This is a genomic window from Pseudomonas koreensis (assembly GCF_024169245.1).
Classification (GTDB): Bacteria; Pseudomonadota; Gammaproteobacteria; order Pseudomonadales; family Pseudomonadaceae; genus Aquipseudomonas; species Aquipseudomonas koreensis_F.
Genome location: NZ_JALJWP010000001.1, coordinates 5,545,404 through 5,773,143, shown reverse-complemented (window position 1 = coordinate 5,773,143; position 227,740 = coordinate 5,545,404). Strand labels below are relative to the sequence as shown.

General features: G+C 60.0%; 205 protein-coding genes, 8 tRNA genes, 4 pseudogenes and 1 riboswitch (2 of these 218 only partly in view). Of the genes and pseudogenes, 146 read left to right on the top strand and 71 right to left on the bottom strand.

Annotated elements, in window-relative coordinates:
- Positions 1-303, top strand: the 3' portion of a protein-coding gene (def, locus tag J2Y90_RS25615) for a peptide deformylase (protein ID WP_039758091.1). The gene continues 237 nt to the left of window position 1, outside the view; 303 of the gene's 540 nt are visible here — the last part of the coding sequence; its start codon lies off the left edge, out of view; its stop codon occupies positions 301-303.
- An 80-nt stretch (positions 304-383) separates the two neighbouring features.
- Here def and J2Y90_RS25610 read toward each other — a convergent pair whose 3' ends face one another.
- Complete coding sequence (locus tag J2Y90_RS25610) at positions 384-791, bottom strand: GNAT family N-acetyltransferase (protein ID WP_253504686.1); 408 nt, start codon at positions 789-791, stop codon at positions 384-386.
- A gap of 323 nt (positions 792-1,114) precedes the next feature.
- Between J2Y90_RS25610 and J2Y90_RS25605 the strand changes: the two genes are divergently transcribed.
- The 6 genes and pseudogenes from J2Y90_RS25605 to J2Y90_RS26825 all read left to right on the top strand — a co-directional run bounded on the left by J2Y90_RS25605 (position 1,115) and on the right by J2Y90_RS26825 (position 6,534).
- The gene (locus J2Y90_RS25605) at positions 1,115-2,056 is read left to right on the top strand and encodes a fatty acid desaturase (protein ID WP_253504683.1); all 942 of its coding nucleotides are present in this window, start codon (positions 1,115-1,117) and stop codon (positions 2,054-2,056) included.
- A gap of 141 nt (positions 2,057-2,197) precedes the next feature.
- On the top strand, positions 2,198-2,989 hold the full coding sequence (locus J2Y90_RS25600) for a phosphate/phosphite/phosphonate ABC transporter substrate-binding protein (protein WP_253504681.1): 792 nt from the start codon (positions 2,198-2,200) through the stop codon (positions 2,987-2,989).
- Between the two features lie 123 nt (positions 2,990-3,112).
- On the top strand, positions 3,113-3,640 hold the full coding sequence (locus tag J2Y90_RS25595) for a sigma-70 family RNA polymerase sigma factor (RefSeq protein ID WP_253504679.1): 528 nt from the start codon (positions 3,113-3,115) through the stop codon (positions 3,638-3,640).
- Positions 3,637-4,650 carry an ABC transporter substrate-binding protein gene (locus J2Y90_RS25590; RefSeq protein ID WP_253504677.1) on the top strand — a complete coding sequence of 338 codons (1,014 nt, stop codon included), beginning with the start codon at positions 3,637-3,639 and terminating at the stop codon, positions 4,648-4,650. Before J2Y90_RS25595 ends, J2Y90_RS25590 begins: the two co-directional genes overlap by 4 nt.
- A gap of 564 nt (positions 4,651-5,214) precedes the next feature.
- Positions 5,215-5,988, top strand: a pseudogene (locus J2Y90_RS26830) (PAS domain-containing protein); the annotation flags it as partial.
- A gap of 6 nt (positions 5,989-5,994) precedes the next feature.
- Positions 5,995-6,534: a methyl-accepting chemotaxis protein gene (locus J2Y90_RS26825; protein ID WP_253505351.1), complete on the top strand. Its 540-nt coding sequence runs from the start codon at positions 5,995-5,997 to the stop codon at positions 6,532-6,534.
- 135 nt (positions 6,535-6,669) lie between these two features.
- Here J2Y90_RS26825 and J2Y90_RS25575 read toward each other — a convergent pair whose 3' ends face one another.
- On the bottom strand, positions 6,670-8,094 hold the full coding sequence (locus J2Y90_RS25575; RefSeq protein ID WP_253504675.1) for an MFS transporter: 1,425 nt from the start codon (positions 8,092-8,094) through the stop codon (positions 6,670-6,672).
- Positions 8,095-8,219: 125 nt separating this feature from the next.
- On the bottom strand, positions 8,220-8,660 hold the full coding sequence (locus J2Y90_RS25570) for a PACE efflux transporter (protein WP_253504673.1): 441 nt from the start codon (positions 8,658-8,660) through the stop codon (positions 8,220-8,222).
- Between the two features lie 122 nt (positions 8,661-8,782).
- On the opposite strand from J2Y90_RS25570, the gene J2Y90_RS25565 reads away from it, so the two are divergent.
- Complete coding sequence (locus tag J2Y90_RS25565) at positions 8,783-9,655, top strand: LysR family transcriptional regulator (RefSeq protein ID WP_253504671.1); 873 nt, start codon at positions 8,783-8,785, stop codon at positions 9,653-9,655.
- A gap of 140 nt (positions 9,656-9,795) precedes the next feature.
- On the opposite strand, the gene J2Y90_RS25560 is transcribed toward J2Y90_RS25565, so the two are convergent.
- The gene (locus J2Y90_RS25560) at positions 9,796-10,827 is read right to left on the bottom strand and encodes a LacI family DNA-binding transcriptional regulator (RefSeq protein ID WP_253504669.1); all 1,032 of its coding nucleotides are present in this window, start codon (positions 10,825-10,827) and stop codon (positions 9,796-9,798) included.
- Between the two features lie 216 nt (positions 10,828-11,043).
- Between J2Y90_RS25560 and J2Y90_RS25555 the strand changes: the two genes are divergently transcribed.
- Positions 11,044-11,577: a gluconokinase gene (locus J2Y90_RS25555; RefSeq protein WP_253504667.1), complete on the top strand. Its 534-nt coding sequence runs from the start codon at positions 11,044-11,046 to the stop codon at positions 11,575-11,577.
- Positions 11,578-11,659: 82 nt separating this feature from the next.
- Complete coding sequence (locus J2Y90_RS25550) at positions 11,660-13,012, top strand: GntP family permease (RefSeq protein WP_253504664.1); 1,353 nt, start codon at positions 11,660-11,662, stop codon at positions 13,010-13,012.
- Positions 13,013-13,189: 177 nt separating this feature from the next.
- Here J2Y90_RS25550 and alaC read toward each other — a convergent pair whose 3' ends face one another.
- Positions 13,190-14,407 carry an alanine transaminase gene (gene alaC, locus J2Y90_RS25545; RefSeq protein ID WP_093099119.1) on the bottom strand — a complete coding sequence of 406 codons (1,218 nt, stop codon included), beginning with the start codon at positions 14,405-14,407 and terminating at the stop codon, positions 13,190-13,192.
- Positions 14,408-14,545: 138 nt separating this feature from the next.
- On the opposite strand from alaC, the gene J2Y90_RS25540 reads away from it, so the two are divergent.
- From J2Y90_RS25540 to J2Y90_RS25530, 3 genes are all read left to right on the top strand, one after another.
- Positions 14,546-15,208: a LysE family translocator gene (locus tag J2Y90_RS25540; protein ID WP_123418899.1), complete on the top strand. Its 663-nt coding sequence runs from the start codon at positions 14,546-14,548 to the stop codon at positions 15,206-15,208.
- A gap of 69 nt (positions 15,209-15,277) precedes the next feature.
- Positions 15,278-15,763, top strand: a complete 486-nt coding sequence (locus J2Y90_RS25535) for a GyrI-like domain-containing protein (RefSeq protein ID WP_253504661.1) — start codon at positions 15,278-15,280, stop codon at positions 15,761-15,763.
- Positions 15,764-15,851: 88 nt separating this feature from the next.
- Positions 15,852-16,340: a GNAT family N-acetyltransferase gene (locus J2Y90_RS25530; RefSeq protein ID WP_253504659.1), complete on the top strand. Its 489-nt coding sequence runs from the start codon at positions 15,852-15,854 to the stop codon at positions 16,338-16,340.
- A gap of 130 nt (positions 16,341-16,470) precedes the next feature.
- Here the strand turns inward: J2Y90_RS25530 and J2Y90_RS25525 are convergent, their stop codons facing one another.
- Both J2Y90_RS25525 and J2Y90_RS25520 read right to left on the bottom strand, forming a co-directional pair.
- Entirely contained in the window at positions 16,471-17,076 is a 606-nt protein-coding gene (locus J2Y90_RS25525; protein WP_253504656.1) for a pyridoxamine 5'-phosphate oxidase family protein, read from the bottom strand.
- An 18-nt stretch (positions 17,077-17,094) separates the two neighbouring features.
- Entirely contained in the window at positions 17,095-17,580 is a 486-nt protein-coding gene (locus J2Y90_RS25520) for a GNAT family N-acetyltransferase (RefSeq protein ID WP_253504653.1), read from the bottom strand.
- A 143-nt stretch (positions 17,581-17,723) separates the two neighbouring features.
- Between J2Y90_RS25520 and J2Y90_RS25515 the strand changes: the two genes are divergently transcribed.
- From J2Y90_RS25515 to J2Y90_RS25505, 3 genes are read left to right on the top strand one after another with little or no spacing between them, the layout of a single operon-like run.
- On the top strand, positions 17,724-18,149 hold the full coding sequence (locus J2Y90_RS25515) for a YybH family protein (RefSeq protein ID WP_253504650.1): 426 nt from the start codon (positions 17,724-17,726) through the stop codon (positions 18,147-18,149).
- 40 nt (positions 18,150-18,189) lie between these two features.
- On the top strand, positions 18,190-18,534 hold the full coding sequence (locus J2Y90_RS25510; protein WP_253504647.1) for a YciI family protein: 345 nt from the start codon (positions 18,190-18,192) through the stop codon (positions 18,532-18,534).
- On the top strand, positions 18,527-19,756 hold the full coding sequence (locus tag J2Y90_RS25505) for an RNA polymerase sigma factor (RefSeq protein ID WP_253504644.1): 1,230 nt from the start codon (positions 18,527-18,529) through the stop codon (positions 19,754-19,756). The genes J2Y90_RS25510 and J2Y90_RS25505 overlap by 8 nt, the downstream gene beginning before the upstream one ends.
- Positions 19,757-19,863: 107 nt before the next feature.
- Here J2Y90_RS25505 and J2Y90_RS25500 read toward each other — a convergent pair whose 3' ends face one another.
- Positions 19,864-20,718: a LysR family transcriptional regulator gene (locus J2Y90_RS25500; protein ID WP_253504641.1), complete on the bottom strand. Its 855-nt coding sequence runs from the start codon at positions 20,716-20,718 to the stop codon at positions 19,864-19,866.
- A gap of 88 nt (positions 20,719-20,806) precedes the next feature.
- Here J2Y90_RS25500 and J2Y90_RS25495 point away from each other — a divergent pair, with 88 nt between their 5' ends.
- Positions 20,807-21,244 carry a multidrug/biocide efflux PACE transporter gene (locus J2Y90_RS25495; RefSeq protein WP_253504638.1) on the top strand — a complete coding sequence of 146 codons (438 nt, stop codon included), beginning with the start codon at positions 20,807-20,809 and terminating at the stop codon, positions 21,242-21,244.
- Positions 21,245-21,355: 111 nt separating this feature from the next.
- Here the strand turns inward: J2Y90_RS25495 and J2Y90_RS25490 are convergent, their stop codons facing one another.
- Positions 21,356-22,114 (bottom strand): SDR family NAD(P)-dependent oxidoreductase, encoded by a 759-nt coding sequence (locus tag J2Y90_RS25490; protein ID WP_253504635.1) that lies wholly within the window; start codon positions 22,112-22,114, stop codon positions 21,356-21,358.
- A 121-nt stretch (positions 22,115-22,235) separates the two neighbouring features.
- Between J2Y90_RS25490 and J2Y90_RS25485 the strand changes: the two genes are divergently transcribed.
- On the top strand, positions 22,236-23,132 hold the full coding sequence (locus tag J2Y90_RS25485; protein ID WP_253504632.1) for a LysR family transcriptional regulator: 897 nt from the start codon (positions 22,236-22,238) through the stop codon (positions 23,130-23,132).
- 120 nt (positions 23,133-23,252) lie between these two features.
- Here the strand turns inward: J2Y90_RS25485 and J2Y90_RS25480 are convergent.
- Positions 23,253-23,894, bottom strand: a pseudogene (locus J2Y90_RS25480) (inorganic phosphate transporter); the annotation flags it as partial.
- Positions 23,895-24,197: 303 nt separating this feature from the next.
- On the bottom strand, positions 24,198-25,220 hold the full coding sequence (locus tag J2Y90_RS25475; protein WP_253504629.1) for a transporter: 1,023 nt from the start codon (positions 25,218-25,220) through the stop codon (positions 24,198-24,200).
- Between the two features lie 276 nt (positions 25,221-25,496).
- Here J2Y90_RS25475 and J2Y90_RS25470 point away from each other — a divergent pair, with 276 nt between their 5' ends.
- Positions 25,497-27,119, top strand: coding sequence for a methyl-accepting chemotaxis protein (locus tag J2Y90_RS25470; RefSeq protein ID WP_253504626.1), 1,623 nt, complete (start codon positions 25,497-25,499; stop codon positions 27,117-27,119).
- A 345-nt stretch (positions 27,120-27,464) separates the two neighbouring features.
- On the opposite strand, the gene J2Y90_RS25465 is transcribed toward J2Y90_RS25470, so the two are convergent.
- Together J2Y90_RS25465 and J2Y90_RS25460 are read right to left on the bottom strand one after the other, a co-directional pair.
- Positions 27,465-27,770: a PepSY domain-containing protein gene (locus J2Y90_RS25465; RefSeq protein WP_042607223.1), complete on the bottom strand. Its 306-nt coding sequence runs from the start codon at positions 27,768-27,770 to the stop codon at positions 27,465-27,467.
- A 156-nt stretch (positions 27,771-27,926) separates the two neighbouring features.
- Positions 27,927-29,054 carry a glycerophosphodiester phosphodiesterase gene (locus J2Y90_RS25460; protein WP_253504623.1) on the bottom strand — a complete coding sequence of 376 codons (1,128 nt, stop codon included), beginning with the start codon at positions 29,052-29,054 and terminating at the stop codon, positions 27,927-27,929.
- A gap of 220 nt (positions 29,055-29,274) precedes the next feature.
- On the opposite strand from J2Y90_RS25460, the gene J2Y90_RS25455 reads away from it, so the two are divergent.
- The gene (locus J2Y90_RS25455; protein ID WP_253504622.1) at positions 29,275-29,601 is read left to right on the top strand and encodes a DUF2025 family protein; all 327 of its coding nucleotides are present in this window, start codon (positions 29,275-29,277) and stop codon (positions 29,599-29,601) included.
- Between the two features lie 164 nt (positions 29,602-29,765).
- Here J2Y90_RS25455 and J2Y90_RS25450 read toward each other — a convergent pair whose 3' ends face one another.
- Complete coding sequence (locus tag J2Y90_RS25450; protein ID WP_253504619.1) at positions 29,766-31,085, bottom strand: methyl-accepting chemotaxis protein; 1,320 nt, start codon at positions 31,083-31,085, stop codon at positions 29,766-29,768.
- A 232-nt stretch (positions 31,086-31,317) separates the two neighbouring features.
- On the bottom strand, positions 31,318-31,926 hold the full coding sequence (locus J2Y90_RS25445; protein ID WP_253504616.1) for a TetR/AcrR family transcriptional regulator: 609 nt from the start codon (positions 31,924-31,926) through the stop codon (positions 31,318-31,320).
- Positions 31,927-32,135: 209 nt separating this feature from the next.
- On the opposite strand from J2Y90_RS25445, the gene J2Y90_RS25440 reads away from it, so the two are divergent.
- Positions 32,136-33,191 (top strand): MBL fold metallo-hydrolase, encoded by a 1,056-nt coding sequence (locus J2Y90_RS25440; protein ID WP_253504613.1) that lies wholly within the window; start codon positions 32,136-32,138, stop codon positions 33,189-33,191.
- Between the two features lie 36 nt (positions 33,192-33,227).
- Here the strand turns inward: J2Y90_RS25440 and J2Y90_RS25435 are convergent, their stop codons facing one another.
- On the bottom strand, positions 33,228-33,545 hold the full coding sequence (locus J2Y90_RS25435; RefSeq protein ID WP_253504611.1) for an XRE family transcriptional regulator: 318 nt from the start codon (positions 33,543-33,545) through the stop codon (positions 33,228-33,230).
- A 93-nt stretch (positions 33,546-33,638) separates the two neighbouring features.
- Complete coding sequence (locus tag J2Y90_RS25430; RefSeq protein WP_253504608.1) at positions 33,639-34,406, bottom strand: AraC family transcriptional regulator; 768 nt, start codon at positions 34,404-34,406, stop codon at positions 33,639-33,641.
- A 112-nt stretch (positions 34,407-34,518) separates the two neighbouring features.
- On the opposite strand from J2Y90_RS25430, the gene J2Y90_RS25425 reads away from it, so the two are divergent.
- The 3 genes and pseudogenes from J2Y90_RS25425 to J2Y90_RS25415 form a co-directional block, all read left to right on the top strand.
- Positions 34,519-35,331 carry a sulfite exporter TauE/SafE family protein gene (locus J2Y90_RS25425; protein WP_253504605.1) on the top strand — a complete coding sequence of 271 codons (813 nt, stop codon included), beginning with the start codon at positions 34,519-34,521 and terminating at the stop codon, positions 35,329-35,331.
- Positions 35,332-35,388: 57 nt separating this feature from the next.
- Complete coding sequence (locus J2Y90_RS25420; RefSeq protein WP_253504601.1) at positions 35,389-35,559, top strand: hypothetical protein; 171 nt, start codon at positions 35,389-35,391, stop codon at positions 35,557-35,559.
- A pseudogene (locus J2Y90_RS25415) lies at positions 35,555-35,863 on the top strand (hypothetical protein); the annotation flags it as partial. The gene J2Y90_RS25420 and the pseudogene J2Y90_RS25415, both read left to right, overlap by 5 nt.
- A gap of 3 nt (positions 35,864-35,866) precedes the next feature.
- Here the strand turns inward: J2Y90_RS25415 and J2Y90_RS25410 are convergent.
- The 7 genes from J2Y90_RS25410 to J2Y90_RS25380 all read right to left on the bottom strand — a co-directional run bounded on the left by J2Y90_RS25410 (position 35,867) and on the right by J2Y90_RS25380 (position 42,806).
- On the bottom strand, positions 35,867-36,853 hold the full coding sequence (locus J2Y90_RS25410; protein WP_253504597.1) for a hypothetical protein: 987 nt from the start codon (positions 36,851-36,853) through the stop codon (positions 35,867-35,869).
- 318 nt (positions 36,854-37,171) lie between these two features.
- On the bottom strand, positions 37,172-37,885 hold the full coding sequence (locus tag J2Y90_RS25405; protein ID WP_253504595.1) for an HNH endonuclease: 714 nt from the start codon (positions 37,883-37,885) through the stop codon (positions 37,172-37,174).
- A gap of 114 nt (positions 37,886-37,999) precedes the next feature.
- Positions 38,000-38,533: a BRO-N domain-containing protein gene (locus J2Y90_RS25400; protein ID WP_253504592.1), complete on the bottom strand. Its 534-nt coding sequence runs from the start codon at positions 38,531-38,533 to the stop codon at positions 38,000-38,002.
- 376 nt (positions 38,534-38,909) lie between these two features.
- Positions 38,910-39,596 (bottom strand): hypothetical protein, encoded by a 687-nt coding sequence (locus J2Y90_RS25395; protein ID WP_253504589.1) that lies wholly within the window; start codon positions 39,594-39,596, stop codon positions 38,910-38,912.
- Complete coding sequence (locus J2Y90_RS25390) at positions 39,596-40,648, bottom strand: ParA family protein (protein WP_253504586.1); 1,053 nt, start codon at positions 40,646-40,648, stop codon at positions 39,596-39,598. The genes J2Y90_RS25395 and J2Y90_RS25390 overlap by 1 nt, the downstream gene beginning before the upstream one ends.
- A 99-nt stretch (positions 40,649-40,747) precedes the next feature.
- Positions 40,748-41,998, bottom strand: a complete 1,251-nt coding sequence (locus J2Y90_RS25385; protein ID WP_039757978.1) for a ribonucleotide-diphosphate reductase subunit beta — start codon at positions 41,996-41,998, stop codon at positions 40,748-40,750.
- 547 nt (positions 41,999-42,545) lie between these two features.
- Positions 42,546-42,806 (bottom strand): DUF2790 domain-containing protein, encoded by a 261-nt coding sequence (locus tag J2Y90_RS25380; RefSeq protein ID WP_101155910.1) that lies wholly within the window; start codon positions 42,804-42,806, stop codon positions 42,546-42,548.
- A 410-nt stretch (positions 42,807-43,216) separates the two neighbouring features.
- On the opposite strand from J2Y90_RS25380, the gene acs reads away from it, so the two are divergent.
- The 7 genes from acs (at position 43,217) to argR (ending at position 51,257) form a co-directional block, all read left to right on the top strand.
- Complete coding sequence (acs, locus tag J2Y90_RS25375; protein ID WP_253504584.1) at positions 43,217-45,172, top strand: acetate--CoA ligase; 1,956 nt, start codon at positions 43,217-43,219, stop codon at positions 45,170-45,172.
- A 702-nt stretch (positions 45,173-45,874) separates the two neighbouring features.
- Positions 45,875-46,648 (top strand): ABC transporter substrate-binding protein, encoded by a 774-nt coding sequence (locus J2Y90_RS25370; protein WP_039757969.1) that lies wholly within the window; start codon positions 45,875-45,877, stop codon positions 46,646-46,648.
- Between the two features lie 91 nt (positions 46,649-46,739).
- Positions 46,740-47,429 carry an ABC transporter permease gene (locus tag J2Y90_RS25365; RefSeq protein ID WP_016773583.1) on the top strand — a complete coding sequence of 230 codons (690 nt, stop codon included), beginning with the start codon at positions 46,740-46,742 and terminating at the stop codon, positions 47,427-47,429.
- Complete coding sequence (locus J2Y90_RS25360; protein WP_253504581.1) at positions 47,426-48,124, top strand: ABC transporter permease; 699 nt, start codon at positions 47,426-47,428, stop codon at positions 48,122-48,124. The genes J2Y90_RS25365 and J2Y90_RS25360 overlap by 4 nt, the downstream gene beginning before the upstream one ends.
- 1 nt (position 48,125) lies before the next feature.
- Positions 48,126-49,238, top strand: a complete 1,113-nt coding sequence (locus J2Y90_RS25355) for a succinylglutamate desuccinylase/aspartoacylase family protein (RefSeq protein ID WP_253504578.1) — start codon at positions 48,126-48,128, stop codon at positions 49,236-49,238.
- A 27-nt stretch (positions 49,239-49,265) separates the two neighbouring features.
- A complete protein-coding gene (locus tag J2Y90_RS25350) occupies positions 49,266-50,030 on the top strand; it encodes an ABC transporter ATP-binding protein (protein WP_007912705.1) in 765 nt (254 codons plus the stop codon).
- 246 nt (positions 50,031-50,276) lie between these two features.
- Complete coding sequence (gene argR / locus J2Y90_RS25345) at positions 50,277-51,257, top strand: transcriptional regulator ArgR (protein WP_253504574.1); 981 nt, start codon at positions 50,277-50,279, stop codon at positions 51,255-51,257.
- Here the strand turns inward: argR and J2Y90_RS25340 are convergent.
- A complete protein-coding gene (locus tag J2Y90_RS25340; protein ID WP_253504571.1) occupies positions 51,254-59,077 on the bottom strand; it encodes a dermonecrotic toxin domain-containing protein in 7,824 nt (2,607 codons plus the stop codon). The two genes, argR and J2Y90_RS25340, sit on opposite strands and share 4 nt — an antisense overlap.
- Positions 59,078-59,381: 304 nt before the next feature.
- On the opposite strand from J2Y90_RS25340, the gene J2Y90_RS25335 reads away from it, so the two are divergent.
- From J2Y90_RS25335 to astE, 7 genes are all read left to right on the top strand, one after another.
- A complete protein-coding gene (locus tag J2Y90_RS25335; RefSeq protein WP_253504568.1) occupies positions 59,382-60,602 on the top strand; it encodes an aspartate aminotransferase family protein in 1,221 nt (406 codons plus the stop codon).
- 202 nt (positions 60,603-60,804) lie between these two features.
- A complete protein-coding gene (aruF, locus tag J2Y90_RS25330) occupies positions 60,805-61,824 on the top strand; it encodes an arginine/ornithine succinyltransferase subunit alpha (protein ID WP_253504565.1) in 1,020 nt (339 codons plus the stop codon).
- Positions 61,825-61,875: 51 nt separating this feature from the next.
- Positions 61,876-62,901 carry an arginine N-succinyltransferase gene (gene astA, locus J2Y90_RS25325; RefSeq protein WP_024014014.1) on the top strand — a complete coding sequence of 342 codons (1,026 nt, stop codon included), beginning with the start codon at positions 61,876-61,878 and terminating at the stop codon, positions 62,899-62,901.
- Positions 62,898-64,367 carry a succinylglutamate-semialdehyde dehydrogenase gene (gene astD, locus J2Y90_RS25320; RefSeq protein ID WP_253505348.1) on the top strand — a complete coding sequence of 490 codons (1,470 nt, stop codon included), beginning with the start codon at positions 62,898-62,900 and terminating at the stop codon, positions 64,365-64,367. Before astA ends, astD begins: the two co-directional genes overlap by 4 nt.
- 162 nt (positions 64,368-64,529) lie before the next feature.
- Positions 64,530-65,876, top strand: coding sequence for an N-succinylarginine dihydrolase (gene astB, locus J2Y90_RS25315; protein ID WP_253504560.1), 1,347 nt, complete (start codon positions 64,530-64,532; stop codon positions 65,874-65,876).
- A 57-nt stretch (positions 65,877-65,933) separates the two neighbouring features.
- The gene (locus J2Y90_RS25310) at positions 65,934-66,224 is read left to right on the top strand and encodes a hypothetical protein (protein WP_016773591.1); all 291 of its coding nucleotides are present in this window, start codon (positions 65,934-65,936) and stop codon (positions 66,222-66,224) included.
- A 12-nt stretch (positions 66,225-66,236) separates the two neighbouring features.
- A complete protein-coding gene (astE, locus tag J2Y90_RS25305; RefSeq protein WP_217852946.1) occupies positions 66,237-67,244 on the top strand; it encodes a succinylglutamate desuccinylase in 1,008 nt (335 codons plus the stop codon).
- A gap of 126 nt (positions 67,245-67,370) precedes the next feature.
- Here astE and J2Y90_RS25300 read toward each other — a convergent pair whose 3' ends face one another.
- Positions 67,371-67,880: a 6,7-dimethyl-8-ribityllumazine synthase gene (locus J2Y90_RS25300; protein ID WP_253504558.1), complete on the bottom strand. Its 510-nt coding sequence runs from the start codon at positions 67,878-67,880 to the stop codon at positions 67,371-67,373.
- A 103-nt stretch (positions 67,881-67,983) separates the two neighbouring features.
- Positions 67,984-68,155, bottom strand: a riboswitch (FMN riboswitch).
- Positions 68,156-68,414: 259 nt separating this feature from the next.
- Between J2Y90_RS25300 and ltaE the strand changes: the two genes are divergently transcribed.
- From ltaE to J2Y90_RS25265, 7 genes are all read left to right on the top strand, one after another.
- Complete coding sequence (gene ltaE, locus J2Y90_RS25295; RefSeq protein WP_253504555.1) at positions 68,415-69,419, top strand: low-specificity L-threonine aldolase; 1,005 nt, start codon at positions 68,415-68,417, stop codon at positions 69,417-69,419.
- A gap of 146 nt (positions 69,420-69,565) precedes the next feature.
- Entirely contained in the window at positions 69,566-72,181 is a 2,616-nt protein-coding gene (gene alaS / locus J2Y90_RS25290; RefSeq protein WP_253504552.1) for an alanine--tRNA ligase, read from the top strand.
- A 90-nt stretch (positions 72,182-72,271) separates the two neighbouring features.
- Positions 72,272-73,513 carry an aspartate kinase gene (locus J2Y90_RS25285; RefSeq protein ID WP_253504549.1) on the top strand — a complete coding sequence of 414 codons (1,242 nt, stop codon included), beginning with the start codon at positions 72,272-72,274 and terminating at the stop codon, positions 73,511-73,513.
- 187 nt (positions 73,514-73,700) lie between these two features.
- Positions 73,701-73,889, top strand: a complete 189-nt coding sequence (gene csrA, locus J2Y90_RS25280) for a carbon storage regulator CsrA (RefSeq protein WP_002554426.1) — start codon at positions 73,701-73,703, stop codon at positions 73,887-73,889.
- Positions 73,890-73,951: 62 nt separating this feature from the next.
- Positions 73,952-74,042: transfer RNA gene (locus tag J2Y90_RS25275), tRNA-Ser, on the top strand.
- Positions 74,043-74,149: 107 nt separating this feature from the next.
- A tRNA-Arg gene (locus tag J2Y90_RS25270) sits at positions 74,150-74,226 on the top strand.
- 72 nt (positions 74,227-74,298) lie between these two features.
- A tRNA-Arg gene (locus J2Y90_RS25265) sits at positions 74,299-74,375 on the top strand.
- A gap of 19 nt (positions 74,376-74,394) precedes the next feature.
- Here J2Y90_RS25265 and J2Y90_RS25260 read toward each other — a convergent pair.
- Positions 74,395-74,907, bottom strand: coding sequence for a cell envelope protein SmpA (locus J2Y90_RS25260; RefSeq protein WP_253504546.1), 513 nt, complete (start codon positions 74,905-74,907; stop codon positions 74,395-74,397).
- A gap of 321 nt (positions 74,908-75,228) precedes the next feature.
- On the opposite strand from J2Y90_RS25260, the gene mgtE reads away from it, so the two are divergent.
- On the top strand, positions 75,229-76,671 hold the full coding sequence (mgtE, locus tag J2Y90_RS25255; RefSeq protein ID WP_016773597.1) for a magnesium transporter: 1,443 nt from the start codon (positions 75,229-75,231) through the stop codon (positions 76,669-76,671).
- Positions 76,672-76,789: 118 nt separating this feature from the next.
- On the opposite strand, the gene J2Y90_RS25250 is transcribed toward mgtE, so the two are convergent.
- Positions 76,790-77,116, bottom strand: a complete 327-nt coding sequence (locus J2Y90_RS25250; RefSeq protein WP_003178899.1) for an Arc family DNA-binding protein — start codon at positions 77,114-77,116, stop codon at positions 76,790-76,792.
- Positions 77,117-77,503: 387 nt separating this feature from the next.
- Here J2Y90_RS25250 and phnN point away from each other — a divergent pair, with 387 nt between their 5' ends.
- The gene (gene phnN / locus J2Y90_RS25245; protein WP_253504543.1) at positions 77,504-78,073 is read left to right on the top strand and encodes a phosphonate metabolism protein/1,5-bisphosphokinase (PRPP-forming) PhnN; all 570 of its coding nucleotides are present in this window, start codon (positions 77,504-77,506) and stop codon (positions 78,071-78,073) included.
- Here phnN and J2Y90_RS25240 read toward each other — a convergent pair.
- Positions 78,048-78,227 carry a PA3371 family protein gene (locus J2Y90_RS25240; RefSeq protein WP_016773599.1) on the bottom strand — a complete coding sequence of 60 codons (180 nt, stop codon included), beginning with the start codon at positions 78,225-78,227 and terminating at the stop codon, positions 78,048-78,050. The genes phnN and J2Y90_RS25240 overlap by 26 nt on opposite strands.
- Positions 78,228-78,247: 20 nt before the next feature.
- Positions 78,248-78,481, bottom strand: coding sequence for a hypothetical protein (locus J2Y90_RS25235; protein WP_253504540.1), 234 nt, complete (start codon positions 78,479-78,481; stop codon positions 78,248-78,250).
- Between the two features lie 298 nt (positions 78,482-78,779).
- Between J2Y90_RS25235 and J2Y90_RS25230 the strand changes: the two genes are divergently transcribed.
- Positions 78,780-78,856, top strand: a tRNA-Arg gene (locus tag J2Y90_RS25230).
- Between the two features lie 75 nt (positions 78,857-78,931).
- Here J2Y90_RS25230 and J2Y90_RS25225 read toward each other — a convergent pair.
- Positions 78,932-83,068, bottom strand: coding sequence for a CheR family methyltransferase (locus J2Y90_RS25225; RefSeq protein ID WP_253504537.1), 4,137 nt, complete (start codon positions 83,066-83,068; stop codon positions 78,932-78,934).
- 394 nt (positions 83,069-83,462) lie between these two features.
- Between J2Y90_RS25225 and J2Y90_RS25220 the strand changes: the two genes are divergently transcribed.
- From J2Y90_RS25220 to J2Y90_RS25205, 4 genes are all read left to right on the top strand, one after another.
- Positions 83,463-85,067 (top strand): tetratricopeptide repeat-containing response regulator, encoded by a 1,605-nt coding sequence (locus tag J2Y90_RS25220; protein ID WP_016773603.1) that lies wholly within the window; start codon positions 83,463-83,465, stop codon positions 85,065-85,067.
- The gene (locus J2Y90_RS25215) at positions 85,064-85,756 is read left to right on the top strand and encodes a sensor histidine kinase (protein WP_039757863.1); all 693 of its coding nucleotides are present in this window, start codon (positions 85,064-85,066) and stop codon (positions 85,754-85,756) included. The genes J2Y90_RS25220 and J2Y90_RS25215 overlap by 4 nt, the downstream gene beginning before the upstream one ends.
- A gap of 252 nt (positions 85,757-86,008) precedes the next feature.
- A complete protein-coding gene (locus J2Y90_RS25210; protein WP_253505345.1) occupies positions 86,009-87,250 on the top strand; it encodes a glutamine synthetase family protein in 1,242 nt (413 codons plus the stop codon).
- A 69-nt stretch (positions 87,251-87,319) separates the two neighbouring features.
- On the top strand, positions 87,320-88,702 hold the full coding sequence (locus J2Y90_RS25205) for an MFS transporter (protein WP_253504533.1): 1,383 nt from the start codon (positions 87,320-87,322) through the stop codon (positions 88,700-88,702).
- A 73-nt stretch (positions 88,703-88,775) separates the two neighbouring features.
- Here J2Y90_RS25205 and J2Y90_RS25200 read toward each other — a convergent pair whose 3' ends face one another.
- From J2Y90_RS25200 to flgA, 4 genes are all read right to left on the bottom strand, one after another.
- Entirely contained in the window at positions 88,776-89,522 is a 747-nt protein-coding gene (locus tag J2Y90_RS25200; protein WP_253504530.1) for a flagellar brake protein, read from the bottom strand.
- 92 nt (positions 89,523-89,614) lie between these two features.
- The gene (locus J2Y90_RS25195; RefSeq protein ID WP_253504527.1) at positions 89,615-90,082 is read right to left on the bottom strand and encodes a flagella synthesis protein FlgN; all 468 of its coding nucleotides are present in this window, start codon (positions 90,080-90,082) and stop codon (positions 89,615-89,617) included.
- A 48-nt stretch (positions 90,083-90,130) separates the two neighbouring features.
- The gene (flgM, locus tag J2Y90_RS25190) at positions 90,131-90,457 is read right to left on the bottom strand and encodes a flagellar biosynthesis anti-sigma factor FlgM (RefSeq protein ID WP_253504525.1); all 327 of its coding nucleotides are present in this window, start codon (positions 90,455-90,457) and stop codon (positions 90,131-90,133) included.
- 161 nt (positions 90,458-90,618) lie between these two features.
- Positions 90,619-91,380 carry a flagellar basal body P-ring formation chaperone FlgA gene (gene flgA, locus J2Y90_RS25185; protein WP_080902460.1) on the bottom strand — a complete coding sequence of 254 codons (762 nt, stop codon included), beginning with the start codon at positions 91,378-91,380 and terminating at the stop codon, positions 90,619-90,621.
- Between the two features lie 82 nt (positions 91,381-91,462).
- On the opposite strand from flgA, the gene J2Y90_RS25180 reads away from it, so the two are divergent.
- The 7 genes from J2Y90_RS25180 (at position 91,463) to J2Y90_RS25150 (ending at position 101,746) form a co-directional block, all read left to right on the top strand.
- The gene (locus J2Y90_RS25180) at positions 91,463-92,395 is read left to right on the top strand and encodes a chemotaxis protein CheV (RefSeq protein WP_016773611.1); all 933 of its coding nucleotides are present in this window, start codon (positions 91,463-91,465) and stop codon (positions 92,393-92,395) included.
- Between the two features lie 46 nt (positions 92,396-92,441).
- On the top strand, positions 92,442-93,269 hold the full coding sequence (gene cheR / locus J2Y90_RS25175) for a protein-glutamate O-methyltransferase CheR (protein WP_016773612.1): 828 nt from the start codon (positions 92,442-92,444) through the stop codon (positions 93,267-93,269).
- 341 nt (positions 93,270-93,610) lie between these two features.
- The gene (gene flgB, locus J2Y90_RS25170) at positions 93,611-94,021 is read left to right on the top strand and encodes a flagellar basal body rod protein FlgB (RefSeq protein WP_016773613.1); all 411 of its coding nucleotides are present in this window, start codon (positions 93,611-93,613) and stop codon (positions 94,019-94,021) included.
- A 3-nt stretch (positions 94,022-94,024) separates the two neighbouring features.
- Positions 94,025-94,468 (top strand): flagellar basal body rod protein FlgC, encoded by a 444-nt coding sequence (gene flgC, locus J2Y90_RS25165; protein WP_042607186.1) that lies wholly within the window; start codon positions 94,025-94,027, stop codon positions 94,466-94,468.
- Between the two features lie 15 nt (positions 94,469-94,483).
- Positions 94,484-95,212, top strand: a complete 729-nt coding sequence (gene flgD / locus J2Y90_RS25160; protein WP_042607185.1) for a flagellar hook assembly protein FlgD — start codon at positions 94,484-94,486, stop codon at positions 95,210-95,212.
- A 31-nt stretch (positions 95,213-95,243) separates the two neighbouring features.
- Entirely contained in the window at positions 95,244-96,590 is a 1,347-nt protein-coding gene (gene flgE, locus J2Y90_RS25155; protein WP_076563858.1) for a flagellar hook protein FlgE, read from the top strand.
- 290 nt (positions 96,591-96,880) lie between these two features.
- Entirely contained in the window at positions 96,881-101,746 is a 4,866-nt protein-coding gene (locus J2Y90_RS25150) for a beta strand repeat-containing protein (RefSeq protein ID WP_253504522.1), read from the top strand.
- Positions 101,747-101,911: 165 nt separating this feature from the next.
- Here J2Y90_RS25150 and J2Y90_RS25145 read toward each other — a convergent pair whose 3' ends face one another.
- Positions 101,912-104,806: a ribonucleoside-diphosphate reductase subunit alpha gene (locus tag J2Y90_RS25145; protein WP_024013986.1), complete on the bottom strand. Its 2,895-nt coding sequence runs from the start codon at positions 104,804-104,806 to the stop codon at positions 101,912-101,914.
- An 862-nt stretch (positions 104,807-105,668) separates the two neighbouring features.
- Here J2Y90_RS25145 and J2Y90_RS25140 point away from each other — a divergent pair.
- Together J2Y90_RS25140 and J2Y90_RS25135 are read left to right on the top strand one after the other, a co-directional pair.
- A complete protein-coding gene (locus J2Y90_RS25140) occupies positions 105,669-106,391 on the top strand; it encodes a response regulator (RefSeq protein WP_056788095.1) in 723 nt (240 codons plus the stop codon).
- A complete protein-coding gene (locus tag J2Y90_RS25135; protein WP_253504519.1) occupies positions 106,388-107,998 on the top strand; it encodes an ATP-binding protein in 1,611 nt (536 codons plus the stop codon). Before J2Y90_RS25140 ends, J2Y90_RS25135 begins: the two co-directional genes overlap by 4 nt.
- A 117-nt stretch (positions 107,999-108,115) precedes the next feature.
- Here J2Y90_RS25135 and J2Y90_RS25130 read toward each other — a convergent pair whose 3' ends face one another.
- Together J2Y90_RS25130 and J2Y90_RS25125 are read right to left on the bottom strand one after the other, a co-directional pair.
- Entirely contained in the window at positions 108,116-108,841 is a 726-nt protein-coding gene (locus J2Y90_RS25130; RefSeq protein ID WP_253504516.1) for a 4'-phosphopantetheinyl transferase family protein, read from the bottom strand.
- 162 nt (positions 108,842-109,003) lie between these two features.
- On the bottom strand, positions 109,004-109,795 hold the full coding sequence (locus J2Y90_RS25125; RefSeq protein ID WP_253504513.1) for a dienelactone hydrolase family protein: 792 nt from the start codon (positions 109,793-109,795) through the stop codon (positions 109,004-109,006).
- A 143-nt stretch (positions 109,796-109,938) separates the two neighbouring features.
- Between J2Y90_RS25125 and J2Y90_RS25120 the strand changes: the two genes are divergently transcribed.
- The 3 genes from J2Y90_RS25120 (at position 109,939) to J2Y90_RS25110 (ending at position 112,713) form a co-directional block, all read left to right on the top strand.
- Positions 109,939-110,544: a membrane protein gene (locus J2Y90_RS25120; protein ID WP_039757849.1), complete on the top strand. Its 606-nt coding sequence runs from the start codon at positions 109,939-109,941 to the stop codon at positions 110,542-110,544.
- A gap of 148 nt (positions 110,545-110,692) precedes the next feature.
- Entirely contained in the window at positions 110,693-111,370 is a 678-nt protein-coding gene (locus J2Y90_RS25115; RefSeq protein ID WP_253504510.1) for a response regulator transcription factor, read from the top strand.
- Positions 111,367-112,713 (top strand): ATP-binding protein, encoded by a 1,347-nt coding sequence (locus tag J2Y90_RS25110; protein ID WP_253504507.1) that lies wholly within the window; start codon positions 111,367-111,369, stop codon positions 112,711-112,713. The genes J2Y90_RS25115 and J2Y90_RS25110 overlap by 4 nt, the downstream gene beginning before the upstream one ends.
- A gap of 198 nt (positions 112,714-112,911) precedes the next feature.
- On the opposite strand, the gene J2Y90_RS25105 is transcribed toward J2Y90_RS25110, so the two are convergent.
- Positions 112,912-113,910, bottom strand: a complete 999-nt coding sequence (locus J2Y90_RS25105; protein WP_253504504.1) for an AraC family transcriptional regulator — start codon at positions 113,908-113,910, stop codon at positions 112,912-112,914.
- A gap of 346 nt (positions 113,911-114,256) precedes the next feature.
- On the opposite strand from J2Y90_RS25105, the gene J2Y90_RS25100 reads away from it, so the two are divergent.
- Positions 114,257-115,591, top strand: a complete 1,335-nt coding sequence (locus J2Y90_RS25100) for a dicarboxylate/amino acid:cation symporter (protein ID WP_253504501.1) — start codon at positions 114,257-114,259, stop codon at positions 115,589-115,591.
- Between the two features lie 145 nt (positions 115,592-115,736).
- On the top strand, positions 115,737-116,918 hold the full coding sequence (locus J2Y90_RS25095) for a CaiB/BaiF CoA transferase family protein (RefSeq protein ID WP_253504499.1): 1,182 nt from the start codon (positions 115,737-115,739) through the stop codon (positions 116,916-116,918).
- A 33-nt stretch (positions 116,919-116,951) separates the two neighbouring features.
- Here J2Y90_RS25095 and J2Y90_RS25090 read toward each other — a convergent pair whose 3' ends face one another.
- A complete protein-coding gene (locus J2Y90_RS25090; RefSeq protein WP_253504496.1) occupies positions 116,952-117,446 on the bottom strand; it encodes a SprT family zinc-dependent metalloprotease in 495 nt (164 codons plus the stop codon).
- A 147-nt stretch (positions 117,447-117,593) separates the two neighbouring features.
- Positions 117,594-118,196 (bottom strand): Yip1 family protein, encoded by a 603-nt coding sequence (locus J2Y90_RS25085; protein ID WP_253504494.1) that lies wholly within the window; start codon positions 118,194-118,196, stop codon positions 117,594-117,596.
- 372 nt (positions 118,197-118,568) lie between these two features.
- Here J2Y90_RS25085 and ttcA point away from each other — a divergent pair, with 372 nt between their 5' ends.
- Entirely contained in the window at positions 118,569-119,393 is an 825-nt protein-coding gene (gene ttcA, locus J2Y90_RS25080; RefSeq protein WP_024013975.1) for a tRNA 2-thiocytidine(32) synthetase TtcA, read from the top strand.
- A gap of 129 nt (positions 119,394-119,522) precedes the next feature.
- Positions 119,523-120,197, top strand: coding sequence for a DNA-3-methyladenine glycosylase I (locus tag J2Y90_RS25075; RefSeq protein ID WP_016773632.1), 675 nt, complete (start codon positions 119,523-119,525; stop codon positions 120,195-120,197).
- Between the two features lie 99 nt (positions 120,198-120,296).
- On the opposite strand, the gene J2Y90_RS25070 is transcribed toward J2Y90_RS25075, so the two are convergent.
- The 3 genes from J2Y90_RS25070 to arsC are packed head-to-tail and all read right to left on the bottom strand — an operon-like array spanning position 120,297 to position 121,668.
- Complete coding sequence (locus tag J2Y90_RS25070; RefSeq protein ID WP_253504491.1) at positions 120,297-120,722, bottom strand: DUF2069 domain-containing protein; 426 nt, start codon at positions 120,720-120,722, stop codon at positions 120,297-120,299.
- Complete coding sequence (gene wrbA / locus J2Y90_RS25065) at positions 120,722-121,318, bottom strand: NAD(P)H:quinone oxidoreductase (protein WP_253504488.1); 597 nt, start codon at positions 121,316-121,318, stop codon at positions 120,722-120,724. Before wrbA ends, J2Y90_RS25070 begins: the two co-directional genes overlap by 1 nt.
- Positions 121,315-121,668: an arsenate reductase (glutaredoxin) gene (arsC, locus tag J2Y90_RS25060; RefSeq protein ID WP_253504485.1), complete on the bottom strand. Its 354-nt coding sequence runs from the start codon at positions 121,666-121,668 to the stop codon at positions 121,315-121,317. Before arsC ends, wrbA begins: the two co-directional genes overlap by 4 nt.
- A gap of 113 nt (positions 121,669-121,781) precedes the next feature.
- Here arsC and J2Y90_RS25055 point away from each other — a divergent pair, with 113 nt between their 5' ends.
- Positions 121,782-122,249, top strand: coding sequence for a TlpA disulfide reductase family protein (locus J2Y90_RS25055; RefSeq protein ID WP_253504482.1), 468 nt, complete (start codon positions 121,782-121,784; stop codon positions 122,247-122,249).
- Between the two features lie 246 nt (positions 122,250-122,495).
- On the opposite strand, the gene J2Y90_RS25050 is transcribed toward J2Y90_RS25055, so the two are convergent.
- Both J2Y90_RS25050 and J2Y90_RS25045 read right to left on the bottom strand, forming a co-directional pair.
- A complete protein-coding gene (locus J2Y90_RS25050; protein WP_253504479.1) occupies positions 122,496-122,900 on the bottom strand; it encodes an META domain-containing protein in 405 nt (134 codons plus the stop codon).
- Positions 122,900-123,334 (bottom strand): hypothetical protein, encoded by a 435-nt coding sequence (locus J2Y90_RS25045; protein ID WP_039757838.1) that lies wholly within the window; start codon positions 123,332-123,334, stop codon positions 122,900-122,902. The genes J2Y90_RS25050 and J2Y90_RS25045 overlap by 1 nt, the downstream gene beginning before the upstream one ends.
- A 134-nt stretch (positions 123,335-123,468) precedes the next feature.
- Between J2Y90_RS25045 and J2Y90_RS25040 the strand changes: the two genes are divergently transcribed.
- Complete coding sequence (locus J2Y90_RS25040; RefSeq protein ID WP_253504477.1) at positions 123,469-123,927, top strand: hypothetical protein; 459 nt, start codon at positions 123,469-123,471, stop codon at positions 123,925-123,927.
- Positions 123,928-123,933: 6 nt separating this feature from the next.
- On the opposite strand, the gene J2Y90_RS25035 is transcribed toward J2Y90_RS25040, so the two are convergent.
- Entirely contained in the window at positions 123,934-124,923 is a 990-nt protein-coding gene (locus J2Y90_RS25035) for a 2-hydroxyacid dehydrogenase (RefSeq protein ID WP_253504474.1), read from the bottom strand.
- 81 nt (positions 124,924-125,004) lie between these two features.
- Positions 125,005-127,758: a response regulator gene (locus tag J2Y90_RS25030; protein WP_253504471.1), complete on the bottom strand. Its 2,754-nt coding sequence runs from the start codon at positions 127,756-127,758 to the stop codon at positions 125,005-125,007.
- 205 nt (positions 127,759-127,963) lie between these two features.
- Between J2Y90_RS25030 and J2Y90_RS25025 the strand changes: the two genes are divergently transcribed.
- The 7 genes from J2Y90_RS25025 (at position 127,964) to J2Y90_RS24990 (ending at position 136,502) form a co-directional block, all read left to right on the top strand.
- Positions 127,964-128,686, top strand: a complete 723-nt coding sequence (locus J2Y90_RS25025) for a response regulator transcription factor (protein WP_253504468.1) — start codon at positions 127,964-127,966, stop codon at positions 128,684-128,686.
- Positions 128,673-130,097 (top strand): sensor histidine kinase, encoded by a 1,425-nt coding sequence (locus tag J2Y90_RS25020; RefSeq protein WP_253504465.1) that lies wholly within the window; start codon positions 128,673-128,675, stop codon positions 130,095-130,097. The genes J2Y90_RS25025 and J2Y90_RS25020 overlap by 14 nt, the downstream gene beginning before the upstream one ends.
- Before the next feature lie 232 nt (positions 130,098-130,329).
- Positions 130,330-131,232 carry a cysteine synthase CysM gene (gene cysM / locus J2Y90_RS25015; RefSeq protein WP_253505342.1) on the top strand — a complete coding sequence of 301 codons (903 nt, stop codon included), beginning with the start codon at positions 130,330-130,332 and terminating at the stop codon, positions 131,230-131,232.
- Entirely contained in the window at positions 131,232-132,608 is a 1,377-nt protein-coding gene (gene rlmD, locus J2Y90_RS25010) for a 23S rRNA (uracil(1939)-C(5))-methyltransferase RlmD (RefSeq protein WP_253504462.1), read from the top strand. Before cysM ends, rlmD begins: the two co-directional genes overlap by 1 nt.
- A gap of 101 nt (positions 132,609-132,709) precedes the next feature.
- Positions 132,710-134,953, top strand: coding sequence for a GTP diphosphokinase (gene relA / locus J2Y90_RS25005; RefSeq protein WP_039757831.1), 2,244 nt, complete (start codon positions 132,710-132,712; stop codon positions 134,951-134,953).
- A 146-nt stretch (positions 134,954-135,099) separates the two neighbouring features.
- Positions 135,100-135,933: a nucleoside triphosphate pyrophosphohydrolase gene (gene mazG / locus J2Y90_RS24995; RefSeq protein WP_253504459.1), complete on the top strand. Its 834-nt coding sequence runs from the start codon at positions 135,100-135,102 to the stop codon at positions 135,931-135,933.
- Positions 135,934-135,959: 26 nt separating this feature from the next.
- Positions 135,960-136,502, top strand: coding sequence for a DUF2058 domain-containing protein (locus tag J2Y90_RS24990; protein ID WP_016773645.1), 543 nt, complete (start codon positions 135,960-135,962; stop codon positions 136,500-136,502).
- A gap of 67 nt (positions 136,503-136,569) precedes the next feature.
- On the opposite strand, the gene J2Y90_RS24985 is transcribed toward J2Y90_RS24990, so the two are convergent.
- The 6 genes from J2Y90_RS24985 to J2Y90_RS24960 all read right to left on the bottom strand — a co-directional run bounded on the left by J2Y90_RS24985 (position 136,570) and on the right by J2Y90_RS24960 (position 144,102).
- Positions 136,570-136,758: a hypothetical protein gene (locus J2Y90_RS24985; protein ID WP_016773646.1), complete on the bottom strand. Its 189-nt coding sequence runs from the start codon at positions 136,756-136,758 to the stop codon at positions 136,570-136,572.
- A gap of 390 nt (positions 136,759-137,148) precedes the next feature.
- A complete protein-coding gene (fabB, locus tag J2Y90_RS24980) occupies positions 137,149-138,369 on the bottom strand; it encodes a beta-ketoacyl-ACP synthase I (RefSeq protein ID WP_253504456.1) in 1,221 nt (406 codons plus the stop codon).
- Between the two features lie 11 nt (positions 138,370-138,380).
- Complete coding sequence (fabA, locus tag J2Y90_RS24975; protein ID WP_253504453.1) at positions 138,381-138,896, bottom strand: 3-hydroxyacyl-[acyl-carrier-protein] dehydratase FabA; 516 nt, start codon at positions 138,894-138,896, stop codon at positions 138,381-138,383.
- Between the two features lie 247 nt (positions 138,897-139,143).
- Positions 139,144-141,048, bottom strand: coding sequence for an ATP-binding protein (locus J2Y90_RS24970; RefSeq protein ID WP_253504450.1), 1,905 nt, complete (start codon positions 141,046-141,048; stop codon positions 139,144-139,146).
- Positions 141,045-141,977 (bottom strand): ABC transporter substrate-binding protein, encoded by a 933-nt coding sequence (locus tag J2Y90_RS24965; protein WP_253504447.1) that lies wholly within the window; start codon positions 141,975-141,977, stop codon positions 141,045-141,047. Before J2Y90_RS24965 ends, J2Y90_RS24970 begins: the two co-directional genes overlap by 4 nt.
- 1 nt (position 141,978) lies before the next feature.
- Positions 141,979-144,102 carry a TonB-dependent receptor plug domain-containing protein gene (locus J2Y90_RS24960; protein WP_253504444.1) on the bottom strand — a complete coding sequence of 708 codons (2,124 nt, stop codon included), beginning with the start codon at positions 144,100-144,102 and terminating at the stop codon, positions 141,979-141,981.
- Positions 144,103-144,300: 198 nt separating this feature from the next.
- Here J2Y90_RS24960 and J2Y90_RS24955 point away from each other — a divergent pair, with 198 nt between their 5' ends.
- From J2Y90_RS24955 to pyrF, 10 genes are all read left to right on the top strand, one after another.
- On the top strand, positions 144,301-145,326 hold the full coding sequence (locus J2Y90_RS24955; protein ID WP_253504442.1) for an NAD(P)H-dependent glycerol-3-phosphate dehydrogenase: 1,026 nt from the start codon (positions 144,301-144,303) through the stop codon (positions 145,324-145,326).
- Between the two features lie 30 nt (positions 145,327-145,356).
- Positions 145,357-145,704 (top strand): DUF4389 domain-containing protein, encoded by a 348-nt coding sequence (locus tag J2Y90_RS24950; RefSeq protein WP_253504440.1) that lies wholly within the window; start codon positions 145,357-145,359, stop codon positions 145,702-145,704.
- On the top strand, positions 145,701-146,153 hold the full coding sequence (gene sixA / locus J2Y90_RS24945) for a phosphohistidine phosphatase SixA (protein WP_253504437.1): 453 nt from the start codon (positions 145,701-145,703) through the stop codon (positions 146,151-146,153). Before J2Y90_RS24950 ends, sixA begins: the two co-directional genes overlap by 4 nt.
- Positions 146,154-146,319: 166 nt before the next feature.
- Complete coding sequence (locus J2Y90_RS24940; protein ID WP_253504434.1) at positions 146,320-147,975, top strand: AMP-binding protein; 1,656 nt, start codon at positions 146,320-146,322, stop codon at positions 147,973-147,975.
- Between the two features lie 31 nt (positions 147,976-148,006).
- Positions 148,007-148,450: a hotdog fold thioesterase gene (locus tag J2Y90_RS24935; RefSeq protein WP_253504431.1), complete on the top strand. Its 444-nt coding sequence runs from the start codon at positions 148,007-148,009 to the stop codon at positions 148,448-148,450.
- 308 nt (positions 148,451-148,758) lie between these two features.
- Positions 148,759-149,565: an alpha/beta fold hydrolase gene (locus J2Y90_RS24930; RefSeq protein ID WP_253504428.1), complete on the top strand. Its 807-nt coding sequence runs from the start codon at positions 148,759-148,761 to the stop codon at positions 149,563-149,565.
- Entirely contained in the window at positions 149,562-150,416 is an 855-nt protein-coding gene (locus J2Y90_RS24925; protein ID WP_253504425.1) for an alpha/beta hydrolase, read from the top strand. Before J2Y90_RS24930 ends, J2Y90_RS24925 begins: the two co-directional genes overlap by 4 nt.
- A gap of 115 nt (positions 150,417-150,531) precedes the next feature.
- Entirely contained in the window at positions 150,532-151,338 is an 807-nt protein-coding gene (locus J2Y90_RS24920; RefSeq protein WP_253504422.1) for a DUF4892 domain-containing protein, read from the top strand.
- Positions 151,339-151,407: 69 nt separating this feature from the next.
- Positions 151,408-152,448, top strand: coding sequence for an AI-2E family transporter (locus tag J2Y90_RS24915; protein WP_253504419.1), 1,041 nt, complete (start codon positions 151,408-151,410; stop codon positions 152,446-152,448).
- Between the two features lie 716 nt (positions 152,449-153,164).
- Positions 153,165-153,863 carry an orotidine-5'-phosphate decarboxylase gene (gene pyrF, locus J2Y90_RS24910; protein ID WP_253504416.1) on the top strand — a complete coding sequence of 233 codons (699 nt, stop codon included), beginning with the start codon at positions 153,165-153,167 and terminating at the stop codon, positions 153,861-153,863.
- A gap of 85 nt (positions 153,864-153,948) precedes the next feature.
- Here the strand turns inward: pyrF and J2Y90_RS24905 are convergent, their stop codons facing one another.
- Positions 153,949-154,953: an NADP-dependent oxidoreductase gene (locus J2Y90_RS24905; protein ID WP_253504413.1), complete on the bottom strand. Its 1,005-nt coding sequence runs from the start codon at positions 154,951-154,953 to the stop codon at positions 153,949-153,951.
- Between the two features lie 236 nt (positions 154,954-155,189).
- On the opposite strand from J2Y90_RS24905, the gene J2Y90_RS24900 reads away from it, so the two are divergent.
- The 4 genes and pseudogenes from J2Y90_RS24900 to J2Y90_RS26815 all read left to right on the top strand — a co-directional run bounded on the left by J2Y90_RS24900 (position 155,190) and on the right by J2Y90_RS26815 (position 159,613).
- A complete protein-coding gene (locus J2Y90_RS24900; protein WP_253504410.1) occupies positions 155,190-155,951 on the top strand; it encodes an SDR family oxidoreductase in 762 nt (253 codons plus the stop codon).
- Positions 155,952-156,138: 187 nt separating this feature from the next.
- Entirely contained in the window at positions 156,139-157,539 is a 1,401-nt protein-coding gene (locus J2Y90_RS24895) for a PLP-dependent aminotransferase family protein (protein WP_253504408.1), read from the top strand.
- A 106-nt stretch (positions 157,540-157,645) separates the two neighbouring features.
- Positions 157,646-158,752 (top strand): annotated as a pseudogene (locus tag J2Y90_RS26820) (HAMP domain-containing protein); the annotation flags it as partial.
- On the top strand, positions 158,732-159,613 hold the full coding sequence (locus tag J2Y90_RS26815; RefSeq protein WP_371919866.1) for a methyl-accepting chemotaxis protein: 882 nt from the start codon (positions 158,732-158,734) through the stop codon (positions 159,611-159,613). The pseudogene J2Y90_RS26820 and the gene J2Y90_RS26815, both read left to right, overlap by 21 nt.
- A gap of 997 nt (positions 159,614-160,610) precedes the next feature.
- Here J2Y90_RS26815 and J2Y90_RS24885 read toward each other — a convergent pair.
- Positions 160,611-161,369, bottom strand: coding sequence for a hypothetical protein (locus tag J2Y90_RS24885; RefSeq protein WP_039764159.1), 759 nt, complete (start codon positions 161,367-161,369; stop codon positions 160,611-160,613).
- A gap of 384 nt (positions 161,370-161,753) precedes the next feature.
- Here J2Y90_RS24885 and J2Y90_RS24880 point away from each other — a divergent pair.
- The 4 genes from J2Y90_RS24880 to J2Y90_RS24865 all read left to right on the top strand — a co-directional run bounded on the left by J2Y90_RS24880 (position 161,754) and on the right by J2Y90_RS24865 (position 162,166).
- A tRNA-Glu gene (locus J2Y90_RS24880) sits at positions 161,754-161,829 on the top strand.
- A gap of 2 nt (positions 161,830-161,831) precedes the next feature.
- Positions 161,832-161,907: transfer RNA gene (locus J2Y90_RS24875), tRNA-Gly, on the top strand.
- 104 nt (positions 161,908-162,011) lie between these two features.
- A tRNA-Glu gene (locus J2Y90_RS24870) sits at positions 162,012-162,087 on the top strand.
- A gap of 3 nt (positions 162,088-162,090) precedes the next feature.
- Positions 162,091-162,166: transfer RNA gene (locus tag J2Y90_RS24865), tRNA-Gly, on the top strand.
- A gap of 138 nt (positions 162,167-162,304) precedes the next feature.
- On the opposite strand, the gene aceE is transcribed toward J2Y90_RS24865, so the two are convergent.
- Entirely contained in the window at positions 162,305-164,974 is a 2,670-nt protein-coding gene (gene aceE / locus J2Y90_RS24860) for a pyruvate dehydrogenase (acetyl-transferring), homodimeric type (protein ID WP_253504402.1), read from the bottom strand.
- A gap of 171 nt (positions 164,975-165,145) precedes the next feature.
- On the opposite strand from aceE, the gene J2Y90_RS24855 reads away from it, so the two are divergent.
- Positions 165,146-165,598, top strand: coding sequence for a MarR family winged helix-turn-helix transcriptional regulator (locus J2Y90_RS24855; RefSeq protein ID WP_186546939.1), 453 nt, complete (start codon positions 165,146-165,148; stop codon positions 165,596-165,598).
- Between the two features lie 9 nt (positions 165,599-165,607).
- On the opposite strand, the gene J2Y90_RS24850 is transcribed toward J2Y90_RS24855, so the two are convergent.
- The 5 genes from J2Y90_RS24850 to J2Y90_RS24830 form a co-directional block, all read right to left on the bottom strand.
- The gene (locus J2Y90_RS24850) at positions 165,608-166,708 is read right to left on the bottom strand and encodes a transketolase-like TK C-terminal-containing protein (RefSeq protein ID WP_253504398.1); all 1,101 of its coding nucleotides are present in this window, start codon (positions 166,706-166,708) and stop codon (positions 165,608-165,610) included.
- A 222-nt stretch (positions 166,709-166,930) separates the two neighbouring features.
- Positions 166,931-168,670 carry a dipeptidase gene (locus J2Y90_RS24845; RefSeq protein ID WP_253504395.1) on the bottom strand — a complete coding sequence of 580 codons (1,740 nt, stop codon included), beginning with the start codon at positions 168,668-168,670 and terminating at the stop codon, positions 166,931-166,933.
- A 187-nt stretch (positions 168,671-168,857) separates the two neighbouring features.
- Positions 168,858-169,496, bottom strand: coding sequence for a LysE family translocator (locus J2Y90_RS24840; RefSeq protein ID WP_253504391.1), 639 nt, complete (start codon positions 169,494-169,496; stop codon positions 168,858-168,860).
- Position 169,497: 1 nt separating this feature from the next.
- Complete coding sequence (locus tag J2Y90_RS24835; protein ID WP_253504388.1) at positions 169,498-170,268, bottom strand: 2OG-Fe(II) oxygenase; 771 nt, start codon at positions 170,266-170,268, stop codon at positions 169,498-169,500.
- A gap of 90 nt (positions 170,269-170,358) precedes the next feature.
- Positions 170,359-170,985 carry an alanyl-tRNA editing protein gene (locus J2Y90_RS24830; protein WP_253504386.1) on the bottom strand — a complete coding sequence of 209 codons (627 nt, stop codon included), beginning with the start codon at positions 170,983-170,985 and terminating at the stop codon, positions 170,359-170,361.
- A gap of 89 nt (positions 170,986-171,074) precedes the next feature.
- Here J2Y90_RS24830 and J2Y90_RS24825 point away from each other — a divergent pair, with 89 nt between their 5' ends.
- Entirely contained in the window at positions 171,075-172,073 is a 999-nt protein-coding gene (locus J2Y90_RS24825) for a LysR family transcriptional regulator (RefSeq protein ID WP_253504383.1), read from the top strand.
- Positions 172,074-172,652: 579 nt separating this feature from the next.
- On the opposite strand, the gene J2Y90_RS24820 is transcribed toward J2Y90_RS24825, so the two are convergent.
- A complete protein-coding gene (locus tag J2Y90_RS24820) occupies positions 172,653-173,060 on the bottom strand; it encodes a PA2817 family protein (RefSeq protein WP_039760212.1) in 408 nt (135 codons plus the stop codon).
- A 73-nt stretch (positions 173,061-173,133) separates the two neighbouring features.
- Complete coding sequence (locus J2Y90_RS24815; protein ID WP_253504380.1) at positions 173,134-175,581, bottom strand: acyl-CoA dehydrogenase; 2,448 nt, start codon at positions 175,579-175,581, stop codon at positions 173,134-173,136.
- Between the two features lie 247 nt (positions 175,582-175,828).
- Here J2Y90_RS24815 and J2Y90_RS24810 point away from each other — a divergent pair, with 247 nt between their 5' ends.
- The 4 genes from J2Y90_RS24810 to J2Y90_RS24795 all read left to right on the top strand — a co-directional run bounded on the left by J2Y90_RS24810 (position 175,829) and on the right by J2Y90_RS24795 (position 178,997).
- Positions 175,829-176,488: a transglutaminase-like domain-containing protein gene (locus tag J2Y90_RS24810; protein ID WP_253504377.1), complete on the top strand. Its 660-nt coding sequence runs from the start codon at positions 175,829-175,831 to the stop codon at positions 176,486-176,488.
- A 43-nt stretch (positions 176,489-176,531) separates the two neighbouring features.
- Positions 176,532-177,155, top strand: coding sequence for a glutathione S-transferase family protein (locus tag J2Y90_RS24805; RefSeq protein ID WP_253504374.1), 624 nt, complete (start codon positions 176,532-176,534; stop codon positions 177,153-177,155).
- Between the two features lie 133 nt (positions 177,156-177,288).
- The gene (locus J2Y90_RS24800) at positions 177,289-178,221 is read left to right on the top strand and encodes an ABC transporter ATP-binding protein (RefSeq protein ID WP_042610685.1); all 933 of its coding nucleotides are present in this window, start codon (positions 177,289-177,291) and stop codon (positions 178,219-178,221) included.
- On the top strand, positions 178,218-178,997 hold the full coding sequence (locus J2Y90_RS24795) for an ABC transporter permease (RefSeq protein ID WP_039760202.1): 780 nt from the start codon (positions 178,218-178,220) through the stop codon (positions 178,995-178,997). The genes J2Y90_RS24800 and J2Y90_RS24795 overlap by 4 nt, the downstream gene beginning before the upstream one ends.
- A 150-nt stretch (positions 178,998-179,147) precedes the next feature.
- Here the strand turns inward: J2Y90_RS24795 and J2Y90_RS24790 are convergent, their stop codons facing one another.
- The gene (locus J2Y90_RS24790) at positions 179,148-179,666 is read right to left on the bottom strand and encodes a DUF2062 domain-containing protein (protein ID WP_253504372.1); all 519 of its coding nucleotides are present in this window, start codon (positions 179,664-179,666) and stop codon (positions 179,148-179,150) included.
- 136 nt (positions 179,667-179,802) lie between these two features.
- Here J2Y90_RS24790 and J2Y90_RS24785 point away from each other — a divergent pair, with 136 nt between their 5' ends.
- From J2Y90_RS24785 to J2Y90_RS24730, 12 genes are all read left to right on the top strand, one after another.
- Positions 179,803-182,037 (top strand): DNA internalization-related competence protein ComEC/Rec2, encoded by a 2,235-nt coding sequence (locus tag J2Y90_RS24785; protein ID WP_253504370.1) that lies wholly within the window; start codon positions 179,803-179,805, stop codon positions 182,035-182,037.
- A gap of 101 nt (positions 182,038-182,138) precedes the next feature.
- Positions 182,139-182,774 carry a MotA/TolQ/ExbB proton channel family protein gene (locus J2Y90_RS24780; RefSeq protein WP_007908216.1) on the top strand — a complete coding sequence of 212 codons (636 nt, stop codon included), beginning with the start codon at positions 182,139-182,141 and terminating at the stop codon, positions 182,772-182,774.
- Entirely contained in the window at positions 182,771-183,199 is a 429-nt protein-coding gene (locus J2Y90_RS24775; protein ID WP_042610688.1) for an ExbD/TolR family protein, read from the top strand. Before J2Y90_RS24780 ends, J2Y90_RS24775 begins: the two co-directional genes overlap by 4 nt.
- Entirely contained in the window at positions 183,199-184,209 is a 1,011-nt protein-coding gene (gene lpxK / locus J2Y90_RS24770) for a tetraacyldisaccharide 4'-kinase (RefSeq protein WP_253504368.1), read from the top strand. Before J2Y90_RS24775 ends, lpxK begins: the two co-directional genes overlap by 1 nt.
- A 24-nt stretch (positions 184,210-184,233) precedes the next feature.
- Positions 184,234-184,419 carry a Trm112 family protein gene (locus J2Y90_RS24765; protein WP_003179363.1) on the top strand — a complete coding sequence of 62 codons (186 nt, stop codon included), beginning with the start codon at positions 184,234-184,236 and terminating at the stop codon, positions 184,417-184,419.
- Positions 184,416-185,180, top strand: coding sequence for a 3-deoxy-manno-octulosonate cytidylyltransferase (gene kdsB, locus J2Y90_RS24760; protein ID WP_253504366.1), 765 nt, complete (start codon positions 184,416-184,418; stop codon positions 185,178-185,180). The genes J2Y90_RS24765 and kdsB overlap by 4 nt, the downstream gene beginning before the upstream one ends.
- A complete protein-coding gene (locus tag J2Y90_RS24755) occupies positions 185,180-185,644 on the top strand; it encodes a low molecular weight protein-tyrosine-phosphatase (protein ID WP_116658088.1) in 465 nt (154 codons plus the stop codon). The genes kdsB and J2Y90_RS24755 overlap by 1 nt, the downstream gene beginning before the upstream one ends.
- Positions 185,641-186,660, top strand: a complete 1,020-nt coding sequence (murB, locus tag J2Y90_RS24750; RefSeq protein WP_253504364.1) for a UDP-N-acetylmuramate dehydrogenase — start codon at positions 185,641-185,643, stop codon at positions 186,658-186,660. Before J2Y90_RS24755 ends, murB begins: the two co-directional genes overlap by 4 nt.
- 249 nt (positions 186,661-186,909) lie before the next feature.
- Positions 186,910-187,380, top strand: a complete 471-nt coding sequence (locus tag J2Y90_RS24745) for a (2Fe-2S)-binding protein (RefSeq protein WP_253504362.1) — start codon at positions 186,910-186,912, stop codon at positions 187,378-187,380.
- On the top strand, positions 187,377-189,698 hold the full coding sequence (locus tag J2Y90_RS24740) for a xanthine dehydrogenase family protein molybdopterin-binding subunit (protein WP_253504360.1): 2,322 nt from the start codon (positions 187,377-187,379) through the stop codon (positions 189,696-189,698). The genes J2Y90_RS24745 and J2Y90_RS24740 overlap by 4 nt, the downstream gene beginning before the upstream one ends.
- Positions 189,698-190,678, top strand: coding sequence for an XdhC family protein (locus J2Y90_RS24735; protein ID WP_253504358.1), 981 nt, complete (start codon positions 189,698-189,700; stop codon positions 190,676-190,678). The genes J2Y90_RS24740 and J2Y90_RS24735 overlap by 1 nt, the downstream gene beginning before the upstream one ends.
- Complete coding sequence (locus J2Y90_RS24730) at positions 190,675-191,271, top strand: nucleotidyltransferase family protein (protein ID WP_253504356.1); 597 nt, start codon at positions 190,675-190,677, stop codon at positions 191,269-191,271. Before J2Y90_RS24735 ends, J2Y90_RS24730 begins: the two co-directional genes overlap by 4 nt.
- Before the next feature lie 109 nt (positions 191,272-191,380).
- Here the strand turns inward: J2Y90_RS24730 and rne are convergent, their stop codons facing one another.
- On the bottom strand, positions 191,381-194,653 hold the full coding sequence (gene rne, locus J2Y90_RS24725) for a ribonuclease E (RefSeq protein WP_253504354.1): 3,273 nt from the start codon (positions 194,651-194,653) through the stop codon (positions 191,381-191,383).
- Between the two features lie 699 nt (positions 194,654-195,352).
- On the opposite strand from rne, the gene rluC reads away from it, so the two are divergent.
- Genes rluC through sppA form a run of 3 tightly spaced genes read left to right on the top strand, consistent with a single transcriptional unit; the run spans position 195,353 to position 197,975 of the window.
- A complete protein-coding gene (gene rluC, locus J2Y90_RS24720; RefSeq protein WP_253504352.1) occupies positions 195,353-196,312 on the top strand; it encodes a 23S rRNA pseudouridine(955/2504/2580) synthase RluC in 960 nt (319 codons plus the stop codon).
- Entirely contained in the window at positions 196,299-196,961 is a 663-nt protein-coding gene (locus tag J2Y90_RS24715; protein WP_083352208.1) for an HAD-IA family hydrolase, read from the top strand. Before rluC ends, J2Y90_RS24715 begins: the two co-directional genes overlap by 14 nt.
- Before the next feature lie 24 nt (positions 196,962-196,985).
- Entirely contained in the window at positions 196,986-197,975 is a 990-nt protein-coding gene (gene sppA, locus J2Y90_RS24710; RefSeq protein WP_083352209.1) for a signal peptide peptidase SppA, read from the top strand.
- A 119-nt stretch (positions 197,976-198,094) separates the two neighbouring features.
- On the opposite strand, the gene J2Y90_RS24705 is transcribed toward sppA, so the two are convergent.
- Positions 198,095-198,673: a Maf family protein gene (locus J2Y90_RS24705; RefSeq protein WP_253504350.1), complete on the bottom strand. Its 579-nt coding sequence runs from the start codon at positions 198,671-198,673 to the stop codon at positions 198,095-198,097.
- A 105-nt stretch (positions 198,674-198,778) separates the two neighbouring features.
- Here J2Y90_RS24705 and J2Y90_RS24700 point away from each other — a divergent pair, with 105 nt between their 5' ends.
- The 27 genes from J2Y90_RS24700 to J2Y90_RS24570 all read left to right on the top strand — a co-directional run bounded on the left by J2Y90_RS24700 (position 198,779) and on the right by J2Y90_RS24570 (position 223,624).
- Entirely contained in the window at positions 198,779-199,306 is a 528-nt protein-coding gene (locus J2Y90_RS24700) for a YceD family protein (protein WP_003204262.1), read from the top strand.
- A 13-nt stretch (positions 199,307-199,319) separates the two neighbouring features.
- Positions 199,320-199,502, top strand: coding sequence for a 50S ribosomal protein L32 (rpmF, locus tag J2Y90_RS24695; RefSeq protein ID WP_003179396.1), 183 nt, complete (start codon positions 199,320-199,322; stop codon positions 199,500-199,502).
- 4 nt (positions 199,503-199,506) lie between these two features.
- Entirely contained in the window at positions 199,507-200,517 is a 1,011-nt protein-coding gene (plsX, locus tag J2Y90_RS24690) for a phosphate acyltransferase PlsX (RefSeq protein ID WP_301291688.1), read from the top strand.
- Between the two features lie 123 nt (positions 200,518-200,640).
- Entirely contained in the window at positions 200,641-201,579 is a 939-nt protein-coding gene (fabD, locus tag J2Y90_RS24685; RefSeq protein WP_056788244.1) for an ACP S-malonyltransferase, read from the top strand.
- Between the two features lie 16 nt (positions 201,580-201,595).
- A complete protein-coding gene (gene fabG / locus J2Y90_RS24680; protein WP_016770989.1) occupies positions 201,596-202,339 on the top strand; it encodes a 3-oxoacyl-ACP reductase FabG in 744 nt (247 codons plus the stop codon).
- Between the two features lie 196 nt (positions 202,340-202,535).
- A complete protein-coding gene (acpP, locus tag J2Y90_RS24675) occupies positions 202,536-202,772 on the top strand; it encodes an acyl carrier protein (RefSeq protein ID WP_003175607.1) in 237 nt (78 codons plus the stop codon).
- A gap of 108 nt (positions 202,773-202,880) precedes the next feature.
- Positions 202,881-204,125, top strand: coding sequence for a beta-ketoacyl-ACP synthase II (gene fabF, locus J2Y90_RS24670; RefSeq protein ID WP_253504348.1), 1,245 nt, complete (start codon positions 202,881-202,883; stop codon positions 204,123-204,125).
- Positions 204,125-204,940, top strand: a complete 816-nt coding sequence (gene pabC / locus J2Y90_RS24665; protein ID WP_253504346.1) for an aminodeoxychorismate lyase — start codon at positions 204,125-204,127, stop codon at positions 204,938-204,940. The genes fabF and pabC overlap by 1 nt, the downstream gene beginning before the upstream one ends.
- Positions 204,941-204,943: 3 nt before the next feature.
- A complete protein-coding gene (gene mltG / locus J2Y90_RS24660) occupies positions 204,944-206,125 on the top strand; it encodes an endolytic transglycosylase MltG (RefSeq protein ID WP_253504344.1) in 1,182 nt (393 codons plus the stop codon).
- A 19-nt stretch (positions 206,126-206,144) separates the two neighbouring features.
- Positions 206,145-206,777: a dTMP kinase gene (tmk, locus tag J2Y90_RS24655; protein ID WP_253504342.1), complete on the top strand. Its 633-nt coding sequence runs from the start codon at positions 206,145-206,147 to the stop codon at positions 206,775-206,777.
- On the top strand, positions 206,770-207,753 hold the full coding sequence (locus J2Y90_RS24650; protein WP_253504340.1) for a DNA polymerase III subunit delta': 984 nt from the start codon (positions 206,770-206,772) through the stop codon (positions 207,751-207,753). The genes tmk and J2Y90_RS24650 overlap by 8 nt, the downstream gene beginning before the upstream one ends.
- Before the next feature lie 42 nt (positions 207,754-207,795).
- A complete protein-coding gene (locus tag J2Y90_RS24645) occupies positions 207,796-208,152 on the top strand; it encodes a PilZ domain-containing protein (RefSeq protein WP_016770983.1) in 357 nt (118 codons plus the stop codon).
- Positions 208,153-208,167: 15 nt separating this feature from the next.
- Positions 208,168-208,959, top strand: a complete 792-nt coding sequence (locus J2Y90_RS24640; RefSeq protein WP_253504338.1) for a TatD family hydrolase — start codon at positions 208,168-208,170, stop codon at positions 208,957-208,959.
- A gap of 351 nt (positions 208,960-209,310) precedes the next feature.
- Positions 209,311-209,949, top strand: coding sequence for a TetR/AcrR family transcriptional regulator (locus J2Y90_RS24635; protein WP_016770981.1), 639 nt, complete (start codon positions 209,311-209,313; stop codon positions 209,947-209,949).
- A gap of 138 nt (positions 209,950-210,087) precedes the next feature.
- Positions 210,088-211,056 carry a GTP 3',8-cyclase MoaA gene (locus tag J2Y90_RS24630; RefSeq protein WP_253504336.1) on the top strand — a complete coding sequence of 323 codons (969 nt, stop codon included), beginning with the start codon at positions 210,088-210,090 and terminating at the stop codon, positions 211,054-211,056.
- 166 nt (positions 211,057-211,222) lie between these two features.
- The gene (locus tag J2Y90_RS24625) at positions 211,223-211,828 is read left to right on the top strand and encodes a DUF4823 domain-containing protein (protein ID WP_253504334.1); all 606 of its coding nucleotides are present in this window, start codon (positions 211,223-211,225) and stop codon (positions 211,826-211,828) included.
- Positions 211,829-211,842: 14 nt separating this feature from the next.
- Complete coding sequence (locus tag J2Y90_RS24620) at positions 211,843-212,403, top strand: DUF1285 domain-containing protein (protein ID WP_253504332.1); 561 nt, start codon at positions 211,843-211,845, stop codon at positions 212,401-212,403.
- 191 nt (positions 212,404-212,594) lie between these two features.
- Entirely contained in the window at positions 212,595-213,311 is a 717-nt protein-coding gene (locus J2Y90_RS24615) for a FadR/GntR family transcriptional regulator (RefSeq protein WP_039760144.1), read from the top strand.
- Positions 213,312-213,446: 135 nt separating this feature from the next.
- Positions 213,447-214,322: an SMP-30/gluconolactonase/LRE family protein gene (locus J2Y90_RS24610; RefSeq protein ID WP_253504331.1), complete on the top strand. Its 876-nt coding sequence runs from the start codon at positions 213,447-213,449 to the stop codon at positions 214,320-214,322.
- 270 nt (positions 214,323-214,592) lie between these two features.
- Positions 214,593-215,411, top strand: a complete 819-nt coding sequence (locus J2Y90_RS24605; RefSeq protein ID WP_253504328.1) for an SDR family oxidoreductase — start codon at positions 214,593-214,595, stop codon at positions 215,409-215,411.
- Between the two features lie 136 nt (positions 215,412-215,547).
- Positions 215,548-216,552 (top strand): substrate-binding domain-containing protein, encoded by a 1,005-nt coding sequence (locus tag J2Y90_RS24600; protein ID WP_253504326.1) that lies wholly within the window; start codon positions 215,548-215,550, stop codon positions 216,550-216,552.
- Positions 216,553-216,605: 53 nt separating this feature from the next.
- Positions 216,606-218,156 (top strand): L-arabinose ABC transporter ATP-binding protein AraG, encoded by a 1,551-nt coding sequence (gene araG / locus J2Y90_RS24595; protein WP_253504324.1) that lies wholly within the window; start codon positions 216,606-216,608, stop codon positions 218,154-218,156.
- Positions 218,157-218,168: 12 nt separating this feature from the next.
- Positions 218,169-219,137, top strand: coding sequence for an L-arabinose ABC transporter permease AraH (gene araH, locus J2Y90_RS24590; RefSeq protein ID WP_123419098.1), 969 nt, complete (start codon positions 218,169-218,171; stop codon positions 219,135-219,137).
- Between the two features lie 187 nt (positions 219,138-219,324).
- Complete coding sequence (locus J2Y90_RS24585) at positions 219,325-220,038, top strand: GntR family transcriptional regulator (RefSeq protein ID WP_253504322.1); 714 nt, start codon at positions 219,325-219,327, stop codon at positions 220,036-220,038.
- Positions 220,035-221,033 (top strand): ADP-ribosylglycohydrolase family protein, encoded by a 999-nt coding sequence (locus tag J2Y90_RS24580; protein WP_253504320.1) that lies wholly within the window; start codon positions 220,035-220,037, stop codon positions 221,031-221,033. The genes J2Y90_RS24585 and J2Y90_RS24580 overlap by 4 nt, the downstream gene beginning before the upstream one ends.
- 202 nt (positions 221,034-221,235) lie before the next feature.
- On the top strand, positions 221,236-222,702 hold the full coding sequence (locus tag J2Y90_RS24575; protein ID WP_253504318.1) for a purine-cytosine permease family protein: 1,467 nt from the start codon (positions 221,236-221,238) through the stop codon (positions 222,700-222,702).
- Complete coding sequence (locus tag J2Y90_RS24570; RefSeq protein WP_253504316.1) at positions 222,695-223,624, top strand: PfkB family carbohydrate kinase; 930 nt, start codon at positions 222,695-222,697, stop codon at positions 223,622-223,624. Before J2Y90_RS24575 ends, J2Y90_RS24570 begins: the two co-directional genes overlap by 8 nt.
- Positions 223,625-223,767: 143 nt before the next feature.
- Here J2Y90_RS24570 and J2Y90_RS24565 read toward each other — a convergent pair whose 3' ends face one another.
- The 4 genes from J2Y90_RS24565 to J2Y90_RS24550 all read right to left on the bottom strand — a co-directional run bounded on the left by J2Y90_RS24565 (position 223,768) and on the right by J2Y90_RS24550 (position 225,655).
- Positions 223,768-224,148 (bottom strand): Rho termination factor N-terminal domain-containing protein, encoded by a 381-nt coding sequence (locus tag J2Y90_RS24565; protein WP_253504314.1) that lies wholly within the window; start codon positions 224,146-224,148, stop codon positions 223,768-223,770.
- A 104-nt stretch (positions 224,149-224,252) separates the two neighbouring features.
- Positions 224,253-224,507: a hypothetical protein gene (locus tag J2Y90_RS24560; protein ID WP_253504312.1), complete on the bottom strand. Its 255-nt coding sequence runs from the start codon at positions 224,505-224,507 to the stop codon at positions 224,253-224,255.
- A 44-nt stretch (positions 224,508-224,551) separates the two neighbouring features.
- Positions 224,552-224,893 carry a hypothetical protein gene (locus tag J2Y90_RS24555; RefSeq protein ID WP_253504310.1) on the bottom strand — a complete coding sequence of 114 codons (342 nt, stop codon included), beginning with the start codon at positions 224,891-224,893 and terminating at the stop codon, positions 224,552-224,554.
- 108 nt (positions 224,894-225,001) lie between these two features.
- Complete coding sequence (locus J2Y90_RS24550; protein ID WP_253504308.1) at positions 225,002-225,655, bottom strand: HD domain-containing protein; 654 nt, start codon at positions 225,653-225,655, stop codon at positions 225,002-225,004.
- 225 nt (positions 225,656-225,880) lie between these two features.
- Here J2Y90_RS24550 and J2Y90_RS24545 point away from each other — a divergent pair, with 225 nt between their 5' ends.
- The 3 genes from J2Y90_RS24545 to J2Y90_RS24535 form a co-directional block, all read left to right on the top strand.
- The gene (locus J2Y90_RS24545; protein WP_253504306.1) at positions 225,881-226,363 is read left to right on the top strand and encodes a GNAT family N-acetyltransferase; all 483 of its coding nucleotides are present in this window, start codon (positions 225,881-225,883) and stop codon (positions 226,361-226,363) included.
- A 178-nt stretch (positions 226,364-226,541) separates the two neighbouring features.
- Positions 226,542-227,531: a 2-dehydro-3-deoxygalactonokinase gene (locus J2Y90_RS24540; RefSeq protein WP_253504303.1), complete on the top strand. Its 990-nt coding sequence runs from the start codon at positions 226,542-226,544 to the stop codon at positions 227,529-227,531.
- A gap of 19 nt (positions 227,532-227,550) precedes the next feature.
- Positions 227,551-227,740 carry the 5' end (the start) of a 2-dehydro-3-deoxy-6-phosphogalactonate aldolase gene (locus tag J2Y90_RS24535; protein ID WP_253504300.1) on the top strand. 431 nt of this gene lie beyond the right edge of the window, so the window shows 190 of its 621 coding nt (coding positions 1-190); its start codon is at positions 227,551-227,553; the stop codon falls past the right edge of the window.

Here is a 227,740-nt window from a genome sequence, read left to right as displayed (position 1 = left end):
ACGATCCTGATCAATCCGCTGATCACGCCGTTGAATCCGTTGATGGAGGAGGGCTTCGAAGGCTGTCTGTCGGTACCGGGCCTGCGCGGCGCGGTGGATCGCTATCAGCAGATTCGCTACGAAGGCTTTGATCCGAAGGGCGAGCCGATCGTGCGCGTGGCCTCGGGTTTTCATGCGCGGGTGGTGCAGCATGAATGCGATCACCTGATCGGCCGGCTGTACCCATCGCGGATTACCGATTTCAGCAAGTTCGGTTTTACTGAAGTGCTGTTCCCGGATCTCGATCCCAACGCTGACGATTAACCAGAATCAAAAGATCGCAGCCTTCGGCAGCTCCTACAGGGATCGGTGTAGGAGCTGCCGAAGGCTGCGATCTTTTGATCTTAAACCAGCCCCATCGCAATCATCGGCTTGCTCCGCGCGTACCGGCTCAACCGCTCGGCCATCGCTTGCGGCAGCGCCGGGTCTACGCTAAACCCGCGCCGCTCATAAAACCCGCGCAAATCCGGATGGCAAAACAGCCACACCGGCTCGTCGACATCCTTGACCGCCGCCGCAATCAACTGCCCGGCAATTCCCTGCTCGCGACACGCCGGATCGACAAACAACCCCGTCAGCCAACGGCCGCCCGATACCGGCCGCAGGCACAGCGCCGCCACGATCTCGTCGCGCCGCGCGACCCACAGTTGCGCCTCGCGCACGGCTTTCATCGAGGATTGGTGGCTGCGGTAGAACTTGTTCATTAGCGGCCACAACGGTTCGTCGAGCTGGCTGTAGTGGATGTCGGGCATGGTTCGGACTGTCGGTTCGAAAAGCGCCGATTATAAAAGAACGCGCCGGTCGGGATAGGTGTATACCTGATCTCACATCCCTGTGAGTGGAGTACCGATCATGTCCAAAGGTATGGATTCAAAGAAAGCCGCGAAGAAGAAGCCGGCCAAGACCGCGATTGAAAAACGCGCAGAAAAGAAAGCCAAGAAAGTCGACATCTTCGGCCATTGAGCAAACCCTTCGGAAGCCCGTCTCTCGGGCTTCCACTCCATCTGAAAAATAATCTGCAAGATTGCACCGCCTCGTTGCACAGAAGGGGACGATTCCCGTTCCGAGCAGCGCCATGGCTTTTTACTTTGATGCCGAGCATCGCCAGCAAATCGAAACCCTGCGCCAGCGCTTTACCGCCCGCAGCGAATGGCCGACCTGGCTGTTGCTGATCGGTGTGTACGCCGGCTGGTTCGCCATCGTACTCAACAGCGCCTGGCTGGGGCGCGGCTTGAGTACGTTGCTGCTGATCCCGCTGCTGGTGTTGTGGTTGTCGCTGCAGCATGAGCTGCTTCACGGCCATCCGACCCGCTCGACATTCATCAATAAAATCCTCGGCTACGCGCCGTTTGCCGTGTGGTATCCGTACACGCTGTATCGCGACAGTCATCTGCGCCACCACCGCGATGACGATCTGACGGTGCCCGGTATCGATCCGGAAAGTCGCTATCTGACCTCTGCCAACTGGCACGGCGGCTCGTTGTTCGAGCGCAGCGTGCACTGGCTGAACAAGACGGTGCTCGGACGCTTCGTGATTGGCGCGCCGCTGGCGTTGACGGCGTTAGCGCGCGAGGAGCTGCAGCGCTTGCGAAACGCTGATCCGCAAGCCTGGCTGATGTGGTTGAGCCACGGCTTCGTCACTCTACTGATGCTGGGTTTCATTGCCCGCTACAGCATTTTGCCGGTGTGGCATTACCTGTTGCTGATCAGCGTACCGGCGCTGTCGATCGCGATGATCCGTTCGTTTCATGAGCATCGACCGCATGCCCAGGCCGAGCAGCGCACCGTGCTCAACGAGGCCGGCTGGCCATGGCGCTGGCTGTTTCTCAACTTGAATTTTCATCTGGTGCATCACGACTTGCCGGGGCTGGCGTGGTACGACTTGCCCAAGGTCTACCGGCTGCACCGCGAGCAGTGGATTGCGCGCAGTGGCGGGTTTGTCGTGCGCGGGTATGGGCAGTTGTGGCGGCAACATGGCTTCAAACCGATTGATAGCCCGGAGCATCCGTTCCACTAATCCAAAGAACACCAAATCCCCTGTAGGAGTGAGCCTGCTCGCGATAGCGTCGTGTCAGTCACTGAGTTTGTCACTGACACACCGCTATCGCGAGCAGGCTCACTCCTACAGGGGGAATTGGTTGTCGGGGAGAAATATGTAATGACCCAACACCACGCCGAACTGCTGATGTACCCAGCCCCCGAGCCCATCCGCATGGCCAATGAACAGTGGCTCACGCGCATCCTCGAACACCTGGGCCATAGCCGTCTCGACGCGACAAACCTGACGCTGCCCGAACTGTGGTTATCACCCGATCTGCTACTCACTCAGACCTGCGGCTATCCGCTGATGACAGCGCTGCGTGGCCGGGTTCGCGTCATCGGTCGGCCGCGCTATGAATTGCCTGACGCCAGCGCCGGCCAGCATTGCAGCCTGATCCTTGGCCGCGCCGATGATCCGCGCGACACCTTGGCGGAGTTTTGCCATAGCCGTGGCGTGATCAACAGCGAAGACTCCAACAGCGGCATGAACCTGTTGCGCCAGCGTCTGGCGCCGTTGCAGCGAAACGGCCGGTTTTTCGCCAGTGTCGGTATCAGTGGCGGTCACCGCGAGAGCCTGCGCTGGCTGCGGGAAAACCTCGCCGATCTGGCCGCGATCGACAGCGTCACGTTCGCTTATATCGCCCGGCATGCGCCGGAAGAAGTCAGCGGTTTGCGCGTGGTCGCGCGCAGTGCGATGAGCCCGACCTTGCCATTCATTACTGCCGTCAATGCCAGCGACGAGCAGGTCGAACGGCTGCTGCAAGCGATGAATCGCGCCTTGAATGAATTGCCTGATGTGATGCAGACCTTGGGTTTGCCTGAAATTTTGCCGGCCAGCGAAGACGATTATCAGATCCTCCTTGCCTATCAACGGGAGGCGGTAGATCGCGGTTACAGCAATTTGCGTTAACTAGCTGTAATTTCCCAATCGAATATAAAAAGAAGATTTAAATATTATTAACGCATAAGGCGCCTTGCTACGATCGCGCCACCGGAACACCGGACATTCAGCGACCCTTGCCCAGGAGCCCCTATGTCCGGCGCCGATCAATCCCATCGCGACACCGTGGAACGCCTGTTCCGCGCGCATTATCGCTGGCTCTGTCATTACCTGCGTCGACACTCGCGCGACGTGGCCTGTGCTGAAGACATTGCTGGCGAAACCTTCGCCCAATTGCTCGAAGCCCCATCGCTGACGGCGATTCGCGAACCTCGCGCCTTGCTGACGACGATCGCGCAACGTCTGCTTTATCAACACTGGCGCCGTGCGGATCTGCAGCGTCGCCATCTCGCGCAGTCCGACCGTGATGTCGCAGCTTCGCCTGAAGACCTTGCAGAGTTCGCGCAAACTCTCGATCGCCTCGATCGCAGCCTGCATCGCTTGCCGGCCAAGGTTCGTTCGACCTTTCTGCTGGCTCGCATCGATGGCCTGACCTACCCGCAAATCGCTGCCGAACTGGGCATCTCGCAGCGTTCGGTGAGCGTGTACATGGCTCGTTCCCAGGCGCTGTGCGATCGCCACAGCGCCAACCAATTCCTGGAAGAAAAGAGGTCTGCATGACATCGATCAAAACCCTGCTCGGTCGCACGCTGCTGGCGCTGAGCCTGAGCGTCGGCGCTGTTTCAGCGGCGGAGAAAACCGCACCCATCCACTTCGGCGATATCACTTGGGAGAGCGGCAGCTTCATCACCGAGGTGCTGCGCCTGATCGTCGAAAAAGGCTACGGCTATCCGACCGATACGCTTCCGGGCAGCACCGTCAGCCTGGAAGCAGCATTGGCGAAAAACGATATCCAGGTGATCGGCGAAGAGTGGGCCGGGCGCAGTCCGGCGTGGGTCAAGGCTGCCGCCGAGGGCAAGGTATTCGGCCTCGGCGACACGGTCAAAGGTGCCACCGAAGGCTGGTGGGTGCCGGAATACGTGATCAAGGGCGACCCGGAACGCGGGATCAAGGCGCTGGCGCCGGAGTTGAAATCGGTCGCCGACCTGCCGCGCTACAAGGATGTGTTCCGTGACCCGGAAGACCCGAAGCGTGGGCGCTTTCTCAACAGCCCGACCGGCTGGACCTCGGAAATCGTCAACAGCCAGAAGCTCAAGGCCTATGGCTTGACTGACAGCTTCGTCAACTTCCGTACCGGCTCTGGCGCGGCACTGGATGCCGAGGTGGCGTCGTCGATCAAACGCGGCAAACCGGTGCTGTTCTATTACTGGTCGCCGACGCCGCTGCTCGGGCGTTTCAAACTGGTGAAGCTGGAAGAGCCACCGTTCGATGCCGAGGCATGGAAAACCCTGGCCGATGCCAACAACCCGAATCCAAAGGGCACGCGTTCGATGCCGGCGAGCCTGGCGATTGGCGTGTCGGCGCCGTTCAAGGCGCAGTACCCGGAGCTGGTCGCGTTCTTTGAAAAAGTCGATCTGCCGATTGATCTGCTCAACCAGACACTGGCGGGGATGAGTGAAAAACGCCTGCAACCGCGAGCGGTGGCCGAGGCATTTTTGCGTGATCAGCCGCAGGTGTGGACAGCGTGGGTGCCGGGGGAGGTGGCGAATAAGGTGAAGGGTAGTTTGTAGTTGTTCTCCGATGTTTTTGTGGTGCATCACATGACGTCTTCGCGAGCAGGCTCGCTCCCACATTGGAATGCGTACCAACTGTGGGAGCGAGCCTGCTCGCGAAAGCGTCCGCCCAGGCACCATTTTTCCCCGCGCTGAACCGTTTCTTGTACAAAAAATGCGAGATACTGGCCGACTAGTGGCCTTGCGCCCGGCGTCAGGCTGGCTATCCTTGCAGGTAACTAACCATGTCGACCGTCATGCCATCCATGACAGCGGCGCAGGGTTGGTCCGTGATTCATGCTGCCAGAGTGCGCGATCCAAGGCACCGACACTGAACCAACAAGGAGCGTCACCTACATGGAAGTTCTTCTACGCGTTAGGGCTGGCCCGCATCCGGGCTATCAAGAAAAGGATGTCTTGATCAGAGCGTCGCTGCACGACCCCTCCGATTGATCATCATTTATCACCTGACAACTTCCTCCCTTGGAGGAAGGCGTGTGCCTGTTCTGTGGAACGTAGTGGTGGATCTTGAAGGACCTGGACTTTCATCAAATCAAAGAACGCGCGGAAGGTGATACAACCATGTTCAACCTACATCGCAAGGCTGACCTGCGGGAAATCGAGCGCTTCAGCTGCGCGCTGACCGAGGCCAACGCGAAAATCGAAGCGATCAGCCGCTCGATGGCCATGATCGAGTTCACGCCCGAAGGCATCGTCCTCGACGCCAATGAGAACTTCTGCAAGACCATGGGCTACAGCGCCGATGAAGTGCGCGGCAAACACCATCGGATCTTCTGCGAAGAAGGCTTTTATCGCAGCGAGGACTACGCGAAGTTGTGGCGCGACCTGGCCCGTGGCGAACCCCTCAGCGGGACATTTCTGCGGTTGAACAAGAGCGGCCGGGAAATCTGGCTTGAAGCCAGTTACATGCCGGTATTTGGGCCCGACAAACAAGTCAGAAGTGTCATCAAGGTTGCGGCGGACATCACCGCACGCATCAACAAAGAGCATGAAGAAGAAGCCATGCTGGCGGCGATCGGCCGTTCCATGGCAGTGATCGAGTTCACCCCTGAAGGCCATGTCATCAGCGCCAACGACAACTTCCTGCAAACCATGCAGTACACGCACAATGAAATTGTCGGCCAGCACCACAGCCTGTTCTGTCACCGCGCCGAAGCCGAATCCGCGCAGTACAAGGCATTCTGGGCTTCGCTCAACCGCGGCGAATATCACTCGCACCGCTTCGAACGCAAGAACAAGTCCGGGCAGATGGTTTATCTGGAGGCTTCTTACAACCCGCTGTTTGACGCCAAGGGCCGTCTGTACAAAGTGGTCAAGTTCGCCAGCGACATCACCCGGCAGATGACCACCCTGCAAAACGCTGCGGAATCGGCCCACAGCACCTCGGTACAAAACGACGCCTGCGCGCAAAAAGGCTCACAGGTGGTGCAGCAGACCGTGCAGATCATTCAGGACATTTCCCGCGATCTGAACGAAGCGGCGGTGAGCATCGATGCGGTCAGCAAACAGTCGGACATCATCGGCAGCATCGTTCAGACCATTCGCGGGATTGCCGATCAGACCAACCTGCTGGCGCTCAATGCTGCCATCGAAGCGGCGCGTGCCGGGGAACACGGGCGCGGTTTCGCCGTGGTAGCGGACGAGGTGCGTAGCCTCGCGGCGCGCACCAGTCAGGCGACTGTAGAAATCGTCGACGTGGTGCGCAAGAACCATGACCTGTCGCTGAGCGCAGTGTCGAGTATGCAGTCGAGTTTGAGTCGCACCGGGCTGGGGGTGGAACTGGCGAACGAGGCGGGCGAGGTGATCCTCGAGATTCAGCAGGGTTCGCGGCATGTAGTGGATGCGATCAGCCAGTTCAATGAAACCCTGCAATTGAACTGACCTGTTTCAACATCACCAATGCCCAATGTGGGAGTGAGCCTGCTCGCGAAAGCGTTATGTCGGCTAATACATGCCTGTCTGACACGGCGCCTTCGCGAGCAGGCTCGCTCCCACAGTGGAGTCCTGTGTTGGCCTTCAGCGATGGGCAATATTCTCCAGGGCCAGATTGCGCGTGCGTGGGCCGAACCAGCCGATGGTCAGCATCACGATCAGCATGCTGCTGGCAATGAATGCCAACACCCCCGGCGTGCCGAAGTTATCCAGAAACATGCCAATCAACAGACTGCTGAACACCGTCGACAAACGACTGAACGAATAGCAGAACCCGACCGCGCGGGCGCGGATGTTGGTCGGGAACAGTTCGCTCTGATAGGAGTGATAACTGAAGCTCAGCCAGGCATTGCAAAAGGTGATCATCACCCCGCAGAAGATCAGCCCGAACGCGCTGGTCTGCAGGGCGAACAGGGTGCCGAAGGTCATCGCGCCGAGGGCCGAGCCGACGATCTGCCATTTGTTTTCGAAGCGGTTGGCGAACTTGACGAACAGCAACGGCCCGAGCGGGTAGGCGAGGGTGATGATGAACGCGTACATCAGACTGTGGGTGACGCTGACACCCTGGCCGGAAAGCAGCGCCGGCAACCAGTTGCCGAAACCAAAGAAACCGATCGCCTGAAAGATGTGGAAAACGATCAGCATCAACGCGCGGCGCCGGTAGGGCGGCTGCCAGATATCGGCGAAGCGGCCCTTGCCTTCGACATCCACAGGCACCGGTTCCGGCGTATCGAGCGCTTTGCCGTGATCCTTGGCGCAGCGCGCTTCGAGGTTATCGAGGATGCGGTTGGCCTCGTCAAAACGGCCATGCTGCGCCAGCCAGCGCGGCGATTCCGGCAGACGCTTGCGCAGCCACCAGATAAACAGCGCGAACACCGCGCTGGCCAATACCACCCAGCGCCAGCCTGACACGCCGAACGGCGCTTGCGGCACCAGCCACCACGACATCAAGGCCACCGCCGGCACCGAGAGGAACTGCACGAAAAACGCAAAGGCGAACGCCGAGCTGCGCATGCGTTTAGGGACCAGTTCCGAGAGGTAGGCATCGATCGTCACCAATTCGATACCCAAGCCGATGCCGACCAGAAAACGCATGCCGATGATGCCCAGCGCCGAGGTCTGAATGCCCATCAGCACCGTGGCCACGGTGTACCAGATCAGTGCGAAGGTGAAGATCGCCCGGCGGCCGAAGCGATCCGCCAACGGGCTGAGCAGGCTGGCGCCAAGAAACAGGCCGAGGAAGGTCGCCGAGGCAAACGCCGCCTGATCGGAGAAGCCGAATACGCCTTGGTTGCCAGTGGCAAACAGGCCGTCGCGAATCAGGCCGGGGCTGATGTAGGCGGTCTGGAACAGGTCGTAGAGTTCGAAAAATCCACCGATCGACAGCAGCGCCACCAGACGCCAGATCGTGGCGACAGCGGGCAGCCGGTCGATGCGGGCGGAAATCTCGGCGGCGCGTACCGGGTCGATGCCGTCACTGAGCGCGGCGGCGGGAGCGTGAGCAGTCATAAGCTGATCCATTTTTTATTGATGGAAAAGCTTAGCCTGCTATCGGAGTTTACGGATTGTGAATATTGGCTGGTTACCCGGTTAAACCGCTGATTTCTCGCAATATCTTCTTACGAATTAGTGATTTATGCCGCAGCGGGAGAATCCGGCAGCGCAGAGCTCGGCAGGCCGAAGATGCGGTCGAACAGCCAGTTGAACACGAACGTGTAGCACGGGATGAAAATGATCAGCGCCAGATCAAGCAGGAATGCCTGCACCAGACTGATGTTCATCCACCACGCGATCAGCGGAATCAGAAACACGATCAGCGTCAGTTGAAAGCCGACCGCATGGGCGATGCGTCGTTTCACCGTGCGGGTGCGTGAGATCTGGCGACTTTCCCAGCGTTCGAACAACGAGGTGTAGATGAAATTCCAGGTCACGGCGATGCTGGTGATGATCACTGCCAGTGGTCCTGTGCTGCCCGGCGAAGTGCCCGACAACAACGCCAGACCGAGGGCCGAGAAGGTCATGCCGATCACTTCGTAGAGCGATACATAGATCAGTTTGCGTTTCACGCCTTGCATGCAGATTTGCCTCTTTCTTGCCGAATGTTGGCCAGCGGGGCTGGCGAAGGCGACGAAAGATAGCTTCAATAGACCTGACAGAAAAAGTCGGCAGCTTTCAGTTTTATTGATAGGTGGGCAGGTTGAATTTCAACAGCGACAGCATCGAATTGCTTCTCGCGGTGATCGAGCGCGGCTCGTTTTCCGCCGCCGCGCGGCAGTTGGGCAAGGTGCCTTCGGCGGTGAGCATGGGCATTGCCAACCTTGAAGCGGAACTCGGTTACCCGTTGTTCGACCGCAGCCATCGCGAACCGCAACCCACGGCGATGGCCCAATCACTGGTGCCGCACGCGCGACTGATCGCCGAGCAGCTCAAGCAACTGCAAGTGCACGCGGTGGAGTTGTCGCTGGGGCTGGAAAGCAGGTTGTCGATCGGCGTGGTCGCGGACATTGATCGGCGGCGCTTGCTGGCAGCGATCAAAGTGATTGCCGAGCGGCATCCGCTGCTCGACATCGAAGTGCTGACCGCGCCGCAGGATGATGTGCTGGCGATGTTGCACAGCGGCCGGGTCAGCGTGTGCCTGGCCTTCGCCGGGTTGAGCGTGAATGCGCTGGAGCGGTTTCAGTTCGTCGGCAGCGAGCGCATGATCGCCACGCTGGCGGCGGACAGTCCGTTGCTGCAGGGGCGCGATGTGTTTCTCGAAGATCTGGTGCAGGTGCGGCAGATCATCGTCGCCAGTCGTGACTTGCCGATCAGCGAGACCCGGCCGTTGGTGGCTGAATCCTACTGGCGCACGGACAATCTCGAGACGGCGATGGAAATGGTTGAAGCGGGATTGGGCTGGGGCAATTTTCCGCTGTCAGTGGTACAGCCGTGGCTGGAGGCCGGACGCTTGAAACGGCTGAATTTCCGCAACATCGAAAATGGTCTGGTACTGCCAGTGCACGCGGTGTGGCTCAAGAGCCAGCCATTGCAGAAGGGCGCGCAGGCCTTGGTGGACCTGCTCAGCCATTGAGCCCAACACAAAACCCCTGTAGGAGTGAGCCTGCTCGCGATAGCGTTGTGTCAGACGACGCATGTGTTGAATGACACAACGCTATCGCGAGCAGGCTCACTCCTACAGGGGTTGTGTTTCAACTCAGCATTTGTGAAGGGTCAGGTACTCTCGCGCACCTTCAGTTCAAAGCCCATGTCCTCAACCGGACGCGCCACTTTGTTGCCCGCCATCAACGTCAGCATCTGCTCCGCTGCCCGCCGGCCAATCGCTTCGCGTGGAGTATTGATGCTGCTCAGACGGGGCACCATGTGCTCGGACATCGGCAAATCGTTGAAACCGAGAATCGCCACCTGCTCGGGAATCCTGATGCCGTTGCGCAAGGCTTCCAGCAGTGCACCTTGGGCCAGGTCATCGTTGCCGAAAAAAATCGCATCGACATCCGGGTGCGCCGCCAGCAGTTGCACAAACAACTCGCCGCCTAGCCCGACTGACGAAGCACGCGGCGTCAGCACTTCCAGATCCGGGTCGTAGCGGCCCGCCTTCTGCAACGCCTTGCGGAAACCCTCTCCACGCAACAACGTGCGCTGATCCAGCTGTGCGCCGATGTAGGCCAGGCGTTTGCGTCCGCGAGACAGAAGGTGTTCGGCGGCAGTTTCCCCGGCACTCAACTGCGAAAAACCCACGCAATTGACCCCGGCGGCGCTGTCCAGCTCCATCATGTACACGCAGGGAATGTTGCTGAGCTCGATCATCCGCCGCGAACTCTCGGTGCGATCAAAACCGGTCAGCAGAAACCCGCGCGGCTGGTAAGCCATGTAATTGCGTAGGAGGTTTTCTTCTTCATCGCGCGAGTAGTGGAAGTTGCCAATCAAGACTTCGAAACCCTTGGGCGTCAGCACCCGATGAATGGCTTCCAGTGTGTCGATGAACAGCAGGTTGGACAGCGACGGCACCAGCACCACCACCGAATGGCTCTGCGCCGAGGCCAGCGCGCGGGCGGCGGGGTTGACCACATAGTTGAGTTCGAGCGCAGCTTTCTGCACTTTTTCCACCAGTTCGGTGGCCACCGTGCTTACCCCGCGCAGGGCGCGCGAGGCCGTGATCGGGCTGACGCCGGCCAGGCGGGCTACTTCGCTGAGGGTCGGACGGCCGGTGGTGCGGGTATTTTTATCGTTCTTGGGGGAGGTCATCGGGCGGCTTGCCAAACAAAAATCAAGGCACTAAGGTAGCGCTGTCCTGATGCAGCTGCAAATGCGTGAGCGCGGTCCTGCCTGATCTGCGCGCTTTGGCATCGGGAACAAACCTGCTGCAACCCAAAAAAACGACAAGAAGGCGTCGGCAACTTCTGCCTGTGCACTAGAGTCATAGCTAGCAAAGGTAGCGCTGTCTGCGCGCTGAGGTGTTATATGAGTCATCCCATCACCGCCCTGGTCATCATGGGCGTTGCCGGTTGCGGCAAGACGTGCGTCAGCCAGGCCCTGTGCCATTTGAGCGGCGCCACTGCCATTGAAGGCGATACTTTCCATCCGGCCGCGAACATCGAAAAGATGAGCGCGGGGATCCCCCTGAACGACGAAGACCGTGCCGGCTGGCTCGACAGCCTGTGCGATGAACTGCGTCGCGTCGATACCGAAGGCCAGCGCCCGGTGTTGACCTGCTCGGCCCTTAAACACAGTTACCGCGAACGTCTGCGCAGTGCCCTGCCGGGCCTGGGTTTCGTGTTCCTTGAATTGACCCCGGAAGTCGCCGCCGAGCGTGTATCGCACCGCCCGGGCCACTTCATGCCGGCGACGTTGATCGAAAGCCAGTTCGCCACCCTCGAATCGCCAGTAGGCGAGCCGCTGACCCTGGCGCTCAACGCCTCGGTGCACAGCGTCGAAGACCTGGCCCTGCAGGCTCACGTCTGGTGGCAGGCCAACGGCCTGAAACAGGCGGTATGAGTATGTTGAAAAAGACAGCGCTGTCCTCCCGACTTCTGTTCAACCCGCTTTAATAACAACAACAATCCAGGAGACACCCCCCATGTTTGGCATGTCCCACGAGACGTTCCTGCTGCTCGATGCGGTGGTCACGGTAATCGGCCTGATTATCCTGATCACCAAATTCAAGATTCACCCCTTTATCGCCCTGACCATCGCCGCCGCGTTCCTCGGCCTGACCTCCGGCATGCCGATCAACACCATCATCAAGGCGTTCCAGGATGGCTTCGGTGGCGTACTCGGTTTCGTCGGCATCATCCTCGCCCTGGGCACCATGCTCGGCAAGATGATGGCCGAATCCGGCGGCGCCGATCAGATCGCCCAGACCCTGATCCGCGCCTTCGGCAAGGACAAGGTGCAGTGGGCAATGATGTTCGCCGCGTTCCTGGTGGGCATTCCGCTGTTCTTCGAAATCGGCTTCGTGCTGCTGATCCCGCTGGTGTTCATCGTCGCTCGTCGCACTGGTGTATCGATCATCAAGATCGGTATCCCTCTGCTCGCCGGCCTCTCTGCGGTGCACGGTCTGGTACCGCCGCACCCGGGCCCGCTGCTGGCCATCGGCGTGTTCGGCGCTGACATCGGCAAGACCATTCTCTACGGCCTGATCGTCGCGCTGCCGACCGCCATCATTGCCGGTCCGATCTTCGGTACGTTCATCGCCAAGCACATTCCGGGTCACCCGAATCAGGAACTGGTCGATCAACTGGCCCGCGAAAACGATTCGGCCAACCTGCCGAGCTTCGGCATCACCCTGGTCACCGTGCTGCTGCCGGTATTCCTGATGCTGCTGAAAACCTTCGCTGACGTGGCGCTGCCGGACGGCAATTTCTTCCGCATCTGGATGGACATGATCGGCCATCCGATCTCCGCACTGCTGCTGGCGTTGCTGCTGTCGCTGTACACCTTCGGCTACAAGCAGGGCATCGGTTCCAACCAGATGCTCAAGTGGCTGGACGCGAGTCTGGCGCCAACCGCCGCAATCATCCTGATCATTGGTGCCGGCGGTGGCTTCAAGCAGATGCTGGTGACCAGCGGCGTGGGTGACGTGATCGGCCACATGGCAGTGAGCGCGCAGATCTCGCCGATCCTGTTGGCATGGCTGGTGGCGGCGGTGATTCGTATCGCCACCGGTTCGGCGACCGTGGCGACCATCACCGGTGCCGGTATTGTGGTGCCGGTTGTCGGCATGATTCCGGGTGTCAACCGTGAGCTGCTGGTACTGGCCACCGGCGCCGGCTCGCTGATTCTGTCCCACGTCAACGACGCCGGTTTCTGGCTGGTCAAGCAGTACTTCAACATGACCGTGGCCGAAACCTTCAAGACCTGGACCGCGATGGAAACCATTCTCTCCATCGTCGCGTTGGGCTTTATCCTGCTGTTGTCGCTGTTCGTTTAAGCGGCCGTTTGCAGGCACGAAAAAACCGCAGCGATGCGGTTTTTTTGTGCCTGAAATCTCGATGCTGATTACATCCCCTTGTAGGAGTGAGCCTGCTCGCGATAGCGGTGTGTCAGTGCCATTTACCGTAACTGACACACCGCTATCGCGAGCAGGCTCACTCCTATAGGTTTTGTGTTAGCCGCCAGTTTTTGCGACTAACCCATCCGCGCGAAACATCCCGCGAATCCCGCGCACGGCCTGACGAATGCGGTCCTGGTTTTCGATCAGCGCAAAGCGCACGTGGTCGTCGCCATACTCACCAAACCCCACCCCCGGCGACACGCAGACCTTGGCCTCGGCCAGCAGTTTCTTGGCAAATTCCAGCGAACCCAGATGCGCATACGCCTCGGGAATCTTCGCCCAGACATACATCGACGCTTTCGGGTTCTCGACCATCCAGCCCAGCTCATGCAGGCCTTTGACCAGCACGTTACGGCGCTGGCGATACTGCTCGGCGATGTCGCGCACGCATTGCTGGTCGCCTTCGAGCGCAGCAATCGCCGCCACTTGCAGCGGAGTAAAGGTGCCGTAGTCGTGGTAGCTCTTGATCCGCGCCAGGGCGTTGACCAGTTCCGGGTTGCCGACCATGAACCCGATGCGCCAGCCGGCCATGTTGTAGCTCTTGGACAGGGTGAAAAATTCCACCGCGATGTCCTTGGCGCCCGGCACCTGCATGATCGACGGCGCTTTCCAGCCGTCGTAGACGATATCGGCGTAAGCCAGGTCGTGGATGACCAAGACGTCGTACTGCTTGGCGAGGGCGATCACCCGTTCGAAGAAATCCAGCTCCACGCACTGCGCCGTCGGGTTCGACGGGAAGCCGAGGATCATCATTTTCGGCTTGGGGATCGAGCCGCGAATCGCGCGCTCAAGCTCATCGAAGAAATCCACCCCCGGCACCAGCGGCACCGACCGCACCTGAGCGCCGGCAATCACCGCGCCGTAGATGTGAATCGGATAGCTCGGGTTCGGCACCAGTACCGTGTCGCCCTGATCCAGGGTCGCCAGCATCAAATGCGCCAGGCCTTCCTTGGAACCGATGGTGACGATGGCTTCGCTTTCCGGGTCGATATCGACTTCGTAGCGCTGCTTGTACCAGTTGGAAATTGCCCGACGCAGGCGCGGAATGCCCTTGGACGTCGAGTAACCGTGGGTGTCTTCACGTTGGGCGACCTGCACGAGTTTTTCGACAATGTGCGGCGGCGTGGCGCCGTCGGGATTGCCCATGCTCAGGTCGATGATGTCTTCACCACGGCGGCGAGCGGCCATCTTCAGCTCGGCGGTGATGTTGAAAACGTAAGGGGGGAGTCGATCTATGCGCGCAAAGCGGCGCGGCGAACCTTGTTCGGCCATTGTTGCCTCGGATAACGTAAGCGCCCGGAACCGTCCGAGCGACGCTGGTCACTGCGGTGACCTGTGGCGGAAGATAAGGGCAGTGATGGCATACTGTCCAGCGCGGTTGTAAACATTTTTTTCAAGGAAAATCGGTCAATGGAATTCACCAGCGGCTTCCTGCTGAGCCTTTCGCTGTGCCTGGATATCGGCGTGGCCAACATCGCGATGATCACCCTGGCCATGCAGCGCGGCTACTTTCAGGGCTTCGCCCTCGGCCTGGGCACCTGCGTCGGCGACTTGATTTATGCGGTGCTGGCACTGGCCGGCATGACCGTTTTGCTGCAGTACGAAAGCGTGCGCTGGGTGCTGTGGATTGGCGGTTCGGCGCTGCTGATCTACTTCGCGGCGAAGATGATTTATTCGGCGATTCATCACGAAGCGCTGCTGGCGGAGACGGCGGAAGTGGGGCAGAACTCCCATCGCAAGGAATTCTTTCGCGGCATCTTTCTCGCCATGTCGTCGCCAAGCGCGATTCTCTGGTTCGCTGCCGTTGGCGGCACATTGATCGCTCGATCCGGTGGCGGTGGTCCGTTGAGTTCGGCGCTGTTTCTCGGCGGCTTTCTTTGCGCCGGGCTGCTGTGGTCGGCCGGTTTGTGCTTCGCGGCAAGCCACGGCGGCAAGCTGCTGGGCGACAAGCTGCTGCGCTACTCCTACTTGGCTTCAGCGGCGATCTTCTGCTATTTCGCGGTGTACGTAATCGTTTCCGGCTACAACGAGTTTGTCGGCTCGGGCGCCGTCGAGCAGTTGCATGCGCTGTAAACGTGCGAAACGGGTCGGGCTTTCTATACTCCCAGCCGAACCCACTTTTCCGTTCTCAGGAGTCGCGTCATGGATGAACAAAAACGCGTCGAAATAGCTCAACCGCGCTTCGAATACGGGCCGTTTCTGTTGATTGCCGGTTTTGGCGGGCGATTCACTCAGGCAACCACCGGAGACATTCCGGCGTTATGGGAAAAGCTCATCCCGCATCTGGGAAAAATCCCCGCGCAGGTCAATGAAGTGACCTACGGCGTTTGCTGCAATGCGGACGGCGAGGGCGGTTTCGAATACATCGCCGGGGTGCAGATCGACAAGCTCGACGAGCTGCCGGAGCAGTATCGCTGGGTTGAAATCCAGCCGCAGAAATATGCGGTGTTCGAGCACAAAGGACCCCTGACGCAACTCCCCGACACCTTCCAGTACATCTGGAAAACCTGGCTGCCGCAGTCCGGGTACGAAGCGGCGGACGCACCGGAGTTCGAGCGCTACAGCGAGGATTTCAATCCGAAACTCAACACCGGCACCCTGGAAATCTGGCTGCCGATCAAGGCCTGACCGGCGTTCGAATCGAGGCGAAGCATGTCCGCCCCGGTGGTTGTGCTTTATGCTGGCGGGCCTTGTTTCCACAGATTTCCGAGTTGCCATGAACACCGTGATCCGCAACGTCAGCGCCGCCGACCTCGAGCGCTGCTACGCCATCGAAACCGTCGCCTACGAAGGCGACGAAGCCGCCACCCGCGAGAAGATCGCCACGCGCATTGCCACTTGGCCGGACGGCTTTGTCGTCGCCGAGGTGGACGGTGTAGTCGCCGGTTTCATCAATGCCGGCGCGGCGTTCGACGTGCAGATGTCCGACGAGGCCTTCAAGGAACTGATCGGCCACGACCCGAAAGGCCCGAACGTGGTGATCATGTCGGTGGTAGTGCACCCGGATTACCAGGGGCAGGGCCTGGCCAAGCGCCTGCTCGGCGAATTCATCGAGCGCATGCGCGCGATGGATAAAGCGACGATTCATCTGATGTGCAAGGAACAGCACATTGCGCTGTACGCCGGTTTCGGTTTTGCCTACATCAAACCGTCCGAATCCGACCATGGCGGTATGGCCTGGCACGAGATGATCCTGACCCTCTGAACTTCAATCAAAACTGTGGGAGCGAGCCTGCTCGCGAAGGCGGATTTCAGATAAGCAAGTGTCGACTGACACGACGCCTTCGCGAGCAGGCTCGCTCCCACAGGGTTTTGAGGTGTTTGTAGTTGCGCGGTTAGTAAAGGCTTTCACGCACCCGTTTCGGCGCTTCCCGATCATAGGTGTCGGCGTCGAACTGGCCGTCATTCAGGCGCTTGTGAAATGCGCCAGCAGATGGCAGGGCCGAGCGTGGCAGGTGCGTTTCGGGATTCCACGCATCCGAGCGGACAAAGGCTTTCGAGCAGTGAAAAAACGCCGCGTCCACCGTCACCAGCAACACGGTTTTCGCCGGTTTGCCATTCACCGCAAAACTCTCAAGCATTGCCGGTTCATCGCTGATCAACGCTGTGCCATTGACCCGCAATGTCTCGCCGATCCCGGGAATGATGAACAGCAGCGACACCCGCGAATCGTGCAGCACATTGCGCAAGGTATCGATGCGGTTGTTGCCCGGGCGATCTGGTAGGGCCAACGTGTTTTGATCAATGATCCGAACAAACCCCGGCGCATCACCGCGCGGCGAGTTATCGAGGCCATCGGTCCCCACCGAACTGACGATCACTAGCGGCGACAGGCGCACCATCGCCTGATAATCCTCGTTGAGAAAGCCGATCTGCTTGCGCACGGCGCGTTCGTGTGGCCGGCCGTAAATGGCTTCCAATGCTTCTATCGAATCGATCATCGTTTATCCCTCTACGATTTAAAAAAACAGCCCCATCCGCCGCTCGTACCCAATCCGTCCCTTGTATGCTTCGCCGCTGTCGACGTAGCCATACCTGGCGTACAGCGCAATCGCCGCCTCGTTATCGGCGTCCACCGACAATTCCAGTCCCTTGATCTCCGGCCATGCTTCACGCGCGACGGCGGGCAGTGCTTGCAGACAAGCCTTGCCGTAGCCCTTGCCTTGGGCGCGGCGATCGACCTGCAAGGCATGCAACGTCGCGCTGTGTTCGTCGGCCCAGTCGGGCAATACCGGCGGGCGCTTGAGCAGCAAAAATGCCACCGGTACCTCGTCTGCGAGCAGGGCGAATCCCTTCACGCCTGGCCCGGGTTTCGACAGCAGGGTGTGCAAGGCACCGTGAATGTCGCCGGAGAATCTGATCTGTTCGGGGTGGATTTCAATGGCCTCGACTTGCTGACGCTGCAAAGGGCTGAGGCTGTCGTAAGGCACGAGTTGGGCTGACACGGGAATTTCCTTTTTCCTACAAAGAGTGAGCCTCGGATTCTAGCGATATTGTCGTCAGCGAAATTTTTTTGTTTGCCCTGTCGATCCGCGCAAAGGGCAAACGACTAAGGGTGTCTTCACAACAAAAAACCACGGAGAACACCATGAGCGCACAGACTGATATCCAGACTCTGATCAACAGCTATCGCGAAGCGGTGATGGCCAAGGATGTCGAAAAAGTCATGGCCTTGTACGCCGACGACATTGTCTCGTTCGATGCGATCAAGGCCCTGCAATTCAAGGGCAAAGCGGCCTACCGCGCGCACTGGGTCGAGTGCATGGAGATGTGCCCCGGCCCGCACATCTTCGAGTTCCACGAAATCGCCATCGAAAGCGCCGACAACATCGCCTTCGCCCACTGGGTGGCTAACTGCGGCGGCACCAACGACAAGGGCGAAACCCAGAGCTGCTGGATGCGTGTCACTGCCTGTTACCGGCAGGTTGGCGGGACGTGGAAGATTGCTCACGAGCACTGGTCGGCACCGTTCGATCCGATGAGCGGCGCGACGCTGTTCGATGTGACTCCCTGATCTTCAGCCATAGTTGATCCGTTCGAATCAGGAGATCGCCATGAAATATCTATGCCTGGTCTACAGCGATGAAAGCCTGTTGCACTCCTCGCCGGACAGCCCGGAGGACGCCGAATGCTGGGCCTACGCCGAGTCGGTGCAGGGCAGCGGGCGAATGATCGCCGCCGAAGCGTTGGAGTCGGTAGAGACCGCAACCACCGTACGGATGCGCAACGGCAAGTTGTCGATCACCGATGGGCCTTTCGCTGAAACCAAGGAGCAACTGGCCGGTTTCTACCTGATCGACGCCAAGGATCTCAACGAAGCGATTCAGCTCGCCGGCAACATTCCCGCAGCCCGGGTCGGCAGCGTTGAAGTGCGCCCGGTGCGGCAGTTGAATGTCTGACGTCAGGGCGCGGGTCGAGCAGGTCTACCGCGAGGATTCGCGGCGGATCCTGGCGACGCTGATCCGCCTGCTCGGTGATTTCGACCTCGCCGAAGAAGCCTTGCACGAGGCGTTCTTCGTCGCGGTCGAGCGCTGGCAACGCGACGGCGTGCCGGACAACCCGCGCACCTGGCTGGTCTCGACCGGACGTTTCAAAGCCATCGACGTGTTGCGCCGGCGCGCGCGGTTCAAGGCCTCGCAGCCACTGCTGCTGGCGCAACTCGATGAGCTGGAACAGGCTGACTGGAGTGGTGAAGACGTGGAAGACGATCGCTTGCGGCTGATCTTCACCTGCTGCCACCCGGCACTCGCGGCGGATGCGCAAGTGCCGCTGACCTTGCGCGAAGTCTGCGACCTCACCACCGAAGAAATCGCCCGTGCTTTTCTCTCGGCACCGGCGGCGATTGCCCAGCGCATCGTGCGCGCGAAAGCCAAGATACGTGACGCAAAAATTCCTTATCAAGTGCCGACGCTGCATGAACTGCCCGAGCGCCTCGACAGCGTGTTGCGGGTGATCTATCTGGTGTTCAACGAAGGCTATTCGGCTTCTGTCGGCGCCGAGCTGACCCGCGAGGATCTGACGCGCGAAGCGATTCGCCTGGGGCGCTTGTTGATGGAGTTGCTGCCGGAACCGGAGGTCATGGGTCTGCTGGCGCTGATGCTGCTGCACGAATCACGTCGACCGGCGCGCACCTCGCCGAGCGGTGAACTGGTGCTGCTCGACGATCAGGATCGCGCGTTGTGGGATGCCGGGTTGATGGCAGAAGGTTGCGCGCTGGTCGAGCGTGCGCTGAGTACACGACGCTTCGGGCCGTATTGCCTGCAGGCGGCAATTGCAGCGGTGCATGCGGAAGCGCCGTCGGCGGCGGAAACCGACTGGCGGCAGATTGTCGGTCTTTATGACGTCTTGCTGCGCGCTGTGCCGTCGCCGGTGATCGAGTTGAACCGAGCGGTGGCGGTGGCCAAGCGTGATGGAGCGTTGGCCGGTTTGTTGTTGATTGAAGGGATTTTGGCCCGAGGCGAGTTGCAGGATTACCACCTGGCGCATTCGGCGCGGGCGGAGTTTTGTCGGCAGTTGGGGCGGGTGGAGGCAGCGAGGGCGGCGTATCAGCGGGCGCTGGAGCTGACGCGGCAGGAGCCGGAGCGGCGGTTTATCGAGGGGCGACTGAAGGAACTGGATTGATCTGGAATCTGCGTCGATGCTGCTGGCCCTTTCGCGAGCAGGCTCGCTCCCACAGGTGAACGCATTCCAATTGTGGGAGCGAGCCTGCTCGCGAATGGCAGCACCGCTTATTCGAGCATCTTGCTAAGCAACCAACTCCCCGCCGGCCCCGGCGGATACAAGCGCGACCACAAGGCATCGACAAACACCGGTTTCGGCCAGCCGCGCACTTCGAGCTCTATAAGCAAATCATTGGCATAACGTTGCACCAGCCACCTGGGCAACGGGGCCCAGCCGAAGCCTTTTTCCGCCATTTCCAGCAGCATCAGATAACTCGGCGCCGACCACACCCGCCCTTTGCCACGGCTGTCATACGGATTGACAATGGTCGCCAGCCGCAGCTCGCGATGTTGCTCGAGAATCTGCTGATCGACATGCTCAAGCTTCGCCAACGCATGCTCGCGGCTGACGAACAAGGCAATCTCCGTGCGCTCGGCCACGGTCGAGGTCACAAGATCCGGCGGGTAGTTGTCTTGCATTTCCGCGAAGGCCAGATGCGCCCGGCCGCGCTGGACCAGTTCGATCAGGTCATCGCATTCGGCAATCAGACATTCCAGCTCCAGCTCCGGATAACGCTGTTCGAAACCGACGAGTGCCGCCTCAAAGCGATACGACTGATAGGTATCGGAAATCGCCACGGTCAACTTCGGTTCCACGCCTTGCGCCAATTGCCGTGCGCTCATCTCCAGACGACTGGTAGCGGCCAGGATCGCTTCGGCTTTCTGCAGCATGACGTGGCCGGCGGGGGTGAGCGTGGGTTTGCGGCTGCTGCGGTCAAACAGTTGCAAATCCAGATCGATTTCCAGACTGGCGACCGCTGCGCTGATGGTCGACTGACTGCGCCCCAACTTACGCGCAGCGGCGGAAAACGAGCCTTGCGTCGCCGCCTGCACAAACGCCAACAACACTTCCTGCGAAGCCATGAACTATCGCCCTGATCGATGGTTATTGGTTATGAAGTATCGGGAATCGGTTGGATCATGGCAACCATCGTCAAACAAGGAGTCAGTCGTGACTGCCCACAAGTCCATCACCGAACGCGTTTTCCAGGCTGTTGGTTTCGAATTTCTCGCGATTCTGATCTGCACACCGTTGCTGGCGTGGATCATGCAAAAGCCGCTGCTCGACATGGGTGCGGTGACCGTGTTGATCGCGCTGTTGGCGCTGGCGTGGAACGTGGTGTTCAACCGTTTTTTCGACCGTGCATTGGCGCGGATGAATCTGCCGCACAACGCCTGGGTCCGTGTAGTGCATGCGCTGTTGTTCGAGGGTGGGCTGATCTTGATGGGCGTGCCGCTGATAGCCTGGTGGCTGTCGGTCAGCCTGTGGCAGGCGTTGTTGCTCGACATTGGCGTGCTGCTGTTCTTCCTGCCGTACACCTACGTCTACCACTGGGGTTATGACGTCCTGCGCGAGCGCTTCATGGCGCGCCGCCCATGTGAAAGCTGACGCCGATCCCTGTAGGAGCTGCGGAACGCTGCGATCTTTTGATCTTGTTTTTAAAAAATCAAAGTCAAAAGATCGCAGCGTTCCGCAGCTCCTACAGATTCGGTGTTTGAGTCAGAGAAACATGCCGCCGGACGCCTCTACCCGTTGGCCGTTGATCCACTGTCCACCCGGCGACAGCAGCAGCGCCAGTGCACCGCCAATATCATCCGGCTGCCCGACGCGACCCAGCGCGGTGTTGCTCGCGACCATCGCGTTGACAGCACTGTTGTCGCGTACCGTGCCGCCACCAAAGTCGGTTTCAATCGCACCCGGCGCCAGAACGTTCACGCCAATTTGCCGCGCGCCCAGCTCTTTCGCCTGATAACGGGTCAGCACTTCCATTGCGCCCTTCATCGCCGCATAGGCGCCGTAGCCCGGCAGGCTGAAGCGGGTCAGGCCGCTGGAAATATTGACGATGCGCCCACCGTCGTTGATCAGCGGCAGCAGTTGCTGAGTCAGAAAGAACGGCCCTTTCAGTTGCACGTTCATCAGCAGATCGAACTGCTCCGGAGTGGTCTCGCTGAACAGCGCATGCACGCCGACCCCGGCATTGTTGATGAGGAAATCAAAGCGCTGCCGCTCAAAGGTCTGCTCCAGTGCTTGGGCAACCTGCGCGGCGAACGCGGGGAAGTTTTCGCTGCGGCCGACGTCCAGTTGCAACATCGCCGCTTTCGCGCCGAGTGCCTGTAATTCGCTGACCAGAGTTTGCGCCTCATCGGCGCGGCTGTTGTAGGTGCCGATGATGTCGATGCCTTGGGCGGCGAGGTGCAGGGCGGCGCTGCGGCCCAAGCCACGACTGGCGCCAGTGATCAGTGCGATTTTGCGATTCATGCGGACTTCCTCGATTGCGTTGAGTGGGGATGGAAGAAGTGTATTTATCCGCCCTGAGGTGATAAACACGGCAAAAGCGGAATCACTGATCGGTTCAGCCGAACAATAATCGAGGCCTGTGATGAACAAACTGGAACTGTTGCGTACCTTCGTTCGGGTCAGCGAACTGTCGAGTTTCACTCTTGCCGGCGAGAGCCTCGGCCTGCCGCGCTCCACGGTGTCCGAGCAGGTGCAGGCACTCGAAGCCTTGCTCGGCACGCGCCTGTTGCAGCGCACCACGCGCAAGGTGCAGGCGACGCAGGACGGCTTGGTGTTGTACGAACGCAGCAAGGATCTGCTCTCGCACATGGATGAGATCGAGGGGCTGTTTCGTCAGGATGAGGCTTCGCTGACCGGGTGTATTCGGGTCGATATGCCGAACATTCTCGCCCGACGGCTGATCATGCCGCGCCTGCCAGAATTCATGGATCGCCACCCGAATCTGCAGATGGAAATCAGCAGCACCGATCGCCGTGTCGATCTGCTGAGTGAGGGTTTCGACTGCGTGTTGCGCATCGGCGCGCAGCCGGATCAGTCGGTGGTCGCCCGGCATCTCGGCGACTTCCCGATGGTCAACTGCGCCAGCCCCGCTTACCTGCAACGCTATGGGGTGCCGCAGACGCTGGAGGATCTGGCGCAGCATCGGCTGGTGCATTACGTCGGCGTGCTGGGCTCGCGTTCGGAAGGGTTTGTCTATGAGGAGAACGGCGAGGTGCGGCGCGTGCCAATGCCCGGCAGTGTCACGGTCAACAGCACCGATGCCTACGAAGCTGCGTGCCTGGGTGGCTTCGGCCTGACGCAGCTGCCGCGCACCGGCATGCAGCCGCATCTGGAAAACGGCGAACTGGTGACCGTGCTCGCGCAACACACCGCACCGCCGATGGCGATTTCCCTGCTGTATGCGCGACAACGGCATCTGCCGTTGCGGGTGCGGGTGTTTATGGATTGGCTCGGCGATGTCGTTCGCTCAACGCTCTGACTTGGGAATGCAACCCTGTGTAGGAGCTGCCGAAGGCTGCGATCTTTTGACTTTGATTTGTAAAAACCAGATCAAAAGATCGCAGCCTTCGGCAGCTCCTACAGGGGGATTAGCGCAGGGTCAGAAGATTTGGGTGAACAGCCAGTAGAGGCTGCCCGACAGCAGAATCGCCGCAGGCAGGGTCAACACCCAGGCCATCAACAGATTACGGATCGTCGTCATCTGCAACCCGGCGCCATTGGCAACCTTGGTCCCGGCCACGCCGGAGGACAACACATGGGTTGTCGATACCGGCAAACCGAACATGTCCGCCGCGCCGATGGTCAGCATCGCCACGGTTTCTGCCGAGGCGCCCTGGGCGTAGGTCAGGTGAGTCTTGCCGATCTTCTCGCCGACGGTCACGACAATGCGCTTCCAGCCGACCATGGTGCCGAGCCCCAGCGCGATGGCCACGGCGATCTTCACCCATAGCGGAATGAACCGCGTGGCGTTGTCGATCTGTTGTTTGAACAGCTGCAGTTTGCTGTTGGTGTCGGCATCGAAGTTACCGACCTTGTTTTTGTCCATCAGGCGAATGCTTTCGCTGGCCAGGTACATGTCGTTGCGCACGTTGCCCATGGCTTCGGCCGGGACTTTTGCCAGCGAACCGTAACCTTTGACTTCCTCGCCGATGTGCCCGGTCAGGGCGGCGAGGGCGGGAATCAGTTGCGGCGTGGGTTCCTTGCTGCGCACGTAATCCGATAGCACCGGGCGCGGATCGGCACGAAAAAGATGACGTAAGTGAACGGACCGGTTTTCTTGTCGAGCCCCGGTCTGCCACTGGCGGCGGATGCAGGGCTGGCGGTCAGTGAAGGCGTAGCCATGGCGGACGATCCTGAGCGAGGGAAGGAATGTCGCCCATGATCGTTGCAAAATGTTACAGAGAGACTGCCTCAGGTCAGTGTTTGGCTTATTGGTCTGACTATTGATCAGAGGGCAAATGCCAAAAGATCGCAGCCTTCGGCAGCTCCTACAGCGGAACACATTGCACATGTAGGAGCTGCCGAAGGCTGCGATCTTTTGATTTTAGTAATCCCCACGCTTGCGAAACGCCCAGCGCCCGGCGATCACCGTGAACGTCGCCACCAGCGCAACCAGTATCCAAAACCCATGGGGATCCTGCGACAGCGGCACACCCCCCACATTCATCCCGAAAAAACCGGCAATGATGTTGATCGGCAAGGCCAGCACCGTCACCACGGTCAGGGTGAACAGCGTGCGGTTGCTCTGTTCGTTGAGGTTGGCGGCGATTTCTTCCTGTAGCAATTTGATCCGTTCACCGAGGGCGGTGAGGTCGTTGATGATCAGCGCAAACTCCTCGGTGGATTTGCGCAGCTCCTTGACGTCCTCCTTCTGCAACCACGGCGGCGGGCGGTTGAGCAGGCGCAGCAGAGAACCCGGTTCCAGCGCCAGAAGGCGTTGCAGACGCACCAGCACACGGCGATTGGCACCAAGCTCGGCGCGGTTGGTCGACAGGCGTGAGGAAAGCAACTGGTCCTCGACCTGATCGACGCTCAGGCTGGTCTTGCGCACGATCTGCGTCAGCACTTCGCCCTGATCGCGCAGCAGGTGCACGAGCAATTCCGACGGCGAACGAAAGCACTCGCCGGCCTTCACCGACGAGCGCAATTTGTCCACCGAATGCAGCGGTTGCAGGCGCGCGCTGACGATCAGCTTGCTGCGCACGCAGACCCACAGCGTCGACACGTCCGAGGAGACCATGCTGCTGAGGTTGAACACCACATCGTTGACCACCGCCAGCAGCGCCGAGTCGACATGCTCGATGCGCGTCGACCGCGAACCCTCGTGCAACGCCTCGAAAAATTCGTCGGGCAATTGCAGATGACTTTTCATCCAGCGCTCGCATGCAGCATGGGCCAGGTTCAGGTGCAGCCAGAGGAATTCGTCACTGTCGCTGTCGTCCTGCAAACAGCGCAACGCCGTCGCCGAATCGATCTCCCGACCGCGCTCACCGGGCAGGAAGCGAAAGCCGTAGAGCAGGCCAAACAGATCCGAATCGCGATGGCTGATATCGAGGCTATGGTTCATGGCGGCTCGCTGGGAGGAGGGTGTCTGGTAGAGGATTTTCAGGTTCACCTGAGCGGCATCATCGCAAGCTCACATGACCGTTTTGTGTCAGCGAAATGACGTCAAATCAATGCGTTACCGACTGTCGGAAGATTCTCAAGAAGCGCTCTGGCGCGCCGATCCCAGGTGAGTTAGCTTGCGCGCCATTGGCTTCTTGCCATGGTGCGACGACAGGGAAGTCCGGCCATTTTTCACGTCCGCTCGGGCGTGCCTCATCCCTGCTTCGAGTACCTTGCAATGCTGCAAAAATCCCTGAGAGCGCAAATTCTCGCCCTGCTGAGCGGCAGTCTATTGGCGATGCTGTTGATCGCCCTGGCCTGCTTTCATTTCCTCTCCAACGGCGTGCAAAGCTACAGCCAGTTGATCGCCGGCCCGTTGCACACTTCGCAACTGATCGATGAAGCCAACCTGCAATTCAAGGTGCAGGTGCAGGAGTGGAAAAACGTCTTGCTGCGCGGCAAGCAACCGGCGGATCTGGCGAAATACTGGAGCCAGTTCGAAGAGCGTCAGCGCGACGTGCAGACCATCCTAGGCGAATTGGCCGGCCAGAAAGGTATCGAGCCAAATCTCAAATCACGCATCGAACGTTTGCGCGAAGAGCATCGCCAGTTGGGCGCGGCGTACCAGAAGGGCCGCGATGCCTACGTGGCTGCCGGTGGTGATCCGAGCGCCGGTGACGCCGCAGTGAAAGGTGTCGACCGCGCCACCAGCGAGCAGATGAGTGCACTGGTCGCCGAGCTGCGCCAGCAGGGTACCGAGCAATCGGCGCTGATCAGTGCAGCCGCCGATCGTACGGTGTGGCTGGGCCTGTTGGTGATGCTCGGGTCAGGCTTGTTGATCGGGTTGTTGAGTCTGTGGCTGGTCAGTCGCAACCTGATCGAGCCGATTCGCAAACTGATCGATTACGTCAGTCGTTTGAGCCGTGGCCAACTGGCCGAGCGCGTGGTCAGCGAGCGTCGCGATGAGCTGGGCAACCTCGCCGCCGCCGCGAACACCCTGCGCGATTTCCTTGCCGACACCTTCACCCGGTTGCAGCGCAGCGCCAGCGATCTGGACAGCGCCAGCGGCGAGCTCAATGCCATTGCCACGACCATGGCCGGCGGCACCAGCGAGCAGTTCAACCGCACCGATCAGGTCGCTACGGCGATGAATGAAATGTCCGCCACGGCTCAGGAAGTCGCTCGTCACGCCGCCGATGCCGCGCGGGCCGCCGACGATGCCGATCAGTCGGCGCAGCAGGGCGAAAAGGTCATGCAAATCACCATTCATTCCATCACACAGATGCGCGGTGAAATCGCCAACACGGCCACGGTGATCCGTCGCCTCGAAACCGACAGCGGTCGAATCGGCAAGGTACTGGAAGTGATTCGTGGCATCGCCGAACAGACCAATCTGCTGGCACTCAACGCGGCCATCGAAGCGGCACGGGCCGGTGAGGCCGGGCGCGGTTTCGCGGTGGTTGCCGATGAGGTGCGCAACCTCGCCCAGCGCACGGCGGAGTCGATTATCGAGATCAACCAGATCATTCAGAACGTGCAGACCGGCGCTGTCGACGCGGCGCATGCTATCGAGAGCGGCCAGGCACGCAGTGATGAAAGTGTCGAGCAAGTGACTCAGGCTGGCGCGATGCTGGAGCGCATCACTCTGGCGGTGGAAGCGATCCGCGACATGAACCGTCAGATCGCCACGGCGGCCGAAGAGCAGACGTCGGTGGCGGAGGATATCTCGCGCAACCTGACTGAAATCACCGCGATTGCCAGCACCAACCTGGACAACGTACAGCGCACCGAAAGTGCCAGTCAGAATCTGCATGGGTTGTCGGGACAGTTGAACGAGGTGACGGCGCGGTTGAGTGCCTGATTTTGGCTGGCGGTTTGTCAGTGTTTTCGGCGTGATGGCTTTTGCCCCTCACCCTAACCCTCTCCCAGAGGGAGAGGGGACTGACCGTGTTGATTGTTCAAGATACGCCGACCTGAGATGTCGAGGTGCACTCAGGCTGGTAGTCCTTTGTGATGGCTTTTGAATTTTGAGGCGAACTCAGGCTCCGAAATTTCCCCGATCTGCTCCCTTTCCCCCTCGCCCCCTTGGGGGAGAGGGCTGGGGTAAGGGGGTAAAGTTTTCACTGACAACTCATCAACAAAGCCAAACGCAAATCATAAAAAAACCGCACGATCTTAAATCGTGCGGCTCTTTAACAGCGGTCTATCAAGTGTCTTGCTTGTCGCTCAGCACTTTACCGGTGGTGGCATCAAAGTCCACGTCGAACTCTTTGCCGTCAGCAGTTTTCAGTTCAACTTCGTACTCGTAACCGTTGAAGTGGTTATCCAGGTCGGTGTCGGTAATCGTTGCGCCCGGGTGCAGTTTCAGGGCTGCTTCGTTCATCGACTCCAGCGATTTGATCTTGCCGTCCTTGACCAGTTGCGGGATCTGGTCGATACGCACGTCAGCCTGAGCCAGGCCAGCGGTAAGAGTCAGGGCAGCGGCGGTAAACAGGGCAGTCAAAGTTTTCATCGGTTCATTCCTTGGCAGTGCGTTGAAGTGGTTGATCTGTGTAAGTGGGTTCAGATTAACCAGCGCAACTTAATTCACCCTTAAATCTCTGCCTCGCGATAAAACTGCTCTTTGTGGGAGCGAGCTTGCTAGCGAAGCAGGCAACTCGATAACGGCTCAGAAACCGTTCTTCTTCAAAACCTCATCAACACTGCCAGCCGCCGGACGCTTGTAAAACTTCAACAGTTCACTGGCGCGGTTGGTAAAAATGCCATCGACACCGGCCGCCATGACTTTCTCGTAATCCACCGGCTCGTCGACCGTATAAACGTGCACCAGCATGCCTTGATCGTGGGTGTACTGATTCATCCACGGTTGCACCAGATCGGAATAGCTCTGGTCACCACCATGGGTCAGTTTTGCCGAAGGGCCGGTGCCGATCGCGCCCTGGGCCTTGGCGTAGTCGACCCATTGCTTGAATTCCGCTTCGGATTTTGGCTCCTGCTTGCCGTAGAACACGTTTTTGTCTTTCTCACCGGACGCAGCAAACGTCACGGCGGATTTAGGCTCGATGCTGCCTTCGCCGACCCACAACAGCAGGATCTTCGGCACTTGCGGCATTTCTTTCTCCAGCAGTTCGAGGCTGGATTTGTCGAACGTCTGCAGGATCACCTTGCCTTTGCCCTGACCGACGCCCAGCGCACTTTTCGCCAGTTTCGAACCGGCCGGACTGAGCCAGCCGCGATCCTGCAGTTTTTCCTTCAGGTCGTGTTCGATGCCGGGAAACAGCTGCGGCTCTTTGGTTTCGATGTACAGGCCCGGCTTGTGTTGCGGATTGGCGCGGGCGATGTCGATGATTTCATCAAGAGTGAGGATTTTCAGCCCTGCGTAAGAGGGGCGCGCGCGGTCCGGGTACTTGGTGTTGAACCAACTGCCGGCGTCGAGGGTTTTCAGTTCGGCCATGGTGAACGCGGTGGCCGGGCTGTCCTTGCGCTCGGGGAATTTGCTGGCGACGTCGGTGGTGCGTTGCAGGTTGTCGTCGTGCAGGGCGAAGAGCACGCCGTCCTTGCTGCGTTGCAAGTCCATTTCCAGGTAATCGGCGCCCAGGTCACGGGCCAGTTTGTAGGCCGCAGCGGTGGATTCCGGGGCATCGAACGACGCGCCACGGTGGGCAATCACCGCTGGATGCGGAATGCCATGAGCAGCAGCGATTGCCTTGGGCTCCGGGTGGCTGTCGGCGTGCGCCTGACCGAGGCCGAACAACAGACTCAGCACCAGGGCGCTTCGGGTAAAAGTAGCAGGCATGGTCGAGTTCCTTTCGCAGGTTTTATTCAAGACGTACCTTTTAACAACTGAAGCGTCGCAGGGCTATCGCCAGACCGACATAAAGCGCGCAAAACGGAAATTTCCTGCACTTTTGTGGCGCTGTTTGCAGTACGCTTGCCCTCGGCATACGCCCCGGCAGAGGGCGCGCCGCTGTGTTGCCCTGCGTGTAAACCATCGATCATCTTTCGTGAGGTTTACCATGCGCATCACCTCCCAACTCATCTGCCAGGCCGCCGACGATCTCAAAGGCTTCGTCGGCCTCAACCGCAAGACCGGTCAATACATCGTGCGCTTCAGCGAAGATTCGTTCGGTATGGACGTGGCCGATGACGGCATCATTCCGACCAGCGAGTTCGTCTGGGCACCGCTATCGGACAACACCATGACGCTTAAGCGCGAACTGATTCAGTTGCTGCTCGATCAACACATCGACGAGCGCATCAACATCACCGAGCCGTTGCGGGTTTATATGAGCAGGGTCGAGGTGCCGGAGATTGTCGCGGTGCGGAGTCTGGTGCGCAGCTGAGGTTTGTAGTGTGGTTGCGAGCCTCTTCGCGAGCAGGCTCGCTCCCCCCTTGAATCTGCGCCGGTCACAAACTCCCTGTGGGAGCGAGCCTGCTCGCGAAGGAGGCACCTCGGTTCATCGCCAGCCGCAATTCCCACCCAACCACGAACTGATGTCAGCCTCCATCACCCCGGCACACGCTCATTGGCAAACATGCTCACCGCATCCACCGCCTCACTCGCGCCATCACGAATCTGCAGAATCACCGTGCCAGCCTGATTGGCCAGTTCCACGCCTTCGGCCGCACGATCGCGAGTGCCTTGCATGCTCTTTATCGCTTGCCGCGTTTCGCTCTGGATCAGACTGATCATGTTGGAAATTTCGGCGGTGGAGCCGCTGGTGCGCGCCGCCAGTTGCCGCACTTCATCGGCGACCACGGCAAACCCGCGACCCTGTTCACCGGCGCGTGCCGCTTCGATGGCAGCGTTCAGCGCGAGCAGGTTGGTCTGGTCGGCGATCGCGCGGATGGTGTTGACGATCGCGGTGATCTGCTCGGAGCGGTCGCCCAGTTGCGCAATCAGAGTCGAGGATTGGCTGATGTCCTCGGCGATTTCGCGCATTTCGCTGGCAGCCTGTTGAATCACTTGCGTACCTTGCTCGGCGACTTTTCGCGTCGCCACCGAGATGTGATAAGCGGTGCTGGCACTGCGTGCGTCCTGCTCATGTTGTTCGACACGGGCGGTAACGTCTGAAGCGAACTTGACCACTTTGTACAAGCGCCCCGAGGCGTCGTAGACCGGGTTGTAGTTGGCCTCCAGCCACACGGTCTGGCCGCGTTTGTCCACGCGTTCGAACTGACCGTGGAAGAACTCGCCCTGATTCAGGCGCCGCCAGAAATCCTGATAGGCGCTGCTGTTGACCAGCGCCGGGGTGCAGAACATACGGTGATGCTGGCCCTTGAGCTCCGCGAGGTTGTAACCCATACGCGTGAGAAAATTCTGGTTGGCGGTAAGAATGTTGCCCTCTAGATCGAACTCGATCACTGCCATCGCGCGATCGATTGCCTGCAACTTGGCGTTGGCCTCGTTTTCCTCCTGCACTTTGCTGGTGACATCCATCGCGTACTTGACCACTTTGATCACCCGTCCCGATGCATCCTTGATCGGGTTGTAACTGGCCTCCAGCCAGATCGCCTGGCCTTTGCTGTTGACCCGTTCAAAGGTGCCCGACTGGAACTGGCCGTTTTTCAGGCGCGACCACAACTCAGTGTATTGGGCGCTACGACCGAATTCCGCCGTGCAGAAATGCCGGTGCGGCTGGCCGATCGCCTGGGCAGCCGTGTAACCCATGGTCTTGAGGAAATTGTCATTGGCACGCAACACCACGCCATCAAGATCGAACTCGATCACCGCCATTGAACGGTTGATCGCTTCGAGCATTGCAGCTTGGTCAAAAACGGTGTGTTGCAGTTCTTCGAGGGCGGCTTTGTGGCGATTGAAAAACATGCTTGCGATACTCGGGAGTGGGGAAAATCAAAAGGATTCAGTCCCTATTCCTGCGCCGGCAGACCGAAATGCACAGGCGGCATTCGGCGGTGACTGCTCAATGCCAGCGTTCCGTTACTGGCAGATGGCTACTTATACAAAACTTCATAAAGTTGTACAAGGAAGGAATTTTTAGCAAGTTTGTATAACTTTTTGCGAGATTAGTTGTACACGCTTCGGCACACGCTTTGAGTCAGCGCTGGTACCGCGCCAGAAACATTTCCAGCGCCGACTCCGCCACCGTGTTCTGCGCGTCTGGATCAAGGGCCGCGCGGCCGAGCGAGATCTGTGGCCAGAAGGCGAAAGCCTTGAGCAAACCTTGCACTTGATGCGCAGCAAACTCGGGATCCACCGGTTTGAGCCGGCCGTCGGCTTGTGCCGCGCGTATCCAGACAGTCAGACCTTCCTCGCGCTCGCCCATGCGCTCGATCATGTTCTGCGCCCGCTCGGGGGAGTGAATGGTTGCGGCGATTGCGACCCGCGCGAGGGTGAGAAAATTCTCGTCGGCCATCATTTGCACTTTCTCCCGCAACATTTGCCGCAACTGCTCGCTCAGCGGTTGATCGCGGGTATAGCTCACCGATGGCTCGGCAATGATCCGCGCCCACAATTGATTGAGGATTTCGGCGAACAGCTCCTCCTTGCTGGGGAAGTGGTTGTACACCGTACGCTTCGACACCCCGGCGGTGGCGGCGATCTTGTCCATGCTGGTGATTTCGAACCCGTGGGCACGGAATTCGGCGATCGCCGCCTGGATGATGGCTTCGCGTTTGCGGTCGGTGAGGCGTCGTGGAACGGTCATGAGCGGGCTTCGGCAGAGAAGGGAGGAAATTACACTCGGCAGTTTACTTGGCGTCAGCTTTGATGCAACCTAGAAACTACACCGCTCAGTGTAATGTTGCGTTAATCCTCGCACCTTACAAACCAGAGCGTTTGGCCTTTGCGTGCAGCCTGGCCTTTTTCATTTCCCGCGCAATACCGTGCATCACACGGTTTCGGAGTCGTTCAGTCATGGCCAATCCAGTTTCTCTCCCGGATAACAATCCCACGCCTGAAGCCTCTCGACAGGATCAAGGGCTGTTTCGCAATCACGCGCCGGTGCAGCGCGAAGGCCTGCGCAAAATGCTGCGAATCATGTGGAACATGATTTTCCACAAACCGCGCAACACCCGTCCAACCGCCGCCATCCCCGTGCAGCCCCTGACGCGGGAAGATCTGCTCGCCGCTCCCAACCACAGCGTCTATCGCCTCGGGCATTCAACCCTGTTGCTGAAGATGCGCAACAAGTTCTGGATCACCGACCCGGTCTTCGCCGAGCGCGCCTCGCCCGTGCAGTGGGCGGGGCCGAAACGCTTTCACCAGCCACCGATCAGCATTGACCAGTTGCCGCCGATCGAGGCGGTGGTCCTCTCGCACAATCATTACGACCATCTCGACTACGAAGCGGTACGCAAACTCGCCGCCAAAACCACGTACTTCCTGACACCGCTGGGCGTGGGCGACACCCTGATCAAATGGGGCATCGACGCGAGCAAAGTGCGCCAGTACGACTGGTGGCAGGGCACCGAAATCGCCGGCATCCGCTTCATCGCCACACCGTCGCAGCACTTCTCGGGCCGCGGCCTGTTCGACGGCAACAGCACGCTGTGGGCGTCATGGGTGATGATCGATGGTGACACACGCATCTTCTTCAGTGGCGACAGCGGTTACTTCGACGGCTTCAAACGCATCGGCGAACAATACGGCCCGTTCGACCTGACCCTGATGGAAACCGGCGCCTACAACGTCGAATGGCCCCACGTGCACATGCAACCGGAAGAAACCCTGCAAGCCCACATCGACCTCAAGGGCCGTTGGCTCTTCCCGATCCACAACGGCACCTTCGACCTGGCCATGCACGCCTGGCACGAACCCTTCGACCGCATCCTCGGCCTCGCATGGGAACGCAGTATTGCCATTACCACACCGCGAATGGGTGAAGCGTTCAACATTGCGCAACCCGAACGGGGGAGCGCTTGGTGGATGGCGGTGGAGGAGGAGGGGGATGCGGTGTTAGAGAACGCATGAATTGCTCAGTTGGTGAGGGGCATCCCCCTCGCCAGCCTATTCAGCCATCGCAAAATCCCCACGCCCCACCGATTCCCCCGACATACCCTGCGCCCTGACACTGCGCCCCGGTGCAAACCCCGGAAAGAACACCAACCCCTGCGCCTCGAACCGATAAGCCAGTGCCAGCCTCGCGGCATCCGCCACGTCCTGCTGCGTTTCGAACCGCTGAATATCTGCCACCGCCACTTCGGCCTCGCGGGACAGTTGTTCAACGCTCCAGCCCAGCATGGCGCGGGCCTGGACGCAGTGGGTCGGGGTGAACTGGAAAAGGGCAATGCGTTCGAGGACGTGGTTCATCGCAAGAGAGGCCATGGTGTGCTCCGGGCTCAAAAGTGCTGATTGAAAATGTACTGTGTTTTTGTACAGTTGTTTTCGGCCGGGATCAAACGCAATTTTCGAATTTGCCTAGTTCCCCGGCTCCAACCAGACGGACGGTGCCTGTCCGAGCACGCGCCTAAACATCGTCGAAAATGCCGCCGGGCTCTCGTATCCGAAGTCCAGAGCAATCCGCGTCACCGCTTCCCCCGCCGCCAACCGTGCCAGTGCCTGCACCACGCAGGCTTGCTGTCGCCATTGGCGGAAGCTGAGCCCGGTCTGCTGCCGAAACAATCTGTTAAAGGTACGCAAGCTTATGTGTAACTGGTCTGCCCAATGCTGCGGGGATTGATGGGTATTGGGCATGTTCAGAAAGGTCTGACACAGACCGAGGAGCTTTCCTTCGGCAGGCATAGGAATGTGTAGGGGAAGAGGCGCACTGCGTGTCAGTTCATGCAACAGCAAATTGATCAGCACGCCATCACGCCCAGACTCGTCGTACGTCAGCGGCACGTCCACTGCTTCCATCAATAATTGCCGCAGTAGCGGCGTGACATTCAGCACTTGGCAATCCGACCCCAGATCCACATTGCCCGGTTCGATATACACACTGCGCGTGCTCACCCCGAGCATCAAAACCTCGTGGGCCACGCCCGGCGGAATCCACACCGCGCGCTGCGGCGGCACCACCCAATTACCGTTCCGAGTGCTTACCTGCATCACGCCGGTGGCGCCGTAGAGCAATTGCCCACGTCGATGCGTATGGAACGGGAGTAGGTGGCCGTGGGAATAATCGGTACCGATGGCCACGACCGGGCGAGGCGTGTCTTCAAGCTGATTGATCGAAATATTGCGCATCGGGCGTGGCTCAGACGATTGGCGTAAACGCGAACATTATTGGCTGAACTACTGAAGCCGGCCAGTGCATGTCACTCTAATGTCGTGGGCTTCCCAACCCTGGACGCCCGCCATGTTCTATCTCCTGCTGACACTGTTCGGCTGCCTTACCGGTATCAGCGCCGTGCTCTTCGGTTTCGGCGGTGGCTTCGTCATCGTGCCGCTGCTCTACCGCATGTTCACCGCCACACACGCAGCCGCCGACCCTATCGCGCAATCGGCCATGCACATCGCCGTGGCCACCTCGACCTGCGTGATGATCGTCAACGCCTTGATCGCCACACGCAAACACCAACGCGCGGGCAATCTGCTCCGGGACTACCTTTGGCCATTGGGCGGGTTTATCGGCCTGGGCGCGGTCGTCGGCGCCATCGCTGCGATGTGGGTCAGCGGCGAAGTGATCCGCTACGCCTTCATCGCCTATCTCGGCGTGACCATCGTCGATTGCCTGCTGCGCCGCGGATTTCTCACACAGTCCCACGCCACGATCCCACGGCGACTGACCTCGACGGAAACATCCGCCGGCGGTGTAGGCATCGGCGCCATCGCGACCTTCCTCGGCGTAGGAGGAAGCGTCATGACCGTGCCGCTGCTGCGCCGTTGCGGGCTGAGCATGTCGCAAGCCACATCCATGGCCAATCCGCTCAGCGTGCCGGTGGCATTGGCCGGGACGCTGACGTACATGGCGCTGGCCGGGTTCACCGGGGCTGATTTGGGCGTTTGGTATATCGGGTATGTCGATGTGCTGGCGTTTGCGCTGCTGACGGTTGGCTCGTTGCTTGGGATCAGATTGGCTGCGCCGTTGATAGGGCGGATACCGGATCGGGTGCATGCGTGGGTGTACATCGCGCTGCTGACTATCGTGATGCTGGGCATGCTGCTCTAGTAGAGCCTCGATTCCTGCGCGCATACTTCGCAGCCTCATTCATTCAAGGATCGATCCATGCTCAAGGGACTGATGCGCCTGGCACCATACGCTGCTGTGCTGTTCTCATTGATTTCCATCGCCCATGCCGAAGAAGGCCCGCGTGTCTTTACCGGTACGTTGGGCAAGATGCCGATTGTGGTTGAACTCAACACCACGCAGCAGGATGAAGTAACTGTGGATTGGTGAACCTGATAGCGCAGCCACCGAATACGATCAACTGAAAGTCATGGCGCCGTGGCTGGTCAAACAGTTCACCACGCTGTACCCCGAGGAAATGAAAAAGCCCGCCGAAGACGATGGCGACTGCGACTACACCGATGAAAGTGTTTGGGGTTACTCCAACTGGCACTTCACGCCGAAGGGGATTTACCTGGGCGCTTACTTCGCCCGCATCCAGCGCAACTGCGACAACCCCGATTGGCCAGTGCTGCCGTACTCGCTGGTCAACCAACACCGTGGCGAAGCCAAACTGCAACTACCCAAAAGCTAACCGTCACTCCAGCCCCGGCGCTTCACGAATAATGAAGTGATCCAGGTTCTCGATATTGGCATTGAAGACCTCGAAAGGCTTTTCGGGGTTCTTCTTGCCGGGCACCTGCTTCAACTCCGGCGTCACTCCATAAAAGAAACAGAACAACGCCTTGTCGCTATCCACCGCGTGCTTGATCTCTTCCAGAAACGCCTTGCGCTTGCGGTAGTTGTCGATCAGCTTCTTGTTCAGATAAACACTAACCGGATACGGCTTCTTTTTGCTGTCCTCGGGCTTCTTGAACCAGACCTTGTCCTCGAAATCGATTCGAAAACTGGCACTGTGGAAGTCCTCGATCTTCTTGATCCGCCCCCAGTAAATCAGCCCCTTGTTGTCCGTCAGATACTCAATCTTCTTGAAGAACGAACTGTACGGCGCCGAATGCTCACCGACCTTCAGCGGCATTCGCTTGAGCAACTCCTTGTCGGCGAAGTTCGACACAAAACACTCCACCGGATGCGCAAACACACTGGTCTTGTCCGGCGCCGACTCACGACTCGCCGCCTCTTTACCAGCGTCCGCCGCCACCCGCACCGGATCATCGCGCAACACATCCGCCGCCCCCGCTGGCGCGACAGGCTTGCGCACATACTCACGGCGGGTCAGCAACAGCTCTGATGGAAAGTGTTCCTCACGCCCGTCATCCACCTCGCCATCCGCCGCTTCAACCCCCGGCGCCGACGCCTTCAAACTCACATACGGACAACCCGCCACATGCTGCGTCGTGGGCAGATTCTTGAAGTGCGGCGTGCGCACGTAATTCACGTTCTTGGCGTTGAACGTACCCAACTCGTTGGAAGCCTCGAACGCCGAACGACAGGCATCGTTGGGGCACTGGAAGTGCTCCTTCGCCGAGTCAAACGCCACCGTCTCATCGAAATTGAGATCGCGAACATCATAGATCGACAACTTGTCGTCGAGGCTGAGGCAGTAGGCGAGATCGAATTTCATGGTGGGGCTCGGATCCTTGAGTGGGGGAGGGGTATTAATAGCGGGAGGCGGAGCGGGTTGCACTGATTGTTTTCAGGATGATGCTGGATTTGTAGGAGCCAGCGTGCTGGCGATTCCAGGCATCGACCAGATTTCGATCCGTACACCAACATCGCAGGCCACATATCCCCCTGTGGCGAGGGAGCTTGCTCCCGCTGGGCTGCGAAGCAGCCCCAAAACTGGCAAATGCGATGGGGTTAGACAGATTGAACTATGAGCCTGGCGACTGCTGCGCAGTCGAGCGGGAGCAAGCTCCCTCGCCACGGAATTTTGGCTCAGTTACTCACGCTTCAACCGTTTAACCCTGTCATAAAGCGACTCGGTGAACTCTTTGCTGTCATTCGAGTGATGGCAGCGCCGATGACAGTTCGGACAAAGTGCTACAGCGTTGCTGATTCGATCAGAACCCTTATTCGCCAAATGCTTCACGTGATGAACTTCAAGGTAAGGCGAGTCGTTTTTAGTGAATGGCGCCGGTTCACCACACCCTTCACATATCCCTTTGGCTTTCTGACGGACCCAGGCTCTAACCTTCGGATCACGTATAAATGCAGTGCTTTGGGCGGGAGCGCGCTTCGGCTTCACAATCCCCGCAGGTTCATCTTCAAGAGGCAGTTTCTCTAGCGCCAGAGCTCTCTGCTCTAGCGCTTCTTCATCCGCAGTCGCAACCGTTGGATCCCCAAGCGTGACCCCTTTGGCAATCAACACTGCTCGGATGGCTGGCTCAACGTTAGTCCCAACGTTTCTGGCAGGCTTGTACCCTTTGATGTAGTCCCTATGCATTCTCAATAAAACGGCAGAGATATTCTGCATGCGGAATTCAACTGAGCCTTCAGTGCGGTTGTGCAGGGCAGATGCACGCAGTACGCGATTCTCATGTGCCTTGTTGAATTTTTGGCCGATTCGCTCAAGCTCAAACATTTTCAGGTAGGCATCAACCGCTGCCTCAATCTCAGACACAGTCCAGTCAGTGTCTTTTTTCTTGTCGCTCATAAAATCGCCGAGGGTTGAAAACCCTCGGACGATACTGAGTGGCCATTACGGCTGTCTAGGAAAATTCCTACAGAGATTTGCGACAGTTCTCGCAGGTGATCTCACAAGCAGCACCTAACTCATCAGATGCTTCGACGACTGAAATACCTCTGCAGCCTTCCGCCACCAAGACTTCGGGGCAGTCGCTCGCTGCTGTGTCTGGCCCTGCAATAGATATGGCATATCTCGTAGCCGAATCCAGCCTTCATCCTGCCAATGCAACAGACTCACAGACATCTCGGGCCATTTCAAAAAACTAAGCATAGGTAGATCCGGATTTTCCGAGGACGCAGCATCGCGTAAGGCTGGAACCACTTGATGGGTCAGCCATTCACGCAACAGACGATTACCTGGGACGTAGTGATATACCAACAGCGCATACACGCCGGACTCACTGAGCATCAGCTGCTTCTCAGGTTGCCGGTGATACTCAATCCACAGAAAACGATGCTGATCCTTGTCCAGTTTGCTGACCATTCGATTACTGAGATGGACGCCCATCAAGCGACCAATATCGCGTGCGCAAAACCATGGCTGGCCTTCAAGGAGGAGGGCGTGGAGAGAGAGTTTGTGCAGAGTGAAGACAGTCGAACTGTGAGGTTCAGACATGGCAAGCCTCCAGTGCTGGAAGCATGTAGATGATGTTGAGGTTGAAGCTGATTTCCTTCGTGCCGAAGGAGACATTTTTAGGCATATCCATTTACCTCTGTGTGATGTCAGCTTTCTTAAGGCTGGGTGCCGGGAGCTAAGAAACCCCACACAGAGGGCCGGACATATTTCCCTTTCGGGTCTTGTATTCGCCCACTCCCGGCATAACAGAGTTTTTGATGCGCACGGGGAAACCGTAGGCAAAAAAAGCCGCGACTGTCGGGGCGGTACGTCCGCTGTGTGTAGGTGTTTCTTAGGCACCTTCTTCAGGGTAAATCTATCGATGTGCGTGGTCAATAATGTCTTTTAAACAGATATGCATTTTCAATAGGAAAAATCAGTTCAGAAACTGGAATGAGTCAATATATTTCTGCTTTTTGCTACGTGAAGGCTTAAAGTGGAAAATGTAATTTTGTAGCCAAGTATGATATTCGAAAATTTTTGGGTCTTTTTTAATGTCGATTTCGTTTTCGAGATAAACTGATCTCGCATTTTCATAAACATCTTTCCAGTTGGCAGTGTCGACAACGTGGAGTTGGTAGTGTTCGCCACAGCGCAATATTAAATTCTGCGCAATGAGTTGATCAAGTTCTTGGCTTTGTGCCTGTCCTTGGCTTTCATTCTTTAGTTTTTCTATAACAGATTTATGTATCAATATTCGAGGGAATAAGGATTTCGAGGATTCGAGGTTGTATGCATCGGTCAGGGCGTGGCTGTATGTTATATGCTGGTTCTCAAAGTGTTTGTTGTAGGCGATTCCCCCTCTTATCAGCAAGCCGTTCTCTAAGAATCGTAGGTAGACATCTTTGGTTGCCTTTAAAAAACCTACGATGTTAGTGGAAGAGCTCATGAATAGTGAGTCGGATATGCTTTTGTGTCGCAGTGTTGCTAAGTCGATCTGTTCAAAAGCTCTATATGATGTGATTAGTTTTTCTTTGAATACTTCCGTGCCGTTGCTTTCATCTTTACTCAGGTAGTAGCGATAGCCCATCACGTCAAGGAATGCGAAATATGAATAAGCCATCATTCAATGGCCTCGGTGATTTTTTGAATTTCACTTCGATAAGCTTTTATCTTCTTGTCCCAAGGAGCCCATACACTTCCGTAGAACTGAATGCCACTTTTTGAAGCCAGGGCAGAGTCATTTTGAGTAAGGTCAAAAATAGCTTTTCCGAGCATTTGAGATACGGGGACTAATTGTCCAAGATTTTCAATTGAACAAATTATAGGGTCGGAAATATTTTCTCTTATTCTTATAATTTTTGAGCTCATTAATTTAGATTTGATTTCTGTTTTTATTTTTTTCGACCATTTTTGATATGATTCTTTGATTAATGATTTGTGTACCTGAAAGTTTTGATTGATGAGTCCGCAGAATTCTGGTGATCCATAATTGCTTTCGATTCCGTATGGTTCTAATGTGCTTAATATGATTTTGTCGTGTTTTATCCAGTCTTCAATAAGTTTTGGTAATGTGTTGATTCCTAAGTAGCAAAATCTATCGGGTGTAACTGGGATAATAAACTTGTCGGATGCTAGAAAGGCAAGTCTAGTGATCGCGCCCGTGCTTGGGCCGAGATCAATTAAAATATAGTCTAGTCCTAGTTCTTCACCAAGATCTTTAATAAGTCGTCGAAAGCTAATGTAGGTGTTTTTTTCGTTAATGTTAGTAGTTATCGCCTGATTGATTGACGCGCCAAAATATGGTTCTGCTTGAGCGCTAAACTCTATGTCGCCTCTCATAAGATATAGTTTTGAATAAATATTTGATTCGGCGAGTTCGATTGTTTTTACATCGATTCTAGCTGCTGCCCCATCTAATCGTGGCCGAAATACATCAAGTATGGAGTGGCCGGGAAGTTTTTTAGATGGGTCGTCAAAGTAGTCAGTGTCGTTGGCGAAAAATAGCTCTGTAAGATTGCATTGTGAGTCCGCATCTATAAATAGTACTTTTTTACCAGCTTTTGAAAGGTATGCGCCGACATTAAATAAAGTGGTTGTTTTGGATACGCCACCTTTGTTGTTGTAGAACGTTAGTGTTTTGGTAGGCGTTTTTATTTTCTTTGCTCTAGGCATTATTTATCTCCAAATGAAAAAGCCCCGCATGTGCGGGGCTTTGAAGGCTCACCACATTCCATGTAGGTAAGCTTTTTATAGCATGGCGCTACGCCATCATCAATCCCAGCTCAACGCCCCACCAGTCTGATACTCAATAACCCGCGTCTCAAAGAAATTCTTCTCTTTCTTCAAGTCCATAATCTCGCTCATCCAAGGGAACGGATTCGTAGTCCCCGGATACTCTTCTTTCAAACCGATCTGGCTCAAACGACGGTTAGCGATGAACTTCAGATAATCCTCCATCATCGCCGCGTTCATGCCCAGTACGCCGCGAGGCATGGTGTCACGTGCGTATTCGATCTCCAGCTGCGTACCCTGCAGAATCATCTGAGTCGCTTCTTCCTTCATTTCGGCATCCCACAGGTGCGGGTTTTCGATTTTGATCTGGTTGATCACGTCGATGCCGAAGTTCAGGTGCATGGATTCGTCGCGCAGGATGTATTGGAACTGCTCGGCGACGCCGGTCATTTTGTTGCGGCGGCCCATGGAGAGGATTTGGGTGAAGCCGCAGTAGAAGAAGATGCCTTCCAGAACGCAGTAGTAGGCGATCAGGTTGCGCAGCAACTCTTTGTCGGTGTCCGGGGTGCCGGTTTCGAACTTCGGATCGGAGATCGAGCGGGTGTACTTCAGGCCCCAAGCTGCTTTCTTCGCGACCGATGGGATCTCGTGGTACATGTTGAAGATTTCGCCTTCATCCATGGCCAGGGATTCGATGCAGTACTGGTAGGCGTGGGTGTGGATCGCTTCTTCGAAAGCCTGGCGCAGGATGTACTGGCGGCATTCCGGGTTGGTGATCAGGCGGTACACGGCCAGGACCAGGTTGTTGGCAACCAGGGAGTCGGCGGTGGAGAAGAAGCCGAGGTTGCGCATGACGATGCGGCGCTCGTCGTCGGTCAGGCCTTCCGGGTTTTTCCAGAGGGCGATGTCGGCGGTCATGTTGACTTCTTGCGGCATCCAGTGGTTTGCGCAACCGTCCAGGTACTTCTGCCAGGCCCAGTCGTACTTGAATGGCACGAGTTGGTTGAGGTCGGCGCGGCAGTTGATCATGCGCTTTTCGTCAACGGCGACACGGGCGGAGGCGCCTTCGAGTTCGGCGAGGCCTTCGGCGACGTCGAGGGAGTTCAGTGCAGCCTTGGCGCGGGCCACGGCGGCCGAGTCGTCGGCGGTCACGGCGCGGGCTTCGAGCGCAGCGGCGCCGCCGGCGTTGTCGAGGCGGTCCATGTTGGCTTCGCTTGCGTGGCCGGCGTTGGCGCCTTTCACGGTTGCGACTTCACTGTCTTCTTTATCGAATTCGTCCCAGCTCAGCATGACGTGTCGTCTCCTGCGTGAGGGCTTGTGCCCGTGTGAAACCTGATGGCTTGGTTTTTCACACGGCCAAAGCCGCGTTGGATGTCGTTTTTTGCAGCGCTGCACGCAGGCAAATAAACAGAAATTTTGACGGGTTCCGAGAGCCTCTGATGGGCGCAATCAGCGTCTGGCACTGTTGCGGGGCTTCAGAATGGCTTTTGCTCCCTGTAAGGGAATATTGCTGACCCGTATGGGGCGGCATTATAGGGAAATTTTTACCGGCGTGGTGCGGCGAATCGGCTCATGGCGAGGCCGAGGAGGGGGTGGATTTCGGTCCGACCGAGGGATTACAGGGCTTTGCGCGGAGTCGAGACCGGCAGATTTTTTTTCGTTAAATTTTTGGCAGATGGTTTTCTGTTTAAAAAATAGCCAGAAAATCGCGTTTTTCACTATATCTTGTGTTTTGCAACCCTTCTGAGCGTCTCCAGACACAACTGAGCCCGACCGAAGCCGGGCTGGAATCGACCCTCAATGTAGCGCTGAGCGATCCGATTCGGTGCAGTCTGATTCAGTTCGTGCAGCCGTTGCCCATGATGCTGTAGCGCAGGATGTGGCGTTGGCCTTTGGAGTCGTCGTATTCCATTTTCGCCGGTACTACTTCGCAGACATTCGGAACTTCGCTCATGGATACAACTTTGGCGATGTCCAGGTGTGTGGAGTAGGTGTATTCCTCGATAACCGGTTGTTGCTGTGCGACATCAGTCGGACCCTCGTTTGCCATGGCGGTTGCGCACAGACTGCTGAGGGCCAGAACCAATAAAGCTTTCATTTCTAATTCACCTTTTTGAGGTCGAGTGGGGTCACGCAACCTTTTTAGGGTTGCGTGTGGAGCTTGGGTATTTGATGCGTTACTTGGAGAGCTGGATTAACGGCCTTCGTGGGGGCTGTAACGTTATTAATCGCGGTTGCCTTGTTGGCGAGGTTAATTTTAGGGGGATGGGGCGGGGGTAAACAGAGCGGGTTTTGATAAACACTTTTGGCATATTTGGTAACAATCCCCCCGCACGGCCCTTGTAGGAGCTGTCGAGTGCAACGAGGCTGCGATCTATTGATCTTGCTTTGGAGATCAAAAGATCGCAGCCTGCGGCAGCTCCTACAACCATCGTCGAATGGTTCTATGGAGCCCACCCGGCTACAACAGGGTCATACAAAAACAACTATTACACCGAGGTAGGAAAGATGAGTGCGGCTTCTCTGTATCCCGTTCGTCCCGAGGTTCTGGCAAACACGCTGACTGACGAGGCGACCTACAAAGCCATGTACCAGCAGTCGGTCGTCAACCCGGACGGCTTCTGGCGCGAGCAAGCCAAGCGTCTTGACTGGATCAAGCCTTTCACCACGGTGAAACAGACATCGTTTGACGATCACCATGTCGACATCAAGTGGTTTGCCGACGGCACCCTGAACGTTTCCTACAACTGCCTCGACCGTCATCTGGCCGAGCGCGGCGATCAAATCGCGATCATCTGGGAAGGCGACGATCCTTCCGAAAGCCGCAACATCACTTACCGCGAACTGCATGAGCAAGTCTGCAAACTGGCCAACGCCCTGCGTGGTCAGGACGTGCACCGTGGCGATGTGGTGACCATTTACATGCCGATGATTCCCGAAGCCGTGGTCGCCATGCTGGCCTGCACCCGGATCGGCGCGATTCACTCGGTGGTGTTCGGCGGTTTCTCGCCGGAAGCCCTGGCCGGGCGCATCATCGACTGCAAATCGAAAGTGGTGATCACCGCTGACGAGGGTATTCGCGCCGGCAAGAAGATTTCCCTCAAGGCCAACGTCGACGACGCACTGACCAACCCGGAAACCAGCAGCATCCAGAAAGTCATCGTCTGCAAGCGCACCGGTGGCGACATCAAGTGGAACCAGCATCGTGACATCTGGTACGAAGACCTGATGAAAGTCGCGGGCACTGTGTGCGCGCCGAAAGAGATGGGCGCCGAAGAAGCGCTGTTCATCCTTTATACCTCCGGCTCCACCGGCAAGCCGAAGGGCGTGCAGCACACCACCGGCGGTTATCTGCTGTATGCGGCAATGACCCACGAGCGCGTGTTCGACTACCGTCCTGGCGAGATCTACTGGTGCACCGCCGACGTCGGCTGGGTCACCGGCCACAGTTACATCGTCTATGGCCCGCTGGCCAATGGCGCGACCACCGTGCTGTTCGAAGGTGTGCCGAACTACCCGGACATCACCCGGGTGGCGAAGATCATCGACAAGCACAAGGTCAACATCCTCTACACCGCGCCGACCGCGATCCGCGCGATGATGGCTTCGGGTCAGGCCGCTGTGGAAGGCGCTGATGGCAGCAGCCTGCGCCTGCTCGGTTCGGTGGGTGAGCCGATCAACCCGGAAGCCTGGGACTGGTACTACAAGAATGTCGGCAAGTCCCGTTGCCCGATCGTCGATACCTGGTGGCAGACCGAGACCGGCGGCAACATGATGAGCCCGCTGCCGGGTGCTCATGCGCTCAAGCCAGGTTCGGCGGCGCGTCCGTTCTTCGGTGTGGTGCCGGCGCTGGTCGACAACCTTGGAAATATCATCGAGGGCGAGGCCGAAGGCAATCTGGTGATTCTCGATTCGTGGCCAGGTCAGGCGCGTACGCTTTACGGCGATCACGACCGCTTTGTCGATACCTACTTCAAGACTTTCCGTGGCATGTACTTCACCGGTGACGGCGCGCGTCGTGACGCCGACGGTTACTACTGGATCACCGGGCGCGTGGACGACGTACTCAACGTTTCCGGCCACCGCATGGGCACCGCCGAGATCGAGAGCGCGATGGTTGCGCATCCGAAAGTCGCTGAAGCGGCGGTGGTGGGTGTGCCGCATGACATCAAGGGGCAGGGCATTTATGTCTACGTGACCTTGAAGAACGGCGAGGAGCCGACCGAGCAGTTGCGTCTGGAGCTGAAGAACTGGGTGCGCAAGGAGATCGGCCCGATTGCTTCGCCGGACGTGATCCAGTGGGCACCGGGGCTGCCGAAGACCCGTTCGGGCAAGATCATGCGGCGTATTCTGCGCAAGATTGCCACGGCCGAATACGATGGCTTGGGCGATATCTCGACCCTGGCGGATCCGGGTGTGGTGCAGCATTTGATTGATACGCACAAGACCATGAATGTTGCTTAAGTAGCAGGTCTGAAAAGAAGAAAGCCCCGTCCGGTGTATGCCGGGCGGGGCTTTTTTGTGTCTGGAGGTTTTGGGGTGGTTGGGTTGGCCTCTTCGCGAGCAGGCTCGCTCCCACAAGGAAGTGGGCGCATTTCAAATGTGGGAGCGAGCCTGCTCGCGAAGGCGATTTGTCAGACACCGCTGAAGCCATCTGTAGGAAACCGCACCAACCCAGCCAATAATTATCGATCTGCGCCGTCAGGCCTTTCCCGCTGTTACCCGCTATAGGCCAATGTGTAACCGTTCGCGCGAAAGCGGGGCGAAGTGAAACGCTACGCCCCGTATTAGAGCCTCAGAGCCACCTCTGAAAAATAAGACATAACGCTGCGCTTGCCGGATTAGAAGGGTTTGCGAATAATGGGCCCGCAACTTGCAATATGTATCGGTTCACTGTCTTTCGCTCTTGCATGAAATTGCAGAGCTGTCAATGAGCTCAAACCGCTTTCTCGGTGCATCTGTAATTAGTTGTCGCATTGAAGAAATATCGGCTTCGGGCCTGTCGTTAGAATGCCGATCACTCGCTCATCGTGGCTGAGGTTGAAATCGCCTACGGTTTCAACGGGAAATTTCCCGCCGATGCGCAACCGATTTCCGATTCACCCATTCGCATATTGGGCTGTCGCTCACTCTGCCGTTTTTGCCCTTTACCGATGGAGTCCCAAGATGAAGAAACTTGTGCTGCTTGGCGCCCTGGCACTGTCCGTGCTGTCGCTGAATGCCGTCGCTGACGAAAAACCTGTGAAGATCGGCATCGAAGCGGCTTACCCTCCATTCGCCTCGAAAGCTCCGGACGGCAGCATCGTCGGTTTCGACTACGACATCGGCAATGCGCTGTGCGAAGAGATGAAGGTCAAGTGCGTGTGGGTCGAGCAAGAGTTCGACGGTCTGATCCCGGCACTGAAAGTGCGCAAGATCGACGCGATCCTGTCGTCGATGTCGATCACCGAAGATCGCAAGAAGTCGGTCGACTTCACCAACAAGTACTACAACACCCCGGCACGTCTGGTCATGAAGGCCGGCACTCAGGTCAGCGAAAACCTGGCTGAGCTGAAGGGCAAGAACATCGGCGTACAGCGTGGTTCGATCCACGAGCGTTTCGCCCGCGAAGTTCTCGCGCCACTGGGCGCCGAGATCAAGCCGTACGGCTCGCAGAACGAAATCTACCTCGACGTGGCTGCCGGTCGTCTCGACGGTACCGTGGCTGACGCTACCCTGCTCGACGACGGTTTCCTGAAAACCGACGCTGGCAAAGGCTTCGCGTTCGTTGGTCCGGCCTTCACCGACGTCAAATACTTCGGCGACGGCGTAGGCATCGCGGTGCGCAAGGGCGACGCCCTGAAAGACAAGATCAACACTGCCATCGCGGCGATCCGCGAAAACGGCAAATACAAGGCAATCCAGGACAAGTACTTCGCCTTCGACATCTACGGCAAGTAAGACGTCTCTGCGACAAGTCCGAAATGGCGCAAGCAACAGAATCTCTGCGGTTTGCGCCATTTTTTCATCCCAACTTTCGAGGACCTGAATCATGTTGAAAGGCTACGGGGCTGTCATCCTCGATGGCGCATGGCTGACGCTTCAGCTCGCCTTGTCGTCCATGGCTCTGGCCATCGTTCTCGGGCTGATCGGTGTTGCGTTGCGCCTGTCGCCGGTGCGCTGGCTGGCGTGGCTGGGCGACCTGTATTCGACGGTGATCCGCGGGATTCCCGACCTGGTGCTGATCCTGCTGATCTTCTACGGCGGTCAGGACCTGCTCAACCGCGTTGCGCCGATGCTTGGCTATGACGACTACATCGACCTGAACCCGCTGGCGGCCGGTATCGGCACCCTTGGTTTCATCTTCGGTGCGTACCTGTCGGAAACTTTCCGTGGCGCGTTCATGGCGATCCCCAAAGGCCAGGCCGAAGCGGGCATGGCCTACGGTATGAGCAGTTTTCAGGTGTTCTTCCGGGTGATGGTGCCGCAGATGATTCGTCTGGCCATCCCGGGCTTTACCAACAACTGGCTGGTGCTGACCAAGGCCACCGCGCTGATTTCCGTGGTCGGTCTGCAAGACATGATGTTCAAGGCCAAGCAGGCGGCGGATGCCACGCGCGAGCCTTTCACCTTCTTCCTCGCAGTGGCGGCGATGTACCTGGTGATCACCAGTGTTTCGTTGCTGGCATTGCGTCACCTTGAGAAGCGCTACTCGGTAGGCGTAAGGGCGGCTGATCTATGATCTTCGACTACAACGTCATCTGGGACGCACTGCCGCTGTACTTCGGCGGCCTGCTGACCACCCTCAAACTGCTCGCGCTGTCGCTGTTCTTCGGCCTGCTCGCGGCGTTGCCGCTGGGGCTGATGCGCGTCTCGAAAAACCCTATCGTCAACGGCGCCGCGTGGCTGTACACCTATGTGATTCGCGGTACGCCGATGCTGGTGCAGCTGTTCCTGATCTACTACGGTCTGGCCCAGTTCGAAGCGGTACGCGAGAGCTTCTTGTGGCCGTGGCTGTCCAGCGCAACGTTCTGCGCCTGCCTGGCCTTTGCGGTCAACACCAGCGCCTACACCGCGGAAATCATTGCCGGCAGCCTCAAGGCCACGCCGAACGGTGAGATCGAAGCGGCCAAGGCCATGGGCATGTCGCGCTTCAAACTGTACAAGCGCATTCTGCTGCCGTCGGCCCTTCGCCGCGCGCTGCCGCAGTACAGCAACGAAGTGATCATGATGCTGCAGACCACCAGTCTGGCGTCGATCGTGACCCTGATCGACATCACCGGCGCGGCGCGTACCGTCAACGCGCAGTTCTATCTGCCGTTCGAGGCGTACATCACTGCCGGCGTGTTCTACCTGTGCCTGACCTTCATTCTGGTCAAGCTGTTCAAACTGGCCGAGCGTCGCTGGTTGAGCTACCTCGCGCCACGGAAGCACTGATATGCAACGCATCGATCACGTATTGCCGTGGAGCCATCTGGGCAGCGAGCGCAAGGTTTCGGTTTTCCGTTTTGGTAGCGGCGAGCGCAAGGCCTACATCCAGGCCAGCCTGCATGCTGATGAACTGCCGGGCATGCGCACCGCCTGGGAGCTGAAAAAGCGCCTCGGCGAGCTCGAAGCCCAAGGCTTGCTCAACGGCGTGATCGAGCTGGTGCCGGTGGCCAATCCGATCGGTCTCGGGCAATTGCTGCAAGGCAATTTCCAGGGCCGTTTCGAGGCGGGCAGCGGCAAGAATTTCAACCGTGATTTTGTCGAACTGAGCGCACCGGTTGCAGCCGCGCTGGGCGACAAACTCGGTGATGATCCGCATGCCAATGTGCGGCTGATCCGTCAGGCAATGGCCGATCACCTGGCCGCACTGCCCGAAGCGAGCAGCCAGTTGCAGGGCATGCAGCGTGTATTGCTCAGCCACGCCTGCACCGCTGACGTCGTGCTGGATCTGCACTGCGACGCCGAAGCCGCGCTGCACATGTACGCGCTGCCGCAGCACTGGCCGCAGTGGCGTTCGCTGTCGGCGCATCTGAACGTCAAGGTTGGTTTGCTCGCGGAAGATTCCGGCGGTAGCTCGTTCGACGAGGCCTGCTCGCTACCGTGGCTGCGCCTGTCGCGGCAGTTCCCCGATGCGCAGATTCCGCTGGCGTGTCTGGCGACCACCATCGAGCTGGGCGGGCAGGCCGACACCGGCCGCGATGAAGCCGAGGCGTACGCTGAAGGCATTCTGGCGTTTCTTGCCGAGCAAGGTCTGATCACTGGCGAGTGGCCAAACCCAGCCTTCGAAGCGTGCGAAGGCATGCCGTTCGAAGGCACCGAATTGCTGTTTGCGCCGCACCCCGGTGTGGTGAGTTTTTCCCGCAAGCCCGGTGAATGGGTCGAGGCGGGCGACGAGATTTTTCAAGTGATCGACCCTGTGTCCGATCGGGTCAGCACGGTGTGTGCTGGTACGTCCGGGGTGCTGTTTGCCATTGAACGGCTGCGCTATGCCCAACCCGGTTTCTGGCTGGCCAAGGTGGCGGGGCGCGAAGCGCTGCGTCACGGGCGCTTGCTCAACGACTGACTGACTGTTTTTGTGAGAACCGACCGCATGTACAAACTTGAAGTCCAAGACCTGCATAAACGCTATGGCAGTCACGAAGTGCTCAAGGGCGTGTCCCTGAAAGCCGCCGCCGGCGATGTGATCAGCATCATCGGCTCCAGTGGCTCCGGCAAAAGTACTTTCCTGCGTTGCATCAACCTGCTCGAGCAGCCGCACGCCGGCAAGATCCTGCTCAACAACGAAGAGCTGAAACTGGTGGCGAACAAGGACGGCGCGCTGAAAGCCGCTGATCCGAAGCAGCTGCAACGCATGCGTTCGCGCCTGTCGATGGTGTTCCAGCACTTCAACCTGTGGTCGCACATGACCGCGATCGAAAACATCATGGAAGCGCCGGTGCACGTGCTCGGCGTACCCAAGTACGAAGCCCGTGAAAAAGCCGAGTACTACCTGAACAAGGTTGGCGTGGCGCATCGTAAAGACGCGTTCCCGGGGCACATGTCCGGTGGCGAGCAGCAGCGCGTGGCGATTGCCCGGGCGCTGGCGATGGAACCTGAAGTGATGCTGTTCGACGAGCCGACCTCGGCCCTCGACCCGGAACTGGTCGGCGATGTGCTGAAAGTCATGCAGGCACTGGCGCAGGAAGGCCGCACCATGGTTGTGGTGACCCACGAAATGGGCTTTGCCCGTGAAGTGTCGAACCAGTTGGTGTTCCTGCACAAAGGCGTCGTTGAAGAAAGCGGCAACCCGCGCGAAGTGCTGGTCAACCCGCAGTCGGAGCGCTTGCAGCAGTTCCTGTCGGGTAGCCTGAAATAAAACAGGGCTGCCGTTGTGCACCAGATTAGGTCATGCTTCGCGACCTCAAGCCTGACCCAGATCCCCTGTAGGAGCTGCCGAGTGCAACGAGGCTGCGATCTTTTGATCTTGTTTTTCGAAAATCAAAAGATCGCAGCCTTCGGCAGCTCCTACAGGGATCCGCGTCGGACTCAGGATTTGTGTTCATTTCCGGGCTAGCATTGGCCCATGCCTTCATCACCGTTGTTCGTTTCGGATTGCCCGCCCATGACTGCCCATCGAATTGGTTTCCTGATTTGGCCCAGCACTAAAGCGTTGACGCTGGCGCTGGCGGAGGAAGCCTTGCGTGTTGCTCAGCGGGTGCACCCGGATGTGGTTTACGAGCTTTCCTTTCTGCAGGCCGAGCCGCCAGCCGAAGGTGCCTGGCAATTGCCCGGTGAACCCTGGGCCGGCAAGCTCGAGAATTTCCAGAAACTGTTCCTGCTCGCTGATGAGCCGCCGACCACGTTGGCACCGGCGCTGAGCAGTGCGCTCAAGCAATTGGTGCGCGCCGGTTGCGTGATCGGTGGTCTGTCGGCCGGTGTCTATCCGCTGGCCCAGCTCGGTCTGCTCGACGGTTATCGCGCCGCCGTGCACTGGCGCTGGCAGGACGATTTCGCCGAGCGTTTCCCCAAAGTCATCGCCACCAGCCATCTGTTCGATTGGGATCGCGATCGCCTGACCGCGTGCGGCGGCATGTCCGTGCTCGATCTGTTGCTGGCGGTGCTGGCCCGTGATCACGGCGCCGAACTCGCCGGCGCAGTCTCGGAAGAACTGGTGGTCGAGCGCATCCGCGAGGGCGGTGAGCGTCAGCGCATTCCATTGCAGAATCGCCTCGGCTCCAGCCATCCGAAGCTGACCCAAGCGGTGTTGCTGATGGAGGCCAACATCGAAGAGCCGCTGACTACCGACGAAATCGCCCAGCACGTGTGCGTATCCCGTCGGCAACTGGAGCGGATCTTCAAGCAATACCTCAACCGCGTGCCGAGCCAGTACTACCTCGAGCTGCGTTTGAACAAGGCCCGGCAGATGTTGATGCAGACGAGCAAGTCGATCATCCAGATCGGCCTGTCCTGTGGCTTCTCTTCGGGGCCGCATTTCTCCAGCGCCTATCGCAACTTCTTCGGTGCCACGCCGCGGGAGGATCGCAACCAGCGGCGCAGCAGCAGTCCGTTCGAGTTGTCGTCAGTGCCGCCCGAGCGCGGTTAGGCGGACGATTCCGACAGTCCGTTCAATGTCGATGACTCGCCGTTGCCCAGAGAAACATCTGAGTTCGTAAGGTCCATGGCCTCCGGCTGCAGTCGTTGTTCTTCGGCCAGTGCGTTTTCCCTTGCCAGTCGCTGGGCCTCCACGTGTTGCAGGCTTCCTGGAGAGAGCCGATTACCGCTGAAATTGAAGTATGTCTTGCTGGCGTTCGAGAGGTCGGCGGGCAGCTCGATGATGTAGTTGTTGGACAGGTCGGCATACGTCAAGTGAGGACGATCGAGCAGCCCTGATGGCACTTCTCTGAGCTCCGTGCCGCTCAGATCCAGCCAGGACAACGCGGTCATGTGGCTGAGATCCGGTGTGACGGTCAACGGGTTGTTATTCAGATTCAGACGGCTGAGGTTGTTCATCCGGCTCAGCGCCTGCACCGTTTGTTCCGTGAGGGCGATACCGCATCCCGGCAGGCTGAGCACAGTCAATTGCTCCATATCCAGGATCACTTCGGGAATATTTCCCAGTTGATAACCCTGGATACCCAGGTTCTGCACATTGGTAAAGCGCTTCAGGAATTGGCCGATCCGCGGCGCAATGCCGGTTTCACAGGTCAGTCTCAGCGAGAGAATATGCCCGAAATCAGCTGACAGATCAGGCAGTTCACCGGTGATGGGCAGGCTGGACGAGAACTCGAACTCGGACAAGCCATCCTCGGCTATCCGGCGCCAGCCATGTTCCAGGCTTTCCTTGAACGCCATCCGGTTGGCCGTTTCCTGCCGCAGCGCATCGCCGGCCAGCGGCACCTGAGTGACGGGGTCGACGGGCACCTCATTTGCCCATGATTCAAGGTCACGGGACATCGTGGCGATTTCGCTCTGGCGTCGCACCAGTTCAATGCGGCCTTCAGCAAGCGTTCCCGGCAGGCCGTAGACAATGTCGTTCAAGCGCGCCCCATCCAGGCGAGGATAAAGTGTCCTTGCCAGTTCGATATCCTCCGGTTCGACCGGAACACTGAAGTCGCTTCCGGTGGCTTGACGGTAGGTCTTTATCCGGTCGCGGGCGTTTGCCGACAACTGATTGTCGCTCAAGTCGAAACCGTCACTGATTTCGGCCGATACCTGAAACAGTGCATCGGGAAGCTCGGCAATATTGTTTTCGCTGAGCACCGCCATAGTGAGTCGCGGACGTTCAGCCAGCCCGATGGGGAACTGGTCAATTGCGGTGCTGGCCAGGTCGATGACACTGAGTTCCGGCAACGCCGAAAGATTCGGGACCCGGCCAAGGGGATTGTCGAACAGGTCCAGCGATTGCAGTCGGCTCAAAGAGGACAGGTGCGTCTGCGCGGCCTCGTCGAAAACGATGCCACAGCGACTCAGTACCAGTGTTTTGAGCCGGGGCATGGTGGCGACAGCATCGGGGAATCTGCCCAGCGTGAAGTCGCGCACTTCCAGTTCTCTCAATCCGGTAAAGCATCGCAGGAAACCGTCAGCGGAGGTCAAGCCCTTGTTGCCGATCAGGGAGAGTTGAAGGACATGGCTGAAGTCAGCCGACAGCGTTGGCAGATCACCTGAAAACGTCAGCTCGGCGATAAAACTGTTGGATCCGAGTTCTGATCTGGCGAAATGGCGGTTACGCCAGGTCTGCTCGACCCTCTGGCTGAACGCCCGCCTTTGCAGGCGTTGCGTTGCCCGATCCGCGATGCCCATGACCTGGCCGTCAGGCGCATACAGGGGAACTCGTTGCGACCAGGCGCCGAGGTCGTTGAGCATCTGGCCTATTTCCATTTCCCAGGTCATCAATTGCGCAGTGCCATCGGCCAGTGTCCCGGGCAGTTGATAAATCACATGGGTGGCGTCGTCGAAGTCCAGCGCCGGAAACAGTTGCCGCGCTCGGCTGATGTCGGCCGGGTCAGGCAAAACGTCAAAGTTGAGTCCGTGTTGCCTGTAGTAAACCTTGATGCGTTCGCGGGCAGCCGGGGACAGAGGGTTGGCGGACAGGTTTATCGTGTCGGCGAGGTCGATGTCGAGGTCGAAAAAGGTTTCGGGCAGCTCGGTGATCGCGTTGTTGTCGAGCAGTGCGTTGCGCAAATTCGGATGTGTGCCGAGACCCTCCGGGACTGTGGTGATTTCGCTTGCGGACAGCCTGAGGTCGTTAAGTGCCAGCATCTTCGTGATGTCCGGACTCCGCCTCAACGGGTTGTGGCTCAGATCCAGCAATTCAAGCTCAGGCAGCGATTGGAGTACGGTCTGGCCGGTATCGGTGAGGGTCAGGTTGCAATGGGGCATCCTGACCTCCTTGAGTTCCGGCGCACGTGTCAGGGATGCAGGTATTTCGCCCAGCGTGAAATCGTGGAGTTGCAGAATCTGCAGATTGGGGAACAGTTCAAGGAACGGTCCCGTGCCACTGATCGCAGGATTGCCCCGAAGATCAAGTTTCAGCACGTGGCTGAAATCAGTGCTCAGAACCGGCATGTCACCCTGGAACGTCGGATTCGCCGTGAAAACGTCCCTGCGGATGCCGGAGGTCGTCGAGCGTTCTCGCCAGAATTGCTCGAGTTGGCCGGCGAATTCATTGCGCGAGGTGATGTTGATGACCTGCTCGGCGGCGCTGATTGCTTCGCCGGTCACGGGGTGTCGGTTCGGTACCTGGGCTGCCCAGGCCGTGAGATCGGCCTGCAGGGTGTTCAATTCGATCTGCCAGAAGTTGAGTCTGGCTTTGCTGTCAGCCAGGGTTCCGGGCAATTCATAGATGATCTCGCTGGCCTCTACCCGGTCAAGGGACGGGAACAGTGATTGCGCCAGCGCGATGTCCTCGGGATCGGCCAGCACGTCGAGGTCCTGACCCGTTTTGCGGTAATAGGCTTTTATTTGCTCGCGCGTCGCAGGCCCCAAGGGGTTGTCGGCAAAGTCCATACCGTCGGTACGATCGGCGGGCAGGTCGAACAGCTCGATGGGCAGTTCATTGATCACGTTGCCGCTGAACACGGCGATGCTGAGGTTGGCGTGATCAGCTAGCCCGGGAGGAACCTGTGACAGTTGGTTGTTGGCCAGATCGACGTGGGTCAGTTCCGGTAAAAAGGTGAAGTCGGGGAACGTAGTCAGATGGTTGTCGCTCAAGTCCAGCGTTCGCAGTTGCGGCATCGAGACCAGTTTTACCTGGTTTTCCGGAGTCATCACGACACCGCAATTTTTCAGTTGGAGTATCTCCAGGTGTGGCAGGTCGACGGCTGACAGCGAGTTCGGGTCGAAGTCGAAATGACTCAGCCGCAGTGACGTGAGCTTCTCGAAGCGTTGCAGGAACGCCTGTACGCCGCTAACGCCTTTATTGCCATGGAGCGTCAGGCTGCCAACATGGCTGAAATCGGTGTCGAGCACCGGCAGTTCGCCGACGAAGTCCAGGGTCAGCTCCAGTTGGCTGTTCCTGAGGTTGGGAGGGAAAGGTGATCGGTTACGCCAGAAATCTTCCAGCTTTTGGCTGAACTCCAGCCTGGCGACGAGTTCGCTGTTTCGTTCACTGCCGGTCAATGGCTCCAGAGTAGCGGGAGAGCGCTGCGGCACATCGTTACACCATCGCGCGAGGACGTTGCGTAACCGCTCGACCTCGCCTTCCCATGCCAAGAGTCTGGCGCGGCCCTCGGCCAGTGTACCGGGCAAGTAGTAAACCAGATCCACTGCTCGGTCAGCGTTGACCGCAGGAAAGAGCCGGGTGGTCAGTTCGATATCTGCCGGGGCGGGCAGCACGCCGTAGTGCTTGCGTGTCTGTTGGTAGTAAAGCTTCACCTTTTCCCGACAGGCTGCCGACAGCTGCGGATTGTCCTCAAAGAGAAACCCGTCACTGAGCACACTGGCGAGGTTGAAAAACTCGTTGGGGATTTCAGCGATCTGATTGCCTGCAAATCGTCCGGAGACCAGGCGAGGATGATCAAGCATGCCCACCGGCACCGTCGAAATGTTGGTGTTGTCGAGGTTGAGATAACTCAATGCGGGCATCGAGTGGATATCAATCGGCTCACTCAGCGGATTGTTTGAAAGATCCAGGGCCGAGACGTGGGGCAGGGCTGCAAGAGTCGCCTTGTTTGCCGGGGTCATGGTGATGCCGCAGTTGCGCATGACCAGTCGCTGCAGGCTCGGCATCGAGGTCAGAGCCTGTGGCAGACCCGGCAGATCGAGGTTCTGCGCGTCCAGGGAAACCAGTCCCGGGAATTGCCGTAAAAACGGTTCGAGACCACGGGTGCTGACGCTGCCGTTCAAGATCAACGATCTGACGTGGCTGAAATCGCCACTCAACGTCGGCAGATCACCGGCTATCGGATCGCTGATCTGCAACAGATAACCGGACGACTCGCGTGTTTGCCGGCGCCAGCAGCGCTCGATTGCGTCTCTGAATGCCTCGCGGCTTCGTTGCGCTGCGCGACGTTGAGCGTCAGTCAGGGGGACTGCGCTGTGCGGGTCGTTTGTTGGAATCCGGGTTTCCCACTCTCGCAGGTTGTCGCGCAGTTGGTTGGCCTCGTTTCTCAGGCGGGCGAGTTCATGGGTGATGCGTGCGGGGTCGTTTGCAAACCTGGCGGCGAAGGCTCGTGCGTCCTCGGCGTTATAACCACGATAGATCAGCTGAATCGCTTGCAGAGGTTCCGGGATTGTCCTGAGGTGCGGTGGTGTAAAGACGTCTGATATTGGAGGCGGTCCTTCATGGCTGCGGCGTCCGACCAGACGCAGGGTGTCCACTGCCGGGGGGCGCGCCGGTGCCAGCGAAACCGCTACGCGAAAATCGCTGCGAGCGAGTGGCCGGGCGCGGATCGCAGCCTTCAGTTGTTCTGTCTGGCCGATATGGATGTCCATAGCCTGACGCTCGGCGTCGGGCAGTGCATAGAGGATGCTTGAGTACAGGTCGGTGGCTGAATGCAACTCTTGCCCGCGGTCATCGAAGGGCTGATAAGTGCCATCGTTTCCACGCACCAGAATCTTTTGCTCCGGCGCGTCAGCGCGCCCGGTGCTGTCGAGCATCTTGCCGGCATACGTGCCGTCGCGGATCTCCAGGCGCACCTCGCCGCTCCAGCCTGGCACGTTGCGCAAGCTGTGCAGGACCAGGGTATCGGTGTCCGGATTGCTCACCGAGTCCAGTTCCAGCCCTTCGAACGCGCGGGTGACGCGGACCTCTTCACTGGCCATCTGCATCAGTGCCTGCTGGCGCTGGGGCAGTTGGCCCTCACTGATTTGCAGTAGCTCGGCACTGCTGGTGGTGTTGAGCAGTTCCTCGGTGACGCGCGGTGGCAGGGGCGGTTCGAATTGCGCAAGGGTGGTGTGCAGTGGGTCGTCGACGTTCTCGATAGCTTTATAACGCGCCTCGAACAGGCGGCTGCGTTGTGCTTTGGCCAATTGCAGCACTTGGTTGCGCAACGCTCGGGCGCGGATGTCCAGCGGCAGGTGCGGGCCACCGAACGCTTCGCCCAGCAACGCCTGGGCTTGTTCCTCGCTGATGGCCTGCAGCAGTGACGTGAGTACATCATTCTCACTCGGCTTGTCCTGACGAAGATCGGTCAGTGACAAGGACTCATCGCTCGAAGATTGCCAGATCACTTCTCCCTGTTCATCCAGCAACCGCAGGCGTTTGTCGGCAGGCCAGCGCCCGTGTTCGCTGAGCAATTGCAGTTGCATCTGTGGATCGGCGCGGCGGTATTGTTCGGGCAGGTCGCTGGCCAGTTGATCGATGAACACCTGCAGGTCCTGGTCGATCCTGAAGCGGGTGATGCTGTCTGCCAGCAACGGTGGGAGAGACTCCTGATCGACGTGCATCCGGCGCAGCGCGTCTTCGTTGTAGCCGCTGACTTGCAGAATGCGTTCGCGACGCTCCGGGGTGAACCCTTGCATCTCATGGCCGATGCGGCGCAAGGCGGTTGCTTTGTCCCATTCCAGTGGCTGCTCGAGTTCGGTGTGCCAGGCGCCGTCGCCGTTGTGGCGCACGGCCGGTTGGTAGGCGTCGGGACGGGTCGGATGTTCGATGTGGTAACGGCCGGGGATCGCCGATTCACTGACAGCGAAATGCGCGTCTTCCAGCGGCAGAATCTGTTTGCCTTGATGGTCGTGAAGGCCAAGCCGGGACGGTTTGGAATCAGCAGGCGGCAGGGATTTGTGTTGATAGCGGGTCAGATCCTGATCCCAATAGCGGGTTTTGCCGTTCGCCAGTTTCACCGGTTTGAAACGCTCGATGAACTCGATGACCTCCTTGGGCAGGACTTTACGGAACTCGCCCACTGCAATCGAACCACCGACAGCGAACAGGCCCAATTGAATCAGCGAGTCCACCGTCCCCACCAGATGCCTGAACGCTTCGGTGGTCTGGCCTTGCGCCCAATCGATGATGCCCTCGAACACTTCGTCGAGAAATTGATAAGCCATGTAGCCCATCATCAGCTCACCCAGGCCAGGTACGAACGGCGCGATGATGAACGCCGCAGTCTGCAAAATGGCCGAGGCGATACCGACGAAGGAATCCCACAGCGCCCAGCGGGCCTTCGAGTCGACCGTAGCGGTGGTGACCGCGATGGCCTGGCCGTCGTTGAGAATCTTGTTCAGTTTTGCCTGGTACTGGTGCTGCCAGAGATCGCCGGCGATTACCGTAGCGGCCACTTGCAGATCAGGTTTTTTGAATGGCTCGTCGCGCCAGACCGGGTCTGAGCTGCCGGCCACCGGTTCATGCCACTTCACCTCGCTCAGGCGGCTGTTAAGACTGGCGAAGAAAAAGCCGCGTTGTTCGTGGTTGACGAAGCGGCTGAAGAATTTCTGATAGTCCTTGGAGCGCAGTTGCCGGGTCAGTTCCTCTGCCAGTTCCGCCGAAGAAGCGTACTCCTTGATCGGATGCTCCGGGTCATCCGGAATGTACGCCACCACCCGCGCCAGCGTGCGGACTTCATCGGCCTTTGGGGCGAACACCAGAATGCCGGTGAGCGGTGCGCCCAGCATGGTCAGCTCCTGACATTGCAGGTGCTGCCCGTTGATGCGCAGATGTCGCACGCCATCGATCAGTGCCTCGATCGTGCGACCGTAACTGCTGCTGATATTGTCAGTCAGGCGGGCGAATCGCAGGGCGGCCTTGAGCGCGGCTTTTTGGCTCTTGTCGACTTTTTTGCGCAACGCTGCGCCTTTTTTGGCATCGGCAATGCCCAGGTGGTCTTCCAGGTAACCCTTGTACTGCGTACCAATGTCCAGCTCCCGGCACATTTTGGTAAATGCCGGAATGCTCATTTTTTCCTTGAGCCAGGGCAGGGTGTCGAACTGTACGGTGGTCGAGGGCTGCGCGTCGGACTGCGCAGGAGCCAGGGATTGCATGATGTACGTCGACGCGGCGTCATAGGCATCGTCCTCGGTCTCTTTCTCCTCGAAGTTGTGCAGCGCAGCCTCCAGCAGCGACACCGTCCAGGTGCGCGCGCCGGTCTTGATGCCGAACAGCGGCGTGGCGGCGGGGACATACAGGCGCAGCAGGGTTTGCCTGACGTCCAGTTCCAGATCGAAGCGGGCCTTGATCTCGGCTATGAGCAGGGGTTCGGCAAAGGCGTTGATGTCGCGAAATTGCTCCAGCTGGCGGTCGACATCGTTCTGTGCGGACCAGTGCGCGGTATTGAGTGTCTTGAGTCCCTCATGCTGAGCGCTGGTCAGCGTTTGAAGCTTGAGGGGCATTGCCGGCGCGGTATTTTTCAACGCCTCGCGCCTGCTCGGTGAAGCCTGGCCGAGCCAGGTCGGAAGGCTGGCCTGCAGGTGCAGATAGTGAGTGTCGGGCTGTTTCCCGAAAGGGGTGTCGAGGGTGACGGCAGTCTGATGTTCGGTCGATGGCATCGGGCCAATCCTTGGCGTTTGGAAAGCGCCAAGCAAATCAGAACGATGCGTGGGGTGTGCGGTACATATTCATACCTCGGCCGCACCGTTGAGTTGATATCCTTGCGGACTGCCGCAAGTCGGCAGTGACGGTTTAAACTGCGCCTTTGCGACGCTATATGTCGCATTGCCGTAAACCCGGGAAAATCCGGGGTTTGCGCTATAAGAAGTTGTCGCTTGGCGACAAGGCCGGGCACAAAACTGTCCTTACAATCCCCTCATCGCTCGCCAGTTCCAGGCGGGTGTTCCTCTTCAGGAGACTCCGATGTCCGTTGAGCACGCTGCGGTACAACGCGCCGATTTCGACCAGGTAATGGTTCCCAACTACGCGCCTGCCGCTTTCATTCCGGTGCGTGGCGCCGGTTCCCGGGTCTGGGATCAGGCCGGCCGCGAGCTGATCGACTTCGCCGGCGGGATTGCCGTCAACGTATTGGGCCACGCACATCCGGCGCTGGTCGGCGCGCTGACCGAACAGGCGAACAAGCTGTGGCACGTGTCCAACGTGTTCACCAACGAACCGGCCCTGCGCCTGGCGCACAAGCTGATCGACGCCACGTTCGCCGAGCGCGTGTTCTTCTGCAACTCCGGCGCCGAAGCCAACGAGGCCGCGTTCAAGCTGGCCCGTCGCGTGGCGTTCGACCGTTTCGGCAGCGAGAAATACGAAATCATCGCCGCGCTGAACAGCTTCCACGGCCGTACCCTGTTCACCGTCAACGTCGGTGGCCAGTCGAAGTACTCCGACGGTTTCGGCCCGAAAATCACCGGCATCACCCACGTTCCCTACAACGATCTGGCTGCACTCAAAGCGGCGGTGTCCGAGAAGACCTGCGCGGTCGTGCTCGAGCCGATCCAGGGCGAGGGCGGCGTGCTGCCGGCCGAGCTTGAGTACCTGCAAGGCGCCCGCGAACTGTGCGACGCGAACAACGCGCTGCTGGTGTTCGACGAAGTGCAGACCGGCATGGGCCGCAGCGGCAAGCTGTTCGCCTACCAGCATTACGGCGTGACCCCGGACATCCTCACCAGCGCCAAGAGCCTGGGCGGTGGTTTCCCGATCGCGGCGATGCTGACTACCGAAGCACTGGCCAAACATCTGGTGGTCGGCACCCACGGCACCACCTACGGCGGCAACCCGCTGGCGTGCGCGGTCGCTGAAGCGGTGATCGACGTGATCAACACCCCTGAAGTGTTGAACGGCGTGAACGCCAAGCACGAAAAATTCAAGACCCGCCTGCAACAGATCGGCGAGAAGTACGGCCTGTTCACCCAGGTGCGTGGTCTCGGTCTGCTGATCGGTTGCGTGCTGAGCGAAGCGTGGAAAGGCAAGGCCAAGGACATCTTCAACGCCGCCGAACAGGAAGGCCTGATGATTCTTCAGGCTGGCCCGGACGTGATCCGTTTCGCCCCGAGCCTGGTGGTGGAAGACGCCGATATCGATGCCGGTCTGGACCGCTTCGAACGCGCTGCGGCGAAGTTGACGCAAGCCTGATGGACCTTTCGGCGCCTGAAATTTTGCAGGCGCCGAACCCAATTTTTGACACCGGGCACGTTCACTGTAGGAGTGAGCCTGCTCGCGATCGCGGTCTGTCAGTCGACTCATCAGGTTCTGACAGACCGCGATCGCGAGCAGGCTCACTCCTACAAGGTCCGGTGTTTTTTTCTGTGAATTTTGAAGAGAAAGGAGTGACACCATGCTGGTGATGCGCCCCGCGCAAATGGCTGATCTGGGCGAGGTACAGCGTCTGGCTGCGGACAGCCCGATTGGTGTCACTTCCTTGCCGGATGACGTGGAACGTCTGAGCGACAAGATCGCCGCGAGCGAAGCTTCGTTCGCCGCCGAAGTGAGCTTCAACGGTGAAGAGAGCTACTTCTTCGTCCTCGAAGACTCGAGCACCGGCAAACTGGTCGGTTGCTCGGCCATCGTTGCTTCCGCCGGTTACTCGGAGCCGTTCTACAGCTTCCGTAACGAGACCTTCGTTCACGCCTCGCGCGAACTGAAGATCCACAACAAGATCCACGTGCTCTCGCAGTGCCACGACCTGACCGGCAACAGCTTGCTCACCAGTTTCTACGTGCAGCGCGAACTGGTTGGTTCGCCATGGGCCGAGCTCAACTCCCGTGGTCGTCTGCTGTTCGTCGCCAGCCACCCGGAGCGTTTTGCCGATTCGGTAGTGACCGAGATCGTCGGTTACAGCGACGAGAATGGCGACTCGCCGTTCTGGGATGCGATCGGACGTAACTTCTTCGACCTCAACTATGCCGAAGCCGAGCGCCTGTGCGGGCTGAAAAGCCGCACCTTCCTCGCCGAGCTGATGCCGCATTACCCGATCTACGTGCCGCTGCTGCCGGACTCCGCGCAAGAAGCAATGGGCCAGGTACACCCACGTGCACAGATCACCTTCGACATCCTGATGCGCGAAGGCTTCGAGACCGATCACTACATCGACATTTTCGATGGCGGCCCGACCCTGCATGCCCGTGTCTCGGGGATCCGTTCGATCGCCCAGAGCCGGGTGGTGCCGGTGAAGATCGGCGAGCCGGTCAAGGGCGTTGGGCGTCAGTATCTGGTGGCCAATGCGCAGTTGCAGGATTACCGCGCGGTGTTGCTGGAGCTGGATTACGCCCCGGGCAAACCGGTGACGCTGGATATGGAAGCAGCCGAAGCCCTGGGCGTCGGTGAAGGTGCCAGCGTGCGCCTGGTGGCGGTTTAACGCCTTAGCAAGTTTCACGGGTGGCGCGAGCGGCCCGTTTGAGGAGATAGCATGATTGTTCGTCCCGTACGCAGCAGCGATTTATCCGCGCTGATCGACCTGGCCCGCAGCACCGGCACCGGCCTGACCACATTGCCGGCCAACGAAGAGCGCCTGACCCACCGGGTCGGCTGGGCCGAGAAGACCTTTCGCGGCGAAGCCGGGCGTGGCGACGCGGACTATCTGTTCGTGCTCGAAGACGATGACGGCCGCGTGGTGGGGATTTCCGCCATCGCCGGTGCGGTCGGGCTGCGTGAGCCCTGGTACAACTTCCGCGTCGGTCTGACGGTCAGCGCTTCGCAAGAGCTGAACATCTACCGCGAAATCCCGACGCTGTTTCTGGCGAACGACCTGACCGGCAATTCCGAGTTGTGCTCGCTGTTCCTGCACGCCGATTACCGCAACGGTCTCAACGGCCGCATGCTGTCCAAGGCGCGCATGCTGTTCATCGCCGAGTTCCCGGAGCTGTTCGGCAACAAGATCATCGCCGAAATGCGTGGCGTGTCCGATGACGCCGGGCGCTCGCCGTTCTGGGAAAGCCTCGGCCGGCACTTCTTCAAGATGGAATTCAGCCAGGCCGATTACCTGACCGGCGTCGGCAACAAGGCGTTCATCGCCGAACTGATGCCGAAATTCCCGCTGTACACCTGCTTCCTTTCGCCAGACGCGCGCAACGTCATCGGCCAGGTACACCCGGACACCGAGCCGGCACTGGCCATGCTCAAGAGCGAAGGCTTCAGCTACCAGGGTTACGTCGACATCTTCGACGCCGGCCCGGCCATCGAATGCGAAACCAGCAAGATCCGCGCGGTGCGTGACAGCGAAGCGCTGGTGCTGGCCGTCGGCACGCCGGGCGATGACGCCACGCCGTTCATCATCCACAACCGCAAACGCGAGGATTGCCGCATCACGGCTGCGCCCGCGCGTCTGGCTGCGGGCACCCTGGTGGTCGATCCGCAGACCGCCAAACGTCTTCAACTCAGCGCCGGCGATCAGGTTCGCGCCGTGGCGCTGTCCGCTGCACGGGAGTCGAAATAATGAATTCGCTATACATCGCAGGTGAGTGGCTGGCCGGTCAGGGCGAAGCCTTTCAGTCGCTGAACCCGGTGACCCAGCAAGTGCTGTGGGCGGGTGAGGGCGCCACTGCTGCGCAGGTCGAGTCGGCGGTGCAGGCTGCCCGGCAGGCCTTTCCCGAATGGGCACGTCGTACCCTCGAAGAACGCATCAGCGTGCTCGAGGCTTTCGCCGCGTCGCTGAAAAACCACGCTGACGAATTGGCTCGCACCATCGGCGAAGAAACCGGCAAACCGCTGTGGGAAGCTGCGACCGAAGTCACCAGCATGGTCAACAAGATCGCCATCTCGGTGCAGAGCTACCGTGAGCGTACCGGCGAGAAGAGCGGCCCATTGGGCGACGCCACCGCCGTGTTGCGCCACAAGCCCCACGGCGTGGTCGCGGTGTTCGGTCCTTACAACTTCCCCGGTCACTTGCCCAACGGTCATATCGTCCCGGCGCTGCTGGCCGGTAACACGGTGCTGTTCAAGCCTAGCGAACTGACGCCGAAAGTCGCCGAGCTGACGGTCAAGTGCTGGATCGAAGCCGGCCTGCCGGCAGGCGTGTTGAACCTGCTGCAAGGCGCGCGGGAAACCGGCATCGCTCTGGCGGCGAACCCGGGTATCGACGGTCTGTTCTTCACCGGTTCGAGCCGCACCGGCAATCACCTGCACCAGCAATTCGCCGGTCGCCCGGACAAGATTCTTGCGCTGGAAATGGGCGGCAACAACCCGCTGGTGGTCGATCAGGTCGCTGATCTGGACGCGGCGGTGTACACCATCATTCAGTCGGCGTTCATTTCTGCCGGCCAGCGCTGCACCTGTGCCCGGCGTCTGCTGGTGCCAGAAGGCGCGTGGGGCGACAGCCTGCTCAAGCGTCTGGTGCAAGTCAGTTCGACCATTGAAGTCGGTGCGTTCGATCAGCAACCGGCGCCGTTCATGGGTTCGGTGATTTCCCTCGGCGCGGCGAAAGCGTTGATGGATGCACAGGAACAACTGCTGGCCAACGGCGCGGTGGCGCTGCTGGAAATGACTCAGCCGCAGGCGCAGTCGGCCTTGCTGACTCCGGGCATCGTCGATGTGACGGCCGTGGCCGAGCGTCCGGACGAAGAACTGTTCGGGCCGTTGCTGCAAGTGATCCGCTATGCCGATTTCGGCGCGGCGATCACTGAAGCCAACAACACCGCTTATGGGCTGGCCGCCGGTTTGCTCTCCGATTCCGAAGCGCGTTACCAGCAGTTCTGGCTGGAAAGCCGCGCCGGCATCGTCAACTGGAACAAACAGCTGACCGGCGCCGCCAGCAGCGCGCCGTTCGGCGGCGTCGGCGCCTCGGGCAACCACCGCGCCAGCGCCTACTACGCAGCGGATTACTGTGCGTACCCGGTGGCATCGCTGGAAACCCCGAGCCTGGTGTTGCCATCGGCTCTGACGCCTGGCGTGAAAATGGCGTAACGGCCATCGCGAGCAGGCTCACTCCTACAAGATTGTGTCGTACACAGCATATGTGTCCACCGCTAAACCTGTAGGAGTGAGCCTGCTCGCGATAGCCGCAACGCGGTCTGACTGAATTGTTACCTGAAGCCTATAACAACAGATTTTCGTGGAGCCTCGCTGATGAAATCCTATGAAGTCAATTTTGACGGTCTAGTGGGGCCGACCCATAACTACGGTGGTCTGTCCTACGGCAACGTCGCCTCGCAGAGCAACAGCCAGCAGTCCTCGAGCCCGAAGGAAGCGGCGCTGCAAGGTCTGGCGAAAATGAAAGCGCTGATGGACATGGGCTTTCAGCAAGGCGTGCTGGCTCCGCAGGAACGTCCTGATGTGGCGGCGCTGCGCCGCCTGGGCTTCAGCGGCACTGACGCGCAGGTGATCGAGCGCGCCGCCAAAGAAGCGATGCCGCTGCTGGTCGCCAGTTGCTCGGCGTCGAGCATGTGGGTGGCCAACGCCGCCACGGTCAGCCCGAGCGCCGACACCGCTGACGGCCGCGTGCACTTCACCGCCGCCAACCTCAATTGCAAATATCACCGCAGCATTGAACACCCGACCACCAGCCGCGTGCTCGGTGCGATGTTCGCCAATCAACAGCACTTCGCCCATCACGCCGCATTGCCGGCGGTGGCGCAGTTTGGCGACGAAGGCGCGGCCAACCACACGCGCTTCTGCCGTGAGTACGGCGAGGCGGGTGTCGAGTTTTTCGTGTTCGGCCGCAGTGCGTTCGACAACCGTTTCCCGGCGCCGCAGAAATATCCTGCACGCCAGACCCTCGAAGCCTCGCAAGCGGTCGCGCGTCTGCATGGTCTGCGTGACGAAGGCGTGGTCTACGCGCAACAGAACCCCAACGTCATCGATCAGGGCGTGTTCCACAACGACGTGATCGCCGTGGGCAACGGTGAAGTGCTGTTCTATCACGAGGACGCGTTCCTCGAGACCGACAAGATGCTCGCCGAACTGCAAGGCAAACTGGCCAAGGTCGGCGGCAACTTCCAGTCCGTGTGCGTGCCGCGTTCGGCGGTCACCGTGGATGACGCGGTGCGTTCCTACCTGTTCAACAGCCAATTGCTCTCGCGTCCTGACGGTTCGATGCTGCTGATCGTGCCGCAGGAATGCCAGGCCAACGAACGTGTCTGGGCTTATCTGCAAAGCCTGACCAGCTCGGGTGGAATGATCCGCGAAGTTAAAGTCTTCGATCTCAAGCAAAGCATGCAGAACGGCGGTGGCCCGGCGTGCCTGCGTCTGCGCGTGGCGCTGAATGAAACTGAACTGGCGGCGGTCAACCCAGGGGTTATCATGACGGCCCCGTTGTACGGTTCGTTGACCGCATGGGTTGAAAAGCACTACCGCGACCGCCTGAGCGAAACCGATCTGGCGGACCCGCAGTTGCTGCTTGAATGCCGGACGGCACTGGATGAACTGACGCAAATCCTTAAACTGGGCGCGGTTTATCCCTTCCAGATCAATTGATCGCCGGCGCGCTGCCTGAATGCGGCGCGCGGCGTGTCACCCCAAGAGAGTAAAAACATGAGCGATTCCCTGCAGCTGATCCTTGAAGACACCGACGGCACGCAATTGCAAACCTCGTGCACCCGCGTGGCGGTCATGTGGCAAGGCAAAGAGCTGTGGATCCAGCAGGACGGCCGTGGCCAGCTGCTGATCGGCGTGGACGTCGAGGAAGGTGACGAAGAGTACGCCAACCTGCTGCTGCGCCCATTGGCGACTAATCTGGTAAGTCTGCAACTGGAAATGGAACCGGCTGATCTCGGCGCTGACGAGGATCACGTACACGGCCCGGATTGCAACCACGACCACTAAGGAAACCGCTCTATGCTCGCCCTCGGCAAACTGCTTGAACTGACCCTCGCCGGCCGCGAACCGGCGGAGAAGACTCAACTGACTGTCGAAGGCGTGCGCATGCGCTGGTTGAGCGAAGGGGCGTTGGAAGTGCGGCCCCCGGAAGCGCGCGACAATGGCCTGGACCTGCTGCTCTCGGCAGGCATCCACGGCAATGAAACCGCACCGATCGAGTTGCTCGATCGGTTGCTGCACGACATCGCACGCGGCGACTTGAAGCCGCGCGCACGCATTCTGTTCCTGTTCGGCAACCCGGAAGCGATTCGCAAGGGTGAGCGTTTCGTCGAGCAGGACGTCAATCGGCTGTTCAACGGCCGCCACGAACAAAGCAGCGGCTCGGAAGCCTTGCGCGCCTGTGAGCTGGAGCGGCTGGCGGCGAGTTTCTTCAGCAAGCCCGAGCGCCAGCGTCTGCACTACGACCTGCACACGGCGATACGCGGTTCGAAGATCGAACAGTTCGCCTTGTACCCGTGGAAGGAAGGGCGCCAGCATTCCCGTCGTGAACTGGCGCGACTGCGCGCCGCCGGCATGGAAGCAGTGCTGTTGCAGAACAAGCCGTCGATCGTGTTCAGTTCGTATACCTACGACAAGCTCGACGCCGAGGCTTTCACCCTGGAACTGGGCAAGGCGCGGCCGTTCGGACAGAACGACGGCGTCAACGTCTCACTGCTGGAAACCCGTCTGAAGCAGATCATCGAAGGCACTGAGCCGGAGACAGAAGAAGGGCTGGACGGTTTGCAGCTGTTCAGCGTGGCGCGGGAAATCATCAAGCACAGCGATGCGTTCCGCCTGAACCTGCCGGCGGACATCGAGAACTTTTCCGAGCTGGAACCGGGTTATGTGCTGGCCGAAGACCTGGCCAATACCCGCTGGGTGATCGAAGAGCAGGGCGCGCGCATCATCTTCCCCAATCCCAAGGTCAAGAACGGCCTGCGCGCCGGCATCCTGATCGTCCCGACCACTGACGAAAACCTCGCCTGACCCAGGTTGTGATCGTTCCCACGCTCCGCGTGGGAATGCAGCCCGGGACGCTCCGCGTCCCAACAGCGGACGCAGAGCGTCCATTGAGGCATTCCCACGCAGAGCGTGGGAACGATCATGTGAGAATCAGACCGCTACAGCGCGCGGCTCGGTTCGACGCAGCGCACGAACTTTCTGCAGCGTATCCGCGCAAGTCCGCGCCGCTTCCTGACCCTTGTGCACAAAGTGTTCGAAGAAGAACTTCTGGTGTTCTTCGCCCGAATGAAAGTGATGCGGGGTCAGCGACACCGAGAACACCGGCACTTCGGTTTCCAGCTGCACCTGCATCAGGCCGCTGACCACCGATTGCGCGACGAATTCGTGGCGATAAATGCCGCCGTCCACCACCAAAGCGGCGGCGATAATGCCAGCGTAACGGCCGGACTTGGCCAGCAGCTTGGCGTGCAGGGGCATTTCAAAAGCGCCGCCGACTTCGAAGAAATCGATGTCCGCTTCCTGATAACCCTGAGCCAGCATCTCGGCGACGAAGCCTTTGCGGCTCTGGTCGACGATTTCCTTGTGCCAGCAGGCCTGAATGAACGCGACGCGCTCGCCCTGTGGGTGTTTGCTTTTGCTGTCGATAGCGGTGGGTTGCATGTTCTGACTCCTGTTTGTGTGAAAAACAGGGCGTTATGAATCGAAAGGGATGCAAGGGTGCGAGCGCAGGCACGAATGCACGCGGACGGCCCTTTGGCGTCAATCCCGTTCTCTCTTCATCCGGACTATGACCGTCGGCCCCGGGATCACACCGGGTCTGCTGACCTTGCCGACGCACCCGACCCAAGTCATGTGCAGCGCCAAGCGCTCGCGGGCTATGCGCATTGCGCGCAATTACCGCCGGTGGGGAATTGCACCCCGCCCTGAGAACGTTTGTGCCGCCCGAAGGAGGGCGGCGCAGGATTTTTAACACATAACCCCTGTGGGAGCGAGCCTGCTCGCGAAAGCGGCTTCACATTCAACGAATATGCTGACTCTTACTCCGCGTTCGCGAGCAGGCTCGCTCCCACATTGGCGGTGTGCGCTTGAGGAAGAAAAGGATTTTTCCTTGTTCAAGGCTTGATTAATCCGCGCGATGACCGCAGTAATCCCACTTCACAAAGGGATTTCCCCTGCTGACTTGAGGCCAGGTTCATGAGTGTTATCGATCTTCGCAGCGACACCGTCACCCAACCGACTCCCGCCATGCTCGATGCGATGACCGCAGCGGACACCGGGGACGATGTGTACGGCGAAGATCCAACGGTCAATCGCCTCGAGGCCGAACTGGCCAAACGCCTGGGTTTTGCCGCCGCGCTGTTCGTGCCGACCGGGACCATGAGCAACCTGCTCGGCCTGATGGCGCACTGCGAGCGTGGCGACGAGTACATCGTCGGTCAACAGGCACACACCTATAAGTACGAGGGTGGCGGGGCGGCGGTGCTCGGCTCGATCCAGCCGCAGCCGCTGGAAGTGCAGGCCGACGGTTCGCTGGATCTGGATCAGGTCGCGGCGGCGATCAAACCGGACGACTTCCATTTCGCCCGCACGCGCCTGCTGGCGCTGGAAAACACCATGCAGGGCAAGGTGCTGCCGCTGGAATATCTGGCGCGTGCCCGGCGCTTTACTCAGGAGCATGGCCTGCAATTGCACCTGGACGGCGCGCGGCTGTACAACGCGGCGGTCAGACTCGGCGTCGATGCCCGCGAGATCACCCAGCATTTCGATTCGGTGTCGGTGTGTCTGTCCAAAGGTCTTGGCGCGCCGGTCGGCTCGGTGCTGTGTGGCTCAGAACAGTTGATCGGTAAAGCGCGGCGCTTGCGCAAAATGGTTGGCGGCGGCATGCGTCAGGCCGGGTTGCTGGCGGCGGCGGGGTTGTACGCGCTGGATCACCATATTGAACGGCTGGCCGACGATCACGCCAACGCGCAGGTGCTCGTCGATGGTCTGCGTGAGGCCGGTTTCGTCGTCGAACCTGTGCAAACCAATATGGTGTATGTGCAAATGGGCGACAAGGCCGAAGCGCTCAAAGCCTTCGCTGGCGAACGCGGGATCAAGCTCAGCGCCGCTGTGCGCTTGCGCATGGTCACGCACATGGACGTCAGCCGCGCGCAAATCGAGCAAGTGATCGCGGCATTCGTCGAATTTTCGCGCAAGTGACAGCGTTAGCCGTCCAATTGACCGTTTCTATCGTATAAACACGCTGTACCCCGCGCGCAGGGCCGATATAATGCGGCCCTTTGCCGTCGCTTCGTCTCACGACGTTTCGAACAGGCCTTTGGCCGCAGCCTCCGTGGAAGAACCTAATGAAAAGCGCAGAAATCCGTGAAGCCTTCCTTCGCTTCTTCGAAGAGCAAGGCCACACCCGTGTAGCCTCCAGCTCTTTGATTCCGGGCAACGACCCAACCCTGCTGTTCACCAACGCGGGGATGAACCAGTTCAAGGACTGCTTCCTGGGCCAGGAAAAACGTGCGTACACCCGTGCCACCAGCAGCCAGAAATGCGTGCGCGCCGGCGGCAAGAACAGTGACCTGGAAAACGTCGGTTACACCGCGCGTCACCACACGTTCTTCGAAATGCTCGGCAACTTCAGCTTCGGCGACTACTTCAAGCACGACGCGATCACCTTCGCCTGGACCTTCCTCACCGGCGTGCTCAAGCTGCCGAAGGAAAAGCTCTGGGTCACCGTCTACGCCACCGACGACGAGGCGTATGACATCTGGACACAGAAAATCGGTGTACCGGCCGAGCGCATGATCCGCATCGGCGACAACAAGGGCGCGCCGTACGCCTCCGACAACTTCTGGACCATGGGCGATACCGGTCCGTGCGGCCCGTGCACCGAGATTTTCTACGATCACGGCGAGCACATCTGGGGCGGCCCGCCGGGCTCGCCGGAAGAGGATGGCGACCGCTACATCGAGATATGGAACAACGTGTTCATGCAGTTCAACCGCACCGCCGATGGCGTGTTGCATCCGTTGCCAGCGCCGTCGGTGGACACCGGCATGGGCCTGGAGCGGATCAGTGCGGTGATGCAGCACGTCAATTCCAACTATGACATCGACCTGTTCAAGAACCTGCTCAAGGCTTCGGCTGAAGCGATCGGCTGCGAAAATGGCGATCAGTCGTCGCTCAAAGTCGTCTCCGACCACATCCGTTCCTGCGGTTTCCTGATCGCCGACGGCGTGCTGCCGTCCAACGAAGGTCGCGGTTACGTGCTGCGCCGGATCATCCGTCGCGCCTGCCGTCACGGCAACAAGCTCGGCGCCACCGGCAGCTTCTTCTACAAGATCGTCGCGGCGCTGGTTGCCGAGATGGGCGAAGCCTTCCCGGAACTGAAGAAGCAGCAAAGCAACATCGAGCGCGTGCTCAAGGCTGAAGAAGAGCAGTTCTCCAAGACCCTGGAGCACGGCCTGAAAATCCTCGAGCAGGATCTGGCCGAGCTCAAAGGCACCGTGGTGCCGGGCGACGTGGTGTTCAAACTCTACGACACCTACGGTTTCCCGATGGACCTGACCGCCGACATCGCTCGCGAACGCGGCCTGACCGTCGACGAGGTCGGCTTCGAACGCGAGATGGAAGCCCAGCGTGTTCGCGCACGTTCGGCCAGCTCGTTCGGTCTGGACTACAACACCCTGGTCAAGGTTGATGTCGCCACCGAATTCACCGGTTACGCCGCCACCAGCGGCTCGGCCAAAATCGTCGCCATCTATAAGGACGGTCAGTCGGTCGACATTCTGAGCGAAGGTCAGGAAGGCGTGATCGTGCTCAACCAGACGCCGTTCTACGCCGAGTCCGGTGGCCAGATCGGCGACTGCGGTTTCATTCAGGCCGGCGACAGCCGTTTTGACGTGCGCGATACCACCAAGACCGGCGGCGCGTTCCTGCACCACGGCGTGCTGGCCTCCGGCAGCCTGACCATTGGCGCGCCGGTGCAAACCCACGTCGACGCCGAAGTGCGTCACGCCACCGCGCTGAACCACTCGGCCACCCACTTGCTGCACGCCGCTCTGCGTCAGGTGCTGGGCGAGCACGTGCAGCAGAAAGGTTCGTTGGTCGACAGTCAGCGTCTGCGTTTCGACTTCAGCCACTTTGAAGCGATCAAGCCAGAACAGATCAAGCAGCTGGAAGAAATCGTCAACGCCGAGATTCGCAAGAACTCCGCGGTTGAAACCGAAGAAACCGATATCGAAACAGCGAAGAACAAAGGCGCCATGGCGCTGTTCGGCGAGAAGTACGGCGACAGCGTGCGTGTGCTGAGCATGGGCGACTTCTCCGTCGAACTGTGCGGCGGTATCCACGCCAACCGTACCGGCGACATCGGCCTGCTGAAAATCATCAGCGAAGGCGGTGTGGCATCGGGCGTGCGTCGTATCGAGGCGGTCACTGGTGCTGCGGCCCTGGCCTACTTGAACGCGGCAGAAGAACAACTCAAGGAAGCGGCCAGCCTGGTCAAGGGCAGCCGCGACAACCTGATCGACAAGCTCTCGGCGGTACTTGAGCGCAACCGTCTGCTGGAGAAACAACTTGAGCAGTTGCAGGCCAAGGCAGCCAGCGCTGCGGGCGACGATCTGTCGGCCTCGGCGGTGGACGTCAAGGATGTGAAGGTGCTGGCCGCCCGTCTGGACGGCCAGGATGGCAAGGCGCTGCTGGCGCTGGTCGATCAGCTGAAAAACAAACTCGGCCGCGCAGTGATCCTGCTCGGCGGTGTCCATGAGGAAAAGGTCGTACTGGTTGCAGGCGTAACCAAGGACCTGACTGGCCAACTCAAAGCCGGTGATTTGATGAAACAGGCTGCTGCGGCAGTGGGCGGGAAGGGCGGTGGTCGTCCGGACATGGCGCAGGGCGGTGGTGTCGATGCCGCTGCGCTGGATGGCGCACTGGCGCTGACCGTTCCATTCGTCGAGCAGGCTTTATAAGACGGCTCGCCGGGTCCGCAGTCCAGTAGCGGGCCTGGCGACTGTTCGAAAGATTATTGGGCGCCCTTCATGGGCAGAGGCGGCTTTGAAATGGCTTTGATCGTACAGAAATTTGGAGGCACCTCGGTCGGCACTGTCGAGAGAATCGAGCAGGTCGCCGACAAGGTTAAGAAATTCCGCGATGCCGGCGATGACCTGGTGGTTGTGCTGTCTGCAATGAGCGGCGAAACCAACCGTCTGATCGATCTGGCCAAGCAAATCAGTGGCGAGGCGCAACCTGTTCCGCGCGAGCTGGACGTGATCGTTTCCACCGGTGAGCAGGTGACGATTGCCCTGTTGGCCATGGCGCTGATCAAGCGCGGTGTGCCTGCGGTGTCGTACACCGGCAATCAGGTGCGGATCCTGACCGACAGTGCGCACAATAAAGCGCGTATCTTGCAGATTGATGACCAGAAGATTCGCGGTGATCTGAAGGCCGGTCGCGTGGTGGTTGTCGCCGGTTTCCAGGGCGTCGACGAGCACGGCAACATCACCACCCTCGGGCGTGGCGGTTCCGATACTACCGGCGTGGCATTGGCCGCAGCCTTGAAGGCCGATGAGTGCCAGATCTACACCGACGTCGATGGTGTCTACACCACCGACCCGCGTGTGGTGCCGGTCGCTCAGCGTCTGGACAAGATCACCTTCGAAGAGATGCTGGAAATGGCCAGCCTCGGTTCCAAGGTGTTGCAGATCCGTGCGGTGGAATTCGCCGGCAAGTACAACGTACCGCTGCGCGTACTGCACAGCTTCAAGGAGGGTCCGGGCACCCTCATTACTATTGATGAAGAGGAAACCATGGAACAGCCGATCATTTCCGGCATCGCTTTCAACCGCGATGAAGCCAAGCTGACCATCCGTGGCGTGCCAGACACCCCGGGCGTGGCCTTCAAGATTCTCGGCCCGATCAGTGCCGCGAACATCGAAGTCGACATGATCGTGCAGAACGTCGCGCACGATAACACCACCGACTTCACCTTCACCGTGCACCGCAACGACTACCAGGCCGCACAGACCGTGCTGGAAAACACCGCTCGCGAGATCGGTGCCCGTGAAGTGGTCGGCGACACCAGGATCGCCAAGGTCTCGATCGTCGGCGTCGGCATGCGTTCCCACGCAGGCGTGGCCAGCCGCATGTTCGAATCCCTGGCGAAAGAAAGCATCAACATCCAGATGATCTCGACTTCGGAAATCAAGGTGTCCGTGGTGATCGAAGAGAAGTACCTGGAACTGGCCGTGCGCGCGCTGCACACGGCTTTCGAACTGGATGCTCCGGCCCGTCAGGGCGAGTAATCCGCTTCTGTGAGGGGCGCGGTCTGACCGCGCCCTTTATTTTTGAATGGCGTGAGCCCCGGAACTGTTCTTTTGCTCGCGCTGGTCAATACTCAGGCATGTAGGGCTACGATCGCTGCGGTTGTAGGTCGGGTGCCTTTTTTTTGCAGACTGTTGTCCCTGAAATGAATGGCGTAAGGAGAAAGGTATGCTGATTCTGACTCGTCGGTGCGCGGAAAGCCTGATTATCGGTGACGGCGAAATCACCGTGACCGTGCTCGGCGTCAAAGGAAACCAGGTGCGTATCGGCGTCAACGCTCCGAAAGAGGTTGCGGTGCACCGTGAGGAAATTTACCTGCGTATAAAGAAAGAGAAGGACGAAGAACCAAGCCATTAATTTTTATCGATTTTTATGTTTGCAAACGGGGAAGAAGCTGGTTAATATACGCCCCGTGTTGCGGAGAGCTGGCCGAGTGGCCGAAGGCGCTCCCCTGCTAAGGGAGTACACCTCAAAAGGGTGTCGGGGGTTCGAATCCCCCGTTCTCCGCCATTATTTGCTTAGTACGTCGTAATCTGGCTTCTTCTGTAAGTTGTTGAAATTACTAGAAAAAGTGTTTGACATAGAGATTAGACGGCCTATAATGCGCGGCAACAAATGCACTCGTAGCTCAGCTGGATAGAGTACTCGGCTACGAACCGAGCGGTCACAGGTTCGAATCCTGTCGAGTGCACCATTTAAGAGTTATTTGCTGTAAGGTGAGTAACTCGGCTTCAACCAGTTGTGGTCTGGTTTAAAAACACAAAATGCACTCGTAGCTCAGCTGGATAGAGTACTCGGCTACGAACCGAGCGGTCACAGGTTCGAATCCTGTCGAGTGCACCATATACCAAGAAGCCCGCGTTTAACGCGGGCTTTTTGCTGTCCGGGATTTGGCTTTTCCCTTCACACAGCCTCTTTCATCAAAATCAATTTGAGCACTGCGGCCTCGCTTGAGGTCGTAACGATAGCTCGTGGTCGACGTGCGCGTGTTGATCTTGTCGGGCTTGCCCAGTGCGCTTTCGACATCCCGCTGGCTCATGCCGGCAATCACTCGCCGATTGATGATCGCTTCGCGCCGCTGCCTGTTATCGATCAGGTTTCCACATTTGTGTTCGGCGCCGCCGACGATGCCCGGTTCGCGTCCGTTGTCTTTCATGCCTGTCACGGCTTCGTGATTGAACTCCGGCATGATTGCCACCCAGCCGGGAGAATAGGGATGAACCTCCTGAATCGACAGCTGTTCGCCGACCGCGCAGCTCATCGACGTGAAGGTGACACTGCCGTCAGCGGCCTGGCAGCGATGAAGTGTGGTGGCCTCGGAAGGCGTGACGTGGAGCAGGGCGGTCAGTAGAAAAAGCGCGGGTGTTGCTGGCATTCGATGTCCTCCATGACGATCTACGCTCAAGGGTAGTCGCTGCTTTTTGCATTGCCGGTGTGTTTTCTTTTCAAGATGAGTCGTCGCATTTGCACGGATCAGGAAGGCGCTCAGGTTTGTTTCGCAAGCGCTTGTTTCAGCCGTGATTTTTTCAACGTTTTAAACCGTCAGGCGTGTATCATTGCGCCCGTCAGCCCCGCCGGGGCTTATGGAAAACCTCCATGGACTTACCCAGTAGTTGTTCAGTAAACCGTTTCACCAATCATGAATTGACTGATTGATCCTTCCGGCGTGCCCCGCTGCTGGGAGTGGAGTTCGCCTATGTCCGAAATCGAAGTAAAGAAAACACAGGAAAGCCTGCAGGACCGCCTGGCTCAGGTCGTCGAGTTGCTGCAGCGCCAGCGTGTCGTTGAAGACCTGACTCATCGCCAGGAAGGTCCGCATCACGACCGGGTGGAAAACCTGGTTCACCGGCAAAATCTCGTCGAGCTGCAACGCAAGCTCGATGATCTGCACTCCGCCGACGTCGCCTACATTCTCGAAGCCTTGCCGCTGGACGATCGTCTGACGCTCTGGCAACTGGTCAAGGCCGACCGCGACGGCGACATTCTTCTCGAAGTCTCCGATTCCGTCCGTGAAACGCTCATCGCCGACATGGACGATCACGAGCTCCTGGCCGCCGCCAAGGACATGGACGCCGACGAACTCGCTGACCTGGCCTCCGAGCTGCCGCGAGACGTTGTCCATGAGCTGATGGAGAGTCTGGATAACCAGCAGCGCGAACGCGTGCGCTCGGCCCTGTCCTACGACGAGGATCAGGTCGGTGCGCTGATGGACTTCGAGATGGTGACGATCCGTGAGGACGTCAGCCTTGAAGTGGTTCTGCGTTACCTGCGTCGCCTCAAAGAGCTGCCTGGTCATACCGACAAACTGTTTGTGGTCGATTACGACGGCGTGCTCAAAGGTGTGCTGCCGATCAAGCGTCTGCTGGTCAACGATCCGGAGAAGCAGGTCGCGGAAGTGATGGCCAGCGATCCGGTGAGCTTCCACCCGGACGAGGATGCCTACGACGCCGCTCAGGCGTTCGAGCGTTACGACTTGATCTCCGCGCCGGTAGTCGACAAGAACGGCAAACTGATCGGCCGTCTGACCATCGATGAAATGGTCGACCTGATCCGTGAGGAAAGCGAAAGCGAAGTCCTCAACATGGCCGGTCTGCGTGAAGAGGAAGACATTTTCGCTTCAGTGTGGAAATCCCTGCGCAACCGTTGGGCGTGGCTGGCGGTGAACCTGATTACTGCGTTCGTGGCATCGCGGGTGATCGGTCTGTTCGAAGGCTCGATCGAAAAACTGGTGGCACTGGCGGCGTTGATGCCGATCGTCGCAGGTATCGGCGGCAACTCCGGCAACCAGACCATCACCATGATCGTGCGCGCCATGGCGCTGGATCAGGTCAGCACCGGCAACACCTCGCGCTTGATGCGCAAAGAACTGGCCGTCGGCTTGATCAACGGTCTGGTCTGGGGCGGGGTGATCGGTGTAGTCGCTTACATGCTCTACGGCAGTTGGTCGCTCGGCGTGGTGATGACCGCAGCGATGACGCTCAACCTGTTGCTGGCGGCATTGATGGGCGTGTTGATCCCGATGACGCTGGCGAAGATGGGCCGCGACCCGGCAATGGGCGCCAGTGTGATGATCACCGCAATGACCGACAGCGGTGGCTTCTTCATCTTCCTCGGGCTGGCGACAATTTTCCTGCTCTGAAGCAGCTGTGCTGTGCAAAGGCCCGTCAGATCGACGGGCTTTTTTACGCCTGTGAAAACTCAAAACCGAGGCAAAAAAAAGCCAGCAATCAAGCTGGCTTCAATGTGTTCGGTATAACTCAGGACGCGTCTGCGGCCATTTCGGCGTCGTGGGCGATCAGCGACACCAGAGCGTTTTGCTGGCGATGCGAAAGCTGACGGAAGCGTTGCAACAGCTCACGCTCATGCAGCGACAGCTCTGGACTGTCCAGGCGCATGCTCAGTTCTTCGCCCAGTGCGCCTTCCTGAATAAGACTCTGCTCAAGGCGCGCAATGATCTCGGAGTTCATGCTGCGATGATGATTGCGAGCCACCTCGGCAATGCGTTCACGCATTCCGTCTGGCAGACGTACGACAAACTTGTCAGCCGTACGGCTGGAATAAATTGCCTGTTTCAATGGGCGCATATATTTAACCGGTTAGTTCAGGGGAGCGGTTCTCGGGATTGGCCGCAGGATGTGTGGTAGGACAAGCATCCAGACCAATTGGTTCAACCTGAATTGTTAAGAGGCCGGCATCATGCCTCAAAATTGCCAGATCATTGGCGTCAATTCTGTGACAAATATTGATCCGGGTAAAGGCGTAATGCCAGCACCAGTTGTCAGAAATGCGGACTGGTTGGAAAACTTTCCATCCTTCCGTATCGCTGCCCGCTTTTACATGCACATCTGTTGATGTCCGAAGACCTTGGAACGTGCATGCTATGCGGCTCACTACCTTGATCCCTATATGTACAGGATAGTGGCAAATTGCCGATTTACTAGGGGCAGGTCCCGTTGGAGGGCGTTTACAGGATGGATGGCAAGCTTTTTTACCTGATGGGGCCGTCCGGTTCGGGCAAGGACAGCCTGATCGACGCATCGCGTGAGCCATTGCGTGAGTTGAACTGCGAAATCATGCGTCGGGTGATCACCCGATCAGCGGAGTCGGTAGGCGAGGATGCAATTGGCGTGACGCCGCAAGAGTTCGACCGGCAACAGCAGGTCGGCGCGTTTTCCCTGGCCTGGCAAGCAAATGGCCTGTCGTACGGCATTCCCAGGGAAATGGATCAATGGTTGCGAGGTGGGCGCCATGTCCTGGTCAATGGTTCAAGAGCAAACCTGCGCCAAGCGATGGAGTTGTACCCGACCCTCGTACCGATCCTGCTGACGGTCAACGACGAGGTTCTGCGCCAGCGCCTGCTCAGGCGGGGTCGGGAGACCCCTGAGCAGATCGATGCCAGGCTGGCGCGTAACGCGCTGTTCAAAGACCGGAGATCCAGCGACAGCCCCGTCCATCAGATCGACAATTCTGGCGACCTTGCTGCCGCTGTTTCCGCGCTACTGAAATTGATTCGGCTCAACGCAGAACCGGATCGAATTTAATCTTGCGGCCGGCGATCAGAGCCAGCACGAACAGCACCGCAAACACGCCACAGCCAACCAGAGGCAAGGTGACTTCCGTCTCCTCGAACAGCGCCAGATGGGTAACGCCACTCAGTAAAGCGAGGATCAGAAATCCTGTCGCTGATTTGGACATGTTGTACTCCTGAAGATATTTCAAAAAACCAGACGTTCGGTGGTTGGCGCCGAGGCTTGCTCGGGCTCGCTGACCATTTGCGTAGAAGCGTCGCTGCGTTCATTCAAAACTGCCCACTGCGGCGCTTTCTGCACCTGCAGGTAATGCGGCATGCGCTGCGCCACTGGCTGCTCGACGTCAGCCTTGGGAAAAAAATGCGATCCGAGCAAGAAAGCCAAAGCCGCTGCGTTTGCAAGCAAGAGGGTGCTGTTCATGGCACGACGCTCCAAATTGTTCTTTTTGATAGAACAGGCAAAGCAGCAGCCGTGCCAACAGTGTAACGGCTAACAAGTCCTTTAAAAACAAGGGTTTGGTGGGGTTTTTAGGGCGACGGTGATTGCAATCTGCAATGACTGCATTTTCTCGTAGTGCAATTTGCCCGGTAAAAGTTCCCGCAATCTTGCAGGGCGCTTGCCTACACTTAAAAAGCCCTACGGACGACATGACAAAACAGGGGCTGGCCGTTAACATGCACGCCGTCTGTCGCACCGTGTACAGGCCGCGTCGATCAGTGTCTCAGTAGCTCAATTGGATAGAGCATCCCCCTCCTAAGGGGAAGGTTGCAGGTTCGAACCCCGCCTGGGACACCACCTCTTCAAAAAACAAAAAGCCCCGTCGCACTTACTCGTGCGGCGGGGCTTTTTGCGTTGGCGCGCTGGCGCGCTTTACAGCAACTCCGAACGGCGCAACGCCTCGATGGTTTCAATCAGGTCGTCGTACGCCACTGGTTTGCCCAAGTGCTGATCGAACCCGGCTTCACGGGACTTCTGCATATCACTCTGGGTGCCATAGCCGGTCAGGGCGATGGCTGGAACGTTCCTCACCAGCGGCAGCTTGCGCAATGCGGTCATCAGTTCATAGCCAGTCATGACCGGCATGCCGAGGTCGGAGATGATCAGATCGTAGCGCGTGGTCTCAGCTGCTTTCAGCGCTGCCACCGGATGATCGAAGGCTGTCACGTCGGCATCTTCCATTTCCAGCAGCAGCTTCAAGGTCTCCAGCACTTCCGGCGAGTCGTCGACCAACAGGATGCTCAAGCCGTCGAGCTTGCCGAAAGCCTGTTCTACCTCTGCCGTCGCTGTGGTTTCCTCGACATCAGTCGACAACGGCAGCCGAACGGTGAAGGTACAACCGGCGCCCAGCCCCGGCGAAGCAACCTTCACCGTGCCGTGCTGGGCTTCGGTCAGTTGCCGCACCAGTGACAGGCCGATGCCCAAGCCTTCACGTTGATGGTTGGTGTGCTGTTTTTCCGCCTGGCCGAACAGATCGAAGACGTGTTCGAGGTTTTCCGCAGCGATGCCGACGCCGTTGTCCTTGATGTCCAGTTGCGCCATTTTCCCGCTCTTGCTGGCGATCAATTCAATGCGCCCGCTCGGTGGCGTGAACTTCAAGGCATTGTTGACCAGATTCCAGATGATCTGCTCGACCCGGGTCGGGTCGGCATGAATGATCAACGGTACTTCAGGCAATTGCAGGTCGATGCGCGTGGCGTGCTGCTCATTGAGCACCACCGTGTGGATGTCACGCAGAACCGCGCTCAGATCGACACGCGCCAATTGCAGTTTGAGCTTGCCGGTGCGTACCCGTGCTACATCAAGCAGGTCGTCGATGATCCGCGCCTGACTGTTCACTGCATCGCAAATGGTGTTGACCGCTTTGGTCGCCGGGCCGGCAGTACGGATCATCGGCAGGCGCCGCAGCAGTTCGGCGTTGAGCTGAATCAGATTCAACGGATGCTTGAGTTCGTGGGACATGACCGCAAAGAACTCATCACGCAGGGACACCGTATTGCGCGTCTGCGCCAGTTCCTTGCTCTGTTCATCCTGCTGGCGCTTGTGCCCGGTCAGGTCGCGGGCGATTTTCACATAGCCTTGCAAGCGATCGCCGCTGAGCAAGGTGACCTCGCCGCTGCAGAAGAAACGGCTGCCATCCTTGCGCACATGCCAGCGCTCATCCTCAGAGCGGCCGTGCTGGCGGGCGGTGGACAATTCACTTTCAGCCATGCCGGCAGCACGGTCTTCGGCTGTGAAGATGAAATCGTAGTACTGACCTTCGGCCTCGTTTTTGCTGTGGCCAAAGATCAGTTCAGCGCCTTTGTTCCAACTGGTGATCGCACCCATTTCATCGAGGATGATAATCGCGTAATCACGTGTACTCTCAGCGACCAGTCGCATGCGTTCTTCGCCCAGGCGCAGCTCTTCCTCGGCTTCGCGGCGTTTGCTGATGTCGATGAAGGTCAACACGGTGCCGTCGATGTGGTCTTCGCTGGAGCGATAGGGCAGCAAGCGGGCGATGTACCAGCGGTTATCGGTACTGTTGACCTCGCGTTCGATCATGTTCAGCGATTCGAACACTTGCGCCGCGTCCTCGGTCATCGCCGGGTAATTCAGGCGATGGGTGATATCCAGCAGTGAACGGCCGGTGTCTACCGGCAACATGCTGAAGATGTCGGTGGCGCGCGGCGTGAACCATTTGATGCGCATGCTGCGATCGACGAACACCGTAGCAATGTCGGTAGAAGCGATCAGATTGGTCAGATAATCGTTGACCTTGTCGGTTTCTTCGACTTTGGTCTTCAGCTCGTAGTTGACCGTCAACAGCTCTTCATTGATTGACTGCAACTCTTCCTTGCTGGTCTCGAGCTCTTCGGTGGCCGAGCGCAGTTCTTCGTTGATCGCCTGCATCTCCTCGTTGGAAGCCTTGAGCTCTTCGCTGGAGATTTCCGACTGTTCGATGGTGTCCTGCAAATGCAATTTGGTGCGTTGCAGCTCACGTTCCAGATTCGAGAGCACCTGGCTTTCAGTCTGCAGCACCGTGGTCAGCGCCTGCTCGTGCGCGTCGATCTCCGTTTCATCGAAGGTCACCAGCACGCACTCGCTGTCGAAGTCGTCGTCCTTGTATGGCTGCGCAATCAGCGTGATGCGGTACTGACGCTCCTCGCGCTTGAGCAGCACTTCACGCGAGCGCACGGTGAGGTTGCTTTGCTGCACCTGGAACAGCGTCGTGCGAATTTCCAGGCGCAGTTCCGGCAGGATCAGCGTCAGCAGGTTGCGTGACAGCTCGCCGCCGACATGCCGCAGGAAGCGCCCGGCGGCTTCGCTCATGTGAAGGATATCGGCGTTGGTGTCGACGATAATGCTCGGCGGGGCGAAGCGTTCTATGGCGCGGCGGTGGATATCGGCAAACGACAGCTTGACGGGCTCGATGGCTTTCGATGGCGGTCGGGAAACGCTGGTGCGCATGTAACCGCCACGCGGCATGGTCGGGGTGCGGCGGCTGTTCGCGGTACCGGTCTTGGCGCGGAAGATGCGGTTGCGCTTGTCCACTGGCGCGAACAGTTCATGGCAGGCATCGGCGCTTTCCGAGGTGCCGAGAAACAGGAAACCGCCCGGTCGCAGGGCGAAGTGGAACATCTGCAGGATTTCCCGCTGCACCTCGCGATCCAGGTAAATCAGCAGATTGCGGCAAACGATCAGGTCGATCTGCGAGAACGGCGGATCGGACAACAGGCTGTGCTTGGCGAACAGCACTTTCTCGCGGATTTCCTTGCGGATCCGGTAGTGGTCATCGTCTTTGACGAAATAATGCCGAAGGCGTGTTGGCGGTACGTCGGTGACGATGGCTTGCGGATAGGTGCCGGCGCGGCCAGTGGTGATGGCGCGTTCGTCGATATCGGTGGCGAACACTTGCAGGTTGGCCTTGCTGCTTTGTACCTGCATCTGATCATCGAGCAGGATCGCCAGGCTGTAGGCTTCTTCGCCGGTCGAGCAGCCGGCAGACCAGACGCGCAATTCTTCTTTTTCCGACGAGTCGGCAACCGATTGCACCAGTTGCGGCAGCACATCGCGCTCAAGGGCTTCGAAGGCTTCGCGGTCACGGAAGAAATTGGTCACGCCGATCAGCATGTCGCCGAGCAGGGCCTTGGATTCTTCCGGGGTATTTTGCAGGTAGTCGTAATAGGCGCCGAGGTCAGACTGGCTGGTGACCTGCATGCGCCGCTCGATGCGGCGCAGCACGGTGGCGCGCTTGTAGTGTTTGAAATCGTGACCGGTGCTGCTGCGCAGGTACAACAGGATCTCATGCAGGCGTTGTTCGGCGATCGACGCTTCGTGTTCGTTTGCAGGCTTCAAGGCTTTCAGGTCGGGATCATTGGCGCTGGGTAATTTGATGTTCTGAGAGTTGCGCCACAGCTCCATCAGTTTCTGCGGCATCTCGACCACTGGCAGTATCAGATCGACCATGCGCGTCTCGATGGCGGCGCGCGGCATGCCGTCGAACTCGGCGTCTTCCGGCACTTGTACCAGCGTCACGCCACCCTGTTCCTTGATTCGCGACAAGCCCACCGCACCATCGGAACCGGTGCCTGAAAGCACCAGGCAAAAAGCCCGCTCGCGATGCACATCGGCCAGATCGCGGAAGAACAGGTCGATGGCAGTGTGGCGCGCTTGCGGTGAGCCAGCGGGGCTGACGCGCAGGTAGCCGTCATTCATCGTCAGCGAGTGCGCCGGAGAAATCACGTACACGCAGTTCTTTTCGATCGGCACCGGCTGCGTCACTTGCAGCACCGGCATGCGCGTCGATTCCTGAATGATCTGGTCGGCGATGCTCTGGTGATCGGGCGACAGGTGCAGAATGATCACGAACGCCATGCCACTGTCCTTCGGCATATGCTCGAAAAACAGATTGATCGCTTGCAGGCCGCCCGCCGAGGCGCCGATGCCCACCACGGGGAAATTCAGGTGGCTGGGTGTCAGGTCCTTGCGTTCGGGCGCAGAGGGCGAGGCAGGGGTTTTCGAGGTCATCACTTCGGCCTTTTTTGTGGCGGTACAAGCGTATCGCGGACGTCCGGGGGCGCAGGTAATTGAGCAGAATAAACCTCATTTGCGGATCTGCCTGCACTTTTGAAGGACAAATGTGCTGCCTGTGTTTTTGACATCCGGCGAACGACGACCGTGCCGATTATTTTGCCGGTGTGATGATCGGTTGTCAGTGGTTGTTAATTTCGATCCTCAGACGCTTCGACAATCTCAACGAAGAATCTTGAGCAGCACCCTCAGGCCCCGGGATTTTTGGCCGATAACCCGAACGGTGAGTTCAGACTCCAGCGAAATCGCTTGATGGCGCATGGCCTCCGGCTATCATCTGCGCGCCTGAAATCGCCTCGGTTCGTTTTCTTCAATTGCCTGGAAATCTTCGATGTCGTCGTATCACCAAAAAAGCTTTCTGATCGTCGATGATTTTTCCGATTTCCGCAGTTCCGTGCGTTCGATGTTGCGTGAGCTCGGCGTCAAGGATGTCGATACTGCCGACACTGGGGAGCAGGCGCTGAAGATGTGCTCGCAGAAGTCCTACGATTTCATTCTTCAGGACTTCCACCTCGGCGACGGCAAGAAGAACGGCCAGCAGGTGCTCGAAGACCTGATGTCGGAAAAGCTCATCAGCCACGAAGCGGTGTTCGTCATGGTCACCGCCGAAACCAGTCAGGCGATGGTGCTCAGTGCGCTGGAGCATGAGCCGGATGCGTACCTGACCAAGCCGTTCAACCGGTCCGGACTGGCCCAGCGTCTTGAGCGTCTGGAGCAACGCAAGACGTTGCTCAAACCGATTCTGCAGGCCCTTGATCGCGGTAAGCCGGTCGAGGTGCTCAATGCCTGTATTGCCCTGTGCAAACAGGACATCCGCTATTCGCCGCTGTGCCTGCGTTACCGCGCCGATGCGCTGCGCGACATGAATCAGAACGAAGCGCTGGAGCGACTCTACGACGGCATCATTGCCGACCGGCCGTTGCCGTGGGCCTTCGCTGGATTGGGCAAGTTGCTGTTCAAGCGCGGGCAGGTCTCGCAGGCTAAAGAGGTCTATGAAAAGGCCTTGAAAGTGTTCCCGATGATGCCGGCGCTGTATGACGGCATGGCCGATGTGCTGGTGGCCGAAGGCGACAGTAAAGGCGCGCAGCGGGTGCTCGAAGAAGCGATTCGTCTGTCGCCATTGGCGGTGCGCCGTCAGGCTTTGCTCGGCAAACTGGCGATGGCCAACGAAGATTTCGAAACCGCCTCGCGCGCTTATCGCCAAGCGGTAGCGCAGGGCGCGCAGTCGCGTTTCAAGGACCCGGAAAGCAACCTAGGCCTGGCGCACGCGCTGATCAGCAAGGGCAGCGATCGCGGCCTCGACACGCGCACGCGGCTGGAAATCAACACGACGCTCAGCGCTGTGGCTAAAGAGAACCCGAGCGATCCCGGCCTGCAAATTCGTGCGCGTCTGATGAAGGCTACCAGCCTGTTGCTCAACGACGCCGAAACCGCCGACAAACTTACCGAACAAGCATTGATGCGCCTCGATGGCATGGAGCAATTCATGAGTCCCGAGGCGGCGTTGCTGGTGGCCAAGCAGTTGCAGATGCTCGGTCAGGCCGAGGCGGGCACTTCGATGCTCAAGAGCTGCGCGGAAATCTACGGCGATGACCCGGCGGTGATGAAAGACATTGCCAAGCTCACCGACGATCCGACCATCCTCAGCTCGAGTAACGCTGCGGCCGATCTCAACCGTCAGGGCGTGCGCGTGTACAAGACCGGCAATCTGGTCGAGGCCCGCGAGGTGTTCCGCAAGGCGCTCAAGCTGCAACCGAAAAACATCAGTATTGCGCTGAACCTGGCCCAGTCGCTGCTGCACGGCACCGACACCAGTGTGCCGTCGGCGGAACTGGAAGAGTGTCGGGCCTGCCTGAAACTGGTTGGCCTGATGCCCGACACCGACGCGCGGTTTGCGCGTTATCAGAAGCTGAAAAGCAAGGCGTTTGGCGAATGAACCCAATTGATCCGGCGCTGGATTTTTCCACGGTGATTGCCTCCACCGTCCACGATATGAAGAACTCCCTGGCCATGCTGATGCAGGCGCACAGCCAATGGCTGGCGCGTCTGCCGAAAGAGCTGCGCGACGGCTCGGAGCAGGGCGTGATCGACTTCGAGTTCGCTCATCTCAACGGCATGCTCGTGCAGTTGCTCGGGCTGTACAAACTTGGCGTGAATCAGTTGCCGCTGCAGCCGGCGTATCACGAACTCGACGATTTCATTGAGGCGCAACTGGCCGCGCACCAGGAAGTGTTCGCCAGTCGCGGGATCATCGCCACTTATGAAGTCGACCCGTTGAGCCCGCTGGGTTTCTTCGATCGCGAGCTGATCGCCTCGGTGCTCGGCAACTGCATCAACAATGCGATCCGTTACGCCCGCGAGTCGCTGCTGATTACCGTCAGCGACGAAGCCGGGCAACTGGTGCTGAGCATCAATGACGATGGCGACGGCTATCCGGCGCAGATGCTCGAGCGCCAGGCCGACTATGTGCAGGGCATCAATCACAGCAGCGGCAGCACCGGCCTGGGTCTGTATTTCGCCAATCGCATCGCGGCGCTGCATCAGCGCAATGGTGTCGAAGGGCGCACCGAAATCAGCAATGGCGGGCCGTTGGGTGGCGGGGTGTTCAGCCTCTACTTGCCCTGAGATGACTTGCACTCGTCAGCTCCTACGCAGCTCCTACGGCTCCTGCACAAGATCCGGGTTTTTGTTGGGCGCTGCTTGATATTCCGAACAGGCGCAGCCTATTTTGTCCGGGTCGCCGTTCGCGGCTCGCACAACAACAAGGATTGCGTCATGACAACCGATGGCCAGGGTTCACTCGCGCAGCGATTGACCGGCATTGATGAGATTGAATGTGTCACCCCGGATCTGAACGGTGTGCCACGGGGCAAGGTGATGACCGCCGAGGGTTTCCTCGAAGGGCGGCGTTTGCAGTTGGCGCGCGGCGTGCTGCTGCAGTGCATCATGGGCGGCTATCCGCCGGCGCGGTTTTACGGCAGTGACGACGGCGATCTGGCGTTGGTCGCCGATCCTGCGCAGATTCATCGTCTGCCCTGGAGCGACGAGCCGCGCGCCATGGCGATTTGCGACGCCGACGAACTGAGCGGGGAGAGCTCTCGCCTTTCGACCCGAGGCCAGCTCAAAGCAGTTATCGCCCGTTATGCCGCGCACGGGCTGGCGCCGGTGGTGGCGACCGAGCTGGAATTCTTTGTCTTCGCACCGAACACCGATCCGACGCAGCCGTTCCGTCCGCCGGTCGGCCTCGACGGCCGTCGCGAGGATGGCCAGTCGGCGTTCAGCGTCAGCTCCAATAACGGTCTGCGGCCATTCTTCAGCGAAGTGTATAAATGCATGGCGGCCCTCGGCCTGCCACGCGACACCTTCATGCATGAAATGGGCGTCAGCCAGTTCGAGATCAATCTGCTGCACGGCGATCCGCTGCTGCTGGCCGATCAAACTTTTCTGTTCAAGCACCTGCTCAAGGAAGTCGCGCTCAAGCATGGCCTGAGCGTGGTGTGCATGGCCAAACCGCTGGCGCATACGCCGGGCAGTTCGATGCATATTCACCAGAGCGTCGTTGAGATCGGCAGCGGCAAGAATGTCTTCACCGACTCGAACGGCGAGCCGACGTCGATGTTCCGCCACTTCATCGGCGGGCAGCAGGCCGGGCTGGCCGACTTCACTGCGCTGTTCGCGCCCAATGTGAATTCCTATCAGCGCCTGTGTCATCCGTACGCGTCGCCGAACAATGCCTGCTGGTCCCACGACAATCGCGCCGCCGGCTTGCGTATTCCCGCCAGCTCGCCGGCCGCACGTCGGGTCGAAAATCGTCTGCCGGGCGCCGACGCCAATCCGTATCTGGCCATCGCCGCCAGTCTGGCGGCGGGTTTGCACGGCATCGAACAGGAGCTGGAGCCGAGCGCGGCGATTCAGGGCGAATTCGCCGTGCCGGATAACCTCGCCTTGCCGTGTACCTTGCACGCCGCGCTTGAGCGTCTGAAACGTAGCCAGTTGGCCAGGGAACTGTTCGGAGCGGAGTTCATCGAAGGCTACATCGCTTCGAAGACCATGGAGTTGACCAGCTTCTTTGATGAAATCACTCCCTGGGAGCGCCGTGTGCTGGCCGCCCAGGCCTGACGTTTCGCCGCCACCGGGCTCTCGTTGCGATAGCCCGGTACTTACTGCAAGGAGCCGCTCGGAACGCCGATGCGCCAAATCTGGAAATCCTTTCGAGCGCTGTATTTCGCCTCGCTGATGATGTTGATCGGCTCAGGCCTTCTCTCTACTTATCTGGCCTTGCGTCTGGCCGCCGACAACGTCGACGGTCTGTGGGTCGGTGCGCTGATGGCGGCCAACTATTTCGGTCTGGTGCTGGGCGGCAAGATCGGCCATCGCCTGATCGCCCGGGTCGGGCATATCCGTGCGTACTCGGCGTGTGCCGGGATCGTCGGCGCGGCGGTGCTCGGCCATGGCCTGGTGGACTGGCTGCCGGCGTGGCTGGTGCTGCGGACGATCGTTGGTCTGGGCATGATGTGTCAGTACATGGTCATCGAGAGCTGGCTCAACGAGCAGGCCGACGCCAATCAGCGCGGGCTGGTGTTCAGCGGTTACATGATCGCGTCGTATCTGGGGCTGGTGTTGGGGCAGTTGATTCTGGTCATGCACCCCGGCCTGGGCCTGGAACTGCTGATGCTGGTAGCGCTTTGCTTTGCCCTGTGTCTGGTGCCGGTGGCGCTGACCCAGCGGATCCACCCGGCGCCGCTGCATCCGGCGCCGATGGAGCCGCGCTTCTTTATCAAGCGCGTGCCGCAATCGCTGAGTACGGTGCTCGGCGCCGGTTTGATCATCGGTTCGTTTTATGGTCTGGCGCCGCTGTATGCCGCGCAGCAGGGGCTGTCTACCGAGCAGGTCGGTCTGTTCATGGGTAGCTGCATCTTTGCCGGGTTGCTGGTGCAGTGGCCGTTGGGCTGGCTGTCCGACCGTTATGACCGCGCATTGCTGATTCGTTGCTTTGCCGGGTTTCTCGCGGTGGCGGCGTTGCCATTGGCGATCATGCCGCAGGTGCCGCTGGAAGTGCTGTTCGTGGTCGGCTTCTTCTGTTCGCTGGTGCAGTTCTGCCTGTATCCGCTGGCGGTGGCGTTCTCCAATGACCACGTCGAAGGCGATCGCCGCGTGTCACTGACTGCCATGTTGCTGGTGACTTATGGTGTTGGTGCGAGCATTGGGCCGCTGCTTGCTGGTGTGCTGATGAAGTTTCTCGGCAGTCAGAGCCTGTATGCGTTCTTCAGCTTCTTCGCGCTGGTGCTGGTCTGGCGGATTCGTCCGAAAGCAGTGACCAACCTGCATCAGGTCGACGATGCGCCGCTGCATCACGTGGCAATGCCGGACAGCATGTCGAGCTCGCCACTGGTGGCGGCGCTTGACCCGCGTGTCGATGAGCAGGTGGTGCAGGAGCAGATGGTGCAGGATCCGGCGCCGGTCAATCCTGAACCGGAGCCCGAAGCGCAGCCGGAAGCAGTCGTTGAAACCGAACTGACCAGTGGCGATGAGGACAAACCTGCGCCTGATATCAGTGGCGGCAGGCCCTGAACCGAACATGAACAGCTGCGCATAAAAAAGGGCAGTCCCGCACAGGTCTGCCCTTTTTGTTGGTCGCTGCGACTCAGAAATCGTCTTTGTCGAAACGTCGCGCTTCACGCTGCAGCTGGTATACGAAACGCTCGACGTTGCGCGCAGCCTGGCCACTGATGTTGTGGAAGCGCAGACCGGCAAAGGTGATATTGAGTTTTTCTTCGAAGTGCAGGTAGCGCAGCTCGACCGATGTTGGCTGGTTGCCGAACAGCGGCGGGGCGACCAGGCGATCGTAGACCTGGCCCAGTTGCAGACGGTCAGTGATGTCGCCTTCGAAACGGAACTTGCAGCCGGTCGCGGAAATATCCAGCAGCTTGCCGTGCAGAGGGGTCTTGAGCTTTTCGCCGCCCAGTTCGACGCTGACCAGGTCGGTGAGTTTCAGTGCGGCGCGGAAGGCGTTGCGGCGCTGGTGGTAAACCACTTCGCTGGGCAGGTCGCCGGTGTAGAAACGATCGCCGTCGGATTCTTCGATGTTCAGCGTGCCGTTGCATTCCCAAGCGATGCGCACGCCGTCATGAAAGCCTTCGACCTTGAATGGTTCGCCAGCCTGCAGGAAACGCTCGCCATCGCGCGGGATCATTTCGTCCAGCGCGATCGTCGCGGTTTCGCGGTCGACCTTGATCAGGTAGCTCTGAAAACGCTGGCTGCGCTCATGGAAGGTGATGATCAGCGGATCGTGGCTGTCTTGCAGCTGGCGCAGGTTGCTGGAGATTTCCAGTGGCGTGGTGAGCACCTTCGGAGGCTGCGGAGCGTCATCCGCGCTAAGGGTGTTGGACACGGTTCTTCAATCTCCAGACAAAATAAGACTACGACTGGCCAGTATTTTGCCAGTATGTTGCGCAGGTGGATAGTGCAGCGCCACCGAATGGCTCATGCCTGGCTGAGCGTCCGCGGCTTGACCGGTTTGGCAAAGGTCCCGCTGGCGTCGTAAAGCGCTGGCGGCTCGCCGCCGGTGAGGATCTTCAGTTGGTTGGCCGTGGTCGCCTGCTGGATCTGGATTGACCGGCCGTTCTTGATATTGGCGTCCTGGCACTGCGCGATCAGTGCAGTCAGGGCATCGCCCTGGGTCAGCAACTGGTCGCCAATGCTCGACTGGCTGGCCAGTTGCTCAAGGCCTGTGCGATCGGTCGGCAGGTTGAGGCTGGCGAGGATTTCGCTGCGCTTGCGGCCATGCTGTTCAAGCAAAATGATCAACGCCTGCTTGGTCGCCAGAATTTCTTCCAGCAGCGGCATGTCGCGACCGTGCAAAGCGAGGGATTCGGTTTGCAATAACTCCAGCAATTGTTGCGCTGGAGCAAAGTCGTCGTTGATCAGTTGCAATAAGTTAGTGTCGTGCATGGCTGGCCTTGGGGTTTAAGCGTCCAAAAGCCTGGCGCCGGCAAAAGCCTAGCGCTGGGCTTCGAAGTTGAGCAGTTTGCTGGCTATACGGTTGCTGTCGACTTTATAGCTGCCATCGGCAATCGCGGCTTTCAACTCGGCCACGCGGGCTTTGTCGACAGCAGGTTGATCGCGCAGCTTGTCAGTGACCTTCTGCAACTGTTGAGCCTCATTGCTGAGGTGTACCGATTCCCCGCTCTTGGCGGCACTGGCCGGTTCGGCCTGGGTATTCAGCGGCGCGGAGGGGCTGTTTTCAGCGCTTTCCTTGGCGTTGCTGGTACGTGTATTGCCGGTAAGTGACGAGGAACTGTTCAATCGGTTGAAATCGATAACCATGATAAAAAACCTCTGGGAATTTGGACGCTTGCCATGTTTTCGGCTATCCCCTGAAAAACTTTAGGCCCAATCAACCATAAGCTTGCATGCGCCGTTGCGAGACCTGCTGCGGCACAGTTTAGGGAAGCGACGGGATCGGCGCCAGTTTTCTCCACAGGCTTTTACATGGCCACTTCGACCTGTCCCGGCGCAATCACCTGCGCCTTGATAACTCTTTGAGAATTAAGGTTTTTTACGCGAATCTGTTCTTTCATGCCGCCATTGGAGAGCGCTTCCCCCGGCATGCGTACGGCAAGAGTGCCGCTGCGCGCAGTGATTACTACCTGGTCACCCTTGCGCACCACTTCGGCCTGTTCCAGATGCACCAGCGTGATGACCTGATCGGCGACCGTTGGTCGGGTCAATTTCTGTCCGATCGCTTCATCGACGGAGGTCAGGAAACCCTGATTGATCGTACTCACGTCGCGCTCGCGCAACGTCACGTCCTGCGGCTCGATGATGCCGGCGCGTTTCAGCGGACGAGTGGTCGTGACGATCTCGCGAAACAGGCGGACTTGAGCGGGTACGAACACCGTCCAGGGCGAGCTGCCTTCGCACCGGACCTTCACCGTAACGCGGCCCAGAGGGCGCGCCGGGCTCTCCAGAGTGGCTGTCAATTCCTTGTCGCACATGGGCATGCGCATGCGCGGGTCGAGCTGATTGACTTCGATTTCGTAGCGGCCTTCGGTTTGACTGGAAGCCAAATAGTCTTCTACGGTGAATTCAAGAAAGCCCTGAGTCACGCCGATAAGCATATCAGGCAAGGTAACCGCATCTGCATTGGCAGGACTGCCGGCAAGCAAGCAGCAAACGGCGGACACCGCGCAAAGCCCTTTGCGAAGGGAAGATGTCAGGCGTCGGGAAAATGTCGTTTGAGCGTTCATACGAGTTAAAAAGCAAGCGCCGTGCCGTTTAGCAATGAATGTGCGTCGCAACAACACTTGGCGTTGATGTAGGAGTCTGGGCATGGCTGGTGTAATGGATTCGGTGAACCAGCGCACGCAACTGGTAGGGCAGAATCGCCTCGAGCTGCTGTTGTTCCGTCTCGACGGGCCGCAGCTCTACGGGATCAACGTGTTCAAGGTACGGGAAGTGTTGCAATGCCCGTCACTGACCTTGATGCCCAAGTCCAGTCCTGTCGTGTGCGGGGTAGCGAATATACGGGGAGCGACCATTCCGATCCTGGATCTGGCAATGGCAACGGGCTCCGGTGCGTTGAAAGACAAGAACAGTCCGTTCGTGATCATCACGGAGTACAACACCAAGACCCAGGGTTTCCTGGTCCGTTCGGTGGAGCGCATCGTCAACATGAACTGGGAAGAGATCCATCCGCCGCCCAAGGGCACCGGTCGCGATCACTACCTGACCGCTGTGACGCGGGTCGACAACCAGTTGGTCGAAATCATCGACGTCGAGAAGGTGCTGGCCGAGGTGGCGCCAACGCCGGAAGCGATTTCGGTGGGCGTGGTCGATGTCGAGACGCAGACCAAGGCGCTGTCGCTGCGGGTGCTGACGGTCGATGACTCGTCGGTGGCGCGCAAGCAGGTCACGCGTTGTCTGCAGACCATCGGTGTCGAGGTGGTGGCGCTGAACGATGGCAAGCAGGCGCTGGATTACCTGCGCAAGCTGGTCGACGAGGGCAAGAAGCCGGAAGAAGAGTTCCTGATGATGATTTCCGACATCGAGATGCCGGAGATGGACGGGTACACCCTGACGGCGGAAATCCGCGGCGACGCGCGCATGCAAAAGCTCCATATCATCCTGCATACTTCGTTGTCGGGGGTATTCAATCAGGCGATGGTGAAGAAGGTCGGTGCTGATGACTTTCTGGCCAAATTCCGTCCTGATGACCTCGCATCCCGGGTAGTCGACCGGATCAAAGCAGCAGATATCAGCTAGGGGCCTTCTGCCCCTGGCGGTCAACACGATTTAAGAGGCGGCATCATTGTCTACGGGTAATTTGGATTTCGAACAGTTCCGGGTCTTCCTGGAAAAAGCCTGTGGCATTCTGCTCGGTGAAAACAAGCAGTATCTGGTCTCGAGCCGTCTCAACAAACTGATGGAGCAGCAGGGCATCAAGTCTTTGGGTGAGCTGGTTCAGCGCATCCAGACCCAGCCGCGCAGCGGTTTGCGCGAGCAGGTGGTCGATGCCATGACGACCAACGAAACCCTGTGGTTTCGTGACACCTATCCGTTTGAAGTCTTGAAGAACAAGGTGCTGCCGGAAGCGATCAAGGCCAGCCCCAACCAGCGTCTGCGGATCTGGTCGGCGGCCTGCTCGTCGGGTCAGGAACCGTACTCGCTGTCGATGTCGATCGACGAGTTCGAGCGCAGCAACCTTGGCCAGTTGAAGATGGGCGTGCAGATCGTTGCCACCGATCTGTCGGGGCTGATGCTCAACAACTGCAAGACCGGCGAGTACGACAGCCTGGCGATCGGTCGCGGTCTGTCGCCGGAACGCCTGCAGCGCTACTTCGACCCGAAAGGGCCGGGGCGCTGGGTGGTCAAGGCGCCGATCAAGAGCCGGGTGGAATTCCGCTCGTTCAACCTGCTCGACAGCTACGCAGCGCTGGGCAAGTTCGACATCGTGTTCTGCCGCAACGTGCTGATCTACTTCTCTGCCGAAGTGAAGAAGGACATCCTGTTGCGCATTCACAGCACGTTGAAGCCGGGCGGGTATCTGTTCCTTGGCGCGTCCGAGGCGCTGAACGGTTTGCCGGATCATTACCAGATGGTTCAGTGCAGCCCGGGGATTATCTACAAGGCGAAGTAACCGGTTTGCGGCAGTACAAAAAACGGGAGGCCCTCAAGGTCTCCCGTTTTTTTGTGCCTGACACCGCATCCCCATGTAGGAGCTGCCGAAGGCTGCGATCTTTTGATGTTGCTTTTAAAGATCAAGATCACAAGATCGCAGCCTTCGGCAGCTCCTACAGGTTCGGTGTTGGCAGGCGGCAGCGGCAGAAAAGCGGCATCCAGCGGTAACCGGTTGCCGCTTTTCTGGCATTGCCGCTTTGCCTGTTCGGCGCAAAGCCCCGGAATACGGGGCTTTGTTCATTTGGCACGGCGCTTGCTAAAGCTCAGATACGAAAAACCGGTCACCTGAAGGTTCCCGACATGAGCATCAGCTTCGACAAAGCGCTGGGCATTCACGAAAAGGCATTGGGCTTCCGCGCTCAGCGTGCCGAAGTGCTGGCCAACAACATCGCCAACGCCGACACCCCGAACTACAAGGCGCGGGATCTGGATTTCTCCAAAGTGCTCGAAGCACAGACCGAGAAGACCAAGACCGGCGGCCACTTTGCCCTGAACATGACCAACAGCCGCCACATCGAGGCTGAAGGGTTGGGCAACGGCGACGAGTCGCTGATGTATCGCACGCCGATGCAGCCTTCGATCGACCAGAACACCGTCGACGCTCAACTGGAACAGTCGAACTACGCGGAAAACGCGGTCGGCTTCCAGGCCAGCTTCACCTTGCTCAACAGCAAATTCAAAGGGCTGGTGTCAGCCCTGCGCGGAGAATAATCCATGTCCCTGTCCAGCGTTTTCAACATTGCCGGCAGCGGCATGAGCGCGCAGACCACACGTCTGAACACCGTGGCCTCGAACATCGCCAACGCCGAAACCGTTTCGTCGAGCATCGACCAGACCTACCGTGCCCGTCACCCGGTGTTCGCCACCATGTTCCAGGGCGGCCAGGCCGGCGGCAGCGATTCGCTGTTCCAGAACCAGGACGCGGCCGGGCAGGGCGTGCAGGTGCTTGGCGTGGTCGAAGACCAGAGCAACCTCGAAGCGCGCTACGAGCCGAACCATCCGGCCGCCGACGCCAAGGGCTACGTCTACTACCCGAACGTCAATGTGGTGGAAGAAATGGCTGACATGATTTCCGCGAGCCGGTCGTTCCAGACCAACGCCGAAATGATGAACACCGCCAAAACCATGATGCAGAAGGTACTGACCCTCGGTCAGTAATAAGGGACGAATGCCATGAGCGTTACGGACACCACCAGCACCCTGAGCATGAAAGACATCCTGGCCAACTCGTCGAAGACGGCCAGCAGCACGACGCCGGGCGGCATCGCTTCGGCGACCAACAGTGCCACCGGCGGCCAGGCGCTGGGCAAGGATGCGTTCCTGCAATTGCTGGTCACCCAGCTGAAAAACCAGAACCCGCTCGACCCGCAGGACAACAGCGCTTTCGTGGCGCAACTGGCGCAGTTCAGTAGCCTTGAAGGCATCACCACGCTGAACTCCACCGTCAGTGGTCTTGCCGGCAACTACAACTCGTCGCAGGCGCTGCAGGCGTCGTCGCTGGTCGGTCGCAACGTGATCGTGCAGACCAACACCGCCCAGCTCGATGATCCGAGCAAAGGCCTGACCGGTTCGGTCACCGTGCCTTCGTCGATTGCCGGCGGCACCGTGACCATCACCGACAAGGACGGCAAAGCCGTGCGCACCATCGACCTCGGCAGCCGCGCCGCGGGCGATGCCAGCTTCACTTGGGACGGCAAGGACACTGCCGGCACCGTGGTTCCGGTCGGCACTTATACGTTCAAGGCCAACGCACCGATCAACGGCACCGCGACCGACCTGGCGACCTACCTGCCAGCGACCGTCAACAGCGTGACGATCAGCCAGACCGGTGGCGAGCTGATGCTCAACCTGGCCGGCAAGGGCACCGTTGCCCTGTCCAAAGTACAAACCATTGGTATATAGAGCCGACTAACCCGGCACGAAGGAGTGGAACATGTCTTTTAACATCGGCCTTAGCGGTCTCTATGCCGCCAACAAACAACTCGACGTAACCGGCAACAACATCGCCAACGTCGCCACCGCTGGTTTCAAATCCTCGCGCGCAGAATTCGAAGACGTCTATTCGTCCACTCGTCTGGGCAGCGGCAGCAAAGTGATCGGCAACGGCGTGCGCCTGGCCAACGTTTCCCAGCAGTTCACCCAGGGTGACATCAACAACACTGGCAACGTGCTGGACATGGGCATCAACGGTTCCGGTTTTTTCACCATGAGCAACAACGGTTCGATTTCGTACACCCGTGCCGGTACGTTCAAGGTCGATAACGCCGGTTACATCACCAACACCGACTACACCTCGCGTCTGCAGGGTTACGGTGTGGATGCCAACGGCAAGATCATCAATGGCGTGTTGACTGACCTCAAGATCGATACTTCGAACCTGGCGCCGAAGTCGACTTCGGCGGTGACTTCGAGCATCAACCTGAACTCTTCGGCACCCGTGATTGTTGATACCGGCGCTACTGCCGTGAAGTTCGACCCGTCGAAGCCTGAGACTTACACCAAGTCGTTCAGCACGCCGATCTATGACACTCAGGGTAACTCCCACGTCATGGATCAGTACGTGGTCAAGACTGGCGAGAATACCTGGAAGGTTTACACCCTGGTTGATGGACGCAACCCGGATGCCACCGGTAGCGATCCAACCAACGCCGCCACGCCTCCGGTTGCTTCGACATTGACGTTCGACAGTTCCGGCAAATTGCTTCAGGTGAGTACACCGAGTACTTTGCCGCCGCCGGCGCCAAACCCGCTCATCAGCAGCGACTTGACGTTGAGTAACTGGAAACCAGGCACCGTGACCAACGGTGTTTTTACGCCTAACGGCGCGGCAGCAAATCCGGCTGGCGTGACCATTTCGATGGCCAAGACCACCCAGTACAACGCTGATACTTCGCGCACGATCCCGACTCAGGATGGCTACGCCACTGGACAGATCACCAACCTGACCATCGACGGTACCGGTACGCTGTTCGCCAACTTCAGCAACAACCAGAGCAAGGCGATTGGTCAGGTTGCACTGGCCAGTTTCACCAACGAGCAGGGCTTGCAGGCTGTCGGTGGTACTAGCTGGAAAGAGACTTTCGCTTCGGGTATTCCGGGCTACGACGCGCCGAAGACCGGTACGTTGGGTGAGGTGGTGTCCAACTCGCTGGAAGAGTCGAACGTTAACCTGACCAACGAGCTGGTTGATCTGATCAAGGGCCAGAGCAACTATCAGGCGAACGCCAAGACCATCTCCACTCAGAGCACCATCATGCAGACCATCATTCAGATGACTTGATGTGATCTGATTGCTGCACTGAAAACCGACGTCCTAGGGCGTCGGTTTTTTTTGCGCGCTGTCAGGCTTTTCTCAAATACCTACCGTTCGTCGGCAGCTGTGGTGCAGTAATTGCAGTTGCCCCCAGCAGAAGAAGGGGCGCGTCAAACTTTCGCAGGTCATGGAGACCTCTGGTTGCAAGGCGGTTAAGCGTCTCATCAATGACCACGCTCAAAAGTACTCGGCCTTATCGAGGCGATTCTGAAGTATTGCGCTGACTATCGATTCATCAAAAAGGCAAGGAAGAGACAATGGCAGTTATAAACGGAACGTCGGGTACGGACACACTGGTAGGCACGTCAAGTGCGGATGAGTTGTATGGGGTTGCAGGAAATGACTCGCTGAGTGGCGGCGATGGGAATGACTTGCTGGATGGCGGAGCAGGTGCTGATGTCTTGAATGGCGGGAACGGTATCGATACCGCGTCTTATGCCAGCTCGACGGCAGGAGTAACCGTCAATCTGACCGCTGGAACAGGTGTTGGCGGAGATGCTCAGGGCGATACCTTGACGTCTATAGAAGCCGTGATTGGTTCTGCATTTAATGACATTCTCACCGCCCAAGCATCCGGCAACACTTTAAGCGGTGGCGCTGGTAACGACATCTACTACGTCAACGGCACTTCGGTAAACGTCGTTGAAGCGGTGGGCGGCGGTGATGACGAAGTACGGACTATCCTGCTCAATCACACCCTGGCAACCAACGTCGAACGCCTGACCTACGTCGGTACCGGCAACTTTGTCGGTTACGGCAACGCGTCGGACAACGTCATTACCGGCGGGATCGGTAACGACATTCTGATGGGCGGCGCAGGTGCTGACCAGTTCATCGGCGGTGCAGGCACTGATACCGTGAGTTATACCGACAGCCCTGCGGGTGTAACGATCAACACCAAAACCGGAGTGAACTCCGGGATTGCTGCCGGTGATACCTACGTCGGCATCGAGATGCTGGCGGGCTCCGGCAGCAACGACACCTTTATCAGTGGTGCAACTGCCGATCAGTTTGATGGTTCGGGCGGTACTGACACCATTGACTATTCTGGGTCTTCCAGCGGTGTGACAGTAAGTCTGGTCGGAGGTGTTCTGGGTGTCGGTGGTGATGCCCAGGGTGACAAGCTGTGGAACTTCGAAACCGTCATCGGCTCGTCTTTCAATGACGTGTTGACCGGGCAAACCACGGGCAACGTCCTGAACGGCGGCGCCGGCGATGACATCTACTACGTCAACGGCACTTCGGTAAACGTCGTTGAAGCGGTGGGCGGCGGTGATGACGAAGTACGGACTATCCTGCTCAATCACACCCTGGCAACCAACGTCGAACGCCTGACCTACGTCGGTACCGGCAACTTTGTCGGTTACGGCAACGCGTCGGACAACGTCATTACCGGCGGGATCGGTAACGACATTCTGATGGGCGGCGCAGGTGCTGACCAGTTCATCGGCGGTGCAGGCACTGATACCGTGAGTTATACCGACAGCCCTGCGGGTGTAACGATCAACACCAAAACCGGAGTGAACTCCGGGATTGCTGCCGGTGATACCTACGTCGGCATCGAGATGCTGGCGGGCTCCGGCAGCAACGACACCTTTATCAGTGGTGCAACTGCCGATCAGTTTGATGGTTCGGGCGGTACTGACACCATTGACTATTCTGGGTCTTCCAGCGGTGTGACAGTAAGTCTGGTCGGCGGTGTTGCAGGCGTGGGTGGCGATGCCCAGGGTGACAAGCTGTGGAACTTCGAAACCGTCATCGGCTCGTCTTTCAATGACGTCCTGACCGGGCAAACCACGGGCAATGTCCTGAACGGCGGCGCCGGCGATGACATCTACTACGTCAACGGCACTTCGGTAAACGTCGTTGAAGCGGTGGGCGGCGGTGATGACGAAGTACGGACTATCCTGCTCAATCACACCCTGGCAACCAACGTCGAACGCCTGACCTACGTCGGTACCGGCAACTTTGTCGGTTACGGCAACGCGTCGGACAACGTCATTACCGGCGGGATCGGTAACGACATTCTGATGGGCGGCGCAGGTGCTGACCAGTTCATCGGCGGTGCAGGCACTGATACCGTGAGTTATACCGACAGCCCTGCGGGTGTAACGATCAACACCAAAACCGGAGTGAACTCCGGGATTGCTGCCGGTGATACCTACGTCGGCATCGAGATGCTGGCGGGCTCCGGCAGCAACGACACCTTTATCAGTGGTGCAACTGCCGATCAGTTTGATGGTTCGGGCGGTACTGACACCATTGACTATTCTGGGTCTTCCAGCGGTGTGACAGTAAGTCTGGTCGGAGGTGTTCTGGGTGTCGGTGGTGATGCCCAGGGTGACAAGCTGTGGAACTTCGAAACCGTCATCGGCTCGTCTTTCAATGACGTGTTGACCGGGCAAACCACGGGCAACGTCCTGAACGGCGGCGCCGGCGATGACATCTACTACGTCAACGGCACTTCGGTAAACGTCGTTGAAGCGGTGGGCGGCGGTGATGACGAAGTACGGACTATCCTGCTCAATCACACCCTGGCAACCAACGTCGAACGCCTGACCTACGTCGGTACCGGCAACTTTGTCGGTTACGGCAACGCGTCGGACAACGTCATTACCGGCGGGATCGGTAACGACATTCTGATGGGCGGCGCAGGTGCTGACCAGTTCATCGGCGGTGCAGGCACTGATACCGTGAGTTATACCGACAGCCCTGCGGGTGTAACGATCAACACCAAAACCGGAGTGAACTCCGGGATTGCTGCCGGTGATACCTACGTCGGCATCGAGATGCTGGCGGGCTCCGGCAGCAACGACACCTTTATCAGTGGTGCAACTGCCGATCAGTTTGATGGTTCGGGCGGTACTGACACCATTGACTATTCTGGGTCTTCCAGCGGTGTGACAGTAAGTCTGGTCGGCGGTGTTGCAGGCGTGGGTGGCGATGCCCAGGGTGACAAGCTGTGGAACTTCGAAACCGTCATCGGCTCGTCTTTCAATGACGTCCTGACCGGGCAAACCACGGGCAATGTCCTGAACGGCGGCGCCGGCGATGACATCTACTACGTCAACGGCACTTCGGTAAACGTCGTTGAAGCGGTGGGCGGCGGTGATGACGAAGTACGGACTATCCTGCTCAATCACACCCTGGCAACCAACGTCGAACGCCTGACCTACGTCGGTACCGGCAACTTTGTCGGTTACGGCAACGCGTCGGACAACGTCATTACCGGCGGGATCGGTAACGACATTCTGATGGGCGGCGCAGGTGCTGACCAGTTCATCGGCGGTGCAGGCACTGATACCGTGAGTTATACCGACAGCCCTGCGGGTGTAACGATCAACACCAAAACCGGAGTGAACTCCGGGATTGCTGCCGGTGATACCTACGTCGGCATCGAGATGCTGGCGGGCTCCGGCAGCAACGACACCTTTATCAGTGGTGCAACTGCCGATCAGTTTGATGGTTCGGGCGGTACTGACACCATTGACTATTCTGGGTCTTCCAGCGGTGTGACAGTAAGTCTGGTCGGCGGTGTTGCAGGCGTGGGTGGCGATGCCCAGGGTGACAAGCTGTGGAACTTCGAAACCGTCATCGGCTCGTCTTTCAATGACGTCCTGACCGGGCAAACCACGGGCAACGTCCTGAACGGCGGCGCTGGCGATGACATCTACTACGTCAACGGCACTTCGGTGAACGTGGTTGAAGCGGTCGGCGGCGGTGATGATGAAGTGCGTACTGTTTTGCTGAGTCACACCTTGGCAGCCAACGTTGAACGTCTTACTTACGTCGGCACCGGTAACTTCGTCGGTTACGGCAATGCCTCAGACAACATCATCACGGGCGGGGCCGGTGCCGATACGCTGTCGGGCGGAGCAGGTGCTGACCAATTCTTCGGTGGCGATGGTTTTGACACGGTCAGCTACGTTGACAGCCTCACGGGCGTGACAATCAACTCCAAAACCGGAGTCAGCACGGGTATCGCTGCCGGCGATTCCTACAACAGTATTGAACAGATCCGGGGCTCCAATTACGGCGATATCTTTGTCGGTAGTGCCGGCGTGGATCGTTTTGATGGTGGCAATGGCAACGACATTCTCAGCTTTGCGGGTGAGGATTCGGGCGTTACGCTGGATCTGAGTGCTGCGGTGCTTACCGGTATTGCGGCGGGGGATATCTATGCGTCGATCGAGGCATTCCAAGGTTCCGCCTATGCCGATACCTTCACTGGCTCCGCCGCCGTGAGAGAGACCTTTATTGGCGGCGCTGGTGCGGATAGTTTGATTGGTGTTGGGCGTGGAGACTCTGCCTGGTACGTCAATAGCTCCGATGCGGTACAGGTCAATCTGCTGACAGGTTTTGGCACTGGCGGTGATGCCCAAGGGGACGCACTCATAAATATCGATAACCTTGTGGGCTCAGCCTTCAGTGACACCTTGACCGGTAATGCCTACGCCAACATGTTAGAGGGCGGTGACGGTAACGACGTCCTGTATGGCGGTGATGGCAATGACACTCTCTATGGTCATAGCTTCACGGATACTGGCGCCCTGACTGTACCTTTCTCGACGGATAATCAGGCTGATACCATCTATGGTGGTAACGGCGATGATTACATCATTGGGTATGTGCGTGATGTCGGTTCAGTTTTCTATGGCGAAGCCGGCAATGACAACATTACGGTCATTTCGGGTATCGCCGACGGGGGCGATGGCAATGACACGTTAATGGGCTTGGGTCATGGCTATGAGCTGCGCGGTGGTGCCGGTGCCGACAAGCTGTATCTGAGCGCTTCCGGTGACGGTTATGGTGGAGAGGGCAGCGATGCGTATTTTGTATCTTCCAAAACCATGGTCGCGATTTTCGATGACGGCACCACAGGGATCGATCTGGTCACTCTCAGAAACATCCAGAGTGTCAGCGATGTCCGGATCATGCAAAACGATCAGGGCGCCTACATCTTCAACGCCGCCGACCTGCAAAGCGGCAATCTGGACTCTGGCGTGTTCCTGAAAGACTGGTACAAGGGAGCCAACACCATTGAAACCTTCTACACCAACAACGGCGATTCCTTCACTATTCCGGTAGTGGGGCAGGCAATGACCGAGTCCGTGATGGGCTGACGAAGGTTGCAATGTTGAACGGCGAGTCCCGTAATAGGGCCTCGCCGTTTTTTATGCCTGTGGTTTTTTCCATGCAAAAGAAACCCCCGACAAACCAGAAGTCTGTCGGGGGTTTCTTTTGCCTGAAGATCCCAGGCGTCTCGCAACGCCTGAGATCAGCTCAGCTTATTGGCAAGCTTCGCAATCCGGCTCGTCAATCGCGCAAGCCTTCGGCACGGGTGCCGGACCGGCTGGAGCTGCCAGAACCGAATCGTCGCCGTGGTTGCCGCCGCTGGAAACAGCGTTCAGCTTGCCGGTGTTGATGGTCGACTTCTCGGTGCTGGTCGCGGCCAGGGCACGGAGGTAGTAAGTGGTTTTCAGACCACGGTACCAGGCCATGCGGTAAGTCACGTCAAGCTTCTTGCCCGATGCGCCAGCGATGTACAGGTTCAGCGACTGGGCCTGGTCGATCCACTTCTGACGACGGCTGGCGGCGTCAACGATCCACTTGGTGTCCACTTCGAACGCGGTCGCGTAGAGCTCTTTGAGTTCTTGCGGGATGCGCTCGATCTGCTGCACCGAACCGTCGTAGTACTTCAGGTCGTTGATCATGACCGAGTCCCACAGACCGCGAGCTTTCAGGTCGCGAACCAGGTACGGGTTGATCACGGTGAATTCGCCCGACAGGTTCGATTTCACATACAGGTTCTGATAGGTCGGTTCGATCGACTGCGAAACGCCAGTGATGTTGGCGATGGTCGCAGTCGGGGCGATGGCCATGATGTTCGAGTTACGGATGCCTTTCTGAACACGGGCGCGAACCGGTGCCCAGTCGAGGGTTTCCTTCAGGTCGACATCGATGTACTTCTCGCCGCGCTGTTCGATCAGGATTTGTTGCGAATCCAGCGGCAGGATGCCCTTGGACCACAGCGAACCATTGAACGTCTCGTAGGCGCCGCGCTCGTCGGCCAGGTCGCAGGAAGCCTGGATCGCGTAGTAGCTGACCGCTTCCATCGACTTGTCGGCGAACTCGACGGCAGCGTCGGAGCCGTAGGCGATGTGCTGCAGGTACAGAGCGTCCTGGAAGCCCATGATGCCCAGACCGACCGGACGGTGGCGGAAGTTGGAGTTCTTCGCTTGCGGCACCGAGTAGTAGTTGATGTCGATCACGTTATCGAGCATGCGCACAGCGGTGTTCACGGTGCGTTGCAGCTTGGCGGTATCGAGCTTGCCGTCGACGATGTGGTTCGGCAGGTTGATCGAGCCCAGGTTGCAAACGGCGATCTCGTCCTTGTTGGTGTTCAAGGTGATCTCGGTGCACAGGTTCGAGCTGTGGACCACGCCGACGTGCTGCTGCGGGCTGCGCAGGTTGCACGGGTCTTTGAAAGTCAGCCATGGGTGGCCGGTTTCGAACAGCATGGACAGCATCTTGCGCCACAGGTCTTTGGCCTGGATGGTCTTGAACAGCTTGACCTTGCCCGGATACTCGGTCAGCGCTTCGTAGTACTCGTAGCGCTCTTCGAAGGCTTTACCGGTCAGGTCGTGCAGGTCCGGTACTTCGGATGGCGAGAACAGGGTCCACTTGCCGTCATCGAAGACGCGCTTCATGAACAGGTCAGGGATCCAGTTGGCGGTGTTCATGTCGTGGGTACGACGACGATCGTCACCGGTGTTCTTGCGCAGCTCGATGAACTCTTCGATGTCCATGTGCCAGGTTTCCAGGTAGGCACACACTGCGCCTTTGCGCTTGCCACCCTGGTTCACGGCCACAGCGGTGTCGTTCACCACTTTGAGGAACGGCACCACGCCTTGCGACTTGCCGTTGGTGCCCTTGATGTACGAACCCAGCGCACGAACAGGCGTCCAGTCGTTGCCCAGGCCGCCGGCAAATTTCGACAGCATGGCGTTGTCGTGGATCGCATGATAGATGCCCGACAGGTCATCCGGCACGGTAGTCAGGTAGCAGCTCGACAGCTGTGGACGCAGGGTGCCGGCGTTGAACAGGGTCGGGGTCGAAGCCATGTAGTCGAACGAGGACAGCAGGTTGTAGAACTCGATCGCACGGTCTTCTTTCTGCTTCTCTTCGATTGCCAGGCCCATGGCCACGCGCATGAAGAAGATCTGCGGCAGTTCGAAACGCACGCCATCCTTGTGGATGAAGTAGCGGTCGTACAGGGTCTGCAGGCCGAGGTAGGTGAATTGCTGATCGCGCTCGTGGTTGATCGCCTTGCCCAGTTTTTCCAGGTCGAAGGTGGCCAGCACAGGGTTCAGCAGTTCGAACTCGATACCTTTGGCGATGTAGGCCGGCAGTGCCTTGGCGTACAGGTCGGCCATTTCGTGATGGGTGGCGCTTTCGGCGACTTCGAGGAAGTTCAGGCCTTCGGCACGCAGGGTGTCCATCAGCAGGCGGGCGGTGACGAACGAGTAGTTCGGCTCGCGCTCGACCAGGGTACGGGCGGTCATTACCAGTGCAGTGTTGACGTCGGTCAGGGCCACGCCGTCGTACAGGTTCTTCAGGGTTTCGCGCTGGATCAGGTCGCCGTCGACTTCTTCCAGACCTTCGCAGGCCTCGGTGACGATGGTGTTCAGGCGGCCCATGTCCAGCGGCGCGAGGCTGCCGTCGGCGCGGGTGATGCGGATCGACGGGTGCGCGTTAACGGCGGCTTCGGCGGGGGCGTGGGCAGCGCGTTCTTTCGAACGGCCGTCGCGGTAGATCACGTAGTCGCGAGCGACTTTCTGCTCACCGGCACGCATCAGGGCCAGTTCGACCTGGTCCTGGATTTCTTCGATGTGGATGGTGCCGCCCGATGGCATGCGGCGCTTGAAGGTCGCGGTGACCTGTTCGGTCAGGCGCGCAACAGTGTCATGGATTCGCGACGAAGCGGCAGCGGTGCCGCCCTCAACTGCGAGAAACGCTTTGGTGATAGCGACGGTGATCTTGTCATCGGTGTAAGGAACGACAGTGCCATTACGCTTGATCACGCGCAGCTGGCCAGGCGCGGTGGCTGCCAGATCCGAAGTCGAATCGGCGGCCTGCGGCAAGGTGCCCTGCGGGTTCTCGCGAGTTGTGTCGGTTTGCATGGGGGGTGGTCTCCACATTCTCTATGTTTGTTTGGCACCGTCATGGTGCTCACCGTTCTGTACCGAAGCACTGCAACCGACGGGCGTCGGCATTACAAACTTCGGAACAGTAGGAAAAAGGCTGCAACGCCGCATCCTTGCCGAAGTTTTGGTTACGAGCCGAAGCTCGCCACCGGATTCCTTCGCGGGTCGCAGTCATGACTGCAACACCCATACCGTTCTGGCCGTTTCGGACCAAATAAAACGGTGCCATCCGCCAGTGCGGTTTGGGCTTGAAAAAACTCGCTTGTTCTACCGGAAACTGGCCATAAAGCACTTGAGTTTCAGGTCTGAAATGTGGTTGGGCGTTTTAGGTGAAAACCCTATATGTAGGGTCTCCGTTTTCGCCGTGCTACAAGATAATGCGTTTCAGGGGGGGATTGCAACGTACTACCTGTGGATAAGCCTGTGCGTAATTTGTGTAAGAAACAGGGAAAACGCGTGTAGGCCGCGAACCTGCTGAGCCAGACCGTTTGTCACTGTTTTTTTGCCTGGAAAAACGCTTCAGCGGTTTTTTAAGGGCGCGAACCCTATCACAGAATTCCGCCTTGTCCGAACGCATTTACCGACTTGTTTTCCGGGTGACCGGCGTTTATACAATCGCTGGGTGCACGGGCATTTTTATCCTCCATGAACATGACAAATGATCGGGAGGACTCATGTAGGAGCTGACGAGTGAAACGAGGCTGCGATCTTTTGATCTTGCTCTTGAAAACCACGATCAAAGGATCGCAGCCTCGTTTCACTCGTCAGCTCCTACAGGGACCGCGTTCAATCAGCAGAGCCTTCTCATATCAATAAAAACAGCAAGCAGAGGTCACCGGTGGAGCAACAAACCTGGCAGGTATTGATCGTCGAGGATGACCAGCGACTGGCCGAGCTCACCCGCGATTATCTGCAAGCCAATGGCCTGCGCGTAGAGATCGAAGGCAATGGTGCGCTGGCGGCGGCGCGGATCATCAAGGAGCAGCCGGATCTGGTGATTCTCGACCTGATGCTGCCCGGCGAAGATGGCCTGAGCATTTGCCGCAAGGTGCGCAGTCAGTATGACGGGCCGATCCTGATGCTCACCGCGCGCACCGACGATGCCGATCAGATCCACGGCCTCGACCTCGGTGCCGACGATTACGTGTGCAAACCGGTGCGCCCGCGCTTGTTGCTGGCGCGCATCCAGGCGTTGCTGCGACGCAGCGACACACCCGAGCCGGTCGCGGAAAAATCCCGTCGTTTGCAATTCGGTCCACTGGTGGTCGACAACGCCTTGCGCGAGGCGTGGCTCAGCGACAACGGCATCGAGCTGACCAGCGCCGAGTTCGACCTGCTCTGGCTGCTGGTCTCCAACGCCGGGCGGATTCTGTCCCGCGAAGAAATCTTCACGGCCCTGCGCGGCATCGGCTACGACGGCCAGGATCGCTCGATCGACGTGCGCATCTCGCGCATCCGCCCAAAAATCGGCGACGACCCCGACCATCCCCGCCTGATCAAGACCATCCGCAGCAAAGGCTACCTGTTCGTCCCTGAAGCCTGCGCAGACCTGGCGCTGTGAATTCGATCTTTCTGCGCATCTACGGCGGCATGTGCGCCGCGCTGATTCTGGTGGCGGTGCTTGGCGTGCTGGCGCTGAACCTGCTCAATCAGGTGCGCAGCGAGCAATACCGCGAGCGTCTGGCCCATGGCACCTTCTCGCTGATGGCCGACAACCTGCAACCGATGAACCAGACCGAGCGCCATCGCGCGCTGCTGGTGTGGGAGCGCCTGCTGGGCATTCCGCTGACACTGAAGAAATTCGCCGAAAGCGATCTCGATCTGGCCCAGCGCACCCGCGTGCTGCGCGGACAGGCGCTGGTCGAGCAGACCGGTCCGCACGCGGCCAAGGTCTATCGACTGGTCAGTGAGAAAGAGCAGCTTGTACTGGTAGGAGAGGTGCAGCAGATCAGCGAGCAACTGGCCCGGGCGACTATTTATCTGCTCGCCGATGAACTGGTGCGGGTGCCGGTCGGCGAACAGCCCAGACGTCTGGCGCAGATAAAGCAGGAAAAGGGTTTTGGCTTCGATCTGCGTCTGGTCACGGTGAATGACGCCGACATGGACGAAGACCAGAGCCGCCGCGTGGCCGAGGGCGACACGGTGATGGCGCTGGGCAAGGGCGGCGATTCGATTCGCGTGTTTGCTGGCATGGTCGGTACGCCGTGGGTGCTGGAAATCGGACCGCTGTATCAGATGAATCCGTACCCGCCGGAATGGCTGGTACTGATTGCCGCGCTCGGTCTGACCCTGATCGGTCTCATCGTCTATTTGTTGGTGCGTCAGCTTGAACGGCGTTTGCGCGGCCTCGAAGCGGCGGCCACGCGCATCGCCAAGGGCAGTCTGGAAACCCGCGTGCCGGCGCGCGGTGCCGACTCGGTCGGGCGGCTGGCGTCGGCGTTCAATGGCATGGCTGAGCACTTGCAACAATTGCTGGCGATCCAGCGGGAACTGGTGCGCGCGGTGTCCCATGAGCTGCGCACGCCGGTGGCGCGGCTGCGTTTCGGTCTGGAAATGATCGGCACCGCGACTACGCCGCAGGCGCTGGAGAAATACCGCGAAGGCATGGATCACGACATCGAAGACCTCGATAAGCTGGTCGACGAAATGCTCACCTACGCACGACTGGAACAGGGCTCGCCAGCGCTGACCTTCCAGCGCATCGATCTGGATGCGCTGGTCAATCAGGTGATCGAGGAGCTGGCGCCGCTACGCGCCGAGGTCTCGGTGCAGCGCGGGTTGTGCCTGTCATCCGCCGACAACGACGGTGCCTGGGTCGAGGCCGAGCCGCGTTATCTGCATCGGGCGCTGCAGAACCTGGTGGGCAACGCGATGCGCCATGCCCATTCGCAGGTGACGGTGAGTTATCAGGTCGGCCAGTTGCGTTGCCGGATCGACGTCGAGGATGACGGGCCGGGGGTGCCGGAGGTCGCGTGGGAGCGAATTTTCACGCCGTTCCTGCGCCTCGACGACAGCCGCACGCGGGCCTCGGGTGGGCATGGTCTGGGGCTGTCGATTGTGCGGCGGATCATTCACTGGCACGACGGCCGCGCGATCATTGGCAAGAGCAAGAGCCTGGGCGGGGCGTGTTTCAGTCTGAGTTGGCCGAGGAACCAGGAGCGCCGGTAGGTTTTGTGGTGGCAGGGCTGGCCCCATCGCGAGCAGGCTCACTCCTACATTTGGAATGCGTTTACCCTGTAGGAGTGAGCCTGCTCGCGATAGCGCCAGTGCCGGCAATGCAAATCTTCAGGCCTGAATGCTGACCAGACTCAACAACTGCCCATCCAGCACCCCGAACTGCGCTTCTAGCTCCGAACCGTTGCGCCATTCGCTCGACAGATCCGTCAATAACCGCAGCCTCACCTGACCCGCCTCAGTCCACTCCAACACCTCGGCATGCTCGAAATAAAAGCGCTGCTGCACGATTGGGTACAGCGCTTTGAACAAACTCTCTTTCACTGAAAACGTCAGGGTCACCAGCAGCGCCACCTGATCCTGCGACCCTGCCGCCATGCGCTGCAGTTCCGCCGGGGTGAGAATTTCCCCGGCCAGCCTTTCGGCGCGCTCGTGGCTCAACAGGTTTTCCAGATCCATGCCCAAGCCGCGCCAGTGTTGCTTGTTGGCGACAATCGCTGCGGCGCGCCCGGTGCTGTGAGTGATCGAGCCGCAGATATGCGCCGGCCACACCGGGGCGCGGTCTTCGCCGATTGGCGGAACGACGTTCAAGCCATCCAATTGCTGCAGCGCGGCACGGGCGCAGATGCGCCCGGCGAGAAACTCGGCCTGACGCTTGGCCACTGAACGCTGAATGCTCGGCGGCGCCAGCACGGCGCTGCGCTGAAAATCATCGCCGAGGAGTCGGGTCGGGTCGAAGTGAGTGCTCAGTAGCACAGTGTCGGCCAACACCGTCGGCAACGGCCAGTGGCTGTCGAGCGCGGTGCAGCAGGCGGGCAGGGCGGGGATGGTATGCATGGCGGGCATTTTGCCGGTTAGTCGGGGCAAGGTCGAGATGATCGTTCCCACGCTCCGCGTGGGAATGCATCCTGTGACGCTCCGCGTCACCCTGCGATGGGACGCGGAGCGTCCCGGGCGGCATTCCCACGCGGAGCGTGGGAACGATCAGGACAAGCGCGGTTAGCTGAAGATTTTCTGGAAGAACGCTTTCATATCCGCCCAGGATTTTTCATCCGCCGCCTTGTTGTACCCAATGTCCGGCCCGCCATGCTCGCCATGACTCAGGCGATCGGCATCCGGATTGCTGAAGCCGTGCTTGGCGCCATCCAGACTGACGAACTGGTAGTCCGCGCCAGCCTTGTCCATTTCCGCCTTGAATGCAGTGACGTTGTCCTGCGTGACCATGCTGTCCAACGCACCATGCTCGACCAGGATTTTCGCCTTGACGCTGCCCGGCGTCGCCGGGGTCTTGGTCGCCAGCGCGCCATGGAAACTCACCACACCGGCCAGCGGCACACCCTGACGCGCTGCATTCAGCACCACGGCGCCGCCGAAGCAATAGCCGATGGCGGCAATCCGGTTCGGGTCGGTCTGCTTTTGCTGCTTCAGCAGATCGAGCCCGGCGGCGAAGCGTTTACTGGCGGCATCGGCGTCCTTGGTCGCCGCCTGCATGAAGGCCATGGCGTCTTTCGGGTGCTCGGTGTTCTTGCCTTCGCCATACATGTCGATGGCCAGCGCGCTGTAGCCGAGTTCGGCGAGATCCCGCGCGCGGCGCTTGGCGTAATCGTTCAGCCCCCACCATTCGTGGACCACGACAACGCCGGGGCGTGGGCCTTTGATCGCGTCGTCATAGGCGTAGTAGCCGATCAGCTTGCTGCCGTCGGCGCTTTGATAAGGGATTTCTTCAGTCTTGATCGCAGCCTGGGTGAAGCTGCTGACCGCCAGCAAAGCAAGGGCGAGGAACAGGCGCATGGTCGGGTCTCCTTGTTGAAAGTGGTCCGAACAGCCTAGTCGATCCGGTTCAGGTCTGGTTCAGAGACGGTTCAGGGGCCGTACAGGGGCGGCTCAGTAACCTTGCGCCATACCCAAACAGCACTGTGAAAGAGGAAATACCCATGACTCGTATCAACAAACTGCTGCTGGCTTTTACCCTGTTAGGCTCCAGCATCGCGGCCAACGCCGACGACACCAGCAACTTCGCCGGCCTGACGTTCGGCCAGACCAGCGACAAGATCGACAAGTCCCACGCACTGAACAATAACCTCGGCCACCCCAACGCCACCGGAGCCATCGACGGCAACAACACCTACGGCATGCGCCTCGGTCAGCAAAACAGCCAGGGCCGCTACTACGCCACCTACGACAACGTTTCCGGTTCGCACAATGGCGTTAAACTGCGCCAGGAAAACCTGCTCGGCAGCTATGACCTGTTCTACCCGGTGGGCGGCAGCACCAAGTTGTTCGGTGGCGCCACCGCCGGTCTGACCAAACTGACGCAGGATTCGCCAGGCTTCAGCCGTGACAGCGATATCGGTTACGCCATCGGTGGCCAGGTCGGTGTCTTGCAGCAAGTTTCGCAGAACACCTCGGTGGAACTCGGTTACCGTTACCTGCGCAGCAACGCCAGCACCGAAATGAAAGAGAGCGGCGGCAGCAAACAGGGCTCGCTGGACTTGACCAGCAGCGCGCAGACCTACCTGTCGGCCAACTACTATTTCTAAGCAGTTGCCGCCGATTGAATAGTGGGAGCGAGCCTGCTCGCGAAAGCGATGTTTCATTCAACATCATCGTTGACTGAATGACCGCATTCGCGAGCAGGCTCGCTCCCACAGGTTGTGACTGGAGTGTTCAAGTGATGGGGAGAAGGACATGAAACTGTTGGTCGTCGAAGATGAGGCGCTGTTGCGTCATCACCTGCAAACCCGCCTGACGGAAAGCGGTCACGTGGTCGAGTCCGTGGCCAATGCCGAGGAGGCGCTGTACCAGACCGGCCAGTACAACTTTGATCTGGCGGTGATCGACCTCGGTCTGCCGGGCATGGGCGGGCTCGACCTGATCCGCCAGTTGCGCTCGGGCGGCAAGACCTTCCCGATCCTGATCCTCACCGCGCGCGGCAACTGGCAGGACAAAGTCGAGGGCCTTGCCGCCGGTGCCGACGATTACGTGGTCAAGCCGTTCCAGTTCGAAGAGCTCGACGCACGACTCAACGCACTGTTACGCCGCTCCAGCGGTTTCACCCAGTCGACCATCGTTGCCGGGCCGTTGCTGCTCGACCTCAATCGCAAACAGGCCAGCCTCGATGAGCAACCGCTGGCGCTGACCGCCTACGAATACCGCATCCTCGAATACCTGATGCGCCATCATCAGCAAGTGGTGCCCAAGGATCGTTTGATGGAGCAGCTCTACCCGGATGACGACGAGCGCGATCCGAATGTCATCGAAGTGCTGGTCGGCCGTCTGCGCCGCAAACTGGAAGGTCCGGGCGGGTTCAAACCGATCGACACCGTGCGCGGCCTCGGCTACCTGTTCAATGAGCGCTGCACTTGATCCGTTCCCTTCGCGTTCGTTTGATGCTTGCCGCCACCACGTTGGCGGTGTTGTTCATGCTCGCGTTGCTGCCGGCAATGCAGGGCGCGTTCAGCCTCGCCTTGCAGGATTCGATCGAGCAACGCCTGGCCTCCGACGTCACCACACTGATTTCCGCTGCACGGGTGGAAAACGGTCATTTGGTGATGCCCTCGCAATTGCCGGACGAGCGCTTCAACCTCACCGATTTCCGCTTGCTCGGCTATATCTACGACCGCGACGGCAAGCTGGTGTGGCGTTCGAAAGCCACCCAGGAAGAGCAGATCAACTACAAGCCGCGTTACGACGGCCTCGGCAACGAGTTCGCGCGGATCCGTGAAGCCAGCGGTCAGGAATTCTTCGTCTACGACGTCGAAGTCAAACTGCTCGGCGGCAAAAGCGCGGCGTTCAGCATCGTCGCTCTGCAACCGGTCCGTGAGTACGAAACCACCCTGGAAGGCCTGCGCGAAAATCTCTATCTGGGCTTCGGCGCGGCATTGCTGGTACTGCTGGCATTGCTGTGGATCGGCCTGACCTGGGGCCTCAAGGCTCTGCGGCGATTGAGCCAGGAACTCGACGAAATCGAAGGCGGCACCCGCGAAAGCCTGACGGAAAAACACCCTCGCGAACTGCTGCGCCTGACCGGCTCGCTCAACCGCCTGCTGCTCAGCGAACGCCAGCAGCGCAGCCGCTATCGCGATTCCCTCGACGACCTCGCCCACAGCCTGAAAACCCCGTTGGCGGTGCTGCAAGGCGTCAGCGAAGACATGGCCCAACGCCCCGAGGACCGCGATCAGGCCTGGGTCCTGCAAAGCCAGATCGAGCGCATGAGCCAGCAGATCAGCTACCAGCTGCAACGGGCCAGCCTGCGTAAAAGTGGTCTGGTGCGCCATCAGGTGCGCCTGCAACCGGTGCTCAAAAGCCTGTGCGATACGCTGGATAAGGTCTATCGCGACAAGCACGTGGGGGTGACCTTTGATCTGCCCGAGCATTGCTATGTGCCGATCGAGCAGGGCGCTCTGCTGGAAATGCTCGGCAATCTGCTGGAGAACGCCTATCGCCTGTGCCTCGGCGAAGTACGCGTCAGCGTGCGCGAGTCACTGTCCGGTATCGAATTGTGCGTCGAAGACGATGGGCCGGGTGTGCCACTTGATCAGCGAGCGCGGATTCTCGAGCGCGGCGAACGCCTGGATGCCCAGCATCCGGGACAGGGGATAGGGCTGGCGGTGGTCAAGGACATCATCGAAAGCTACAACGCCCGCTTGGCCCTGGGCGATTCGCCGATGGGCGGGGCGGCCTTCAGGATTCATTTTCCTGCGGTGTGAATGAAGCGGCCCTCACCCTAACCCTCTCCCAGAGGGAGAGGGGACTGACCGAAGTGTCTTGAGATATTTATCGACCTGAGCAATTTACAGCGAATATGGATTCACCGGATAGCTGTCAGGTCGGGCCAAATCTTCAGCATCCCCCAATCAGTCCCCTCTCCCTCCGGGAGAGGGTTAGGGTGAGGGGCTTTTGATCCTTCACAGCTCCTGCGCCCGATAAGCCCCCGGTGTCAGCCCCGTCCATTTCTTGAACGCCCGATGAAACGCCGACGGTTCGGAAAACCCGAGCTGCTCGGCAATCTGCTGCAACGACAAATCCGCCCGGCCCAGATGATAGATGGCGATATCCCGCCGCAGCTGATCCTTCAGCTCCTGAAAACTCGTGCCTTCCTCGCGCAAGTGCCGGCGCAAGGTTTGCGGGCTGATGTACAGATGCGCCGCGACAGCTTCCAGATCCGGCCAATGTGCTGCGTCACGGTTGAGCAAGCGGCGCAGGCGGCTGCTCAGGCTGTCGCCGTCGTCCGGGCGTGAGAGCAGGTCGGCGGGGGAGCGTTCGAGGAAGTGTTTGAGTGTGCGTTCGTCCTGCAACAGCGGCATGGACAGGTAGCGACTGTGAAACAGCAGGCTGCTCCGGGCGCCGTCGAAGGTCAGCGGGCAGGGGAACAGCAGGTCGTATTCGCTGCCGTGAGCGGGGCGCGGATAGCTGAAGGTTGCCTGCTCAAGGCGAATCCGCTGGCCGATCAGCCAACTGCCGAGGCGGTGCCAGATCACCAGCAAACTCTCGGTGAGAAAGTGATCCGGATCCCACAACTGCGCGTCATCCAGGCTCAAACGCACCCATTCGTCTTCGCGGCTCAAGCTCAGGCGCGGGGCATCAGGGAACAGGCTATAAAACAATAAACCGCGTTGCAGCGCCTTCTCCAGGTTGCGGCAGTGAATCGAGGCGTGACACATCATGGCGAAGCTGCCGGGCTTGCTCGGGGCGTTACCGAAGCCGAGGTATTCGTCGTCCAGCGCCAGCCACAGCCCTTGAATCAGGCGGGTGAATTGCTCCGGCGCGATGCGTGCGCGGGGCTCGTCGAGCAACTCCGGGCTGATCCCCAGTTGCTGCAACAGCTGTGAATAATCGAAACCGCGCCGGCGTGCACCACCAAGGGCGGCACGGGCGAAATGGCTGGCGATGGTGCGTTCGCGCATGAGCGGCAATCCTTGTTCAGGCGACGATCGTAACGGCGGGCCTGCAACGCAACAAGGCGGATTTCCGCCAAATTGGAGGACGAGGGGCGGTGAGTTGGCGGAAATCCGCCATGTTCAAGTAACCAATTGGTGACAGGGAAATCCCGCAGCCCCTGATATCAAAAGGCTTGCTGCCCATCGCACCAATCTGGCACGACGTTTGCGATACAAGCGACAGAAGCGTGCATTTCACCCGCCCGGGAAGATGCCGTTCCAACAACAAATCCCTCCAGTGCAGGAGGGTTCGCAATTAAGGTTCAGCGCTCGACAGATGGATGTTGCCGCTGGACGCTTGAGGAAACCTGCAATGACGACTCGTCAGCCACTGTACAAATCCCTGTATTTCCAGGTGATCGTTGCCATCGCGATCGGCATCCTGCTCGGTCACTTCTACCCGCAGACCGGCGTGGCCCTCAAGCCACTGGGTGACGGCTTCATCAAGCTGATCAAAATGGTCATCGCCCCGATCATCTTCTGTACTGTTGTCAGCGGCATCGCCGGCATGCAGAACATGAAGTCGGTAGGCAAGACCGGCGGCTACGCGCTGCTGTATTTCGAAATCGTTTCCACCATTGCCCTGCTGATCGGTCTGATCGTGGTCAACGTTGTGCAACCGGGCGCCGGCATGCACATCGACGTCACCACCCTCGACGCCTCGAAAATCGCCACCTACGTGACGGCCAGTAAAGACCAGAGCATTGTCGGCTTCCTCCTCAATGTGATCCCGAACACCATTGTCGGCGCGTTCGCTACCGGCGACATCCTGCAAGTACTGATGTTCTCGGTGATCTTCGGCTACGCCCTGCATCGCCTCGGTGCTTACGGTCGTCCGCTGCTGGACATGATCGATCGCTTCGCCCACGTGATGTTCAATATCATCAACATGATCATGAAACTGGCGCCGATCGGTGCGTTCGGTGCCATGGCGTTCACCATCGGTGCCTACGGTGTCGGCTCGCTGGTGCAGCTGGGTCAACTGATGATCTGCTTCTACATCACCTGCGTCCTGTTCGTCGTGCTGGTGCTGGGTGCGATCTGCCGTGCTCACGGTTTCAGCGTGTTCAAACTGGTGCGTTACATCCGTGAAGAGCTGCTGATCGTACTGGGTACGTCCTCGTCGGAATCGGCACTGCCACGCATGCTGATCAAGATGGAGCGTCTGGGCGCGAAGAAATCGGTGGTGGGTCTGGTGATCCCGACCGGTTACTCGTTCAACCTCGACGGTACTTCGATCTACCTGACCATGGCCGCCGTGTTCATCGCCCAGGCGACCGACACGCACATGGACATCACCCACCAGATCACGCTGCTGCTGGTACTGCTGCTGTCTTCCAAAGGCGCGGCGGGTGTGACCGGTTCGGGCTTCATCGTGCTGGCCGCGACCCTGTCGGCGGTAGGTCACCTGCCGGTGGCCGGTCTGGCGCTGATCCTCGGCATCGACCGCTTCATGTCCGAAGCCCGCGCGCTGACCAATCTGGTCGGTAACGCGGTAGCGACCATCGTCGTGGCCAAGTGGGTCAAGGAGCTGGATACCGATCAACTGCAAACCGAGCTGGCTTCCGGCGGTCGCGGTATCTCCGACGAGCGTGAAGAAGACGACCTGGGTGTGGCTGAAGGCCCAACCCCGAGCAATGTGAAGTAAGCATCGCTTGCACAGAAAAGCCCGCTTCGGCGGGTTTTTTCTTGCCCGCAATTTGAGCGCAACGGTCACACCTGCTGACATTTGCGGTGATTGCCGCATCGGCGATGGCTGCCTAGGCTGAGTGCATCGCCCAAGGAGTTCGCCCATGTCCGCACCGCTGGCCTCACTGAAGATTCTCGATTTCTCGACCTTGCTGCCGGGGCCGTTCGCCTCGTTGCTGCTGGCGGACATGGGCGCCGAAGTGCTGCGCATCGAATCGCCGACGCGTATGGATCTGCTGCGGGTGCTGCCGCCGCACGATGGCGGGGTATCGGCCAGCCACGCCTACCTGAACCGCAACAAGCGCAGTCTGGCGCTGGATCTGAAACAGCCCGAAGCGCTGGAAATCATCAAGCAACTGCTGGGCGATTACGACATCGTTCTCGAGCAATTCCGTCCCGGGGTGATGGAGCGTCTGGGCCTGGGTTATGAGGCGTTGAAGGCGATCAACCCGCGGCTGATTTACGTGTCGATCAGCGGCTACGGCCAGACCGGGCCGTATAAAGAGCGCGCAGGGCATGACATCAATTATCTGGCGCTGGCCGGGCTGGCCAGTTACACCGGCCGCGCCGACAGCGGGCCGTTGCCGCTGGGCATGCAGGTGGCGGATGTGGCTGGCGGCTCGTTGCACGGGGTGATCGGCTTGCTGGCGGCGGTGATTGCCCGCCAGCAGAGCGGGCAAGGCACTCATCTGGATGTGAGCATGACCGATTGCGCGTTCAGCCTGAACGCCATGGCCGGCGCGGGATATCTGGCCTGCGGCGTGGAGCCGGGTTGGGAGGACCAGATGCTCAATGGCGGCAGTTTCTATGATTATTACCGCACCCGGGATGGGCGCTGGATGTCGGTGGGCAGTCTTGAGCCGGCGTTCATGCAGCGACTGTGCACGGCGCTGGGCCGGCCGGAGCTGGCGGCGCAGGGATTGTTGCCCAGGCCTGAGCAGCAACAGGCGCTGAAGGAGGCATTGCGGATCGAATTCGAGCGACATGATTTTGCTGAACTGTGTGAGCTGTTCGCCGGAGTCGATGCCTGTGTCGAACCGGTGTTGAATCTGGGCGAGGCGCTGCGCCATCCGCAATTGCAGGCGCGGGAGCTGGTGACCCAGGTGCCGCGCGGCGATGGCACGACGCAGGCGCAGATGGCTTGTCCGTTGAAATTCTCTGAAGCGCTGCCGGCACCAAGGCATGTCGGCGCGGGGGTGGGGCAGCATACGGATGAGGTGCTGGGGGAGTTGGGGTTGAGTGCTGAGCGGATCGCCGAGTTGCGTTCGGCCAAGGTGATTCTTTAGTGCCTGAGCCGCCGCCTTCGCGCTACCAATCTGTCATTCCACCCGCATCTCACCACTGAACTCCAACGTACTGCGGCAGCGCCGGCACAAATACCGTCGCCCTTGCCGTACCAGGCCATGGCGCTGGGCGGTAAACGGGAAGTCACTGTCGGGGCACGGGCATTTGTAGATATAGCGGGTCACGCTGCGCCGCTTGATCTCATAGGTGTGGCAGCGGTCCGGCGGCAGTTCGTAGACGCCGCGCATGATCAATTGCCACTCCTCGCCATGGGGCTGGATGCGGTCGCCGAACAGTTGGTGAGCGATCAGGTGTGCGACCTCGTGGGCCACGGTCTGCTTGAGGAAGTGTTCGGTGTTTTCCCGGTACAACTGCGGGTTGAAGCGCAGCAGGTTCTCGTGCAGATGCGCGACACCGGCTTTCTGCCCGCGCAGCTTGAGACTGACGACGGGGCGTTTGAAGGAACGTTTGAAAAAGGATTCAGCGAGTTGGTAACAATCTTCGACGCGGGTATTGAGTTGCTCGGGCATGCTTGATGGATCTCCAGAGAAGCCGAGTATGCCGCAACCCCGGCGACTTGCGAATCGCCGACCTGCCGAATGGTCGTCGCCCAACGAGAAGGCCGCCTTGCGGCGGCCTGTATTGGCAGATGTTGTTTTTCTCAGGGAGGAAACGGGTCAATTGGTATAGACGGGCCCGACACCCAGCCCCCAGATGATCACGGTAAACGCCATGATCGCCACCAGCACCACCAGCCCGACCGCGAGCACTGAACTGGAAAACAGAAAACCTTCATCCGCAGGAATGTTCATGAAGGTCGGCAGGCCGACATACAGCAGGTACACCGTGTAGCAGATGGCCGCCGTGCCGACGATCATCCCCAGCCACATGTGCGGATACAGCGCCGCCAGGCCGCCGACGAACAACGGCGTCGCGGTGTAGGTGGCAAACGCCACGCAACGGGCCAGGCTCGGATTGGCATCATAGGTGCGCGCCATCCAGTGCACGAAGGCGCCCATCACCGCGACCCCGCCGAGCATCGCCAGGTACGACATGATGGTCATCCACAAGGCGCTTTCGAACGTCAGCATCACCGGCGCGCGGTTGCCGATGACCCAGCCGACCTGGGTCGTGCCGATGAACGCCGAGACAGCGGGGATCGCCGCCAGAATCAGCGTGTGGGTCAGGTACATGTGGCTGATGCTTTCCTCTTGGTCGCCACGGATCTCCTTCCATTCCTGATCGGGGTGGGTAAACAGTCCCACTACGTGATGGATCATGCCATTCACTCCTCTTGTCATTGCCATCGCCCCCCAACGGAGCGCCTACGGGCCAAGGTGGCCGAGCAAATACAGGTCTAAAGACGTGTGCGACCTTATGTCGCAGTATAGAAAGGACTCCAGCGCACCGGTATGCCGGGCTTAGAGCAAATCGCGCTGTAAACAAAGGGCTTAATCGCAGTTGTATTTGTTGGAGCTGCCGAAGGCTGCGATCTTTGATCGTGTTTTTTACAAGCAAAAGATCGCAGCCTTCGGCAGCTCCTACATTCAAGGCAGGATTCCAGGTTACGGACGGTCGGGATCCATGCTTCGCGCTATTGGGGTTTTTGCGTAAAATGCCGGCCTTTCGTCACACCTCACGGATTTCGCGTCATGGGCACTCTTACGGTCAACCAGAACAAACTGCAAAAGCGCCTGCGCCGCCTGGCTGGCGAGGCGGTCGCCGATTTCAACATGATCGAAGACGGCGACAAGGTCATGGTCTGCCTGTCCGGGGGCAAGGACAGCTACACCATGCTCGACGTGCTGATGCACCTGCAGAAGGTTGCGCCGATCAAATTCGACATCGTCGCGGTGAACATGGACCAGAAACAGCCGGGCTTTCCCGAACACGTGCTGCCGGCCTACCTGAAAGAACTGGGCATCGAGTATCACATCGTCGAGAAAGACACCTACTCGGTGGTCAAGGAGCTGGTGCCGGAAGGCAAGACCACCTGCTCGCTGTGCTCGCGCCTGCGTCGCGGCACGCTGTACACCTTTGCTGACGAGATCGGCGCGACGAAAATGGCCCTTGGTCATCACCGCGACGACATCGTCGAGACGTTCTTCCTCAACATGTTCTTCAACGGCACCCTGAAAGCGATGCCGCCGAAACTGCGCGCCGACGATGGCCGCAACGTGGTGATTCGCCCGCTGGCGTACTGCAACGAGAAGGACATTCAGGCCTACTCGGATCTCAAGCAATTCCCGATCATCCCGTGCAACCTCTGCGGCTCGCAGGAAAACCTGCAGCGTCAGGTGGTCAAGGAAATGCTCCAGGACTGGGATCGCAAGACCCCGGGCCGCACCGAATCGATTTTCCGCAGCCTGCAGAACGTGGTGCCGTCGCAACTGGCCGACCGCAACCTGTTCGACTTCACCAGCCTGAAGATCGACGAGACCGCGGCTTCGCGTTTCGTCAATGTCGTCAATCTGTAAACCCAACCTGTAGGAGTGAGCCTGCTCGCGATTGCGGTCGGTCAGATATTTCATTGCTGACTGACACACCGCTATCGCGAGCAGGCTCACTCCTACAAGGGTTATTCATTCCAAACCTCAGGAGAGGGCATGCGCGATTACAAGTGGCTGCACGAATACTGTCTGAACCGCTTTGGTTCGGCGGCTGAACTGGAAGCCCATCTGCCCGTTCCCAAGACCCCCGCACAACTGCGCAAGATCCGCGACGATCGCTATCTGTCGACCATGGCCCTGCGGGTTTTCCGCGCCGGGCTCAAGCACAGCCTGGTCGACGCCAAGTGGCCGGCGTTCGAAGAAGTGTTCTTCAAGTTCGATCCGGAAAAAGTCGTGCTGATGAGCGCCGAACACCTCGAGCGCCTGATGCAGGACGCGCGGATCATCCGCCATCTGGGCAAGCTGAAAAGCGTGCCGCGCAATGCGCAGTTCATTCTCGATGTGGAAAAGGACAAGGGCAGCTTCGGCGCGCTGATCGCCGACTGGCCGGTGACCGATATCGTCGGCCTGTGGACTTACCTGAAGAAACATGGCCATCAACTCGGCGGGCTGTCGGCACCGCGGTTTTTGCGCATGGTCGGCAAGGACACGTTCGTGCCGAGCTACGACGTGGTCGCTGCGCTGAATGCGCAGAAGATCGTCGACAAAGTGCCGACCAGCCAGCGTGATCTGGCGACGGTGCAAAACGCCTTCAACCAGTGGCACGAACAGAGTGGCGGACGGCCGATGAGCCAGATCTCGATGATGCTTGCCTACACCGTCAACCATTAAGACCGAGTCGCTCCTGTCGCGAGCAGGCTCACTCCTACAGGGGATCTGTGGCGTACACAAATCCCCTGTAGGAGTGAGCCTGCTCGCGATAGCTATTTGTCAGGCGACGGAGACTTCGCCTTCGCCAGCCAATTTGCGATTCAACTGATAGCGCCAGCGCACATACAGCAGCGCCGAGCAGAACACCGCCAGGCTCGCGGCCATTTCCAGCAGGCCGAACAGCTGCCGGTTGGGGTCGTACGCCGCCAGTGCACCCTTGATGAAATACAGGTTCACCACAAAACACATCCACGAATGGCCACGGGCGCTGCCCATGATCATCGCCGGGGCAAGCACCAGCCACGGGATCAGCTCGACCAGTAGAATCACCCACGGCCGCGCGCCATGCAGGTCGGCGAACAGCAGGTAATAAGCGGCGAGCAACCCGGCGAGGGCGAAAAAGCTCAGCAGGCTGAGCACGCGCATCGCCTTCACCCGTGGCTCAAGCCACGCCACCGAGGGCAGGACTTTCGGCTTCTTCGCCATCAGCCCACCAGTTTCTGCGCGGTTTTCGCCAGACGCAGACCGAGGGCGCGACACAGCGCCATTTCGTGCTGATCGAGACCGTTCTTGCCGTCAGCACCAGCGTGATGGCTGGCGCCGTAAGGCGTGCCGCCACCTTCGGTTTCGAGCAGGGCCGATTCGCTGTAGGGCAGGCCAGTGATCAGCATGCCGTGGTGCAACAGTGGCAACATCATCGACAGCAGCGTGGTTTCCTGACCGCCGTGCAGGCTGGCGGTGGAAGTGAACACACCGGCAGGTTTGCCGACCAGCGCGCCGGTCAGCCACAGGTTGCTGGTGCCGTCCAGAAAATATTTGAGCGGCGCGGCCATATTGCCGAAACGCGTCGGACTGCCCAGGGCGAGACCGGCGCAGTTCTTCAAATCGTCGAGGCTGGCGTAGAGCGCGCCTTCATCGGGAATATTCGCGGCCACCGCTTCGCACTCGGTGGAAATCGCCGGCACTGTGCGCAAACGCGCTTCCATTCCGGCCTGTTCGACACCTCGGGCGATCTGCCGGGCCATCTCGTTGGTCGAACCGCTGCGGCTGTAATAGAGAACCAGAATGTACAGCGTGCTCATGGCAACAACTCCAGCACGTTTTCCGGCGGGCGACCGATGACGGCCTTGTCGCCGACTTCCAGAATCGGCCGCTCCATGAGTTTCGGGTGCGCAGCGATGGCCTCGATCAATTGCTGCTCGCTGAGACTGGCGTCCGCCAGGTTCAGGGTTTTGTATTCCTCTTCGCCAGTGCGCAGCAGCTGCCGCGCGCTGATTCCGAGCTTGTCGAGCAGAGCCTTGATCTGCGCGGCATTCAGCGGCGTTTCCAGATAACGCACGATAGTCGGCTGCAAGCCGCGGGCTTCGAGCAGGTCCAGGGCGGCGCGGGATTTCGAGCAGCGCGGATTGTGATAAAGCGTCAGATCGGTCATGGCGGGTCGCTTCTGGCGTAAAGTGGCGGCTATTCTAACTGTGCGGCGCGCAATCCAGAACCGTCAGAGGCGATGGGTCGCAGGCGCTTTCGAATTTTCACAAGGAACACGACATGACAAGGCGATTGGCAGCGGCATTGACCATTATCGGGGCGTTGATGCTGGGGGGCTGCGGCAATGATTACGGGATCGACCAGAACGGCCAGAAGGTAGCGTCCGAACGTCTCGACAAACATTGGATTGTGCTTAATTACTGGGCCGAATGGTGTGGCCCTTGCCGCACGGAAATCCCCGAGCTCAACCATTTGGCTAACGAACTCAAGAGCAAGAACGTTGGTGTGTTCGGGGTCAATTTCGACAATGTGCAGGGCGCGGAGCTGAAAGAAGCCAGCGAGAAACTCGGCATCAAGTTCACCGTGCTCGCGCAGGATCCGGCAGAGCTGTTCGACCTGCCGCGCAGTGAGGCGCTGCCGGTGACCTTCATCATCGATGACAAGGGCAAGGTGCGTGAACAATTGCTGGGTGAGCAGACGGCGGCGGGGGTGATGGCCAAACTCGAGTCGTTGCAGGCTACGAAGTAAATCGCCAGAAGCCCCTCACCCCAGCCCTCTCCCAGAGGGAGAGGGGGCCGACCGAGGTGTCTTTCGTCACACATCGACCTGAGACACCGAGTCGATCATGCATCCGCCAAAGACGATCAGGATCGTTCCCACGCTCTGCGTGGGAATGCCGCCCGGGACGCTCCGCGTCCCTGTGACGCAGAGCGTCACTTGATGCGCTCCCACGCGGAGCGCGGGAACGATCAGGCGGTGTTCAGCGAGTGTGGCTCAGCCCTCTTCCAGCCACCAACGCAACGGCTTGCCTTCAGCCGGCCAGAAGCGCACCTGCTCGATCGGCGAAATGTCCCAGCGCTCGACTTTTTCCAGCGCCTGCAAAAAGCGCTGTTCCTGCTCCATCACCGCCGGGGCACATAGCTTGCGGGTCTTGCCGATCTTGCCGAAGGTCAGCTTGTCGCCGTCCTGCGCATAGGGCGCGAACCAATGGTTGCAGCCGCCGTTGCCGTAGGCGCGACCGTCATCGCCGAGGGTTACGGTCAGATGGCTGTAATCCATCAACGGCCGCTCGCCGATCCATTCCAGAATGTAGCTGCGGTTGTGCTGCAGTTGCACCGGCTCTGCGGCGCAACCGACCAGGCCGACACCGATCAGCGCGGTCAGGGCAAGCCGTTTCATCACGCAGGCTCCTGGCATTTCGGGCACAGGTGTTTGTCGCCAACGGCCTTCCAGCCCAGTTCGGCAATGCGTGCGGTGGCAGCCGGTTTTTCCGCGGTTTTGCCGAGTTTGGCGTCCACGGCGAATTCAAAGCTCAGCTCTTTCGCGCAGCTGTCGCAGTTGACCTGCCAGGTGTGAATCGCCAGTTCGCCGAACACCGGGCCTGTGGTCATTGCGGTCCATTGGCCCGGCGGGTTGATCAGATGGCGTACTGTGTCGACGGTCAGGCGCATGGACAGATCCTTGCTGCCTTTGAGCGTGACCAACAGGGCATCGCCGATGCGGATCGAGCCACCGTTGCCGGTCACCTGATAGCGGCCCGGAACCAGGGCGCGGCATTCGGTGAGGGTGTGTTGCGGGTTCATCAGGGTGTAGCGGAAATCGTGTTCGACCATGGGTCCTCCAAATATGCGCGACATGCTAGCACGGGCTCGATTGCAGAATGATGCACGCGTGCGACCTTCGATCCGGTTCAAATGCACCGACAGTCATGGCAAACTGCCGGCCCCCGAATCTGAAGGAACGGAACATGGCGCTGATCGAATGTTATGAATGCAAGCGGAGCATCAGTTCCGAAGCGCTGGTGTGCATTCACTGCGGCGCCCCGATGGCCGAACACGCTGCCATGCAGGCGCAGTCCGCGGCGGCAGCGGCGCAGCCCGCGACAATCTCCTTCGGCAGCCTGCCCCGCAACAAGGCTGTACCCGAGGCGTTTTTGCCTCCGGCGGCAGAACCGCTACCGAGAGTGATGCCCGCAGCAGCAGGGCGCCGTCGTCGTCAGCAGGCGGCGGAAGAGGCTCGCCAGGCACAACAACCGCTCAACGCTGATGGCAGCCGTCCGCTGGAAGGCTGGCTGAAAATCATGGTGTTTCTGTTGCCGGGGTTTTTCGTCTGGTTCCTGCTGCGCAGCGGCCATTCGAGCAAGCAACGTCTGCTTGGTTTCGGTTGGCTGGGCTTGCTGATCCTGGCGTCTTCGCTGCCCAAGTAAGACGGTTCAACCCTCGACCTGGTTCTGCGGCGCACCTGCCGCCCAGGTCGCGATGTTGTGCAGCGTGGTGGCGGCAATCGCGCCCAGTGCTTCGCGGGTCAGAAAGGCCTGATGCGCAGTGATGATCACGTTGGGAAACGTCAGCAGGCGCGCCAGCACATCGTCCTGCAACGGCAGGTCGGAGCGATCCTCGAAAAACAGCTGCGCCTCTTCCTCATAAACATCCAGCCCCAGATACCCGAGTTGACCGTCCTTCAGCGCGTCGATCAGCGCAGGGGTGTCCACCAGACCACCGCGCCCGGTGTTGATCAGCATCGCCCCCGCCTGCATGTGCGCCAGTGACTGGCGATTGATCAGGTGCTTGCTCTGCTCGTTGAGCGGGCAATGCAGGCTGATGATCCGCGACTGCGCGAGCAACTCCGGCAGGCTCAGATAACGCGCGCCCAAGGCCAGCACCTCGGGATTGGGATACGGGTCGTAGGCCAGCAGTTCACAGCCGAATCCGTGCATGATTTTCGCGAAGGTTGCGCCAATCTGCCCGGTGCCAACGATGCCGACAGTTTTGCCGACCAGATCGAAACCGGTCAGGCCATGCAGGCTGAAGTCGCCTTCGCGGGTGCGGTTGTAGGCACGGTGCAGGCGACGGTTGAGGGCGAGGATCAGCGCGACGGCATGTTCGGCCACGGCGTGCGGTGAGTAGGCCGGCACACGCACGACGGCCAGGCCGAGGCGCTTCGCCGCCGACAGGTCGACATGGTTGTAACCCGCCGAACGCAGGGCAATCAGCCGCGTGCCACCAGCCGCGAGGCGTTCGAGCACCGGGGCGCTGAGATCATCATTGATGAACGCACAGACCACTTCGTGCTGCTCGGCCAAAGCCGCCGTATCGAGGCTGAGGCGCGCCGCTTGAAAGTGCAGTTCGAGCCCGGCCGGGCAGTCGGCGCCAACGAAGCTGTCGCGGTCGTAGGTCTGACTGCTGAAAAAGATCGTGCGCATGAATCCTCCTGGAACATCGACGCGGGCCGCAATCGCCCGCGACAACTGTAGCGCTTTGCGCGCGCGCTGCCTTGCCGTGGATCAGGCGCTGATACGCGCCTGCGCCGCGAGTCGGTTGATCGAGCGCTCCAGTTCATCCAGCGCGGCAGCGGCTTTCGGATCGTCCTGCTTGAGCAGGGTTTCGCTGCGCTGGCAAGCCGCACGCAGTTGCGGCACGCCGCAATAACGGGTCGCGCCGTGCAGGCGGTGCACGCGTTCGAGCAAGGCATTCTGGTCGTGACTGTCACGCGCGGCGCGAATCGCTTCGCGGTCGGCTTCCAGCGAGGCCAGCAGCATGGCGAGCATGTCCGCCGCCAGATCCGCCTTGCCGGCCGCCAGACGCAGGCCCTCTTCGTGATCGACCACCGGCAGTTCCTGCTGACTCGCCGCGCTGTCACCGCTGCGATCCGGCGCCTGATTGCGCAGGGCCAGCCCGGTCCACTTCAACACCACCTGTGCCAGTTGCCGCTCGCTGATCGGTTTGGTCAGGTAGTCGTCCATGCCGCTTTGCAGCAGCGCGCGTTTTTCGTTGGCCATGGCGTGGGCGGTGAGGGCGACGATCGGCAGCGGTGTGCAGTGCCGCTCGCTTTCCCATTGGCGAATGGTTTCGGTGGTCTGGCGACCGTCCATGCCCGGCATCTGCACGTCCATCAGCACCAGATCGAAAGATTCGCTCTGCACCGCTTTCACTGCTGCGTAACCACTTTCCACCGCGAGCACGCGGGCGCCCATGTCTTCGAGCAGGGTCTGCACCAGCAGCAGATTGGCCGGGTTGTCGTCGACGCACAGCACGCGCGGCGCACGACTCGACAGCGGCTCGCCCGGTTCGCTGCGGGTCTGGCGCGGATTGACCAGATCGGCCAGGGCTCGGCGCAACTTGCGCGTGCACGCCGGTTTGGCTTGAAGCTGGCTGTGCGGGTTGGGCACCGACAGATGGAACAGCGTCTGCTCGGTGGTCGGGCACAGCACCAGCACTTTGCAGCCCAAGTGTTCGAGGTCCCAGATGTGCTGGTTCAAACGTTCCGGGAGCATGTCGTTGCTGGTGATGCCGATGACCGCCAGATCGATCGCCTGATCGGTCTGATGCGCGCCGGTGACGCCATTGCTCAGGCTTTCCAGGGTATTGAACGGCGTGACATCGAGGCCGCAGTCTTCCAGTTGATGCTGCAAGGCCTGACGCGCCAGTTCGTGATTTTCCAGTACCGCCACGCGGCGCCCGAGCAATGGCGCGGCGGGCAGGTCTTCGGCGTCGTCGCGAGTCTTCGGCAGGCTCAGGCTGATCCAGAATTCCGAACCTTCGCCCGGGGTGCTGTCGACGCCGATCTCGCCGCCCATCTGCTCGATCAGACGCTTGGAAATCACCAGCCCCAGACCCGTGCCGCCGGGCTGCCGTGACAGCGAATTGTCGGCCTGACTGAAGGCCTGGAACAACGCACGCACGTCCTGACTCGACAGGCCAATGCCGGTGTCCTGAATGCTGATGCGCAGTTGCACACTGTCTTCGTGTTCTTCTTCAAGCATCGCCCGGGCGACGATGGTGCCTTCGCGGGTGAACTTGATCGCATTGCTCACCAGGTTGGTGAGGATCTGCTTCAGACGCAGCGGATCACCGACCAGCGACAGCGGCGTGTCGCGATAGACCAGACTGACCAGCTCGAGCTGCTTGGCATGCGCCGCCGGGGCGAGAATGGTGAGGGTGTCCTGCAACAGATCACGCAGGTTGAACGGAATGTGATCGAGCACCAGTTTGCCGGCCTCGATCTTCGAAAAATCGAGAATCTCGTTGATGATCCCCAACAGACTGTCGGCCGACTTTTCGATGGTGCCCAGATAGTCGAGCTGGCGCGGAGTCAGTTCGCTTTTCTGCAACAAGTGAGTGAAGCCGAGAATGCCGTTGAGCGGGGTGCGGATCTCGTGGCTCATGTTGGCAAGAAATTCGGATTTGATCCGGCTCGCTTCCAGCGCCTCTTTGCGCGCCAGGTCCAGTTCGATGTTCTGGATCTCGATGGTTTCCAGATTCTGCCGCACGTCTTCGGTGGCCTGATCGACGCTGTGCTGCAACTCTTCGCGAGCGTTCTGCAGGGTGCCGGCCATGCGGTTGATGCCGGAGGCCAGTTCGTCCAGTTCCTGACTGCCGAGGGGCGGCAAGCGGGTTTCCAGATGACCGTCCTTGAGTTGGGCGACCGCTTGTTTGATCTGGCTCAGCGGACGGTTGATGGTGCGGCCCATGCGCAACGCGAGGAGGGCGGCGCCGGCAAGTCCGGCGGCGATCAGCAGCAGGCTGGCGAACAGGCTGCGATAGCCGCGCAGCAACATGCCGTTGTGCGACAGTTCCAGCTCGACCCAGCCCAGCAGCCGTTCGGATTCTTCGGGGATGATTTCACCGGCAAGGTTGCGGTGCTTGCCGAACACCGGCATCAGGTAACGCGTTGCGTCATTGCCGCTGCGCCGTTGCAACAGAGCGCTGTCGCCGCTCGGCGCCTGATTGAGCATGGTCGGGCCAGCGTGGGCCAGTGGCGAGCGGTCCGCCGCGAGGAAGGTCACCGCACGCACGTCCGGTTGTTCAAGGGATTGGGTGGCGACGCGTTCGAGCAGCTCGGCATCGCCGTGGCCCATTGCCGGTGCCACCAGCGGCGCCAGTTGCTCGGCAATCATTTCGCCGCGCTGCAGCAATTGGCTCTGCAGGTCGGTCTGCTGCGTCCAGGTGAAATAGCCACCCAGCACCAGCGCCATCAGGCTGGTCGGCAACAAGGTCAGCAACAGCACGCGACCTTTGATTCCCAGTTTCTTGAGCACGCCTATCTCCCGCATCCCGCTGATCTGTTGACACATGCGTGCATCCGGCACGCGACATGGGCGCAGTGTAGCGATTTGCAGGCGGGCAATCTTGCGGAAAATGCAGCGCCCCCGTGCACGCGTTCGTCCGACAGGCGAAGCTTGTGTTGCCCGCTGTCGGACAATCTTGAATAATCCGCCAACTGAGAATTACTTGCAGATACTCATGACTCCTGTTTCCGCTGGCCAGCCACGCATCCTTTCCATTGAAGACGATCCGGTCCTCGGCGCCTATGTGCACGAGCATCTGGGCCGCAGCGGTTTTCAGGTGACCTGGTGCCAGAACGGCCAGGAAGGTCTCAATATCGCCCAGCACCAGCCTTTCGACGTGGTGCTGATGGACATTCTGCTGCCGGGGCTCGATGGTCTGCAGTTGTTGACGCAATTGCGCCAGAGCCATTCGACGCCAGTGCTGCTGATGTCGGCGCTGGGTGCCGAGGCCGATCGCATCAGCGGTTTTCGCCTCGGTGCCGATGACTATCTGCCCAAGCCGTTCAGCATGGCCGAGTTGCATGTGCGCATCGAAGCGATCCTGCGCCGCGTGGCCCTGGATCGGCGCCCGCCTGCGGTTACCGCTGCGGTGGTCAGCGGCACCCTGCGTTTCGATGACGAACAGTGCGACGTTTTCTTCCGCGAGCAAGCGGCCGGGCTGACCCGCAGCGAATTCCGTCTGCTGGAAACCCTGCACCGCAACCACGAGGAAGTGCTGAGCAAAGCCTTCCTTTATCAGCACGTTCTGCAACGCGGTTTTGCTGCCCACGACCGCAGCCTCGATATGCACATCAGCCAGATCCGCCGCAAACTCAAAGCCATCGGTTACACCGAACGCGAAGTGCGCACGGTGTGGGGCAAGGGCTATGTCTTGAGCGCCGCCGATGAAACTGTCTGACCTGCCGGGGCGGCATTCGCTGTTCTGGAAACTGGCGTGCCTGCTGGTGGCGTTCTGTCTGTTGATGATCTGGCTGAGCTGGTCGTGGGGTCGCTACATGGAGGAGCGCAATCAGTTCCTCTCCAGTGAAGCGCGCCACACCCTCAGCCGTTATGCCGCCCAAGCCGAACAGGCGTGGCAGCGCGGCGGGCGCGATGGTGTCGATGACTGGTTGCGAAGCATGGAATTGCGCGAGGCCAGTTGGGTGGGGGTGATCGGCGCTGATTTGCAGTCGCTGAGCAGCCAGCCGTTGAACGCCGCGGAGGTGCAGCACCTGACCTTTCTGCGTGGTCTCGACTGGCCGATCCACAAAAAGGGCCGGCCGTGGCTGCGGGTACCGTTTCCCCAGGATCCGGCGGCCGGCATTCTGGTCATCGAATTGCCCGAGCGCTTTGTTCCGGGCAAGTACCGGGTGTTCTGGCGCGTGATCACCAACGGCGTGATTCCCGGACTGTTCACCCTGTTGCTGTGTGTCGGCCTGTATCGCCTGCTGGTGGTGCCGCTGAACAACCTGCGCGAACAGGCCAACGCCTGGCGCGCCGACCAACTGAATGTGCGCCTGTCGAGCGGCATCACCCAGCGCCCGGATGAACTCGGTGAGCTGGCGCTGGCCTTCGATTCCATGTCCGAACGCCTGCAAACCACCGTCGCCCTGCAACAGCAATTGTTGCGCGACCTGTCGCATGAGTTGCGCACGCCGCTGAGCCGCTTGCGCGTGGCCAGCGAGAGCGAACAGGGCCTGCCGCAACTGCGCGAACGCATCGGCCGCGAGGTGGACGGCATGCAACGCTTGGTCGAAGACACGCTGCAACTGGCCTGGCTCGACACCGACCGCTCGCCGTTACCAGAGGAAGCGATCCAGATTCAGGCACTGTGGGAAATGCTCACCGACAACGCCTGTTATGAAAGCGGCTGGCCGAGTCTGCAATTGCGATGCTCGGTCGAGGCATCGTGCTGGGTGCGCGGCAACCTCAATACCCTGGCGCAAGCGCTGGAAAACATCCTGCGCAACGCCATTCGTCACTCGCCTGAGGGCGGGATTGTGCGGCTGGATGGCCGGCGCGATGGTGAGTATTGGCATTTGTGGCTTGAAGATGAGGGCGGCGGCGTGGCTGAAGAGGATCTGCAGCGGATTTTTTCGCCGTTCATTCGACTGGACGGATCGCGGCCGGGGGATGGCGGGTTTGGGCTGGGGTTGAGCATTGCGCGTAACGCGGTGCAACGCCAGGGCGGGTTGCTCTGGGCGGAAAATATCGGGGCGGGGTTGCGGTTGAATTTGCGTTTGTTGGCGGATGATGGTGTCGCCCATACGGACGCCTTCGCGAGCAGGCTCGCTCCCACAATGGGGCTCGGTTCGCCTCAGGCTGTGTGATCTACCGTTAATAGTGTCATCACTGCTGACACTAACTCCTGTGGGAGCGAGCCTGCTCGCGAATTCCAAGCAGCACTACGAACTGTGTGTTACTCAAATAAAAGTCGCACCACTGGCGCGACTTTTATTTGCTTATTCCCATAAACCATAAGCACCGCACTTTGCGTGATATGGCCTGCGCGGGTTTGCCGGTATGATAGGCGCCCCCGCACGTCTGGATTGCGAATACGCCATGACCCTGCAGTACCCAACCATCGCCGATTGCGTCGGCAACACGCCGCTGGTGCGTTTGCAGCGCCTGCCCGGCGCCACCAGCAACACCCTTTTGCTCAAGCTCGAAGGGAACAACCCGGCGGGTTCGGTCAAGGACCGGCCGGCGCTGTCGATGATCACGCGTGCCGAGTTGCGCGGGCAGATCAATCCCGGCGATACGCTGATCGAGGCGACTTCCGGCAACACCGGTATCGCTCTGGCGATGGCCGCTGCGATCAAGGGTTACAAGATGATCCTGATCATGCCGGACAACTCCAGCGCCGAGCGCAAAGCGGCGATGACCGCTTACGGTGCCGAGCTGATTCTGGTCACGCAGGAAGAGGGCATGGAAGGCGCCCGCGATCTGGCCCAGCGTATGGAAGCCGAAGGCCGTGGCAAGGTGCTCGACCAGTTCGCCAACGGCGACAACCCTGAAGCGCACTACACCACCACCGGTCCGGAAATCTGGCGTCAGACCCAGGGCAGCATCACCCATTTCGTCAGTTCGATGGGCACCACCGGGACCATCATGGGCGTGTCGCGCTACCTCAAAGAACAGAGCGACAGCGTACAGATTGTCGGCCTGCAACCGATGGAAGGCTCGGCCATTCCCGGCATCCGCCGCTGGCCGCAGGAATACCTGCCGAAGATCTATCAGGCTGACCGCGTCGATCACATCGTCGACATGGCGCAAAGCGAAGCCGAAGACGTCACCCGTCGCCTGGCCCGTGAAGAAGGCATCTTCTGCGGCGTGTCCTCCGGCGGTGCGGTGGCAGCGATGCTGCGCCTGTCCCGAGAAGTTGAAAACGCGGTGATCGTCGCGATCATCTGCGACCGTGGCGACCGATATCTGTCGACCGGCATTTTCGACGCGCCGAACTGATGGCCAAGCACGAACGAGGCCTGCGTTTCCAGCCCACGGGTGGCAGCAAGGCGCCGCAAATTCCGACCGGTAAAAAGCAGCGCTTGAGCATCGAGCGCTTGGCCAATGACGGCCGCGGCATCGCGTTTTTCGAAGGCAAAACCTGGTTCGTCCTCGGCGCCCTTGCCGGTGAAGAGGTCGAAGCGCGGGTGCTCGGCGCCCACGGCAAAGTAGTCGAGGCGCGCACCGAGCGCGTGTTTACCGCAAGCGACCTGCGTCGTCCGGCAGCGTGCGCGCACTTCGGCCGCTGTGGCGGTTGCAGCGTCCAGCACTTGCCCCATGCAGAACAACTCGCCCTGAAACAGCGCATGCTGGCCGAGCAGTTGTCGCGGGTCGCCAGTGTCGAACCCGAAGAATGGGCAGCGCCGCTGACCGGCCCGGAATACGGCTACCGCCGGCGCGCACGCATCGCCGTGCGCTGGGACATGAAAGCGAAGAAGCTCGAAGTGGGTTTCCGCGCCGCCGGCAGTCAGGACATCGTCGCGATCAGCGAATGCCCGGTGCTGGTACAGCCCTTGCAGCCGATCATGACCCGTTTGCCGGAGATGTTGCGGCGCTTGAGCAAGCCCCAGGCGCTGGGCCATGTCGAGCTGTTCAGCGGTTCCTCATTGGCGGTGTTGCTGCGGCACATGGCGCCGTTGTCCGAAGCGGACCTGACGATTCTCAAGGATTTCTGCCAGTTCCATCAGGCGCAGTTGTGGTTGCATGGCGAAGGTGAACCGCAACCGGTCGAGGCCGGTCAGAGCCTCGGTTATCGTCTGGAGCAGTGGGATCTCGAACTGGCGTACCGGCCGGGAGACTTTGTTCAGGTCAACGCCGGGGTCAACGAAGCGATGATCGCTCAGGCGCTGGAGTGGCTGAGGCCGACGGCTGACGAGCGCGTGCTCGATCTGTTCTGCGGGCTGGGCAATTTTGCTCTGCCGCTGGCCAAAAGCGTACGTGAACTGGTGGCGGTGGAGGGTGTGCAGACCATGGTCGAGCGTGCCGCTGCGAATGCCGTCAGTAACAATTTGCATAACACAAAGTTTTTTCAAGCCGATTTATCCCAGCCTTTGACCGATGCTCAGTGGATCGGAAACGGCTTTTCTGCGGTACTCTTGGACCCACCGCGTGACGGTGCTTTCGAGGTGGTGCGCAAGCTCGCGGCCCTGGGCGCCAGACGGTTGGTATACGTGTCGTGCAACCCGGCTACGCTGGCGCGCGACACGCAGGAATTGATCAAGCAGGGCTACCGGTTAAAACGTGCCGGGATTCTCGATATGTTTCCTCAGACGGCACATGTCGAGGCCATGGCGTTATTTGAAGCGAGCCAGGACGGCTCGTCTGAATCCGTCTGATCTGTCCGCGCAGCGCTCGCCTGAGCCCCGCGAGCGCGAACGGACCCTGAGGATCAGCGATTTGACGCATTGAATCTGCGTCGTAGGGAAGGTAAAGCAGCATGGTACAGGTGAGAGCACACCAGCCGATCAACACCGACGGCAGTATCAATCTCGAGGCCTGGCTCGATCACGCGGTCAGTGTCGATCTGGCACTGGATCGCGAGGCCTTGAAAGAAGCCTGCGAGTTCGCTCGCGAGGCCGAACAGCAGTCCAACGCGAAGAAGAACCTGTGGGCCGAAGGCTCCGGCAGTTTCAGCACTGGCCTTGAGATCGCCGAAATCCTCGCCGACCTCAAGCTCGATCAGGATTCACTGGTCGCCGCTGTGTTGTATCGCGGCGTGCGCGAAGGGCAGATCGAACTGGCAGCAGTCGGCCAGCGCTTCGGCCCGGTGGTGGCCAAGCTCATCGACGGCGTGCAGCGCATGGCCGCCATCAGTGCCAGTCTCAGCCCACGGCAGTCAATGGTCATGGGCACGCAAGGGCAGGTCGAAAACCTGCGCAAGATGCTCGTGGCGATGGTCGATGACGTGCGCGTTGCGCTGATCAAACTGGCCGAACGCACCTGCGCCATTCGCGCGGTAAAAACCGCCGACGATGAAAAGCGCAACCGCGTCGCCCGGGAAGTCTTCGACATCTATGCGCCACTCGCGCATCGCCTCGGCATCGGTCATATCAAGTGGGAGCTGGAGGACTTGTCCTTCCGCTATCTCGAACCCGATCAATACAAGCAGATCGCCAAGTTGCTCCACGAGCGGCGGCTGGACCGCGAGCGCTTCATCAGCGACGTGATGACCCAGCTCAAGGACGAACTGCAGGCCACCGGTGTCGACGCCGACATCAGCGGCCGGGCCAAACACATCTACTCGATCTGGCGCAAAATGCAGCGCAAGGGTCTGGAATTCAGCCAGATCTACGACGTTCGCGCCGTGCGCGTGCTGGTGCCGGAAATGCGCGACTGCTACACCGCGCTCGGCATCGTCCACACCCTGTGGCGGCATATCCCGAAAGAGTTCGACGACTACATCGCCAACCCGAAAGAGAACGGCTACCGCTCGCTGCACACGGCGGTGATCGGCCCGGAGGGCAAGGTCCTCGAGGTGCAGATCCGCACCCATTCGATGCACGAAGAAGCCGAACTCGGCGTCTGCGCGCACTGGCGCTACAAGGGCACCGACGTCAAATCCGGCTCGAACCATTACGAAGAGAAAATCTCCTGGCTGCGTCAGGTGCTCGAATGGCACGAAGAGCTCGGTGATATCGGCGGTCTGGCTGAACAGCTGCGCGTCGACATCGAGCCTGATCGGGTTTACATCTTCACCCCCGACGGACACGCCATCGACTTGCCGAAGGGCGCGACGCCGCTGGATTTCGCCTACCGGGTGCACACCGAAATCGGCCACAACTGTCGCGGCGCGAAGATCAACGGCCGTATCGTGCCGCTGAACTACAGCCTGCAGACCGGCGAGCAGGTCGAGATCATTACCAGCAAACACGGCACGCCGAGCCGCGACTGGCTGAACCCGAACCTCGGTTACGTGACCACCTCGCGGGCGCGGGCGAAGATCGTTCACTGGTTCAAGTTGCAGGCTCGCGATCAGAACGTTGCGGCCGGGAAAACCCTGATCGAGCGCGAACTCAATCGCCTCGGCCTGCCGGCGGTGGATTTCGACAAGCTGGCCGAAAAGGCCAACATGAAAACCGCCGAAGACATGTTCGCCGCCCTCGGTGCTGGCGATCTGCGTCAGGCGCATCTGGTCAACCTCGCGCAGCAACTGGTCGAACCGGAGCGCGGCAACGAGCAACTGGAGCTGATCCCGCGCAAGGCCACCGGTTACAAGCCGGGCAAGCGCGGCGATATCCAGATCCAGGGCGTCGGCAACCTGATGACGCAGATGGCTGGCTGCTGCCAGCCGCTGCCGGGCGATGCGATCGTCGGTTACATCACTCAGGGCCGTGGCGTGAGCATTCACCGTCAGGACTGCGCCTCGGTGCTGCAACTGGGCGGGCGCGAGCCGGAGCGGATCATTCAGGTCAGTTGGGGCCCGGTGCCGGTGCTCACCTATCCGGTGGACATCATCATCCGCGCCTACGACCGTTCCGGGCTGCTGCGTGACGTCTCGCAGGTGCTGCTCAACGAGCGCATCAACGTGCTGGCGGTCAACACCCGCTCGAACAAGGAAGACAACACCGCGCTGATGTCGCTGACCATCGAGATCCCCGGTCTGGATGCGCTCGGGCGCTTGCTCGGGCGGATTTCGCAATTGCCGAACATCATCGAAACGCGGCGTAACCGTACCCCGTGAAGAGCGACGATTTCGAATGTTGAGCGCCGATCCAATGTGGGAGCGAGCTTGCTCGCGAAAGCGGTGTATCAGTCAATATGGATGTCGACTGATCCGCCGTCTTCGCGAGCAAGCTCGCTCCCACAGGTCTATTCAGAGTTAGAAAAATGTACACCCTCGAAGACCTGCTCCATCTGATGTCCCGTCTGCGCGATCCGCGGTTCGGTTGTCCGTGGGACATCAAGCAAACCTACGCGAGCATCGTCCCGCACACCCTCGAAGAAGCCTATGAAGTGGCCGATGCCATCGAGCGTGGCGATCTCGATCACTTGCAGGGCGAGTTGGGCGATCTGCTGTTTCAGGTGGTCTATTACAGCCAGTTGGCCAAGGAAGAAGGCCGGTTCGAATTCGCCGGGGTGATCGACAGCATCACGCGCAAATTGATTCGCCGCCATCCCCACGTGTTTCCCACCGGCGATCTGTACGCGCCGCTCGACGTGCCGCGCTTGAGCGAAGAGCAGGTCAAGCAGCGCTGGGAACAGATCAAGGCTGAGGAGCGCGCCGAGAAAGCTTCGGCGCCCGAGCAGTTGTCGCTGCTTGACGATGTGCCGGCCACGTTGCCGGCACTGTCGCGCTCAGCCAAGTTGCAGAAGCGCGCCGGGCAGGTCGGTTTCGACTGGCCGGACGCCTTGCCGGTGCTCGACAAGGTCCGCGAAGAGCTTGATGAAGTGCTCGAAGCCATGTCGGAAAACGATCCGCTGGCGGTGGCCGACGAGATCGGCGACCTGCTGTTTTCCGTGGTCAATCTGGCCAGGCATCTGAAGGTCGATCCGGAAACCGCCTTGCGCGGCGCCAACGGCAAGTTTGAAAGACGTTTCCGTTTTATCGAACAGGCATTGCGCGACACCCACCGTCCCATGGAAGATTGCACCCTCGAAGAGTTGGACGCCCTCTGGGGCGAAGCCAAACGCCAGGAAAAGAATGAGCCCAGCTGCGGCTGAGCCGTTGCCCAAGTGAGTAAGCATTGATGAGCCTTTCCCTTCGCGACCAGTTGCTCAAAGCAGGCCTGGTCAACCAAAAGCAGGCCAAGCAGGTCAGCAAAGACAAGCAGAAGCAACAGCGTCTGGCGCACAAAGGCCAGGCCGAGCTGGACGATTCGCAGCAGCGCGCCGCCCAGGAAGCCATGGCCGAGAAGGTCAAGCGCGACCAGGAACTCAATCGCCAGCAGCAGGAGAAAGCCGAGGCCAAGGCCCGTGCCGCGCAGGTGAAGCAATTGATCGAGGTCTCGCGTCTGCCCAAGCTGACCACCGAGGACTACTACAACTTCGTCGACGACAAGAAGGTCAAGCGCATCTCGGTCAACACGCTGATGCGCAACAAGCTCAGCAGCGGTTCGCTGGCGATCGTGCATCACAACGGCGGCTACGAAGTGATCCCCCGTGAAGCGGCGCTGAAGATCCAGGAGCGCGACCCGCAGCGCATCGTCCAGCTCAACGTGCAGACCGAAGAGGTCAACGCCGAGGACGATCCGTACGCGGCCTACCAGATCCCTGACGATCTGATGTGGTAAATCCACGGCTGTAACAACGACGAACCCCGCTCATGGCGGGGTTTGTCGTTTTCAATGCTGTGTTGTTTCAAGCGGATTTCAATTCTCTTTGCTGTTCCTGCACTTCCAGCTCGGCCTTGTAGTTGTGGGCATCGATCTCGTTGTGAAACATGCCGACCAGCAAGTCTTGTTGATGCACGTCCCAGATACGGATACCGGCGGCCAGGCCTTCGTGGGACATGTGTGAATCGTCGCGTTCAGTTACTTTTACAGTCATCTGCTAGCTCCAGATCTCAGGTTACTGCACCAAGGCGTGTGCAGGACTCTGTTATAGAATTTGTTAGCCAGCTAAGTAAACCGCTGATTGGCGCAAGGTGTTGTTGCGGATTTCGCAACAAAGCTGCAGGCCGCGTAAACCGCGACATTCGGTCGCAGGGTAGTAAGTTTCATGACATAAGTTTCATCTTGAGGGTACGCAATTCCCCTGTGGGAGCGAGCTTGCTCGCGAATGCGGTGGGTCAGAAATAAAGATGTGGACTGGCACAATGCATTCGCGAGCAAGCTCGCTCCCACAGGTTGTGAGTAGTGTCTGCGTGGTTTTCTGCAGGCCAAAAAAAACGCCCCGAACCAGTCGGGGCGTTTTCATGTGTGGCTCAGCTGCGGGGACTTACTTGCCTTCCCAGCGCTTCAGCACCAGCGTGGCGTTGGTCCCGCCGAAGCCGAAGCTGTTGCTCATCACGGTGTTGATGGTGGCGTTCTCGCGGGTCTTGGTCAGCACCGGCAGATCGGCCACTTCCGGGTCGAGCTCGTCGATGTTGGCGGAGCCGGCAATGAAGTTGCCTTCCATCATCAGCATGCAGTAGATCGCTTCGTGAACGCCGGCGGCGCCCAAGGAGTGACCGGACAGGCTCTTGGTCGAGCTGATCGCTGGGGCCTTGTCGCCGAACACTTCACGCACACCTTTCATTTCCGCGACGTCGCCGACCGGAGTCGAAGTGCCGTGGGTGTTCAGGTAGTCGATCGGGGTGTCGACGGTGGACAGCGCCTGCTGCATGCAGCGGATAGCGCCTTCGCCACTTGGGGCAACCATGTCGTAGCCGTCGGAGGTTGCGCCGTAGCCAACGATCTCGGCGTAGATCTTCGCGCCGCGGGCCAGAGCGTGTTCCAGCTCTTCGACGACAACCATGCCGCCGCCGCCGGCGATGACGAAACCGTCACGGTCCTTGTCGTAGGCGCGGGAGGCTTGTTCCGGGGTGTCGTTGCGCTTGCTGGACAGAGCGCCCATCGCGTCGAACAGGAACGACTGGCTCCAGTGCTCTTCTTCACCGCCACCGGCGAAGACGATGTCCTGCTTGCCCATCTGGATCTGTTCCATGGCGGTACCGATGCAGTGAGCACTGGTAGCGCAGGCAGAAGCGATGGAGTAGTTCAGGCCCTTGATCTTGAATGGCGTGGCCAGGCAGGCGGAAACGGTGCTGCTCATGGTCCGCGTGACGCGGTACGGGCCTACGCGTTTCACGCCTTTCTCACGGAGGATGTCCAGCGCTTCCATCTGGTTCAGCGTGGAGGCACCGCCGGAGCCGGCGATCAGGCCGGTGCGCGGGTTGGACACCTGCTCTTCGGTCAGGCCGGAATCAGCGATGGCGTCTTTCATGGCCAGGTAGGCGTAAGCCGCTGCATGGCCGACGAAGCGATAGATCTTGCGATCGATCAGCTCTTCAAGGTTGAGGTCGATGGAGCCGGAAACCTGGCTACGCAGACCCATTTCAGCATATTCCGGGTTGAACCGGATGCCAGGGCGGCTTGCACGCAGGTTAGCGGAGACGGTCTCTTTGTCATTGCCCAGGCACGAAACGATGCCCAGACCAGTGATAACGACGCGGCGCATGCGAATAACCCTTAGAAGTTGTCAGTGGAGGTGAACACGCCGACGCGCAGGCCTTCGGCGGTGTAGATTTCGCGTCCGTCGACACTCACCGAACCATCGGCGATGGCCATGTTCAGCTTGCCCTTGAGGACGCGTTTGATATGAATGTTGTAAGTGACTTTCTGCGCGGTCGGCAGCACCTGACCGAAGAATTTCACCTCGCCCGAACCCAGCGCACGGCCGCGGCCCGGCAGGCCTTGCCAGCCCAGGAAGAAACCGACCAGTTGCCACATGGCATCCAGACCCAGGCAGCCCGGCATCACCGGATCGCCTTCGAAATGGCAGGCGAAGAACCACAGGTCAGGGTTGATATCCAGCTCGGCGACCAATTCACCTTTGCCGTACTTGCCGCCTTCTTCGCTGATATGGGTGATGCGATCCACCATCAGCATGTTCGGGGCGGGCAGTTGCGCGTTACCTGGGCCGAACAGCTCACCGCGACTGCAGCGCAGCAGGTCTTCCCGAGTAAAGGCGTTTTGTTTGGTCATGCGAGCTCCTCAATAATCCCATGCGGCAGGTGGGGCAGATCTTCCCGACCGTTCAAGGCGTTCATGCCTCGAACCGGCAGCCTACTCATAGACTATTGCGTTGTGGTGAAAGTCACAGCACCAAGGACATGAATGTACACTTGTGCACTGAAATTTTTAATCAAGCCCCTTTTGGGGCTCGTTCGGGTGCCTAAGACTGCCGCACTTTCGCTTTTCACGCCAGTCGCAGATGGTCGAAAGGCCCACACTACGACACCCAGCGCTGCAAAATCTGCTGCAGGTCATTGCGTTTGAACGGCTTGGCCAGGTAATCGTTCATCCCCGCCGCCAGACAGGTTTCGCGGTCACCCTGCAAGGCGTTGGCGGTCAGCGCGATGATCGGCACATCGCGGCGGCCGGGCAGGTCGCGAATCTGCCGCGTGGCCTCGTAGCCGTCGATGACCGGCAGGCGGCAGTCCATCAGAATCACTTCGAAGTCGCCGTCCCCGGCGCTGCGTACCGCTTGCGCGCCATCGGTCGCCACGCTGACCGCGAAGCCGAGGCTGCGCAGCATCGCTTCGATCACGGTCTGGTTGACCGGGTTGTCTTCGACCAGCAACACATGACGTCCTTCACCCTGACCATTACCGTTCGGCGCACGCGGCGCGGTCAGCGTTGGCATTGCCTGCTTATAGAGCGCCAATGGAATCTCCAGAGTGAAGACCGAACCGCGTCCTTCTTCGCTCTGCGCGCGCAAGGTGCCGCCCATGCGTTCGGCGAGCGTGCGCGCGATCGGCAGACCCAGGCCGGTGCCGCCGTAACGGCGGGAGATCGAACTGTCGGCCTGCTGGAAGGCATTGAACATCAGCTCCAGGCTCTGCGATGAAATGCCGATGCCGCTGTCGCGCACCGAGCAGGTGAACCACAGCAGGTCATGATCCAGGGATTGCCATTGCGCCTCGATGCTGACCCGACCCTGCTCGGTGAACTTCAAGGCATTGCCGACCAGGTTGACCAGAATCTGCCGGATCCGCGTCGGATCGCCCTGCACCTGCAAACCGCGCATGTCGTCGGGAATGCGCAGATTCAGCGCCAAGCCGCGCTGCACCGCACTGTGCTGGAACGACTGCGCGCAGGCGCCGATCAGCTCGGCCAGGTTGAACGGAATGTGCTCCAGCTCCAGCTCCGAACGCTCGATTCGCGAGAAGTCGAGAATGTCGTTGATGACCTTGAGCAAGTGCTCGGTCGACTCCGAAGCGAGAGCGGCGTACTCCACCTGCTCGTCGGTCATCTCGGTGGTTTCGAGCAACTGCAGCATGCCCAGCACGCCGTTCATGGGCGTGCGCAGTTCGTGGCTCATCATCGCCAGAAAGTCGGATTTGGCGTTGTTGGCCTTTTCCGCTTCTTCGCGGGTCTGGATCAGTTGCGCCATCGCCTGTTGCTGTTCGCGACTGGCCTGTTCCAGCGCCTGGGCGAGGTTGTTGATGTGCTGCGACAGCGCGCCCAGTTCAGTGTCATCGACAATCGGCAGCGGGGTTTTGTAGTCGCCTTCCTGAATCGCCTTGACTGCGTCGCCGATGTCGCGGATCGGCTGCGACAGACTGCCGGCCAGACGCCGGGCGACGACGAAAGTGAAGAGCAGGGCGAACAGCGCAAGAATCCCGGCCTTGAACAGGATCTCCTGCTGGCGCTGACTGAAGGCATCGTTGGACAGGCCGACGATCACCCGCCCCAGATAATCTTCGGCGGCGGCGCTGTTGCTGACTTTGCCATCCTGGAAAAAATCGTTGTGCAGGGCGATCCGCTGCAGGCGCACCGGGGCCTGGAACACTTCGACCTGATGCGGGCGGCTGTGGCTGTCGGCCGGTTGTTCGACATACACCAGAATCCGATTGGCGCTGTCCTGCACTTCGAGAAAACGCACATTGGGCGTGGCCAGTGTCGCTTTGAGCAGGCTTTCCAGCACTTCGTTGTTGCCGGAGATCACCCCGTATTCCGTGGCCGGGGCCAGTTGGTTGGCGATCAACTGGCCGGTGTGGTTCAGCTCCTGACGCAAATCCTGGATGCGCACGAAGGTAAAGAAGCTGATCAGCAGCAACGTCAGCAACAGCGCCGGGCCGAGGCTGATCAGCTGCGTGCGGGTGTTGATGTCCCAACGGCGACGGAAATTCATGGGCGGCGCTCTCCTTCGGCCAAGGCACTGGCGACAGATGCTTCATTCAACGGTTCGATGCCTAAGGAACGAGCCACCTGCGCATTACTTGAGACTTTGAAACGAGCGGGGTAAAGCGTTCGTGGCCATGCGCTGGTCGGCTGATCGAGCAAATGGTCGAGGATCGCGAGCCAGTCGCTTTGATCGCTGTAGGTACTGGCAAGGCTGCCAGCGCGAACGAATGCAATGTTGGGGCCGATCAGCGCAACCTGCCGCGAGTAGCTGCTGAGCAAGAGGTTTTTTGCCGTCTGCGAGTTGTACAGATCGGGATCGTCGAGGCCGAGCAAGACGTCGGTGTTTTTCAGCACGGCTTGCAACGGACGGCTATCGTGGGTGTTGTCCCAGCGCTGGCTGACAATCTGCAGATTCAATGGCCGCGCAGCCACGCGCAATTCGTCGATGAGGAACTCGCCGTGCTCATCGAACAGCACACCGACCCGCCGGGCCTGCGGCAGAATCCGTCGGATCAGTTGCAATTGCCGGCTCAGCGGCGGGTCGCTCCACAGCAGACTCAGGCGCGCCGGGTGGGCATCGGCGAAACGCTGGCGCGCCTGCAAGCGGCTGATGCGCAACACCAGCGTCGATGGGCCTTGCGCGTCCTGCAGGCGCCAGTCGAGGCTCGGCAGATCGAGCAGGATCAGGCGCAGGCTGGCCGGCAGTTTGCCCGGCGCCGGCAGGCTCGCCAGCGGCTGAAACCGCACGTTGTCGGTCGGGCGCAGTTCACTCAATGCTTGGACGAACGCCTGCACGCCGGGGCTTTCCTCGGCGCCGGTCAGGAGAATGTCGGCGGCTTGCACCGCGACCCCGTGCAGCCACGCGGTCATGAACAGGCAGAGCCCCGCCAGCCAGTGGCCAAGGGTTGGCGTCTTCCGTGACGAGCCGTTGCGCATCCTAGAACTCCAGCTCGGCACTGAAATACATCACCCGGCGCTCGTCATAATTGTTATCGACGAAGGTGTTTGGCTGATGGTCGAGGCGCTGTTGCAGCACGCCGGCCAGTTGCAGCTGCGCGTTGCCAATCGAGATGCGTTTGGCGATGCGCGTGTCGACGCGTTCGAAGCGATAACCGTTGAGCGCGTTGTCGCCGTAATAGAAGAGGGCGCTGTTCCAGCCATGGCCCCAACTGCGCAGCCAACCGGCGGAACCGCTGTGGCGCGAGGTGAACTGCTGATCCAGCGGATTGCTCGCCTCGGCGTCGACGAAGGCGTAGGTGAAGCGCAAACGGTCGGCGCTGCTGAGGCGCCAGTCGAGTTGCGTTTCGGTACCGCGAAAGCGCGAACTGTTGGTGTTGCTGGCGATGTACTGGTTGTTGCGCAGCGGCTCGCTGATCATCCCGGTGATTTCGTCGTAGAACAGCTTCACGTCCACCGCCAGACCGAGTTCGGCGAAATAACCGTTGTAGCCCAATTCCCGCGAGCGCATGTGCTCCTGATCGAGATCGCCGGGGCCGCGGGTCTTGACGAAATAGCGCGCCGACGACTGGCCGTAGGCCGAGGGCCGCAGGTTGTTGACCTGATAGCTCCAGTTGACGTTGTTCTCGAACATGTCCGGCGAACGGATCGCCTCCGAGTACACCGCGCGCAGGCCGTGACGCGGGTTGATCAGGTAGTTGACCGCGAAGCGCGGGGTCAGCGAACTGCCGATCAGTTGCGTGTCTTCGAACATCGCTCCGCCCTGCAGCAGCCAGTGCTCGGTGGCGCGCCATTCCAGTTGGCCGAAGGCGCGCCAAGTGGTGTCGTCGAGGGTGCCGTTGAAATAGGTCTCGGAATCGGCGCGGTCGTAGCGGTAGTTGAGGCCGCTGACCAGTCGCAGGCTGTCGGACAGGCTGAGGGTGTCCTGCAGCTCGAGGTCGTAGCGCGATTCGCGGGCGCTCTGGTCGATATCGCCGCACAAGGTCTGGCTGGCGCCGTTGCGCCATTGCTCGAGCACTTGATTGGCCAGCGCCATTTCCTGCGGCGTGCCAGGTGCCGCGCCGGGGCCGGTGAACTGGTTGATGTTGCGCGCCAGCCGTTCGGTGTAATTCGGGTTGAGCTGCCACAGCTGCGCCAGCTCGGGGCTGAACGACACCTCGGCATCGCAGGCGCGCCAGACCTGCTGGCGATCCCAGTGCTGCGCCGAGCCTTGCACATACAGGCTGTGTTCGGGGTTGATATCAAGGTTCCAGCGCACCGAGCCGGCGTAATCCTTGGCCAACACGTCGGAATTGTTCCCCGCGTCGGTAATCCCCGAGAACACCGGGCGGTAGGTATAAGGCCGCTGATTGCTGCCGTCCTTGGCGTTGAACTGCCAGTCGAGGCTTTGTCCTTCATTGAGGTCGTGGCTGACCGCCAGACTCAGACGATTCAAGCGCCGACTGTCGCGGTAATCGGCGCCGTTGCGATCACTGTCGAAACCGTCATCTTCCTGACCCGACAGCGACAGGCGCAAATCGCCGCCATCCCAACCGGTGCCCTGGCTGGCATAAAAATCGTGGATGCCACGCTGGCCGCGAGTGATTTTCAGGCGCGTGCCGTGGCTGTCCGCCGGGTGGCGAGTGATGATGTTGATCACCGCCATCAGCGCGTTGGCGCCGTAGCTGACCGTGTTCGGGCCGCGAAACACCTCGATCCGCTCGATGTCTTCCATCGCTACCGGAATATCGCTCCAGTCCACCGTCGCCAGGCCGGCGCGATACACCGAGCGGCCATCGATCAACACCTGCATGCGCCGTGCTTCGCTGGCGTTGGTGCCGTGGTAATTCACCGCCGGCTGATTGCCGTTGATGCTGCCGACCATCATGCCCGGCACCAGCCGCAGCAGTTCGCTGATGTCGCGGGCACCGCTGGCGCTGATCAATTCGTTGTCGAGGACGGTCATGCTTCCCGGCACTTCTGCCGGCGTCTGCTTCAGGCGCGTGGCCGTGAGCACCTGCGGTAGCGCTTGGCTGTCGACGAACAGGTCGTCCGCCAGCACCAGCGGGCTGAACAGCAGCGCCAGTAGCAGGGGCGAGCGCGGGGAAGGAGGGCCAGAAAACACGACACAGCCTGTAGTAGAGAAGAATTGGCGCGCATGTTAACCGAGGGCGGCGACTTTTCCAGTGACGTTACAGGCATTTTCCTAGGCTTTATTGGTCTTCTTCCTACAAGTGTCGGTAATTGTTGCTGGGACTGGCCGCGGCCGGGGCGCCCCGTATAATGCCCGGCATCGCCACTGGTATGGATTAACGGATTGCATATGACTGAACAGCGCCCGATTGCGGTCCTGGGAGGCGGAAGTTTTGGTACCGCCGTGGCCAATCTGCTGGCCGAGAACGGCCATCAAGTCCTTCAGTGGATGCGTGACCCCGAGCAGGCGGAGGCCATCCGGGTCAATCGTGAAAACCCGCGTTACCTTAAAGGCATCAAGATTCTGCCGGGGGTGACCGCCGTCACCGATCTGCAAGCCACCCTCGAGGCCTGCGATCTGTGCTTCGTCGCGCTGCCCTCCAGTGCCTTGCGTACGGTGCTCGCCGCCCACGCCGAACGTTTGAGCGGCAAGATGCTGGTCAGCCTGACCAAAGGCATCGAAGCGCACACCTTCAAACTGATGAGCCAGATCCTCGAAGAGATCGCCCCGCAAGCGCGCATCGGCGTGTTGTCCGGGCCGAACCTGGCACGGGAAATCGCCGAACACGCGCTGACCGCCACGGTGGTCGCCAGCGAAGACGAAGAGCTGTGCAAAGCAGTGCAAGCCGCGCTGCACGGGCGCACCTTCCGCGTTTACGCCAGTGCCGACCGTTTCGGTGTCGAGCTGGGCGGGGCGTTGAAAAACGTTTACGCGATCATCGCCGGCATGGCGGTGGCGCTGGAGATGGGCGAGAACACCAAGAGCATGCTGATCACTCGCGCCTTGGCCGAGATGACCCGCTTCGCCGTGAATCAAGGCGCCAACCCGATGACCTTTCTTGGCCTCGCCGGGGTCGGCGATCTGATCGTGACCTGCTCGTCGCCGAAGAGCCGCAACTATCAGGTCGGTTTCGCCCTCGGCCAAGGCTTGAGCCTCGACGAAGCGGTGTCGCGTCTGGGCGAGGTCGCTGAAGGGGTCAACACCCTCAAGGTGCTCAAGGCCAAATCCCAGGAAGTCGGCGTGTACATGCCGCTGGTCGCCGGGCTGCACGCAATCCTGTTCGAAGGACGCACGCTGGAGCAGGTGATCGGTCTACTGATGCGTGCCGAGCCGAAAACCGACGTCGACTTTATTTCCACCAGCGGTTTCAACTGATTCAGCTGTTACACGGACAGGAAGCAAGCCATGAACGATCCGAAAACCGAAACCCAGTACGAATCCATTCTCCTGCGGGTGTTGTGGATGATCGTTTATCTGCTGGTCTGGCAAGTCGCGCAATTCATCCTCGGCGCGGTGGTACTGGTGCAACTGATCTACCGACTGATCTACGGCGCACCGAGCGCCAGCCTGATGAATTTTGGCGACAGCCTCAGCCAGTTCCTCGCGCAGATCGGCCGCTTCGGCACGTTCCACAGTGACCAGAAGCCCTGGCCGTTCGCCGACTGGCCAGCGCCGCGCACCCCGGAAGGGGAAGCGCCGCACACCGTCGCCCCGGCCGCGCATCCGGTGCGCGATGAGGAGCCCAAGCTATGAAACTCTGGGTAATGCGTCACGGTGAGGCGGTGCCTCACGGTTCGAAAATCGATTCCGAGCGTGAGCTGACCGAGCATGGTCGTAAAGAAGTCCTGCGCAGCGCCGCGCATCTCATGGGCCAGCCGCTGACGGCGATTTACGCCAGCCCTTATCTGCGCGCGCAGCAAACCGCGCAGATCGTGCGCGAGGCGTTGGGTTTCGAGCCGGAGATTCGCACGGTCGAGTGGCTGACGCCGGAGAGCGATCCGGACAAGGTCGCCGAGCAATTGGTGTCCGTCAGTAATGTTTTGCTGGTCAGTCACAACCCGTTGGTGGGCAACCTGCTCAGCTATCTGCAGCACGGCGCCGGACATCCGCCGGAGCGGGTCAGTACAGCAGGACTGGCGGAACTCGAGCACAGTGAACTGCTGATTGGCTCGATGAAGCTCAACAGCCTCAAGCATCCTTAAAAGCAAAGATCGCAGCCTTCGGCAGCTCCTACAATGGAATGCATACCCAGTAGGAGCTGCCGAAGGCTGCGATCTCTTGATCTTGTTTCTTTTGGTAAAAAATCCAACCAAGCACTTGCTTGGTTGACTACGCTTGCTCCAGACCAAAAAAACAGGAGCGAGTCGCATGTCTGCCGCCTTCCGTTTGCCGCTGGACGTGTTTTACGAACGGGAAGCCCGGCACCCGCGCCAGCGCTTTCTGGTGCAGCCCATCGGTGGCGGCCATGTCGAGACACTGAGCTGGGCCGATGTCGGCCATCAGGCACGCTGCGCTGCACACTGGCTACGGGCGCGGGAGTTGCCGCCCGGCAGCCACATCGCCCTGATCTCGAAAAACTGCGCGCACTGGATCATCGCCGACCTCGCGATCTGGATGGCCGGGCATGTGTCCGTGCCGCTGTATCCCAACCTCACCGCTGAATCCGTGGCGCAGGTGCTGACTCACTCGGAAAGTGCGCTGGCGTTCATTGGCAAGCTCGATGACTGGGCAGGCATGTCCCCTGGCGTACCGGCGGGTTTGCCGACCATCAGCCTGCCGCTGCATCCGCCCGGCGAATTCGATTTCAGCTGGGCGGACCTGCAGAGCTGTTCGCCGATCCAGGACGATCCGCGTCCGGCCGCCGAGCAACTGGCGACGATCATCTACACCTCCGGCACCACTGGCCTGCCCAAAGGCGTGATGCACAGTTTCGCCAATCTCGGGTTCGCCACCAGTCGGGGCACGCAGCTGTTCGGGCTCAACGAGAACGATCGGCTGCTGTCGTACTTGCCGCTGTGTCACGTCGCCGAGCGCATGTTTGTCGAACTGGCCTCGATCTACACGGGACAGACGGTGTTCTTCGCCGAAAGCCTCGACACCTTCATCACCGATCTGCAGCGCGCGCGGCCGACCGCGATGTTCGGGGTGCCGCGCATCTGGACCAAATTCCAGATGGGTGTGTACAGCAAGATCCCGGCGCAGCGTCTGGATTTCCTCCTCGGGTTGCCCTTCATTGGCAAGCGGGTCGGACACAAAGTGCTGGCCGGGCTCGGGCTGGATGCCTTGCGCGTGGCGTTGTCCGGCGCCGCACCAGTGCCGCAGACATTGCTCGCCTGGTATCAGAAACTCGGCCTCGATGTGCTGGAGGTCTACGGCATGACCGAGGGCTGCGGTTACTCGCATATCTGTTTGCCGGGCCAATACAGGCAGGGCTGGATTGGTCAGCCGTGTCCGGAAGTGGAAGTGCGCATCGATGAGTCGGGCGAAGTGCAGGTGCGCAGCCAGGCGAACATGCTCGGTTATTTCAAGGAGCCGCAGAAGACCGCCGAGACGCTGACCGCCGACGGCTTTCTGCGCACCGGCGACAAGGGCGAGCAGGATAGCGAAGGGCGCCTGCGCCTGACCGGGCGCCTCAAGGAAATCTTCAAGACCAGCAAAGGCAAATACGTCGCGCCGGCGCCGATCGAAAATCGCCTGGCCGTGCATTCACGCATCGAACAGGTGTGCGTGGTTGGCGATGGCCTGAGTGCGCCGCTGGGGTTGTGCGTGCTGTCGACAGTCAATCAGCAAGAACCTCGTGCGAGTCTGCACGCGAGCCTGGAAAAACTTCTGGAAGAGGTCAACGCCGCCCTCGACAAACACGAACGCCTGCGCCGGCTGGTGGTGGTCAAGGACAACTGGGCGGTGGACAACGGCTTCCTCACGCCGACCCTGAAAATCAAACGCAACGTTATCGAAGACCGCTACGGCGCGCGCTTCGAAGAATGGAGCGCGCGCAGCGAGGCGGTGCTGTGGCAGGATTGAGCATCGATCAAAACAACAAAGGAAGTCTGCGATGAGCTTGTGGCGTACTACTCCCGACATCGAACAGTTGAACGCAATCCAGAAAAACACCATTGGCGAAGTGCTGGACATTCGCTTCGAAGGCTTCGACGAACAATCGCTCACCGCGAGCATGGTCATCGACCATCGCACCCACCAGCCTTACGGTCTGCTGCATGGCGGCGCATCGGTGGTGCTGGCGGAAACCGTCGGCTCGATGGCCAGTTATCTGTGTATCGATGCCAGCAAGTTCTATTGCGTCGGCCTGGAGATCAATGCCAACCACCTGCGCGGCTTGCGCAGTGGGCGGGTGACGGCGGTGGCCACGCCGATCCATATCGGTCGCACCACGCATGTCTGGGACATTCGCTTGACCAGCGACGAAGGCAAGGCCAGTTGCGTGTCGCGCCTGACCATGGCGGTGGTGCCGCTGGGGGAGCAGCCGCCACTGCGGTGACATTTATCGGGTTCCGTCAGGACGAGCCCTCAGCCCTCTGCCAGTGGGAGAGGGAGCCTACCGTGTGGTTTTCGCGATCCTCGTCGACCTGATAAATCGAATCGAGCTCAGGTCCCGGACACCCCCCCGATCTGCTCCCTTTCCCCTCGCCCCCTTGGGGGAGAGGGCTGGGGTGAGGGGGCAGCGGTCTCGCTGATACACATCACCCTGACCGGACTGTCATCATTCCTGGCACTTACAGTCATTGCTGCGACGCCGGCTCTTGCGGACAATCAACGCCACGATTCCCGCTCATGGATTTGCCCCGCATGTCGCAACCGATCTTTTTCGCCCACGCCAACGGCTTCCCATCGGGCACCTATGGCAAGTTGTTTGCGGCGCTGGCGCCGGAGTATCGGGTCGTGCATCTGGAGCAGCATGCCCATGACCCGCGTTTTCCGGCGGACGACAATTGGTACAACCTCGTCGATGAGCTGATCCATCACCTGCAGCAGCAGGAGCAGCCGGTGTGGGGCGTCGGCCATTCCTTCGGCGGTCTGCTGCACCTGCACGCGGCGTTGCGGTGTCCCGAGCTGTATCGCGGCGTGGTGATGCTCGATTCGCCGGTGCTGACCCGCACCGATCAGTGGGTGATTCGCGCGGCCAAGCGCTTTGGTTTCATCGATAAGCTGACCCCGGCCGGGCGCACGCTCGGGCGCCGTGAAGAGTTCGCCGATCTGGACAGCGCGCGCAGTTACTTTGCCGGCAAAACCCTGTTTCGTGGCTTCGACCCGGAATGTTTCGATGCCTACCTGCAACATGGGCTGCACCAGGTTGATGACAAGCTGCGCCTGCGTTTCGACCCGGCCACTGAAATCAGTATCTATCGCGGCGTGCCGCACACCAGTCCCGGGCGCACCCGGCAGTTGCAAGTGCCGCTGGCCATGGTGCGCGGGCACAAGAGCCGTGTGGTCATGCGCCATCACACACGTTTCGTCGCGCGCCTGCCGCAAGGCGAGGCGCTGAGCATGCCCGGCGGGCACATGTTTCCGCTGGAGCGCCCGCAGGACACAGCGCGCTTGCTCAAGAGTCTGTTCACACGCTGGGAGCAGCGACAGAACAAGGATTGCGCATGAGCCCGACTTGCGAAGAAGTACGCCTGAACCTGCCGCACATCGAGTTGGCCGCGCACCTGTTCGGCCCCGAGGACGGCTTGCCAGTGATCGCGTTGCACGGCTGGCTCGACAACGCCAACAGCTTTGCCCGGCTGGCCCCGAAGCTCCACGGCTTGCGCATCGTCGCGCTTGACATGGCCGGGCACGGCCATTCCGGGCATCGGCCGAACGGCGCCGGTTATGCTCTGTGGGATTACGCCCACGATGTGTTGCAAGTTGCCGAGCAACTGGGCTGGAAGCGTTTCGGCTTGCTCGGGCATTCGATGGGGGCGATTGTCTCGATGGTGCTGGCCGGTTCGCTGCCGGAGCGCATCAGTCATCTGGCGCTCATCGATGGAGTGATTCCTCCTACAGACAAAGGGGAAAACGCCGCCGAGCGCATGGGCATGGCCCTGCAGGCGCAACTCGATCTGCGGGACAAGCGCAAACCGGTCTACACCACCCTCGAGCGTGCCATCGAGGCGCGGATGAAAGGCCTGGTGGCGGTCAGTCGTGAAGCCGCTGAACTGTTGGCCCAACGCGGCTTGATGCCGGTGCCCGGCGGTTACACCTGGCGCACCGACAATCGCCTGACGCTGCCATCGCCGCTGCGCCTGACCGAGGAACAGGCCATGGCGTTCGCTCTGCGCGTCAGTTGCCCGGCCCGTCTGGTGGTCGCGGCGGATGGCATGCTGGCCAGACATCCTGAGCTGCTGCAGCGTCTGCCCTTCAGCCACGAACAGTTGCCGGGCGGGCATCATCTGCATCTGAATGACGAGGCTGGCGCAGGTCTTGTAGCAGACTGTTTCAATCGCTTCTTCGCCATGCCTTGACTTGCTGCGGGCAACTGCCGAGGCTGGGCGGGTTGAAACAGGAGACAAACATGATGGATTTCCATACCGCTGCGACCCCGACCCGCCCAGCCATGACCGTCCGGTGAGCCTGACTATGCGGTCACTCACTCTGTTGGCGCTGTGCTGCGTCGGCGCCTTTTCGTTCGCTGCCGATGTGCCAGGCAGCCATGATCTGCAAATCGTGCCGCGTCTGGCCGATGCGCAAATCGTCGACTATCGCCCGAGCGCCGAGCTGGAGCGCATCTATCCGCTGGGCTCGATCCGCAAGATCAGCGGCCAGTTGCGTTTCGACGGTCAGGTCACCGCGCGAGGCCAGACCACCTCGGTGACATACGAACTACCGCCGGAACATTCCGCCACCGAAGCCTTCACCGCCGCCCGCGAAGCCCTGCAACAGCAGGACGCCGAGTTGCTGTTCTGGTGCCAGGCTCGTGACTGCGGCGAAAGCAGCCTGTGGGCCAACGAGGTGTTCGGCAATGCCAAGTTGTACGGTTCCGATGAGCAACAGGCCTATCTGTTGCTCAGGCTGGCGGCGCCAAAGGACAACACACTGGTGGCGCTCTACAGCATCACGCGTGGCAATCGCAAAGCCTATCTGCATGTCGAGCAGTTCGAGGCGACTGCGCCGTTGGGCGAGTTGCTGCCAACCTCCGCGACCCTGTTGCGGCAGTTGAAAAGCACTGGCGAGCTGGATTTCCCGACACTGGCCGATGACCCCGATGCCACCTGGCTGCGCCTGATTTCCCGTGGCCTGAACCTCGACACGACCTTGCGGGTTACGGTTTCCGGGCCCAAGGCCGAAGCCTGGCGCCAGGCACTGATCACGCAGGGCGTGCGGGCGGCGCGGATGGAAACCGGCAATCTTGAAGGCTCTGGCCTGCGTATCGACCTGTTGCGATAAGCTGTGCCGGGCGAGCACGCAATGCGTGTTCGCCTACTCTTTCGCTGACTGACATTGCCGGGACTTTCCATGCTCAATAACGATCGCCTGCTGGTGCAGATTCTGCTGCTGGTGTTGTTTGGTGCCAGCCTGTGGGTGATGGCGCCGTTCTGGTCGGCGCTGTTCTGGGGCGCGGTACTCGCCTTCGCCAGTTGGCCGCTGATGCGATTGCTGACCCGTGCGCTCAATGGCCGCGAATCGCTGGCCGCGTTGATCCTGACACTGGGCTGGATGTTGCTGGTGGCAGCGCCGCTGGTGTGGTTGGGTTTCAACCTCGCCGATCATGTGCGCGATGCCACGGCCTTCATCAAGGATGTGCAGGTCGACGGTCTGCCGGAAGCTCCGACCTGGCTTGGCAGCGTGCCCTTGGTGGGTGAGCGGCTGGTGGCGATGTGGGACAGTATCGACCAGCAGGGCGCAGCGTTGATGGTCTCGATCAAACCGTATCTGGGACAGGTCGGCAACTGGCTGCTGGCACGCAGCGCGCAGATTGGCGGCGGGATTCTCGAGCTGACGCTGAGTCTGGTGTTCGTGTTCTTTTTCTACCGTGACGGGCCGCGACTGGCGGCGTTCGTGCACAGTCTGCTGCAGCGCTTGATCGGCGATCGTGCCGGTTATTACATCGAGCTTGTGGCCGGAACCGTTCAGCGGGTGGTCAATGGCGTGATTGGTACGGCGGCAGCGCAGGCGGTACTGGCGTTGATCGGCTTTTTGATTGCCGGCGTTCCTGGGGCGCTGGTGCTGGGGATCGTCACGTTCCTGCTCAGTCTGATTCCGATGGGGCCGCCGCTGGTGTGGGTGCCGGCCACGGCGTGGCTGGCGTGGAAGGGCGATTACGGGATGGCGGTGTTTCTCGGGATCTGGGGGACGTTCATCATCAGTGGCGTGGACAACGTGCTCAAGCCGTATCTGATCAGCCGTGGCGGCAATCTGCCGTTGGTGATCGTGTTGCTTGGGGTGTTTGGCGGGTTGATTGCGTTTGGGTTTATCGGGTTGTTTATTGGGCCTACGTTGTTGGCGGTGGCTTATAGTCTGTTGACGGATTGGAGTAAGAGTCAGGCTCGGGCTTAAGGGGCTTGGCGGCCTTTGGGCCGACCAAGCGTTGGGTTGTTTGTGTACATATCCGTTGCTGCGGTAACGGCTTCTTATGGTTTCGCCCTTACGGCGAGTCCCTTTGGCAAACGCCCCAAAGGAACCAAAGGTCTGTGCCCTGACGTTCGGCCCGCTCGCTGAGGCTCGGGGTTCCGTCGCTGCGGGATCGATCCGGGCGCAGCGGCTCCGGTTTGCTTCGCTGCACCTCCTTCCGCTGTGTACAACTGCGTCGTACGGTCGCTGCGCTCCCACGCCCGCATCAATCCCTCCGCTCAGCCTGCCGACGGGCTCCAGGATCAAAAGCGGAACTCGAGCTAACGCTCATCGTAGGTAGGAGCTGCCGAAGGCTGCGATCTTTTGATTTTGATTTTGATTTTGATTTTGCTGTTCTGTGGGAGCGAGCTTGCTCGCTAAGGCAGCCTAGCAGTCGACTCATCTCTAACTCAACGCACGCGATCCAAACTGTAGGAGTGAGCTTGCTCGCGAAGGCGGCCTGGCAGCCAACCCATCTCTAACTCAACGCACGCGATCCAAACTGTAGGAGTGAGCCTGCTCGCGAAGGCAGCCTGACAGCCAACCCATCTCTCCCTGAAGCGACACAACTCCTGGGGAGCAGGCTTGCCAGCGATGGGGCCTGGCAGTCAACCAACTCTGCTACAATGCGCGCCGTTTTCGTCCAGCCTGAGAGCCCATCCATGTCCGTCTGCCAGACTCCTATCATCGTCGCCCTGGATTTCCCCACCCGTGACGCCGCACTGAAGCTGGCCGATCAGTTGGACCCGAAACTGTGCCGGGTCAAAGTGGGCAAGGAACTGTTCACCAGTTGCGCGGCGGAAATCGTCGGTACCTTGCGTGACAAGGGTTTTGAAGTGTTCCTGGACCTGAAATTCCACGACATCCCCAACACCACCGCGATGGCTGTTAAAGCCGCTGCCGAGATGGGTGTGTGGATGGTCAACGTGCACTGCTCTGGCGGCCTGCGCATGATGGCCGCTTGCCGTGAGGAGCTGGACAAGCGCAACGGTCCGCAACCGCTGTTGATCGGCGTGACCGTGCTGACCAGCATGGAGCGTGAAGATCTCGCCGGTATCGGTCTGGATATCGAGCCGCAGGAGCAAGTGCTGCGTCTGGCGGCACTGGCCGAGAAGGCCGGGCTGGATGGTTTGGTGTGTTCGGCACTGGAAGCTTCGGCGCTGAAAACCGCGCACCCGTCGCTGCAACTGGTGACTCCGGGTATTCGTCCGGCCGGTAGCGCGCAGGACGACCAACGGCGGATTCTGACTCCGCGTCAGGCGCTGGATGCCGGTTCCGATTATCTGGTGATCGGCCGTCCAATCAGCCAGGCGGCGGATCCGGCGCAGGCGTTGGCCGCAGTCGTAGCCGAAATCGCCTAAAAGATCGCAGCCTTCGGCAGCTCCTACAGGGTCATGTGAACACCTGTAGGAGCTGCGGAACGCTGCGATCTTTTGATCTTCTGTTTTAAACCTTCAACACCAACTTGCCAAAGTTCTCACCGTTGAACAGTTTCATCAGCGTCTCCGGGAATGTCTCCAGTCCGTCAACCACATCTTCCTTGCTTTTGAGCTGCCCGCCAGCCATCCAGCCGGCCATCTCCTGCGCCGCGCTGGCGAATTGTGCGGCGTAGTCCATCACCACAAAACCTTCCATCCGCGCCCGATTGACCAGCAGTGACAGGTAATTGGCCGGGCCTTTGACCGCCTCTTTATTGTTGTACTGGCTGATCGCACCGCAAATCACCACTCGCGCTTTCATGTTCAAGCGGCTCAGCACCGCATCGAGAATGTCGCCGCCGACGTTATCGAAGTACACGTCCACGCCTTTCGGGCATTCGCGCTTCAATCCGGCTACAACATCCTCGGCCTTGTAATCGATGGCGCCGTCGAAGCCCAGTTCGTCGATGAGGAATTTGCATTTGTCGGCACCGCCGGCAATGCCGACGACGCGGCAGCCTTTGATCTTGGCGATCTGCCCGGCCACGCTGCCCACCGCGCCTGCCGCACCGGACAGCACCACGGTGTCACCGGCCTTGGGTGCGCCGACATCGAGCAGGGCGAAGTAGGCGGTCATGCCGGTCATGCCCAGTGCAGACAGGTAACGCGGCAATGGTGCGAGTTTCGGATCGACCTTGTAGAAACCGCGGGGCTCGCCGAGGAAATAATCCTGCACGCCGAGGGCACCGTTGACGTAATCGCCCACGGCAAAACCGGGATTGTTCGAGGCGATGACTTTTCCCACGCCCAGTGCGCGCATGACTTCTCCCAGGCCGACCGGCGGGATGTAGGACTTGCCTTCGTTCATCCAGCCGCGCATCGCCGGATCCAGGGACAAATATTCGTTCTTGACCAGGATCTGTCCGGCCTGTGGTTCGCCGACCGGTACTTCCTGATAAGTGAAAGTCTCGCGGGTCGCGGCGCCCACTGGGCGTTTGGCGAGCAGGAACTGGCGATTGGTCTGGTTGGTCATGACAGGCACTCGAACGGAATGAAGCCTTGTAGATAGACCCTCGGCGGCGATGTCGCAAGGTCGGCTGATGCGGCGAATGCAGGTCGATCCAGTGCAGTTATGGTTGTGGGCGGGGTTGTATCACTGCAACGCATGGACTCATAAACGGCTTCTGGATAGTGCTGACGCGCCGTCACCGCCGCTGGCTATGCTGCAACGTCAATATCCCCCGCTTCTTTGCCTTCGAGGACATATCCATGAGCATGACGTTTTCCGGTCAGGTGGTTGTAATCACGGGAGCGGCCCATGGCATCGGCCGGGCGACCGCTCTGGCGTTTGCCGCCGAAGGCCTGAAAGTGGTGGTAGCTGACCTGGATGCGGCTGGCGGCGAAGGAACGGTGGCGCTGATTCGTACAGCAGGTGGCGAAGCGACTTTCGTTCGCTGCGACGTGACACTGGAACACGATGTAAAAAATCTGATGGACGAGGTGATCAATACCTACGGTCGTCTCGACTATGCGTTCAACAACGCCGGGATCGAAATCGAGAAAGGCAAACTTGCCGACGGTTCGCTCGACGAATTCGACGCGATCATGGGCGTCAACGTCAAAGGTGTCTGGTTGTGCATGAAGTATCAGTTGCCTCTGCTGTTGGCTCAGGGCGGTGGAGCGATCGTCAACACGGCATCGGTAGCCGGGCTGGGCGCAGCGCCGAAGATGAGCATTTACGCAGCGTCGAAACACGCGGTGATCGGCCTGACCAAATCGGCGGCAATCGAGTATGCGAAGAAGAAAATCCGCGTCAACGCAGTGTGCCCGGCGGTGATCGATACGGACATGTTTCGCCGTGCCTACGAGGCCGATCCGAAGAAGGGCGAATTCGCCAACGCCATGCACCCGGTGGGGCGCATCGGCAAAGTCGAGGAAATCGCCAGTGCGGTGCTGTATCTGTGCAGCGACGGCGCGGCGTTCACCACCGGGCACTCGCTGGCGGTGGACGGAGGCGTGACGGCATTCTGAATGTTGCGCTTATATTGAACCCGCCTTCGCGCGGGTTTTTTGTGCCTCGCGCTCAATGCCGTGAATCCAGTTAAACAATGTGTATCAAATAGTTAGAACCGCTGCATTTGACGGCTTTGTCGCACAGCCTATGCGGCGTGGCTGTGATTTACTGCTGCCAGCAAAACTGACAGGAGTTTGCGAGCTCATGGACCTGAGAATTGACCGACAGGCAATGGTGCCGGTCGTGCAGCAGATTGTGGACGGAATGACTGACTGGATTGTGCAAAGCGGCGTCCCGCCAGCCACCCGGTTGCCCTCCGTACGGCAAATCGCCCGGGGTAATCTGCTCAGCCAGTCGTGCGTCGTCGAAGCCTGCGAGCGTCTGGTTTCGCAGGGCGTTCTGACTACGCGTCAAGGCGCCGGGTTCATTGTTGCGGCATCGCCGACGGTACGTGGTGCAGACCCGGAACTGGCGGCCTTCGAGGGGCGCCACGCCTGGTGTGAAGAGGTGAACGCCACGAACAATCGCTTGAAGCTGGGGCAGGGCGGCTTGCCGCCGAGTTGGCGTGAGCCCGACGATCTCAGCTACGCATTGCGCGAGGTAGCACGCACCGATATGGACAGCCTGTTCAATTACAGCTCGCCGCTGGGCCTTCCAGCGTTGCGCGAGCAAATTGCCAAGCGTCTCAAGCTGCTGAATATCGAGGCTTGCAGCAGCCGCTTGATGAGCACGTGCGGTGCCAGTCATGCGCTGGATCTGATCGTGCGCACGTTGTTCAGGGCCGGCGACTGTGTGGTGGTGGAAACGCCCGGTTATGCACCGTTGTTTGACCTGTTGCAGATGCACGGTGTGCGTATGCTCGAAGTGCGTCGGACGCCGAGCGGGCCGGACATCGAAATGCTCGAGTCCATGCTTCGTCAGTTTCGCCCCGTCGCCCTGTTCATCGGCAGTCATCACCACAATCCCACTGGCAGTTGCCTGACACCCGCCGTGGCTCAGCGCATCGTGCAGTTGAGCAAGACCTACGATCTGCGTGTGATCGAAGATGATGTCTATGCCGATCTGCACACCGGCAACGGCACGCGTCTGGCGGCGCTGGAGCATGAGGGGCGGGTCATTTATGTGGGCAGCTTCTCCAAGACACTGAGCAGTTCGTTGCGGGTCGGCTTTGTCTCGGCTGACAGCGAGCTGCTGACGCGCCTGGCCGAGGTCAAGATGATCAGCGGCCTCGGCTGTTCCAGATTGGCCGAGGCGGTCCTGGCCAGGCTGATGGCAACGGGCGCATATCGCAAACTGGTGCAGCGCCAGCGGCAGCGCTTGAATGCCGATCGCGCGGCAGCCTTACAGGCCCTGGAAGATGCCGAGTGGGAAGTATTCGGCAAGCCGGTTGGCGGGCTGTTCATCTGGGCGCGCTCACGATTGAACGATCAGACGTTGGTGCGCAGGCAGGCGCAGCGCTGCGGGATCGTGTTATCAGCGGCGGATGCCTTCAGTCCCAGCGGTGAGTCCGGCGATTGGCATCGCATCAACGTTGCCTGTGCCTGCGACCCGCGCGCCCGGCAGTTCTTTCGCAATACGTGCGCGGATCGACCTCAATCATTCTGAAAACGACACGGGCGTAGCTTTTTGCCATTATTCCGATGCCCGAGACTTGTGCTGGTTCGAGCCCGTTGCGAATCTGCGTCAACAGACTTTGGCTGGGGACTACGCAATGATTTCCGCCGTGCAAGGACATTTTGCCAACCTCGGTATGGCGAAAAAACTGGGTATCGGGTTTGTCCTGGTCTTGCTGCTGACTGCATTGGTCGCGGCGATTGGCGTCTGGTCCCTGCAAACCATCAGTCTGCGTTTCGACGGCTTGAAGCAGATGTCCACGCTCAACAACGGTCTGCTCAAGGTGCGCCTGCTCGAGCAGGAGTACGCCCTGCGCGGCAACCCGAAAACCGCTGATGCCTTGCGCGAAGGCGTCGGTGCCCTGGTTGCCCTTGCCGGTGAACTCAAAGCACAAACGCCGGCCAATGTGCCGGTGATGAGCGAGGTCGAGCAAGCATTGGGCGCGTATCGCCAAGCGTTCGATGAGTTCGTTTCGCTCAGCCAGGCCAAGGACCTCGCACTGGAAATGGCCAGTTGGTCGGTATCCAGCGTGGCCAATAACCTCGACGTGTTGCAGAGCGGGCTGGCCGACGATGGCGCCTATACCCTCAAGGACACCGAGGGCAAGGATGGCGCGCAGTTCATCGAGCAGGCGAATCAGGTCAGCCAGGTTTCGCGGCTGATGCTGCAGGCAATGAATGAAGCGCGCGTGCGTCTGGATCAAAGCCGCAAGGGCGAGTCCGACAATGCCGGCCAGGGCAACATCGAGCAGGCCGCACAGGCACAGGAGCAGGCCGAGACGCTGAAAACCACGGTCAAGGACGAAGGCTATCTGACCGTGCTCAATGAAGTGTCGGGGCATATCGCCGGGTTCAACGAAAAACTTGCTGAATACACCGGCCTGCTGACTCAGGAAAAAACTGTCTACGACCAGCTGCATCAGCGTGCCGCGCAGGTGGTGGATCGGGTCAATCAGGCCTATGTCGCCGAAGACGCTTCGATGCAGGCCGAGCTGAAGAAGAATTCGCTGCTGATCATCGGCTCTTCAGCGCTGGCCTTGTTGGTCGGGTTGCTCGCGGCGTGGGTGATCACGCGGCTGATCGTGGCGCCGCTGCGCAGTGTGATTCGCGTAGCGCAGCAGATCGCTGCGGGTGATCTGACGGCGAAGGTCGAGGTCACGCGCCGCGATGAAATGGGTCAGCTGATGTTGGCGATGCAGCAGATGGCTGCCGGACTCGGCACGATTGTCAGTGGCTTGCAGGCCGGCATCGAGCGCCTGGCCGGGTCCGCGCAATCGCTGTCGGCAGTAACCGAGCAGACCAATCTTGAGGTCAACAGCCAGAAAGAGGAAACCGAGCAGGTGGCCACGGCCATGAACCAGATGACCGCCACTGTGCATGACGTCGCGCGCAATGCCGAAGAAGCGGCGCTGGCAGCGCAGACGGCGGATGACAAGGTCGAGAGCGGCCAGCAAGTGGTGCGCCAGAGCATGGCGCGGATCGAGCAGTTGGCCGATTCGGCGACGTCGGCCAGTTCCAGCATCGAGAGCCTCAGCGCCGAGATTCAGAACATCGGCACAGTGCTTGAAGTGATCAAGAGCGTAGCCGAACAGACCAATTTGCTGGCGCTGAACGCGGCGATCGAAGCGGCGCGGGCTGGCGAGCAGGGCAGGGGATTCGCGGTGGTGGCCGATGAGGTGCGCGCACTGGCACGGCGCACGCAGCAATCGACCGAGGAGATCGAACGCTTGGTCAGCGCCTTGCGGGCGGCGGCGCAGTCGTCGGTGCAGCAGATTCGCAGCAGTGGCGAATTGGTGAAGCTGGCGGTCAGTGATGCGTTGCAGACCGAGAGTGCGCTGGGGAGTATCGCGGCGGCGGTGTCGTTGATTCAGCAGATGAATCAGCAGATTGCGGCGGCGGCGGAGGAGCAGAGTTCGGTGGCGGAGGAGATCAACCGCAGCGTTACGCAGATTCGTGCGAGTGCGGATCACTCTTCGCTGGCGATGCGCGGGAATGCGGCTTCGAGTGTTGAGCTGGCGCAGTTGGGGGGGGAGTTGCGCTCGATGGTTGGGCATTTTAGGCTTTGAGCCTTGGCGGCCTTTGGGCCGACCAGGTGTTGGGTGGTTTGGGTGAATATCCGTTGCTTCGGGGGTTGCTGATTACGGTTTCGCCCTTACGGCGAGTCCCTTTTTCAAACGCCAAAAAGGAACCAAAAGGCTGTGCCCTGACGTTCGGCCCGCTCGCTTGGGCTCGGGGTTCCTTCGCTACGGGATCGATCCGGGCGCAGCGTCTCCGGTTTGCTTCGCTGCACCTCCTCCCGCTGTGTACGACTGCGTCGTACGGTCGCTGCGCTCCCACGCCCGCATCAATCCCTCCGCTCAGCCTGCCGACGGGCTCCACGATCAAAAGCGGAACTCGAGCTAACGCTCATCGTAGGTAGGAGCTGCCGAAGGCTCGGGCCGCGATCGGACGATCTTTTGACTTTGCTTTTCCGTGGAAGCGAGCCTGCTCGCGAAGGCGGCCTGACAGCCGACCTGATTCTTGAGGATGAACTCGATCCAAGTGTAGGAGTGAGCCTGCTCGCGATGGCGGCTTAACAACCGACCAATCTCTATCGAATGTACTAAATCCCTGTGGGAGCGAGCCTGCTCGCGAAGGCGGCCTGACAGCCGACCAGTTCTTGAGTGTTACGCGATCCAACTGTAGGAGCTGCCGGAGGCTGCGATCTTTTGCTCTTGCTTTTCTGTGGGAGCGAGCCTGCTCGCGAAGGTGGCCTGACAGCCGACCAGGTCTTGAGTGTTACGCGATCCAACTGTAGGAGCTGCCGAAGGCTGCGATCTTTGACTTTGCTTTTCTGTGGAAGCGAGCCTGCTCGCGAAGGCGGCCTGACAGCCGACCAGTTCTTGAGTGTTACGCGATCCAACTGTAGGAGCTGCCGAAGGCTGCGATCTTTTGCTTTTGACTTTGATGTAGCTTTGTGTGGGAGCGAGCCTGCTCGCGAAAGCGATCTGCAAACCACACCCTCTTTAAGTCACCCACAAAAAAGCCACCGATTACGGTGGCTTCTCTCCCAGCGATCGCGCCTCAGTCGTAAATCACTTTCTTCTTCCAGTCCGCATCCGCTTCGACATCTTTCAAACCGGCGGTCAATTGGTTTTCTTCACCTTCAACCGGGGCAATCTTGTCCATGACTTGAGCATTGGCACGGGCGAGGAGTTTTTCCAGGTATTGCAGTTGCTCCGCGTACATCTGCGGATCCTGTTGTTTGCGCAGGTATTGCACGCCACGTTCGAAGGCGAGGCGGGCCTGGCCGGGTTGGTTTTGTTGCAGGGACTGTTGGCCCAGGTTATTGAAGAATTCGATGTGCAGCAGAACAAGGATGTGGCGCACTTCGCGAATCCATTGTTTGGCTTCGTTCGGTGGCAGGAAGCCGTCGTGGGCGGCGCGGGTGATCTGGCCGTGCAGGGCTTCGAGGAGGAAGCGCACGTCTTTGGCTTTGGCTTCGGTCAGGATAGGCGCGGGCGGGTTGTTCACCGGGATAGATTCGCCTTGGGCCACCAGAGCGCTGAGTTCGGTGATACGGGCCTTGGTGGTCGCGCTGGTTTTTTCCAGATTGAGCAGGCGCTGGCAGACGTTGAGCTCCAGGCGGGTCAGCAACAGCTTGAGCGCCGGGGTCATGAACTGGCCGGGGAAGGTTTCGGTCAGTTCGCCGCAGCGGCGCAGGCGGTCGTTGAGTTCGACTTTGGTGCGGGCCTTCTCCAGTTTGTTGTTTTCCACCACATGGTTCATGTAGCCAATGGCGATCAGAATTGCGATCCCGGCTACGACTAGCAGGGTGATCATGAGTGGTGTCACCGGTAAGACCTCTTTATAGGGTTCGCATGCGAGTGTAGTGGCTGGGCATTTAGGCGCCTAGCGCCGCTCGACGGGTTTGATCGGCTGCTGCAATCTGTATCGGCCGCCGGCTGTATAGATGAATGCTGGCGCTGGATGTGCAGATTGCCATCACTGTGCGGTGGACTATAACGTCTTGGCGAGTGGCGGAATATAGGCGTCAGGTTTCGGATGACGGAAAAGCCCTACGCGGCCCTTAATCCAGGTCGAAGTCATTGATTTAAATAAATTTATATCAAGGGGTTGACGACCTCTCAATCCATCCATAGAATGCGCGCCACTTGCAGCGTAAAGCACACAGCGAAACGCGGCAGGGAGTGAATGTTGTAGTGTGTCCCCTTCGTCTAGTGGCCTAGGACACCGCCCTTTCACGGCGGTAACAGGGGTTCGAGTCCCCTAGGGGACGCCAATGCGGGAATAGCTCAGTTGGTAGAGCACGACCTTGCCAAGGTCGGGGTCGCGAGTTCGAGTCTCGTTTCCCGCTCCAATTTTAAACAGCAGTGCTTTCGGGCGGTGCTGAGTGAAACCAGAACCAAATCTTCGGATGCGGATCTGGACACCGAAACACACACCATGTGTTCCGGGTAGCGTGTCCCCTTCGTCTAGTGGCCTAGGACACCGCCCTTTCACGGCGGTAACAGGGGTTCGAGTCCCCTAGGGGACGCCATTTGCGGGAATAGCTCAGTTGGTAGAGCACGACCTTGCCAAGGTCGGGGTCGCGAGTTCGAGTCTCGTTTCCCGCTCCAATTTCACAAAAACGCCGATCAGCGATGATCGGCGTTTTTGTTTGTGCGCGTTTTGTGGCGGCAACGAAAAGGACCCTGGCCTGGTATCCGGCCAGGATGCCTGTTCAGGCCCTTTTCAGTTTCCGTGGAATCACAGAATCATACAGCGGCAGGATTCTGCTTCTCGGGGTCAATCCCATAGAGAACAATCGCTTCGGCCACTTTTTCCCGTGCCAGCGCTCCGTCATCGGCCAGCGCTTTCAGGGCCGCCAAGGCAATGAAATGGCGATCCACTTCGAAGAACCGACGCAACGATTCGCGGGTGTCCGATTGGCCGAAACCGTCAGTGCCCAGGGCGACGAAGCGGCGATTGGGCACGAACGGGCGGATCTGGTCGGCGAATATTTTCATATAGTCGGTCGCGATCACCACCGGACCCTGTGCATCCTGCAGGCAGCTTTCAACATGGCTGATGCGAGGCGTCTGTTGTGGGTGAAGCAGGTTCCAGCGTTCGGCATCCTGGCCCTCCCGACGCAGTTCGGTCAGGCTGGTGACGCTCCACACGTCACTGCTGACGCCAAAATCCCGCTCCAACAACTGGGCGGCGGCGACGACTTCCAGCAGGATCGAACCGCAACCCATCAGTTGCACATGCTTGCCCTCGCCGGGCTGCGCACTGGCGCTGAGCCGGTACATGCCTTTGAGGATGTCTTGCTCGACACCCTCGGGCATCGGCGGATGGGCGTAGTTCTCGTTGAGCAGCGTGATGTAGTAAAAGATATCCTCGTTTTCGGCATACATCCGCCGCATCCCGTCCTGGATGATCACCGCCAATTCGTAGGCGTAAGTGGGGTCGTAGGACACGCAGCAGGGGATGGTGGAAGACAGAACATGGCTATGGCCGTCGTCGTGCTGCAGGCCTTCGCCCATCAGCGTGGTCCGGCCGGACGTGGCGCCGAGCAGGAAACCCCGGGCGCGGGCGTCACCTGCCGCCCAAGCGAGGTCGCCGACGCGCTGGAAGCCGAACATCGAGTAGAAAATATAGAAGGGCACCGTCATTACGGCGTGGGTGCTGTAGGAAGTGCTCGCGGCGATCCAGGAAGAAATTCCGCCGGATTCGTTCAGGCCTTCCTGCATGATCTGGCCATCCCTGGCCTCCTTGTAATAACTCAGTTGACCGGCGTCCTGAGGTGTATAGAGCTGGCCGACATGGGAGTGGATGCCAATCTGGCGGAACAGGCTTTCCATACCGAAGGTGCGTGATTCGTCGGGGACGATCGGCACGATCAGCTTGCCAATATTCGGGTCCTTGAGCAGCGTGCCGAGGATGCGCACGAACGCCATGGTCGTCGAGATAGCCCGCTCGCCAGTCCCTTTGAGCTGTGTATCCAGCGCCGACAAAGGCGGGACCTGCAATGGCGCGACGGCACTGAAACGGGCCGGAATGTAACCGCCCAACTGGCTGCGCCGGGCTTGCAGGTACAGGGTCTCGACGCTGTCGGCAGCCGGTTTGAGGTAAGGCATGTCGCCGAGCTGATCATCGCTGAGTTCGAGTCCGAACCGATCCCGGAAGGCCTTGACCGCTTCGTCGCCCATCTTCTTGAGCTGGTGGTTGATGTTCTGGCCTTCACCGGCTTCGCCCATGCCGAAACCCTTCACCGTCTTGGCCAGGATCACTGTCGGTCCGCCGATGTGGCGCATGGCGGCGGCGTAGGCGTTGTGGACTTTCTCCGGATCGTGGCCACCACGGGACAGTTTCCAGATGTCGTCGTCGCTCAGGTCACTGACCAGCTCCAGCAGCTCGGGGTATTTGCCGAAGAAATGCTCCCGCACATAGGCGCCGTTCTGCGACTTGTAGTTCTGATAGTCGCCGTCGACGCAATCCATCATCCGTTGGCGCAGCAGGCCGGTCCTGTCCTTCTCCAGCAGGGCATCCCAGCCGCTGCCCCAGATGACCTTGAGTACATTCCAGCCAGCCGCCCGGTACAGGCTTTCAAACTCCTGAATCACCTTGCTGTTGCCGCGAACCGGTCCGTCCAGGCGCTGCAGATTGCAGTTGACGACAAAGATGAGGTTGTCGAGCTTTTCCCGGCCCGCGAGCGAAATCGCCGCCAGGGATTCCGGCTGGTCCATTTCACCGTCGCCGAGGAATGCCCATACTTTTCGCCCCTGATGTTCCTTCAGCCCGCGGTCTTCCAAGTAACGCATGAACCGTGCCTGGTACGCGGCGGTAATTGGCCCGAGCCCCATGGACACCGTCGGGAATTGCCAGAACTCCGGCATCAGCCGGGGATGCGGATAGGAGGAAATACCGTCACGATCGGTTTCGCGGCGAAAGTTGTCCAGTTGCTCTTCACTCAGGCGTCCTTCCAGATACGCCCGTGCATAGATGCCAGGTGAGGAGTGGCCCTGGATGTACACCATGTCGCCGGCGAACTGCTCGGTGCGGCCACGGAAAAAATGCTCGAAGCCGACGTCATACAAAATCGCTGCCGACGCGTAGGACGCGATGTGACCGCCCACGTTCGAATGTTTGCCGGCGCGCAGCACCATGGCCAGCGCGTTCCAGCGAATATAGGCATTGATCCGGCGCTCCACGGCCAGGTCGCCGGGGTAGGGCTGCTGGCGGTCGACCGGGATCGTATTGACGTAGGGCGTCGTCACGCGTCCGTAGAAATCACCGTGACGGTTGGCGTCGAAATCCAGCATCTGATCGATCAGATAGTGGGCGCGAGGGCGTCCTTCGACATTCGCCACCGACTCAATCGATTCGAGCCATTCGCGAGTCTCTTGTGGATCCTCGTCAAGAAAAGCGGGTTGTTGTGCCATCGTTGTCGTCTCCTGAACATTGCAGCAGCACCGAGTCGTTTGGTGCCTGACGAAGGGGCGTGGGTCATCGCCAGCCTTTGAGTTTGTAGTTGCAATTGCAACTACGTGCGAGAACTTAGCCTGTCGTGCGTTACAATTGCAACTAAATCGATTTCATGAAAAAGGTGATGCATGTCTTCCAACGAGCCGGATACCTGGTTCAGATTCGTCAGGGCACACCGCTGCCTGATCCGCGAGATTGAACGCCGGCTGGCGGCCGCCGGGCTGCCGGCCTACGCCTGGTACGACGCGTTATGGGGGTTGGAAAGCGGCCCCGAAGGCACCCGGCGAATGAACGAACTGGCGGATGTGATGGCCATCGAGCGCTATAACCTCACGCGCCTGGTTGACCGCCTGGAGGCCGAAGGCCTGGTCACCCGCAGCCGCGCCAGCGATGACGGTCGCGGCGCGTATGCCAGCATCACCGAGCAAGGCAAGGCGCTACGCAAGAAAATGTGGGCGATCTACGAAGGCGCGGTGGACGAACTGTTCCTGTCGCAATTCGACGACACCCAGCAACGGCTTTTCAGCGATGCCCTCGAGCGCGCGGCCAGCGCGGCGCGCAGCAGTGGGCGGGCGAAGTGAAGGAACGTCTCATTGCAGCAGGTACCGATCCATGGCCTGCTTGATGAGCTCCTCGCTGATGACGCCTTCCTGAGCCAGAACCTGCAGGGCCAGCACCACAATCCAGCGCTCATCCACCCGGCCCATGGCGGACCCGATCGAGTCGGCACCGAGGGCCACGAAACGTGACTTCACATGTGCACCGATCTGCTCGGCGACATGCCGGGCATACCCGGTCACGGCCACCACCGGCCAATCTTCGGTATCCATACAATCGAACAAATGCGCTGACCTGCGCGGCATCTGCGGATGCAGGCGATTCCAGCGGTGTGCATTGTCCGCATCGCGGGCCAGGCGGGTATAGCTGGGGCAGCTCCACAGTTCGCTGGCCACGCCCCAGTCCTCGCGTAGCAGCTGCGCCGCCGTCGTCACCGACTGCAAAGCCAGCCCCGCCCCGAGCAAGCGCACTTTAGGGCGCGCTGAATCGATATCGATGCTGCTGAGCCGGTACATGCCCTTGAAAGCCTCGCTGGCGCTGAGTCGGCTGACGGGAGCGATGAAGTCACTGGGTTCATTGTGAAGTGCCATGTAATAAAAACCGTCATTGCCTTCCACATACAAACTTTGCAAAGCCGCCAGGGTAATGGCCTGCGCCTCGGCACCGCTGGCGGGGTCAAAGGGCAGACAGTGTGCGTTAGCGACCAGCCAGAGCGGCACCCAGGGATGAGCCCCCTTGGGCCAGCGTGAAGGCAAGGTTTCGATGTCATTGCACAGAATGCCCCGATGGGCCGATTCATTGGAAAGCGCACACAATTCGGCCGATGTCGCCGAAGTGGTCAGGTACAGCAGCGGTTTTTCACTGGCGCGAGCTGTGGCGCTCAAACGCAGGGGCCAGGCGCTGATTCGGGTGTGGGCATTTGCGGTCTGGCTTTGCTTGTTGGAGCGGATGACCCAGATATGCCTGGCCGTTCCCGGATCCCTTTCGAGGCGATTGGCGATATCGATCATGGTGAGCAGTGGCGAGGAAGAACCCGCAGTCTGCTGCGGTGAAACTGCGCGGATCTTATCGATGCAGGCCTGAGCGGCCAGGCTGGTTTCTGGCGTTTTAGTGAAGCTGGAAAACCCGATCATTCCACAATCTCCGTACGTTCCTTCGTGCCTCACCTTACTCAAGGCTTGAATGTGATTGCAAGTGCAACGAAGTTGAGTGCCGGCTGCAGGTGATCGACGCCCGACCTGCTCAGGGGGCTGACAGCCTCGACGCGCGGGTTTTGTGGGGCAAAAAAAAGGACCCGATGCCGGGTCCTTTCGTATGTTTAACCCGGTGACAAGCGACCGGGTTAAAACAGCGCATCAGAGCTTTGGCAACTGCCCCACACGTCCCATCATCTCCGTGACGATCTGCAGATCCAGCAGGAACTGCTCGACGGTTTTGAACTCGCCATCGGTGTGGCCGGTGTATTTGGCTTCGGGTCGCGCCAGGCCGAATTGCACGCCGTTCGGCAATTCGTGAACCGAAGTCGCACCAGCGGAAGTGCCGAATTCCGACTTCATGCCGAGGTTTTCGCTGGCCACCGCGAGCAGCGCCTTGACCCACTCACCCTCGGGGTTGCGATACATCGGTTCGGCCACCGAATAATCGAACGCCACCGCGACATTGGTCTTCTTGCTCCAGGCGTCCAGTTTCTCGGCGATCTCAGTCTTGAGCTTTTCCGGGGATTTGCCCTTCGGCACCCGCAGGTTCACCGCCAGTTTGAAGGCTTTGTCATCTTCGCCGACATAGGTCAGCGAGGTGGTCAGTGGTCCCATGAACGAGTCGGAGAAGCCGACGCCGAGTTTTTTGCCCAGGTAATCCAGACCCCAGTTGTCATCGGCATAACGCGCGGCATCGGTGAACTGGTTGTGTTTGAGCGCGACTTTGCCGTCCAGGCTGTTGATGAAACTCAGCATCCGTGCGACCGGGTTGACGCCGGACTCTGGTTCGGAGGAGTGCGCAGACACCCCGGTGACGGTCAGTTTGACGTCTTTGCCATCAACCTTTGCAGCGACTTCGAAGTCGCCGCCGTTGGCTTTGGCATAGGCGTCGCCGGCTTTTTGCAGACTGGCTGCCAGCTCGGTAGGCTTGTCAGTTACCAGCGTGACCACCGAAGCCGATGGGATCTGGTTGGTCGCCTTGCCGCCAGTCATCGAAACGATTTCCGCGCCGTTGCCTTGGCCTTTGCGTTTGGCAAAGTTGGCCATGACGGTGCCGTAACCTTTTTCGGCGATCACTACCGGATAACCGCCGTCCAGCGCCATGTTGTACTTCGGCGTCGGGTTGCGTTCGAAGTAATAGGGAATGGCGTCGCCGCTGGTTTCTTCGGTGGTGTCGACCAGCAGTTTGAAGTTGCGCGCCAGTGGCAGCTTCTCGTCTTTGATCACTTTCATGGCGTACAGCGCGACGACGATAGCGTTTTTGTCGTCTTCGGTGCCGCGACCGTACATGCGATCGCCAATCAGCGTGACCTTGAATGGGTCAAGCTTGGTGCCGTCTTTCAGCACCCAGTTTTCCGGGGTCACTGGCACCACATCGGCGTGCGCGTGAATGCCGACGACTTCGTCGCCTTTGCCGTCCAGAGAGATTTCGTAGACACGGTTATCGATGTTGCGGAATTTCAGGTTGAAGGATTCGGCGAGTTTTTGAATCTCGCCGGCAATCTTGATGAACTCCGGGTTGTCATGCTGCGCCACGCCGTCCTTGCGGAAGGTCGGGATCTCGACGAGTTGACGCAGGGTTTCCAGCGCGGCCTTGCCGTATTTCACTCGGGTGTAGATACCCAGCAGGCGATGGATTTCGTTCTGCTGTTCGGCGTTCAGGGTCTTGTTGTCGAGGAAGGCGCTGATGGACGGGTTGAGGTTATCCGTCTTGGCGAGGTCGTTTTTAGCCAGGCTGCCAAGAAAACTGCGGAAATCCGTCAAGCTCTCGCCGTCGAAGGATTTCAGGATCGCTGCGCTTTGCTCGGCGGTGATGTTGGCTTGTGCGGCGCTGGTGAACGAGGCGAGGCTGGCCATGACCAGCGTGGCGGCGGCCAGTTTTTTCAGGGAAAAGACCATGGAACAGGCATTCCTTTGCTAAGGGTTGGAGGAAATAATTCTGACGCTTGCGACAGAAACATTTTGCAACCTAACACTGTGGGCGGGTGAAGAGGGAGTCACAAACTTGATCTGTCGCACAGAAATGCAAAAGAGGCGCACCAATGAAAAAATCCCGGCGGGTGATGCCGGGATTTTTTTGTAAGGGTTACATCGATAGCATCAAGCGTCCGGCAAACAGAATCAGGATGACGCCCATGCTGCGCTCGAACCAGTGTCCGAGGCGCATGAACAGCAGGCGCACTTTGTTGCTGGAGAAAAACAGCGCGACGATCACAAACCATAGCGCGTTGACGAAGCACATCCACAATCCATAGAACGCCTGAATCTGCAGCGGTGTGCTCGCGCTGATGATCGTGGTGAAGATAGCCAGGAAAAACAGCGTGGCTTTGGGGTTGGTCGCATTGGTCAGAAAACCGGTGCTGAAGGCTTTGAACAGTGACTGCTCAACCAGCGGCTCATCAGCGTTTTTATCACCTTCGACGCTGGTCTTCGGTTTGCTGCGAATCAGGCTGACGCCCAGATAAAGGATGTAGGCACCGCCGACTACCTTGGCGACGGTGAGCAGCCAAGGCGTGGTGTGCATCAGCGCACCGACGCCGAGCAGGGTGTACAGCACATGCACGGAAATCCCCGCGCCGATGCCTAGCGCGGTGCAGATGCCGACGAGGCGACCGAAGCGCACGCTCTGGCGGATGGTCACGGCGAAGTCCGGACCGGGTGCGACCACGGCGAGAAAGTGGATGGTGGCCAACGCTAGAAACTCGCCCAGGTAATTGGAAAACATGTCAGCTCCAGAAAGTCAGAGGGGAAGCATTGCCGCGATAGCCGACAAAGAACGACAGGCTCAAACGCGGATCCGCTACGCCCGGGGTCACCGAGTGCATGCGGCGCGAGTTGAACATGATGAAATCGCCGGGCTGCGGGCGCACCTCCAGCGCTGGCGGCCCCAGCAGCGACGGCTCGATGCCGTAACTGTCGCCACGCATTTCGTCGAACTGATCGGGGGTGATGTCGTCTTCCCACATCTGCAAAGCGCCACCTTCGGTGGGCATGTTCAGGTAGACGTTACAGGCGAACTGCGCTTCCAGACTGCGCGCCTGAAAGCTCTCCGGGGCGTCCTTGGCGAAGATGTCGTGGTGGGCGAGAAAGCACACGCCGGGTTTGACCACCCGCGACAAGCCGACATACATCTTGCGCCCATAGAGGTTTTCCAGATGCGCGCCGGCGGGCCAGGATTCGTCGAGCATGCAGCGCAGGGTGTCGATCGGTGAGGAGTAGGGCGCGCAGCGCTGGCGTAATTCGGCGATATTGCGGGTGGCGCGTTCGAAGTAGTCCTCGATCAGCAGCGGCTGGTTTTCCGCCTCGTAAAAGGCCATGCCGATGCGGCCGATGCTCGGTGCGTTGATGTAGCCCTCAAAGCCCGGGGCGAGAATCTTGTCACCTATCTCGATCGCCAGCGGTTCGGGCAGAAAGCGTTTGACGCGGATGGCGAGGACTTCTTCGTTGGCCAGTTTTTTTATGCACGTCTCATCGAGACGCTCGACGTCTAGCATCATTTGTTTTAGGTCCATCTATCGATAGTCAACGGAACCGGCGAATGCGGTTCCCCGGCGGCGGACGCTGCGCGATGGCAACGTCCGAAATGCTCAATCCACGCTGTAGTGGACGGATAGCGTGCCCTTCTTCTGTGAAAGCGACGCGATCGTGACTGTGCCCAGATCCTTCAGGCTGCGTACATGGGTGCCACCGCAGCCATAGGCCGGCAGTTCACCAAAACTGATTTCCCGCGCGCCTTCGCGCAGGGAGGTCAGGCGCGGCAGATCGTGTTCGATCCACTGCTCGATGCCGGTTTGCACCCTTGGCACATCGACTTCTTCAGCGCCATCACCCGGCTTGAATTGCACCCGGCCTTCGTCCGGCCAGTGATGCGCCTTGATTGGCATCCAGCCCATGGCTTGAATGAAATGTCCGATCAAGTGCCCGGCCGAGTGCATGCGCGTGTTAAAGCGGCGGCGCTGTTCATCGATGCGGATAACGGTCATGCCCAACGGCACCGGTCGGTCGACGAAATGCACAATCCGCTCCGGCTCTTGCACCACTCGCGAGACCTGGCTTTCACCTATCCAGCCGGTATCGCAAGGCTGCCCGCCGCCCTGCGGATGGAACAAGGTGGCGCGCAGCACCACGGCGAATTCGTTGTCGTGTGGTGTGCAATCGAGGACTTCGACATTCGCCTTGAGGTCATCACTGTGAAAAAACAGGCGAAGCGTCATATTCCATGCCCTGATCGAAGTTCTGTTTTTATTATATGAATCGTGCAATAACGTGATAATCCATCCGAACATCAAAGGACTTGTGCGTCGTGAGCATCAATCTTCCGCTGCCGCTGCTGGGTGAAATGGCGATTTTCGTCAAGGTTGTCGAGACCGGCAGCTTCTCTGAAGCGGCCCGGCAGATGGGGTCGTCTCCCTCAGCGGTCAGCCGCAGCATTTCCCGATTGGAAAAGGCGTTGGCCACGCGCTTGCTGCAACGCACCACGCGCAAACTGCGCTTGAGCGATGGCGGTGAGGAGGTGTTCAAGCGTTGCCAGGAAATGGTCAGCGCGGCCAGGTCGGTGATGGAAATCAGCGGCCAGTTCACCCACGAAGCCGAAGGGCTGGTGCGGGTCAGCGTGCCGAAAGCGGTAGGGCGCTTTGTGATTCATCCGCACATGCCGGAGTTTCTGCGGCGTTACCCCAAGGTCGATGTCGAATTGCTGTTGGAGGATCGTCAGGTCGATCTGATCGATGATCACGTTGATCTGGCGATTCGTATTACTGATCGGCCGCCGGCCGGTCTGGTCGGGCGGCAGTTGCTGACGATCGATCATTTGCTTTGCGCCACGCCGCAATACCTGGCCGAACATGGCACGCCGACGCATCCTCACGACTTGCTCAATCACAGTTGTATTTATCTGGGTGAAACGCCGAGCGATGCGCGCTGGAAATTCAAGAAGGGCAGCAAGGCGGTGACGGTCGGCGTGCGTGGGCGCTATGCCGCCAATCACACCGGGGTGCGGCTGGGGGCGGTGTTGCAGCACATCGGCATTGGCAGTCTGCCGTATTTCACCGCGCGTTACGCCTTGGAGCAGAAGCTGATTGTGCAGGTGCTGCCGGAGTGGACGTTTCTGGCTTCCTATCATGGTGGGTTGTGGTTGTTGCATTCGCCGACGCGGTATTTGCCACCGAAGTTGCGGGTGTTTATTGATTATCTGGTGGAGTGTTTGCAGAAGGAGCCGACGTTGGGCAGGCCCGGGAAATCGATGGGCGGGAGCAATGTGGCTGTGGCTTATGAGCTGCCGGAGAGTGAGGGGTTGCTTTGAAGTTTTGGGTGTATATCGGTTGCTTCGGGTGTTGCTGATGGCGGTTTCGCCCTTACGGCGAGTCACTTTTTCAGACGCCAAAAAGTAACCAAAAGGCTTGCTCCTGCGTTCGGCCCTCGCAGGCTCGGGTTCCTTCGCTGCGGGATCGATCCGGGCGCAGCGGCTCCGGTTTGCTTCGCTGCACCTCCTTCCGCTGTGTTCGACTTCGTCGAACGGTCGCTGCGCTCCCACGCCCGGATCAATCCCTCCGCTCAGCCTTCCGACGTCGCCCGTGGATCAAGATCAAAAGCCTTACTCGAGCTAACGCTCATTGTTGAGTGGTGAAAAGCGTGTGGTCTGCTTTGGATCTGTGGTGGATTCGCCCCTCACCCCAGCCCTCTCCCGAGGGAGAGGGAGCCGATTTGCGCGCTTTTCAGAATCTGCATTCGACTCGGTAATTCCAGGTCGGCGTACCTCGTCCAAACAACGCGGTCAGTCCCCTCTCCCTCCGGGAGAGGGCTAGGGTGAGGGGGCTTTTGATCTGGAAAAAAAAGCCCGCATGGAATCACCAGTGCGGGCCTTTTGATTGCCTGTCGAAAATCAGTGCTTGCTGTCCTGTGCGGACATGGCCAGCAGTTGTTTTTCCTGGTTCCAGTCGAACGGTTCGTCGTTCTGTTCGGCTTCGTAGCGGCGTTCTTCGAGGGCCTGGTAGAGGTCGATTTCTTCGTCGGAGAGGTAGTGCAGGCAGTCGCCGGCGAAGAACCACAGCAGGTCGCGGGGGATCAGGTGGGCGATTTGCGGGTAGCGGCTGATGACCTGGGTGAGGATGTCCTGACCCAGGTATTGGCTTTCGATAGGGTCGATCGGCAGGGAGGCCAGCAGTTCGTCGAAGCGCTCGAGGAACAGGGCATGGCTTTCTTCGGGCACTTGTTCGGCCTCACCTACGGCGACCAGGATACTGCGCAGGTGGTCGAGCAACACGAGATGATCGGCAACGACGTTGGACACGAGATAAGTCCTCAACAGCAAAACGGGCGCGGGAGTATAAAGCTCTCGCGCCGTTTTTTCACAAAAACCGGGATCAGCGGACTTTGCCCGCTGCCTGGGTCAGTTCCTCTTTGTCGAAGTCATCGACGTCGATCACCTTGCGGCGGGCCGCTTCGGCGTCGCGCAGGCTTTGCGCTTCGACGGCTTGCAGCACACCGGCTTCCAGCGCGGCATCGATGGCGTGCTCGCCTGCTGCCGGTTTGACCTGGCCGCTTTTCAGTGCGATGTGCAGTTTTTTGTGCAGCGGTTGCGCAGCGTTGAGCAGGTCGCTGGCATGCTGCAGCGCGCCCACTGCATCGTCCGCCGATTGCGGGCGGTAGCAGCCGGCGAGCAGTTCTTCCAGTGCCGGATCGCCTTTGGCGCGACCGATGACCGCAGCAACTTCGGCGCCAAGTTTGTCCGACGGGCCTTTGTGACGGCGGCCGAACGGGAACACGATAACCCGCAGCAGGCAGCCGAAGACCTTGTTCGGGAAGTTGCTCAGCAGTTCATCCAGCGCGCGCTCCGACTGGCCGAGGCTTTCTTCCATGGCCCAGCGGAACAGCGGTTCCATGTAGGCCGGCGAATCCAGGTCGTGATAGCGCTTGAGCGCGGCGGAGGCCAGATACAGGTTGCTCAGTACGTCGCCGAGGCGCGCCGACAGGCGTTCGCGGCGTTTCAGTTCGCCGCCCAGCAGCATCATGCTGAAGTCGGCGAGCATGGCGAATGCGGCAGCCTGACGGTTGAGAGCGCGGAAGTAGCCTTGGCTGATCCTGTCGCCCGGCGCATGTTCGAAGTGCCCGAACCCGAGGTTCAGCACCAATGTGCTGGCCGCGTTGCTCACGGCGAAGCCGATGTGCTTGAGCAGCAGGCCATCGAACTCCTTGAGTGCCTGTTCCTTGTCCGCACGACCAGCCAGGGCCATTTCCTTGAGTACGAACGGATGGCAGCGGATTGCACCCTGACCGAAGATCATCAGGTTGCGTGACAGGATGTTCGCGCCTTCGACGGTAATAAAGATCGGCGCGCCGTTCCAGCTGCGACCCAGGTAGTTGTTCGGCCCCATGATGATGGCCTTGCCGCCATGCACATCCATGGCGTGGCTGATGCATTCGCGGCCGCGTTCGGTGAGGTGATATTTGAGGATCGCCGACAGCACCGAGGGTTTTTCCCCCAGATCCACCGCGTTGGCGGTGAGCATGCGGGCGGCGTCCATCATCCATGCGTTGCCGCCGATGCGCGCCATGGCTTCCTGAATACCTTCGAACGCCGACAGCGGCACGTTGAACTGCTCGCGAATCTGCGCGTACTGGCCAGTGACCAGACTGGTGAACTTGGCCGCGCCGGTACCGACGGCTGGCAGGGAGATCGAACGCCCGACCGACAGGCAGTTCATCAGCATCATCCAGCCCTTGCCGAGCATTTCCTGACCACCGATGAGATAGTCCAGTGGAATGAACACGTCCTTGCCGGAGTTCGGCCCGTTCATGAACGCGGCGCCCAGTGGCAGGTGGCGACGTCCGATTTCCACACCGGCGGTATCGGTCGGGATTAGCGCCAGACTGATACCGAGATCTTCCTCTTCACCGAGCAGGTGATCCGGGTCGTAGGCTTTGAATGCCAGACCGAGCAGGGTGGCGACCGGGCCAAGGGTGATGTAGCGCTTTTCCCAGTTCAGACGCAGGCCGATGACTTCCTCACCTTGCCACTGGCCTTTGCAAATGATCCCGGTGTCGGGCATCGCGCCCGCGTCGGAACCGGCCAGCGGTCCGGTGAGGGCGAAGCACGGGATATCGTCGCCCCGGGCCAGGCGCGGCAGGTAGTGATTGCGTTGTTCGTCGGTGCCGTAATGCAGCAGTAATTCGGCCGGGCCGAGGGAGTTCGGGACCATCACGGTAGAGGCGAGGTCGCCGCTGCGAGTGGCGAGTTTCATTGCCACTTGCGAGTGGGCATAGGCAGAGAAGCCTTTGCCGCCGTATTCCTTGGGAATGATCAGGGCAAAAAAGCCATGTTCCTTGATGTGCGTCCAGGCCTCGGGCGGCAGATCCATCGACTGGCCGATTTGCCAGTCGCTGACCATCGCGCAGAGTTCTTCGGTCGGGCCATCGATGAAGGCCTGTTCTTCTTCGCTCAACTGCACCTTGGGATAGGAGAGTAATTTGTCCCAGTCCGGACGGCCGCTGAACAGCTCGCCGTCCCACCACACGGTGCCGGCATCGATCGCGTCGCGTTCGGTCTGCGACATCGGCGGCAGGGTTTTCTGAAACCAGTTGAACAGTGGCGCGGTGAAGTGTTTGCGGCGCAGGTCAGGCAGCAACAATGGCGCGGCGACCACCGCCAGCAAGACCCAGAAGATGAACAGCAGCCAGCCCGGCGCATGACTGAAAATCCCCATCGCCACCAGATAGGCAGCAACGATGCCCAACGCGGGCAGCGGGGCGATGCGTCGATGGGCGAGATACGCCACGCCGACGATCAAAACCAGTATCCACAACAACAGCATATTCAGTCCTCCGTGAACCAAGGCAAATCGACCCTCCAGAGCTTAGACGGCATCTGTAAATCCGGGTGGTCAGAGCATGGTGATTGAAATCGTGGGAAACCCCGGATGGTTTTCGTAGGTTCGGTGGGCAACCCGCGTGGGAAATCGTTCGTTGCTGCGCAGCTTTGCTTTCAGGTTTGGCCGAAACGTCGTTATCTCTGTGCTCAGGCTGTCGCTAGACTCGTGGCTTACCCAGGAGATCGCCGTCATGCACGAGTATCTGAGCCCCGGCCGCTTCATCGATAGTGACCACCCGGCAGTGATGGAGTTCGCCGAGCAGCATCGCGGCGCCAGCAATGATCCGCGTGAGCAGGCGATCAGTCTTTATTACGCCGTGCGCGAGGCGGTGCGCTACAACCCCTACACCTTCAGCCGTGATCCGCAAACCTTGCGTGGCAGTTACGCACTGGCAGCAGGGCAGAGCTACTGCGTGCCGAAAGCCACGCTGCTCGCCGGTTGTGCGCGGCATTGCGGGATTCCGGCGCGCATCGGTCTGGCCGATGTGCGCAATCATCTGTCGACGCCGCGTCTGCTCGAGCTGCTGAAAAGCGACGTGTTTGCCATGCATGGCTACACCGAGCTGTTTCTCGATGGCCGCTGGGTCAAGGCGACGCCGGCGTTCAACCAGCAACTGTGCGAATTGTTCAACGTCGCAGCGCTGGAATTCGACGGGGTCAACGACAGCGTTTTCCACCCGTTCAACCGTGACGGCGCGCAGTTGATGGAGTACCTGCTTGATCACGGCCAGTTCACCGATGTGCCGGAAACTTTCTTCTTCGAGCACCTGCAAAAGTGCTATCCGCATCTGTTCAGTGAGCAGTTGCCGGTCTTGCTGGGCGATATGCAGACTGATTTGAGTCGCACCTGATCCGGCGTATGCTGGCCGTCCACTCATGTGCAAAGAGGCGGTCATGCTGAAGATCTGGGGACGGAAAAATTCATCGAACGTCAGAAAGCCCCTGTGGGCTGCCGAGGAGCTGGGCCTGGCTTACGAGACCATCGATGCCGGGGGCGCGTTCGGTGTGGTCGACACCCCCGAGTACCGCGCGATGAACCCCAATGGCCGGGTGCCGGTGATCGAAGATGATGGTTTCGTGCTGTGGGAATCCAACGCCATCGTTCGCTATCTGCTGGCCAGACATGCACCGGGCAGCGCCTGGTATCCGGCGGATGCGCAAGCCCGCGCCACGGCAGACAAGTGGATGGACTGGACCACTTCCAGTTTCGCCGGGCCGTTTCGCACGGTGTTCTGGGGTGTGCTGCGCACGCCTGCGGAGAAGCAGGACTGGAAGGCGATCAACGCCGCGATCAAGGAATGCGATGAGTTGCTGAACATGGCCGACCATGCCCTGATCAGCCAGCCCTATCTTTCCGGCAATGACATCGGCATGGGCGACATTCCGCTCGGCAGCTTCATTTATGCCTGGTTCGAAATGCCCATCGAGCGCGCCCCGCAACCCCATCTGCAAGCCTGGTATGAACGTTTGAAGCAGCGTCCGGCCTATCAGAAAGCGGTCATGACCGCGTTGACTTGATAATTACTATCGACACACTTGACTGTACTTGTGCGGCGGCGGCAAGCACCATTGTGAACTTGCGCCGCGGTTGTTTCCCTCGCCGCCCGCCCTTATTTACTTCTTTCCTTCCTTCTTGGTGCGTAAATCCGATATGAGTTCCGCTCTGTCCATCCGGCAGCTAACCAAAACCTACGGCAACGGGTTCCAGGCCTTGAGTGGTATCGATCTGGACGTCGCCGAAGGTGACTTTTTCGCCTTGCTCGGCCCCAACGGCGCCGGCAAATCCACCACCATCGGCATCCTCTCGACCCTGGTCAACAAGACCAGCGGTACGGTGAATATCTTCGGCCACGATCTGGACAAGAACCCGGCGGCGCTCAAGCGCTCGATCGGTGTGGTGCCGCAGGAATTCAATTTCAACCAGTTCGAGAAGACCTTCGACATCGTCGTCACCCAAGCTGGCTACTACGGCATTCCGGCGAAAGTCGCCAAGGAACGCGCCGAGCAGTACCTGACGCAGCTCGGCCTGTGGGACAAGCGCGATGTGCCGTCGCGCTCGCTGTCCGGCGGCATGAAACGTCGCTTGATGATCGCCCGTGCACTGGTGCACGAACCGCGTCTGCTGATTCTCGATGAACCGACTGCTGGCGTTGATATCGAGCTGCGCCGTTCGATGTGGACGTTCCTCACCGAGCTGAATCAGAAAGGCATCACCATCATCCTGACCACGCATTATCTGGAAGAGGCCGAGCAGTTGTGCCGCAACATCGGCATCATCGACCACGGCACCATCGTCGAAAATACCAGCATGAAACAGTTGCTGGGCCAGTTGCACGTGGAAACCTTTTTGCTGGATCTGAAAAACGACCTGCATGCGGCGCCGCAATTGCTCGGCTACCCCGCCCGGTTGCTCGACAGTCACACCCTGGAAGTCCAGGTCGACAAATCCATGGGCATCACGGCGCTGTTCACCCAGTTGGCGCAGCAGAACATCGAAGTGCTGAGCCTGCGTAACAAAACCAATCGCCTCGAGGAGTTGTTCGTGTCCCTGGTGGAGAAAAATCTGTCGAAGGTGGCGGTATGAGTTCCGAATTCGGTCCCAACCTGGTCGCCCTGCAAACCATCGTCTACCGCGAGGTCAAACGCTTCATGCGGATCTGGCCGCAGACGCTGCTGCCGCCGGCGATCACCATGGTTCTGTACTTCGTGATCTTCGGCAACCTGATCGGCCGGCAGATCGGCGACATGGGCGGCTTCACCTACATGGAGTACATCGTGCCGGGGCTGATCATGATGTCGGTGATCACCAACTCTTACGGCAACGTGGTTTCGAGCTTCTTTGGCAGCAAGTTCCAGCGTTCGATCGAAGAGCTGATGGTCTCACCGGTGTCCCCGCACACGATCCTCATCGGCTTCACCATTGGTGGCGTATTGCGCGGTCTGGCGGTGGGTCTGATCGTGACGATCCTGTCGCTGTTCTTCACCGATTTGCAGGTTCATCACCTCGGCGTGACCATTCTGGTGGTGGTGCTGACCGCGACGATCTTCTCGCTGCTGGGCTTCATCAACGCGGTGTTCGCGCGCAACTTCGATGATATTTCGATCATCCCGACTTTTGTGCTGACTCCGCTGACTTACCTGGGCGGCGTGTTCTACTCAATCACTTTGCTGCCGCCGTTCTGGCAGACCGTTTCGCTGGCCAACCCGGTGCTGCACATGGTCAACGCGTTCCGCTACGGCATCCTCGGGGTCTCGGATATTCGCATCGGCATCGCCATCACGTTCATGCTGGTGGCGACCGTGGTGCTGTATCTGGGTTGTGCGCGGTTGCTGGTGAGTGGGCGCGGGATGCGTACCTGAAGCACGCGATATCGTGTAGGAGCTGCCGAAGGCTGCGATCTTTTGATCTTGATCTCTTGTAGCAACATCAAAAGATCGCAGCCTTCGGCAGCTCCCACAGTCGACGTCCGACAAAAAAAACGGCCTCCCATCGCGGAGGCCGTTTTGCATTCATTTCTGCCGACTTTGCTTGCGCCGCCGCCATTGCCGCGCCACCCACCAGCGCCAGTACAGCATCACCAGGAAGTAGGCGAGGATGCCCAGCACCAGGCCGACGACCACCGAGCCCAGCAGAAACGGTTGCCACAACGTCGACAATTCGCCGCTGATCCATTCCCAGGTCAACTCGTCCGGCAGATGCCGCGCCGGCACATCCATCAGGAACGCCCCGGCCTGATAGGTGCAGAAAAACACCGCCGGCATGGTGATCGGGTTGGTCAGCCAGACCAGACTTACCGCGATCGGCATGTTGCCGCGCACCATCACCGCCAACGCCGCCGCGACCAGCATTTGCGCGGGGATCGGCAAGAACGCCGCGAACAGGCCGACCGCCATCGCCCGGGCCACCGAGTGGCGGTTGAGGTGCCAGAGGTTCGGGTCATGCAGCAACTTGCCGAGAAAGCGTAAGGATTTGTGTTCCCTGATGCTCGTCGGGTCGGGCATGTAACGTTTGAATAAGCGCCGGGGCATAAGGCTTCTCGGTCGGTTAAGGCGGCAAGTATGTCTGGATTCTACGAACCGCCCATTCAGACTTTGTGACAATTGTTGACGACGGTGGTGCCGCAGACCCGCTATGCCTAGGGAGGGGACTCTCAAGGACGGGCATATGCGCACAGGGATGATGGCGCTGGCAGTCGGTCTGCTGGCCCCGGTTTTTTTGCCGGCGTTGCCGCCGGTCGGTTGCTTGGTGGTACTGCCGGTGGTGGCGCTGATGCTCTTGCCGTTTCGCAGCTATCCACTGGCATTTTTGCTGTTTGGTTTCACGTGGGCCTGCGTCGGCGCGCAGTGGGCGCTAAATGACCGCTTGCCACCGAGCCTCGACGGCGAAACCCGTTGGCTTGAAGGGCGCGTGGTCGGCTTGCCGCAGCACGGCGACGGCGTGGTGCGTTTCGAGCTGGCCGATGCACACTCACGGCACGAGAAACTGCCATCGCTGATGCGCCTGGCCTGGTACGCCGGGCCACCGGTCAATAGCGGCGAACGCTGGCGCCTGGCGGTGAAGTTGAAGCGCCCGAGTAGCTTGCTCAACCCGGACGCCTTCGATTACGAAGCCTGGCTGCTGGCACAACGCATCGGTGCAACCGGCACGATCAAGGATGGCCAGCGTCTGGCTGAAGCCCGACAGGCCTGGCGCGACGGTGTTCGTCAGCGCCTGTTGGCGGTAGATGCGCAGGGACGGGAGGGCGCGCTGGCGGCGCTGGTGCTCGGTGATGGCTCCGGGCTCAGTCGCGAGGACTGGCAGGTACTGCAAGACACCGGCACCGTGCATTTGCTGGTGATTTCCGGCCAGCACATCGGTTTGCTCGCCGCGGTGATGTATCTGCTGGTCGCCGGGTTGGCGCGTTTCGGAATCTGGCCGTTGCGCTGGCCATGGTTGCCTTGGGCATGCGGCCTGGCCTTCGCGGCGGCGCTGGGTTATGGCTTGCTTGCAGGTTTCGATGTGCCGGTGCAGCGCGCCTGCGTAATGGTGGCTCTGGTGCTGTTGTGGCGCCTGCGTTTTCGCCATCTCGGTGCGTGGTGGCCGTTATTGCTGGCGTTCAATGGCGTGCTGTTGTTTGATCCGTTGGCCAGTTTGCGTCCCGGTTTATGGCTGTCTTTCGCGGCGGTGGCGGTACTGATTTTCACCTTCGGTGGGCGGTTGGGCGCCTGGCGCTGGTGGCAGACCTGGACCCGCGCGCAGTGGCTGATCGCGATTGGTTTGTGTCCGGTGTTGCTGGCGCTCAGCCTGCCGATCAGCGTCAGTGGCCCCGTGGCGAATCTGTTGGCGGTGCCGTGGGTCAGTCTCATGGTGTTGCCGCCGGCATTGCTCGGCACGCTATTGCTGCCCGTCCCCTACGTTGGCGAAGGGTTGTTGTGGCTGGCCGGTGGTTTGATCGACTGGCTGTTTACCGGGCTGGCGCTGATTGCCGGGCAATGGCCGGCGTGGATACCTGCCGCCATTCCATTGTGGGCGCTGGCCCTGGGTGGCCTCGGCGCCTTGTTATTGCTGTTGCCCCGTGGTGTGCCGCTGCGTCCATTGGGCTGGCCGCTGATGTTGCTGTTGGTGTTGCCGCCCCGAGAGCGAATAGAAGAAGGGCGAGCCGATGTCTGGCAACTCGACGTCGGCCAGGGCCTGGCCATCCTTGTCCGTACTCGTCATCACGCGTTGCTCTATGACGCCGGGCCGCGTTTCGGCGAGTTCGATCTTGGCGAGCGGGTGGTGCTGCCAGCGCTGCGCAAACTCAATGTGCAAGCACTCGACCTGATGCTGCTCAGCCATGCCGACGCCGATCACGCTGGCGGCGCCGGGGCGGTGATGCGTGGATTGAACGTGCACCGAATCGTCAGTGGCGACCCGCCAAACCTGCCGCCGGAGTTGAGCGCCGAAGCCTGCGCAAGTGGCGAACAGTGGCAGTGGGATGGCGTGCAGTTCCAGCTCTGGCAATGGTCGGCGGCCGATGACAGCAACCAGCGCTCCTGTGTCTTGCAGATCGAAGCCAACGGCGAGCGCCTGCTGCTCACCGGCGACATCGACATTCATGCCGAGCGCGTTCTGCTCGACAGCCCACTGGCGGTGCCGACGCAATGGCTGCAATCGCCGCATCACGGCAGTCGCAGTTCATCATCGATGGCCCTGCTCAAAACCTTGCAGCCAGAAGCGGTGCTGATCTCCCGCGGCCACGGCAACTCCTTCGGTCACCCGCATCCGACCGTACTTGCGCGCTACCGCAAGCAAGGCCTGCGCATCTATGACAGCGCCGAACAGGGCGCCATCCATCTGCAACTGGGCAGCTTCAAGCCGCCGTGGACCATGCATCAACAGCGGCGCTTCTGGCGCGAGCCGCCGGCGCCCGGCCGTTGATCGGTGCCAGCATGGTTGCCACCTCACGGTCGTCGGGGCGGCGGGTCTTAATCGCGGATCGGTATGGTAAAGTGGCGCACTTTTTCGAGGGGACTGTCACTGTGTGGGAATTGGTCAAATCCGGCGGCTGGATGATGTTGCCGATCATTCTGAGTTCCATCGCGGCCATGGCGATCGTCGCCGAGCGCCTGTGGACACTGCGCGCCAGTCGCGTCACCCCCGAGCATCTGCTGGGTCAGGTCTGGGTCTGGATCAAGGACAAGCAGCTCAACAAGGAAAAACTCAAGGAATTGCGCGCCAACTCGCCGCTGGGGGAAATCCTCGCCGCGGGCCTGGCCAACTCCAAGCATGGTCGCGAGATCATGAAGGAGTGCATCGAAGAGGCTGCTGCGCGGGTCATTCATGAACTCGAACGCTATGTCAACGCGTTGGGCACCATCGCCGCGATGTCGCCGTTGCTCGGTCTGCTCGGCACGGTGCTGGGCATGATCGACATTTTCAGTGCCTTCACCGGTTCCGGCATGACCACCAATGCATCGGTGCTGGCCGGCGGTATTTCCAAGGCGCTGATCACCACGGCGGCGGGCCTGATGGTCGGTATTCCGGCGGTGTTCTTCCACCGTTTTCTGCAGCGCCGTATCGACGAGCTGGTGGTCGGCATGGAGCAGGAAGCGATCAAACTGGTGGAAGTGGTGCAGGGCGACCGTGATGTCGATCTGGCCGAGGGCCGCGCGTGAAATTCCGTCGCAAGCCTCGGGAAACCATCGATATCAACCTCGCGTCGCTGATCGACGTGGTGTTCATTCTGCTGCTGTTTTTCGTGGTCACTACCACCTTCACCCGTGAAACCCAGCTGCGCGTCGACTTGCCGGAAGCGGTCAGCGGTTCGCCCGCTGAAGATCAGCAGGTCAAACAACTGGACGTCGCGATCAGTGCCGAAGGCGTGTTTTCGGTGAATAACAGGATTCTGCCGAAGAATGATCTGCCGACACTGATGGAAGCCATGCAGAAAGAATCCAACGGTGATACCAGCATGCCGTTGTCGATCAGTGCCGATGGCAAGGCCCAGCATCAATCGGTGATCACCGCCATGGACGCGGCCGGCAAACTCGGTTTCAGCCATCTGCGCATGACCACGGTCGAGGCGGCGCCGAAATCCTGATGAGCCTGTCCGATCGCCTGCTCACCGCGTGGTATCAGGGGCACCCGGCCCTGACGCTGCTGCGGCCACTGGAAATGTTGTATCGCCGTGTGGTGATCAAAAAACGTCAGCGCTTTCTCGACGGCGAAGGTGAAATCTATCAATCGCCGGTGCCGTTGATTGTGGTCGGCAATATCACCGTCGGCGGCACCGGCAAGACACCGATGATTCTCTGGCTGATCGAGCATTGCCGGCGCCGTGGACTGCGTGTCGGTGTGGTCAGTCGCGGCTATGGCGCCAAGCCGCCGCACCTGCCATGGCGCGTTGAGGCCGAGCACAGCGCCGAGGTTGCCGGTGACGAGCCGCTGCTGATTGTCCAGCGCACCGGCGTGCCACTGATGATCGACGCTGATCGCAGCGCTGCCGTCAAAGCCTTGATCGCCAGTGAGCCATTGGACCTGATCCTGTCCGACGATGGCATGCAGCATTACCGCCTCGCGCGGGATCTGGAACTGGTACTGATCGATGCGGCTCGTGGCCTGGGCAATCAGCATTGTCTGCCGGCCGGACCGTTGCGTGAGCCGGTCGAGCGCCTGCAAAGTGTCGACGGCGTGCTGTTCAACGGGGCCTTGGCTGATCGCGACGACGGTTTTGCCTTCCGCCTGCAACCCACGGCGCTGGTCAATCTGCACAGCGGCGAACGGCAGTCGCTCGAGCATTTTCCGCCCGGCCAGGCGCTGCACGCGGTAGCCGGGATCGGCAATCCGCAACGTTTCTTCAATACCCTCGAAGCGCTAGACTGGCGGCCAGTTCCGCATGCGTTTGCCGACCACGCCGAGTACAGCGTGCAGGCCCTGAATTTCACCCCGTCATTGCCCTTGGTAATGACCGAAAAGGACGCGGTGAAGTGCCGTGCCTTTGCTGCTGACGACTGGTGGTATCTGGCGGTCGATGCGCTGCCGTCGTCGGCCTTCGTGGCCTGGTTCGACACGCAGCTGATGCGCCTGTTGCCGGATCGTCTGTTGCCTTAACTGTTTTTATTTCTGGGAATGTTCATGGACACCAAACTGCTCGACATCCTTGCTTGCCCCGTGTGCAAAGGCCCGCTCAAGCTCAGCGCCGACAAGACCGAACTGATCAGCAAGGGCGCCGGCCTGGCGTACCCGATCCGCGACGGCATCCCGGTAATGCTGGAAAGCGAAGCGCGCACCCTGACCACCGACGAGCGCCTGGATAAATGACCACAGCCTTCACCGTTGTCATCCCGTCGCGTTTCGCCTCGACCCGTCTGCCGGGCAAGCCGTTGCTGGATATCGCCGGCAAGCCGATGATCCAGCATGTCTGGGAACAGGCGAGCAAAAGCAGCGCCACCCGCGTCGTGGTGGCTACCGATGACGCGCGCATTGTCGAGGCGTGCAACAGCTTTGGCGCCGAAGTGGTGCTGACCCGTGAAGATCACAATTCCGGCACCGATCGTCTGGCTGAAGTCGCGGCGAAACTCGGCCTTGCGCCTGATGCGATCGTGGTCAATGTTCAGGGCGATGAGCCGCTAATTCCGCCAAGCGTGATCGATCAGGTCGCCGCGAACCTTGCTGCCCATACCGAAGCGCGCATGGCCACGCTGGCCGAGCCGATCGAAGATGTGGAAACCCTGTTCAACCCCAACGTTGTGAAGGTTTCCAGCGACATCAACGGTCTGGCCCTGACGTTCAGTCGTGCAACCTTGCCGTGGGCTCGCGATGCGTTCGCCAAGAGCCGTGAGCAACTGCCGGAAGGCGTGCCCTATCGCCGCCACATCGGTATTTATGCCTACCGTGCCGGGTTCCTCCACGACTTCGTGAGCTGGGGCCCATGCTGGCTGGAAAACACCGAATCCCTCGAGCAACTGCGTGCCTTGTGGCACGGCGTGCGCATTCACGTCGCCGACGCGCTGATCGCACCGCCGACCGGCGTCGACACCGTCGAAGACCTTGAGCGGGTTCGTCGCCTGCTGGGGGCCTGATGCGCGTTCTGTTTGTGTGCCTGGGCAACATCTGCCGTTCGCCCACCGCCGAAGGCGTGTTGCGCCACAAGTTGCGCGAAGCCGGATTGGCGGACGTGGTCGAGGTGGCCTCCGCTGGCACCGGTGACTGGCACGTCGGCAACCCGCCGGACAAGCGCAGCCAGGCCGCGGCGAAACTGCGCGGTTATGACCTGTCGACGCAACGCGCGCAGCAGGTCAGCCGGGCCGATTTCGCCAGCTACGACCTGATTCTCGCCATGGACAACAGCAACCTGCGCAACCTCAAGGCCTTGCAGCCGTCCACCGGCAAGGCCGAGCTGGACCTGTTCCTGCGCCGGTATGCCGGGCTGGTCGATGAAGTGCCGGATCCGTATTACGACGGCGATCAGGGTTTCGAGCAGGTGCTCGATCTGATCGAAGCGGCCTGCGATCAACTGCTGATCGAAGTGAAGGGGCGCTTATGAGTTTGCAGGTCCAACCGCAGGTATCACTAAAAGCCTTCAACACCTTTGGCGTCGATGTGCGTGCGCAACTGTTTGCCGAAGCCCACAGCGACGACGACGTCCGCGAAGCGCTGGCCTATGCCGCGTGCCATGACGTGCCGTTACTGGTGATCGGCGGCGGCAGCAATTTGCTGCTGACGGCGGATATTCCGGCGTTGGTGTTGCGCATGGCCACTCGCGGCATTCGTCTGCTCAGCGACGATGGCAGTCACGTGGTTGTCGAGGCGGAAGCGGGCGAGCCATGGCACCCGTTCGTCCAGCACACGCTGGCCCAGGGTCTGGCCGGGCTGGAAAACCTCAGCCTGATTCCCGGCACCGTCGGCGCCGCGCCGATGCAGAACATCGGTGCCTATGGCGTCGAGATCAAAGACGTGTTTGCCGGCCTGACCGCGCTGGACCGCGAAAGCGGCGAGCTGCGTGATTTCAGCCTGGAAGAATGCAACTTCGGCTACCGCGACAGCCTGTTCAAGCAGCAGCCGGGACGTTGGTTGATCCTGCGGGTGCGCTTCAAGCTCGATCGCGCCGCCCATCTGCATCTGGAATATGGCCCGGTGCGTCAGCGCCTGAGCGAGCAGGGCATCGAGCAACCGACGCCCGCTGACGTCAGCCGCGCAATCTGCAGCATCCGCAGCGAAAAACTCCCGGACCCGGCGGTGCTCGGCAACGCCGGCAGCTTCTTCAAGAATCCGCTGGTGCCCGCCGCGGTGGTCACGCAGATCAAAACGCAGCACCCGGATCTGGTGGCTTACCCGCAAGCGGACGGGCAGATGAAACTGGCCGCTGGCTGGCTGATCGAGCGCGCCGGCTGGAAGGGTTTCCGCGACGGCGATGCTGGCGTGCACAAGTTGCAGGCGCTGGTGCTGGTCAACTACGGCACGGCCACCGGCCTGCAACTGCTCGACCTGGCGCAACGTATCCAGAAAGACATCGCCGAGCGCTTTCAGGTTGAACTGGAAATGGAGCCCAACAGGTATTGAGGCTACGCTTGCCTGACGTCAACCAAAGCCCTGCACTGATGAAAAAGTGCAGGGCTTTTTTGTTAATGCTGGGTTAACTTAGCGACCTAACGATACCTACCATTTGCTCCACCCAAAGGCCCGGTGCAGACGTTCCCGTCGGCGCAAGAGAGCCTGATTAGCCTGAGTCGATCTGCGCGAACCCACCGCTGATTTTCCGGCGGCAGATTGCTCGACCCCATAACCACTAAAAAATATGCGGGCGTGCCCATGATTACCCTGAAACTCAACGGTCAAGACCACTCCCTCGATGTCACCGAAGACATGCCGCTGTTGTGGGCGATTCGTGACGTCGCCGGTTACAACGGCACCAAGTTCGGTTGCGGCATGGGCCTGTGCGGCGCTTGCACCATCCACATCGACGGCTTGCCCGCGCGTAGTTGCATCACCCCGATCAGCTCGGTGATCGGCCAGAACGTCACCACCATCGACAATCTCCACGCCGATCCGGTGGGCAAGGTCGTTCAGCAAGCCTGGCTCGACAGCGCCGTGGCCCAATGCGGTTATTGCCAGGGCGGGCAGATCATGTCGGCCACCGCTCTGCTGAAAACCAACCCCAACCCGAGCGACGAGCAGATCGAAGAGGCCATGGTCGGCAACATCTGCCGCTGCGGCACCTACAACCGGATCAAAACCGCGATCCGCCAGGCCTCCACTCACCTGAAGGAGGTGAAGGCATGAGCCGCGTCCCGAATGATTTCGCCCTGAGCAACCTCAGCCGCCGTGGCTTTCTCAAAGGCGTCGGCGCCACCAGCGCGCTGGTTCTCGCCGCGAGCTGGGGCTGGCAGGATGCGCTGGCCGATGACGCGGCGAAGAAGTTCGGCGCCGACGGCATGCCCAATGGCTGGATCGACGACCCCAAGGTCTACGTGAGCATCGCCGCGGATGGCAGCGTCACCGTGGTGTGCAACCGTTCGGAAATGGGCCAGGGTGTGCGCACCAGCCTGAGCATGGTGGTTGCCGATGAACTGGAGGCCGATTGGGCGCAGGTCAAAGTGCAGCAGGCGCCGGGTGACGAAGTGCGCTTCGGCAACCAGGACACCGACGGTTCGCGCAGCATGCGGCACTGGTACGAACCGATGCGTCGTTGTGGCGCGGCCGCGCGGACCATGCTCGAGCAGGCTGCCGCTGCGCAATGGAAAGTGCCGGTCGGCGAATGCCATGCGCAGTTGCACAAGGTCATTCACAAACCGTCCGGCCGCGAGCTGGGGTATGGCGAGCTTGCCGCTGCGGCCAGTGCGTTGGCAGTACCGGCGCGTGACAGCCTGCGTCTCAAGCAGCCGTCGGAATTTCGCTACATCGGTAAGGAAGGCACCAAGGCCATCGACGGTGCCGATATCGTCAATGGCCGCGCGGTGTACGGCGCCGACGTGCATTTCGACGGCATGCTCTACGCCACCATCGCTCGCCCGGCGGTGTATGGCGGCAAGGTCAAAAGCCTCGATGACAGCGCCGCACTGAAAGTCCCCGGCGTGCTAAAAGTCATTCAGATCGAAGGCCGGCCATTGCCGTCGGAGTTTCAGCCGCTGGGCGGCGTCGCAGTCGTCGCCAGCAATACATGGGCGGCGATCAAGGGCCGCGAGGCGCTGAAGATCGAGTGGGACGACGGCCCTAACGCCAGTTACGACTCGATTGCCTATCGTAAGGAACTCGAAGCCGCGTCGCTGAAAGCCGGCAAAGTGGTGCGCAACACTGGCGACATCGACAAGGCTTTGAGCAGCGCTGCCAGCACCCTCGAAGCTTCGTATTACCTGCCGCATCTGGCGCAGGCGCCGATGGAACCGATGGTCGCCATTGCGCGGTTCAAGGACGGCGTGTGCGAGGCCTGGGCGCCGAGCCAGGCACCGCAGGTCACCCGTGAGCGCATCGCCGAGCGCCTGGGTGTACCGTTCGAAAAGGTCACTTTCAACGTGACGCTGCTGGGCGGTGGGTTCGGGCGCAAGTCGAAACCGGACTTCGTCGTCGAAGCGGCGATTCTCGCCAAGGAATTTCCGGGCAAGGCTGTACGGGTGCAGTGGACGCGTGAAGACGACATCCACAACTCGTATTTTCACACCGTCTCGGCGGAGTACCTGAAGGCCGGCATCGACAAGAACGGCATGCCGTCCGGTTGGCTGCATCGCACCGTGGCGCCAAGCATCACTGCACTGTTTGCCCCGGACATGAACCATGAAGCGGCGTTCGAGCTGGGCATGGGCTTTACCAACATGGCCTACGCGATTCCCAACGTGCGCCTGGAAAACCCCGAAGCCAAAGTGCACACGCGGGTCGGCTGGTACCGCTCGGTATCGAACATTCCCCATGGCTTTGCGATTCAGAGTTTCGTTGATGAACTGGCGCACAAGGCCGGTGAAGATCCGCTCAAGTACCAGATCAAACTGCTCGGCCCGGATCGGCAGATCGATCCACGCACCTTGAGCGAAGAGTGGAACTACGGCGAATCGCCCGAGCGTTATCCGATCGACACCGGGCGCATGCGCACGGTGTTGGAAACAGCCGCCAAGGCTGCCGGTTGGGGACGCAAACTGCCCAAGGGCCGCGGCCTCGGTCTGGCGGTGCATTACAGCTTCGTCACCTACGTGGCGGCGGTGATCGAAGTCGAGGTCAAGGACGACGGTTCGCTGATCGTGCACAAGGCCGACATCGCTGTGGACTGCGGGCCGCAGATCAACCCCGAGCGTATCCGTTCGCAGTTCGAAGGCGCGTGCGTCATGGGCCTGGGCAATGCCGTGCTCGGTGAAATCAGCTTCAAGGACGGCAAGGTGCAGCAGGACAACTTCCATATGTACGAAGTCGCGCGCATGTCGCTGGCGCCGAAGGAAGTCGCCGTGCATCTGGTCACGCCGCCGGGTGATGTGCCGTTGGGTGGCGTTGGTGAGCCGGGTGTGCCGCCGATCGCTCCGGCGCTGTGCAATGCGATCTTCGCCGCGACCGGCAAGCGTATCCGCAATCTGCCAGTGCGTTATCAGTTGCAAGGCTGGCAGAAGGCGGAGGCGTAATGGACAGCGTCGATCTCAACGTCCTGCGCAGCGTCCTCGAATGGCGCCGCGCCGGGCACCGGGTGGTGCTGTTCAGCGTGGTGCAGACCTGGGGCACCGCGCCGCGCTCGCCCGGCGCCATGCTCGCCTTGCGCGAGGACGGCGTGGTGATCGGTTCGGTTTCGGGCGGCTGTGTCGAGGATGACTTGATCGCGCGGCTGCACGACGGCCGTATCGCCACCGATGGCCCGCCGGTGCAGATGATTACCTATGGCGTGACCCGCGAAGAGGCCGCGCGTTTTGGCCTGCCATGCGGCGGTACTCTGCGCCTGACCGAAGAGCGCGTCGGTGACCCGGCGTGGGTGGCCGAGCTGCTGCAGCGTTGCGAAAATCACGAAATCGTTGCCCGGGAATTGAACATCGAAACCGGCGAGGTGCTGTTAACTCCGGCGACTAAATCCGACTCACTGGTGTTCGACGGCAAAGTCCTGCGAGCGATTTATGGCCCGCGCTGGCGCCTGTTGCTGATCGGCGCCGGGCAGTTGTCGCGCTACGTTGCTGACATGGCGCGGCTGCTGGATTTCGAAGTGCTGATCTGCGATCCACGTACCGAGTTTGTCTACGGCTGGGAAGAGCAACATGGCCGTTTTGTTCCCGGCATGCCGGACGAAGCGGTGCTGAACATCCAGACCGACGAGCGCACGGCGATTGTCGCCTTGACCCACGATCCTCGGCTGGACGACATGGCGTTGCTTACTGCGCTCGACTCGCCGGCGTTTTACGTCGGCGCGCTGGGCTCGCGGGTCAACAGCCAGAAGCGCCGGGAAAACCTCGCTCAGCTAGGCTTGTCCCAAGCGTCGATTGATCGCTTGCACGGGCCGATCGGCCTGCACATCGGCAGTCATTCTCCAGCAGAGATCGCCTTGTCGTTGCTGGCGGAAATTGTCGCGATCAAGAACGGTGTGGAACTGAAACAGAAGAAAGCGCTGGAGGGTGCATGAGCCAATCCATCGCAGTGATCGTGCTGGCAGCGGGCGAGGGCAAGCGCTTTCGCCAGATCGCCGGCCCCGACAAAGACAAATTGCTCGCTGACTGCACGGGGCGTGACGGCGCGGTGCGCTCGGTGATTGAGCAGGTGCTGGTGAATCTGCCGGCCAGCCTCGACAAGCGCGTACTGGTCACGACCGAAGCGCGACCGCAGGCGATGCGCATGGCTCAGGCCTACGGCTGCGACGTGGTGTCGATCGAGTCGACCGGCATGGGCGACAGCATTGCAGCAGGTGTTGCGGCCAGTGCCGATGCGGATGGCTGGTTGATTGTGCTTGGAGATATGCCGTTTATCTTGCCGTCGACTATAGAAAGAGTGGTCGCGGCGCTGGCTGATGATGCGGTAAGCGTGCCGGTGCTGAACGGCGAGTTTGGCCATCCAGTGGGGTTTGGTCGTTCGTTTGGCACGCAATTGCAGGCATTGACTGGCGATAAGGGCGCCCGGCCGTTGTTTGCGCAGGGGCGGGTGGTGGAAGTGGCGGTGGATGATTCGGGGGTGTTGTGGGATATCGATGTGCCTGAATCGTTGGTATTTCCTCATTCCTGAGCCATGCACAAATCCCCTGTAGGAGTGAGCATCGGTGCGGCCTGAATCGCAGGCAATAAAAAGCCCCGCCAGGCTTTCACCAGGCGGGGCTTTTTAATGGCTTCAGGAATTACACGAGTGGTTTAGGCTCGTGCTCTTTTTCCTGAGCTTCTTCGCGCTGCTCGACCGCATCCTGAACGGACCGTGGTGCTTCAGCGATCACCGCTTCAACCGATGCTTCTTCAGCGACCGGGGCAGGGGCTGCCTCGACCACTTCAGCCGCAGCGGCAGGTTCGGCAGCCACTGGCGCCGCAGCGGCAGCCAGTTCGGCTTCCTTCTGCAGACGCTCGGCTTCACGCTTGCGACGACGCACTTCACGCGGGTCGTTTGGCGCGCGGCCGTTTGGCGTCAGGGCGCTGACCGGAGCCGGAGCTTCAACCACTGGGGCCGGTGCTTCGACAATGGCTGGAGCTTCGACAGCCGGTGCTTCGACTGCTGGAGCTTCAACCGCAGGCGCTGGAGCCGGCTCGGCCGCTGCGACCACTGGCTCGGAAACCATGGCCTGCGGTACTTCGGCTTCAGCGACTGGCGCTGGAGTCTCAGTGACGGCTGGCTCGGCAACCCAGTTGAACGCAGTCTGCTCTTCGCGAACTTCACGCACGGTTTTGGTCACTTCTTCAGTGACGGTTTCAACCGCTGGCTCAGTGGCGGCAGCTGGCGCTTCAACGACAGCTTCCGGTTCAGCCGCTGCTTCAACCTGAGGCTGAGCTTCGCGGACCGGGGCGACTTCGATCTCCGGCGCAGCGGTCACTTCCACAGGAGTGGTGGCTTCGACAACCGGCGCTTCGACTGGAGCAGTTTCCAGTGTGGCGGCGGTAGCGCGCTCAGCCTGCTCGTGGGCCTGAGCTTCAGCCGGAGCGCTGATGGTGCTGCTGGCAACGGCGGCGGTGACGGCCAGGCCAGCGGCCAGATCGGCAGTGCTTGGCTCACCAGCGTTTTCAGCGGACTCGGATTCTTCCGAACCTTCGATCACATTGCCGTTGGCATCACGCTGACGCTCGCGGCGGTTGCTGCGACGACGCTGACCACGGGAGCGACGACGTGGACGATCGCCTTCGGCGTTGTCCTGACCGTCTTCCGGCAGTTGCTCTTCGTTATTGGTGTTCACTTCTTCTTCAGCGACGGCAGCAGCGGCTTGTTCGGCGCGCGGTTGACGTTCTTCACGCGGCGGACGCGGAGCGCGTTCTTCGCGTGGCTGACGGGCCGGACGGTCTTCAGTCGACACGGCAGCGGTGGCTGCGGCTGCGACTGGCGCGGCGTCCAGTGGCTCGCGCAGTTCACGTACGCGTTCTTCACGCTCGCCACGCGGCTTGCGATCTTCACGCGGTGCGCGCGGTGCACGTTCTTCACGCGGGGCACGTGGTGCGCGCTCTTCGCGGGCTACCGGCGCTTCGCTGCGGGTCTCACGCGGCTCACGGGCTTCACGAGGCTGACGCTCTTCGCGCGGCTCGCGTGGGGCACGCTCTTCACGTGGAGCACGTTCCTCGCGTGGCTTGCGTTCTTCATCGCGACGACCGTTACGGTTGCGGCTCTGCTGACGACCGTTGCGACGTTCTTCGTTGCGGGCAGGACGCTCGGTGGCAGCCGGTTTCGCAACAGCGACCGGTGCGGCTGGCTCTTCCTTGGTGGCGAACAGGCTGACCAGCGACTTCACCAGACCCTTGAACAGGCTTGGCTCAGGCGCGGCAACCGGTGCCGGAACAGGTGCGGCAGGTGCAACTTCGGTCGGCACCGGTGCGTTCGCACGGGCCGGGGCAGTTTTCACCGCAGCTTCCTGGCGAACCAGAGTGCGGGTCGCAGCGGCAGGCTGGACTTCTTCGACTTCGGCAGCGGCGGCAGCGATTTCGTAGCTGGACTGGTTGGTCGCGGCTTCCGGGCTGTCGTCACGCAAACGCTGAACTTCGAAGTGCGGCGTTTCGAGGTGATCGTTCGGCAGAATGACGATACGGGCACGGGTGCGCAGTTCGATCTTGGTGATCGAGTTGCGTTTTTCGTTGAGCAGGAACGCGGCGACCGGGATCGGCACTTGCGCGCGAACTTCGGCGGTGCGGTCTTTCAGGGCTTCTTCTTCGATCAGGCGCAGAATGGCCAGCGACAGCGATTCAACGTCACGGATGATGCCGGTGCCGTTGCAACGCGGGCAGACGATGCCGCTGCTTTCGCCCAGCGATGGGCGCAGGCGCTGACGGGACATTTCCAGCAGGCCGAAACGCGAGATACGACCGATCTGCACGCGGGCGCGGTCAGCTTCCAGGCATTCGCGGACTTTCTCTTCCACGGCGCGCTGGTTCTTGGCCGGGGTCATGTCGATGAAGTCGATGACGATCAGGCCGCCGATGTCGCGCAGGCGCAACTGACGGGCGATTTCTTCGGCGGCTTCAAGGTTGGTCTGCAGGGCGGTTTCTTCAATGTCGCTGCCTTTGGTGGCGCGCGCCGAGTTGATGTCGATGGACACCAGGGCTTCGGTCGGATCGATGACGATGGAGCCGCCGGAAGGCAGTTCGACGACGCGCTGGAACGCGGTCTCAATCTGGCTTTCGATCTGGAAACGGTTGAACAGCGGCACGCTGTCTTCGTACAGCTTGATCTTGCTGGCGTACTGCGGCATCACCTGGCGGATGAAGGTCAGGGCTTCGTCCTGGGCTTCAACGCTGTCGATCAGCACTTCGCCGATGTCCTGGCGCAGGTAATCGCGGATGGCGCGGATGATCACGTTGCTTTCCTGATAGATCAGGAATGGCGCGGAGCGATCCAGCGAGGCTTCTTTGATGGCGGTCCACAGTTGCAGCAGGTAGTCGAGGTCCCACTGCATTTCTTCGCTGCTGCGGCCCAGGCCTGCAGTGCGCACGATCAGACCCATGTCGGCCGGAGCGACCAGACCGTTCAGCGCTTCACGCAGTTCGTTGCGCTCTTCGCCTTCGATGCGACGGGAGATGCCGCCGGCACGCGGGTTGTTCGGCATCAGCACGAGGTAACGACCGGCGAGGCTGATGAAAGTGGTCAGGGCAGCGCCCTTGTTGCCACGTTCTTCTTTCTCGACCTGGACGATGACTTCCTGGCCTTCGCTCAGGACGTCCTTGATGTTGACGCGGCCTTCAGGGGCTTTCTTGAAGTATTCGCGGGAGATTTCTTTGAGGGGCAGGAAGCCGTGGCGCTCGGAGCCGAAATCGACAAAGGCAGCCTCAAGGCTTGGTTCGATGCGAGTGATGCGGCCTTTATAGATGTTGGCCTTCTTCTGCTCGCGTGCACCGGATTCGATGTCCAGGTCGTAGAGGCGCTGGCCATCTACCAGTGCAACACGCAACTCTTCGGGTTGAGTTGCGTTAATCAGCATTCTTTTCATGTAGTACCGTCGGTTTCCGGGCTGCCGGAAACGGCGTTCGGCACACACGACTTCTCACGGTCGGTGTCAGGTGCGTCGGGAGTGGTTGGCCATTCCCGTGTCCAGCGATGTGCGGCCAATTGGGCCGATACCGCGACGTACGCGTCCTGCTTGCTGTGGCTACTTAAGCACTCAGTCAGGAGGAGGAATCAACCAGCGGCTGTGGACGAGATGAAGCGTCTTGATCAAAGCTTGTTGCTACACAGTCCGGCGGTTGTGCATCTCCACCCTACACGTATCCCTGATAATTCGGGTGCTGCCGCGCGCAGAATCCGCAGCGGGTTGGCATTTACCGTGAGCTCCGAAAGGGGAGGTCACGCATCATGGCTAATTCAGGCGATGTTTCCGAAGCAACCGCTCGGGGTCATTCGCAGTCGACTGCACTTTGTGAACTGGCCTTGAATGTTGCCTGCCGGGCGAGTGAGAACTCTGCTCGGCGGTGTAATTCAGGCCTCATGTCACCTGCGCTCGTTACAACCGCAAACTCCACCGTTACGTAGCGAAAGCCCCGTAGGACGGCCTCGCGCCCTGGTGAATTGCGTTGGTCAGGGCCGGTCTTTGACCGTGGTTCCGCTGTCCAGGCCGCTTTTGGCGGCGTTCGCGACTATAGCAGCAATGATTAAGTGCTTCAATTCCATAAAAATTGTTATCATCCGCGGCATGACAACTACTGCCCCTTCGACTCCAGGCGTTCAACTGCTTGAAGTCTCGCCGGAGTATGCCGGCCAACGAATCGACAACTTTCTCCTCGCCCGGCTCAAAGGCGTGCCCAAGACCTTGATTTACCGCATTTTGCGCAAAGGCGAAGTGCGCGTGAACAAAGGTCGGATCAAGCCCGAATACAAGCTGCAGGCCGGCGACATCGTGCGCGTGCCGCCGGTTCGCGTGCCTGAACGCGACGAGCCGGTGCCCCTGGCTCAGGGGCTGTTGCAGCGCCTCGAAGCGTCGATTGTCTACGAAGACAAAGCCCTGATCGTGATCAACAAGCCCGCCGGCATTGCGGTTCACGGCGGCAGCGGGCTGAATTTCGGCGTGATCGAAGCCTTTCGTCAGTTGCGTCCCGATGCCAAGGAGCTGGAGCTGGTTCATCGTCTGGACCGTGACACCTCCGGCCTGCTGATGATCGCCAAGAAGCGCAGCATGTTGCGCCACCTGCACGAGCAACTGCGTGGCGATGGCGTCGACAAGCGCTACATGGCGCTGGTCCGTGGCAATTGGGCGACCTCGATCAAGCAGGTCCGCGCACCGTTGCTCAAGAGCAATCTGCGTTCCGGCGAGCGCATGGTCGAAGTCAATGACGAGGGCAAGGAAGCCCTGACGATGTTCAAGGTGCTGCGCCGCTTCGGCGATTTTGCCACCATGGTCGAGGCGAAACCGGTTACCGGTCGTACCCACCAGATTCGCGTGCACACCTTGCATGCTGGCCATTGCATTGCGGGTGACAGCAAGTATGGCGACGAGGATTTCACCAGGGAAATCCGCGATCTGGGCGGCAAGCGTCTGTTCCTGCACGCTTACATGCTGACCGTGCCGCTGCCCGATGGCGGCAAGCTGACCCTTCAAGCGCCGGTTGACGAAATGTGGGCCAAGACCGTGGAGCGATTGAGTGCGCCCATCTGATTACAAGCTGCTGATTTTCGATTGGGACGGCACCCTTGCCGATTCCATCCATCGGATCGTCGAGGCGATGCACTCGGCGTCCGGGCGTTCCGGTTTCGAGTTGCGCGATGACTTCGCCGTAAAAGGCATCATCGGTCTCGGATTGCCGGAAGCGATTCGCACCCTGTACCCCGAAATCAGTGACGCAGAACTGCTCGCGTTTCGCGAGTACTACGCCGATCACTACATCGCTGCCGAAGCCGTGCCTTCGCCGCTGTTCGAAGGCGTGGTCGAGTCGATGGCGTCGTTTCGCGAGCAGGGCTATCACTTGGCGGTGGCGACCGGCAAGAACCGGCGCGGCCTTGATCGCGTACTCAAGGCCAATGGCTGGGAAGATTATTTCGATATCACCCGTGCTGCCGATGAAACTGCCAGCAAGCCGCACCCTCTGATGCTTGAGCAGATCGTCAGCCACTGTGGCGTGCGCCCGGAGCAGGCGTTGATGGTCGGTGATTCGTCGTTCGATCTGCTGATGGCGCGCAATGCGGGAATGGATTCGGTGGCGGTCAGTTATGGCGCGCAATCGATCGAGTCTCTGCAACAGTTCGAGCCGCGGCTGTCGATCGACCGTTTTTCTGAATTGCATGCCTGGCTGGGTCAGCGGGCTTAATACGTTTTTGTTGGGGTAGATGGCATGACCGACGAATGGAAAGCACCGGCCAAGGCAAGTGCCGACGACGGTGACGCGAAAAGCTGGAAGCTGTTGGAAAAAACTCTGCTGGCTGGCGTGCAGGAACAACGCCGTTCGCGGCGCTGGGGGATTTTCTTCAAGCTGCTGACGTTTGTTTACCTGTTTGTTGCGCTGCTGCTGTTCACGCCGCTGATGGACATGGAAAAAAGCGCCACGCGCGGCCCGAACTACACGGCGTTGATCGAGATTGACGGTGTAATCGCCGACAAGGAACCAGCCAGCGCCGACAACATCGTGGGCAGCCTGCGCGCGGCCTTCGAAGACAAAAAGGTCAAGGGCGTGATCCTGCGCATCAACAGCCCGGGCGGCAGTCCGGTGCAGTCGGGTTATGTCTATGACGAGATCAAGCGTCTGCGTGCTCTGCACCCGGAGATCAAGCTCTACGCTGTGATTTCCGATCTAGGTGCCTCCGGTGCTTACTACATCGCCAGCGCGGCGGACCAGATCTACGCCGACAAGGCCAGTCTTGTGGGTTCGATCGGCGTCACGGCGGCGGGTTACGGTTTCGTCGGCACCATGGAAAAGCTGGGTGTTGAGCGTCGTACCTACACTTCCGGCGAGCACAAGGCGTTTCTCGATCCGTTCCAGCCGCAAAAGCCTGAAGAAACCGCGTTCTGGCAAGGCGTGCTCGACACTACGCACAAGCAGTTCATCAACAGCGTCAAGCAGGGTCGTGGTGAACGCCTGAAAGACAAAGAACATCCGGAGCTGTTTTCCGGGCTGGTCTGGTCGGGTGAGCAGGCGCTGCCGCTGGGCCTGATCGATGGTCTGGGCAGTGCCAGTTCGGTGGCGCGTGATGTGATCGGCGAGAAGGAGCTGGTGGACTTCACTGTGCAGGAATCGCCGTTCGATCGCTTCTCGAAAAAGCTCGGTGCCAGCGTGGCCGAGCAGTTGGCGATGTGGATGGGTTTCCACGGGCCTTCGTTGCGGTAAATTGCCGGTAGATCAAAAGATCGCAGCCTGCGGCAGCTCCTACAGGATTAATGTTCAATCGCTTTTTTTGCGGTGACGCCGATTCTGTAGGAGCTGCCGAAGGCTGCGATCTTTTGCTTTCAAGGGACTTGCACGCCTTCGACCAACAACATATCGATCAGGCGAATCAGCGGCAGGCCGACCAGACTGGTGGCGTCCGGACCTTCGGTCGATTGAAACAGGCTTACACCCAAGCCTTCGGCCTTGAAGCTGCCGGCGCAGTCGTACGGCTGCTCGATGTGCAGATAGCGCTCGATGCGCGCCTGATCCAGCTGACGCATGTGCACGGTGAACGGCACGCAGTCGACCTGGCATTGCCCGGTCTGGCTGTTGAACAGCGCCAGGCCGGTGAGGAAGGTCACGCTCGCGCCGCTGGCGGCCATCAGCTGATCGCGGGCCTTTTCGAAGGTGTGCGGCTTGCCGATGATCTGTTCGCCGAGGACGGCGACCTGATCCGAGCCAATGATCAAATGAGCAGGGTGGCTGTCCGCCAAGGCCCGGGCTTTTTCTTCGGCAAGACGTTTGACCAGATCGATCGCGGACTCGCCCGGGCGATGACTTTCATCGATGTCCGGCGAGCTGCAGACGAACGGCAGGTGCAGGCGGGCGAGCAATTGGCGGCGATAAGTCGAGCTTGAAGCGAGTAATAAAGGCAGCATGGACGTCTCCTGAGGCAGGTGCGGATTCTAGCGGAGGGGCGCAAGTGACGGACAGGGCACAATTTCCTTTGACATGGGTGGGTGCATCCCTATAATGCTGCGCCTATGTTGAATGACCCGATTCCACCTCACGTTGACCCGCGCAAATTGGCTGACCGTGGCACCACCCTTCAAGGTGAACTGCTGCTGGCCGATTTGAAGAGACTCTGCGACCCGCTTTCCGACGATGTCGGTACGGTGCAGGCCAAATTCGTTTTTGAACGAGATGAACGTAAGTCTGTGGTCATCCACAGCTTTATCGACACCGAAGTCAAAATGGTTTGCCAGCGTTGTCTTGAGCTGGTCACCCTGCCGATCCACAGCGAATGCAGTTACGCGGTGGTGAAGGAGGGTGCGAATACCCAGTCGTTGCCGAAAGGTTATGACGTGCTGGAACTGGGGGAAGATCCATTGGATCTGCAGTCACTGATCGAGGAGGAGCTTCTGCTCGCCTTGCCCATTGTGCCTGCTCATCATCCGGAAGAATGCCAGCAGCCGGCGGGAGCAGATGAGCCCGAACCGAGCGAGGACGAGGTAACGCGGTCCAACCCGTTCAGTGTATTGGCGCAGTTAAAGCGTGACCCAAACGTTTAGGAGTTAATCAATTATGGCTGTTCAGCAGAACAAAAAATCCCGCTCTGCCCGTGACATGCGCCGTTCGCACGACGCTCTCGAGGCTAGCACCCTGTCTGTAGAAAAAACCACCGGTGAAGTTCACCTGCGTCACCACGTATCGCCAGAAGGCGTATACCGTGGCCGTAAAGTGATCGACAAGGGCGCTGACGAGTAATCACTTGTCCGCTCAAGTCATCGCGATTGACGCAATGGGCGGGGACTTCGGTCCCCGCAGCATTGTTCAGGCCAGTCTCGCTTGCCTGTCTGCTACGCCCTCGTTGCACCTGACCCTCGTCGGTCAACCCTCCCTTCTTGAAGAACTGATCCACGGCCAGTCGGCTGCCGATCGCGCGCGCCTGACGATTGTTGCGGCCAGCGAAGTCATCACCATGGACGAAAAACCTGCTCAGGCCCTGCGTGGCAAGCCGGATTCGTCGATGCGTGTCGCCCTCGAATTGCTCCGCGATGGCAAGGTGCAGGCCTGTGTCAGTGCCGGCAATACCGGGGCGTTGATGGCGTTGTCGCGTTTTGTGTTGAAGACACTGCCTGGCATTGATCGTCCGGCCATGGTGGCGGCGATTCCGACGCAGACCGGTTATTGCCAGTTGCTCGATCTTGGCGCCAACGTCGATTGCAGTGCCGAGCACCTGTTGCAGTTCGCTGTGATGGGTTCGGTGGCTGCGCAGACCTTGGGGATTGCCCGTCCGCGTGTGGCGTTGCTGAACATCGGCACCGAAGACATCAAGGGCAATCAGCAGGTCAAACTGGCCGCAACGCTGTTGCAGGCTGCGCGCGGGATCAACTACATCGGCTTCATCGAAGGCGACGGCTTGTATCGCGGCGAGGCCGATGTGGTGGTGTGTGACGGCTTCGTCGGCAATATCCTGCTCAAGTCCAGCGAAGGCCTGGCGACGATGATTGCGGCGCGCATCGAGGCCCTGTTCAAGAAAAACATCGCTTCTCGCGCTGTAGGCGCGCTCGCGATGCCGTTGATGAAGCGTCTGCAGGCCGACCTGGCTCCGGCGCGACATAATGGCGCAAGCTTTCTCGGCTTGCAGGGCATCGTCGTGAAGAGTCACGGGGCGGCCGGTGTTCAGGGCTTTCAGAGTGCGATTCAACGGGCACTGATCGAGATCCAGGAGAACCTGCCCGAGCGTCTCCACGGCCGTCTGGAGGATCTGTTGTCTTAGGCGTTTTCGTCGGACAATGCTTAAATGTGACCGCCCGGTTCAAAGGGCCATCCAAACTGTCAGTTTCTCGCGTCCCGAGCGGGACGATATTTTCCGACGACAAGATCATTAGGGGCTTGTTACATGTCTGCTTCCCTCGCATTCGTCTTTCCAGGACAGGGTTCGCAGTCCCTCGGCATGCTGGCCGAGCTGGGCGCGCAACATCCGCTGATCCTCGAAACTTTTCAAGAAGCCTCTGCTGCGCTGGGCTACGACCTGTGGGCACTGACCCAGCAGGGCCCGGAAGAGTTGCTCAATCAAACCGATAAAACCCAACCGGCAATCCTGACCGCCTCGATCGCCCTGTGGCGTCTGTGGCTGGCCGAAGGTGGCGCGCGTCCGGCATTCGTTGCCGGTCATAGTCTGGGTGAATACAGTGCGCTGGTTGCCGCCGGCAGCCTGACCCTGGCTGACGCGGTCAAGCTCGTCGAGCGCCGTGGCCAGTTGATGCAGGAGGCGGTGCCGGCCGGGCAGGGCGGCATGGCTGCGATCCTCGGTCTGGAAGACGCCGATGTGCTGGCAGCCTGCGCCGAAGCGGCGCAAGGCGAAGTCGTCAGTGCGGTGAATTTCAACTCGCCGGGCCAGGTGGTGATCGCCGGCGCCAAGGCTGCTGTCGAGCGTGCCATCGAGGGCTGCAAGGCCCGTGGCGCCAAACGCGCCATGCCGTTGCCGGTGAGCGTGCCGTCGCACTGTGAACTGATGCGTCCGGCTGCCGAGCGCTTCGCCGAATCCATCGCTGCCATCGACTGGCAAGCGCCGCAGATCCCGGTGGTGCAGAACGTCAGCGCACAAGTGCCGGCCGATCTGGAAACCCTCAAGCGTGACCTGTTGGAACAACTCTACAAGCCAGTGCGCTGGGTTGAATCGGTGCAGACCCTGGCGGCCAAGGGCGCCACGAATCTTGTCGAATGCGGCCCGGGCAAAGTCCTGGCTGGCCTGAACAAGCGTTGCGCCGAAGGCGTTTCGACTTCCAACCTCAATACCCCAGATGCCTTCGCTGCCGCTCGCGCAGCGCAGGCCTGAATCAGGAGAAACTTGCATGAGTCTGCAAGGTAAAGTTGCACTGGTCACCGGTGCAAGCCGTGGCATCGGCCAGGCCATCGCACTGGAACTGGGTCGTCAGGGCGCCATCGTTGTCGGCACCGCGACCTCCGCGTCGGGCGCCGAGCGCATTGCCGCGACCCTGAAGGAAAACGGCATCCAGGGTGCCGGTTTCGAACTCAACGTCACCAGCGACGAATCGGTCAGCGCCGTGCTGGCAGGCATTCAGGAGCAGTTCGGTGCTCCGGTGGCGATTCTGGTCAATAATGCCGGTATCACCCGCGATAACCTGATGATGCGCATGAAAGACGACGAATGGTACGACGTGATCGATACCAACCTGAACAGTCTGTATCGCCTGTCCAAGGGCGTTCTGCGCGGCATGACCAAGGCTCGCTGGGGTCGAATTATCAGTATTGGCTCGGTGGTGGGTGCCATGGGCAACGCCGGCCAAGTAAACTATGCAGCCGCCAAGGCCGGTCTGGAAGGTTTCAGCCGGGCGATGGCGCGTGAAGTCGGTTCGCGTTCGATTACGGTCAACTCGGTGACCCCAGGGTTCATCGATACCGATATGACCCGCGAGCTGCCTGAAGCACAGCGTGAAGCCTTGCAGACGCAGATTCCGCTGGGTCGTCTGGGACAAGCTCAAGAGATCGCGTCCGTGGTCGCTTTTCTTGCATCCGACGGTGCGGCATACGTTACCGGGGCTACAATCCCGGTGAACGGTGGGATGTACATGTAAGTAAAATGTGACGGATTGCTTCAAAAAAATGTCATACGAGCTGTCTAAAATCCGTTATAAAGCTGCAATCTATTTATAGGCAGAGGGCCGCAGGGTTTGAGGAGTGAAGCTTTCAGTTGAAAAACTGAAAAGGCTTTCTATACACTTACCCACTGGCCAGCTGCCTGAATTTGTCCATTAGGAGTGAAAACAAGGTATGAGCACCATCGAAGAGCGCGTCAAGAAAATCGTTGCCGAGCAACTGGGTGTTAAAGAAGAAGAAGTGGTCAACACCGCTTCCTTCGTAGAAGACCTGGGTGCCGACTCCCTTGACACCGTTGAGCTGGTGATGGCTCTGGAAGAGGAATTCGAGACCGAAATCCCTGACGAAGAAGCTGAAAAGATCACTACTGTACAAGCTGCAATCGACTACGTTACCAGCCACCAGGCGTAACAGTTTGTAATCGTTGCTTGCTGTCATGGAAAAACCGCACTGCCATCATGGCGTGCGGTTTTTTCTTTAGGCCTGATGCAAAATCGTCATTTGAAAAAGGAGAGTGCTGTGTCGCGTAGACGCGTCGTAGTCACCGGTATGGGTATGTTGTCGCCACTGGGCACGGATGTGCCGAGCAGTTGGCAGGGCATTCTGGCTGGCCGCAGTGGCATTGGTCTGATCGAACACACCGACCTTTCTGCCTATTCGACCCGCTTCGGCGGTTCGGTCAAAGGCTTCAATGTCGAGGAATACCTGTCGGTCAAGGAAGCGCGCAAGCTCGACCTGTTCATTCAGTACGGCCTCGCCGCAGGCTTTCAAGCCGTGCGCAATGCCGGTCTGGAAGTCACCGATGCCAACCGTGAACGCATTGGCGTGGCCATGGGTTCGGGTATCGGCGGTCTGACCAACATCGAAGAAACCAGCCGCACCCTGCACGAGACCGGCCCACGGCGGATTTCGCCATTCTTTGTGCCTGGCTCGATCATCAATATGATTTCCGGTTTCCTGTCGATCCATCTGGGCGCACAGGGACCCAACTACGCCATCGCCACCGCGTGCACCACCGGTACGCACTGCATCGGCATGGCAGCGCGCAACATCATGTACGACGAAGCTGACGTGATGATTGCCGGCGGCGCGGAAATGGCCGCTTGCGGCCTGGGCATGGGCGGCTTCGGCGCGTCCCGTGCACTGTCGACCCGCAACGACGAGCCGACCCGCGCCAGTCGTCCATGGGACAAGGGCCGCGACGGTTTCGTCCTGTCCGACGGTGCCGGTGCCCTGGTTCTTGAAGAGCTCGAGCACGCCAAGGCCCGTGGTGCGACGATCTACGCCGAGCTGATCGGTTTCGGCACCAGTGGCGATGCGTTCCACATGACCTCGCCACCCGCCGATGGCGCCGGTGCCGCGCGCTGCATCACCAATGCCCTGCGCGATGCGAAGATCAACGTCGACCAAGTGCAGTACATCAACGCCCACGGCACCTCGACCCCGGCCGGCGACCTTGCCGAAGCCAACGCGATCAAATCGGTATTCGGCGATCACGCCTACAAGCTGGCGGTCAGCTCGACCAAGTCGATGACAGGTCACTTGCTGGGCGCAGCGGGCGCCGTTGAGGCGATCTTCAGCGTGCTGGCGATCAACAGCCAGGTGGCACCGCCGACCATCAACCTTGAGGAGCCTGACGAAGGCTGCGATCTCGATTTCGTCGCGCACACTGCGCGCAACATGGACATCGATGTCGTGCTGTCCAACTCCTTCGGTTTTGGCGGCACCAACGGCACTCTGGCGTTCCGCCGGTTCGCGGGCTGATGGAGAGCTGGGTCGACGGTCAACCGGCTGACGCGCTGTCGCTGAAAGATCGCGGCCTGGCTTACGGCGATGGTCTGTTCGAGACCATTGCCGTGCACAGCGGTCGGCCGATCCTGCTGGATCGACACCTGACGCGTCTGGCCGATGGCTGTTCGCGTCTGGCCATCGCGACCGACTTCGAGCTGATCCGCCACGAACTGCTCAGCTATGCGGCTGCGATGGACGAGGGCGTGCTCAAGCTCATCCTCACTCGCGGTGACGGTCTGCGCGGTTATGCGCCCGACCCAGCGGCACAAGGCCGACGCATTCTGCAAGGCAATCCGCCGGCGGCTTATCCCGCTGCCCACTCCGTGCACGGCATCCGCCTGTTTCCCTGCAACACCCGCTTGTCCACGCAACCTCTGCTGGCCGGGCTCAAACATCTGAACCGACTGGAACAGGTGCTCGCCCGCGCCGAATGGCAGGACAGTGAGCACGCCGAGGGCCTGATGCTCGATCAGGCCGGGCGCGTCGTCGAAGGCGTGTTCAGCAATATTTTCCTGGTGCGCGACGGTGGTCTGATCACGCCCGACTTGAAGCGCTGCGGCGTCGCTGGTGTGATGCGCGCGGAAATATTGTTTCAGGCCGAGTCACTGGCCATCCCTGCGCAAATCGCCGATATCAGCCTCGATCATCTGCAATGGGCTGATGAAGTGTTTGTCTGCAACAGCGTTTATGGCGTCTGGCCGGTACGCGCCTGTGCTGCACTGAGCTGGCCGGTTGGCCCGCTCACCCGTAAACTGCAAACCATTGCCCGCGCGCTACTGGATGCTTGATTCGTGAGACGTAAACTTTTGCTGCTGCTGGAAACCGGACTGGTTCTGGCAGGGCTGCTGTTGGGCGCCAGCGCCTGGAAAATTCATTCGGCACTGGAACAGCCCCTGAACATCCCGCAGGAGCAACTGCTGGATGTGCCGAAAGGCTCCACTCCGACCCGTACCTTCCTTGAACTCGAAACCGATGGCGTCATCAAGGACGCGTTCTGGCTGCGCGTCTACTGGCGCTTCAACCTCACCGGCACGCCGATTCACAGCGGCGAATACCGCATGCAGCCGGGCATGACCGTCAACGGTCTGATCGATTCGTGGAAGCGCGGCGACGTGGTTCAGTACAGCCTGACCCTGGTCGAAGGCTGGACTTTCCATCAAGTGCGCGCCGCCCTGGCCAAGGACGACAAGCTCGAGCAGACCCTCAACGGTCTGAGCGACGGCGACGTCATGGCCAAGATTGGCCACAAAGGCTTGTTCCCTGAAGGCCGCTTCTTCCCGGACACCTATCGTTTCGTGCGCGGCATGTCTGATGCCGAGCTGCTGAAGAAGGCCTTTGACCGTCTCGACGAAGTGCTCGCCAAAGAGTGGGCGCAGCGTTCCGCCGATGTGCCTTATACCGAACCTTATCAAGCGCTGATCATGGCCTCGCTGGTCGAAAAAGAAACTGGCGTACCGCAGGAGCGCGGCCAGATTGCCGGCGTCTTTGTACGGCGCATGGCGCTGGGCATGCAGTTGCAGACCGACCCGACGGTGATTTATGGCCTCGGTGATCGCTACACCGGCAAACTGACCCGCGCGCATTTGAAAGAACCGACGCCCTATAACACCTACGTGATTCCCGGCTTGCCGCCGACGCCGATTGCCATGGTCGGGCGTGAAGCGATTCATGCTGCGCTCAATCCGGTACAGGGCAGCAGCCTGTATTTCGTCGCCCGTGGCGATGGCAGCCACGTGTTCTCCGATGATCTGGATGCGCACAACAACGCCGTGCGCGAATACCAGCTCAAACGCCGTGCCGATTACCGCTCCAGCCCGGCGCCAGTGAACGCGCCGCAAACAGCGCCGGCCACCGATGAAGCGATTCCGGCGGCCTCGCCGAACACCGCGCCCGAGGTGCTGCCGCAGGTGTCGCCGCAAGAACCTGCGCCAGCCCCGGAACCCGACGCCGCTGCACCGCAAAACGCGCAATGACTTTGATGAAGGACTGCCTGTGACTGGCTTGTTTATTACCCTGGAAGGCCCGGAAGGCGCGGGCAAGAGCACCAATCGCGAATACCTCGCCGAGCGCCTGCGCGCCGCCGGTATCGAAGTGGTGCTCACCCGTGAGCCGGGTGGCACGCCACTGGCCGAGCGGATTCGCGAGGTGTTGCTGACCCCGGCCGACGAAGTGATGCACCCGGACGCCGAGCTGTTGCTGGTATTCGCTGCACGCGCGCAGCATCTGGCAGAGGTGATTCGCCCGGCGCTGACCCGTGGCGCGGTGGTGCTGTGTGATCGCTTCACCGACTCGACGTACGCCTATCAGGGCGGCGGTCGTGGTTTGTCGCTGGAGCGCATCGCCACTCTGGAGACTTTTGTGCAGGGCGACTTGCGGCCCGACCTGACGCTGATTTTCGACCTGCCCGTGGAAATCGGTCTGGCCCGCGCCAGCGCCCGTGGTCGACTGGACCGCTTCGAACTCGAAGGCCGGGCGTTTTTCGAAAGCGTGCGCAATGCGTTCCTGAAACGCGCCGAAGCCGACCCTTCGCGCTATGTGCGCATCGATGCCGGTCAGCCATTGGCCAAGGTGCAGCAATCGCTGGATACCTTGCTGCCGAATCTGCTGGAGCTGGCCCGTGGCTGAGGCCTATCCATGGCAGGCCAGCCTCTGGCAGCAACTGGCCGGACGCAGTCAGCATGCCCACGCGTATCTGCTGCACGGTCCGGCCGGGATCGGTAAACGTGCGCTCGCCGAACGCTTGATGGCCAGCCTGCTGTGTCAGCGCCCGACGCCTGAGGCCTGTGGCGAGTGCAAGTCCTGCCTGCTGCTCAAGGCCGGCAGTCATCCGGACAACTACATTCTCGAACCGGAAGAAGCGGACAAGGCGATCAAGGTCGATCAGGTCCGTGATCTGGTCAGCTTCGTCGTGCAGACCGCGCAGCTCGGCGGGCGCAAAGTGGTGCTGATCGAGCCGGTCGAGTCGATGAACATCAACGCTGCCAACGCCTTGCTCAAAAGCCTGGAAGAGCCGTCCGGCGATACCGTGCTGTTGTTGGTCAGTCACCAGCCGAGCCGTTTGTTGCCAACGATCAAGAGTCGTTGCGTGCAGCAGGCCTGCCCGTTGCCGGGCGAGGCGATGAGCCTGCAATGGCTGGCTCAAGCGCTGCCGGATTGCGCTGAAGAACAACGCGTCGAACTGCTGACGCTCGCCGCCGGCTCGCCGTTGATGGCGGTCAGCCTGCAATCCCAAGGTGTGCGTGAACAGCGCGCGCTAGTGGTCGAAGGCGTGAAGAAGTTGCTCAAGGGGCAGCAATCGCCAACGCAGCTTGCGGAAGAGTGGAAAAGCATTCCGATGCTGCGTCTGTTCGACTGGTTCTGCGACTGGTCCAGTCTGATCCTGCGGTATCAGTTGACCCAGGACGAAGCCGGCCTTGGCCTGGCCGATATGCGTAAGGTCGTGCAGTACCTGGCGCAGAAAAGCGCGCAGGGTAAAGTGCTGGAGATCCAGGACTGGATTCTCGCCCAGCGGCAGAAGGTGCTGAGCAAGGCCAACCTCAATCCGGCCCTGTTGCTGGAAGCGTTGTTGGTGCAATGGGTGGGATTGCCTGGTCAAAGATAAGAATGTGTACCTAGACTCTGAAGATCAGCAGTGGAGGTGAACATGATTGAACCAGTCAGCCCGGGGCCGCGTAACGGCATCTTGTCCCTGACCATCAAGGACAAGTCGGTGCTCTATGCCGCGTACATGCCGTTCATCAAGAACGGTGGTCTGTTCATCCCGACCAACAAAAGCTACCGGTTGGGCGACGAGGTGTTCATGCTTTTACACCTGATGGATGAAGCGGAAAAAATTCCGGTCGCCGGCAAAGTCGCCTGGATTACCCCCAAGGGCGCGCAAGGCAATCGCGCCGCCGGCGTCGGCGTGCAATTCAACGACGGTGACGACACCGCGCGCAGTCGCATCGAAACTCATCTGGCCGGAGCGCTGAAATCCGACCGTCCCACTCATACGATGTAAGTTGCAGTCCTTTTTATGCTCGTAGATTCCCATTGTCACCTTGATCGCCTCGACCTCGCCGCCCACGACGGCTCGCTGGATGCCGCACTCGCTGCGGCCCGCGAGCGCGGAGTCGGACACTTTCTGTGCATCGGCGTCAGTGCCGACAACGCCGCCGACGTCAAAGCCCTCGCCGAGCGTTATGCCGACGTCGATTGCTCGGTCGGCGTGCATCCGCTGGATGTGCAACCGGGCGCGGCACCAGCGCTCGACTGGTTGTTGCACGAGCTCAATCACCCGAAAGTGGTGGCAATCGGCGAGACCGGCCTCGACTATCACTACGAGCCGGAAGCCGCCGAATTGCAGCAGGAGTCGTTTCGCCTGCACTTGGAAGCGGCGCAGCAGACCGGCAAGCCGGTGATCATCCACACTCGCGGCGCGCGTGCCGACACCCTCCAACTGCTGCGCGAAGCGGCGTTGCCCCAGGCCGGTGTGTTGCATTGCTTCACCGAAGACTGGGACATGGCCAAAGCGGCGCTGGACATGGGCTATTACATTTCCCTGTCAGGCATCGTCACCTTCCGCAACGCCGACGCGTTGCGCGATGTGGCGAGCAAAGTACCGGCCGATCGCCTGCTGGTGGAAACCGATTCGCCGTATTTGGCGCCGATTCCGTATCGCGGCAAGCCGAACCTGCCGCAATACGTGCGCGAAGTGGCGGAGTTTCTGGCGATGCTGCGTGGTGAGAACTACGAGCGCTTTGCCGAGCAGACCACGGAAAACTTCAAGCGCCTGTTCCCGCTGGCGAGTGTTAAATCTGCCGTATGACGGCTGCCCGAATCGCAGGCAAAAAAAACCCGGGTTCTGGGGGGTGAATCCGGGTTAAGACCATTAGGAGTAAAACAAAGGCACGCGGTCCGTTGGTACCTTTACCGGCGCGACACTTGGGGGAGATGTCGGCCGACAGTTCAAGTATTGATCAGTCTGGCGTTCAGTCCAGTGAGCCGGTCGGGGTTTTTAAACAAATTTGGAATACGTTTGCTTCAGTTGAGTTCTCATTGCAGTCCATTCGTTCTCAAAATGAACAAGAAACACAGATTTGGTCGATGAACCGTGCTTTTTTGCGCAAGTTAGGCATAATACGCGGCTTCGAATTTTGACCCTTCAGACCTTTTTCTTATGCATAAAGAACCTCGTAAGGTCCGTGAATTTCGTCGCCGCGAGCAGGAAATTCTCGATACCGCGCTCAAGCTGTTCCTCGACCAGGGTGAAGACAGTGTCACCGTCGAGATGATTGCTGATGCCGTGGGTATCGGCAAAGGCACGATCTACAAGCATTTCAAATCCAAGGCCGAGATCTACTTGCGCCTGATGCTCGATTACGAGCGCGATCTGAACGAGCTGCTGCATTCGGCCGATGTCGACAAGGACAAGGAAGCGCTGTCCCGCGCCTACTTCGAATTCCGCATGCGCGACCCGCAGCGCTATCGCCTGTTCGACCGTCTCGAAGAGAAAGTGGTCAAGGGCAATCAGGTGCCGGAGATGGTCGAGGAGCTGCACAAGATTCGTGCCTCTAACTTCGAACGCCTGACCCTGCTGATCAAGGGCCGTATCAGCGAAGGCAAGCTCGAAGACGTGCCGCCGTACTTCCACTACTGCGCATCCTGGGCGCTGGTGCATGGCGCGGTGGCGCTGTACCACTCGCCGTTCTGGAGCAATGTGCTGGAAGATCAGGAGGGCTTCTTCCAGTTCCTGATGGATATTGGCGTGCGCATGGGCAACAAGCGCAAGCGCGATCCGGAAACGCCAAGCACTTGAGCCATTCAGCGATCTGATTGCGCCATGTTTTCGCAACATGGCGCGATAGCGCAGGAATATACTCAGGCATAGGGCTTGCTAAAACCTGATTTGTCAGTCAAGTTTTGCTCGCTCGATTTTCTATCGCCGGAGTGTTTCATGATCGTTGACCGTCAAGGCAGGCGTTTTCGCAATTTGCGCATCAGCCTGACCTCTGCCTGCAACTACGCCTGTACCTACTGCGTGCCCAACGGCAAGCGGCTGGTGGCTGCGCAGGACGAACTGTCGGCCGAAGCCATGGCGCGCGGCGTCGAATACCTGATCGAAGCAGCCGGCATCGAGCGCCTGCGCATCACCGGCGGCGAGCCACTGGTCAGCCCCAAGCTCGAATCGTTCATGACTGCCGTCGGCCAGATGGGCCTCGACGACATCAGCCTGACCACCAACGGTCAACTTCTCGCGAAAAAACTGCCGCTGCTGGTGGATGCCGGTCTGCGTCGGATCAACGTTTCCCTCGATACCCTTGATGCTGCGGCCTTCCGCGGCATCGCCCGTGGCGGCGATCTGGCCAGCGTGCTCGATGGCATGGATCAGGCTGCCGCTGCCGGAATGAAGATCAAGGTCAACATGGTGCCGTTGCGCGGGCAGAACCTCGATCAGGTCATGCCGCTGCTCGATTACTGCCTGGAACGTGGTTTTGAACTGCGCTTCATCGAGCTGATGCGCATGGGCCATCTGGCCAGGGATTCCAATGCTTTTCTGCAGCAGTTCGTCAGCCTTGAGCAGTTGCTCGACCTGATTGGCGAGCGCTATGAATACGCCCAGACCGACGCACCGGTGGACGCCACGGCCGTTCGCTATGCGATTCCCGGTCTCGGCAATTTCGGGGTGATCGCCAACGAAAGCGTGCCGTTCTGCCGCACCTGCTCGCGCTTGCGCCTGTCGTCGACCGGTTGGCTGCATGGCTGCCTGTCGTCGAGCAACCGCCATTATGTCGGCGATCTGCTCGACAAGCCGCGACATCAGGCGTTGCCGGCGCTGCAACGTTTGCTGGTCAAGGCGTTGGGAGACAAGCAGGAGGTGGCGTTCTCTGGCGGCGCTACGGTCATGAAGATTATTGGCGGCTGATCGACCGCTTTCGCGAGCAGGCTCGCTCCCACCTTTGAAAATGCATTTCCCTGTGGGAGCGAGCCTGCTCGCGAATGCCTCTGGCACTGAATTAGCCGAGCTGGCGCAAAAGCTGCATCCAACGGCCATTCGCCGGTTTTCCGACACCGGCTTCTGGAGGAATAGGATGCGTAGCCTGGTTTTGCTGCTGGCCGTTTTGGCGCTTGGCGGCTGCATGAATGTCAGCGATATGGCCGAAGGCACGCGCTATCACATGAGCGATGCGGGACTTCTGGACCACAGCGACAGCCGCCGGGTGAACAATGTCCGCATTCAGCCGGACTCGTTCATCTTCATCGCCCAGGGCGCGTTTGCACCGCCCGGTGGTTCCTATCCACGGCCGAACGTGGTCGCCGAAGAAGCCTTCAAGGGCTTCGTCGAATACTTCCCGATGGTCCGCCGCGCCCGCGCCCCGGAAGGCCTCGACCAAGCCATGGGCGAAGCCCGCGATGCCGGCGCGCATTACCTGCTCTACACACGTTTCGCCAAGGCTGATGACCGCATCGGCAACTCCGACGAGTGGCTGGATCAGGAAGCCGTGGATCGGCTCGGTATCGACGGCGGCGTGATTCAGATCATGTTGATCGAGACCAGCACCCAGTATTTGATTGATACTGCACGGATCAAGAGTCGTGGCGGTTTACTGACGTTCCATGACTCCAAACCCGAAGACCTCATCGGTCCGCCACTGGCGCAATACGCACGCAGCCTGCTGGGGATCGGCGACCAGTAATCAAGGAGTACGCCATGAGTGACCCGCAAACAGCCAATGACCTGCTGGGACAGATTCCCAAGACCAAAGGCCTGCCACCGGTGCATTTGTGGAACCCGGATTTCTGCGGCGACATCGATATGCGCATCGCCCGCGACGGCACCTGGTATTACCTGGGCACGCCGATCGGGCGCAAGCCGATGGTCAAACTGTTCTCCACCATCATCCGCCGCGACGGCGATGATTATTTCCTGATCACCCCGGTCGAGAAGGTCGGGATCAAGGTCGATGACGCGCCGTTCGTGGCGGTTGCCGTGGAAGTGCAGGGCGAGGGCGAGACGCAGCTTTTGCGCTTCACTACCAATGTCGAGGAAACCACCGAGGCGGGACCCGAGCATCCGATTCGCGTCGAGATTGAGCCTGAAACCCAGGAGCCTGCGCCTTATGTGCATGTGCGCAGCAATCTGGAAGCGCTGATTCACCGCAATGTGTTCTATCAGTTGGTGGAACTGGCGGTTAGCCGCGAGATTGATGGTCAGAGTTGGCTCGGCGTGTGGAGCGGCGGCGAGTTCTTCCGCATTGGCCTCGAACCCTGAATAAATCCCCTTGTAGGAGTGAGCCTGCTCGCGATCGCGGTATACCAGTCGATATTTGCTTTGACTGGCACACCGCTATCGCGAGCAGGCTCACTCCTACATTTTTTCGCGTTTCAGCTGAAAATCCCGATTGACTGTTATTCGTATGATGATTAGCGTAGGCACCCATTGCGATTCGCCTTGAGGTGTTCATGTCCAGCAGCTTTCATGCGTCGACCGTTGACTGGCTGGGCAGTTGGATTGCTGCCGGTCAGGTGAAGCCGGGGCAGACCATCAAGGTCGAGGCGGATCTGGGCGAGCAGCTCGGTGTCAGCCGCACGGTGATTCGCGAAGCGATCAAAACCCTCGTCGCCAAAGGCATGCTTGAAGTCGGGCCGAAAGTCGGCACGCGGGTGTTGCCGGTACGGCGCTGGAATTTGTTCGATCCGCAAGTGGTTGGCTGGCTGTCGCGCAACGGCTTGCCGGAAAATTTCGTCGATGACTTGCTGGACTTGCGCCGCACCATCGAGCCGATGGCGGTGCGCTGGGCCTGTGAGCGCGCAACGCCGGAACAAATCGAAGCAGTGCAACTGGCTTTTAATGCACTGGAGCGTGCGGTCGACAGCGGCATCGATTACAACCGCGCCGACCAGGCTTTCCACGAATGCATTCTTGCCGCCAGCCATAATCAGTTCATCGAACAAATGGTCCCGGCCCTCGGCGCGTTGCTCGCGGTGTCGTTCGAAGTCTCCGCCGCTGACCCCGATGAACTGCGCCGCACCTTGCCGATCCATAAAGACATGGCCGATGCCATCGCCGCGCGCGATTCGACCCGTGGCGTTTGGGCGTGCATGACCTTGATCGACAATGCCGATCTGGCGATAAAACGCTTTTACCCGAAAGTCATGGCCGACAGAAAAGCCAGCTGAACACCGAGATCCCCTGTAGGAGTGAGCCTGCTCGCGATAGCGGTGGTTCAGTACCAATGATGTCGCCTGATACACCGCTATCGCGAGCAGGCTCACTCCTACATTGCGAAAAAACAAGAACATGAAGGATTCCAGATGACCTGCACCGCCCTGACCCAACACCGCGCGCAACTTGGCGAAGGCCCGTTCTGGGATGCGCCGACCCAGGCGTTGTACTGGGTCGATATCGCCGGTAAACAAGCGTTGCGGCTGATCGGCCAGAACGTGCAGATCTGGCAGATGCCCGAGCACATCTCCGCCTTCATTCCCTGTGCCAGCGGCGATGCGCTGGTCACGTTGAGCAGTGGCGTGTATCGACTGGATCTCGATTCTCCGGGGCTTGAGCCACGCTTGACGCTGTTTTGCGTTGCCGACCCGCAACCCGGCAACCGACCCAACGAAGCCCGTTGCGATGCCTTGGGCCGGTTGTGGCTGGGCACTATGCAGAACAACATCGGCGAGCACGGCGAGGATCTGCCGATCGTGCGTCGTTCCGGTGGTCTGTTCCGTATCGATGCCGATCAACGCGTCACGCCACTGCTGCTCGGTCTGGGCATTCCCAACACCCTGCTGTGGAGCGACGACGGCACCACGCTGCTGTTCGGCGAAAGTCTCGACAGCACACTCAATCGATATTTCATCCGCACCGACGGCAGTCTCGATGCGCCACAGGTGTTTTACTCATCCGATCAGCACGGCGGCCCCGACGGCTCAGCCATGGATGCCGAAGGCTACGTGTGGAACGCGCGTTGGGACGGCAGCTGCCTGTTGCGCCTGACGCCGGACGGGCAGGTGGATCGCAAGATCGATCTGCCAGTCAGTCGCCCGACCAGTTGCGTATTCGGTGGTGAAGACCTGAAAACCCTATACATCACCAGCGCAAAAAGTCCGCTCAACCATCCACTGGATGGCGCAGTGCTGACCATGCGCGTCGATGTTGCAGGAAAACTCTGTACGCGTTTTGCAGGATAGATCCCAAAATATGGGATGCAAAATTATATATTGAGATTATTTGGCGGTCGGGTTTATAGTCGGCTCCAGCAGTAACACGCACTCACACTTAAAAAGAACAAAACAGGTGAAGTGATGCAGCGAATTCTTGTCGCCCGCTTAGGCGGGATCCGCCTTTCGCCACGGCTCGATGCCGTTGGCGACGCTTGCCTGGTTCTTTTCCCAAGCCGTGAAAACCGGACATCGACCGATGCCCGGTTTTTTTGCGCCTGCACGCGGGAGGCCTGAGTCATGCCTCAAGCGCTGACATTGCCTGCCGTGCCGCCACCGCCAAAAGGCGAGCGTCTGAAAAACAAGGTCGTGCTGCTGACCGGTGCCGCTCAGGGCATCGGCGAAGCGATTGTTGCCGCCTTCGCCTCGCAGCAGGCCAGATTGCTGATCAGCGATATCCAGGCCGACAAGGTCGAGCAGGTCGCCGCGCACTGGCGCGGTAAGGGCCATGACGTGCAAGCACTGAAGGTCGACGTGTCGAATCAGCAGGATCTGCATGCCCTTGCCAGACGCGCCGTGGAATTGCATGGCCGCATCGATGTGCTGGTCAACTGCGCCGGGGTCAATGTGTTCCGCGATCCGCTGCAGATGACCGAAGAAGACTGGCACCGCTGCTTCGCCATTGATCTGGATGGCGCCTGGTATGGCTGCAAGGCCGTGCTGCCGCAAATGATCGAGCAGGGCGTCGGCAGCATCATCAACATCGCCTCGACTCATTCCAGCCACATTATTCCCGGCTGCTTTCCGTACCCGGTGGCCAAGCACGGCTTGCTCGGCCTGACCCGCGCGCTCGGCATCGAATACGCGGCCAAAGGCATTCGCGTCAACGCCATCGCGCCGGGCTACATCGAAACGCAGCTGAACGTCGATTACTGGAACGGCTTTGCCGATCCGCATGCCGAGCGGCAGCGCGCCTTCGACCTGCATCCGCCCAAGCGCATCGGCCAGCCGCTAGAAGTGGCTATGACTGCGGTGTTTCTGGCCAGCGATGAAGCGCCGTTTATCAACGCGTCGTGCATCACCATCGATGGTGGTCGCTCGGTGATGTACCACGACTGAATTGAACGGATTTCCAGCGCTGAACTACGCTTGAAATCCAATCATCATACGATATGACTATTTTCAAACAGCTTCACTGAGAACACGCTTCAACGCTTTTCAAACCTTGCTCAAAAAAATAACAAGGAGTCATCTGATGAAACGTCGTTTCGGGATTCGTACCCTGTGCAGCACTGCCCTGGCGGTCACTGCGTTCAGCCTGAGCAGTGCGCTGCTCGCCGCCGACGCGGTGAAAATCGGCTTTCTGGTCAAGCAGGCCGAAGAGCCGTGGTTCCAGACCGAATGGGCTTTTGCCGAAAAAGCCGCCAAGGACAAAGGCTTTGAACTGATCAAGATCGCCGTGCCGGATGGCGAGAAGACCCTCTCGGCGATCGACAGCCTGGCCGCCAACGGTGCCAAGGGTTTTGTGATCTGCCCGCCGGACGTGTCCCTCGGCCCCGCCATCATGGCCAAAGCCAAGATCAACGATCTGAAAGTGATTGCCGTCGATGACCGTTTCGTCGACGCCAACGGCAAATTCATGGAAGACGTGCCGTACCTGGGCATGGCCGCGTTCGAAGTCGGCCAGAAGCAGGGCGCCGCCATGGCCGCCGAAGCGAAAAAGCGTAACTGGGACTGGAAAGACACCTACGCGGTGGTCAACACCTACAACGAACTCGATACCGGCAAGAAGCGCACCGACGGTTCGGTTGATGCCCTGAAAAAGGCTGGCATGCCGGCGGATCACATCCTCTTCGCCGCGCTGAAAACCCTCGACGTACCGGGCAGCATGGACGCCACCAACTCGGCGCTGGTGAAACTGCCGAGTGCGGCGAAAAACCTGATCATCGGCGGCATGAACGACAACACCGTGCTTGGCGGCGTGCGCGCGACCGAAGCGGCCGGGTTTGCCGCGAGCAACGTGATCGGCATCGGCATCAACGGCACCGACGCCATCGGCGAATTGAAAAAGCCTAACAGCGGCTTCTTCGGGTCGATGCTGCCAAGCCCGCACATCGAAGGCTACAAGACCGCCGAGATGATGTACGAGTGGATCACTGCCGGCAAAGAACCGCCGAAATACACCGCCATGGATGACGTCACCCTGATCACCCGCGAAAACTTCAAGCAAGAGCTGGAAAAAATCGGCTTGTGGAACTGAGGCAGCGACGGCCCGGGCAGCCGGGCCGTTTTTCGGTGTGAAGAGGTGGCTTTATGCACGCGCAAGTACAGACACAAGAACAACAACATGGCGCCAGCGGCAGCCTGCGTTTCAACGGGATCGGCAAGACCTTTCCCGGCGTGAAAGCGCTGGATGGCATCAGCTTCGTCGCTCACCCAGGCCAGGTTCATGCCCTGATGGGCGAGAACGGTGCGGGCAAGTCGACGCTGCTGAAGATCCTCGGTGGCGCCTATATTCCGAGCAGCGGCGAGCTGCAGATCGGCGAGCAGGCGATGGCCTTCAAATCGACTGCCGACAGCATTGGCAGCGGCGTTGCGGTGATTCACCAGGAGCTGCATCTGGTCCCGGAAATGACCGTCGCCGAGAACCTGTTTCTCGGACATCTGCCGGCCAGTTTCGGTTTGATCAATCGCAGTGAACTGCGCCAGAAGGCCTTGAATTGCCTGAAAGGCCTCGCCGACGAAATCGATCCGCAAACCAAGGTCGGCCGCTTGTCGCTGGGCCAGCGGCAATTGGTGGAAATCGCCAAGGCGTTGTCGCGCGGTGCTCACGTCATCGCTTTCGACGAACCGACCAGTAGTCTTTCGGCACGCGAAATCGATCGTTTGATGGCGATCATCGGGCGCCTGCGCGACGAAGGCAAAGTGGTGCTCTACGTTTCCCATCGCATGGAAGAAGTGTTCCGCATTTGCGATGCCGTGACGGTGTTCAAGGACGGCCGCTACGTGCACACGTTTGAAGACATGAGCCAGCTGACCCACGATCAACTGGTGACGTGCATGGTCGGTCGCGACATTCAGGACATCTACGATTACCGCCATCGCCCCCGTGGCGCCGTGGCGTTGAAAGTCAACGGTCTGCTTGGCCCGGGCCTGCGCGAGCCGATCAGCTTCGAAGCGCACAAGGGCGAAATCCTTGGCTTGTTCGGGCTGGTCGGGGCAGGGCGTACCGAGCTGTTTCGCCTGCTCAGCGGCCTGGAGCGCAACACCGCTGGCCGCCTTGAATTGCGCGGCCATGAGCTGAAACTGCGTTCCCCCCGTGACGCGATTGCCGCCGGCATTCTGCTCTGCCCGGAAGATCGCAAGAAGGAAGGCATCATCCCGTTGGCCAGCGTTGCCGAGAACATCAACATCAGTGCCCGTGGTGCGCATTCCGGGCTCGGTTGCCTGATTCGCGGCCTGTGGGAAAAGGGCAACGCCGACAAGCAGATCAAGGCCCTGAAAGTGAAAACCCCGCACGCCGGCCAGCAGATCAAGTTCCTTTCCGGCGGCAATCAGCAGAAGGCCATTCTCGGCCGCTGGCTGTCGATGCCGATGAAGGTTTTGCTGCTCGACGAACCGACCCGTGGCATCGACATCGGCGCCAAGGCCGAGATCTACCAGATCATTCATAACCTCGCCGCCGACGGTATTTCGGTGATCGTGGTATCCAGCGATCTGATGGAAGTGATGGGCATTTCCGACCGCATCCTGGTGCTGTGCGAAGGCGCCCTGCGCGGCGAAGTCAGCCGCGACCAGGCCAATGAATCCAACCTGCTGCAACTGGCTTTGCCACGCCACCGCGCTGACGGCGTGGCGAACTGAGAGGTGACTATGATGACTACCCAAAACGAAACCCTGCCGAACGAGCGCAAACCGCTGGACCTGCGGCGCTTCCTCGATGACTGGGTCATGCTGCTGGCGGCGATCGGCATCTTTGTCGCCTGCACGCTGCTGATCGACAACTTCCTCTCGCCGCTGAACATGCGCGGTCTGGGCCTGGCGATTTCCACCACCGGCATCGCCGCGTGCACCATGCTTTACTGCCTGGCGTCGGGACACTTCGACCTCTCGGTTGGTTCGGTGATTGCCTGTGCCGGCGTGGTCGCGGCGGTGGTGATGCGTGACACCAACAGCGTGTTTCTCGGGGTCAGTGCGGCGCTGGTGATGGGCCTGATCGTCGGGCTGATCAACGGCATCGTGATTGCCAAGTTGCGCGTCAACGCGTTGATCACGACCCTGGCGACCATGCAGATCGTTCGCGGTCTGGCCTATATCTTCGCCAACGGCAAAGCGGTCGGCGTTTCGCAGGAATCCTTCTTCGTCTTCGGCAATGGCCAGCTGTTCGGCGTGCCGGTGCCGATCCTGATCACCATCGTCTGCTTCCTGTTTTTCGGCTGGCTGCTGAACTACACCACTTATGGGCGCAACACCATGGCCATCGGTGGCAACCAGGAAGCGGCGCTGCTGGCGGGCGTCAACGTCGACCGCACCAAGATCATCATCTTCGCTGTGCACGGTGTGATCGGCGCGCTGGCAGGTGTGATTCTGGCGTCGCGGATGACCTCCGGGCAGCCGATGATTGGCCAGGGTTTTGAACTGACGGTGATCTCGGCTTGCGTACTGGGCGGTGTTTCCCTTAGCGGCGGTATCGGCATGATCCGCCATGTGATTGCCGGGGTGTTGATTCTGGCGATCATCGAGAACGCGATGAACTTGAAGAACATCGATACGTTTTATCAGTATGTGATTCGGGGTTCGATTCTGTTGCTGGCCGTGGTCATTGACCGCCTGAAACAACGCTGACACCCCCTCACCCCTGTAGGAGTGAGCCTGCTCGCGATAGCGTCCTTTGAGCCACATTGCAGCTGGATGTGCTGACGTCATCGCGAGCAGGCTCACTCCTACAGGGATCGCATAAACCTTTCTCCATCGGTCACTTCCCACAAATATCGCTTGCCCGCCGCGCCGCGTTTCGGTTATCAATTTGTACATGATTAGACAGGTACGATTCGACAAGAAACAACGGGTGGTCGACGAGCTCGTCCGGCGCATCGAAAGCGGTCTCATGGAGGACGGCTTTCTGTTGCCCGGCGAACATCAGTTGGCTCAAGAATTCCAGGTCAGCCGTGGCACCTTGCGTGAGGCGCTGGCCGAACTGAAGCGGCGCAAGTACATCGCCACGCAGAGCGGGGTCGGCTCCATCGTCACCTTTGACGGGGTTGCGCTGGATCAGCGCAGCGGCTGGGCGCAGGCGCTGGCCGACAGCGGGGCGCTGATCAATACCGAAGTGTTGCGCCTCGAAGCCGTGACTCGCCCGGATCTGCTGGTGCGTTTCGGCACCGATCAATTCATCACCCTCGACCGTCGTCGGCGCGCCACCGACGGTACGCTGGTGTCTCTGGAACGTGCATTGATGCCGGCCAACGGCGGCCTGGAAAGCCTGCCCCGCGTCGGTCTGATCGACAATTCCCTGACCATCACCCTGGCCGCCTACGGCTACATCGGCGAGCGCGGCGATCAGTGGATCGGCGCCGAGCCGCTGAATGCCGAAGACGCCGAACTGCTTGGGCGCCCGGCTGGCACGGTGTTTCTCAAAGCCCTGCGCACCACCTACGACCGGCAGAACCGTTTCATGGAACAGGTCGAAAGCCTGCTCGACCCGGTGCACTTTCGTCTGCACCTGCAATTCGGAGAATCGAAATGACCGCGCTCAACCGTGCGCTTGGCGCTTTCTACGGTCTGGCCCTGGGCGATGCGCTGGGCATGCCGACGCAGTCGCTCGATCGCGAAACGATCAAGGCACGTTTTGGCGAGATCACTGATCTGCAGGACGCAGGTCCCTTGCAACCGATCGCCGCGAACATGCCCAAAGGCTCGATCACCGATGACACCGAGCAGGCGATCCTGGTCGGCGAGCTATTGGTCGAGGGTCACGGCCGTATCGAGCCGGCGGTCCTCGCCCAGCGCTTGATCGAATGGGAAGCCGAGATGCAGGCCAAAGGCTCGCAGGACTTGCTCGGCCCGTCGACCAAACGCGCCATCGAAATGATCCTTGCCGGGCATTCCCCTGAAGAAGCCGGGCGCTACGGCACTACGAACGGCGCGGCGATGCGCATCACCCCGGTGGGGATCGCCGCGAACGTGGCCAATCCCGAGCGCTTCGTCGCGTCAGTGGTGCAGGCGTGTCAGGTGACCCACAACACCACGTTGGGAATTTCCAGTGCGGCTGCGGTGGCGGCGGTGGTCTCGGCCGGGATCAACGGCGTCGATCTCGGCGAAGCGCTGAACCTCGGTCAGCAGATCGCCCAGCAAGCCGAAGCCCACGGGCACTGGGTCGCCGGTGGGCGCATCGCCTCGCGGATCAGTTGGGCGCGCAGCATCAGCGTCGACAGCGACAAGGCGTTGCTCGCCGATCTGCTCTACGACGTGATCGGTACTTCGGTAGCGTCGCAGGAGTCGGTGGTGGTCTCATTCGCCCTGGCCCAGCAAGTGGCCATTGGCGAGATGACTGCATTCGAAGCGCTGTGCATGGCTGCCAGCCTGGGCGGCGACACCGATACCATCGCGGCGATTCTCGGCGCCATGCTCGGGGCCTGCCTGGGGCTTGAGTGCTGGCCTGAACAGATGATCGAGACGGTGAAAGCGGTTAATCAACTGGAGCTCGAGCCATTGGTGCAGGGGCTGTTGGCCTTGCGTTGACTGGCTGGCCTCTTCGCGAGCAGGCTCGCTCCCACAATTGGAATGCATTTCCTTGTGGGAGCGAGCCTGCTCGCGAAAGGGGCGGCGCATTTCTAAAGAATTCACACAGCAATGGATCGCACAGACAGGCCTCGGAAGGCCAATTGTCTTGTCGTTTTGCATCATTGCCACAACCACAAAAAAGGCAAACAGGAGCATCTTCATGAGTTCATCAACCGCCGGGCAAAGCGTCGGGCAACTGGAAACCCGCGGCATCGAGCCGGTGCCGGAAGCCGAGTGCAACGGTCATCCGCTGCAACTGTTCTGGGTCTGGTTTGCTGCCAATATTTCCATTCTCGGCTTGCCGCTGGGTGCCACGCTGGTAGCGTTTCGCGGACTGGCGATCTGGCAGGCGATCATTGTCGCCATCCTCGGTGCCGCCGGTTCTTTTGCGGTGGTCGGCATCATTTCGATTGCCGGACGTCGTGGCCGCGCGCCGAGCCTGACGCTGTCGCGGGCGATCTTCGGCGTACGCGGCAACATCGGCCCGACACTGGTTTCGCTGATGTCGCGTCTGGGTTGGGAAACCGTCAACACCACCACTGCGGCGTTCGTGCTGCTCTCGCTGTGTTCGATTCTGTTCGGCTCGCCGGTCGAGGCGAAAAGTGCGCCGGTACTGACGCTGATCTTTATCGCTATCTTCGTCCTGCTGACGTTGGCGGTGTCCGGCCTCGGCCACGCGACGTTGTTGGTAATCCAGAAGTGGGCGACCTACGTGTTCGGTGCGCTGAACATTCTCGTCGGTGGTTTTCTCTGCGCAACCATCGACTGGAGTGCGGTGTTCAACGCCACGCCGGCGCCGCTGAGCGCGATGATCATCGGTATCGGCACCATGGCTGCCGGCACCGGCATCGGCTGGGCCAACGCCGGCGCCGACATGTCGCGCTATCAGCACCGCAGCGTCAAGGCGGTGCGGCTGGTGGCGTCGGCGGCATTCGGCGCGGGCATTCCGCTGGTGCTGCTGATCACCCTCGGCGGCTTGCTCTCGGTGGGCAACAATGACTTGGCTTCGGCGACTGACCCGATCGTCGCGATCCGCGACATGCTGCCGACCTGGATGGCCGTGCCGTACCTGATCACCGCATTCGGTGGCCTGCTTCTGTCGAACAACCTGTCGGTGTACTCCGCCGGCCTGACCACGCTGACCCTGGGCCTCAAGGTCAAACGCGTCTATGCGGTGGTGGTGGATATCGTCGCGATCTTCGCCGGCTCGATCTACTTCATGCTGATCGCGGAGAGTTTCTACGGTCCGTTCATCACCTTCATTTCCCTGCTGGCGGTGCCGATTACTGCGTGGGTGGGAATTTTCGTGGTCGACCTGATTCACCGCCACTACTACAGCCCCAAAGACCTGCTCGACGTCAGCCCGAGCAGCGCCTACTGGTATCGCGGCGGCATCGAGTGGCGTGCGTTCGGCGCCTGGGCGATTGCAATTGTGCTCGGCTTCAGCTTCACCACCATCGGCACCACGGCGGAAAACGTCTGGTTCAAGGGCTTTCTGTCCGACTCCTGGCTGGGCCACAACGGCCTCGGCTGGATCGTGACCTTCGTCGTCGCCGGTGGCATTTACCTGATACTTGGCGGTGCGAAAGATCGCCGCGCCGCGCAACCCGAGAATGCTCATGCCTAAGATGTTGCACACCGGCCAGGTCATCATCGACCTGGTCATGGCGGTGGATAAACTGCCGCAGATTGGCGGCGATGTGCTGGCGCAATCGGCGGGTTTCGAGGCGGGCGGCGGTTTCAATGTGATGGCGGCGGCGGTGCGCAACGGCTTGCCGGTGGTCTATCTCGGCCGCCATGGCAGCGGGCGCTTCGGCGATCTGGCACGCCAAGCGATGCAGGCGGAAGGTATCCGCATCGGCATCCGCGAACCGGCGGAGCGCGACACCGGTCTGTGCGTGGCGCTGACCGATGCCTCGGCCGAACGCAGTTTCATTTCCTACATCGGCGCCGAAGGCGAGGTGACCGCGGAGGATTTGAACAGCGTGCCTGCCGAGGCCGGCGATTACGTTTATCTGAGTGGTTACAGCCTGCTGCACGAGGGCAAGGCGCAGGCGTTGCTCGACTGGACACTGGCGCTGCCGGGATCGGTCAATGTGGTGTTCGACCCGGGACCGCTGGTGGAATCGCCGGACGCGCCGATGATGCAGGCGTTGCTGCCGCACATCGATGTGTGGACCAGCAACAGTGTCGAGGCGCTGCGCTTTACCGGCGCTGATGAGATTGGCGTGGCAATGGATCGTCTCGCGAAATTTTTGCCTGAAGATGTGCTGATGGTGGTGCGCGACGGGCCGCAGGGTTGCTGGATTCAACAGCGTGGCGAGCGTCGACAAGTGCCGGGGTTTGCTGTGAAAGCAGTGGACAGTAATGGTGCTGGCGATGCGCATGCCGGGGTGTTTGTTGCCGGGCTGGCGCAGGGGCTGGATGCGCTGGAAGCGGCGCGGCGGGCCAATGCCGCAGCAGCGCTGGCGGTGACTCGGTGGGGGCCGGCGACATCGCCGGGGACGGCTGAGGTTGATGAGTTTATCCGCGAGTCCCGCGGCGACTGATCCTCGGCCATCGCGAGCAGGCTCGCTCCCACAGTGGATCTGTGTCGTACACAAATTTCCGGTAGGAGCTGCCGCAGGCTGCGATCTTTTGATCTTGAAAGGCGAAAGATCGCAGCCTGCGGCAGCTCCTACGGTGGGGGCGTTTAGCCAGCCTTGCGCAACGCCTCGATCAACTCCTGCTTGCGCATCGACGAGCGTCCCGGAATGTTCTTCGCCCGGGCTTCCTTCATCAGGCTATCGACCGTCTGCGTATCCTTCGAGGTCTCGCTGTTGCGCGAGTGGCCCTTGCGACTGGCCACCGCGCGGCGCGATGACTCCTTGCGCTCTTGCGACTTGGCGCTCGCCGGTTTTTTGCGCCCAGAGCCGCCGGATTTCTCACCACCACCGGATTGCTTGTTCACTGTCGCCCAAGCGCGCGCCTCGGCTTCATCTTTCGACGCGCCCCTTTTCTCGTAGCTGTCTTCGATGTGCTCGGCTTTGCGCTTCTGTTCGCTGGTGTATTTGTCTTTGCTTCCACGAGGCATGGGATTTCTCCTTGCGTCAGGATGTGGTGCGTTGCGCCGAAGGCTGCGAATCTCTCGAGACGAATCACACGTTCACTGTCGAGAGTCCGCAGCCCCAATCAGCGTCAGCTATCGAGTTTCTTTGCCGCTTCAACCCCGGCTGAACTGAGCTTGATCGGCAGGTTCAGCGAATGTTCGCCCGCTTCGCTCAGGGTCACATGACCATGGTGAATCAGCCCGCGATCCTGCAGGGCGGCGAGGGCGCTGGCCACGACTTTCTCGCCCCGGTAATTGTCCAGCACCTCCTTGCCCAGACCATTGGGATGCGCGTGGAGCAGGCGGGTGAGGACTTCTTTTTCCAGGTCTTTGTCGACGTTCATGGTTACCTCTTCATGGGAGTGAATAGGGCGCTCGCGTCGGCGAACTACTGACCGGCACCTTCGGAACCGGAGCCACCGGTGGTGGTTTTCGAGCCGACACCGGGGCCGGCATTGTCAGGCGGAGTGGCAGGAGAATCAGGCGTGTTCATGCCGCCCTGACGTCCAGGATCGCTGCCCTGAGTGCGCGGGTCGGTGCCGGTGGCTGGCGGCTGATTGATCAGCGGCACGCCGGAGCCATCGGTGTTCACACCGGGGGCACTGTTGATGGCGGGCGCACGTGGCGGGGTCGGATCGGTAGGGCCAGTGCCTGCTGCCGTGGAGGCGGCGAACACCGCGGGGCAGAGCAGGGCGCTGAAGACTAAAGCGGTCAACCTTGACGAGATCATAGGGCTTCTCCAGTGATTGGAATCCATACACTTGGTTGGTCAGCCCTTGTGTCGGATTGGTGCCTGATGATCGACGAACGGTCTTCACTGATGTTGCGTGTGCGCCGTTCAGACGATGCCGATCTCTTCCTTGAACTGCTCCATGAAAGCCTTCAGTCGCTGATGACGAATCTGTGCCAGACGCTGGCCGGTCGCAGTCTGAAAGCCGTCGGCCAGATGCAGCAGTTTGGTCTGGAAATGATCGAGGCAAAAACGCGTGTCGTCGTACTCGCGTTCACGCGCTTCGGGATCCTGCGGATCGTACAGCGCCGAGCCCATGCGCCCGGCAACGTAGAATGTTCGGGCAACGCCGAGCATGCCCAGCGAGTCGAGGCGATCGGCGTCCTGGACGATTTTCGCTTCAACGGTCAACGGGGTGATCTTGGCGGAAAAACTGTGGGCTTCGATGGCGTGGGCAACGTTGCTGATTTTCTCGTCGGGCCAATTCATTTCCTTCAGCACGGATGAAGCTTTGTCCGCTGCCAGACGTGAAGCCTGGGAGCGCAGTGGCGAGTTTTTCTCGACCGCTACGCAATCGTGCAGCAGCACGGCGGCGAGTAACACTTCGAGATCGCCGCCTTCGGTTTCATGCACGGTGCTTGCGTTGTGCCAGACCCGTTGCAGGTGAGCGAGGTCGTGGGCGCCGTCGTTCGAGGGTTCCAGTGCGTGCCGAATCAGCGCTGATGCCAGTGTTTCCATCGGCGCAAAACAGTTAACGGTCATAAGCATCCTTTCAGAATGTGCGGTATCAACTGTGGGAGCGAGCCTGCTCGCGAAGACATTATGTCAGTTGACTCGAGGCTGGCTGGAAGGACGCTTTCGCGAGCAGGCTCGCTCCCACAGGGGCAGCAGTGTTCACCAAATTGGGCAGGTCAGGATGTTTTGCCATGTGACGAGCGCCGCTGCGCGCCTTAGTATGGCGCTTTAATTTGCAGACAAGGCCCGTCCATGACGATCGAAATCCGCCCGGCGACTCCCAGCGATGCGCCGCAAATCCTCGCCTTTATCACCGAACTGGCAGATTTCGAGAAGGCCCGTCACGAAGTCATCGCCAGCGTCGCCGACATCGAACGCAGCCTGTTCGGTGAAGGCGCTACCGCCCATGGCCTGATCTGTCTGCGCGACGGCTTGCCCATCGGCTTCGCGGTGTTCTTCTTCAGTTACTCAACCTGGCTGGGCAGCAATTGCCTGTACCTCGAAGACCTCTACATCACCCCCGAACAACGCGGCGGCGGCGCCGGCAAGACCCTGCTGCGCCACTTGGCGAAAATCGCCTGCGCCAACGACTGCGGCCGCTTCGAATGGAGTGTGCTGGAGTGGAACACCCCGGCTATCGAATTCTACAAATCCCTCGGCGCGCAACCGCAGGAGGAATGGGTGCGGTATCGCATGGATGGCAAGGTCTTGCGCGAGTTCGCTGCAGGTAACTGACGCCTGAAAGATCGCAGCCGTCGGCAGCTCCTGTTTACCTCTGTAGGAGCTGCCGAAGGCTGCGATCTTTTTTTGCCAGTATCCCAGAATATGGGATTGATATTTATATATTGAGATTTTAGCTCGCCCGGGTTTATAGTCCGTCGCACTCACTGCCAAAAACAAAACAGGTGAAGCGATGCAGGCGCAATTGATCGCGCTCGATTGGGGGACAACCTCATTACGTGCTTACAAACTCGCGGCGGACGGTGTGGTGCTGGAGCAGCGTGCACTGTCGTCCGGGATCATGCAGTTGCCCAAGACCCCGCGAATCATCCACGGTCATGAATGCGCCGATGGTTTTGAACTGGCCTTCGACGAGGCCTGCGGTGACTGGCTCGACGCTCAGCCGGATTTGCCGGTGATCGCTTGCGGTATGGTCGGGAGTGCCCAGGGCTGGCGCGAAGCGGCTTACTGCGAGACGCCGGCGGACGTCGCCCATCTCGGAAATTCCCTACAGACCGTTATCAGTCTTCGCGGCACGCCAGTGCATATCGTCCCGGGCGTGATCCAGCGTTCGCGCCTGCCGAATGTGATGCGTGGCGAAGAAACCCAGGTCCTCGGCGTGCTGCAAAGTCTGCCGGCCGAGGCGGGTAACAATCTGCTGATCGGCCTGCCGGGCAGCCACTCGAAATGGGTAGAAGTGGTCAATGGCCGCATCACGCATTTCGACACCTTCATGACTGGCGAAGTCTTCGCCGTACTCAGCGAACACAGCATTCTTGGCCGTACCCAACAGCCGAGCGCGACCTTCGATGCGCAGGCGTTCGATCGCGGCGTGCAAATCGCGCTGTCGGCGGATGCTGAGCTGGGTGTGCTGTCGACCCTGTTCAGCGCCCGCACCCTCGGCCTCACTGGTGAACTGCGCCCGAGCGCTCAAGCGGATTATCTCTCCGGCCTGATGATCGGCCATGAGCTGGCCGCGCTTGCCAATGTGCAGCGGCGCCGGCGCAATCAAGCGAACCTTCCAGCGATCGTGCTCATCGGTAATGCGCAATTGTGCACGCGCTACCAACGCGCCCTCGACGCCTGCGGCTTTGCTCAGGTGACGCTAGCCGAGCAGGCGACCGAGCGTGGCCTGTGGCAACTGGCGCGCGCCGCCGGACTGATCGATTCCTCATCCCGTTAACCCTGACTGGAGGCCTGACATGCTCAAGCAAGCACTGGCACAAAACGGTCTGATCGCGATTCTGCGTGGCCTGCAACCGCAGGAAGCGGCGGCTGTCGGAGAAGTCCTTTATTCCGCCGGATTTCGCGTCATCGAAGTACCGCTCAACTCCCCATCGCCGTACGAAAGTATCCGCATCCTGCGTGATGCGCTGCCCGCCGATTGCCTGA

Coding starts and splice junctions, on each gene's coding strand:
- J2Y90_RS25610 (WP_253504686.1), bottom strand. CDS start 791: ATGCCCGACATCCACTACAGCCAGCTCGACGAACCGTTGTGGCCGCTA.
- J2Y90_RS25605 (WP_253504683.1), top strand. CDS start 1,115: ATGGCTTTTTACTTTGATGCCGAGCATCGCCAGCAAATCGAAACCCTG.
- J2Y90_RS25600 (WP_253504681.1), top strand. CDS start 2,198: ATGACCCAACACCACGCCGAACTGCTGATGTACCCAGCCCCCGAGCCC.
- J2Y90_RS25595 (WP_253504679.1), top strand. CDS start 3,113: ATGTCCGGCGCCGATCAATCCCATCGCGACACCGTGGAACGCCTGTTC.
- J2Y90_RS25590 (WP_253504677.1), top strand. CDS start 3,637: ATGACATCGATCAAAACCCTGCTCGGTCGCACGCTGCTGGCGCTGAGC.
- J2Y90_RS26825 (WP_253505351.1), top strand. CDS start 5,995: ATGACCACCCTGCAAAACGCTGCGGAATCGGCCCACAGCACCTCGGTA.
- J2Y90_RS25575 (WP_253504675.1), bottom strand. CDS start 8,094: ATGACTGCTCACGCTCCCGCCGCCGCGCTCAGTGACGGCATCGACCCG.
- J2Y90_RS25570 (WP_253504673.1), bottom strand. CDS start 8,660: ATGCAAGGCGTGAAACGCAAACTGATCTATGTATCGCTCTACGAAGTG.
- J2Y90_RS25560 (WP_253504669.1), bottom strand. CDS start 10,827: ATGACCTCCCCCAAGAACGATAAAAATACCCGCACCACCGGCCGTCCG.
- J2Y90_RS25555 (WP_253504667.1), top strand. CDS start 11,044: ATGAGTCATCCCATCACCGCCCTGGTCATCATGGGCGTTGCCGGTTGC.
- J2Y90_RS25550 (WP_253504664.1), top strand. CDS start 11,660: ATGTTTGGCATGTCCCACGAGACGTTCCTGCTGCTCGATGCGGTGGTC.
- alaC (WP_093099119.1), bottom strand. CDS start 14,407: ATGGCCGAACAAGGTTCGCCGCGCCGCTTTGCGCGCATAGATCGACTC.
- J2Y90_RS25540 (WP_123418899.1), top strand. CDS start 14,546: ATGGAATTCACCAGCGGCTTCCTGCTGAGCCTTTCGCTGTGCCTGGAT.
- J2Y90_RS25535 (WP_253504661.1), top strand. CDS start 15,278: ATGGATGAACAAAAACGCGTCGAAATAGCTCAACCGCGCTTCGAATAC.
- J2Y90_RS25530 (WP_253504659.1), top strand. CDS start 15,852: ATGAACACCGTGATCCGCAACGTCAGCGCCGCCGACCTCGAGCGCTGC.
- J2Y90_RS25525 (WP_253504656.1), bottom strand. CDS start 17,076: ATGATCGATTCGATAGAAGCATTGGAAGCCATTTACGGCCGGCCACAC.
- J2Y90_RS25515 (WP_253504650.1), top strand. CDS start 17,724: ATGAGCGCACAGACTGATATCCAGACTCTGATCAACAGCTATCGCGAA.
- J2Y90_RS25510 (WP_253504647.1), top strand. CDS start 18,190: ATGAAATATCTATGCCTGGTCTACAGCGATGAAAGCCTGTTGCACTCC.
- J2Y90_RS25505 (WP_253504644.1), top strand. CDS start 18,527: ATGTCTGACGTCAGGGCGCGGGTCGAGCAGGTCTACCGCGAGGATTCG.
- J2Y90_RS25500 (WP_253504641.1), bottom strand. CDS start 20,718: ATGGCTTCGCAGGAAGTGTTGTTGGCGTTTGTGCAGGCGGCGACGCAA.
- J2Y90_RS25490 (WP_253504635.1), bottom strand. CDS start 22,114: ATGAATCGCAAAATCGCACTGATCACTGGCGCCAGTCGTGGCTTGGGC.
- J2Y90_RS25485 (WP_253504632.1), top strand. CDS start 22,236: ATGAACAAACTGGAACTGTTGCGTACCTTCGTTCGGGTCAGCGAACTG.
- J2Y90_RS25475 (WP_253504629.1), bottom strand. CDS start 25,220: ATGAACCATAGCCTCGATATCAGCCATCGCGATTCGGATCTGTTTGGC.
- J2Y90_RS25470 (WP_253504626.1), top strand. CDS start 25,497: ATGCTGCAAAAATCCCTGAGAGCGCAAATTCTCGCCCTGCTGAGCGGC.
- J2Y90_RS25465 (WP_042607223.1), bottom strand. CDS start 27,770: ATGAAAACTTTGACTGCCCTGTTTACCGCCGCTGCCCTGACTCTTACC.
- J2Y90_RS25460 (WP_253504623.1), bottom strand. CDS start 29,054: ATGCCTGCTACTTTTACCCGAAGCGCCCTGGTGCTGAGTCTGTTGTTC.
- J2Y90_RS25455 (WP_253504622.1), top strand. CDS start 29,275: ATGCGCATCACCTCCCAACTCATCTGCCAGGCCGCCGACGATCTCAAA.
- J2Y90_RS25450 (WP_253504619.1), bottom strand. CDS start 31,085: ATGTTTTTCAATCGCCACAAAGCCGCCCTCGAAGAACTGCAACACACC.
- J2Y90_RS25445 (WP_253504616.1), bottom strand. CDS start 31,926: ATGACCGTTCCACGACGCCTCACCGACCGCAAACGCGAAGCCATCATC.
- J2Y90_RS25440 (WP_253504613.1), top strand. CDS start 32,136: ATGGCCAATCCAGTTTCTCTCCCGGATAACAATCCCACGCCTGAAGCC.
- J2Y90_RS25435 (WP_253504611.1), bottom strand. CDS start 33,545: ATGGCCTCTCTTGCGATGAACCACGTCCTCGAACGCATTGCCCTTTTC.
- J2Y90_RS25430 (WP_253504608.1), bottom strand. CDS start 34,406: ATGCGCAATATTTCGATCAATCAGCTTGAAGACACGCCTCGCCCGGTC.
- J2Y90_RS25425 (WP_253504605.1), top strand. CDS start 34,519: ATGTTCTATCTCCTGCTGACACTGTTCGGCTGCCTTACCGGTATCAGC.
- J2Y90_RS25420 (WP_253504601.1), top strand. CDS start 35,389: ATGCTCAAGGGACTGATGCGCCTGGCACCATACGCTGCTGTGCTGTTC.
- J2Y90_RS25410 (WP_253504597.1), bottom strand. CDS start 36,853: ATGAAATTCGATCTCGCCTACTGCCTCAGCCTCGACGACAAGTTGTCG.
- J2Y90_RS25405 (WP_253504595.1), bottom strand. CDS start 37,885: ATGAGCGACAAGAAAAAAGACACTGACTGGACTGTGTCTGAGATTGAG.
- J2Y90_RS25400 (WP_253504592.1), bottom strand. CDS start 38,533: ATGTCTGAACCTCACAGTTCGACTGTCTTCACTCTGCACAAACTCTCT.
- J2Y90_RS25395 (WP_253504589.1), bottom strand. CDS start 39,596: ATGGCTTATTCATATTTCGCATTCCTTGACGTGATGGGCTATCGCTAC.
- J2Y90_RS25390 (WP_253504586.1), bottom strand. CDS start 40,648: ATGCCTAGAGCAAAGAAAATAAAAACGCCTACCAAAACACTAACGTTC.
- J2Y90_RS25385 (WP_039757978.1), bottom strand. CDS start 41,998: ATGCTGAGCTGGGACGAATTCGATAAAGAAGACAGTGAAGTCGCAACC.
- J2Y90_RS25380 (WP_101155910.1), bottom strand. CDS start 42,806: ATGAAAGCTTTATTGGTTCTGGCCCTCAGCAGTCTGTGCGCAACCGCC.
- acs (WP_253504584.1), top strand. CDS start 43,217: ATGAGTGCGGCTTCTCTGTATCCCGTTCGTCCCGAGGTTCTGGCAAAC.
- J2Y90_RS25370 (WP_039757969.1), top strand. CDS start 45,875: ATGAAGAAACTTGTGCTGCTTGGCGCCCTGGCACTGTCCGTGCTGTCG.
- J2Y90_RS25365 (WP_016773583.1), top strand. CDS start 46,740: ATGTTGAAAGGCTACGGGGCTGTCATCCTCGATGGCGCATGGCTGACG.
- J2Y90_RS25360 (WP_253504581.1), top strand. CDS start 47,426: ATGATCTTCGACTACAACGTCATCTGGGACGCACTGCCGCTGTACTTC.
- J2Y90_RS25355 (WP_253504578.1), top strand. CDS start 48,126: ATGCAACGCATCGATCACGTATTGCCGTGGAGCCATCTGGGCAGCGAG.
- J2Y90_RS25350 (WP_007912705.1), top strand. CDS start 49,266: ATGTACAAACTTGAAGTCCAAGACCTGCATAAACGCTATGGCAGTCAC.
- argR (WP_253504574.1), top strand. CDS start 50,277: ATGACTGCCCATCGAATTGGTTTCCTGATTTGGCCCAGCACTAAAGCG.
- J2Y90_RS25340 (WP_253504571.1), bottom strand. CDS start 59,077: ATGCCATCGACCGAACATCAGACTGCCGTCACCCTCGACACCCCTTTC.
- J2Y90_RS25335 (WP_253504568.1), top strand. CDS start 59,382: ATGTCCGTTGAGCACGCTGCGGTACAACGCGCCGATTTCGACCAGGTA.
- aruF (WP_253504565.1), top strand. CDS start 60,805: ATGCTGGTGATGCGCCCCGCGCAAATGGCTGATCTGGGCGAGGTACAG.
- astA (WP_024014014.1), top strand. CDS start 61,876: ATGATTGTTCGTCCCGTACGCAGCAGCGATTTATCCGCGCTGATCGAC.
- astB (WP_253504560.1), top strand. CDS start 64,530: ATGAAATCCTATGAAGTCAATTTTGACGGTCTAGTGGGGCCGACCCAT.
- J2Y90_RS25310 (WP_016773591.1), top strand. CDS start 65,934: ATGAGCGATTCCCTGCAGCTGATCCTTGAAGACACCGACGGCACGCAA.
- astE (WP_217852946.1), top strand. CDS start 66,237: ATGCTCGCCCTCGGCAAACTGCTTGAACTGACCCTCGCCGGCCGCGAA.
- J2Y90_RS25300 (WP_253504558.1), bottom strand. CDS start 67,880: ATGCAACCCACCGCTATCGACAGCAAAAGCAAACACCCACAGGGCGAG.
- ltaE (WP_253504555.1), top strand. CDS start 68,415: ATGAGTGTTATCGATCTTCGCAGCGACACCGTCACCCAACCGACTCCC.
- alaS (WP_253504552.1), top strand. CDS start 69,566: ATGAAAAGCGCAGAAATCCGTGAAGCCTTCCTTCGCTTCTTCGAAGAG.
- J2Y90_RS25285 (WP_253504549.1), top strand. CDS start 72,272: ATGGCTTTGATCGTACAGAAATTTGGAGGCACCTCGGTCGGCACTGTC.
- csrA (WP_002554426.1), top strand. CDS start 73,701: ATGCTGATTCTGACTCGTCGGTGCGCGGAAAGCCTGATTATCGGTGAC.
- J2Y90_RS25260 (WP_253504546.1), bottom strand. CDS start 74,907: ATGCCAGCAACACCCGCGCTTTTTCTACTGACCGCCCTGCTCCACGTC.
- mgtE (WP_016773597.1), top strand. CDS start 75,229: ATGTCCGAAATCGAAGTAAAGAAAACACAGGAAAGCCTGCAGGACCGC.
- J2Y90_RS25250 (WP_003178899.1), bottom strand. CDS start 77,116: ATGCGCCCATTGAAACAGGCAATTTATTCCAGCCGTACGGCTGACAAG.
- phnN (WP_253504543.1), top strand. CDS start 77,504: ATGGATGGCAAGCTTTTTTACCTGATGGGGCCGTCCGGTTCGGGCAAG.
- J2Y90_RS25240 (WP_016773599.1), bottom strand. CDS start 78,227: ATGTCCAAATCAGCGACAGGATTTCTGATCCTCGCTTTACTGAGTGGC.
- J2Y90_RS25235 (WP_253504540.1), bottom strand. CDS start 78,481: ATGAACAGCACCCTCTTGCTTGCAAACGCAGCGGCTTTGGCTTTCTTG.
- J2Y90_RS25225 (WP_253504537.1), bottom strand. CDS start 83,068: ATGACCTCGAAAACCCCTGCCTCGCCCTCTGCGCCCGAACGCAAGGAC.
- J2Y90_RS25220 (WP_016773603.1), top strand. CDS start 83,463: ATGTCGTCGTATCACCAAAAAAGCTTTCTGATCGTCGATGATTTTTCC.
- J2Y90_RS25215 (WP_039757863.1), top strand. CDS start 85,064: ATGAACCCAATTGATCCGGCGCTGGATTTTTCCACGGTGATTGCCTCC.
- J2Y90_RS25210 (WP_253505345.1), top strand. CDS start 86,009: ATGACCGCCGAGGGTTTCCTCGAAGGGCGGCGTTTGCAGTTGGCGCGC.
- J2Y90_RS25205 (WP_253504533.1), top strand. CDS start 87,320: ATGCGCCAAATCTGGAAATCCTTTCGAGCGCTGTATTTCGCCTCGCTG.
- J2Y90_RS25195 (WP_253504527.1), bottom strand. CDS start 90,082: ATGCACGACACTAACTTATTGCAACTGATCAACGACGACTTTGCTCCA.
- flgM (WP_253504525.1), bottom strand. CDS start 90,457: ATGGTTATCGATTTCAACCGATTGAACAGTTCCTCGTCACTTACCGGC.
- flgA (WP_080902460.1), bottom strand. CDS start 91,380: ATGAACGCTCAAACGACATTTTCCCGACGCCTGACATCTTCCCTTCGC.
- J2Y90_RS25180 (WP_016773611.1), top strand. CDS start 91,463: ATGGCTGGTGTAATGGATTCGGTGAACCAGCGCACGCAACTGGTAGGG.
- flgB (WP_016773613.1), top strand. CDS start 93,611: ATGAGCATCAGCTTCGACAAAGCGCTGGGCATTCACGAAAAGGCATTG.
- flgC (WP_042607186.1), top strand. CDS start 94,025: ATGTCCCTGTCCAGCGTTTTCAACATTGCCGGCAGCGGCATGAGCGCG.
- flgD (WP_042607185.1), top strand. CDS start 94,484: ATGAGCGTTACGGACACCACCAGCACCCTGAGCATGAAAGACATCCTG.
- flgE (WP_076563858.1), top strand. CDS start 95,244: ATGTCTTTTAACATCGGCCTTAGCGGTCTCTATGCCGCCAACAAACAA.
- J2Y90_RS25150 (WP_253504522.1), top strand. CDS start 96,881: ATGGCAGTTATAAACGGAACGTCGGGTACGGACACACTGGTAGGCACG.
- J2Y90_RS25145 (WP_024013986.1), bottom strand. CDS start 104,806: ATGCAAACCGACACAACTCGCGAGAACCCGCAGGGCACCTTGCCGCAG.
- J2Y90_RS25130 (WP_253504516.1), bottom strand. CDS start 108,841: ATGCATACCATCCCCGCCCTGCCCGCCTGCTGCACCGCGCTCGACAGC.
- J2Y90_RS25125 (WP_253504513.1), bottom strand. CDS start 109,795: ATGCGCCTGTTCCTCGCCCTTGCTTTGCTGGCGGTCAGCAGCTTCACC.
- J2Y90_RS25120 (WP_039757849.1), top strand. CDS start 109,939: ATGACTCGTATCAACAAACTGCTGCTGGCTTTTACCCTGTTAGGCTCC.
- J2Y90_RS25115 (WP_253504510.1), top strand. CDS start 110,693: ATGAAACTGTTGGTCGTCGAAGATGAGGCGCTGTTGCGTCATCACCTG.
- J2Y90_RS25105 (WP_253504504.1), bottom strand. CDS start 113,910: ATGCGCGAACGCACCATCGCCAGCCATTTCGCCCGTGCCGCCCTTGGT.
- J2Y90_RS25100 (WP_253504501.1), top strand. CDS start 114,257: ATGACGACTCGTCAGCCACTGTACAAATCCCTGTATTTCCAGGTGATC.
- J2Y90_RS25095 (WP_253504499.1), top strand. CDS start 115,737: ATGTCCGCACCGCTGGCCTCACTGAAGATTCTCGATTTCTCGACCTTG.
- J2Y90_RS25090 (WP_253504496.1), bottom strand. CDS start 117,446: ATGCCCGAGCAACTCAATACCCGCGTCGAAGATTGTTACCAACTCGCT.
- J2Y90_RS25085 (WP_253504494.1), bottom strand. CDS start 118,196: ATGATCCATCACGTAGTGGGACTGTTTACCCACCCCGATCAGGAATGG.
- ttcA (WP_024013975.1), top strand. CDS start 118,569: ATGGGCACTCTTACGGTCAACCAGAACAAACTGCAAAAGCGCCTGCGC.
- J2Y90_RS25075 (WP_016773632.1), top strand. CDS start 119,523: ATGCGCGATTACAAGTGGCTGCACGAATACTGTCTGAACCGCTTTGGT.
- J2Y90_RS25070 (WP_253504491.1), bottom strand. CDS start 120,722: ATGGCGAAGAAGCCGAAAGTCCTGCCCTCGGTGGCGTGGCTTGAGCCA.
- wrbA (WP_253504488.1), bottom strand. CDS start 121,318: ATGAGCACGCTGTACATTCTGGTTCTCTATTACAGCCGCAGCGGTTCG.
- arsC (WP_253504485.1), bottom strand. CDS start 121,668: ATGACCGATCTGACGCTTTATCACAATCCGCGCTGCTCGAAATCCCGC.
- J2Y90_RS25055 (WP_253504482.1), top strand. CDS start 121,782: ATGACAAGGCGATTGGCAGCGGCATTGACCATTATCGGGGCGTTGATG.
- J2Y90_RS25050 (WP_253504479.1), bottom strand. CDS start 122,900: ATGAAACGGCTTGCCCTGACCGCGCTGATCGGTGTCGGCCTGGTCGGT.
- J2Y90_RS25045 (WP_039757838.1), bottom strand. CDS start 123,334: ATGGTCGAACACGATTTCCGCTACACCCTGATGAACCCGCAACACACC.
- J2Y90_RS25040 (WP_253504477.1), top strand. CDS start 123,469: ATGGCGCTGATCGAATGTTATGAATGCAAGCGGAGCATCAGTTCCGAA.
- J2Y90_RS25035 (WP_253504474.1), bottom strand. CDS start 124,923: ATGCGCACGATCTTTTTCAGCAGTCAGACCTACGACCGCGACAGCTTC.
- J2Y90_RS25025 (WP_253504468.1), top strand. CDS start 127,964: ATGACTCCTGTTTCCGCTGGCCAGCCACGCATCCTTTCCATTGAAGAC.
- J2Y90_RS25020 (WP_253504465.1), top strand. CDS start 128,673: ATGAAACTGTCTGACCTGCCGGGGCGGCATTCGCTGTTCTGGAAACTG.
- cysM (WP_253505342.1), top strand. CDS start 130,330: ATGACCCTGCAGTACCCAACCATCGCCGATTGCGTCGGCAACACGCCG.
- rlmD (WP_253504462.1), top strand. CDS start 131,232: ATGGCCAAGCACGAACGAGGCCTGCGTTTCCAGCCCACGGGTGGCAGC.
- relA (WP_039757831.1), top strand. CDS start 132,710: ATGGTACAGGTGAGAGCACACCAGCCGATCAACACCGACGGCAGTATC.
- mazG (WP_253504459.1), top strand. CDS start 135,100: ATGTACACCCTCGAAGACCTGCTCCATCTGATGTCCCGTCTGCGCGAT.
- J2Y90_RS24990 (WP_016773645.1), top strand. CDS start 135,960: ATGAGCCTTTCCCTTCGCGACCAGTTGCTCAAAGCAGGCCTGGTCAAC.
- J2Y90_RS24985 (WP_016773646.1), bottom strand. CDS start 136,758: ATGACTGTAAAAGTAACTGAACGCGACGATTCACACATGTCCCACGAA.
- fabB (WP_253504456.1), bottom strand. CDS start 138,369: ATGCGCCGCGTCGTTATCACTGGTCTGGGCATCGTTTCGTGCCTGGGC.
- fabA (WP_253504453.1), bottom strand. CDS start 138,896: ATGACCAAACAAAACGCCTTTACTCGGGAAGACCTGCTGCGCTGCAGT.
- J2Y90_RS24970 (WP_253504450.1), bottom strand. CDS start 141,048: ATGAATTTCCGTCGCCGTTGGGACATCAACACCCGCACGCAGCTGATC.
- J2Y90_RS24965 (WP_253504447.1), bottom strand. CDS start 141,977: ATGCGCAACGGCTCGTCACGGAAGACGCCAACCCTTGGCCACTGGCTG.
- J2Y90_RS24955 (WP_253504442.1), top strand. CDS start 144,301: ATGACTGAACAGCGCCCGATTGCGGTCCTGGGAGGCGGAAGTTTTGGT.
- J2Y90_RS24950 (WP_253504440.1), top strand. CDS start 145,357: ATGAACGATCCGAAAACCGAAACCCAGTACGAATCCATTCTCCTGCGG.
- sixA (WP_253504437.1), top strand. CDS start 145,701: ATGAAACTCTGGGTAATGCGTCACGGTGAGGCGGTGCCTCACGGTTCG.
- J2Y90_RS24940 (WP_253504434.1), top strand. CDS start 146,320: ATGTCTGCCGCCTTCCGTTTGCCGCTGGACGTGTTTTACGAACGGGAA.
- J2Y90_RS24935 (WP_253504431.1), top strand. CDS start 148,007: ATGAGCTTGTGGCGTACTACTCCCGACATCGAACAGTTGAACGCAATC.
- J2Y90_RS24930 (WP_253504428.1), top strand. CDS start 148,759: ATGTCGCAACCGATCTTTTTCGCCCACGCCAACGGCTTCCCATCGGGC.
- J2Y90_RS24925 (WP_253504425.1), top strand. CDS start 149,562: ATGAGCCCGACTTGCGAAGAAGTACGCCTGAACCTGCCGCACATCGAG.
- J2Y90_RS24920 (WP_253504422.1), top strand. CDS start 150,532: ATGCGGTCACTCACTCTGTTGGCGCTGTGCTGCGTCGGCGCCTTTTCG.
- J2Y90_RS24915 (WP_253504419.1), top strand. CDS start 151,408: ATGCTCAATAACGATCGCCTGCTGGTGCAGATTCTGCTGCTGGTGTTG.
- pyrF (WP_253504416.1), top strand. CDS start 153,165: ATGTCCGTCTGCCAGACTCCTATCATCGTCGCCCTGGATTTCCCCACC.
- J2Y90_RS24905 (WP_253504413.1), bottom strand. CDS start 154,953: ATGACCAACCAGACCAATCGCCAGTTCCTGCTCGCCAAACGCCCAGTG.
- J2Y90_RS24900 (WP_253504410.1), top strand. CDS start 155,190: ATGAGCATGACGTTTTCCGGTCAGGTGGTTGTAATCACGGGAGCGGCC.
- J2Y90_RS24895 (WP_253504408.1), top strand. CDS start 156,139: ATGGACCTGAGAATTGACCGACAGGCAATGGTGCCGGTCGTGCAGCAG.
- J2Y90_RS26815 (WP_371919866.1), top strand. CDS start 158,732: ATGTTGGCGATGCAGCAGATGGCTGCCGGACTCGGCACGATTGTCAGT.
- J2Y90_RS24885 (WP_039764159.1), bottom strand. CDS start 161,369: ATGATCACCCTGCTAGTCGTAGCCGGGATCGCAATTCTGATCGCCATT.
- aceE (WP_253504402.1), bottom strand. CDS start 164,974: ATGGCACAACAACCCGCTTTTCTTGACGAGGATCCACAAGAGACTCGC.
- J2Y90_RS24855 (WP_186546939.1), top strand. CDS start 165,146: ATGTCTTCCAACGAGCCGGATACCTGGTTCAGATTCGTCAGGGCACAC.
- J2Y90_RS24850 (WP_253504398.1), bottom strand. CDS start 166,708: ATGATCGGGTTTTCCAGCTTCACTAAAACGCCAGAAACCAGCCTGGCC.
- J2Y90_RS24845 (WP_253504395.1), bottom strand. CDS start 168,670: ATGGTCTTTTCCCTGAAAAAACTGGCCGCCGCCACGCTGGTCATGGCC.
- J2Y90_RS24840 (WP_253504391.1), bottom strand. CDS start 169,496: ATGTTTTCCAATTACCTGGGCGAGTTTCTAGCGTTGGCCACCATCCAC.
- J2Y90_RS24835 (WP_253504388.1), bottom strand. CDS start 170,268: ATGATGCTAGACGTCGAGCGTCTCGATGAGACGTGCATAAAAAAACTG.
- J2Y90_RS24830 (WP_253504386.1), bottom strand. CDS start 170,985: ATGACGCTTCGCCTGTTTTTTCACAGTGATGACCTCAAGGCGAATGTC.
- J2Y90_RS24815 (WP_253504380.1), bottom strand. CDS start 175,581: ATGCTGTTGTTGTGGATACTGGTTTTGATCGTCGGCGTGGCGTATCTC.
- J2Y90_RS24810 (WP_253504377.1), top strand. CDS start 175,829: ATGCACGAGTATCTGAGCCCCGGCCGCTTCATCGATAGTGACCACCCG.
- J2Y90_RS24805 (WP_253504374.1), top strand. CDS start 176,532: ATGCTGAAGATCTGGGGACGGAAAAATTCATCGAACGTCAGAAAGCCC.
- J2Y90_RS24800 (WP_042610685.1), top strand. CDS start 177,289: ATGAGTTCCGCTCTGTCCATCCGGCAGCTAACCAAAACCTACGGCAAC.
- J2Y90_RS24795 (WP_039760202.1), top strand. CDS start 178,218: ATGAGTTCCGAATTCGGTCCCAACCTGGTCGCCCTGCAAACCATCGTC.
- J2Y90_RS24790 (WP_253504372.1), bottom strand. CDS start 179,666: ATGCCCCGGCGCTTATTCAAACGTTACATGCCCGACCCGACGAGCATC.
- J2Y90_RS24785 (WP_253504370.1), top strand. CDS start 179,803: ATGCGCACAGGGATGATGGCGCTGGCAGTCGGTCTGCTGGCCCCGGTT.
- lpxK (WP_253504368.1), top strand. CDS start 183,199: ATGAGCCTGTCCGATCGCCTGCTCACCGCGTGGTATCAGGGGCACCCG.
- J2Y90_RS24765 (WP_003179363.1), top strand. CDS start 184,234: ATGGACACCAAACTGCTCGACATCCTTGCTTGCCCCGTGTGCAAAGGC.
- kdsB (WP_253504366.1), top strand. CDS start 184,416: ATGACCACAGCCTTCACCGTTGTCATCCCGTCGCGTTTCGCCTCGACC.
- J2Y90_RS24755 (WP_116658088.1), top strand. CDS start 185,180: ATGCGCGTTCTGTTTGTGTGCCTGGGCAACATCTGCCGTTCGCCCACC.
- murB (WP_253504364.1), top strand. CDS start 185,641: ATGAGTTTGCAGGTCCAACCGCAGGTATCACTAAAAGCCTTCAACACC.
- J2Y90_RS24745 (WP_253504362.1), top strand. CDS start 186,910: ATGATTACCCTGAAACTCAACGGTCAAGACCACTCCCTCGATGTCACC.
- J2Y90_RS24740 (WP_253504360.1), top strand. CDS start 187,377: ATGAGCCGCGTCCCGAATGATTTCGCCCTGAGCAACCTCAGCCGCCGT.
- J2Y90_RS24735 (WP_253504358.1), top strand. CDS start 189,698: ATGGACAGCGTCGATCTCAACGTCCTGCGCAGCGTCCTCGAATGGCGC.
- J2Y90_RS24730 (WP_253504356.1), top strand. CDS start 190,675: ATGAGCCAATCCATCGCAGTGATCGTGCTGGCAGCGGGCGAGGGCAAG.
- rne (WP_253504354.1), bottom strand. CDS start 194,653: ATGAAAAGAATGCTGATTAACGCAACTCAACCCGAAGAGTTGCGTGTT.
- rluC (WP_253504352.1), top strand. CDS start 195,353: ATGACAACTACTGCCCCTTCGACTCCAGGCGTTCAACTGCTTGAAGTC.
- sppA (WP_083352209.1), top strand. CDS start 196,986: ATGACCGACGAATGGAAAGCACCGGCCAAGGCAAGTGCCGACGACGGT.
- J2Y90_RS24705 (WP_253504350.1), bottom strand. CDS start 198,673: ATGCTGCCTTTATTACTCGCTTCAAGCTCGACTTATCGCCGCCAATTG.
- J2Y90_RS24700 (WP_003204262.1), top strand. CDS start 198,779: ATGTTGAATGACCCGATTCCACCTCACGTTGACCCGCGCAAATTGGCT.
- rpmF (WP_003179396.1), top strand. CDS start 199,320: ATGGCTGTTCAGCAGAACAAAAAATCCCGCTCTGCCCGTGACATGCGC.
- fabD (WP_056788244.1), top strand. CDS start 200,641: ATGTCTGCTTCCCTCGCATTCGTCTTTCCAGGACAGGGTTCGCAGTCC.
- fabG (WP_016770989.1), top strand. CDS start 201,596: ATGAGTCTGCAAGGTAAAGTTGCACTGGTCACCGGTGCAAGCCGTGGC.
- acpP (WP_003175607.1), top strand. CDS start 202,536: ATGAGCACCATCGAAGAGCGCGTCAAGAAAATCGTTGCCGAGCAACTG.
- pabC (WP_253504346.1), top strand. CDS start 204,125: ATGGAGAGCTGGGTCGACGGTCAACCGGCTGACGCGCTGTCGCTGAAA.
- J2Y90_RS24645 (WP_016770983.1), top strand. CDS start 207,796: ATGATTGAACCAGTCAGCCCGGGGCCGCGTAACGGCATCTTGTCCCTG.
- J2Y90_RS24640 (WP_253504338.1), top strand. CDS start 208,168: ATGCTCGTAGATTCCCATTGTCACCTTGATCGCCTCGACCTCGCCGCC.
- J2Y90_RS24635 (WP_016770981.1), top strand. CDS start 209,311: ATGCATAAAGAACCTCGTAAGGTCCGTGAATTTCGTCGCCGCGAGCAG.
- J2Y90_RS24630 (WP_253504336.1), top strand. CDS start 210,088: ATGATCGTTGACCGTCAAGGCAGGCGTTTTCGCAATTTGCGCATCAGC.
- J2Y90_RS24625 (WP_253504334.1), top strand. CDS start 211,223: ATGCGTAGCCTGGTTTTGCTGCTGGCCGTTTTGGCGCTTGGCGGCTGC.
- J2Y90_RS24620 (WP_253504332.1), top strand. CDS start 211,843: ATGAGTGACCCGCAAACAGCCAATGACCTGCTGGGACAGATTCCCAAG.
- J2Y90_RS24615 (WP_039760144.1), top strand. CDS start 212,595: ATGTCCAGCAGCTTTCATGCGTCGACCGTTGACTGGCTGGGCAGTTGG.
- J2Y90_RS24610 (WP_253504331.1), top strand. CDS start 213,447: ATGACCTGCACCGCCCTGACCCAACACCGCGCGCAACTTGGCGAAGGC.
- J2Y90_RS24605 (WP_253504328.1), top strand. CDS start 214,593: ATGCCTCAAGCGCTGACATTGCCTGCCGTGCCGCCACCGCCAAAAGGC.
- J2Y90_RS24600 (WP_253504326.1), top strand. CDS start 215,548: ATGAAACGTCGTTTCGGGATTCGTACCCTGTGCAGCACTGCCCTGGCG.
- araG (WP_253504324.1), top strand. CDS start 216,606: ATGCACGCGCAAGTACAGACACAAGAACAACAACATGGCGCCAGCGGC.
- araH (WP_123419098.1), top strand. CDS start 218,169: ATGACTACCCAAAACGAAACCCTGCCGAACGAGCGCAAACCGCTGGAC.
- J2Y90_RS24585 (WP_253504322.1), top strand. CDS start 219,325: ATGATTAGACAGGTACGATTCGACAAGAAACAACGGGTGGTCGACGAG.
- J2Y90_RS24580 (WP_253504320.1), top strand. CDS start 220,035: ATGACCGCGCTCAACCGTGCGCTTGGCGCTTTCTACGGTCTGGCCCTG.
- J2Y90_RS24575 (WP_253504318.1), top strand. CDS start 221,236: ATGAGTTCATCAACCGCCGGGCAAAGCGTCGGGCAACTGGAAACCCGC.
- J2Y90_RS24570 (WP_253504316.1), top strand. CDS start 222,695: ATGCCTAAGATGTTGCACACCGGCCAGGTCATCATCGACCTGGTCATG.
- J2Y90_RS24565 (WP_253504314.1), bottom strand. CDS start 224,148: ATGCCTCGTGGAAGCAAAGACAAATACACCAGCGAACAGAAGCGCAAA.
- J2Y90_RS24560 (WP_253504312.1), bottom strand. CDS start 224,507: ATGAACGTCGACAAAGACCTGGAAAAAGAAGTCCTCACCCGCCTGCTC.
- J2Y90_RS24555 (WP_253504310.1), bottom strand. CDS start 224,893: ATGATCTCGTCAAGGTTGACCGCTTTAGTCTTCAGCGCCCTGCTCTGC.
- J2Y90_RS24550 (WP_253504308.1), bottom strand. CDS start 225,655: ATGACCGTTAACTGTTTTGCGCCGATGGAAACACTGGCATCAGCGCTG.
- J2Y90_RS24545 (WP_253504306.1), top strand. CDS start 225,881: ATGACGATCGAAATCCGCCCGGCGACTCCCAGCGATGCGCCGCAAATC.
- J2Y90_RS24540 (WP_253504303.1), top strand. CDS start 226,542: ATGCAGGCGCAATTGATCGCGCTCGATTGGGGGACAACCTCATTACGT.